The 230,686-nt window shown below is 43.6% G+C and carries 200 protein-coding genes, 5 tRNA genes, 3 rRNA genes, 1 other RNA gene and 1 riboswitch (2 of these 210 running past the window's edge); of the genes, 54 read left to right on the top strand and 155 right to left on the bottom strand.

All coding sequences use genetic code 11. The annotated features are described in order from the left end of the window. Both V6984_RS01880 and V6984_RS01875 read right to left on the bottom strand, forming a co-directional pair. Nucleotides 1-534, bottom strand: partial view of an N-acetylmuramoyl-L-alanine amidase gene (locus tag V6984_RS01880; RefSeq protein WP_342758126.1) — the 5' portion only. It extends 207 nt beyond the left edge of the window; 534 of the gene's 741 nt are visible here — the first part of the coding sequence; its start codon is at nucleotides 532-534; its stop codon lies beyond the left edge, outside the window. Nucleotides 535-587: 53 nt separating this feature from the next. Beyond that, nucleotides 588-2,282, bottom strand: coding sequence for a glycosyl hydrolase family 18 protein (locus V6984_RS01875; protein WP_342758125.1), 1,695 nt, complete (start codon nucleotides 2,280-2,282; stop codon nucleotides 588-590). 802 nt (nucleotides 2,283-3,084) lie between these two features. Here V6984_RS01875 and V6984_RS01870 point away from each other — a divergent pair. Further along, nucleotides 3,085-3,867 (top strand): adaptor protein MecA, encoded by a 783-nt coding sequence (locus V6984_RS01870; protein WP_342758124.1) that lies wholly within the window; start codon nucleotides 3,085-3,087, stop codon nucleotides 3,865-3,867. A gap of 55 nt (nucleotides 3,868-3,922) precedes the next feature. Here the strand turns inward: V6984_RS01870 and V6984_RS01865 are convergent, their stop codons facing one another. Next, nucleotides 3,923-4,114, bottom strand: coding sequence for a DUF1858 domain-containing protein (locus V6984_RS01865; protein ID WP_342758123.1), 192 nt, complete (start codon nucleotides 4,112-4,114; stop codon nucleotides 3,923-3,925). 262 nt (nucleotides 4,115-4,376) lie between these two features. Between V6984_RS01865 and pflB the strand changes: the two genes are divergently transcribed. The 5 genes from pflB to V6984_RS01840 all read left to right on the top strand — a co-directional run bounded on the left by pflB (nucleotide 4,377) and on the right by V6984_RS01840 (nucleotide 8,082). Further along, nucleotides 4,377-6,416: a formate C-acetyltransferase gene (gene pflB, locus V6984_RS01860; protein WP_342758122.1), complete on the top strand. Its 2,040-nt coding sequence runs from the start codon at nucleotides 4,377-4,379 to the stop codon at nucleotides 6,414-6,416. Nucleotides 6,417-6,451: 35 nt separating this feature from the next. Further along, nucleotides 6,452-6,655 carry a hypothetical protein gene (locus V6984_RS01855; protein WP_342758121.1) on the top strand — a complete coding sequence of 68 codons (204 nt, stop codon included), beginning with the start codon at nucleotides 6,452-6,454 and terminating at the stop codon, nucleotides 6,653-6,655. 48 nt (nucleotides 6,656-6,703) lie between these two features. Next, nucleotides 6,704-6,949 carry an autonomous glycyl radical cofactor GrcA3 gene (gene grcA3 / locus V6984_RS01850; RefSeq protein ID WP_342758120.1) on the top strand — a complete coding sequence of 82 codons (246 nt, stop codon included), beginning with the start codon at nucleotides 6,704-6,706 and terminating at the stop codon, nucleotides 6,947-6,949. Nucleotides 6,950-7,023: 74 nt separating this feature from the next. Further along, on the top strand, nucleotides 7,024-7,785 hold the full coding sequence (pflA, locus tag V6984_RS01845) for a pyruvate formate-lyase-activating protein (RefSeq protein WP_342758119.1): 762 nt from the start codon (nucleotides 7,024-7,026) through the stop codon (nucleotides 7,783-7,785). Between the two features lie 126 nt (nucleotides 7,786-7,911). Further along, on the top strand, nucleotides 7,912-8,082 hold the full coding sequence (locus V6984_RS01840) for a DUF362 domain-containing protein (protein ID WP_342758118.1): 171 nt from the start codon (nucleotides 7,912-7,914) through the stop codon (nucleotides 8,080-8,082). Nucleotides 8,083-8,114: 32 nt separating this feature from the next. Here the strand turns inward: V6984_RS01840 and V6984_RS01835 are convergent, their stop codons facing one another. The 15 genes from V6984_RS01835 to V6984_RS01765 form a co-directional block, all read right to left on the bottom strand. Continuing rightward, nucleotides 8,115-8,861, bottom strand: a complete 747-nt coding sequence (locus V6984_RS01835; RefSeq protein WP_342758117.1) for a helix-turn-helix domain-containing protein — start codon at nucleotides 8,859-8,861, stop codon at nucleotides 8,115-8,117. Between the two features lie 192 nt (nucleotides 8,862-9,053). Then, on the bottom strand, nucleotides 9,054-10,382 hold the full coding sequence (gene dnaB / locus V6984_RS01830; RefSeq protein WP_342759922.1) for a replicative DNA helicase: 1,329 nt from the start codon (nucleotides 10,380-10,382) through the stop codon (nucleotides 9,054-9,056). 36 nt (nucleotides 10,383-10,418) lie between these two features. Continuing rightward, on the bottom strand, nucleotides 10,419-10,868 hold the full coding sequence (gene rplI, locus V6984_RS01825) for a 50S ribosomal protein L9 (protein WP_342758116.1): 450 nt from the start codon (nucleotides 10,866-10,868) through the stop codon (nucleotides 10,419-10,421). Nucleotides 10,869-10,916: 48 nt separating this feature from the next. Continuing rightward, nucleotides 10,917-12,962 (bottom strand): DHH family phosphoesterase, encoded by a 2,046-nt coding sequence (locus V6984_RS01820; RefSeq protein WP_342758115.1) that lies wholly within the window; start codon nucleotides 12,960-12,962, stop codon nucleotides 10,917-10,919. A 261-nt stretch (nucleotides 12,963-13,223) separates the two neighbouring features. Further along, nucleotides 13,224-14,246 (bottom strand): LacI family DNA-binding transcriptional regulator, encoded by a 1,023-nt coding sequence (locus V6984_RS01815; protein WP_342758114.1) that lies wholly within the window; start codon nucleotides 14,244-14,246, stop codon nucleotides 13,224-13,226. A gap of 91 nt (nucleotides 14,247-14,337) precedes the next feature. Continuing rightward, nucleotides 14,338-16,242 carry an alpha amylase N-terminal ig-like domain-containing protein gene (locus tag V6984_RS01810; RefSeq protein ID WP_342758113.1) on the bottom strand — a complete coding sequence of 635 codons (1,905 nt, stop codon included), beginning with the start codon at nucleotides 16,240-16,242 and terminating at the stop codon, nucleotides 14,338-14,340. 15 nt (nucleotides 16,243-16,257) lie between these two features. Continuing rightward, entirely contained in the window at nucleotides 16,258-18,648 is a 2,391-nt protein-coding gene (locus V6984_RS01805) for a TIM-barrel domain-containing protein (protein ID WP_342758112.1), read from the bottom strand. An 11-nt stretch (nucleotides 18,649-18,659) separates the two neighbouring features. Then, complete coding sequence (locus V6984_RS01800; RefSeq protein WP_342758111.1) at nucleotides 18,660-19,541, bottom strand: carbohydrate ABC transporter permease; 882 nt, start codon at nucleotides 19,539-19,541, stop codon at nucleotides 18,660-18,662. 11 nt (nucleotides 19,542-19,552) lie between these two features. Continuing rightward, the gene (locus tag V6984_RS01795) at nucleotides 19,553-20,443 is read right to left on the bottom strand and encodes an ABC transporter permease (protein ID WP_342758110.1); all 891 of its coding nucleotides are present in this window, start codon (nucleotides 20,441-20,443) and stop codon (nucleotides 19,553-19,555) included. A gap of 94 nt (nucleotides 20,444-20,537) precedes the next feature. Further along, the gene (locus V6984_RS01790) at nucleotides 20,538-22,253 is read right to left on the bottom strand and encodes an extracellular solute-binding protein (protein ID WP_342758109.1); all 1,716 of its coding nucleotides are present in this window, start codon (nucleotides 22,251-22,253) and stop codon (nucleotides 20,538-20,540) included. Nucleotides 22,254-22,550: 297 nt separating this feature from the next. Then, a complete protein-coding gene (gene rpsR, locus V6984_RS01785) occupies nucleotides 22,551-22,814 on the bottom strand; it encodes a 30S ribosomal protein S18 (RefSeq protein WP_031391378.1) in 264 nt (87 codons plus the stop codon). A 74-nt stretch (nucleotides 22,815-22,888) separates the two neighbouring features. Next, on the bottom strand, nucleotides 22,889-23,344 hold the full coding sequence (locus V6984_RS01780; RefSeq protein ID WP_342758108.1) for a single-stranded DNA-binding protein: 456 nt from the start codon (nucleotides 23,342-23,344) through the stop codon (nucleotides 22,889-22,891). Between the two features lie 18 nt (nucleotides 23,345-23,362). Beyond that, nucleotides 23,363-23,653, bottom strand: coding sequence for a 30S ribosomal protein S6 (gene rpsF, locus V6984_RS01775; RefSeq protein ID WP_342758107.1), 291 nt, complete (start codon nucleotides 23,651-23,653; stop codon nucleotides 23,363-23,365). A 101-nt stretch (nucleotides 23,654-23,754) separates the two neighbouring features. Next, on the bottom strand, nucleotides 23,755-23,937 hold the full coding sequence (locus V6984_RS01770) for a DUF951 domain-containing protein (protein WP_342758106.1): 183 nt from the start codon (nucleotides 23,935-23,937) through the stop codon (nucleotides 23,755-23,757). A gap of 22 nt (nucleotides 23,938-23,959) precedes the next feature. Next, nucleotides 23,960-24,676 carry an NAD-dependent protein deacylase gene (locus V6984_RS01765; protein WP_342758105.1) on the bottom strand — a complete coding sequence of 239 codons (717 nt, stop codon included), beginning with the start codon at nucleotides 24,674-24,676 and terminating at the stop codon, nucleotides 23,960-23,962. Nucleotides 24,677-24,880: 204 nt separating this feature from the next. Here V6984_RS01765 and V6984_RS01760 point away from each other — a divergent pair, with 204 nt between their 5' ends. Next, complete coding sequence (locus V6984_RS01760; protein WP_342758104.1) at nucleotides 24,881-26,956, top strand: methyl-accepting chemotaxis protein; 2,076 nt, start codon at nucleotides 24,881-24,883, stop codon at nucleotides 26,954-26,956. Between the two features lie 2 nt (nucleotides 26,957-26,958). On the opposite strand, the gene V6984_RS01755 is transcribed toward V6984_RS01760, so the two are convergent. From V6984_RS01755 to V6984_RS01735, 5 genes are all read right to left on the bottom strand, one after another. Continuing rightward, nucleotides 26,959-28,980: an FtsX-like permease family protein gene (locus V6984_RS01755; protein WP_342758103.1), complete on the bottom strand. Its 2,022-nt coding sequence runs from the start codon at nucleotides 28,978-28,980 to the stop codon at nucleotides 26,959-26,961. Then, complete coding sequence (locus tag V6984_RS01750; RefSeq protein ID WP_342759921.1) at nucleotides 28,980-29,768, bottom strand: ABC transporter ATP-binding protein; 789 nt, start codon at nucleotides 29,766-29,768, stop codon at nucleotides 28,980-28,982. The genes V6984_RS01755 and V6984_RS01750 overlap by 1 nt, the downstream gene beginning before the upstream one ends. Nucleotides 29,769-29,898: 130 nt before the next feature. Further along, nucleotides 29,899-30,993 carry a sensor histidine kinase gene (locus V6984_RS01745; protein ID WP_342758102.1) on the bottom strand — a complete coding sequence of 365 codons (1,095 nt, stop codon included), beginning with the start codon at nucleotides 30,991-30,993 and terminating at the stop codon, nucleotides 29,899-29,901. Continuing rightward, on the bottom strand, nucleotides 30,990-31,667 hold the full coding sequence (locus tag V6984_RS01740; RefSeq protein WP_342758101.1) for a response regulator transcription factor: 678 nt from the start codon (nucleotides 31,665-31,667) through the stop codon (nucleotides 30,990-30,992). The genes V6984_RS01745 and V6984_RS01740 overlap by 4 nt, the downstream gene beginning before the upstream one ends. A gap of 96 nt (nucleotides 31,668-31,763) precedes the next feature. Beyond that, entirely contained in the window at nucleotides 31,764-32,933 is a 1,170-nt protein-coding gene (locus V6984_RS01735; RefSeq protein WP_342758100.1) for an amidohydrolase, read from the bottom strand. 154 nt (nucleotides 32,934-33,087) lie between these two features. Here V6984_RS01735 and V6984_RS01730 point away from each other — a divergent pair, with 154 nt between their 5' ends. Together V6984_RS01730 and V6984_RS01725 are read left to right on the top strand one after the other, a co-directional pair. Next, nucleotides 33,088-33,546 carry a spore coat protein CotJB gene (locus tag V6984_RS01730; RefSeq protein ID WP_342758099.1) on the top strand — a complete coding sequence of 153 codons (459 nt, stop codon included), beginning with the start codon at nucleotides 33,088-33,090 and terminating at the stop codon, nucleotides 33,544-33,546. Continuing rightward, entirely contained in the window at nucleotides 33,547-34,164 is a 618-nt protein-coding gene (locus V6984_RS01725; RefSeq protein WP_342758098.1) for a manganese catalase family protein, read from the top strand. It begins immediately after the preceding gene. A gap of 54 nt (nucleotides 34,165-34,218) precedes the next feature. On the opposite strand, the gene V6984_RS01720 is transcribed toward V6984_RS01725, so the two are convergent. The 15 genes from V6984_RS01720 to V6984_RS01650 form a co-directional block, all read right to left on the bottom strand. Continuing rightward, the gene (locus tag V6984_RS01720) at nucleotides 34,219-35,235 is read right to left on the bottom strand and encodes a chemotaxis response regulator protein-glutamate methylesterase (RefSeq protein WP_342758097.1); all 1,017 of its coding nucleotides are present in this window, start codon (nucleotides 35,233-35,235) and stop codon (nucleotides 34,219-34,221) included. 53 nt (nucleotides 35,236-35,288) lie between these two features. Then, nucleotides 35,289-36,104 carry a protein-glutamate O-methyltransferase CheR gene (locus tag V6984_RS01715; protein WP_342758096.1) on the bottom strand — a complete coding sequence of 272 codons (816 nt, stop codon included), beginning with the start codon at nucleotides 36,102-36,104 and terminating at the stop codon, nucleotides 35,289-35,291. A 52-nt stretch (nucleotides 36,105-36,156) separates the two neighbouring features. After that, complete coding sequence (locus tag V6984_RS01710; protein ID WP_342759920.1) at nucleotides 36,157-37,851, bottom strand: methyl-accepting chemotaxis protein; 1,695 nt, start codon at nucleotides 37,849-37,851, stop codon at nucleotides 36,157-36,159. A gap of 12 nt (nucleotides 37,852-37,863) precedes the next feature. Then, nucleotides 37,864-38,361 carry a chemotaxis protein CheW gene (locus V6984_RS01705; protein ID WP_342758095.1) on the bottom strand — a complete coding sequence of 166 codons (498 nt, stop codon included), beginning with the start codon at nucleotides 38,359-38,361 and terminating at the stop codon, nucleotides 37,864-37,866. 38 nt (nucleotides 38,362-38,399) lie between these two features. Then, nucleotides 38,400-38,804 carry a response regulator gene (locus tag V6984_RS01700; RefSeq protein WP_342758094.1) on the bottom strand — a complete coding sequence of 135 codons (405 nt, stop codon included), beginning with the start codon at nucleotides 38,802-38,804 and terminating at the stop codon, nucleotides 38,400-38,402. A gap of 2 nt (nucleotides 38,805-38,806) precedes the next feature. Next, entirely contained in the window at nucleotides 38,807-42,286 is a 3,480-nt protein-coding gene (locus V6984_RS01695) for a PAS domain S-box protein (protein WP_342758093.1), read from the bottom strand. A 42-nt stretch (nucleotides 42,287-42,328) separates the two neighbouring features. Continuing rightward, nucleotides 42,329-44,401: a chemotaxis protein CheA gene (locus V6984_RS01690; RefSeq protein WP_342758092.1), complete on the bottom strand. Its 2,073-nt coding sequence runs from the start codon at nucleotides 44,399-44,401 to the stop codon at nucleotides 42,329-42,331. Between the two features lie 24 nt (nucleotides 44,402-44,425). Then, nucleotides 44,426-44,788: a response regulator gene (locus V6984_RS01685; RefSeq protein WP_342758091.1), complete on the bottom strand. Its 363-nt coding sequence runs from the start codon at nucleotides 44,786-44,788 to the stop codon at nucleotides 44,426-44,428. Nucleotides 44,789-44,830: 42 nt separating this feature from the next. After that, on the bottom strand, nucleotides 44,831-45,439 hold the full coding sequence (locus V6984_RS01680) for a TetR/AcrR family transcriptional regulator (protein ID WP_342758090.1): 609 nt from the start codon (nucleotides 45,437-45,439) through the stop codon (nucleotides 44,831-44,833). Nucleotides 45,440-45,636: 197 nt separating this feature from the next. Further along, nucleotides 45,637-46,299 (bottom strand): ABC transporter ATP-binding protein, encoded by a 663-nt coding sequence (locus tag V6984_RS01675; RefSeq protein ID WP_342759919.1) that lies wholly within the window; start codon nucleotides 46,297-46,299, stop codon nucleotides 45,637-45,639. A gap of 53 nt (nucleotides 46,300-46,352) precedes the next feature. Then, nucleotides 46,353-46,727, bottom strand: a complete 375-nt coding sequence (locus V6984_RS01670) for a hypothetical protein (RefSeq protein ID WP_342758089.1) — start codon at nucleotides 46,725-46,727, stop codon at nucleotides 46,353-46,355. Nucleotides 46,728-46,775: 48 nt separating this feature from the next. Continuing rightward, a complete protein-coding gene (locus tag V6984_RS01665; RefSeq protein WP_342758088.1) occupies nucleotides 46,776-48,104 on the bottom strand; it encodes an ABC transporter permease in 1,329 nt (442 codons plus the stop codon). A gap of 10 nt (nucleotides 48,105-48,114) precedes the next feature. Further along, nucleotides 48,115-49,827 carry an efflux RND transporter periplasmic adaptor subunit gene (locus V6984_RS01660; RefSeq protein ID WP_342758087.1) on the bottom strand — a complete coding sequence of 571 codons (1,713 nt, stop codon included), beginning with the start codon at nucleotides 49,825-49,827 and terminating at the stop codon, nucleotides 48,115-48,117. A gap of 57 nt (nucleotides 49,828-49,884) precedes the next feature. After that, complete coding sequence (locus tag V6984_RS01655) at nucleotides 49,885-51,708, bottom strand: HlyD family efflux transporter periplasmic adaptor subunit (protein WP_342758086.1); 1,824 nt, start codon at nucleotides 51,706-51,708, stop codon at nucleotides 49,885-49,887. Then, nucleotides 51,705-53,534 carry an HlyD family efflux transporter periplasmic adaptor subunit gene (locus tag V6984_RS01650; protein WP_342758085.1) on the bottom strand — a complete coding sequence of 610 codons (1,830 nt, stop codon included), beginning with the start codon at nucleotides 53,532-53,534 and terminating at the stop codon, nucleotides 51,705-51,707. The genes V6984_RS01655 and V6984_RS01650 overlap by 4 nt, the downstream gene beginning before the upstream one ends. 171 nt (nucleotides 53,535-53,705) lie before the next feature. Here V6984_RS01650 and V6984_RS01645 point away from each other — a divergent pair, with 171 nt between their 5' ends. From V6984_RS01645 to V6984_RS01620, 6 genes are all read left to right on the top strand, one after another. Further along, nucleotides 53,706-54,380, top strand: coding sequence for a response regulator transcription factor (locus V6984_RS01645; protein WP_342758084.1), 675 nt, complete (start codon nucleotides 53,706-53,708; stop codon nucleotides 54,378-54,380). Continuing rightward, nucleotides 54,377-55,618 (top strand): HAMP domain-containing sensor histidine kinase, encoded by a 1,242-nt coding sequence (locus V6984_RS01640; RefSeq protein ID WP_342758083.1) that lies wholly within the window; start codon nucleotides 54,377-54,379, stop codon nucleotides 55,616-55,618. Before V6984_RS01645 ends, V6984_RS01640 begins: the two co-directional genes overlap by 4 nt. A gap of 91 nt (nucleotides 55,619-55,709) precedes the next feature. Beyond that, nucleotides 55,710-56,132, top strand: a complete 423-nt coding sequence (locus V6984_RS01635) for a flavodoxin family protein (RefSeq protein WP_342758082.1) — start codon at nucleotides 55,710-55,712, stop codon at nucleotides 56,130-56,132. A gap of 21 nt (nucleotides 56,133-56,153) precedes the next feature. Then, nucleotides 56,154-57,059 (top strand): NAD(P)/FAD-dependent oxidoreductase, encoded by a 906-nt coding sequence (locus tag V6984_RS01630; protein ID WP_342758081.1) that lies wholly within the window; start codon nucleotides 56,154-56,156, stop codon nucleotides 57,057-57,059. Nucleotides 57,060-57,076: 17 nt separating this feature from the next. Further along, nucleotides 57,077-57,388 carry a thioredoxin gene (gene trxA / locus V6984_RS01625; RefSeq protein ID WP_342758080.1) on the top strand — a complete coding sequence of 104 codons (312 nt, stop codon included), beginning with the start codon at nucleotides 57,077-57,079 and terminating at the stop codon, nucleotides 57,386-57,388. 73 nt (nucleotides 57,389-57,461) lie between these two features. After that, complete coding sequence (locus V6984_RS01620; protein WP_342758079.1) at nucleotides 57,462-57,899, top strand: MarR family transcriptional regulator; 438 nt, start codon at nucleotides 57,462-57,464, stop codon at nucleotides 57,897-57,899. Between the two features lie 6 nt (nucleotides 57,900-57,905). Here V6984_RS01620 and V6984_RS01615 read toward each other — a convergent pair whose 3' ends face one another. The 9 genes from V6984_RS01615 to V6984_RS01575 form a co-directional block, all read right to left on the bottom strand. Continuing rightward, nucleotides 57,906-59,495 carry a putative ABC exporter domain-containing protein gene (locus tag V6984_RS01615; protein ID WP_342758078.1) on the bottom strand — a complete coding sequence of 530 codons (1,590 nt, stop codon included), beginning with the start codon at nucleotides 59,493-59,495 and terminating at the stop codon, nucleotides 57,906-57,908. Next, nucleotides 59,492-60,199 (bottom strand): ABC transporter ATP-binding protein, encoded by a 708-nt coding sequence (locus V6984_RS01610; protein ID WP_342758077.1) that lies wholly within the window; start codon nucleotides 60,197-60,199, stop codon nucleotides 59,492-59,494. The genes V6984_RS01615 and V6984_RS01610 overlap by 4 nt, the downstream gene beginning before the upstream one ends. Nucleotides 60,200-60,407: 208 nt before the next feature. Then, nucleotides 60,408-62,480, bottom strand: a complete 2,073-nt coding sequence (locus V6984_RS01605; RefSeq protein WP_342758076.1) for a methyl-accepting chemotaxis protein — start codon at nucleotides 62,478-62,480, stop codon at nucleotides 60,408-60,410. Between the two features lie 124 nt (nucleotides 62,481-62,604). After that, entirely contained in the window at nucleotides 62,605-64,272 is a 1,668-nt protein-coding gene (locus tag V6984_RS01600) for a response regulator (RefSeq protein ID WP_342758075.1), read from the bottom strand. A gap of 3 nt (nucleotides 64,273-64,275) precedes the next feature. Beyond that, the gene (locus tag V6984_RS01595) at nucleotides 64,276-65,976 is read right to left on the bottom strand and encodes a sensor histidine kinase (protein WP_342758074.1); all 1,701 of its coding nucleotides are present in this window, start codon (nucleotides 65,974-65,976) and stop codon (nucleotides 64,276-64,278) included. Beyond that, nucleotides 65,945-67,672, bottom strand: a complete 1,728-nt coding sequence (locus V6984_RS01590; RefSeq protein ID WP_342758073.1) for a cache domain-containing sensor histidine kinase — start codon at nucleotides 67,670-67,672, stop codon at nucleotides 65,945-65,947. Before V6984_RS01590 ends, V6984_RS01595 begins: the two co-directional genes overlap by 32 nt. Nucleotides 67,673-67,706: 34 nt before the next feature. Beyond that, nucleotides 67,707-68,810 (bottom strand): sugar ABC transporter substrate-binding protein, encoded by a 1,104-nt coding sequence (locus V6984_RS01585; protein ID WP_342758072.1) that lies wholly within the window; start codon nucleotides 68,808-68,810, stop codon nucleotides 67,707-67,709. Nucleotides 68,811-68,979: 169 nt separating this feature from the next. Then, nucleotides 68,980-70,662, bottom strand: coding sequence for a ribulokinase (locus V6984_RS01580; RefSeq protein ID WP_342758071.1), 1,683 nt, complete (start codon nucleotides 70,660-70,662; stop codon nucleotides 68,980-68,982). A 38-nt stretch (nucleotides 70,663-70,700) separates the two neighbouring features. Next, nucleotides 70,701-71,477: an SDR family oxidoreductase gene (locus V6984_RS01575; protein ID WP_342758070.1), complete on the bottom strand. Its 777-nt coding sequence runs from the start codon at nucleotides 71,475-71,477 to the stop codon at nucleotides 70,701-70,703. Between the two features lie 409 nt (nucleotides 71,478-71,886). Between V6984_RS01575 and V6984_RS01570 the strand changes: the two genes are divergently transcribed. Continuing rightward, nucleotides 71,887-73,167, top strand: a complete 1,281-nt coding sequence (locus V6984_RS01570) for an IS110 family transposase (RefSeq protein ID WP_342756534.1) — start codon at nucleotides 71,887-71,889, stop codon at nucleotides 73,165-73,167. A 165-nt stretch (nucleotides 73,168-73,332) separates the two neighbouring features. Here the strand turns inward: V6984_RS01570 and V6984_RS01565 are convergent, their stop codons facing one another. The 4 genes from V6984_RS01565 to V6984_RS01550 form a co-directional block, all read right to left on the bottom strand. Continuing rightward, nucleotides 73,333-74,280 (bottom strand): ABC transporter permease, encoded by a 948-nt coding sequence (locus V6984_RS01565; protein ID WP_342758069.1) that lies wholly within the window; start codon nucleotides 74,278-74,280, stop codon nucleotides 73,333-73,335. A gap of 9 nt (nucleotides 74,281-74,289) precedes the next feature. Next, nucleotides 74,290-75,780 (bottom strand): sugar ABC transporter ATP-binding protein, encoded by a 1,491-nt coding sequence (locus tag V6984_RS01560; RefSeq protein WP_342758068.1) that lies wholly within the window; start codon nucleotides 75,778-75,780, stop codon nucleotides 74,290-74,292. A gap of 86 nt (nucleotides 75,781-75,866) precedes the next feature. Next, complete coding sequence (locus V6984_RS01555) at nucleotides 75,867-76,931, bottom strand: sugar ABC transporter substrate-binding protein (protein ID WP_342758067.1); 1,065 nt, start codon at nucleotides 76,929-76,931, stop codon at nucleotides 75,867-75,869. A gap of 92 nt (nucleotides 76,932-77,023) precedes the next feature. Next, nucleotides 77,024-78,052 (bottom strand): zinc-dependent alcohol dehydrogenase family protein, encoded by a 1,029-nt coding sequence (locus V6984_RS01550; RefSeq protein ID WP_342758066.1) that lies wholly within the window; start codon nucleotides 78,050-78,052, stop codon nucleotides 77,024-77,026. Between the two features lie 359 nt (nucleotides 78,053-78,411). Between V6984_RS01550 and V6984_RS01545 the strand changes: the two genes are divergently transcribed. The 3 genes from V6984_RS01545 (at nucleotide 78,412) to V6984_RS01535 (ending at nucleotide 81,573) form a co-directional block, all read left to right on the top strand. After that, on the top strand, nucleotides 78,412-78,624 hold the full coding sequence (locus V6984_RS01545) for a hypothetical protein (protein ID WP_342758065.1): 213 nt from the start codon (nucleotides 78,412-78,414) through the stop codon (nucleotides 78,622-78,624). A gap of 20 nt (nucleotides 78,625-78,644) precedes the next feature. Then, a complete protein-coding gene (locus V6984_RS01540) occupies nucleotides 78,645-79,451 on the top strand; it encodes a MerR family transcriptional regulator (RefSeq protein ID WP_342758064.1) in 807 nt (268 codons plus the stop codon). A 148-nt stretch (nucleotides 79,452-79,599) separates the two neighbouring features. Continuing rightward, nucleotides 79,600-81,573 (top strand): FAD-dependent oxidoreductase, encoded by a 1,974-nt coding sequence (locus V6984_RS01535; protein ID WP_342758063.1) that lies wholly within the window; start codon nucleotides 79,600-79,602, stop codon nucleotides 81,571-81,573. A 286-nt stretch (nucleotides 81,574-81,859) separates the two neighbouring features. On the opposite strand, the gene surE is transcribed toward V6984_RS01535, so the two are convergent. The 6 genes from surE to V6984_RS01505 all read right to left on the bottom strand — a co-directional run bounded on the left by surE (nucleotide 81,860) and on the right by V6984_RS01505 (nucleotide 88,333). Beyond that, nucleotides 81,860-82,576 carry a 5'/3'-nucleotidase SurE gene (surE, locus tag V6984_RS01530; RefSeq protein WP_342758062.1) on the bottom strand — a complete coding sequence of 239 codons (717 nt, stop codon included), beginning with the start codon at nucleotides 82,574-82,576 and terminating at the stop codon, nucleotides 81,860-81,862. Nucleotides 82,577-82,594: 18 nt separating this feature from the next. Further along, a complete protein-coding gene (locus V6984_RS01525) occupies nucleotides 82,595-83,908 on the bottom strand; it encodes an MBL fold metallo-hydrolase (RefSeq protein ID WP_342758061.1) in 1,314 nt (437 codons plus the stop codon). A 127-nt stretch (nucleotides 83,909-84,035) separates the two neighbouring features. Next, nucleotides 84,036-85,361, bottom strand: coding sequence for an ABC transporter substrate-binding protein (locus tag V6984_RS01520; RefSeq protein WP_342758060.1), 1,326 nt, complete (start codon nucleotides 85,359-85,361; stop codon nucleotides 84,036-84,038). Nucleotides 85,362-85,438: 77 nt separating this feature from the next. Next, the gene (locus V6984_RS01515) at nucleotides 85,439-86,239 is read right to left on the bottom strand and encodes a carbohydrate ABC transporter permease (RefSeq protein ID WP_342758059.1); all 801 of its coding nucleotides are present in this window, start codon (nucleotides 86,237-86,239) and stop codon (nucleotides 85,439-85,441) included. 49 nt (nucleotides 86,240-86,288) lie between these two features. Further along, nucleotides 86,289-87,164, bottom strand: coding sequence for a sugar ABC transporter permease (locus V6984_RS01510; RefSeq protein ID WP_342758058.1), 876 nt, complete (start codon nucleotides 87,162-87,164; stop codon nucleotides 86,289-86,291). A gap of 125 nt (nucleotides 87,165-87,289) precedes the next feature. Then, nucleotides 87,290-88,333, bottom strand: a complete 1,044-nt coding sequence (locus V6984_RS01505; RefSeq protein ID WP_342758057.1) for an ABC transporter ATP-binding protein — start codon at nucleotides 88,331-88,333, stop codon at nucleotides 87,290-87,292. Between the two features lie 498 nt (nucleotides 88,334-88,831). Between V6984_RS01505 and V6984_RS22285 the strand changes: the two genes are divergently transcribed. After that, nucleotides 88,832-89,107, top strand: a complete 276-nt coding sequence (locus V6984_RS22285; RefSeq protein WP_425324225.1) for a tyrosine-type recombinase/integrase — start codon at nucleotides 88,832-88,834, stop codon at nucleotides 89,105-89,107. Nucleotides 89,108-89,389: 282 nt separating this feature from the next. Here V6984_RS22285 and V6984_RS01500 read toward each other — a convergent pair. The 20 genes from V6984_RS01500 to V6984_RS01405 all read right to left on the bottom strand — a co-directional run bounded on the left by V6984_RS01500 (nucleotide 89,390) and on the right by V6984_RS01405 (nucleotide 106,667). Continuing rightward, nucleotides 89,390-89,460, bottom strand: a tRNA-Cys gene (locus tag V6984_RS01500). A 92-nt stretch (nucleotides 89,461-89,552) separates the two neighbouring features. Continuing rightward, nucleotides 89,553-89,624, bottom strand: a tRNA-Glu gene (locus V6984_RS01495). A gap of 124 nt (nucleotides 89,625-89,748) precedes the next feature. After that, nucleotides 89,749-89,820, bottom strand: a tRNA-Asn gene (locus tag V6984_RS01490). A 217-nt stretch (nucleotides 89,821-90,037) separates the two neighbouring features. Then, nucleotides 90,038-92,957: ribosomal RNA gene (locus V6984_RS01485) — 23S ribosomal RNA — on the bottom strand. A 323-nt stretch (nucleotides 92,958-93,280) separates the two neighbouring features. Then, nucleotides 93,281-93,353 (bottom strand) — tRNA-Ala (locus V6984_RS01480). A gap of 4 nt (nucleotides 93,354-93,357) precedes the next feature. Next, nucleotides 93,358-93,475: ribosomal RNA gene (gene rrf / locus V6984_RS01475) — 5S ribosomal RNA — on the bottom strand. Between the two features lie 282 nt (nucleotides 93,476-93,757). Next, nucleotides 93,758-95,289, bottom strand: a 16S ribosomal RNA gene (locus V6984_RS01470). The 16S, 23S and 5S rRNA genes sit together here with 4 tRNA genes alongside, the layout of an rRNA operon. Nucleotides 95,290-95,686: 397 nt before the next feature. Next, on the bottom strand, nucleotides 95,687-96,160 hold the full coding sequence (locus V6984_RS01465; RefSeq protein ID WP_342758056.1) for a CvpA family protein: 474 nt from the start codon (nucleotides 96,158-96,160) through the stop codon (nucleotides 95,687-95,689). Nucleotides 96,161-96,171: 11 nt separating this feature from the next. Then, nucleotides 96,172-97,377 carry a DUF5711 family protein gene (locus tag V6984_RS01460; protein ID WP_342758055.1) on the bottom strand — a complete coding sequence of 402 codons (1,206 nt, stop codon included), beginning with the start codon at nucleotides 97,375-97,377 and terminating at the stop codon, nucleotides 96,172-96,174. 109 nt (nucleotides 97,378-97,486) lie between these two features. Further along, complete coding sequence (locus tag V6984_RS01455; RefSeq protein ID WP_342758054.1) at nucleotides 97,487-98,158, bottom strand: hypothetical protein; 672 nt, start codon at nucleotides 98,156-98,158, stop codon at nucleotides 97,487-97,489. A 136-nt stretch (nucleotides 98,159-98,294) separates the two neighbouring features. Then, the gene (locus V6984_RS01450; protein WP_342758053.1) at nucleotides 98,295-98,750 is read right to left on the bottom strand and encodes a DUF6773 family protein; all 456 of its coding nucleotides are present in this window, start codon (nucleotides 98,748-98,750) and stop codon (nucleotides 98,295-98,297) included. Further along, nucleotides 98,747-98,947, bottom strand: coding sequence for a helix-turn-helix transcriptional regulator (locus V6984_RS01445; protein ID WP_342758052.1), 201 nt, complete (start codon nucleotides 98,945-98,947; stop codon nucleotides 98,747-98,749). Before V6984_RS01445 ends, V6984_RS01450 begins: the two co-directional genes overlap by 4 nt. 222 nt (nucleotides 98,948-99,169) lie before the next feature. Continuing rightward, nucleotides 99,170-100,090: an acyl-CoA thioester hydrolase/BAAT C-terminal domain-containing protein gene (locus V6984_RS01440; RefSeq protein WP_342758051.1), complete on the bottom strand. Its 921-nt coding sequence runs from the start codon at nucleotides 100,088-100,090 to the stop codon at nucleotides 99,170-99,172. A 142-nt stretch (nucleotides 100,091-100,232) separates the two neighbouring features. After that, nucleotides 100,233-101,105 (bottom strand): hypothetical protein, encoded by an 873-nt coding sequence (locus V6984_RS01435; protein WP_342758050.1) that lies wholly within the window; start codon nucleotides 101,103-101,105, stop codon nucleotides 100,233-100,235. A 54-nt stretch (nucleotides 101,106-101,159) separates the two neighbouring features. Continuing rightward, nucleotides 101,160-101,789 carry a chloramphenicol acetyltransferase gene (locus tag V6984_RS01430; protein WP_342758049.1) on the bottom strand — a complete coding sequence of 210 codons (630 nt, stop codon included), beginning with the start codon at nucleotides 101,787-101,789 and terminating at the stop codon, nucleotides 101,160-101,162. Between the two features lie 169 nt (nucleotides 101,790-101,958). Then, on the bottom strand, nucleotides 101,959-103,008 hold the full coding sequence (locus V6984_RS01425) for an aldose epimerase family protein (protein ID WP_342758048.1): 1,050 nt from the start codon (nucleotides 103,006-103,008) through the stop codon (nucleotides 101,959-101,961). A gap of 37 nt (nucleotides 103,009-103,045) precedes the next feature. Next, on the bottom strand, nucleotides 103,046-103,642 hold the full coding sequence (gene recR, locus V6984_RS01420; RefSeq protein WP_342758047.1) for a recombination mediator RecR: 597 nt from the start codon (nucleotides 103,640-103,642) through the stop codon (nucleotides 103,046-103,048). Further along, nucleotides 103,642-103,992 (bottom strand): YbaB/EbfC family nucleoid-associated protein, encoded by a 351-nt coding sequence (locus V6984_RS01415; RefSeq protein ID WP_342758046.1) that lies wholly within the window; start codon nucleotides 103,990-103,992, stop codon nucleotides 103,642-103,644. The genes recR and V6984_RS01415 overlap by 1 nt, the downstream gene beginning before the upstream one ends. 26 nt (nucleotides 103,993-104,018) lie before the next feature. Continuing rightward, on the bottom strand, nucleotides 104,019-105,590 hold the full coding sequence (gene dnaX, locus V6984_RS01410; RefSeq protein ID WP_342758045.1) for a DNA polymerase III subunit gamma/tau: 1,572 nt from the start codon (nucleotides 105,588-105,590) through the stop codon (nucleotides 104,019-104,021). Between the two features lie 3 nt (nucleotides 105,591-105,593). Next, nucleotides 105,594-106,667: an ATP-dependent 6-phosphofructokinase gene (locus V6984_RS01405; protein ID WP_342758044.1), complete on the bottom strand. Its 1,074-nt coding sequence runs from the start codon at nucleotides 106,665-106,667 to the stop codon at nucleotides 105,594-105,596. A 162-nt stretch (nucleotides 106,668-106,829) separates the two neighbouring features. Here V6984_RS01405 and V6984_RS01400 point away from each other — a divergent pair. The 5 genes from V6984_RS01400 (at nucleotide 106,830) to V6984_RS01380 (ending at nucleotide 112,208) form a co-directional block, all read left to right on the top strand. After that, nucleotides 106,830-106,917, top strand: a tRNA-Ser gene (locus V6984_RS01400). Nucleotides 106,918-107,291: 374 nt separating this feature from the next. Next, on the top strand, nucleotides 107,292-107,978 hold the full coding sequence (locus V6984_RS01395; protein ID WP_342758043.1) for a response regulator transcription factor: 687 nt from the start codon (nucleotides 107,292-107,294) through the stop codon (nucleotides 107,976-107,978). Continuing rightward, nucleotides 107,975-109,129, top strand: coding sequence for a HAMP domain-containing sensor histidine kinase (locus tag V6984_RS01390; protein WP_342758042.1), 1,155 nt, complete (start codon nucleotides 107,975-107,977; stop codon nucleotides 109,127-109,129). The genes V6984_RS01395 and V6984_RS01390 overlap by 4 nt, the downstream gene beginning before the upstream one ends. Then, the gene (locus V6984_RS01385) at nucleotides 109,110-111,446 is read left to right on the top strand and encodes an ABC transporter permease (protein WP_342758041.1); all 2,337 of its coding nucleotides are present in this window, start codon (nucleotides 109,110-109,112) and stop codon (nucleotides 111,444-111,446) included. Before V6984_RS01390 ends, V6984_RS01385 begins: the two co-directional genes overlap by 20 nt. A 3-nt stretch (nucleotides 111,447-111,449) precedes the next feature. Further along, complete coding sequence (locus V6984_RS01380) at nucleotides 111,450-112,208, top strand: ABC transporter ATP-binding protein (RefSeq protein ID WP_342758040.1); 759 nt, start codon at nucleotides 111,450-111,452, stop codon at nucleotides 112,206-112,208. 186 nt (nucleotides 112,209-112,394) lie between these two features. Here the strand turns inward: V6984_RS01380 and vanT are convergent, their stop codons facing one another. From vanT to V6984_RS01350, 6 genes are all read right to left on the bottom strand, one after another. Then, nucleotides 112,395-113,585 carry a serine racemase VanT catalytic subunit gene (gene vanT, locus V6984_RS01375; RefSeq protein WP_342758039.1) on the bottom strand — a complete coding sequence of 397 codons (1,191 nt, stop codon included), beginning with the start codon at nucleotides 113,583-113,585 and terminating at the stop codon, nucleotides 112,395-112,397. After that, nucleotides 113,582-114,760, bottom strand: coding sequence for a D-alanine--D-serine ligase VanG (gene vanG / locus V6984_RS01370; protein ID WP_342758038.1), 1,179 nt, complete (start codon nucleotides 114,758-114,760; stop codon nucleotides 113,582-113,584). Before vanG ends, vanT begins: the two co-directional genes overlap by 4 nt. 14 nt (nucleotides 114,761-114,774) lie before the next feature. Next, nucleotides 114,775-115,617, bottom strand: coding sequence for a M15 family metallopeptidase (locus V6984_RS01365; RefSeq protein WP_342758037.1), 843 nt, complete (start codon nucleotides 115,615-115,617; stop codon nucleotides 114,775-114,777). A gap of 146 nt (nucleotides 115,618-115,763) precedes the next feature. Next, a complete protein-coding gene (vanS, locus tag V6984_RS01360; protein ID WP_425324224.1) occupies nucleotides 115,764-116,960 on the bottom strand; it encodes a vancomycin resistance histidine kinase VanS in 1,197 nt (398 codons plus the stop codon). Next, the gene (gene vanR / locus V6984_RS01355; protein WP_342759918.1) at nucleotides 116,887-117,594 is read right to left on the bottom strand and encodes a VanR-ABDEGLN family response regulator transcription factor; all 708 of its coding nucleotides are present in this window, start codon (nucleotides 117,592-117,594) and stop codon (nucleotides 116,887-116,889) included. Before vanR ends, vanS begins: the two co-directional genes overlap by 74 nt. A gap of 305 nt (nucleotides 117,595-117,899) precedes the next feature. Beyond that, nucleotides 117,900-118,871, bottom strand: coding sequence for an AraC family transcriptional regulator (locus V6984_RS01350; protein ID WP_342758035.1), 972 nt, complete (start codon nucleotides 118,869-118,871; stop codon nucleotides 117,900-117,902). Nucleotides 118,872-119,131: 260 nt separating this feature from the next. On the opposite strand from V6984_RS01350, the gene V6984_RS01345 reads away from it, so the two are divergent. The 9 genes from V6984_RS01345 to V6984_RS01305 all read left to right on the top strand — a co-directional run bounded on the left by V6984_RS01345 (nucleotide 119,132) and on the right by V6984_RS01305 (nucleotide 126,893). Then, nucleotides 119,132-120,172, top strand: a complete 1,041-nt coding sequence (locus V6984_RS01345; protein ID WP_342758034.1) for an ABC transporter substrate-binding protein — start codon at nucleotides 119,132-119,134, stop codon at nucleotides 120,170-120,172. 6 nt (nucleotides 120,173-120,178) lie between these two features. Continuing rightward, nucleotides 120,179-121,162 carry an iron ABC transporter permease gene (locus V6984_RS01340; protein ID WP_342758033.1) on the top strand — a complete coding sequence of 328 codons (984 nt, stop codon included), beginning with the start codon at nucleotides 120,179-120,181 and terminating at the stop codon, nucleotides 121,160-121,162. After that, nucleotides 121,163-122,170: an iron ABC transporter permease gene (locus V6984_RS01335; RefSeq protein ID WP_342758032.1), complete on the top strand. Its 1,008-nt coding sequence runs from the start codon at nucleotides 121,163-121,165 to the stop codon at nucleotides 122,168-122,170. Between the two features lie 11 nt (nucleotides 122,171-122,181). Continuing rightward, a complete protein-coding gene (locus V6984_RS01330) occupies nucleotides 122,182-122,967 on the top strand; it encodes an ABC transporter ATP-binding protein (RefSeq protein WP_342758031.1) in 786 nt (261 codons plus the stop codon). Between the two features lie 57 nt (nucleotides 122,968-123,024). Beyond that, a riboswitch (guanidine-I (ykkC/yxkD leader) is annotated at nucleotides 123,025-123,126 on the top strand. Nucleotides 123,127-123,190: 64 nt separating this feature from the next. Next, nucleotides 123,191-123,913, top strand: coding sequence for a GAP family protein (locus tag V6984_RS01325; RefSeq protein WP_342758030.1), 723 nt, complete (start codon nucleotides 123,191-123,193; stop codon nucleotides 123,911-123,913). A gap of 187 nt (nucleotides 123,914-124,100) precedes the next feature. Continuing rightward, on the top strand, nucleotides 124,101-124,487 hold the full coding sequence (locus V6984_RS22280) for a 4Fe-4S dicluster domain-containing protein (RefSeq protein ID WP_425324243.1): 387 nt from the start codon (nucleotides 124,101-124,103) through the stop codon (nucleotides 124,485-124,487). A gap of 78 nt (nucleotides 124,488-124,565) precedes the next feature. Beyond that, on the top strand, nucleotides 124,566-126,230 hold the full coding sequence (locus V6984_RS01315; RefSeq protein WP_342758028.1) for a DUF1538 domain-containing protein: 1,665 nt from the start codon (nucleotides 124,566-124,568) through the stop codon (nucleotides 126,228-126,230). Further along, nucleotides 126,217-126,534, top strand: coding sequence for a hypothetical protein (locus tag V6984_RS01310; RefSeq protein ID WP_342758027.1), 318 nt, complete (start codon nucleotides 126,217-126,219; stop codon nucleotides 126,532-126,534). The genes V6984_RS01315 and V6984_RS01310 overlap by 14 nt, the downstream gene beginning before the upstream one ends. A 17-nt stretch (nucleotides 126,535-126,551) precedes the next feature. Beyond that, on the top strand, nucleotides 126,552-126,893 hold the full coding sequence (locus V6984_RS01305) for a P-II family nitrogen regulator (protein WP_342758026.1): 342 nt from the start codon (nucleotides 126,552-126,554) through the stop codon (nucleotides 126,891-126,893). Nucleotides 126,894-126,918: 25 nt separating this feature from the next. Here V6984_RS01305 and V6984_RS01300 read toward each other — a convergent pair whose 3' ends face one another. Genes V6984_RS01300 through V6984_RS01290 form a run of 3 tightly spaced genes read right to left on the bottom strand, consistent with a single transcriptional unit; the run spans nucleotide 126,919 to nucleotide 128,714 of the window. Beyond that, nucleotides 126,919-127,401 carry a flavodoxin family protein gene (locus V6984_RS01300; RefSeq protein ID WP_342758025.1) on the bottom strand — a complete coding sequence of 161 codons (483 nt, stop codon included), beginning with the start codon at nucleotides 127,399-127,401 and terminating at the stop codon, nucleotides 126,919-126,921. Nucleotides 127,402-127,405: 4 nt separating this feature from the next. Further along, nucleotides 127,406-127,957 carry a PadR family transcriptional regulator gene (locus V6984_RS01295; protein ID WP_342758024.1) on the bottom strand — a complete coding sequence of 184 codons (552 nt, stop codon included), beginning with the start codon at nucleotides 127,955-127,957 and terminating at the stop codon, nucleotides 127,406-127,408. Nucleotides 127,958-127,964: 7 nt separating this feature from the next. Beyond that, a complete protein-coding gene (locus tag V6984_RS01290) occupies nucleotides 127,965-128,714 on the bottom strand; it encodes a 4Fe-4S binding protein (RefSeq protein ID WP_342758023.1) in 750 nt (249 codons plus the stop codon). A gap of 194 nt (nucleotides 128,715-128,908) precedes the next feature. Here V6984_RS01290 and V6984_RS01285 point away from each other — a divergent pair, with 194 nt between their 5' ends. The 5 genes from V6984_RS01285 (at nucleotide 128,909) to V6984_RS01265 (ending at nucleotide 131,776) form a co-directional block, all read left to right on the top strand. Then, entirely contained in the window at nucleotides 128,909-129,628 is a 720-nt protein-coding gene (locus V6984_RS01285) for a Crp/Fnr family transcriptional regulator (RefSeq protein ID WP_342758022.1), read from the top strand. A gap of 123 nt (nucleotides 129,629-129,751) precedes the next feature. Then, the gene (locus tag V6984_RS01280; RefSeq protein ID WP_342758021.1) at nucleotides 129,752-129,991 is read left to right on the top strand and encodes a DUF1858 domain-containing protein; all 240 of its coding nucleotides are present in this window, start codon (nucleotides 129,752-129,754) and stop codon (nucleotides 129,989-129,991) included. Further along, nucleotides 129,988-131,205, top strand: coding sequence for a DUF438 domain-containing protein (locus tag V6984_RS01275; RefSeq protein WP_342758020.1), 1,218 nt, complete (start codon nucleotides 129,988-129,990; stop codon nucleotides 131,203-131,205). The genes V6984_RS01280 and V6984_RS01275 overlap by 4 nt, the downstream gene beginning before the upstream one ends. Nucleotides 131,206-131,219: 14 nt before the next feature. Further along, the gene (locus V6984_RS01270; protein ID WP_342758019.1) at nucleotides 131,220-131,564 is read left to right on the top strand and encodes a cupin domain-containing protein; all 345 of its coding nucleotides are present in this window, start codon (nucleotides 131,220-131,222) and stop codon (nucleotides 131,562-131,564) included. 23 nt (nucleotides 131,565-131,587) lie between these two features. Then, the gene (locus tag V6984_RS01265) at nucleotides 131,588-131,776 is read left to right on the top strand and encodes a ferredoxin (RefSeq protein ID WP_342758018.1); all 189 of its coding nucleotides are present in this window, start codon (nucleotides 131,588-131,590) and stop codon (nucleotides 131,774-131,776) included. 102 nt (nucleotides 131,777-131,878) lie between these two features. Here the strand turns inward: V6984_RS01265 and V6984_RS01260 are convergent, their stop codons facing one another. Both V6984_RS01260 and V6984_RS01255 read right to left on the bottom strand, forming a co-directional pair. Further along, on the bottom strand, nucleotides 131,879-132,781 hold the full coding sequence (locus V6984_RS01260) for a formate/nitrite transporter family protein (RefSeq protein WP_342758017.1): 903 nt from the start codon (nucleotides 132,779-132,781) through the stop codon (nucleotides 131,879-131,881). Nucleotides 132,782-132,917: 136 nt separating this feature from the next. Beyond that, complete coding sequence (locus tag V6984_RS01255) at nucleotides 132,918-133,853, bottom strand: LysR family transcriptional regulator (protein ID WP_342758016.1); 936 nt, start codon at nucleotides 133,851-133,853, stop codon at nucleotides 132,918-132,920. A 120-nt stretch (nucleotides 133,854-133,973) separates the two neighbouring features. On the opposite strand from V6984_RS01255, the gene V6984_RS01250 reads away from it, so the two are divergent. After that, complete coding sequence (locus tag V6984_RS01250) at nucleotides 133,974-135,599, top strand: SulP family inorganic anion transporter (RefSeq protein WP_342758015.1); 1,626 nt, start codon at nucleotides 133,974-133,976, stop codon at nucleotides 135,597-135,599. Between the two features lie 355 nt (nucleotides 135,600-135,954). On the opposite strand, the gene V6984_RS01245 is transcribed toward V6984_RS01250, so the two are convergent. The 3 genes from V6984_RS01245 to pgmB are packed head-to-tail and all read right to left on the bottom strand — an operon-like array spanning nucleotide 135,955 to nucleotide 138,877. Further along, a complete protein-coding gene (locus V6984_RS01245) occupies nucleotides 135,955-136,587 on the bottom strand; it encodes a discoidin domain-containing protein (protein ID WP_342758014.1) in 633 nt (210 codons plus the stop codon). 4 nt (nucleotides 136,588-136,591) lie between these two features. Then, nucleotides 136,592-138,166, bottom strand: a complete 1,575-nt coding sequence (locus V6984_RS01240; protein WP_342758013.1) for a glycosyl hydrolase family 28 protein — start codon at nucleotides 138,164-138,166, stop codon at nucleotides 136,592-136,594. A 45-nt stretch (nucleotides 138,167-138,211) separates the two neighbouring features. Then, on the bottom strand, nucleotides 138,212-138,877 hold the full coding sequence (gene pgmB / locus V6984_RS01235) for a beta-phosphoglucomutase (RefSeq protein ID WP_342758012.1): 666 nt from the start codon (nucleotides 138,875-138,877) through the stop codon (nucleotides 138,212-138,214). A gap of 102 nt (nucleotides 138,878-138,979) precedes the next feature. On the opposite strand from pgmB, the gene V6984_RS01230 reads away from it, so the two are divergent. Beyond that, entirely contained in the window at nucleotides 138,980-139,996 is a 1,017-nt protein-coding gene (locus V6984_RS01230) for a LacI family DNA-binding transcriptional regulator (protein ID WP_342758011.1), read from the top strand. On the opposite strand, the gene V6984_RS01225 is transcribed toward V6984_RS01230, so the two are convergent. The 11 genes from V6984_RS01225 to V6984_RS01175 form a co-directional block, all read right to left on the bottom strand. Next, nucleotides 139,989-142,160 (bottom strand): glycosyl hydrolase family 65 protein, encoded by a 2,172-nt coding sequence (locus V6984_RS01225; RefSeq protein ID WP_342758010.1) that lies wholly within the window; start codon nucleotides 142,158-142,160, stop codon nucleotides 139,989-139,991. The two genes, V6984_RS01230 and V6984_RS01225, sit on opposite strands and share 8 nt — an antisense overlap. Next, on the bottom strand, nucleotides 142,148-144,454 hold the full coding sequence (locus V6984_RS01220; protein ID WP_342758009.1) for a glycoside hydrolase family 65 protein: 2,307 nt from the start codon (nucleotides 144,452-144,454) through the stop codon (nucleotides 142,148-142,150). Before V6984_RS01220 ends, V6984_RS01225 begins: the two co-directional genes overlap by 13 nt. A gap of 15 nt (nucleotides 144,455-144,469) precedes the next feature. After that, nucleotides 144,470-145,348: a carbohydrate ABC transporter permease gene (locus V6984_RS01215; protein ID WP_342758008.1), complete on the bottom strand. Its 879-nt coding sequence runs from the start codon at nucleotides 145,346-145,348 to the stop codon at nucleotides 144,470-144,472. A gap of 12 nt (nucleotides 145,349-145,360) precedes the next feature. Next, on the bottom strand, nucleotides 145,361-146,242 hold the full coding sequence (locus V6984_RS01210; protein ID WP_342758007.1) for a sugar ABC transporter permease: 882 nt from the start codon (nucleotides 146,240-146,242) through the stop codon (nucleotides 145,361-145,363). Nucleotides 146,243-146,364: 122 nt separating this feature from the next. Further along, entirely contained in the window at nucleotides 146,365-147,849 is a 1,485-nt protein-coding gene (locus tag V6984_RS01205; protein ID WP_342758006.1) for an ABC transporter substrate-binding protein, read from the bottom strand. 348 nt (nucleotides 147,850-148,197) lie between these two features. Next, nucleotides 148,198-148,947 carry a response regulator transcription factor gene (locus tag V6984_RS01200; protein WP_342758005.1) on the bottom strand — a complete coding sequence of 250 codons (750 nt, stop codon included), beginning with the start codon at nucleotides 148,945-148,947 and terminating at the stop codon, nucleotides 148,198-148,200. Between the two features lie 11 nt (nucleotides 148,948-148,958). Beyond that, a complete protein-coding gene (locus V6984_RS01195; protein ID WP_342758004.1) occupies nucleotides 148,959-150,797 on the bottom strand; it encodes a sensor histidine kinase in 1,839 nt (612 codons plus the stop codon). An 89-nt stretch (nucleotides 150,798-150,886) separates the two neighbouring features. Continuing rightward, entirely contained in the window at nucleotides 150,887-151,732 is an 846-nt protein-coding gene (locus tag V6984_RS01190; RefSeq protein ID WP_342758003.1) for a carbohydrate ABC transporter permease, read from the bottom strand. A gap of 6 nt (nucleotides 151,733-151,738) precedes the next feature. Then, nucleotides 151,739-152,626: a sugar ABC transporter permease gene (locus tag V6984_RS01185; RefSeq protein ID WP_342758002.1), complete on the bottom strand. Its 888-nt coding sequence runs from the start codon at nucleotides 152,624-152,626 to the stop codon at nucleotides 151,739-151,741. 119 nt (nucleotides 152,627-152,745) lie between these two features. Beyond that, entirely contained in the window at nucleotides 152,746-154,119 is a 1,374-nt protein-coding gene (locus V6984_RS01180) for an ABC transporter substrate-binding protein (protein ID WP_342758001.1), read from the bottom strand. Between the two features lie 26 nt (nucleotides 154,120-154,145). Further along, nucleotides 154,146-154,397 (bottom strand): hypothetical protein, encoded by a 252-nt coding sequence (locus tag V6984_RS01175; RefSeq protein ID WP_342758000.1) that lies wholly within the window; start codon nucleotides 154,395-154,397, stop codon nucleotides 154,146-154,148. A 134-nt stretch (nucleotides 154,398-154,531) separates the two neighbouring features. Between V6984_RS01175 and V6984_RS01170 the strand changes: the two genes are divergently transcribed. After that, the gene (locus tag V6984_RS01170; protein ID WP_342757999.1) at nucleotides 154,532-154,996 is read left to right on the top strand and encodes a hypothetical protein; all 465 of its coding nucleotides are present in this window, start codon (nucleotides 154,532-154,534) and stop codon (nucleotides 154,994-154,996) included. Between the two features lie 64 nt (nucleotides 154,997-155,060). Here V6984_RS01170 and V6984_RS01165 read toward each other — a convergent pair whose 3' ends face one another. Further along, entirely contained in the window at nucleotides 155,061-155,756 is a 696-nt protein-coding gene (locus tag V6984_RS01165) for an anaerobic ribonucleoside-triphosphate reductase activating protein (RefSeq protein WP_342759917.1), read from the bottom strand. A 139-nt stretch (nucleotides 155,757-155,895) separates the two neighbouring features. On the opposite strand from V6984_RS01165, the gene tadA reads away from it, so the two are divergent. The 4 genes from tadA (at nucleotide 155,896) to V6984_RS01145 (ending at nucleotide 157,624) form a co-directional block, all read left to right on the top strand. Beyond that, nucleotides 155,896-156,384 carry a tRNA adenosine(34) deaminase TadA gene (gene tadA, locus V6984_RS01160; RefSeq protein WP_342757998.1) on the top strand — a complete coding sequence of 163 codons (489 nt, stop codon included), beginning with the start codon at nucleotides 155,896-155,898 and terminating at the stop codon, nucleotides 156,382-156,384. 32 nt (nucleotides 156,385-156,416) lie between these two features. After that, an RNA gene (gene ffs, locus V6984_RS01155) (signal recognition particle sRNA large type) lies at nucleotides 156,417-156,678 on the top strand. A 46-nt stretch (nucleotides 156,679-156,724) separates the two neighbouring features. Continuing rightward, nucleotides 156,725-157,291 (top strand): radical SAM protein, encoded by a 567-nt coding sequence (locus tag V6984_RS01150; RefSeq protein ID WP_342757997.1) that lies wholly within the window; start codon nucleotides 156,725-156,727, stop codon nucleotides 157,289-157,291. 6 nt (nucleotides 157,292-157,297) lie between these two features. Further along, nucleotides 157,298-157,624, top strand: a complete 327-nt coding sequence (locus tag V6984_RS01145; protein ID WP_342757996.1) for a hypothetical protein — start codon at nucleotides 157,298-157,300, stop codon at nucleotides 157,622-157,624. A gap of 11 nt (nucleotides 157,625-157,635) precedes the next feature. Here the strand turns inward: V6984_RS01145 and V6984_RS01140 are convergent, their stop codons facing one another. The 3 genes from V6984_RS01140 to rhaM all read right to left on the bottom strand — a co-directional run bounded on the left by V6984_RS01140 (nucleotide 157,636) and on the right by rhaM (nucleotide 160,055). Next, nucleotides 157,636-158,742 (bottom strand): hypothetical protein, encoded by a 1,107-nt coding sequence (locus V6984_RS01140; protein ID WP_342757995.1) that lies wholly within the window; start codon nucleotides 158,740-158,742, stop codon nucleotides 157,636-157,638. Between the two features lie 117 nt (nucleotides 158,743-158,859). Beyond that, entirely contained in the window at nucleotides 158,860-159,693 is an 834-nt protein-coding gene (locus tag V6984_RS01135) for an alpha/beta hydrolase (RefSeq protein ID WP_342757994.1), read from the bottom strand. Between the two features lie 50 nt (nucleotides 159,694-159,743). Then, nucleotides 159,744-160,055, bottom strand: coding sequence for an L-rhamnose mutarotase (gene rhaM / locus V6984_RS01130; protein WP_342757993.1), 312 nt, complete (start codon nucleotides 160,053-160,055; stop codon nucleotides 159,744-159,746). A gap of 310 nt (nucleotides 160,056-160,365) precedes the next feature. Here rhaM and V6984_RS01125 point away from each other — a divergent pair, with 310 nt between their 5' ends. Further along, on the top strand, nucleotides 160,366-161,241 hold the full coding sequence (locus V6984_RS01125) for a hypothetical protein (RefSeq protein WP_342757992.1): 876 nt from the start codon (nucleotides 160,366-160,368) through the stop codon (nucleotides 161,239-161,241). A gap of 337 nt (nucleotides 161,242-161,578) precedes the next feature. Here the strand turns inward: V6984_RS01125 and V6984_RS22275 are convergent, their stop codons facing one another. After that, the gene (locus V6984_RS22275) at nucleotides 161,579-161,737 is read right to left on the bottom strand and encodes a hypothetical protein (RefSeq protein WP_425324223.1); all 159 of its coding nucleotides are present in this window, start codon (nucleotides 161,735-161,737) and stop codon (nucleotides 161,579-161,581) included. Between the two features lie 726 nt (nucleotides 161,738-162,463). On the opposite strand from V6984_RS22275, the gene V6984_RS01120 reads away from it, so the two are divergent. After that, nucleotides 162,464-163,744 carry an IS110 family transposase gene (locus V6984_RS01120; RefSeq protein WP_342756534.1) on the top strand — a complete coding sequence of 427 codons (1,281 nt, stop codon included), beginning with the start codon at nucleotides 162,464-162,466 and terminating at the stop codon, nucleotides 163,742-163,744. A gap of 156 nt (nucleotides 163,745-163,900) precedes the next feature. Next, nucleotides 163,901-164,422 carry a hypothetical protein gene (locus V6984_RS01115; protein ID WP_342757991.1) on the top strand — a complete coding sequence of 174 codons (522 nt, stop codon included), beginning with the start codon at nucleotides 163,901-163,903 and terminating at the stop codon, nucleotides 164,420-164,422. A gap of 72 nt (nucleotides 164,423-164,494) precedes the next feature. Here the strand turns inward: V6984_RS01115 and V6984_RS01110 are convergent, their stop codons facing one another. Together V6984_RS01110 and V6984_RS01105 are read right to left on the bottom strand one after the other, a co-directional pair. Beyond that, nucleotides 164,495-165,259, bottom strand: a complete 765-nt coding sequence (locus tag V6984_RS01110) for a hypothetical protein (protein WP_342757990.1) — start codon at nucleotides 165,257-165,259, stop codon at nucleotides 164,495-164,497. 42 nt (nucleotides 165,260-165,301) lie between these two features. Further along, entirely contained in the window at nucleotides 165,302-166,264 is a 963-nt protein-coding gene (locus V6984_RS01105) for a hypothetical protein (RefSeq protein ID WP_342757989.1), read from the bottom strand. A 160-nt stretch (nucleotides 166,265-166,424) separates the two neighbouring features. Here V6984_RS01105 and V6984_RS01100 point away from each other — a divergent pair, with 160 nt between their 5' ends. Both V6984_RS01100 and V6984_RS01095 read left to right on the top strand, forming a co-directional pair. After that, complete coding sequence (locus tag V6984_RS01100) at nucleotides 166,425-168,893, top strand: glycoside hydrolase domain-containing protein (RefSeq protein ID WP_342757988.1); 2,469 nt, start codon at nucleotides 166,425-166,427, stop codon at nucleotides 168,891-168,893. Between the two features lie 600 nt (nucleotides 168,894-169,493). Continuing rightward, on the top strand, nucleotides 169,494-169,964 hold the full coding sequence (locus V6984_RS01095; protein ID WP_342757987.1) for a phage holin family protein: 471 nt from the start codon (nucleotides 169,494-169,496) through the stop codon (nucleotides 169,962-169,964). 76 nt (nucleotides 169,965-170,040) lie between these two features. On the opposite strand, the gene V6984_RS01090 is transcribed toward V6984_RS01095, so the two are convergent. The 6 genes from V6984_RS01090 to V6984_RS01065 all read right to left on the bottom strand — a co-directional run bounded on the left by V6984_RS01090 (nucleotide 170,041) and on the right by V6984_RS01065 (nucleotide 177,948). Continuing rightward, the gene (locus V6984_RS01090) at nucleotides 170,041-170,853 is read right to left on the bottom strand and encodes a sugar phosphate isomerase/epimerase family protein (protein WP_342757986.1); all 813 of its coding nucleotides are present in this window, start codon (nucleotides 170,851-170,853) and stop codon (nucleotides 170,041-170,043) included. 39 nt (nucleotides 170,854-170,892) lie between these two features. Beyond that, a complete protein-coding gene (gnpA, locus tag V6984_RS01085; protein WP_342757985.1) occupies nucleotides 170,893-173,058 on the bottom strand; it encodes a 1,3-beta-galactosyl-N-acetylhexosamine phosphorylase in 2,166 nt (721 codons plus the stop codon). 48 nt (nucleotides 173,059-173,106) lie between these two features. Next, nucleotides 173,107-174,159, bottom strand: a complete 1,053-nt coding sequence (locus V6984_RS01080; RefSeq protein WP_342757984.1) for a glycoside hydrolase family 88 protein — start codon at nucleotides 174,157-174,159, stop codon at nucleotides 173,107-173,109. Between the two features lie 128 nt (nucleotides 174,160-174,287). Further along, a complete protein-coding gene (locus V6984_RS01075) occupies nucleotides 174,288-175,979 on the bottom strand; it encodes an ABC transporter substrate-binding protein (RefSeq protein WP_342757983.1) in 1,692 nt (563 codons plus the stop codon). 89 nt (nucleotides 175,980-176,068) lie between these two features. Next, on the bottom strand, nucleotides 176,069-176,986 hold the full coding sequence (locus tag V6984_RS01070) for a carbohydrate ABC transporter permease (RefSeq protein WP_342757982.1): 918 nt from the start codon (nucleotides 176,984-176,986) through the stop codon (nucleotides 176,069-176,071). 11 nt (nucleotides 176,987-176,997) lie between these two features. Then, complete coding sequence (locus V6984_RS01065) at nucleotides 176,998-177,948, bottom strand: ABC transporter permease (RefSeq protein WP_342757981.1); 951 nt, start codon at nucleotides 177,946-177,948, stop codon at nucleotides 176,998-177,000. A 225-nt stretch (nucleotides 177,949-178,173) separates the two neighbouring features. On the opposite strand from V6984_RS01065, the gene V6984_RS01060 reads away from it, so the two are divergent. Next, complete coding sequence (locus V6984_RS01060; RefSeq protein ID WP_342757980.1) at nucleotides 178,174-179,142, top strand: AraC family transcriptional regulator; 969 nt, start codon at nucleotides 178,174-178,176, stop codon at nucleotides 179,140-179,142. Between the two features lie 169 nt (nucleotides 179,143-179,311). On the opposite strand, the gene V6984_RS01055 is transcribed toward V6984_RS01060, so the two are convergent. From V6984_RS01055 to V6984_RS00935, 25 genes are all read right to left on the bottom strand, one after another. Further along, nucleotides 179,312-180,400 (bottom strand): PucR family transcriptional regulator, encoded by a 1,089-nt coding sequence (locus tag V6984_RS01055; protein ID WP_342757979.1) that lies wholly within the window; start codon nucleotides 180,398-180,400, stop codon nucleotides 179,312-179,314. Nucleotides 180,401-180,566: 166 nt separating this feature from the next. Further along, nucleotides 180,567-181,676 carry a sn-glycerol-3-phosphate ABC transporter ATP-binding protein UgpC gene (locus tag V6984_RS01050; protein WP_342757978.1) on the bottom strand — a complete coding sequence of 370 codons (1,110 nt, stop codon included), beginning with the start codon at nucleotides 181,674-181,676 and terminating at the stop codon, nucleotides 180,567-180,569. A gap of 246 nt (nucleotides 181,677-181,922) precedes the next feature. Beyond that, nucleotides 181,923-183,473, bottom strand: coding sequence for a sensor domain-containing diguanylate cyclase (locus V6984_RS01045; RefSeq protein WP_342757977.1), 1,551 nt, complete (start codon nucleotides 183,471-183,473; stop codon nucleotides 181,923-181,925). A 16-nt stretch (nucleotides 183,474-183,489) separates the two neighbouring features. Beyond that, the gene (locus tag V6984_RS01040) at nucleotides 183,490-184,158 is read right to left on the bottom strand and encodes a YesL family protein (RefSeq protein WP_342757976.1); all 669 of its coding nucleotides are present in this window, start codon (nucleotides 184,156-184,158) and stop codon (nucleotides 183,490-183,492) included. Between the two features lie 27 nt (nucleotides 184,159-184,185). Beyond that, the gene (locus tag V6984_RS01035) at nucleotides 184,186-184,665 is read right to left on the bottom strand and encodes a GNAT family N-acetyltransferase (RefSeq protein ID WP_342757975.1); all 480 of its coding nucleotides are present in this window, start codon (nucleotides 184,663-184,665) and stop codon (nucleotides 184,186-184,188) included. A 104-nt stretch (nucleotides 184,666-184,769) separates the two neighbouring features. After that, a complete protein-coding gene (locus V6984_RS01030; RefSeq protein WP_342757974.1) occupies nucleotides 184,770-185,690 on the bottom strand; it encodes a DUF1002 domain-containing protein in 921 nt (306 codons plus the stop codon). Between the two features lie 109 nt (nucleotides 185,691-185,799). After that, nucleotides 185,800-186,732 (bottom strand): alpha/beta fold hydrolase, encoded by a 933-nt coding sequence (locus tag V6984_RS01025; protein ID WP_342757973.1) that lies wholly within the window; start codon nucleotides 186,730-186,732, stop codon nucleotides 185,800-185,802. 152 nt (nucleotides 186,733-186,884) lie between these two features. Beyond that, the gene (metG, locus tag V6984_RS01020; RefSeq protein WP_342757972.1) at nucleotides 186,885-188,864 is read right to left on the bottom strand and encodes a methionine--tRNA ligase; all 1,980 of its coding nucleotides are present in this window, start codon (nucleotides 188,862-188,864) and stop codon (nucleotides 186,885-186,887) included. Between the two features lie 502 nt (nucleotides 188,865-189,366). Beyond that, a complete protein-coding gene (locus V6984_RS01015) occupies nucleotides 189,367-190,242 on the bottom strand; it encodes a methionyl aminopeptidase (RefSeq protein ID WP_342757971.1) in 876 nt (291 codons plus the stop codon). A 161-nt stretch (nucleotides 190,243-190,403) separates the two neighbouring features. Beyond that, complete coding sequence (locus V6984_RS01010) at nucleotides 190,404-190,730, bottom strand: hypothetical protein (RefSeq protein WP_342757970.1); 327 nt, start codon at nucleotides 190,728-190,730, stop codon at nucleotides 190,404-190,406. A 272-nt stretch (nucleotides 190,731-191,002) separates the two neighbouring features. Further along, the gene (gene rpe / locus V6984_RS01005; RefSeq protein ID WP_342757969.1) at nucleotides 191,003-191,665 is read right to left on the bottom strand and encodes a ribulose-phosphate 3-epimerase; all 663 of its coding nucleotides are present in this window, start codon (nucleotides 191,663-191,665) and stop codon (nucleotides 191,003-191,005) included. Between the two features lie 8 nt (nucleotides 191,666-191,673). After that, nucleotides 191,674-192,618, bottom strand: coding sequence for a transketolase family protein (locus V6984_RS01000; RefSeq protein ID WP_342757968.1), 945 nt, complete (start codon nucleotides 192,616-192,618; stop codon nucleotides 191,674-191,676). Then, the gene (locus tag V6984_RS00995; RefSeq protein WP_342757967.1) at nucleotides 192,606-193,442 is read right to left on the bottom strand and encodes a transketolase; all 837 of its coding nucleotides are present in this window, start codon (nucleotides 193,440-193,442) and stop codon (nucleotides 192,606-192,608) included. Before V6984_RS00995 ends, V6984_RS01000 begins: the two co-directional genes overlap by 13 nt. A gap of 250 nt (nucleotides 193,443-193,692) precedes the next feature. Then, a complete protein-coding gene (locus V6984_RS00990) occupies nucleotides 193,693-194,706 on the bottom strand; it encodes an ABC transporter permease subunit (RefSeq protein WP_342757966.1) in 1,014 nt (337 codons plus the stop codon). Beyond that, entirely contained in the window at nucleotides 194,706-195,767 is a 1,062-nt protein-coding gene (locus V6984_RS00985) for an ABC transporter permease (protein ID WP_342757965.1), read from the bottom strand. The genes V6984_RS00990 and V6984_RS00985 overlap by 1 nt, the downstream gene beginning before the upstream one ends. Next, on the bottom strand, nucleotides 195,760-197,298 hold the full coding sequence (locus tag V6984_RS00980) for a sugar ABC transporter ATP-binding protein (protein WP_342757964.1): 1,539 nt from the start codon (nucleotides 197,296-197,298) through the stop codon (nucleotides 195,760-195,762). Before V6984_RS00980 ends, V6984_RS00985 begins: the two co-directional genes overlap by 8 nt. Before the next feature lie 506 nt (nucleotides 197,299-197,804). After that, the gene (locus V6984_RS00975; RefSeq protein ID WP_342757963.1) at nucleotides 197,805-198,890 is read right to left on the bottom strand and encodes an ABC transporter substrate-binding protein; all 1,086 of its coding nucleotides are present in this window, start codon (nucleotides 198,888-198,890) and stop codon (nucleotides 197,805-197,807) included. Between the two features lie 214 nt (nucleotides 198,891-199,104). Next, the gene (locus tag V6984_RS00970; protein WP_342757962.1) at nucleotides 199,105-200,577 is read right to left on the bottom strand and encodes a sensor histidine kinase; all 1,473 of its coding nucleotides are present in this window, start codon (nucleotides 200,575-200,577) and stop codon (nucleotides 199,105-199,107) included. Further along, complete coding sequence (locus V6984_RS00965) at nucleotides 200,574-202,244, bottom strand: response regulator (protein ID WP_342757961.1); 1,671 nt, start codon at nucleotides 202,242-202,244, stop codon at nucleotides 200,574-200,576. The genes V6984_RS00970 and V6984_RS00965 overlap by 4 nt, the downstream gene beginning before the upstream one ends. A gap of 17 nt (nucleotides 202,245-202,261) precedes the next feature. After that, nucleotides 202,262-203,989: a methyl-accepting chemotaxis protein gene (locus tag V6984_RS00960; RefSeq protein ID WP_342757960.1), complete on the bottom strand. Its 1,728-nt coding sequence runs from the start codon at nucleotides 203,987-203,989 to the stop codon at nucleotides 202,262-202,264. 193 nt (nucleotides 203,990-204,182) lie between these two features. Then, nucleotides 204,183-205,265, bottom strand: a complete 1,083-nt coding sequence (locus V6984_RS00955) for a GntR family transcriptional regulator (protein ID WP_342757959.1) — start codon at nucleotides 205,263-205,265, stop codon at nucleotides 204,183-204,185. 54 nt (nucleotides 205,266-205,319) lie between these two features. Next, on the bottom strand, nucleotides 205,320-206,489 hold the full coding sequence (mmsB, locus tag V6984_RS00950; RefSeq protein ID WP_342757958.1) for a multiple monosaccharide ABC transporter permease: 1,170 nt from the start codon (nucleotides 206,487-206,489) through the stop codon (nucleotides 205,320-205,322). Further along, nucleotides 206,489-208,042 (bottom strand): multiple monosaccharide ABC transporter ATP-binding protein, encoded by a 1,554-nt coding sequence (mmsA, locus tag V6984_RS00945; RefSeq protein WP_342757957.1) that lies wholly within the window; start codon nucleotides 208,040-208,042, stop codon nucleotides 206,489-206,491. Before mmsA ends, mmsB begins: the two co-directional genes overlap by 1 nt. A gap of 101 nt (nucleotides 208,043-208,143) precedes the next feature. Then, entirely contained in the window at nucleotides 208,144-209,319 is a 1,176-nt protein-coding gene (gene chvE, locus V6984_RS00940; RefSeq protein WP_342757956.1) for a multiple monosaccharide ABC transporter substrate-binding protein, read from the bottom strand. Between the two features lie 375 nt (nucleotides 209,320-209,694). Then, entirely contained in the window at nucleotides 209,695-210,063 is a 369-nt protein-coding gene (locus tag V6984_RS00935) for a hypothetical protein (RefSeq protein WP_342757955.1), read from the bottom strand. Nucleotides 210,064-210,276: 213 nt separating this feature from the next. Here V6984_RS00935 and V6984_RS00930 point away from each other — a divergent pair, with 213 nt between their 5' ends. Then, a complete protein-coding gene (locus V6984_RS00930; protein ID WP_342757954.1) occupies nucleotides 210,277-212,127 on the top strand; it encodes a DUF885 domain-containing protein in 1,851 nt (616 codons plus the stop codon). Here the strand turns inward: V6984_RS00930 and V6984_RS00925 are convergent. The 15 genes from V6984_RS00925 to V6984_RS00855 all read right to left on the bottom strand — a co-directional run bounded on the left by V6984_RS00925 (nucleotide 212,124) and on the right by V6984_RS00855 (nucleotide 230,385). Continuing rightward, nucleotides 212,124-212,441 (bottom strand): hypothetical protein, encoded by a 318-nt coding sequence (locus V6984_RS00925; RefSeq protein WP_342757953.1) that lies wholly within the window; start codon nucleotides 212,439-212,441, stop codon nucleotides 212,124-212,126. The genes V6984_RS00930 and V6984_RS00925 overlap by 4 nt on opposite strands. Nucleotides 212,442-212,474: 33 nt before the next feature. Then, nucleotides 212,475-213,485: a dipeptide ABC transporter ATP-binding protein gene (locus V6984_RS00920; RefSeq protein WP_342757952.1), complete on the bottom strand. Its 1,011-nt coding sequence runs from the start codon at nucleotides 213,483-213,485 to the stop codon at nucleotides 212,475-212,477. A gap of 2 nt (nucleotides 213,486-213,487) precedes the next feature. Beyond that, nucleotides 213,488-214,675 (bottom strand): ABC transporter ATP-binding protein, encoded by a 1,188-nt coding sequence (locus V6984_RS00915; protein WP_342757951.1) that lies wholly within the window; start codon nucleotides 214,673-214,675, stop codon nucleotides 213,488-213,490. A gap of 9 nt (nucleotides 214,676-214,684) precedes the next feature. Beyond that, nucleotides 214,685-216,451 (bottom strand): ABC transporter permease, encoded by a 1,767-nt coding sequence (locus tag V6984_RS00910; protein WP_342757950.1) that lies wholly within the window; start codon nucleotides 216,449-216,451, stop codon nucleotides 214,685-214,687. A gap of 13 nt (nucleotides 216,452-216,464) precedes the next feature. Beyond that, entirely contained in the window at nucleotides 216,465-217,451 is a 987-nt protein-coding gene (locus V6984_RS00905; protein WP_342757949.1) for an ABC transporter permease, read from the bottom strand. Between the two features lie 245 nt (nucleotides 217,452-217,696). Beyond that, nucleotides 217,697-220,012 carry an ABC transporter substrate-binding protein gene (locus tag V6984_RS00900; protein ID WP_342757948.1) on the bottom strand — a complete coding sequence of 772 codons (2,316 nt, stop codon included), beginning with the start codon at nucleotides 220,010-220,012 and terminating at the stop codon, nucleotides 217,697-217,699. Between the two features lie 129 nt (nucleotides 220,013-220,141). Next, nucleotides 220,142-220,711 (bottom strand): hypothetical protein, encoded by a 570-nt coding sequence (locus V6984_RS00895; RefSeq protein ID WP_342757947.1) that lies wholly within the window; start codon nucleotides 220,709-220,711, stop codon nucleotides 220,142-220,144. Nucleotides 220,712-220,714: 3 nt separating this feature from the next. Beyond that, the gene (locus V6984_RS00890; protein WP_342757946.1) at nucleotides 220,715-222,388 is read right to left on the bottom strand and encodes a M3 family oligoendopeptidase; all 1,674 of its coding nucleotides are present in this window, start codon (nucleotides 222,386-222,388) and stop codon (nucleotides 220,715-220,717) included. A 42-nt stretch (nucleotides 222,389-222,430) separates the two neighbouring features. Next, the gene (locus V6984_RS00885; protein ID WP_342757945.1) at nucleotides 222,431-222,871 is read right to left on the bottom strand and encodes a MarR family transcriptional regulator; all 441 of its coding nucleotides are present in this window, start codon (nucleotides 222,869-222,871) and stop codon (nucleotides 222,431-222,433) included. A 76-nt stretch (nucleotides 222,872-222,947) separates the two neighbouring features. Next, nucleotides 222,948-223,610 (bottom strand): hypothetical protein, encoded by a 663-nt coding sequence (locus V6984_RS00880; RefSeq protein ID WP_342757944.1) that lies wholly within the window; start codon nucleotides 223,608-223,610, stop codon nucleotides 222,948-222,950. Nucleotides 223,611-223,869: 259 nt separating this feature from the next. Continuing rightward, on the bottom strand, nucleotides 223,870-224,565 hold the full coding sequence (locus tag V6984_RS00875) for an L-ribulose-5-phosphate 4-epimerase (RefSeq protein ID WP_342757943.1): 696 nt from the start codon (nucleotides 224,563-224,565) through the stop codon (nucleotides 223,870-223,872). Nucleotides 224,566-224,575: 10 nt separating this feature from the next. Then, a complete protein-coding gene (locus tag V6984_RS00870; protein WP_342757942.1) occupies nucleotides 224,576-226,171 on the bottom strand; it encodes an FGGY-family carbohydrate kinase in 1,596 nt (531 codons plus the stop codon). A 39-nt stretch (nucleotides 226,172-226,210) separates the two neighbouring features. Beyond that, a complete protein-coding gene (araA, locus tag V6984_RS00865) occupies nucleotides 226,211-227,707 on the bottom strand; it encodes an L-arabinose isomerase (protein ID WP_342757941.1) in 1,497 nt (498 codons plus the stop codon). Nucleotides 227,708-228,079: 372 nt separating this feature from the next. Next, nucleotides 228,080-229,837: a methyl-accepting chemotaxis protein gene (locus V6984_RS00860; protein ID WP_342757940.1), complete on the bottom strand. Its 1,758-nt coding sequence runs from the start codon at nucleotides 229,835-229,837 to the stop codon at nucleotides 228,080-228,082. 113 nt (nucleotides 229,838-229,950) lie between these two features. Further along, entirely contained in the window at nucleotides 229,951-230,385 is a 435-nt protein-coding gene (locus V6984_RS00855; RefSeq protein WP_342757939.1) for a restriction endonuclease, read from the bottom strand. A gap of 194 nt (nucleotides 230,386-230,579) precedes the next feature. Between V6984_RS00855 and V6984_RS00850 the strand changes: the two genes are divergently transcribed. Beyond that, nucleotides 230,580-230,686: the beginning of a hemerythrin family protein gene (locus V6984_RS00850; RefSeq protein ID WP_342757938.1), read on the top strand. It continues 319 nt past the right edge of the window; the window shows 107 of its 426 coding nt (coding positions 1-107); the start codon lies at nucleotides 230,580-230,582; its stop codon lies beyond the right edge, outside the window.

Raw genomic sequence — 230,686 nt, 5'->3', positions numbered from 1 at the left:
AATCACAAAACGGTTTTGTATCAGCTTCGCAAGCGCCTTCCCCGTTTCACTGCCGGTATAATAGAAAACCTGAGCACCGTGGACATATTCTTCCTGATAACTATTCTGATGAATACTTACCACAATTTTCGGCTGAGCCTCTTCAATAATAGCAATCCGCCGCTTCATGTCCTGAACCTTTTTATTGGAAGCATTCTCATCATACAGGCCGCCCTCGTCCGTCCTCGTCATAACTACTTTTATGTCCTGCGCTTCGAGAAATTTCTTCAAGCGATTGGCGATTTGAAGATTCAGATCCTTTTCCAAGGCTCCATTAATTCCTACCTTACCCGGATCCGCTCCTCCGTGCCCCGCATCGATGACGACACAGATTTCCTCGGAGCTGTCCCCTCCTTTCCCCGAGATAACTTTGTCCGCATTAACATAGGCGGCACTCTCCCTTGCCACAAAATACATTGACACCAGGAGAATTACCGCCATCACAATACTTAAAATTTTTTTCTGTTTTTCATCTATCATTGATATCCCGCTCATATTCCTGCCGTTACTTCAATCTATGAAATATAAGAAAGAAAAATGAACACTTTCTATTGGTTCAGGTAATTCCCGATCACATCCCATACAGATGCTTTCTCGAATCCCAATTTCCACTCGGCTACGCCGGCGATATTATACTTCTGCATAATGTTTAACTTGACCTCTATGGACTGCTCGTCCTCCAGCCATACCTGATAGAAGCTGTCACCTTCTTGTATCTCTCCGTAGTTTTGACAGGTCTCCTCATCCCACCTCGTCTCGATGTTATGATTTAACACGAATTCCTCCGCAAGATCCATTCCCACCGCCTGGCTGGTAAGTTCGGCTCCCTTTGTTTCCCATATTCTCGTGTAGAAAGGAATTGCGTTGATTACCTTTTCGGGAGGAACCTGCTCCACCGTCTTCTTGATCCCATTCTCCACAAACCCGATGGAGGCTACACTGCCTGCTTCGGAACTTCCCTTATAATATTCATCGTAGCCCATGATGACTACATAGTCCGCCACAACTCCCTGCTCCGCCCTGTCATAATGGTCCGTATAGCCTGTCGGAACATAATTATCCACCGAAAGCACTATTCCATTAGCTCTGCAGGCAACAGACAGTTCCCTGATAAACTGTATGAAATGATCACCCGCATCCTGACTGATTTCCTCGAAGTCCACATTGATTCCGTCCAAGCCATATTCCAGAGTCGTACTTATCAAATTTTCAATGAGATAGGTGCGTTTGCTCGTATAGGATAAGACCTCGTACGTGTCTACCGTTTCCTTATTAGTAAAGTTATCTATAAGTCCCCATACCTCTATTCCCTGCTCATGCGCTTTTGTCACATAATCCTTGGTAGCAAAGCTGGTAAAGTTCCCGTCATTATCGCTTAGCGCGAACCATGTAGGCGAAATCGTATTGATTCCCTTGGTTCCCGCCAAAGCGGAATCGAGTGTGTCATTACCCGCAGTTCCTGCAACGGCATGCCATGCCAAATTGATTTTATAGGGCTTGGAAATATTCGTATATACCGGCTCCTCATAGTCCGTAACCGGAATAGGCGACAGGGAACCGTAATTATCCAGCTGCTTGTTCTCCACATAACCGATAAAGGCATCAGAAGTCTTTACCTTGCTCCATTTTTCCATTTCCTCGATGACTACCACAGTGTCACCCTCAGCCACATCCTTTAAAATCGGACTCTTGACTCCGCCCTGATAGCGCACTGCCGTATCCTTGATAAGCTGCGCCGTCTTACGTTCCTCCCACTTCGTATAAATTTGCATACGGTTCGGATCCGTAAAGGTTTCATATGAAAAATTGGCATATTTTTTCACATAGTCTATAGCTATATAGAAGGTATCTCCTTCGTATCTGGAAATGACATATTCCTCGGAAACATCGCCGGCTGACGTGCTGTACTGAGAAGAGCCTATTTCACTTCGCACCGTCTCCTGCGGCAGGGTAAGCAGCAGCAAGCCTTCGTTCTCATCCTGGTAAAATCTGTCATTAAAGTATTTGTGAACCGTCGCCAAATCGAGGTAATATGTTCCCTCGATCAGCCTGGCAGATTCCTCGATCAGCTCGTCCTGCAAAACGATAGGCACCTCGTCGGCGCTCTCTATAGAAAAATATTCGTCGAGATTCTCCCTCTCCTTCGAATACGAGTATTTATCCGCAATTTTTATACCAACGCTTATTGCAATAACCACGATAATAAGGACGACCGCAGTTATTACCGGAATCAATTTCTTCATTTAACCAGCTCCCTTCCAATCGTCCTTTATTATAACAAACTATTCTAATACCGTCATTACCAAATTTGACTTTTTAATACTTTTTTGTCGGCTTTTTATTTTGTTTCTTTCGGCACCTATTTCACTGCACCTTACAGTCTCGGGGGTCTTCCTGTTTGATGCAACAAAGCCTAAGCTTATCTTTGCGCAGAGAATTATTGTTACCGTTTGTATGACCAACAGCAAAACCGTGATATATTTTTTATAAATTTTCTTATACTTTTTGATAAATTGACGATAATAGACAGTGACGGAATGTCTGGACGCGTATCAAATAAATGGTATAAAAATAAAATTGTCCTGTTAAAAAAACTACATGCGAATTATAATATTGTGAAAATTAGTTGGAAAATTTTATTTGACGGACAAGCACATAAGCTTGTAAGACATCCTCCATACTATAAGATAGAAGGATAAGAATTGAAATATTAAATCACTATTAAATCTGTGAAAGATATTCCAATATATGCTTTAAAATGATACAATAAATATATAAAACTGCCATGCCTCCTTTCGATACTAATTATCCAGAGACATCCCGCAGTAGTAATTATAACCAGTTTTTCCGGATATTTCAAGTAAAACTTGAAAGAAAATCCATTTTTTATTAAAATTTTTTAAACACTGAATCAACTCTATTGACTTAAACTTACGTTAAGTATAATATACATTTAACTGTAAAGTATTATTCTTTAGGGTTAATAGGTTCAGGTTAGTCACAAGATAAAACAATGGCAGTATCTTATAGTAAGGATGTGATAACATGAAAATTGAAAAAGTTAACGACCATCAGATTCGCTGTACACTTACCAGAGAAGATTTAGCCGACCGTGAATTAAAGATCAGTGAACTCGCATACGGAACCGAAAAAGCGAAAAATCTGTTTCGAGATATGATGCAGCAAGCATCCTTTGAATTTGGATTCGAGGCTGAGGATATTCCGCTGATGATAGAAGCAATTCCACTGAATTCAGACTGTATCGTTCTTATCATTACAAAGGTGGAGGACCCGGAAGAACTGGATACGCGTTTTTCCAAATTTGCTCCTTCAGTTCACGATACGGAAGAAGAACTCGATGAAATGATAGACAGTCTTTCCGAAGGTGCGGATGACGTACTTGATTTGTTCAAAAAGATTCACGATGGTAAATTTTCAGGCGCGCAGGAAGATACGGATGAAGTTACTGCGAATCCAGACAGATCGCAAAAGAAAGTCGCCAGGAAACCGGATTTCTCCATTCATGAGAATCAGGACTTGACCAGAATCTTCTCCTTCGATTCCCTCGGCGTGGTTGCTCGGATTTCTCACGTGCTGGCCCCAAACTACAGCGGAAGCAATTCCCTATACAAAAATGACACCAATCGCCGTTATGTGCTGTTAGTAGCAAAAGGCAGTCATACTCCGGTTGAATTTAACAAAATATGTAATATTTTATCCGAATACGGAACCAGTGAAAAATATGCTCTGGCTAGTGAAGCATATTTGGAAGAACATTTTGAACCCATTATAAAAAATAATGCCATACAGTCGCTAAGTCAAATATAAGTACAAATGAAAGAGGTGTATCGGATTACCGGCACACCTCTTTTTCATATGAACTTTATACCGCTGCAACTTTTTCCATCAGGTCATCTATTTGTATGCCATGAACCATAGCTGCTTCTTCCAATGTTTCTCCCTGAGCGGAAGGACAACCTAAGCAGTGCATTCCTATTTCCATAAGAATAGGTGCCACATTAGGATTTATTCTCAATATTTCACCAATTGTCATATCCTTAGTTATCTCTGCCATCTTTTCTACCTCCTTTTGTATAAAAAATGTTTTCTGGGAAAACTACTAATAGTATAATACTTTCTCCTCCTTCTGGCAACCTATTCCGAATTCTTAATAATATTAACAAAAAGTTTATATTTAAACTGTCATAACGTGTGAATGTACCTAAAAAAGTACATTCCGTCGCTTGACTCAGCAAGAGGCTTTCACTTATAATAAGTGTGCCCGAATTGCATAATTAAAAAACTAATCATATAACAAAGTAGGAGGCTTATTTAAAATGAGACCAGAATGGAAAGACTTTGTAGGCGGCAAATGGGAAAATGAGGTCAATGTTCGCGACTTCATCCAGAAAAACTATCATCCTTATGACGGAGATGAATCCTTTTTAGCTGACGCTACACAAAACACAAAAGATTTATGGAACATGGTACTTGATTTGCAGAAGAAAGAGCGTGAAGCCGGCGGTGTTCTCGATATGGACACTAAGGTTGTATCCACCATCACTTCTCACGGACCGGGTTACTTGGACAAGAGCAAAGAGACGATCGTCGGTTTCCAGACAGACAAACCGTTCAAACGTTCTTTACAGCCTTATGGCGGTATCCGCATGGCAGAAAAAGCTTGCTCCGATAACGGCTACGAAGTAGATCCCGAAATCAGCGAATTCTTCTCTACTCATAGAAAAACACACAATGCCGGCTGCTTCGACGCTTACAACGAAGATATGAGAGCATGCCGTTCTTCCCATATTATCACAGGACTTCCAGATGCTTACGGACGCGGACGTATCATTGGCGATTACAGACGTGTCGCTTTATACGGCATCGACCGATTAATTGAAGACAAACTTGTTCAGAAGGACTCTACCGGACGCGTTATGACCGATGATGTTATGCGCCTTCGCGAAGAGATTTCCGAGCAGATCGTAGCTCTTAAAATGATGAAAAAAATGGCTGCTTCTTACGGATGCGATATTTCCAATCCGGCTACTAATGTAAAAGAAGCTATTCAGGCGACTTACTTCGGATATTTATGTGCGGTAAAAGAGCAGAATGGTGCTGCTATGTCTCTCGGACGTACTTCTACCTTCATCGACTGCTTCGCAGAAAGAGACTTGGCAAACGGAACCTTTACCGAAGAGCAGATTCAGGAATTTATTGACCACTTCATTATGAAGTTAAGATGCGTGAAATTCGCCCGTACTCCTGAGTACAACCAGATTTTCGCAGGCGACCCCGTATGGGTGACAGAATCCATCGGCGGTGTTGGTGTTGACGGACGTCACCTGGTATCGAAAAGTTCTTTCCGTTATTTACACACACTGACTACCTTAGGTGCTTCTCCGGAACCGAACCTGACTGTTCTCTGGTCCACAAGACTTCCTGAGAACTTCAAGAGATACTGCGCTAAAATGTCTATTCAGACTTCTTCCATACAGTATGAAAACGATGACCTTATGAGAGTGACACATGCGGATGATTACGGTATCGCATGCTGCGTATCTTCCATGGTAATCGGTAAGGAAATGCAGTTCTTCGGCGCACGTGCTAACCTCGCAAAATGTTTGCTCTATGCTTTGAACGGCGGTGTAGACGAAGTGACAAAGAAACAGGTCGGCCCGAAATACCGCAAGATAGAAGGCGATGTTCTTGATTACGATGATGTAATAGGAAAGTTTTCAGATATGATGGAATGGCAGGCAGACGTATATGTTAATACTTTGAACGTTATCCACTATATGCATGACAAATACTGCTATGAAAGAGCACAGATGGCTCTTCATGACAGGGATGTAAAGCGTTATTTCGCAACTGGTATCGCGGGCTTGTCCATCGTTGCCGATTCCTTATCCGCAATCAAATATGCGAAGGTTGAAGTCATCAGAGACGAAGACGGAATCATCGTAGACTTCAAGACCACTGGTGATTTCCCGAAATATGGTAACGACGATGACCGCGTAGACAAGATTGCTCACGACATCGTTTCCAAATTCATGACTGCTATCAGAAGACATCACACTTACAGAAATGGGGTTCCTACCATGTCCGTACTTACAATTACTTCTAATGTAACCTACGGCAAGGCTACCGGAAACACTCCGGACGGACGTAAGAAAGGCCAGCCTTTCGCCCCCGGCGCTAACCCGATGCACGGACGCGATACACATGGTGCTATCGCCTCTCTGTCTTCCGTTGCAAAGCTTCCTTTCGAAGATGCACAGGATGGTATCTCTAATACCTTCTCTATCGTCCCGGGAGCTCTCGGTAAAGAGGATAAGGTATTTGCAGGCGACATCGATTTAGATTTAAATAGCTAATTATATTATAAAGCGAAATAAGAAAGGGGTTCGTTATGGACGAGAAAACAATGATTGACGATATTGTAAAGATGTTGGATTCCGGCATGCTTCAAGGTATAGGTCATATAAACGTGGATGTAGACAATTCTCAGGAAGAATCGAAAAACGTTCAGACCTTGGGATGTACAGACTGTTCCAGAACCCCGTTAGCATGCAGTGTTCCTACCTTGGAGCAGGGCTTGGACGACTATCGATAAAGAGAAATTTCAATGATGATTTTTCCATCACGAAAGGAGATAAATAAAATGGCAGATATTAGCGCAGCACAGGTTGATAACCTTGTATCATTATTAGATGGATATGCAACGAAGGGCGGGCATCACCTGAACGTTAACGTTCTTAACAGAGATACTCTTCTGGATGCTCAGAAACATCCTGAGAACTATCCTCAGCTTACCATCCGGGTATCCGGATATGCGGTTAACTTCATCAAGTTGACTCCCGAACAGCAGAATGACGTTATTTCACGTACATTCCATGAATCTGTATAATTACGCAAAAGCAATTATTATCGAGGGCCTTGAAACCGTTTCAGGGCCCTTTTTAAAAGAAAAGGAAGATGGACATGCAAGGCAGAATACACTCAATTGAAAGTTTTGGTACGGTGGACGGTCCGGGTACAAGATTTGTCGTCTTTTTGCAGGGATGCCCTATGCGTTGTGCTTATTGCCACAATCCTGATACTTGGGAAATGAATGCCGGCACTCTCATGGAGCCGGAGGCAGTCTTTGAACAATACAATAGGAACAAGGCCTTTTACAAAAGCGGAGGAATGACGGTAACCGGCGGAGAACCGCTGGTTCAGATCGATTTTCTCATCGATTTATTCACCATCGCCAAAAAAGAAGGTGTTCACACCTGCATCGATACCTCGGGCATCATATACAAGGCGCAGAATACACAGTGGATCGCGAAGCTGGATCAATTAATGGCCTTGACCGATTTGGTCATGCTGGATATAAAACACATTGATTCCCTGAAGCACAAAGAGCTTACGGAATATCCCAATGAGGATATCCTCGCCTTCGCTGCGTATCTGAATGAGAAGCATGTAGATATGTGGGTTCGTCACGTGATAGTGCCGGGACTTACCGATGACGATAAGTATCTGTTCGATTTAGGGTATTTCATCGGTCAGTTCAGCAATCTGAAAGCGCTGGACGTGCTCCCCTATCATACGATGGGAGAAGCTAAGTATAAGCAGCTCAATATGGAATACAAGCTTTCCGGCGTTCCTGCTATGAATAAGAATAAGATTCCCGAAAAGAAAAAGGTAATACTTGAAGGAATCAAGAAGCGCCGCTCGGAGGCCGGTCAGCCTCATTAGAGGCTGTCAGAGATAGTAATTTAATATTTTATGTTTCACTTGTATTTGACCCGGTTTTATATTAAAATAAGGTATAGTTTGATAACAATTTATCAATAAGGATACATATTAAGGAGGAATATCATTATGGCATATGTAATCAATGATTCTTGTGTAAGCTGCGGCTCTTGCGAAGGACAGTGTCCGGTTGGCGCAATCAGCGCAGGCGACAGCCAATACGAAATTGATGCTAATACTTGCATCGACTGTGGTTCTTGCGCAGGCGTTTGCCCTACTGGCGCTATTTCTCAGGGCTAATATCATTATAATAATGCTCCCTGAGCCTTCAATCAGACGATTGAAGGCTTTTTTCTTGCGGCAATACGATTCTGCCTCTCCTCTGCCTTCTCCTTTCTCCTTCCTTTTTTGCTGTAGCTCCGAAGCAGCTCATCGATTCTCTTATAGTGCTCGTCCTCTCTCCTGCTTCTCTCGGCTTCCCGCACCTCCTCCTTTTCCTCCTGCAGGCGGAACTGGTAATCCATTTCCTTGAGAACGCTTTCCTTAATATCATCGCACAGCTCCTTGTTGCTCTCCTTTACCGCTTCCGATATCATATGCTGCAATAGTATTTGCAGGCGCATGCTCTTTTCTTCCCTGCCGACAGCTCCGAAGCCGACGCTCTCATTCCTCGGCTCAGATAATTCCTTAGACGCAATGATCTCTATCATCTGTCTTCCGTGTTCTTTGTTCATTCCGGAATCCGGTTCTCCAGTTTCATAAGATTTTTTCCTGGTCTCATTAACCTTTTCTAACTTTTCACTATACAGCAGCCCGTTCTCGATTGCAGAATTGCCATTTATACGCTCCAACCTGCCGTTTCGAACCACTACACGGATTGCCTTGAGCTGCAGGCCCTGCTCCTTCAGGCTTTTTACCTCCTTAAAGCATTCCACATCTTCTTCCGTATAGTATCTATGCCCCAGCTCGTTTCTCTTAATCGGAATTCCAAGCTCCTCCTCCCAGTAGCGGAGCACATGGGACTCTACCTCCACCAGCTTTGCTGCATCCGAAATTAAATAACGTGTTTGTCTTTCCATTCCTGTTTCTCCTTTCTGTCTTCTTATATTTTCCGGTTTATTTCTCCGACACTTTCCACTCACTATACGTTTTGTTGAATTTTGTATTTTATCGGGTTATTTCGTCAACCGTATACATAAAAAGAGGACTGTATACTATACATGTCCTCTTTTGTAATCTCATCTAATAAACTTAAATTGAAATAATGATTATCACTTCTGCATATTGGCAAACTTGGTATATTCCGGCAGCCAAACCAAATCGATTGTTCCGATTGGACCATTTCTCTGTTTTGCCACGATAATCTCTGCAATACCCTTTTTCTCGGTATCTTTGTTGTAATAATCATCCCTGTAAATAAACATAACCACGTCGGCATCCTGCTCGATAGCTCCTGACTCTCTAAGGTCCGAAAGCATCGGCCTATGATCCGGCCTCTGCTCCACGGCTCGGCTGAGCTGTGATAATGCCAGGACCGGAACGCTAAGCTCCCTCGCCAGGGCCTTTAATGAGCGGGAAATATCCGAAATCTCCTGCTGCCTGGAATCTCCCTTGCCGCTTCCCGACATCAACTGCAAATAGTCGATGATAATCATTTTAAGCCCGTGTTCCAGCTTGTACTTTCTGCATTTGGAGCGCAGCTCCGCAATACTGATACCAGGGGTATCATCTATTATCAGGTTCGACTTGCCGATAACTCCGGCAGTCTCAATCAGTTTTTCCCAATCGCCGTCAGATAAACTTCCCGTCCTCAACTTCTGCGCATCCACTCTGGATTCTAAGGAAAACAGACGGTTGACCAACTGCTCCTTGGACATTTCCAGACTGAAAACAGCTACTGTCTGATTAAGCTTGAAAGCCACATGCTGAGCAATATTCAGCACGAAAGCAGTCTTTCCCATGGACGGTCTGGCCGCGATGAGAACGAGGTCGGAAGGCTGCATTCCCGCCGTCCGGTAATCCAAATCGATAAAACCCGTTGCGATTCCCGTAACGCTCCCTTTATTTCTGGAGGCCTTCTCGATTTGATCCATTGCGTTCATGACGATCTGGCGAATCGGTACAAATTCTCCCGTATTTCTTCTCTGAACCAGATTAAATACGCGTTTTTCCGTATCCTCCAGAATAACCTCAAGGCTTTCCTTTCCTACATAACAGGTATTGGCTATTTCTTCGTTTAATTTTATCAACCGGCGCAACGTAGCCTTCTCCGCCACAATATTCGCATAGTACTTGATATTAGCAGAAGTAGGCACCGCAGTAATCAGATCTCTGATATATTCCAGACTGCTCATCTCCGCCGGAATATCCTTCTCCTTCAGCTTGTCCTGCAGCGTTACTAAATCCACCGGTTTCCCTTCATCATTCAGTTCTATCATAGCCTCAAATAGAATCCCGCACTGCTTGCTGTAAAAATCATCCTCCATCACTATTTCGGAGGCAACAACAATCGCTTCCCTATCCATAATCATAGCGCCTATCACGGATTGCTCGGCTTCTATACTATGGGGCAGTACCCTTTTGAGCAATGTTTCTTCCATTGCCGCCACTTTTCATCCTCTCACTTTTCGTATCTTTTATTTTTCTTCCTGAACCCTTACCTTCAGTTTACCGGCCACCTTCGGATGCAGCTTTACAGATACCTCATATACGCCGAGGCTCTTTATCGCTTCCGGCATCTGGATCTTCTTCTTGTCGATTTCCATTCCGCATTGACTCTTTGCAGCCTCCGCGATTTCCTTGGAGGATATGGAACCGAAGGTCTTTCCGCCTTCCCCCGACTTTATCGTTACGATAACCTCCTTCTTTTCCATTTCAGCCGCAAAGTCTTCCGCCGCATTAAGCTGCTCCAACGCTATTTTTTCTTCATTGGCCTTTTGCAGCTTCAGATCGTTTATGTTCTTTCCTGTGGCTTCCAGGCCAAGCTTCTTGGGAAGCACGAAATTTCGCGCATAGCCGTCGCTCACTTCCACAATCTGCCCCTTCTTGCCTAAACTCTTCACATCTTCTATCAATATAATCTTCATGTCCGTAAATGTACTCCTTTCAAAATTTGAAAACCTCTGCGTAAAAGCTTAAATCTCGCCGTTTTCAATCATCGTATCTAACGTATGCTTAATGATGCCGATGCCCTCTGCCAAAGACCTGTCCTCCATCTGGCATCCGGCTATATTCATATGTCCGCCGCCGCCCAGTCTCTCCATAATGATTTGAACGTTAACCTCGTCGATGGAACGGGCGCTGACATAAATCTGATTCTGATATTCGGTCAAAATGAAGCTGGCCTTCACACCTTTGATATTTAACAGCTCATTGGCCGCCTGCGCACCCGCCACCGTAGGATTCAAAACATCATCTCCGGTGCATATGGAAATCGCATAAGCATTGCGGTAAATCTCTGCCTGGCTGACCGCATCCGCCTTAGCCTTATAGTCGGCCGCATCTTCACGGAACAGCTTGCGCACTCTCGTAACATCTGCGCCGCTTCTTCTAAGAAAGGCTGCCGCCTCAAAGGTCCTCACGCCCGTCTTCGTCATAAAATTGTTGGTATCTATCATAATACCGGAATACAGACAGTCTGCCTCGGTACTCGTAATTTTTATATTATCTCCGATATATTGCAATATCTCCGAAACCATTTCGCATGTGGACGATGCATATGCCTCCACATAAGAAAGCGTCGCGTTTTCAATGACCTCCGTGCCCTGTCTGTGGTGGTCGAATACTACGATGGATTTGCACAAACGAAGCATTTCCGGGCAATCAGTAATGCTCGGCTTGTTCACATCCACCACTACCAGCACCGCATTGTTTCCTACCATCTCGATGGCTTGCTGGCTGTTGATGATCAGGTCGTCATCGTATTCAGGATTGTTCTTGAACATCTCGACCATAGGCTGCAGCGATGTAGTCACATTGTTGACGACGATATGCACCTTACGTTCCAGAGTATGCGCGATTCGTGCAACTCCTACCGCCGCTCCGAAGCTGTCCACATCCGCATTCCGGTGCCCCATTACGATAACCTTGTCCTTGCCGGATATAATCTCTTTCAATGCATGCGCCTTTACCCTCGCCTTGACACGGGTATTTTTCTCCACCTGCTGACTCTTTCCGCCGTAGTAAATAGTGTTGTTAGGGGTCTTTACCACCGCCTGATCGCCGCCCCGGCCCAAGGCCAAATCAATGGCATTTCGTGAGAATTCATAATTCTGCGCATAGGTAAGACCGTTCAATCCGACACCTATACTTATAGTTACGGCCATTTCATTACCAATATTGACGGTCTTTACATCCTCCAATAAGTCGAACCGGTATTCCTGAAGATAAGCGATTGCCTTCTTGCGCAAGATAACGAGGAACTTATCTTTTTCGATCTTCTTACAAATGCCGTCCAAACCGGCTATGTACTTATTAACCTTTCTGTCGATCAGCGCAATCAAAAGAGAACGCCTTACTTCTTCCACGCTTTCTAACGCTTCATCGTAATTGTCGAGATAAATCAATCCTACCGCAAGGCTCTGGTCATCCACCTCCTGGAGCGCTATCTTCAAAGCAGTCTCATCGAACAGATAAAGGGCGATCAAATAACCTTCATAGTCTTCCACTTCGATGATATCACTGCCCTCTTCCATATCCCTTAAAGATATTTTCTTAAGCTTAGCCACATAATCGCTGTCCTCGAAGCTTACGCTGAATTCTACTTCATCCGCTTCACCGGGCAGCTTTTCCTTCGTGATCGTGGGGAACAGAGAAGTAATCGATTTGCGGTATCCCCTGCTCTTATGTACGGTCTTCTCGAAGGCAGCATTCGTCCAGATAATCTTGCCCTCATCATCCAACAGGGCATGAGGCAAGTCCAAATCCCTGAGAAGCTTTCTCTGGATCTGTCCATATTGCGTAGCGAAACTGATCAGCTCGTTCATGATAACCGGTTTATTGTATAGCAAAAGTGATAAGACTACCACGAAATAGAAAATAACAAAGCATGTAAGAACCAGCCCTGCGCGGTAATCGATCAAATAAATTCCTAAGTTTACGATAACTAATAAAATACCTAAATATACGGAAGTCTGCAAATATTTTTTTAATCTGCCTTTTAACTTAATGCTGTTTTTCATACCTTACCCTTTTCCCTGCGGGCATCATCTACCCATTTGTAACGCTATAACCTTCAAAATACATTTCTTACAGTATAGCATTTTTTTCTTTGAAGTTCCACACTATTATTTAGTCGTTTTCTATCCTTTTACGACATATTTTGTAAGATACAAAGAACAGCGCTTCTGACACACTCTCATGAACAGCCATGCACTCGCTTTTTTATACAATAGACGCACTTTCTATTGCATAAAAAAGCAACGCCTGGCGGCATTGCCCTTTTAATCCGCGCCCGATATGGGCCGGACCGACTGTCTTTCCACTAACTCAACCTCTATTATCTCATTCATGGACATTTTCTTCTTTTCCCTAATCATTTGAAACAACGCATCTGCTGCCCGTTCCGCTTTTATGGAAATATTCTGCGATATGGTAGTAAGCTGTGGCGTAGAATATCTGCATTCCTGCAAATTATCAAACCCGATTACGGATATGTCCTGCGGAACCCTCTTCCCATTCAAACGCAAGCCATGAATCAATCCTAACGCCAATATGTCCGCCGTGGCAAAGACTGCAGTGACTTCTTCCTCTGCAAACGCAATTTTTTTTCCTATGCCAACGCCGTCTTCATATGAGGTTCCAATGGCATGTTGGCTGGAAATACTGTCCCCATAGCCACATTCCCCCATCGCCTTCAAGTATCCGTTATATCGCTTTTCTACTACATTTCCTTCAATATAGCACGGCCCTACGAAGCAAATGGAACGATGTCCTTTGCTGATCAGGTATTTCGTGGCGATATAACCTCCTTTGAAATCATCTACACCAATATTTACAATTTCTTTTTCATCCGCATATGTATCAATAAAAACCATCGGTAGCCGCAATTGCTTATTCAACTCTCTCACTTCGTGGCTATATGCTCCGAGAAAGACCACTCCATCTACATTCCACGTGTTGATTACAGGAATAATCTCTTTGCAGCTATCGACGCATCTTACCATTAAATAGTATCCGTTCTTGCGAATCCACTTTTCCAGTACACCCAGTATTTCCGCGTTATAAGGACTTTGCAGGAAGTTCTCATTCTCAGCCACATAAGGAATCACTACTCCAATCAGCTTCGACTCCTTTACCGCAAGGCTTCGCGCTACCGCATTGGGAACATAATGATGTTTTTTAATGATTTCCTGAATCTCATCAATCTTCTCAGCGGATACCTTTTTATAATTGCCGTTAATTACATTCGAAACCGTTACACTGCTTACGCCGGCTTCTTTTGCGATATCCTTTAACGTTATCATACCGATGCTCCTTTAAAATAGTTATTATAAGAACATTATACCCTATTTCCCCGGCAAAAAACAGTTAGCCTTTCTCATAATTTTTCTATGTTTATTTTTCTATGGGCACCCTCATCAGATAACTTTGGTGGGGTTTTATGTGACATATTATTTTTCCATCCCTTTTTTCCGTATCCAAAGGAACGCCGAAGTAATCCTCTTTTTCCCGAAAATGCTCTAATCCATAATTCTCAATCGGAAGAATTATTTCATATTCTTTGTCATCCGTCGAACAAACAACAAAGATAACCTCCTTTTCCGTAAATCTGGAGAAAGCAAATATGTAATCCTTATCCCAAAAAACCTGAAATCCCCCGTCCTGCATCGCCTGGGAACTTCTCTTCAGCCATGCCAGCTTCCGGTAGAATTCATAAATCTCCGTAAATTCCTCCTTCCGGTTCCAATTCATGGGATAACGGCAGCTCTCTATAGAATCAATCCCCCCCTCCAAAAGGATCTCATCTCCATAATAAACATTAGGACACCCCGGCAATGCAAACATCATCACGACCGCCCCTCTGTGCTCTTCCGTGTTCACCTCAGGATTATTATAAAGTCTGGTCACATCATGGCTGTTCAGCAGGTTGAACATCTGATACTGTACGGAGCAGGGAAGTTTCGCATAAAATTGTGTAATTCTTTCCGCCAACTGTTTCGCCGTCATTTTACAGGTTACGCGGCTGAGTATCGGGTTCCTTACATGAAATAAATCGATTTCCCCCACAAATTCACGAATCGGCCGGGCACAGCCGTAATAATTCATCGTTCCGTCCCATGCGTCTCCTTTCAGATCCTCCGAACAGTCCGCCCAGTCCTCCGCCAGCAAATAAATATCGGGATTTTCGGACTTAAGTTCCTGTCTTATCTCCTTAAGAACTTCCTCATGTACATCCGTCACCTCGTTTCTCGCCAGACAATCTGCCACATCAAATCTCCAGCCATCGATCCCGTAAGGCTCTTTCATCCACTTTTTAAGTACGGAGTTTCTATTCTTATATACCTTTCTTCTCAACTCCTCAGACCCATAGTTGAGCTTAGGCATAGTCTTCACTCCGCACCATGTATCATAATTTCCCTTGTCGTCCCAAAAATAAAACTGGCGGAGCTCCGATTCCGGATTTTGATACGCTCCCACACAAGCTTGATAAAATTCGTTCTCTTTATTGAACCACTGTGCGGCGGAGCTTGTGTGATTGATTGAAATATCCAGCATGAGCTTCATATCTCTCTCATGCAATTTTTTAATCAGCATTTTCAGCGCTGCATCCCCGCCCAAATGAGTATCCACATGGTAATAATCCAGACTGTCATATTTATGCACCGAGGGGGATGTGAAAATAGGGTTCAGATATATGGCATTTATACCAAGCTCCGACAGATAATCCAGCTTCTTGATGACTCCCTCCAGGTCTCCCCCATAAAAATCAAGAGCGTGCGTCTGCCCATAGTCTGCAGCAGGCGTATTCCAATTCTTTACCCGAATGGCAGGATGCCCCTGATAGCTGTATTCCCCGTCCTTAACGCTGATTTTTTCATTTCCGTTGCAGAACCTGTCAGGGAAAATCTGATAAAAAACAGATTCCTTTATCCATTTGGCAGGATGATAGTCCGCAAGTATCACAAAGTCCATCGATTCATCGGGAATATGATCCGTAATACGGTGCTGCGTATAATAATAAATTTTCTCTTCCGTAACCAAGTAGAATTGGTAGCGGTATACCGGATCGTTTATCCGGACCTGCACCTTGTAATAATCCAATCCATTTTTCGTTTTAAACAAATTCATCTCGGTTAATTTTTCAATTCCAAATTCTTTAGAACGGAGAAGCACATGCTTCACACTTTGATTTTTTAACATTCTGATTTGTATATCGACCCATTCACCCTTTGCAGGATAAGGCTCGCTGACGTAATGTCCAGTTCCATCGGAATAGACACTTTGAAGCCATTTTTCCATAAGATTTATCCTCTTTCATTCTTCCTCTGCAAGCAGCAGTTCATGAAACGCTCCGTAAAGCTCAGCATTTATATTTAAGCTCAGCAAGCCTGTCAAAGCCCTGACGCATGTGTTTTTTGTGATGATATTATAAATCTTCTCTTTTTCGGTATATTCAATTTTAGCCTTATCCAGCAGCAGAAAGCATCTCTCCGGTACTTTATTGCTTCCTAATCGCATGCCCCCTTGAAAGGATATACTAATCTCTTCATCAACTCCTGCCTCTAATTCCAGCACTGCTTCATTCCTTATCGCTTCATAGTAAAACGATAGTTCTGCTAATGTGCCATCTCTTTTTACCCATATCGTGTCCGGTTTTTCAAATCCAAGGAAGCGGATCCGGTATTTTCTTCTCTCCGGTATTAATTTCAAGTCGCCGTTTGCTCCATGGATCCGAAGCTCTCCGGCATTCCTGTAATCCAGCTCAAACTGCGTGGTTACATACTCTCCCTTTTCAAAAAGCAGGCTGATACCATCGTCCTCATATAATTCGAATTCTCCGTCCGCCCCTGCAGCTACTATCAATTCCAATAAGTCCTGGTTATCCGTACCGTTTCTTCTCTTCTCATCTCCATTCAGCGGTACAATGGCTCCTGCCTTAAGAAGCACAGGCATTTCCCCAATCCCCCGGTAAAGGTCTATCCTGCGCCCGCCTCTGTAAATCATGCCGGTGAACCAATCGATATAGGTACCCTCCGGTATCCAAGCGTTCGCTTTAGCCACCCGTATTGCATCGATAACAGGCTCAGTAACGGGAGTGCAAATCATCTGGGTTCCAAAAAGGTATTCATTCGGCATACGGTACGCTTCCTCTTTTTCCGGGTACTCATAATATAAAGGTCTCAACAAAGGAATCCCTTCCGAGGAAAAAACCTTGTTCATTGTATACAGATAGGGAATCAATTGATGCCTCAGCCGCAAGTACTTCGTAATGATCATATTAGTCTCCAAAGAATAGTTCCATGGTTCCTTATGATTGAAAGGGCTTGCCGAGCTGTGTATACGGCAGATAGGGGAAAACGCTCCGAATTGAACCCAGCGAATCTGCAATTCCTCATCGTATGCTCCCAGCATATGACCGCCAATGTCATGGCTCCACCATCCGTATCCAATATTAGCCGCCGTCGCCGTAAAATATGGCTGAAATTTCAGAGTTTCCCACGATATAATAGAATCGCCGGAAAATCCCACCGGATATCTGTGGCTTCCGGCTCCACCATATCTAGACAGAATCAACGCCCTCTTATTTTCCTTTCCATTGTCCAAATAATGATAGTGGTTAAGAAGCCATAGCGGGTCCACTCCCGGCAGTCCGCTTTTTTCCCCCTGCTGCCAGTCCACCCACCAGAAATCCACTCCCATCGCTTCGTTAGGAGCATGCAGATATTGAAAATATGCCTCCAGAAATTCAGGATCAGAAATGTTGAAGTCTATGGGTTCCCGCCTCTTCGTATCCATACCGAGGGCTCCTGCCATTTCATCATAAGCCTCCTCATGTGGCAAAACTCCTTCTGCCGGATGTACATTGAGCGATACTTGAAGCTTCTTTTCATGGAGCCATGTAAGAAGCCTCTCCGGCTCCGGAAACAATTCACGATTCCATGTATATCCCGTCCATCCGCTCCCTTCTCCGGAGTCAATCTCGGTAATATGCCAGTCCATATCGATTACCGCCACGGACAGCGGAATTTCATTTTCTTCGAACCTTTCTATCAGCGCTTTATACTCCTCTTCCGTATATTTGTGATAACGGCTCCACCAGTTACCGAAAGCGAATCTGGGAAGCATGGGCGGCTTCCCTGTCATCCGGAAAAAGTCCTTCAGACATTCCTGATAGGCATGACCGTATCCAAAGAAATAAATATCCTTGCCGATGCTTTTTCTCCCCGTCAGTTCACCGCTTTCTTTTATTAAATAAGAGGCGCTGTCATCCAGAACAGAATATCCCTGCCTCGAAATAATACTTTCCTCAAGCGTTACCGCCCCGTCCGTTTCATCCAGGGTTCTGGCAGTCCCCTTTAGCGTCAGGACCTCGTCGGTCCATTTCCATCTTCCGATATACCTGCCCGCCTCGTCCTTTATTCTGATTGTCAGGAAATCCTCCGCTTTACTGTCCTTGTTATATTTAAGGCATATCCGCGCAGTTTCCAGAAAAAGGCTTTCCTCCGACTCCTCCAGACAATAATCCACGGCAGGAAACTTCCGGAACCATACCGCCTGTGTAGGCGCGTCCACGAAGTCTTCTTCCCGGTTATATTCTATCCTGAGAAGCGCAGGGGTCAGCAATGTAATACGAAGCTCTCCTCGGTGTACTATATTTTCTTCCAATGCCCTTCCGCTGGCATCAATTCTATATATTTTCTTCATTCGTCCTTCTCTCACTCCTTAACGGCTCCTACCACGAGTCCTGTGGTAAAATATTTCTGCAGAAAAGGATAAATTAATAACAGCGGTATGACGGATACGACTATTTTTGCAGAATTCAGCGTTCTTTCCGATATCGCGAGAAACTCTTCCAGCTTTTTGATATCGGTTATTTTGGAAATATCAAAGGTAGTAGCTATCATTTGAATATAGGTCTGCAGGGGATAATTATGTACCTTCGTTATGTACAGGATTCCCGAAAAATAATCGTTCCAGTGCCCTACGATACAAAAAAGTACGATAGTTGCTATGCAAGGCTTCGATGCAGGTATAAATATATTCCATAAAATCTGAAATGGGGTGGCACCGTCGATTTCTGCCGCTTCCTCCAGGGATTTCGGCACACTCCTGAAAAAGTTCATCATCAAGATAACATTTCCTGTGCCCACTGCTCCCGGTAAAATCAAAGACCAGAGGGTATTAATCATTCCCAGCTTCTGCACTACCATGTAGGTAGGTACCATGCCGCCGTTAAACAGCATAGCGAATATCACGAATTTGATGTATATTTTCTGTGCTCCGAATTCTCTCCCGCTCTTGGATAAAGGATAGGCCATGGTAATTACTAAAAATATATTGAGCGAGGTACCTGCTATCACCCGTAACACCGAAATGAGAAAGGATCTCCAAAACTGTTGGTCATTCAATATCTTCTGATAAGAGCTCAGCGTGAAACTCACCGGTATAATTCCTACTTTACCGGCTGTAGCCGCCGCGCTGCTGCTAAAGGATAACGCCAACGTATTCAGCAGCGGAAGAAGGCAGCTTAGGCCCATCACTATCACCACCGCATAAATGAATACGGTCAGTAAATCTATTTTTTTCCGTTTTTTCATCTTTGTCCTCCTTAGAACATTCTCCGGTCGGAAAATGTCGTGACCAATTTATTCGCAGCTAATATCAGTATCATTCCGACTACAGATTTAATCAATCCCACTGCCGTTCCCAGACTGTATTGCCTTTTTAACATACCCACTCTGTAAACATAGGTGTCCAGAATATCTCCCGATTCGTAAACGAGCGGATTGTATAGATTGAAAATCTGATCAAAACCCGCATTCAAAATGTTAGGCAGGGCCATCGTCAGCATAATGAGGATAATCGGCATGATTCCCGGCAAGGTGATATACAAAAGCCTTTTCCACCGGCTTGCCCCGTCAATGGATGCTGCTTCATACAGCCCCGGGTCTATTCCCGTAAGCGCCGCCAGATAAATGATCGAGCCATAACCGAATTCTTTCCAGCTATCGGTAGTAACCATTAACGTTCGAAACCACTGATTGCTTCCCAAAAACATAACAGGCTCCATTCCTATTACCGTCAGCAGTACATTGACCGGCCCGTCATAAGAAAATATACTTTGGACTACCGCAGCAAACACTACCCAAGACAAAAAATGAGGCATATATACAATTGTCTGAACCGTTCGTTTAAAAAACTTCACTTTTATTTCATTCAGCATCAGGGAAAAGCAGACCGGAATAAGGATTCCAAGCATAATCTTCCCAAGCGATATGATAATTGTATTAACAAAAATCTGTCTGCTATCCGGGAGGCTGAAGATAAATCTAAAATTATCAAGCCCTACCCATTTAGATTCCAAGATCCCCTTTACCGGGCTGAAATTCTGAAATGCCATCACAATTCCAGCCATAGGAATAAAATTAAAAATGATTAAAAATATCATCCCCGGAAGCATCATCAAATGATAATATACTTGCTTTTTCGGTCTATTCATAAAATAACCCATACCTTTCTTCACAGTCCGCTGCCCCGCAAAAATGCCTGAACCGATAAGATAAGCTAAACCGGCTCAGGCCTAATGTTCAGTACTAATTAATCGCTTCGTTCACTTCCTCTGTGATTTGCTGTCCTCCCGCATTCATCCATTCCTCTGCGAAAGCATCGAATTCATCTACACTTAATTCATTTGTCACTATTTTAAGAATAGTGGTTCTTTCCAGAGTTCTTAAGCTTTCCCACATCAGCGACATGGAATCCGTCTGGCTGAAGAATACCGGCTGTACGATATTTACCTCGGTATCATTCATGAGCTTGCTGGCTACCATGCGGGCATTGTAGTCCAGCCAGTTCGCTTTTTCAGGCTTTTCCTTATTGTTTACCGCTTCCAGGTATTTCGTGCAGGACTCATACAAGGAATGTTCATAGGCATTCATTTCGTCCGGATTTCTCGTTCCGTCGATGGCTTCGCTGATATGCTGATATGCACGCGCAGCAGCATCGTACCAGTCGAATCCGCCGATTACCTCCACACCGTAGCCATGAGCTACATAATCCAGATATTCCTTACATTCCGCACTTTCATCCGTATACGCCGCATCTCCCTGATTGTAATCCAAGGTGATTGATTTCGCTTTTACGAGAAGTTCCGGATGCTCAAACCCTTTTCGTACTACGAAATAATTCTGATTGGGATTTCCCGACCACATGGTTACCTTGTTATCCGAACCTGTGGGCAGAATATAAGCACGCCATTCCACATCGGGATTCAGCTCATAGGAACCGGCCAAATCATAGGGTGCCCACCAGCCGCAAAAATAGGAACCGCATTTTCCATCCGTCACAAGTGCCTTGATATCGTCATAGGTCCTGACCGCCAGCTGCTGGTCGATCACGCCTTCCTTATACCAGTCCGCAAGCACTTGCAGTCCCTGCTTCATCTCCGGCTGCACCGAGCCGTATACCGCAGTTCCGTCCTTGCCCTCCACCCATTGCTCGGGGTAGGCGCCGAAGCTTGTAAAAATATTATTGGCTTTATATGCTCCCGAATAGTTTCCGTAAATATAATTAGTGTCTCCGTCCACGCACAACGGAATTCCTACGGTCTTCCCTGCACCGTTCTCTCCCGGGTCCTGTTTTACAAAGGCCTTAACGATATTCTCTATATCTTCCAAGGTCTTGGGCTCCTCCAGACCGAGCTTATCCATCCAGTCCCCCCTAAGCCAGAGCATCTCCGGTCCGCTGGAAATAGCCGTTGTGGGAATTGCATATAATTTTCCGTCTATGGTTGCCATATCCAGGGACCGATTATCGTTGGACGCATAGATTTCCTTCATCAAATCGCTGGCACAGTTATTGTATGCCTCGGTTAAATCCTCCAGCATATCGTTCTCGGCCAATTCCTTGAAGTCGTCATAGGTAACGTTCATAATATCCGGAATATCTCCACTGGTGATTGCCATGGAAACCTTTTGATTATAGTCGTTATCGTCTGCCGCTTCGAATGCGTTCTTATTTTGTATGTTCAATTTGGATTTCATGAATCTTGTATAGGCGCTTTCCTCCGCCGTATCCGTACTGCCTTCCGGATATGCTACATCGGCACGCACTCTCAGACCGATCGTATAGGTGACCGTTTCAGGGTAGGGCTCATAAGTCGATGTAGCTGCGGCATTCTGCGCCCCGGTATCCTTTATATCCGTAATTGTATCCACGCTACCGGAACTGCCTGCGCATCCTCCTAATAGCCCCGTTACCATCGTCATTGCCAGCAGCATCGAAAATATTTGCTTTAACTTTTTACTCATTCTTAACCTCCACACAGTTTTACTACATTATTTGTTCGATTTTAGTTTAGCGCTTAACTTTATATTATTATATTATATGTTCATATAATTTTCAATATTTTTTTATTTTTTATATAATTTGCATACTTATTATTCTTTTTTTTATAATTATACTTATAAATAGGTTTAGCGTTTTACCATGAGCAAAAGTGCCTTCGCGCACGTAGCTGCGCATCCATTTTGATGTAATAGGAACACTTTCCTATTACATCAAAAAAGACCAACTACCATTTGCGATAGTTGGCCTCATTTTTAGTATTAATCCATTACATACGGCATCAATGCGATATGACGTGCTCTCTTGATTGCTACGGTAAGAGCTCTCTGATGCTTTGCGCAATTTCCTGTGATTCTTCTGGGGAGGATTTTTCCTCTCTCAGATACATATCTTTTTAATTTATTTACATCTTTATAATCGATAACATTGTCTTTGCCGCAAAATACGCAAACTTTTTTTCTTCTGCGCATGCCGCCTTTTCTTCTCATCGGAGAATCAGACCTCTCTGCTTTATTATAAGCCATAATAGTGCCTCCTATTTCATATTCACTTATCAGTTATGAACTCCGTATTAAAGTAAATACCGAGTCCTCATTTTTTAATTAAATGGAAGCTCTTCATCTATTCCATCGGGAATATTCATGAAGCCGTCCCCTGCCGCCATGGGCTCGGGTCTTCCGCCGCCGGAAAAGTTACTGTTACCGGCAAAACCCCCGTCTGCACCGGCACTGTTCTTACTCTCCGCAAATTCCTGATCTTCGACAACAACATCCGTCGTATACACCTTTACGCCATCCTTATTCGTATAGCTTCCCGTCTGGATACGTCCGGTAATCGCTATCTTTGTTCCCTTCCGGAAATATTTCTCCGCGAATTCTCCGGCTTTGCCGAATGCTACGCAGCCGATAAAGTCTGCACTGGCATCGTCATTGTTTCTTCCGAATCTGCGGTCTACAGCAAGTGTATATCTGGCAATTGCCATCGGGCTTTCCCCTTGTGAATATCTCACTTCGGGGTCCCTCGTTAAACGTCCCATAAGTATTACTTTATTCATACGTTCTCCTGTTCTCTCTTATGCCTCGTCCTGTCTGACGCATAAATATCTGATTACATTGTCCATGATACGAATTCTGTTTTCGATTTCCAGCGGAACAGTGCTCTCAGCATCAAAGTGAATGAAGTAGTAGTAGGCTTCTTTCATTTTCTGAACTTCGTAAGCTAATCTCTTCTTACCCCATTCATCCACGTTCGTAACCTGTCCACCGAATCTTTCAACAAGAGCTTTGCATTTATCAAGAACTGCTACTCTTTCTTCATCTTCGATTTTTGCACTGACAACAACGGCTAATTCATATTTGTTCATGTGCGTTACCTCCTTTTGGTCTCTGGCCCTCATTCTAAGATGAGAGCAAGGAATTTAAAATATATCACGAGTTACTATGATACCATACAAACCCGTTATTTTCAAGGCTTTTGTTTAATTTCTTTGATATTTTTCTCAAGCACTCTGCGCGCTATCATAATTTGATGACCGCAGCCTGCGCATTTCAATCGAAAGTCCGCTCCTATCCGCAGAACCTCCCATTCCTTGCTTCCGCAGGGATGCTGCTTTTTCAATCTCAGAACATCTCCAACCTGAATATCCATACAAACCACCCTCACAGTCTTATTACAGCACCTTTAGAACATCGCCGATGCTGCCCTGCACGATTAAATCCGCCACATTATCTCTCATAGTCGGCGTCTTGTTGATGAGCACGAGCTTATTTCCCTTATAACCGTCAATCATTCCTGCGGCCGGATATACCGCAAGCGAGGTACCTCCGATAATGAGAACCTCCGCATTTCTTATATAGTCCATGGCCTGCTCCATTATCTGTGAATCCAGGCCCTCTTCATAGAGAACTACATCCGGCTTAATGGGACCGCCGCATTCATCGCAGCGGGGCACTTCCACGGAATGCAGAATATGCTCTGCGGTGAAAAGCTTTCCGCAGCCCTCACAGTAATTCCTAAGCACCGAGCCATGAAGTTCAAGTACCTTCTTACTTCCTGCCGACTGATGCAAACCATCTATGTTCTGCGTAATGACTGCCTTTAACTTTCCAGCCTTTTCCCACTGGGCAAGCTTTAAATGAGCTGCGTTAGGCTTTGCCGTAAGGCATAGCATCTTGTCTCTGTAAAAACGGTAAAATTCCTCCGGCTTTCTTCTATAAAAGGTATGGCTCAAGATCGTTTCAGGAGGATAATCATATTTCTGATTATAAAGACCGTCCACGCTTCGAAAATCCGGTATACCGCTTTCCGTCGACACTCCGGCACCGCCAAAGAATACGATGTTGTCACTGTCATCTATTATTTTCTTTAGTTTCTCTATTCCGTCCATGCCATCCTCCCCGATTTATCTTCCTTATACTATACACCATTTTAGGACGGTTAGGAACCTTTGTAAAATTTTTTTTACCTCAACTTTACAAACTCTTGATAGAACTTCTCCCTTATATGACATAAACTGTCCATAGCCCATTATCTTTTTACAACCTTGGAATATACGGCTTATACAGAGAATAAGAAAGGCATGGTTGCTTATATGAAACGTAAAGACCGCTCTTTTATGAAACGTAAAGACCACTCTTTGAAAATACAATTTTTTAAAAATCTCTCCTTAATCTTTGTTTTACCCTTTCTTCTTTTATTATCTATTATCACTCTTTATACCTACCATACGGTAAAAGAGGAGACCGAGCACAAGAGCACTATTTATGCTTCCATGCTCAGCAATCAAATGCGGACGGAAATTGACAAATATACTGCTATTGTGGAAACCGCAGCTATGCAGGAGAGCGTAAAAAGCATGGACTATACACAGGCGGAACCCTATCTGCAAGCTTTACTTGCAGTGGAGGGGTCTGATGTCTGGTCCCACTTCCTGATCGCCAACCAATATGGCACCGAGCAGGTACATACCGAAGGAAAAGATGGTCATGGTTATTCTATCCGCACGCAGGAAGCCTTTGCCATGCCCTGGAAAGAGGAAAAAACCTATGTGAGTGAGCCTGCTATCTCTGTCAGCACCGGCAGGGCTGTTCTCGGAATCAGCACTCCCATATACCGGAACGACAAAAAGGTAGGGGTGCTCATCGGTTACCTCCGTCTGGAATGTATCTCCGATATATTGAACAACTATCAGTTCACAGACAACGGTTATGTCTTCATGCTCAATTCCGATGGCACCGTCTCTGCCCATCCGGATCAATCCTTGGTATTGAATACCCGTTTTGGAGTTCCTGATGAAAGTGATACCGAAGCTATGGCGGCTTATGCCCAGATCCCTGACGACCTTAAGAGAGTTTATCTTTCTATGACCCAGGGAGAAAATGGCAGTGTCATCGCCAAAAGCGATAATACCAGCTTTCTCTATTCTTATTATCCATTGGGAGTAAGAGGCATATCCATATGCATCGTCTCTCCGCTGTCGGAATCCTTTGTACTGGTATATGGACTGATCAAAACTATGATCATAAGTATGCTTCTCATATGCCTGACGGGAGGCCTGGGTACCATCATGATGTCTCAGAGAATTTCTTCTCTCTTCCGCTGGATCGCGGAACAAACATCATTGTTGTCCTCCGGGGTTACCAATCTGCGTGAGAAAAAGCTTCCTTATAAAAATACAAAAGAAATAAAAGCCCTGAAATCCTCCATGTTTACCCTTGCCTCCGGCTTAGAGCACGTACTATCCGGGCTGGATGCCAGGTCCCGTGATTTAACCCTTACCGTAAGTGAGGTATCGGAACACATCGCTTCCTCCGATGCAAATATCGACCATATATCCTCTCATCTGCAGCAAATTGCCGCGGGTACGCAAGAGGCCTCCGAAGCCACCGATACGCTGAAAAGCAGTTCCACGAAGAATTTAAGCTTTGCCACAGCAATCGCGGATTTCTCCAAAGAGGGAAAAACTTATACTCTCGATATGATGCAGAAGGCGGAAGGGCTGGAAAAAAATGCAATACATGGAAAGGCCTCCGCTATGGAGGTGCTGACATCCATGAGAGAAAATCTTAATCTTTCCATGGAGGAAAGCGGCAAAGCCGCCATGATCGGCAAATTGACCGATGAAATCCTGGATATATCCAAGCGGACAAATCTCTTATCCTTAAACGCTTCCATCGAAGCGGCAAGAGCCGGCTCATCCAGCCACGGTTTTTCCGTAGTTGCCTCTGAAATCCGCTCCCTTGCGGAAAGCAGCAAGAATGCTGCAGGAAAGATTCAGGATATCAGCGAAGTCGTAACGGCAGCCGTAGAAAAACTGGCTCTGGATGCTAATAATATTTTGTCCTTTATTGACACATCTGTTATCAATGATTATGTCTTTTTTACGGATATTGCCAATAACTACTATGCGGACGCTACCGAGATTTCCCGAATGATGGAACGTTTCTCGGAGCATGCCGAACAGCTGCGGGTTTCCTTTGCGCTCATGGACAACAATATTTCTCATATCTTTGATACCATGAATGAAAGCAGCGGAAATATTACAGGAATTGCACAGCTGACCTCCGAGTTCGCCGTAGTCCTTCACGGCATCCGCGACGAAGTCAACGCGTGCAATGAAATATCCGCGTTACTTCGAAGCAGTCTGTGCGCTTTCCGTCCGGAGTGAAATCAGGCATTTTCCCGCCTTACGATTTTATAATAGGTCTTAGCCGTCATTAAATAGCTTAAACCGTAGAAAATAATGAACACTGTGGTTACAAATACCGCACATATTGCCAACAGGGGAGTATTGAAGAACTTTAATGTAGCAAATAACTGATTTACCATAAAAAGCCCCGCTGCGGTGTGAAGCACCGCTCCTATTAGGGGCAGGAAAAATACGAGAAGTATTTGCCTGTGTATCGTAGTTTTAATTTCTTTCTCGCTCATTCCTACCTTCTGCATAATAAAGAAGCCGTCCCTATCCTCATATCCCTCTGAAATCTGTTTGTAATACATGATAAGCAGCAGGCACATGAGAAAAACGAAGCTGAATAAAATACCGATAAACAAAAGCCCGCCATTCATGCTGAGATCCATTGCTCTGCCGTCTAGATTATTATAAAACGCCACAAACCCCGGTCTGCCCTCACACCATGTATTAAGTTCGCTCATAAATACTTCCTTATCCGCCTCTTCTCCCTCCACGTTAAATCGGATAATGCGGTAGTCGCTTTCCAGAAAGCCAGCCACATCCTCCACACCATTTTTCTCCGCCCAGCTCGCAACCAAATCATCGTGCATTCTTTTATCTCTTACAACAATATAAAATTCGCCTTGAAATGTATTCTTTTCCGATTTGGGTTCTATTTTCATTTCCTTCCATTCTTTCTTTACCGTTAACGATTTGCCCATAAACGTTACCGTGTCATAGGAAAAATCAGCTCCGCTGGAAAAAATGAACACCTCGTTTTCTCCAAGTACTTCCTGCTTGTTTTCCATTTCGTTATAGTCTTCCAGAGAAATGATATTGACTTTATAATTATCTTTGGAGCTCATTTCCTCTGTAAAGCTTGCGCCAAAGGAATTGCCTTCTTTTCCGCAGGATAAAGAAATGCGCTCGTAGGATACCAAATCCTTTATTGAGATACCGTTTTCTTTTCCCAAAGCTATAGCAGCATCGCTTATATGATCCCTTCCGGCATCCTTTTTTTCAAAATAAACGCCCGTATCATAAGGAAAATTAAAATACAAAATTTCATCTAATCCCATATACAAGGATGAGGTACATACGAGTGTAATAATTACCATTGTGGAGAAAATACAAATATTTGCAAGGCTCGCGGCATTCTTTTTCATGCGATAGAGCATACCCGATATGGTAATAAAGTTGGCCGGTTTATAATAAGCCTTTTTGTTTTTCTTAACAAGTTTTAAAAATGCCACACTTCCTGAAGTAAATATAAAATAGGTACCCGCAATTACGAGAAAAACAGCAAAAAAGAAACTAATGAATACCTGAGAATCCACCTTTGAGCGAATGGCAATAGCATAGCCGCCTGCCAGTGCCGCCACTCCCAAAGCCGAATAAATCCACAGAAGCTTTGGCTCTTTTTCCCCTTTTTTACTGCCTGACAAAAGCTCCGCAGGCTTGGATTTTCCCACCTGTATCAAATTAGAAACGAGATTTATGGCGTATATCCAAAGGAAAAATATGGCCGTTTCCAGAAATGCCTCAGGATAAAAGACGAAATTCACATCCACAGGAAGCCCTGTCATACGCAAGAGCAGTAAAAACAGCAGCTTGGAAAATACCGTCCCGCTCACGATTCCTCCCCCCACCGCCACAATATAAGAGAACAAAGTCTCCGTAAGCATCATGACACCGATATGCTTCTTTTCCAGCCCTAAAATATTGTAAAGTCCTATTTCTTTTATTCTGCGCTTAATCAAAAAGCTATTGGTGTAGAATAAAAAAGGCAGGAGAATAATTCCCAAAAGCACCCGTCCGATTTGCAAAAACATCCACGCATAAACACTGTGGGGCAGTATGCCGATAATATCATTGTGCAGTATAGAGGAAAATATAAAAAAAATAAACACCGAAAATATCCCGGCACCGAAATAAGGATAATAAACCGTTCCATTTTTTATTACCCCCGTCACTGCGAGCTTTGGCAGCACACGCCATTTCTTAATCGACTTTTCCATTATCGCTCCTCCCCGTTCCCAAATGGCGCAGAGTAATTCCCCGTCTGCAATACGGTCAGCGCGTCAGAAATCATTTTATACATTTCCTCGTTAGAGCGGTTACCTCTATATATCTGATGAAACACGCAGCCATCCTTGATAAAGAGGATCCTTCCCGCATGGCTTGCCGCTTGTATGCTATGGGTCACCATAAGAATCGTCTGCCCGTCTCTGTTAATATCCGCAAAAAGCCGAAGAAGCTTAGATGATGCCTTTGAGTCCAGGGCTCCGGTAGGCTCGTCCGCAAACACGATTTCCGGTTCCGTGATAAGCGCCCTGCATACCGCCGCACGCTGCTTCTGCCCTCCTGACACTTCATATGGATATTTATCCAGTAAGTCTGTAATTTCCAGTTTTTCCGCCAACGGGCGCAGTTTTTCCTCCATATTATGAAAAGGTGCCCCGGCTAAGACCAGCGGTAGAAAAATATTGTCTCGTAAAGACAAAGTATCGAGCAAATTGAAATCCTGAAAAACAAAGCCCAGGTGATCTCTTCGAAAAGCACAAAGCTGCTTTTGCTTGATTTCCGCCAAGTTCTTATCATTTAAAAGTACTTTACCGCTGGTAGCCTTATCAAGCGACGCCAAAATATTAAGAAGCGTGGTTTTTCCCGAACCCGACTCGCCCATAATCGCCACGTATTCCCCCTCCTCCACGGAAAAGTTCACATCACAAAGCGCCTGGACCTTTACCGCTCCAAGATGCGTCGTATATATTTTTTTTACATTTTTTACTTCTAATAGCGACATCAATAAATCCTCTCTTTCATAAATCTTTCCTCTATTATAAAAAAAGAGGAAATGTACTGCCATCGCTTCGCCTTACATTTCCGCCGCCAAACTTACACTTTTGTCACATTACCATCGTTTGATGGTACCATCAATTGATGGTATCTCTATCCCGCCCGAAGCTCAGTATTACCTTTGTTCCCTCATTGACCGCAGATCTGACCTCGATTTCGTGAGACAGCTTGTCCATAATCTGTTTGCACAGATATAGGCCGATGCCGGTAGACTTTCTGTTCATTCTACCATTGTATCCGGTAAACCCCCTTTCAAAAATGCGGGGCAGGTCGCTTTCACATATACCCATTCCCGTATCCTCGATCACAATATGGCTTACTCTTTTGCTGCGCCGGCTTCCGCCCTCGTCCGCCCCGTAAATGCGGATGCCCCCTTCTACAGTATACTTAAGAGCGTTTGATAATATCTGCTCTATAGCAAAAGAAAGCCACTTCTCATCGGTTACCGTCCTGCATTCGAAATCCTCCAGGTCAAAGGAAAGCCCGCTGCCGATAAAAAGAAGAGAATATTTTTTTACAGCCCGCTTAATAATCCTGTTTACATCATATTCCTGAAAAAGCATATCCGAGGACATATCGTCCAATCGGGCATAGTATAGAGCCATCTCCGCATACCGCTCTATTTTAAACAGCTCTTCAAAGGCTTGCTTTACAACCGTATCGCTTCCGGCAGCCGTGTTCTTTACGGATTCAGTGTTCTGTACGGCTTCATTATCCGGCATCCCCTGCAGAACAAGGCGTAAGGCTGAAATAGGGGTTTTTATCTGATGTATCCACATCGTATAATAATCCGCCATATCCCGGTTTTTTTCATCTAATTCAGAAACAAGCCGTCTCTTATCTTCCCCCGCTGCCACCACTATTTCGGCGTAAAGTACCTCCGGAAGGATCTTCGCCTCAGGCAGATGATAAGCACTTTCCTCTCTCTTTGTAAGTGCATCGTACAGCTTCAGACACTTATCCCTGTAGTGGATATAATCTATTATCCCGGCAAGGGCTGCAATAAAAGCAGTTAATACCACCGCATACAACATATGAATGACACTATTGTCATAACCATAAAGAGCTGCCAGTGCAAGAAAAACAAGTACGATCATGGCATATGCCGCCAGTAAAATACTGCGTTCTTTCAAGTAACTCCCGAGTATGCTTCTTTCATTTTTCTCTCTCATAATTCCCCTAGCTTATAGCCAATTCCCTTTTTCGTAACAATCAGCTCTTCCATACCAATTCCCTCCAGCTTCTTGCGCAGGCGGTTTATATTGACAGTCAGCGTATTGTCGTCCACAAAGCACTCGTCGTCCCAAAGCCTTTTCATGATGATTTCTCTGGTTACCGTTTTCCCGGTATTCTCAAATAAAGTCTGCAATATCTTATATTCGTTTTTGGAAAGCTCTATCTTCTCATTACGGCATACCAAAGTCATATCGGAAAGATTCAGTAAGAGGCCTTTATATTCCATAAGCGACGTCTGAGCGGAAAAAGAATAGGTTCTGCGCAAAATTGCCTGCACCTTCGCAGCGAGCACTTCCAGCTCAAAAGGCTTCGTAATAAAATCATCCCCGCCCATGTTTACCGCCATAACGATATTCATGTTGTCGGATGCCGAAGATACAAAGACAACCGGTACCTGGGAGACCTTCCTTATTTCTCCGCACCAGTAATATCCATTATAAAAAGGCAGGCCGATGTCCATCAGTACCAGCTGCGGCAGAAATCTGCCGAAATGCCCCAGTACGTCACCGAAATCGGTAACTGCCTCCACTTCATAGCCCCATTTAATTAAATGCCTTCCTACTTCCTCTGCTATGGTATTATCATCTTCTACAATTAAAACTTTATACATACTCCCTCTCGCCGCTTTCCCTTCCGCTTTTGTACCATAATCCTGCGTATATATAAAATTTTCTCACATAATGTTTACTGCGTCAATCCTAACCATTTACTTGCTGTTTCTTTGAAATACTATTTCTCCGTTTACTATTGTATAAACGGTTTCTGTTGAAATTTCCATCGGATTACCTGTGAAGATAGCAATATCCGCATCTTTTCCTGCCTCTAAACTGCCTACTCTGTCCGCTACTCCGCAAATAATTGCCGGATTTATTGTAATCGCTTTAAGTCCTTCTGCAATTCCTAATCCTTTTTTCGCCGCTAAGCCGGCATATAACGGTAAATATTGAATAAGCGTAACAGGGTGATCCGATATGATCGCCACCTTTACTCCTGCTTTTGTCAAAACTCCGGATGTCTTAAAATCAGCATTTTGTACTTCAAGCTTATTTCTGGAAGACAAATCAGGACCGACTATTGCATAAAAACCACTTTGTTTTATTTCATCTGCAATAATATGTCCTTCTGTACAATGATCTAATGTCATATTAAGATCAAACTCTTTGGCTATCCGAATCGCTGTTAAGATATCATCGGTTCGATGAACATGTGCTTTTAATGGTATCTGTTTATTCAGAACGGGAATCCATGATTCTAATTTAAAATTTTCTTCAAAGTCTTCATCACTATTTAACGCTTTTTCCTTCTCTTTCTTATACTGTACTGCCCTGAATAATTCCTGTCTTAACATTGCAGCTATAGACATTCGGGTAGTTGGACTCATATTCATTTCTTTATAGGCAGCCTTCGGGTTTTCGCCAAAGGCCACTTTCATTGCAGCAGGTGCCAGAACAACCATTTTATCAATTACTCTTCCATGTGTTTTCAAAAAAGCAAATTGGCCTCCTACAACATTTGAACTTCCCGGTCCGACCATCACAGAAGTTATACCTGCCTGTAAAGCATTATGAAAAGCCGGATCAAGAGGATTAACAGCATCTATGGCTCTTAAATAAGGAGTTACGGGTTCGGTTACTTCGTTGCTGTCATCTCCTTCTATCCCCTCCTTCTCTTCCGTTATTCCAATATGGCAATGAGCATCAATTATGCCCGGCATGACCCACAGGCCACCGGCATCAATGACGAGAGTATCCTCTTTTAAATTTGTTTTAATTTCTTTACCTACCTCTATTATTTTATCACCTTCAATCAATACATTCCCTGGATTTATGAAGTCACCAGTGATCGTATACACAATACCGTTCTTTATTAAAAGCATAAATCACCTCCAAATGAAAAACTATGCCTGGTATGTACAAATAAAATACAAGTCATTCCCAATGTAAAAACTCCGTTTTGGGAAATACTAATAATGTAATTTTTGAAAAGTTACATTTGATTACAAAACAGTATTGACAAGAAAGGAGATTTTTATGTCTGAAAATCATTTGGCAATTGCAAATGTACCGATACAGCCGTGGGGCGAATTATATTCGCAGGAAGAAGCGCTTAATGTCGGTACCATATTCCAAGATTTAAATATGCCTTTTTTTGCGAGTGAAGCTGTAATGGGAACGACGAATCCTATTGCGAGCGGTTTGAAAAGCCTGGGAGTTTCAAAAGAGCAAAAAGAAAGGGAACAATTGATGACAAAAATTAATCAGGTAAGTTTTTTTCTGGATGATCTGACACTATATTTAGACACTCATGAAAAAGACGCTGAAGCACTTAAGCTTTACCATGAAAAAGCACAGGAGTGTGCAGAACTTAGAAAACAGTTTGCACAGGAATTTTATCCTTTGACCAAACTATGCGTTCCTCAATGCGGAAATGGTGAAACAAACTTTTGTTTACAGGATGGCCCGATGCCATGGGAAGGAGCGTGCGTATAAATGTGGATTTATGAAAAACGACTCCAGTACCCGGTAAAAATCACAAAGACATGTCCCAAAACCGCAAAGCTTATTATCAGCCAGTATGGCGGTCCGGACGGAGAATTGTCAGCGTCCATGCGTTATTTGTCACAACGTTACAGTATGCCTGTTAAAGAAGTGGGAGGTCTGTTAACGGATATCGGTACGGAAGAATTGGCGCATATGGAAATCATATGTGCGATGGTATATCAGCTAACAAAGAATCTTACGATCGAGCAGGCTAAGACAGAAGGCTTCGACGCATATTATATTGACCATACCACTGCTCTCTGGCCGCAGGCAGCAGCCGGGTTACCGTTTACCGCAATAGAGTTTCAGTCCAAAGGAGATGCCATCACCGATTTAACAGAAGACCTTGCAGCAGAACAAAAGGCAAGAACAGTATATGATAACTTGCTTCGTATGATTCCGGAACCAGAAATCAGAGAGCCGTTAAAGTTCTTAAGAACCAGAGAAATTGTTCATTTCCAGAGATTTGGGGAAGCTTTGGAAAAAACAAAGGATCAGCTGGACAGCAAAAATTATTATTACTTTAATCCGGAATTTGATAAAGATATGTTTCACGGTAAGTTATAACAGCTTTTAAGAGATACAGCCGCACGGCCCAAGGGCCATACGGCTGTTGTTTCATCATTTCAGCATGCTCATCAATGCCCTCGGGATACCTGATAAGGGCACTTGCGTTTCTACTGCCCCGATATCATAAGCTGCTTTAGGCATACCATACACGACACACGACTTTTCGTCCTGCCCAATGGTCCTTGCACCTTTTCTTTTCATAGCCAAGAGTCCTTTTGCTCCGTCATATCCCATTCCTGTTAAAATAATGCCGATGGCTTCGTTCCCCGCCTTCTTAGCTGCGGAATCGAATAACATATCCACCGAAGGGCAATGTCCGCTTACTTTTTCTCCTTCGGATACCTCGACCTTATATCTGTCTCCTAATTTGTTAATCCGCATATGCCGGTCCCCGGGAGCAATCAAGACTTTGCCCTTTTCCACATAATCTCCGTCCTCTGCCTCTTTTACCGTTAATGAGGTTTGGTTATTCAAACGCTCTGAAAACATTCTGGAAAATACAGGCGGAATATGCTGTACAATTACGATACCCGGGATGTCCGCCGGCAGCTGCATAAGTATACTGTACAAAGCTTCGGTCCCTCCCGTAGAGGCACCCATTGCGATGATCCTGTTTTCGGGAAAATGATTTCCATATAACGTCTGTTTGGCAATTACCGCATTATGAAAAGCCACCTTGGAAACTGCCGCAATTTTTATCTTGGCAATAAGCTCCCGTATGAAAACCTGCATATTGGAGGAAGCTTTATCAACAGGCTTTGCGACAAAGTCCACAGCGCCTGCATCCATGGCATCGAATACGGCCTCGCTCAAACCGCTGACTATGATGACCGGGATAGAATACTGCGGAAGAAGCCTGCGGACAAACTCTATACCGTTCATCCTTGGCATCTCTATATCGCAAGTCATGACATCCGGTTCCCATTCCAATATCTTGTCTCTGGCTTCAAAAGGATCCGAAGCCCTTGCCACGACCTCAATGTTTACATCAGTTTCAATTCCTCTTATTATGGCTTCACGGAATACAATACTATCATCTACGACCAATACTCTAATCTTTTTCTTCATTTTTCATACACCCAGGCTCTATACTCATAATATCCCCCAAGATAAAATCCCAGTCAGTTTTTTCTGTAAACGGCAGGCATAATATATTGGAATCCGGATCTTTCCCTGTTTATCGTTTCCGAGTGGCCAATAAATAAATAGCCTCCGGATTCCAAATGACTATAAAACTTATCCACTAACAAATCCCTTGTCTCATTATCAAAATAGATCATAACGTTCCGGCAAAATATGACATGAAATTTCTTCTTAAAGGGAAAGAACGATTCCATCAGATTGAATTTACGAAATATGATCTCATTCCTTATCCGCCCCTCTACTATCCAGTTTCCCTCATCATATCTGCGAAAATAATTTTGTTTCCAATGCACGGGCAGCGGGGTTATCCTCTCATCGCTGTAAATTCCTCTTACCGCCGTTTCCAGGGCGCTCTGGGATATGTCGGTGGCCAATATCTTTTTATCCCACCATGATTTTTCCGGTCCCAGATATTCATCCAATAGCATGGCAAGAGTATATGCCTCTTCTCCTGTGGAGGCGGCCGCACACCAAATCCTCAAATCTTTTTCATGAACGGACTCTTTCAAGCCGGGGAGCACATGATCCCTCAGAAAATCAAAATGTCCTGACTCCCTCATAAAAAAAGTATGATTGGTAGAAATTTTATCAATCAGAGTTATGACAGCCTGTCCCGTCCTGTCTGCGAGTACGTATTTGAAATATTCCGTAAAGCTGTTACAGCCTGCGTCTAAAAGTACACCCTGCAGCCGCCCCATTACCAAAACTTTTTTCTCGGTTTTTAGATTAATACCGTAATTCTTTTTTACATATTCCGTAAGCTGCTTAAACTCTTTCTCTGTAATCTCAACCATATTGACCTCTGATCCAAACTGTAAAAACTCCCTCTGTCATGCAGCCGTAAAATTAATATTTACCGAACTCCTTATCGCTAAGTATTATTTTTTTTGGGTTTTTTCTTTTTTCATTTCCTGTTTCCGAAGGAATACTTTCTTTCCCATAGTCAGACTGCATGTCTTGGTATTCCGTATGTGTATAATATTTCTTAATTTTCTTTAATTTGAACTTGGCAACCTGCTCTTCCAGTAAAATAGCCTGACTTGCCAATTCCTCACTGGCAGCCGCACTTTCCTGCGCAGTTGCGGAGTTGGTCTGTACCACCGTTGAAACCTGCAGAATTCCCTGATTGATCTGGGCAATGCCGGAAGCCTGCTCATTGGATGCTACCGCAATATTACCGATAAACTCCGCAACACTTCCAATACCTTCTACTATTTTATTCAAAGCCTCTGCCGTTTCGTTGGCAATCTTTGTGCCGCCCTCCGCCTTCTTCACGGAGCCCTCAATCATTGCCGTAGTTTCTTTCGCTGCATTTGCAGAACGCGCCGCGAGATTCCTGACTTCCTCGGCGACTACCGCGAAGCCTTTGCCATGTGCACCTGCCCTTGCCGCCTCTACGGCCGCATTCAGTGCCAGGATATTTGTCTGAAAGGCAATATCGTCAATCACTTTAATAATCTTGGAAATATTAATAGAAGCCTCATTGATATCTTCCATCGCTTCCAGCATTTCCTTCATCTGGCTGTTGCCTTCCATAGCACTCATTTTGGCCGATTCAGTAATGTGGTTGGCTTCTTTTGCATGCTCCGCATTTACTTTTGTCTGAGCGGCGATCTCTTCTATGGAAGCAGATAATTCCTCTATAGAGCTGGCCTGTTCCGTTGCACCTTGAGAGAGAGCCATACTGGAGTCGGATAACTGAGTGGAGCCTGCCGATACCTGCTCGGCAGCATTATTGATGCTGGACATGACTTCATTAAGATTATCGGTCATTCTTGAAAAAGCTTCCGCCAATACGCCGATCTCATCTCTGGCGTTATAGTCGATTTCTACATCCAGATCTCCCGCCGAAACTTTTTCCGCAATTCCGACCATCTTTACAATGGGTTTGCTGATTATACGGGAAATAAAAAATCCCAATACTACCGCCGCGATGATTGCAATAATTACAATAATTATCACCGTCGTTATCGTACTTTGTGCTTTTTCGGAATATTCTTCCGACAGCCTTTGTCCGTTGTCATCCTTTAGCTGAAACAGTACATTGATGGAGCTCATAATTTCACTGACAACCCTCGCGCTTTCATCTGCACGAAGCAGGACGATCGCTTCCTTCTGATTTCCTGAAACGGAATAATTTACAATCTGTTCCTGAATAGGTGCGAACTCTTCCAAAGAAGCCTTCAGGTCGGCAAAAGCCGCTTTTCCTTCCTCCGTCTGCAAAGAAGTTTCAAATGCCTCCATGGCGGCATACATTTTTTCTTCATTTTCCTTTATACTTTTTACATATGTATCGCTGTTCGCTCCGTTTCCTTCAATCACTAAATCTCTTAAGTTAACCCTGACCTGCTGATAGGAAACGGAAACATCTGCAATATCTCCAAGCGGAATACCATATTCCTTATATAAGGAATTATATTGTTTATCCAGTGCATCCAAATTATAAATTCCGACAACTCCGACCACTCCGGCAATTATAGCCACTAATACAAAACCGAATATTAATTTGGCACCTATTTTCATATTGTAAAACCATCTCATCACCGCATCCTCCTACGTATTATCCAAAGTATCTATTTCCTGTTCATTCAGTAACCTGTCGCAATCCAGCAGCAGCTTCACCTGATTTTCTACTTTACCGATTCCCTTTATATACCTGTTTCCTCCGCTTTTTACATCCGGAGGCGCAACAATTTCTTCTTCCGGTATCGTTAATACCTCCGAAACATTATCGACAATCAAACCGATAGATACCCCTCCAATATCCACTACTATTACGCAGGTTCTGTCATTATACTCCACCCCCTCTTTTTTAAACCTCAGCCTGACGTCCATGACCGGTATGATCTTACCCCTAAGATTAATAATTCCCCTGATGTAATCCGGCAGCTCCGGAACCTCTGTAATGGGCTGTATGCCTATAATCTCGGTCACACATTTTATTTCGATACCATATACCTCGTTACCGATCTGGAAAGTTAAAAACCTGTCTTTTTGCGTGTCTTCTTCCCGCTCCAGCAACTCCGTTTCGTCCATCTTTTTCTCCAGCATGTTCCCTCTCTCCTTTTCACTCTACAGTCAGAACGTTCCTATTCTCTTTCCCGAATCATTCCGAAGTCTTCCAGTACCTTAACCAATTTGGCCGTATCAATAGGTTTTGCAGCGTAAGCATCGCACCCTATTTCAAAAGCATTCTGAACCAACTGCGTTTCTCCAAGTGCCGTGATCATAATTACTTTTGACCTTTTCTCCAGAGGAATTCCCTTCTGGTTCTCCAGATCCCTGATAGATTTTAATACCTTTACCCCGTCTACTTTTGGCATCATGATATCCAGACAGATCAAATCATATAACTTATCCTCTTTAATTGCCATCAGACAGGCATCCAATGCTTCCAATCCATCTACAACCAGATCACATTCCCCGTAACGGCTAAGAAACTTAAACAGAAATCTTCTGCTGACCAAATCATCTTCTGCTATCAATATTCTCATATTTACTCCTCCTCGGAAGCTATAGATTCATTTTGCAGTATCCGAACTTCCTCTTCTATTTTTTTAATGTTTTCTGCAGCATCGCCCATATTTCCACGTCTGGCGGCAAGTTCTATTTTAAAAGCCCTATCCTTGATCTTTGCACATTCCATATCTATAGACTGTTTTTTTACCGTATGGGCAATTTCTTCAATCAGTTCCAGATTCCCCTTCTCCACTGCATGTTCCAGCCTCATGGTGTTCTTTGCAATTTCATGTAATAAGCCCTTGGCTTTTCCACTTAGCCTGTCCGTATTTTTGCTCGAAAACCTTATCTCTCCGCTGTCGGTAAGAAAAACACTGTCCGGCAGCAAACCTGTCTCCTCCTTTCTTCTCGTAGTCTGTTCAATGGTAGAAAACAATTGATTCATATCGATAGGCTTGGATACATATCCGTCCATTCCCAATGCTAAGAATTTTTCTTTGTCTCCCTTTAGAGCATAAGCGCTCAATGCTACTATCGGAGTGTAAAAACTTGTTCCCTCCATTTCTCTTATTTTCTGTACAGCCTCCAGTCCATTCATCTCAGGCATCTGAATATCCATAAGAATCAGGTCATATTTATTCTCCGCGAACAGTTTCAGCGCCTCTAACCCATCTCGTGCCAAGTCAACGGAATACTCTCTCTTCTCCAGCATTTTTAGAATTACCTTCTGGTTTATCAGATCATCCTCTGCCAACAGAATTTTTAAATTGTTCTTTTTACCGGATAGGCTGGTCGGCTGCATCGGCCTCTCTTCTATGGCTTTTCCGATTTGAAAAGGGAGATTGACATAGAAGGTGCTTCCTTTTTCTTTTTCACTTTCTACCCCAATACTGCCGCCCATTAATTCCGCAAGTGTTTTGGATATGGCAAGCCCCAGTCCGGTTCCTCCATATTTTTTAGTGAATGACCGTTCCACTTGATTGAAGCTCTGAAACAAGTGCCTGATATCCTCCTGTGTCAGACCAATGCCCGTATCTGTAACAGAAAAATTAAGATCTACCTGTGATTCCGTCTTATGCAACAGTTTAGTCACCAGGGATATGCTTCCTTCATTCGTGAACTTTACCGCATTGCCAAGCAGATTGTGCAGTATCTGCTTTAGCCTGTTAGAGTCCCCGATCAAATATCTTGGAATAGATGCACTGAATCCATAGCTTAATTCAAGGCCTTTTTCTTCTACCCGAAGGGAATAAGTCTTTACCAATTCTTCTATTAATTCTTTTAGATCAAAAGTTATGTTTTCTATGGATAGCTTTCCTGCCTCCATCTTTGAAAAGTCAAGAATGTCGTTAATGATTTTGAGCAGAGAATTGGCACAGGTTTTTGCCATCTCAAGGTTTTCCCTTTGTTCATGCTTCAGCTCGGTCAGCAAAGTAAGTTCTACCATTCCTACCATACCGTTGATCGGTGTCCTGATTTCATGACTCATATTTGCAAGAAATTCACTCTTGGCCCGATTGGCTGCTTCCGCTGCTTCTTTGGTAGATATCAGTCGCAGTTCCGATTGTTTCATTTCAGTAATATCTGAAATAATAGATACTATCTCATCCTCATAGGGACTATAAATCGAGAAAGACAGCCACTTATTGTAAATATGGGAAAAATATTCTTCCATATTTACACTTTTTCCCTGCATTATTTCCATAAAATATTGTTCTTCAATATCCCTCAGCAGTCCTTTGCTATTCGGGAAAACCTCAAGAAAGCTTTTTCCTACAATATGATCTCTGCTTACGGAAAACAACTCTTCAAAAGACCGGTTAACTTCTACGATAATCACATCTACCGTTTCATAGTTCGAACTATGCTGCAGCCTGAAATACGCATAGGCACTCTTCATATTCATAAACAGGGAATAATATTTTTCCTGATTGATCCGGATATCCAGCTCCGCCTTCTTTCTCTCGGTAATATCTCTTACGATGCTAAAAAGAATTTTTTTACCCCCGATGTTTATTCCCTGAGAACTTACTTCTGCCTGAAAAGAGCTTCCATCCTTCCTTACATGAGTTACCTCAAAGAAGACCTCTCCTGCCTCTGTCTCATCCATCTGCTTCTGGTTGTATTTCCAGTCTTCCCGAATTTTAATTATGTTCATATTGCACAGTTCTTCCAGCGTATATCCGTAAGCTTTCACAGCCGACTTATTAGCCTCTATGATGCTGCCGTCCGGATTCAATAGAAATATGATGTCCCTGGCATTATTGATTATTTTCCGATATCGCTCCATATCTTCTTCTGCCTTGATTCTCTCCGTAATATCATAAATGGAGCCTATATATCCTGAAAATCTTCCATCCAGGCCATAATAAGGAGTATCCACGGCCACACACCAGCGGTATTCACCGTCATAGCGCCTTATGCGTACTTCCTGCTGATAATTCTTTCTCTTACGCATGGCCGCAATGCGCTTTCTTAAATAATTATCCAGATCATCCGGGTGAATAATTTTATCCCATCCGTCTTGCAATACTTCCCCTATTGTCTTTCCCGTGAAATCATTCCACACCTTGTTTACATAATTACATTCCAGATTTTTATCTGTCATCCATGCAAGCGAAGGCAGCTGATGCAGGATATTGCTGCAGAAATCTCTGGATTCCGTAATCAGTTTTTCACGCATTTTGCTTTCCGTGATATCCATCAGAGTAACTATGCAATTTGTTACATTATTTACTATAATAGGAACTACACTGACCTGAAACCAATACTCAAATGGTTCTCCGTCTTTTATCAATACTTTCTTAATTTCCAGCTTACTGGTCTTGACCCCTCTTCGAATAGCCTGATTTACCGACCTTCGAAAAACACATCTCGTACATTTTTTACCATATTGGCATCCCTGCTGACTTCGAAAGCTTTCCTTACACCCGAACGCATCTCCGAACCGTTCTCCTATCGCTTCCTCTCTCGTTTTTTCAATAAGCTCCAGCGAAGCATCATTAATCTGCGCAATACGAGAATTTTGATCCATTATGATCATGCTTACAGGCGCAACATCGAACATGGTTTTCAAGTTGTTCTTTTCATTGAGATGTTCTATCTCCAGCGTTTTTAATCTGGTAATGTCCCTGAGTATGATAACAACACCAATATTTTCAGATTTAAAATTTTTAATGGTAGAGCAAGTGGCAGAAACAAATTTCCGGGTATTATCTCCCGTTATGATTACTGTATTATTTTCCAATCCCTTGATCGTATCATGTTCAATTACGGCAGAAATAGGGCTTGGAACTCTTACACCTGAGCCTTCCTTATAGAACTTCACAACTTCATCGAACAGTTTCCCCCTGACTGCCGAAAACTGCGCATCCAATATATTCTCCGCAATTTGGTTCATAAAGAGAATCTGCCCTTTTAGATCTGTGGATATAACTCCGTCACCAATACATGTCAGTGTCGCCGCTGCCAATTCAAGATTATTTTCATCCGCTTGATATGTATTTACTATAAACACCTCATTTCTGAAAATTATAAGGTAATCTTTCTGCTGCAAATCCTAAAAATTGACCAATCCGGCAACATCCAATATGAGGCTTATGCTTCCGTCACCCAGCAGAGTGCATCCTGCAAGACCCTTGATTCTTCGTTTCTTTTGTATATATACCGGCAAGCTCTTAACAACTACCTGCTGCTGGCCCAGCAGCTCATCTGCAAAGATACATATTGTCCGGCCATCCTGTTCCACTACGATTATGATTCCTTCTTTTAATTCCGTAACGGCAGTTTCCACCCTGTAGCTCTCGTGAAGCCTTAAAATCGGAAAACACTGACCTCTGATCATCAGCATCTCATTTCCTCCCGGATCGATAATGATATCTCTTTCATCCGGCCTTAAAGATTCTTTTATAGATATCGTAGGTATGGTATAACAAGATTTTCCCACTTTGATATTCATACCGTCTATAATGGCTAAGGTCAAAGGAATCGCCAGGGTAATGGTCATCCCTTCTCCCGAAACACTGTTTACAGACAATGTCCCGCCAATTGTTTGTATATTTTTGTTTACCACATCCATGCCAACTCCGCGGCCTGAAAATTCAGAAATACTTTCTTTCGTCGAAAATCCCGGAGCCAATATCATATTAAAGATTTCCTGCTCCGTCATATCTTCTTCTTTTTTATACAGCAGGTTATTTTCTTTCGCCTTTTTGAGAATCTTTTCCCGATCCAGTCCTTTTCCGTCATCCTGCACAATAATAAGTACATCACTTCCTGAGTTTTTCGCCTCCAAAATGATAGTCCCTGATTTCTCCTTCCCCGCCTGCCTTCTTTCTTCCGCCGCTTCAATTCCATGATCCAAAGAGTTTCTTACCAGGTGCATCAGGGGATCGGAGATATGTTCGATAATATTCTTATCTACCTCGGTTTCTTCTCCTATAATTTTAAGATTTACTTCCTTATTGAGCTGCTTGCACATATCTCTTACAATGCGGTGCATTTTTTGGAAGGTCGGAGCCAAAGGCACCATACGAATCGACATTACAGTATCCTGCAATTCACTGGTAATCTTATTCAACTGTCCGGCTGCTTTCTGAAAATTATCCAGCACCAGTCCCCGTAAATCAGGATTTTGTATTACCATAGCTTCGGCAATTACCATTTCACCTACCAGATCCATGAGCTTATCTAATTTTGCAACACTGACGCTGATAATATTTTGTACCGCTGAGGAATGACTGACTTTATTCGTTTCCTTACCGGCCTCACCGCTATAATTGGCCGAAACTGTTCTTACAAAACTATCCCTGAGCGTATCCTGCTTTTGGATTTTATGTTCTTCATATTCTTCTTCCGTCTCCAACGGGACTAATTCCAATGATTTTAAAAATATGGTTTGCTGAAAGAACTCATTCATCTGATCGTAAGTATGATCGGTTTTAAAATATATAAAGAAGCCTTCCTGTCGTATGCGCTCCGTACTGTCATCGGCGTCGATGACATCCTCAGGAACCGTATAAAACTCCTCTGTATAATCTTTTAAATTATGCAGGATAGTATACGCCCGGATATTCTCCATCTCGCAGCCCTCTTCAAAATAAACCCGGGCCATAAATTTGTATTTATATTCCGTTGGCGGAACCCTTTCCTGGGAAATGTAATACTGCTGAGACTTTTTAGAAATATCTTTCTCTTTCTTACCGGAATTGGCGATTCCATTCTCTTTTTTTAGATTTGTTAGAAAAAGATTAAGATTCTCAGTTAAAATAGCTGCATCCCCGTCGGGCTCGTCTCCATTTTTAATCTTCTCCACTTCCACCTTAATAAAATCGACTCCGTCCAAGACAAAATCAGAAAGGGAAGAACAGTCCACTTGCCGTGGCTTTTCTTCCCGTAAGAAATAAAACATATCTTCCATAGTATGCGCAAGCGTGGAAATATTATGAAACATCATAATGGCCGAAGAGCCTTTTATCGTATGCATAATACGAAAAATTTCATTGATAGCCGCAGGAGTAAAGCAACTTTCCTTCTCACTGCTTAAAATAGACTGCTCCAACTGTTCGATTAACTGTGAAGTCTCAAAAATATACATATCCAGCATGGGTTCATTGGTAAATTGATCCGACATTCCTATACCTCCCTCATCTGTTTCTTAGATTTCGAGCAATTTTTTTATGGTACCGAGTACATGCTCCTCCTTGAAGGGCTTTATTATGAAAGTTTTTGCCCCGTATAGCACCGCTTCCTTTACCATATTTTCCTGCCCCATGGCAGATACCATTACTACCTTTGCTTGCGGATCCACCTTCCGAATCAGCTTAAGTGCTTCTAATCCTGTCATATCAGGCATAGTAATATCCATTGTTACCACATCCGGTTTTATTTCCATGTATTTGCTTACTGCTTCAATTCCATTTTGTGCCTCTGCAAACTCTATGGAATCAATTTTTCCCAGTAACTCCTTGATCGTCAGCCTCATAAAAGCCGCATCATCTACAATAAGTACTTTTTTCATCCTATGACCTCCAATTATTTCTTACGGCTTCTTACAATGTTCCTAAACTTCTGCTTCTCCAGTTCCCGAGTATAAACTGTTCAGCACCATATCCAACGTCTCCATTGTTCTTTCCTTTAAAGAAAAATTCCTGTCATTTATTCTCCACTTCAAACATATCTCCCTGCACAGGCCGGATATCAGATCCGCTAAATCCTCACTATTAATGTCCTTACTTAATTCCCCCTCCTCTTTCGCTTTTTCTATCAGCTGTTTGATAAAACCGGTACGGTTATTTAAAATTTCTTTTATTTTTCCCTCCAGATCAGATTCATACCGAACAGCTTCAAACACCTGCATAATAGACGTGATAGCAGGATAGTTTTCATAATATTCCACAGACAGTTTAACAAAAAACCGTATTGAATCACACGGTTTTAATTTCATTAATTCAGCCGATTGAAAAATATCATAGTCAAATTTGCAAAAGTAATCCAATATGGCTCTCAGCAGTTCTTTCTTATTGCTGTAATGGCGGAATAAAGTTGCCTCGGAAACGCCTTCTCTTCTGGCTATTTCTCTGGTAGATAATCCTTGAATCCCCAGCTCATCAATAATATCAATCGCAGTTATTATCAGACTTTCTTTTCTGTGCAGTTTATATTCCATCATTTAGTCACCCACCGTAGTAAACGCTTACTAACATTATAACAAAATGGAAAAATTTGTCAATTACTCCCAACAATTTGACTCATAGATTATATTTCGATTATGAAGTTAAGGACATTTTTTTAACTCTTTTAAAACATTGTTAATATGTACCTATAACATAAATTTGACCCCGCTCTTAAGGCGAGGTCAATACTTTTTTATTCTTTCAGGCATCCATCCACAATATGTACGATTCTTCCTGCTGCCTTCGCAACATTCAAATCATGAGTAATCATTACTATGGTATGCCCCATGTCATTCAAATCCTTAAACAGCTTAAGCACATCCTTGCCGCTGTTGCTGTCCAATGCTCCGGTAGGTTCATCCGCCAAGAGAATAGCAGGCTCTCCCACCAATGCCCTGGCTATGGATACTCTCTGCTTCTGTCCGCCGGAAAGCTCCGAAGGCTTATGCTTCATTCTGTGATCCAGCCCCAGCAGACGGATGGTATCCATACATTTTTCCTCCGCCTCTTTTGTAGTCATTCCACGCACGATGAGGGGCATCGTAATGTTTTGCAAGATATTATAGGTAGAAATCAGCTGATAGTTCTGAAAAATAAATCCGATTTCCTTGTTCCTCACATCGTTCAGCCTCTTTTCAGGCATCTCATGAATCGGCTGTCCATCCAGAAAATAAGCCCCTTCATCCAACACATCCATACAGCCTATAATATTCATAAGGGTAGTTTTTCCGGAACCCGAGGGCCCCAGAATAGCTACAAACTCTCCTTTTTCCACCTGAAAGCAGATATCGTGGAGAACGGGTACCTTTTCTTCTCCCAGCATATACCCTTTATTAATATTCGCCATAGCTATCATGCTATTGCTTTTGCTATTTTCCAGCATTTTCATCTCCTTCTTACAACTATAGCTTATTCCGTTATCCATACCGCCTTCACTATATCAGTATCCTTTTCCAATAAAATGGCTACATTATTCCCCTCCGACAGCTTCGAAAAAGTCGTTATCGTACCGAGACGGGTGACCACATCGGTCCCTACCGGAATCTCGTAGGCTTTTTCTTCGCCGCTCCCGGTTAAGGTACAAGTTATGTCGTTTCCGATCACCGACGTAAGGCGGGCATATATGAGCTCTTCATTTTTTCCTGCTGTAATTTGTACCTGACTGCTTTCTGAGGAGCTTCTTGCCGTCATAGTAAATCCGGTGAAACAGACTACTCCTATCAATAGAACTACTGCGGCCATAATCGCAGATTTTTTTCTTTTTTTTGATTTTTCTGCCTTCATTTTTATAACCATGCTCCTTTCTAAGTCTGGAGACTTGTAATACAAGTCTTATTCGTGGTTAAGGGCAACTACCGGAATGAGCACTGACGCTTTATATGCCGGATAGAAGCCAAAAATGGTTCCGGTCAGCACACCGAAGGCTAAGGATAATAATCCTCCCCAGAGGCTCAGCTCTACTCGTACGGAAAAGCCCTCGATAATGGGGGTAATGCCGAGAGAAACCAGCACTCCCAGCACCGCGCCTATAAGGCTTATACAGCTCGCCTCGAAGAGGAATTCCAGAAGAATATCCTTCTGACTGCATCCGATGGCCTTCAGTATGCCGATCTCATTCGTCCTCTCCTTTACCGACACGAACAATACGTTCATAATGCCGATGCCTCCGACAATAAACACGATAACAGCCATGGCGATAAGTAAGAGGGTCAGCGTTTCATTGGACTTAGATGCCGCTTCCATCTTACTTCCCGCATCCGTTATTGTGAATTCCGCATTAGGGTAGCTTTCCGCCATCACTTCCTGTACATATGTAATGATTTGATCGACCTCGTTCACTTCCTCCGCTACCACGGTAATGGAGGGGCTGATATCGCTTCCTGTCAAATATTTGATGCCAGTTTCATAAGGGATGAATATTGCTTCATCGGGGCTGATTCCCGATGCCACCGTTCCCATTTCGGACAACACTCCTGTCACTACATAGGGACGGTTGTCGATGTATACAGAAGCGTCATAAGCATCCATAATGCTTCCAAATATCTCCTTTGCCACACTATAACCCAGCACGCATGACTTTTCTTTGTACTCGTCATTTTCCTCAGTGAGGAAATCGCCGATGGCCAGTTCCAGATTACTGATCTCGGCATAGTTGCTTTTCACGCCCGCTATCGTATAATTCGTCGTTTCTTCTAACTCACCGCCGTCTACATCAGCCTTGGTCGTATAGGAAATAGTGGTGTTTGCGATTCCGGGAACGAAGGTTTCCAAATCCTCCATGTCAGACACGGACAAGACAATTTTTTCGGTATTCGCCTGTTCTTCACTGCCGGGGAATCCTCCTGCAAAACTGCCTCTATCGCTTGGAAAGCCACCACCCATATTGCCGCCTCCGGGAACACCCCCTCCCATGTTTCCGCCGGGAAAGCCTCCTCCGAAGCCATTGCTGCTGTTATCCGTGTATTCATAGGAGATGTCTATGGCTCCCGCATTCAGGTTCTTGAATTGCTCGGCTACTTCCATCTTGCCGCCTGTGCCGATGGCGATAACGAGCATAATCGTCGCTGCGCCTACGATAATACCGGTGGAAGTCAAGAAAACTTTCGATTTATTTTGCGAGAGATTCAGCCAGACCAGCTTAAATATTTCCGATAATCTCATGTTGTTAACCTTACCTTTCTATTAATATGGTATCTCCCTCTGAAAGCCCTTCCTTTATTTCCACATGTACGCCATCTGAGAATCCTGTCGTCACTTCCCTCGTTACCATATTACCCTTTTCATCCTTCATCTTCACATAGGACTCAGTTCCTTCTCTGATAACCGCCCGGTTGGGTATATAGAGCACTTCTGCGGATTCCTTCGTAATGAAAGTAACCTCCGTACTCATTCCTTCATACAAGCCTTCGATATCTCCCGTAATAGTTACGGTAACCGAATAGGTTGTGGTGTTCGTGTTGCTGTTGATCTGCGCATCACCGATTTCTGTGACTTCTCCCCTGAATACATCATCCGGGAAGGCTGTGAATACAACGTTTACCGCATTGCCCGTCTGCGCGTATTCCATATCCTCTTCGTCTACCGTCACCGTTATCGTCGCTTCCTCGTAATCGTTCAGCGTAATGATCGAGCCGTCCTGCTCCAGGCTGTCGCCTACATTTATGCCAACCTGGGTGATAACGCCGGTATATTCCGAGGATATGACACCCTCTTGAATTACACTGTCGAATTCATTCAGCTTCTCCTGCGCGGTATCGTAATCCGTCTTGGCCTTCTCCTCTTCAAAATTGCTCTGCCCTACCGTCACGTCATAAATTTCCTGCGCATTTTCGTATTGATACTGCCGAAGATCCTTATTCACCTTCGCTGCGATACTTCCTGCTTCCAGTTCCTTCTGTGCCAGAGAAAGCTGCGTGCTTAAGGAAGCAATGCTTTTATTCAAATCCTCTATTTCTTCCTCCGTACTGTCTATCTCATCCTCCAGCGTCTCTATCAGATCCTCTGTGTCGCTTACCGTATTCACCGCTACGATCCACCAGTACAGATTATCGTCTCTGCTGGTGTTATCCCTCGCATACTCCGCATTGGCCAGTACCGTTTTCTGCTCAGCTAACAAAGTCTGCATCTTTGCCAAATTATCCGTATCTTCCGTCAAATCCTCCTGCGCCTCGGTAAGCTGCTCCTGAATGCTTTCTACGGACTCATTCAGTGTAACTACCGTATTGCTATACTCCGATTCTGCATATGTTCCATATGCCGTATTGATGTCCAAGTCACCCTGCGCCTGTATACTCACCTTTTGTTTATTAGTCATCGTCTGCTCATAAGTAATCTGCGCATCGGAAGCATCCTCTTTAAGCTCCTGTCTGATGCTGTTTACGCTTTCATCCGTCAGCTTTAAAATAGGAGTCCCTTTTTCTATCTCCTGTCCTGCCGACACATACACTGCCTCTATCTCTAACGATCTGCCGGTGGATGATGAGGAGGCAGCCCCGGAATTCTGGAGCATTTGTCCCATGCCCCCTCCCATGCTTCCGTTCCATGAAAAAGTGCTGCTGCTTCCCGTATATTCGCTGATATCCAAGTCGAAAGTCTGCTCGGACGTGCCGATAGCTACATTACCGCTTTCCGTAACTCCAACCGTCAGGTTTCCTTTTTCTACCTGTGCCTCTCTATATGTGACCTCATCCTTGCCGCTTATTACAGCAAGAGTTATGAGGCCGGCGATGCAGAGCACGAATACCGCCAAAATAATGCCTGCCAAAGCATACGCTTTTTTTCTGTCTGCGGAATACAACTTTTTCCATTTTACGATTCCATTTCCGGTCAGTGTGCTGAATACCGCCTTTATTTTCTTCATGAACGCAATCAATTTCTGTTTCATTTTTTTAATCCTCATGCCTTTCTCACGGCCTTAAAGCTTCAGCCGCCAGCCTTTATATCAATTTCCGGGAAAGCCGCCGCCCATGTCAGGCATATCTCCTCCATTATCAGGAAAACTGCCGCCATTTTGCATATCTTCGCCGCCCGAAAAATCTCCGCCATCCGGCATGCTGCCATCACCAGACATCTCCTGCTCATTGCCGTCACCCGAACTTTCTTGCTCCATAGTTTCGCTTTCCGTCAATTCTTCATCACTTGCGCTTACTTTGCTCTCTATATAAACAACATCTTCTTCAGAAAGTCCGCTTATAATTTCAACATTGGTACCGTCGGAAAAACCGGTTTCCACTTCTGTAAGCTTTCTGTTCCCTGCTGCGCCTTTCATGTAGACATAGCTCTTCCCGTCGATTTCCTGTACCGCCTTTTTGGATATGTACAAAACATCAGAAACCGAATCCGTGACGAATGTTACATCCGCCGTCATCCCTCCGAACAACAGGGAAATGTCTCCTTCTATCTTAATGGTTACCGGATAGCTGATCGTGGATGCATAATCCGAAGTGGCTGTGGTCGTTATGGATTCCACAGTTCCTTCATATACCTCATCGGGATAAGCATTCATAACGATATCCACCCTATCGCCTACTGCTATGGCCGAGACATCCTCCTCCGATACGTCGATGGTTACCGCATATGCATCTTCTTCTACATAGCTTAAAATTGCGCCCGTATTGATCAAGTCATCTCCCGCTTCATATGACACGCTTGTCACAACTCCGCTTCCGTCCGCATAGATGATTCCGTCATCTCCTACGAAGGACTGAAAGTCTTCCAGATTCTGCTGCGCCTCATCCATATCTGCCTGTGCCGATGCCACAGCCTCTTCCAGGGAATTGACCGTGTAGCTATAAATATCCTCGGCCAGCTCTCCGCCTGCTACCGCGTTATCATAGGCGCTTTTGTTGGTCAGTCCTTCTACTTCCAGGCCGCTCTGTGCTGCCGCAATGTCCTTCTGCTTCTTAGCTATGCTCTTCTCACTGTCTTCAATTGTCTGATTCAGCTCATCGATCTGTCCCTGAATCGTATCAAGCTGTTCCTTGGCGTTTTTATAGTCCGCATAATTGCTTGCATAAGCGGTTGCATTATGAGCATCCGTATCCTCATAGATATTTAACGCCTGAGTATATTCTGTCTGTGCATCATCCAATGACTCCCAGAGATCCTCATCCGCAAGCTGCTCCTGTGCATAAGCAATATCCGCTTCCAGGACTTTTATATCTGCGGAAAGGATGTTCACGCTTTCCTGCGTCCTGGACTGGGAGGAACTATAGGTAGACTCCGCTCTATCGGCTTCCAGCATGCTTGTGTCATAAGTTCCTTTTGCCGTAAGCAGCTCTATCTTATATTCTGTCTCCGCCTCCGAAAGAGCGATTTGTGCTTCGGTATAAAGCGTATTCAATCTCTTGCTCACTGCCTCCACACTCTTCTCAGTCAGCTTAAAAAGCGCCTCTCCTTCTTCGATATGCTGGCCGCTTACCGCATAGACATCCTCTATCTCTAAATATTTGATGGTTTCTTCTTCATCGTCATCCTCGTCATCCGAATCATCCTCGTCTTCATCTTCATCTTCATCCTCAAGCTCCAGCGTATAGTCGATGCTGGATTCGTCCAAGGTTACGTTTCCGCTCTCCATGATTCCGAGAATCAAATCCCCTCTCTGTACCTGCTCTTCTTTATATATATATCTGTCTTCACTCAGCGTCGGCTTGATGAATACCGTGTAAACGGAAGCAGCAATAAGCGCTATCAGCGCTATGACCGCGAGAAGAAATTTGAGCAAAAATTTTCTATTTTTTAATTTTTCTTTTAATTTGCCGATCATTCTTTGTTACCTCCGTCTGAACCTGGTGCATTCTCCCCCATTCTCTGAGTATTCACGTCTGAAGACGTGCCTGCATTCTCTGTGCCGCCGGTTCCATCTGAGCCACTGTTTGGCGTATCACCATTTTGCATTCCGCCTGTAGAATTACCGTCTCCGGAAACACCGTCTGCATTGCTTGCATTTCTTTCCTGCATCTGTTCCATCTGCTCTTCACTCATCCCTAGGTAGACATAGGATGTCAAATTGGATTCCAGACTGCTGATATCACCGCTCAGCTCTACCGTAACCGTATATGTTACTGCTGATTTACTGTCGGAGGAAGATACGGGGTTGATGGAAATCACCGTGCCCTCATAGTTTCCGTATTCACTGATAACCACGTATGCGCTGTCTCCTACATTTACAGAGGCAATGTTCGCCTGATCCACGGAAGCCGCCACTGTAACCGTCTCCGGATCGCTGTAAGCCAGAAGAATATCCTCTGTGCCGAGATAACTGCCCTCACGAACTCTGTTCATAACAATTGTTCCGGCGCTCTGCGTGTAGAAATAGCCGTCCCCAAGGGTATTTTCAAACACCTCCAGATTATCCTTCGCCTCTTCTTCGTCATCCTTCAAGGCTTCCAAGTCCTCATCCAGTTTTTTGACGGCAGTGTCATATACTGACTCCGCATTTTCGCTATCGGCAATTGTTGAATCATAATCTACCTTGCTCGTTATTACCTGCTTCTCATATGTCAACTCCGCCTCCTGAAGCTGTGCCTGCAAGGTCGCCAGATTACTCTTCGCAAGATCCAGAGAAGCAATGGCCATCGCCGTGTCTTTTTCATAATTGTCCATAGCCTCTTCATATTCTTCGCCGTTCTTTGTAACAAGCTCATCCATCATGTCATATACAGTAAGCTTATCAGCCTCGCTGCTGCTGCCGCCGGCTTTTCCGCTGCCCGACATCCCTCCGCTCAGCATGCCTCCTGTACCGCCGGAAGCGCTGGAATCGCTCTGGGCTGCAGTATCCCCGCTATCTGAGTCCTGACCGGTGCCCGCACCGCTCAGGCTGCTGGCACCGTTAGGGTACTGGTCGTTCAGGCCTTCGATATCCCATCTTTCATATAAATCCATCAAAAAGGAGAAGTTGTCGTAATAAACCTCCTTCAGCTCCTCGATGTTATAATAACTATAGTAATAATCTGTCTCTACCACAGCGGTATACTCGTCATAAAGCTCCTGCGCATCCTCCACCTGCTGCTTCAAATCCTCTACATCAGCCTTTGATTGCTCCAACGAGCTGTCATACTCCGCCTGCGCATATTTCGCATTTACCGCTGCCGTTTGATATGTACTGTCCGCATCCAGCTTGTTCTGCTCATAATCGATCAGTCCCTGCCGATAAGCCAGCTCCGTTTCGGTAACTGCATTCTCCAGCTCCTCCTTGGCCTCCTTCAGGCTCTCATCGGAAATCTTAAATGCCTTCGTTCCCTTTTCCACCATATCTCCAATGGCCAGATAGCTTTCCTCCACGAGCAGCTGCGTCTCCAGGAAATCCAGCTCATATTCTTCTTCCGTCATCCCCGTGCTGGTCAGTCCGCTGGCCGTAACGACATTTTCTCCAAAACCATTCATATCCGGCCGCATCCCCGCCATATCTCCGGTATTTTTTCTGATAACAAAAAAGTAAATCCCGCCTGCTGCAAGAGCTGCCACAAGCAAAAGTATACATGCGGATAAAATAATCTTCTGCTTTCTTTTTATACTCTTCCATTTATCCCTTAGGCTTATCTTCTCCTTCACCTGTGCATCCGTATTCACCGTTTTCTTCTTCTCCTTCATACGTGCCTCCTGCATTTGTTTTTCCATTTATAAGAATAATTTAATAATCTTAAAATAACCTTGAAACCGGAAACAAAATTTTCAATTTTATTTTAAGGTTCGTGTTATAATATACCTACATCCGGTGCTCCGGAATAGAAATCACCATTCAAATGTGGAAAGGACAAAAAAATGCGGTTACTGGTAATAGAAGACGAAGAAGCGCTTGCCGATGCCTTATGCGAAATACTGCGCCAGAATTCCTACATGGCAGACTCCGTACTAAGCGGCCTTGAGGGTCTTGATTACGCGCGCTCCGGCATCTACGACATGATTCTGCTGGACATTATGCTGCCCGGCATGGACGGCATCTCCATATTGAAAACTTTACGCAGGGAGCAGATATTCACTCCCGTCATTCTTTTGACCGCCAAGTCCGAGCTTCAGGACATCGTAACCGGTCTGGATGCCGGAAGCGATGACTATCTGGCCAAGCCCTTCTCTACCACGGAGCTGTTAGCAAGAATACGGGCCCTGACCAGACGGGGCAGCAATTATACCGGAGAAATCATCACCTATGCGGATATATCTTTAAACAAAGGAACGATGGAGCTATCCTGCGGCAAGAACTCCATTAAGCTGGGAGCAAAAGAATTCCAGTTGATGGAAATATTTCTCGCAAGTCCCAAGCAGGTCATTCCCAAGGATCTATTGATAGAAAAGGTGTGGGGCATCGATACCGATGCCGAATATAACAATGTTGAAGTCTACGTATCCTTCTTAAGGCAGAAGCTCCATTCTCTTGGAACTGCTGTTCAGATAAAGACCAGCCGCGGAATCGGTTATTATCTGGAGGTAATGCCATGATCAAACGAATGCGTTACCAGTTCATTCTCGTCACGATGGCCTGCATCAGCTTTATTTTCATATTGATTCTGTGCGTCATCAATATATCCATGACCTTGTCCAGCCGCAATCAGGGCTATTCCCTGCTTTGCCGCATCGCCGATATGCCATTGGAAAAGGACAAGGGATTCGTGGTAAAAAACCGCAAAGAAATGACCGGAGAAAACGAAAATCCGCCGGGGAACCCCATCGGCGGCTTCGATGCCTTCCGCAGCTTTTCTGTTCTATATGATTCAGAAGACAATATTACTGATGTTTTTTATAATGAGAATTCTGATATTACAGAGGATACCATTCGCGTACTGGCGGCCAAGGTAATGGAAAACCCGCACGAGCGCGGTGTGCTTTCCAAATATCTATATATCATGAGAGACAGGGAGGACGGCCTGCAAATATACTTTATGGATTATTCCGTAGAAAAGGATATATCCCTCAGGCTCTTCTGGACCTGCTTATATATCGGTCTCATCGGTATTCTCTTCATCTTCTTCCTCGTGGTGATTCTTTCCCGCTGGATCGTAAAGCCGGTGCAGACTACCTTCGAAAAACAAAAGCAGTTCATTGCCGACGCCTCCCATGAACTTAAGACGCCTCTCACCATCATCACCACCAATGCCGAGGTACTTGCCGCCGGGATCGGGGACAACAAATGGCTGAAGCACATCCTCTCACAAACGCAGAGGATGAACACACTTATCAAAAACCTTTTGGAGCTGGCTAAGCTCGACTCCTATGATCAAACCATGGTTTTTTCCCAGTTTGACATGAGTACTGCGGTGAAAAATGTAGCGCTTTCCTTCGAAAGCATGGCCTATGAATATGGAAAAAAATATGAAATAGAGATTGATGAAAATATTTTCTTCAATGGCAGCGAAAACAGTATTAAGCAGCTTACTACTATTTTGTTGGATAACGCCTTCAAATACTCCGATGACAACGGCCGCATTTCTATCAGCCTTTCCCAGCATGGCGAAAAGAAGATACTGGAAATCGGGAATACCGGAAAAGGCATTCCAAAAGAAGACCAGAAGCAAGTATTTGAAAGGTTTTACAGAAGCGATACTTCCAGAAGCCGGGAATCCGGGGGATATGGTCTGGGGCTGGCTATCGCTTCCTCCATAGCACAGGCCCATAAAGGACACATTTCCGTAAAGAGTGACGAGCATACTTTTACGAAATTCATTGTGACCTTGCAATAAAGCTATTGACAATCCCAAAATAATTGTGTACAATCTATTCTATAATGATTGTATGCAATTTAATTAACCAAAATTAAAAGGAGAAATTCAGATGACAACTGCAATTCGTTATTATTCAAAAACCGGAAATACAAAGAAACTAGCAGATGCAATCGGACAAGCCGTAGGAATTTCCGCAGAAACTGTCAGCCTGCCAATCACAGAACCCGTGGATATTTTATTTCTTGGAAGCTCCGTATATGCCGCTGGTGTCGACAGCGAGATAAAGAGATTTATCGCCTCTCTGGATAATACGAAGGTTAAGAAGGTGGTCTGCTTCAGCTCCGCCGCTCTGCTTCCTTCCACATACAAGCAGGTCAAACAGTTATTGGAGGACAAAGGCATTCCGGTGGATGAGAGAGAATTTCACTGCAGAGGAAGTTTTAAAATGCTGCATAAAGGCAAACCCAATGCGGAAGACTTAAAAGAGGTACAAACTTTTGCAGGAAAGATATTAAACTTGGCAAAAAGCTAGGAAATATATGCACGATTACAAATGGAAAATAAAAGGATGAGGAAAAACGACATGGAACAATATGACATTGCAATCATAGGTACCGGACCGGCAGGATTGTCTGCCGCCATTACTGCAAAAATCCGCAACAAAAAGATTTTGCTGATTGGAAGCAAGGACTTAAGTACCAAGGTGCAGAAGGCGCATACCATCCAGAATTATCTCGGTCTGCCCTCCGTAAGCGGAGACGACATGGGAAAAATCTTCCAAAACCATCTCGAATCAATGAATATTGAGATCACTGAAGAAAAAGTAAATGCAGTTTATGCCATGGGCAGCTACTTCGCTCTTCAGTCTGCAAATCAAATGTATGAAGCCGGCTCCGTTATTCTGGCGACGGGTGTGGTCCTCGGGAAACCTTATCCCGGCGAAAGCGAATTGTTAGGAAAGGGGGTAAGCTACTGCGCTACCTGCGACGCCCCTCTATATAAAAATAAAACAGTAGCAATCATCGGATTCAGCAAAAAGGAAGAAGCCGAGGCTGAATTCATGGCGGAGGTCGCCAAAAAGGTTTATTACTTCCCTATGTATAAGGAAGATGTCTCCGTCTCCGATGAGATTGAAGTGATTCGTGAGCTTCCTATGAAGATATGCGGTACAAAACAGGTTGAGACATTGCAGACGAAGGAACATGACTACAAGGTGGACGGCGTTTTTATCCTACGGGAGAGCGTCTCCCCCAGCCAGCTCGTTCCGGGCCTTCAGACCGAGGATAACCATGTAATGGTGAACCAGCAGATGGCAACCAGTATACCGGGCTGCTTCGCATGCGGAGATATTGTGGGTAAGCCATATCAATACATTAAATCAGCCGGAGAAGGAAACATTGCCGCATTATCAGCTGCGTCCTATTTAGACCAAAAAAGAAGAGAACAAAAAAGTGCATAAGGAAATGGAGGAAAAATATGGTGAAGAAAATATCAGAAAAAGAATTTAACAAGGTGAAAGAAAGCAAGTTGGCAGTCATCGATTTTTCGGCACAATGGTGCGGACCATGCAAAATGCTTGCTCCGATTCTGGACGATGTTTCAAAAGAACTTAACGGTAAGGTGTCGTTCTTTAATATAGACATAGATGAAAATCCGGCCCTTGCAAGCCAGTTCGCTATTCAGAATATACCATCGCTTGTCCTTTTTAAAGACGGCGAAAAAGTAGACATGCAGGTAGGCTTTCAACCCAGAGCAAATCTCCTGCAGTTTATCAATGCTCATCTTTAAGCAAAAGACTTTGCCAAAAACGCATAAAGATGATAAATTAAATATTAAAGATTCACACAAACGGGGGGACCTTATGGCCGAACAATATGATGTCTTAAAGCTGGAAAATCAATTATGTTTTCCATTATATGCCTGCTCCAAGGAAATCGTGAAGAAATACAAGCCTTATCTGGATGAGCTCGACTTAACCTATACCCAGTATATTACCATGATGGTTTTATGGGAACATAGGCAGATGAATGTAAAGGAACTGGGCGGATACTTGTATCTTGATTCAGGAACTCTGACACCGGTCTTAAAAAAGCTGGAGCAGAAGGGATGGATAGAGCGCAGCAGGGCAAAGGAAGATGAAAGAGTATTAAATGTCACCTTAACCGAGGCCGGCTATGCGCTAAAGGAGAAAGCGGTCCAAATACCGAAATCTATCGGCGCTTGTATAAAATTGGAATCGGAAGAGGCCAGCTTCCTCTATAAAACCTTATATAAAATATTAGGAGCTCTTGCGCAATAGAAAACCTCATTTTGCGGCTTGCTTCATACTTGGCATGTCACAGTTATGCAAGATGTTCTTCGACAGCGCAAAACAAACGAAAGCCACAGTCAATTCCCAACCAGACAAAATAAGCAATGCCAGCACTGTCCCTCCAAAACTATGCATCGAATAACCTATAATGAGGGCCGCAACAAGGCCAGGAGCCATGAATAGTACGACGACGAAAAAATAAATCATTATTTCAATACCTTGAGAAATGTTGGTTTCAGTCCAGCGCATTGACAAATAATTAACCCCCAGCAGCAGGAAAGAGAACAGAACATACACTAACATACTGCATAAAATGATAATCGGATTACTCCTCATGAGCAGGCCGGGGATACATAAGAAAAGTACGCTTTCCACAAATGTTCTTGCAATCAGTTCCATATTACTCCAAACGGCTTTCTTAAAAGGTGAACTTGGTATCATGTAAAGATAATGGGAGTATATTTCTAATAGCCCGCGCCCTGTTCCGATCATGAAAATCTGAATCCACATTAAGACCTGTAGTACAGTAATAATATAATCACCATTCAAAACAAAGATAGAAGCTCCAATAATAAAACCGGCTGTTATAATCGTGTACATACTAAAAAAGCCGAAACGATTTTTCCGGAAGGTTTCTCGTAAATGCTTATATAAAAATACGTGTGCCCCTTTGCCCGAAAGTCCTGTCTTTTTTACCTTGACTTTAGCCATAGTCGAACCTGTCGCCTGCACATCGCCCTCTGTCGCCGCCCGCTTTTTTTCATAAGCGGTTTCTGTGGCCACCAAAGCGTCCTCATAATAGTCCGAGCGACTGAGCATGATATATAGGAGCATACCCACGCCGGAAAAAAACAACAATGCCAGCCAGCCGAAGCCAGCAAGAAGATTCCCATTAATCAAGGAAATGGCACCGGCGGATGCCCATCCTATGAAGGGCGTCACAGCGAGAATAGGAGAAGCAATGATATTGTTCAATGAGAGAAAAAAATCACCGTTTGTCAAATAACTGGTAATAAAAGATACGATGAGCGGAAAAAAAATCGCAACTGCAAAAATACGCACAATTCGCTTTCTCACAGGCTTCCCGTTTGTTATACTATAAATTACCAGTGTCAACAGTGTCAACACCATCATATTAAGGATAAACGCCACAAAAAGGATGAGCACCCCGCCAAAGCCTACGCCGAAATTAGCCAAGGTACTGCCTTGGAACAAAATGAAAAATCCAGCCCAAAACGACATACCCGCAAGCCGGATAATTCCGTAAAGCAATGTAGCACGTGGATTGACCGGGGACACAAACAGCAGGTTGACATCGTTCATTTCAAAAATAGCATCGCCGGAGGCAAGCCCCTTTTGTATTGCCATACCATAAAAAAGGGTCAGGAATGCGAAGAAAACCGCGAGAAGATAAGAAGCCGGCAAATCACCTTTGCTTTGCGTAGCACCAAACAATGATGCCGCAAGCGCTCCAATAAATCCCAAAACAATGAGCAAATAGAGTACAAGCTTGCCCGGTTTTCTCAAAACATCCTTGAACCTGTTCTTGATACTAGTGCGAAGTAAATAGAAATGACTCTTCACGCCTCTTTCACCCCGCTTCCTTCGGTAATAGTGAAGTACAGATCTTCCAGATCCCCGCTTCCAAGTTCATCCCGGCGACAGGAACGGGCAATTTTTCCCTTGGTCATGATGCAGGTGGTATCCCAATTTTCCTCGACACTTTCAATCATATGGGTGGAAATGATCATGGCACAACCGTTATGCTTAAATTCAGCAATCAGCTTTTTCAATTCGCGGATGGCGTGGGGGTCAAGGCCAACCAGTGGTTCATCAAAAATGACCGCCTGTGGACGAGTCAGTGCTGCGCAGCAAATGCTCACCTTTTGTTGCATACCCTTAGAAAGCTCTTTGCCGAGCTTATTTTGTTTGTCATCCAGTTCAAACCTGCCCAGCAGCTCATCGGCCAATACCTCCCATGAATCCAACTCGTACGCACGGGCAATAAACTCAAGATGTTCCCGTACAGTCAGCATGGGGTAAAGCGCAGGCATCTCGGGAACATAACCCAAAATGCGCTTGGCCTCAATGCTCCGGTTATCATATCCGCTGATGGTTATTGATCCATTAAAGCGAAGGAGTCCGCAAATGCTTTTAATCAGCGTGGATTTGCCGGCGCCGTTAGGGCCAAGCAGCACCGTCAGTTCTCCAGGCATAACAGTGAGGGTGATATCACTGTTGGCAACAAATTTACCGTAACGTTTGGTAAGATTTTTAACTTCTATCATAGTATCACTTTCCTTTACTGTTATATTTAATCGTAGGTTATTGTATCAGAGTAGCAACCATATGAACTTTTTTCAGTAAGTCTAAAACCAGATATAATGCTGACAAGTATACTTGTCAGCATTATATCTGCGTTATGCAATCTTGTCAATAGGTTTTTGACCCATTTGGGATATTGCCGATTTGGAGACCAATATTGTTTCCATTAGCTTATACCATAAAACGCTTCAGGTTCTCCTCCAGATTCTTAGAGCAGTTCTTCAGCATAACTGCCATATTAGCAAGCTCTTCCAGAGTATTCAGCTGTTCCTGCGTAGATGCGGATACTTCTTCCGATGCTGCCGCTGCTGCTTCGGAAGCCTCCGCAATATGATTGATGCTGCCAAGAACGCTGTCTTTGTCTTGATCTATTTTATGAATTACCTCCATAATCTTTTTCATATCTTGCAGAAGTTCGTTCATTGCCGTATCAATTTTATCGAAATAATCTGCCGAAGCCTTTGACGATTCTGCCTGCTCTTTTATTACCGTGTTCGCTTTCATGATAAATTCCGTGGAAGCCTTTGTTTTTGACAGGATCTCCTTGGTTAGGCTCTCTATCTTCTCTGTCTGCCTCCCTGACTGCTCCGCAAGCTTTCTGATTTCTTCGGCAACAACCGTAAAACCTCTTCCATGTTCACCTGCTCTTGCTGCCTCGATGGAGGCATTTAAGGATAATAGCTCCGTTTGTTCTGAAGTTGTATTAAGAATTTCCGTGAACTCATTGATGACTGTTATACTTTTTGCAAGTCCTGATATCTGTTCGGCAACCCCTTCTGTGATAGAGATAACCTCTAACGCTTTCCCATCGAGTAACTGTGCCGCCTGAATTCCTTCTACCGTATAGTTCTTAACATTTCTAGCCGCAGACTCCATGGCATTCGTACTGCTTACCGCATGGCCGATTCCATCAGCTAAACTGGCGAAAACCTGCACACTATTGTCAATCTCCTCGCTCTGCATCCCCGCACCCATTGCAACATCATCAATTGCACTGGATATTTCGGACGCAGTACGAGTTGTTGCCGCGGATATCTTTGACAAGGCTTCTGCTGTTTTGCTCACTTCCTCCGACAGTTCATTGCTTTGTGATATAAGCGTCCGGAGACTTTTCACCATGGCGTTAAAAGAACTGGCTACCTTTCCGATCTCGTCGGTACGCTTTGTTCTTGCTGTGACTGTCAAGTCGCCTTCAGCTGAAAGAGACATTGTTTTTTCCACACCCTTCAATGCCTTTGTCATATTAAGTGCAAAGAACGATCCCCCAAATACGGCTAATGCTGAAAAAACAGCTCCCACCAGCATGATTAGATTCTTGATTTCATTGGACCCCTGAAGCACTTCAGCTTCCGGAATCTTGATTATGTAAATAAAGCCTGATTTATCGCATTTATTATAGGTAACAATCGTGCTGACGCCATTTACCTCCATGGTAAAGGTATCGGCATCAACCAGCTTCGCTCTTTCTTCCACTTCTGTAAAAACAAGTTCTTCCTCTCCTTTTACCATTTCGCTGTATGGAAGAGCAGAAATCCTGCTGCCATTAGACGCGATCAGATAAGAGCTGTCATTCTCACCGACTTTTATCTTAGATAGCATAGACATAAATGCATCATAACTTAATTCGATCTTAACCGCTCCAACCGACTGCGTATTCGAGTAGTAGAAGCTTTTAACCGCCTTTCCGACAGTGAGATATCCATCATTCACATAGGTATCCACCTCGTCGGCATTTAACCATATCATATCCGTACTGTCAATCAGCTTCCGGTAAACAACGGTTTCACGGACATCTGTAACACCTTCGGGCAGCGTGGCGACCGGACCTATTACATCTCCGGTAACATACATTAATGACAGACTGTTAATAAATTTATTTGTAATCGTAATACTTTGAATCTCTTTATCGAGCACTTGCAAGAGCTTCTTTCTTTCCATACTCCACTCTGCTTTTTCTTTATCGCTAAGTCCCTTCTGCGGTTCCAGATTATTGACAACGTCCTGGAATGCAGTACTTAAAGAAACCTGCAGAAACATCTGATTAATCCGATCCATCTCTTGGTCGATCATATCGGCTGTCTGCGAAGCAAGGGCCTCCTTTGATTTCTTGGACTGCTCCTCCAGAGCTGCTTTCGATATTCCTGTAGCCATAATTCCAATAATCAGGATTGGAACAAAAACCACTGTTAATATGACACTAATTAATTTTTGCAGTAAACTCATTCTTTTCAGGAATTTTTTCATTCGTATTACCCCCATGAACAATAATACATATTGATAGCAGTATAAATCATAATTATCTTGAATAATATTCAAGATTTATACTTATTTTCCCAAAAATATACTACATTCTTAATGTCTTTGAGCCTTATACCTCCTGCAGCTGCTCCGCTTCCCGTCTTCCCCGATTCCTGTATTCCTTCGGTGTAAGCGCCACATACTTCTTAAATTGCACGGAAAAGTACTTGTAATCGCTATATCCTATCATTTCCGCTATCTTATAAACTTTATAATTCGTATTTACCAGTAATTTCTTGGCCTCCTGCATACGAAGCTTCTGAATATAGTCAATATAAGTAATTCCGGTGACCTTCTTAAACAAAAAACTGAAATAAGTTTCCGACAAGTAGACGTGCTCACTGATCATTCTAAGCGTAATCTTTTCGCTCAGATATGTCGCAATATATGCTTTTGCCTTATCGATGATCATTTGCTGCTCTTTAATTTCCATCGGGGCAATGGTTTCATCTATTTCTTTTGCAAGCGTCACCATGACATAGATAATATAAGCTGCCAGTTCCTTGACCGTTAATGCCTCTTTTACAAATTCATTAAACTCATCTCCGATAATTTCCTCCATTATCCCATTGCTATTTGTAATTTTGGACTGAACCATTAGTTTAAGGGCGATACAATAATTTTTCACAATCTCAGGCAGTAAATTCTGCTCTGCGAGCTCTCGGAACATAGCCATCAAATATTTTTTTGTATCCTCATGGTTTCCATTGCTGATAGCGACAGCTACATGCTCCATCTCTTCCGGGTAAAAACGGATAAAATTCTGTTCGTACTTGGATTCATTATTATCCTGATAGACCTGGACTCTATGTTCCCCAAGATAAAAGTTATTCTGAATTGATTTTTTTGCCTGAATGAAAGATTTTGCTATATAGTGGATAGAAGGATAACTCAAACCAATTCCTATGGTGTAGGGCACTGTCACATTCTTAAACAGGCAGCTATGGATACTTTCACTGATACTTTCCAGACAGGGAATCATCAGCGCATCCTGTTTCTCCTTTGTCGGAAAGCAGAATACAAAATTGATCGTATCATAATCCTCTACAATATAATAAACATCATCAATGTTGCACAATTCTTCATTTATGATATTCCGATAGGCAAAGGTAAGCAAGCGTTTATCGGTGCCCCATGTGGATTCCAGCTCTGTGAAGATACTCTTTCTATCGAATTTGATCGTTGCCGCCGCAAAATAATGGCCGCTGAAATCCATCTCCAAAGAGGCTGTCTTCTCCTCGAAATCATTAAAGAGGCTGATATCCCCATCTAACATGGACTGGAGGAATTCATTCCTGAGGGTTTCATATCCTGCATTCAAGTAAATATTGCTATGATATATTTCTTCCTTGATCTCCCTTTTGCGGTCCATATTCTCCTTCAGGGCGGTAAAGGTATCCAGCAGTTTTTTCTTATTAACGGGCTTCAATAAATAATCGAAGGTCCTAAAACTAATTGCCTGACGGGCATATTCAAATTCCGCAAACCCGCTTAGGATGATAATTTCAATATCGGGATATCGCTGCCTCGCCATTTTGGACAGCTCCATGCCTCCCATAACCGGCATTTTAATATCTGTCAATAAAACATCCACCTGAATTTTCTCAAGCTGTTCCAAGGCAGCCTTTCCATTCGTGCTTTCCGCTACGACTACAAATCCCAAGGATTGCCACGGGATGCTGTTTACGATACCTTTTCGTATCATGTTCTCATCTTCTACTACCATCAATCTATACATAGCTTACTCCTTAACCGGGATACACAGACTTACTGTAGTACCTTCATTTATTTTCGATTTAATACTTATACCATAAGGCTCGCCAAAGTATATCTTAATTCTCTGATTTACGTTTCTCATTCCAATACTATCCCCTACTCCAAGAATCGAGCTGTTCATCGCTAACATTATTCTGTCACAGGCATCTTTTTCCATACCGCTGCCATTGTCCTTTATCTGAAAAACGATCGTATTCTCTTCCTTCTTTCCCGTAATATGGATGATTCCCCCTCCTTCTATCCCTTCAAATCCATGAGCAATGCAGTTTTCAATAATGGGCTGCAAAATGAGCTTCACTGTTTTATAATGCACAATCCCGGAATCTATGTTCCATAATACATCGAACTGATTCTTGTGCATAATCTTTTGCAGGCATACATAGCTTTTAACATTTTCAATCTCCGTACTGATGGACACAAAGGCACCTTTTTCCGATACGCTTGTTTTGAAGAACTCACCAAGAGCCGATACCATCTCTCCGATTTCTTCATAGTCCTTCATCTGTGCAATCCAGAATACATTGTCCAGCAGATTATATAGAAAATGAGGATTAATACGCTGCTGCAGGGCTACCAGCTCGAGCTCCTTGATTCTGGTCCTGAGCTGCGTTTCATTTATATTCGTGGTATAGGTTTCCTCCAGCACTTCGTTTAGCTTGTTAAGCATCGAGGTAAACACCCTGTTTAAGATTTCATTCTCATCCTGAGAATTTATATCTGCTTCTTCCTCCGGTTCGATAAATATATCTCCTTCCTTAATCTGCTCCATCCGTCCAAGTAACCGGTTCAAAGGAATCTTAATGCTTTCATTCACCAGATAGGAAGTGCCGCCTGCACCAATTACAACGAACAGGAATATTACAATCGTAGTTATCAGCCCAAGCAGATCATATTTTGTTTGAATAAATGTATTTTTTATTTTAAGTCCCGTGTCTAAAATCGGAACCGTAACCTCATAAAACAGTTCCGGGTTCTCGAACTGGGAACCGGCAACGGCTCTTCCCTGGGTATCCGTGACAGCAATCTTTTGCTTTGCCGAACCCACGGCGTTATTAAGCACGCTCTCCACCGCGTCCAAATTGATCAGCACGACATATCTTGCCCTCAATCCGCTGGTATAATCTACTTCAACCATTTCTGTTCTGCACAGGGCAGGCTGCTTTCCATAGTCCAGATAATGCCATTTTAAATCATCCTCCAGACCGTTTCTGATTTCTTTTTCATTAATCAGCGTCTTGGTATATAAAAATGAAGTTCCATCCTCAAGGAGAATTGCCGCATAGTCTATCTCCTCCTGATTGGAAACAATACTTGCTATCGTATTCTCAATCCGGTTGCTTACCTCCTCGGTCTGGTATATCGGAGAGGTTGCATATAAATATATGTCCGTTAAGATGTCGTTGTTCTCTTTTAAATATTTGAATTTTAATTCCATCTGTTCGAACATGTCATTGACACGGATATCGGACTCATAGGCAAAATTATCATAATTGCTTCTAAGGTTATCATTATAATAGAGAAATTCTACAGCTGCGCTGATACTGATCACAGTTGAAATCGGGATAACGCACAATATCATAAAGGCGTAAAAAAGGCGTCTGCGTATCGAAATTTTTCTAAGGTATCCTACAAACTTATCCATATTGTTTTTTACCTTCGCTTCCATTGTCCTTATATACCGGCATTGTTACCCTGATTTTCTCCGCTTCGTTATCCATAATTACGCCGAAGGCTTCCCCATAGTAAAGTCTCAGCCGTTCATCCACACTGTTAATACCCCTGGTGTTTATCTGCGTTTTATCGAGCTGACTCAGGAAATATTCTACAGCATTTCCAGTCATAGTTACCCGAATGGTATCAAGTTCCTCCACAATAGATATGCTAATGTCAATCTGACTTTCAAGATCATCCAGATTGGCCGAAATCACATCCTCTACAATCGGGTGGATCGCCAGCTTTATAATTTTGGTATGACGCATGGACATGGACACATCCCAATAATTTACGATCCGATTCTCAAAACGTTTGTTTTGTAAAAAAATATAGTTGTTTACACTTTCCACTTCATTTTCTATGGTAATGTATTCCCGCCCTTTTATGATAATAACCCTTAAATAATTCCCAAGTGCATTAACAATCTCACTGATTTCCTCGTCCCCTTCCAGCTGCCCGTTCCAGTATATGGATTCCAGTGTATTGTATAAAAAATGCGGATTTATCTGCTGCTGAAGCGCAGAAAGCTCCGCTTCTTTCCGAAGCTCCCTTAGCTTTGTTTCCTGCAGCTTAATATCATACTGCTTCTGAAGAGCCTCCACAAGATTACTGCTCATCTTGTTAAAGCCTTCTATAACCGCATGATATTCATCTCTCCCATCGTCCTCTACGAACTTCTCTACCTTCGGTTTCTTCATTTCCTCCATTAAGCGGTTGATAGGCTCGGTAACGCTTCTTGTAAACAATATGGCAAACATAAAAGCCAGTAAGGCAAACAGCACTGCGGTAAATAAGGTGATTCCAAACTGAATAAAAGCCGACTTAAGAAGCGTCTGCATGTCTATGTTATTAACTATGGTCAGATTCGTATTAGAAATCGGTTTTGAAATGGATATGGAAAGAATCTTATCGCCGCCGAAGACAGCTCCCACCTGTTCTTCGTTAGAAGCGCTTATAATAATATTGTTCTCATCAATAATCATTACCTCATTTAAGAGATTTGTAACATTTTCATAACACACCTTATTAAAGTAGGACAAGTCCAGGGCTGCGACAATGTTTCCGACACATCCTTCATCGCTGTATATACCCCTTGTCAATATTACATAGCTGCTTTGGTCGCTTGGGACCTCCTTAGGGCTTACCTTCATAAGGACCTGCCTCGCTTCTCTGGAGAGCAGCTTGCTGGTTGCAAAATCACCATTGGATACGGGGGATGGATAATAGAAATAGGAACGGTTCACGGAGACCATTTCACAGGTATTAACAGCGCCGCTCGACCCAAAAGTACTGCCCATAACCAAACGTATATGATTTTCTATATCACTTTTCTGGTTCCAGTCTACTTGATTATAAATCATAAGGTCATTCACAATCTCCGGGTTCATTGCGACTTCTTCCAATAAATTCATATGAGAAAACATATAATAAGAGATATTATTGGCAATCTGGGAAGAAGATTCCTGCAGGAAGATCTTTGCTGCCTGCTCATTTTTAGAAAAGGAGTACACCGCATTATACCCTCCGATCAGGAGTATCGGCAAAACAGACATATAAACAAAGCACCAGATCAGTCTTCTATAAATGCTGTATTTATATAGGTTATTCAATCCCCATTCTTTTATCATGCCAAGACATCCGTTAACCATTAACACTCCTTACGCCGCTAAAACAGGCGCTCATTTACTTATTGTATTGAAATCCCCACAGCTTTTCCGCGATGTACGACCAATGCCTGATATCATTACTGTTATCGGCATTGATAATATATGGCGGAATCGTGACCTTCGCCTGATTGTCTGCAATACTGATATCACAGCTTTGCCAGTAGGTTCCTTCGCAAAAATACTCGCCTTCGGGAATTTCCTTTCCAGCCAAAACATAATCTGCCAACAGATCCACTGTAATATCGCCATATGCGATCACATCCTGTGCAACAGCGGCATCTACATAGCCTTTATTGATTAAACTTACGAAATATGGTTCCGCATCAATTGTCACAAGGATAATATGCCCCTCCTTCCAAAAGGGATACCAATGTCCTGATTCCTGAAGAGCTTCCACCAGTCCCCTTCCCGGATGCTCGCTGGAGCAATGAACAGCATCAATTTCTATTCCTTCTTCAAAAGCTTTGGTAAGCTCTTCCTTCACCAGCTCCGGTCTTCCTTCCGTTGCCTTCGGCAAATAGGTTATATTAGGATACTGGCTGATTACCTCTTCAAACCCTTCCTTTCGAAGCCTCCATGCATTGCTTGTGAGTTTCCCGTAAGCATTAAATACGGTTCCCTTTGCTTCCCCATACCTCTCAATCAATTGTTCCACGATGGCCTCTGCTGCCAATTGCCCGGCCTTATAGTTGTCAAAGCTTACATCGATCGCCAGCGTTCCTCCTACCGCATTGGTATCAATGGTACACATAGGTATTCCTGCGTCATTTCCCCGGCGAATCCCTTCCTCAATGGATATACTGTCGATTGCAGTAGTAATAATCGCATCCGGTTCCTGCTTAATGAAATTTACGATCTGCTGGTTCTGCCTCATAGGATCATAATCGGCCACAGAGTTCTGGAAGACCCATCCTCTTTCCTCTACCGCCTTTTTTACCGATTCATTCATGATAGCATAAAAATAAGAATTAAAGCTTTTATGAGCAAATGCGATCGTAACCGGTTTTTCCTCCGTAACAGCAGCATCTTTTACCATACTTCCGTCGGATTCTATCCCGGTGCATGAAACGAACAGCATCATGCATAGTATTATACCTATAAATAGCTTACTGCGACCCATTCCATACCTCCGCTGCTTTGTCTCCATACTTTGAGTATGCTATTTTATCTGAAAATTATATCATATTTTCCGCTGCTTGTGGATTTCATTCCCTTTTGTTTTCCAAAGTGGCGTTCCCCTTTTATTTTTTAAAATGGGATGCCCCCATAAGCAGGAACATCCCAACATATTACCTTTTGGCTCTCATTGCATCATTCTTAATGCTTTTGAGACGTTTCATAACATTATTTCCGCCTTTTCCGAAATAATCGTGCAAAAGCTTATACTCTTTAAACAGCTCATCATATCTTCGTACATTATCGGCATTTGGAATGTATACTTTATCTTGAAGACGGGACATATGTTCTGAGGCTTCCTCAATAGTATCATAACCACCTCTTCCGGCTCCTGCTGCAACTGCTCCGAACAGGGCGGCTCCAAGAGCCGGCGCCTGCTTTGACGCGGATATCCGGATTTCCTTATTGGTCACATCTGCATAAATCTGCATCGTCAGCTCACTTTTACGCGCAATTCCTCCGGCTGCATAAAGCTCCTCAATAGGAACTCCTCCTTCTTCAAAAGCTTCTATAATAATCCTCGTGCCATAGGCGGTAGCTTCCACCAGAGCGCGGTAAATCTCCTCCGGCTTCGTCTGCAGGGTAGCCCCTAACAGCAGTCCGCTCAAATCGGCATCTGTTAAGATACTGCGGTTTCCATTCCACCAATCCAAAGCGATGAGCCCACTTTCTCCCGGGAGCTGGTCTCTTACCTTTTCCTCAAGAAGCTGATGGATGCTGATTCCTTTTTCAGCGGCTTCCTTCTCATAGCTGCTTGATACGCAGTTATTTACAAGCCAGTCAAAATGGTCACCAACACATGCCTGACCTGCTTCATAAGCATAATATCCCGGGACCACACCATCTTCTACCACACCGCCGACACCGGGAATAAAATGTTCTTCCTTGCTCATCATGATGTGACAGGTACTGGTTCCCATAATCATAAGCATCTTTCCCGGCTCTGTGATCCTGACAGCCGGCAATGCTACATGCGCATCTATATTTGCCACTGCTACAGGAGTTCCTTCCGCGAGACCGGTTAACTCCGCCGCACTCTCGGTAAGATATCCCGCAAGGTCTGTTGTTGCATATATATGATTGCTTAATTTCTCCTCTACGAAGTTCTCCATCTCAGGATCCAGCTGTGCAAAAAATTCCTTATCAGGATATCCATCCCTCTTAGACCACACTGCCTTATAACCAGCCTGACACAGGCTTCTTTTTTCTTCTCCGACAAGCATCATGACTACCCAGTCACCGGCCTCCATAAAGCGATCCATTGCCTGATAGATTTCCTCGTCTTCATGAAGTATTTGCATTGCCTTGGGAACTACCCACTCGGAAGACATTCTGCCTCCGTAACGGGCCATGAATTTTTCACCTCTGCGATGGGCAACTTCATTAAATAAGTCTGCTTCGCTTTGTGCTGCATGGTGTTTCCAAAGCTTTACATACGCATGCGGCCTGTTCTTAAATTCTTCTTTAAAGCAAAGCGGCGTACCGTCTTTGTCTACAGGGAGCACTGTGCAGGATGTAAAGTCAACACCAATTCCAATAACTTGTTCTTTACTGACATTGCCTGTTCTAAGTACTTCGGGAATTGCTGTCTTCAGAACATCCAAATAATCCTGCGGATGCTGTAACGCGGTTTCACTTGCCAGACGCTCCTTAGAGTCCGGTAAATACTTATCCATAACGGCATGCTTATATTCCAGTACGGAATAACAAATTTCTTCGCCGTTTTCAACATCTACCAGTACTACGCGCCCCGACAGAGTTCCATAGTCGATACCAATGGTATATTTTTTCATCATCTTCCTCCTAGCATCTATGAGCAACCGAAACTGTCTGCTTAGAAGCAGGTGAATGCTCCGTCAATAGCAAAGTCCGATCCGGTGGTGAAATCACTGGTGTCACCTGCGAGATAAACAGCAATCGCCTGTAACTCATCCGTACGTCCCATTCTGCCCATAGGTGCCATTGCATTCCACTGATCGATGAGAGCTTTTAGATGTGGTGCATTCAATACAAGCTCTGTTCCGATATATCCCGGACTGATGCAGTTAACTCTTACACCGCGTTTTGCAAATTCAACTGCCATGGATTTCGTCAATTGAATCACTCCTGCCTTGGAAGCATTGTAGGAGCACTGCGGTTGGGGCACATTAACGATATGTCCGGACATGGATGCCGTATTGATAATAGAACCTTTGCCTTGCTTTAACATAACCTTGGCTGCTGCCTGTGAGGTTAAGAATACGCCGGTCAGATTGATATCGATCACCTTCTTAAACTGATCCAGAGTCATCTCCTCTGCCGGGATGTTTAAGCATATACCTGCATTACAGAAGGCAACGTCCAATTTGCCGAATTCTTTAACAATCGTATCAATCATTTGGTCTACATCTGCCTGGCTCGTAACATCCGCTTTTATTGCGATTGTCCTCACGCCTGTAGAATCCGAGATTTCCTTCGCCGTCTTTTCAGATTCCTCTATATCTACATCAACTATCGCCACATGGCTTCCCGCCTCGGCCAGCGCAACAGCTATCGCCTTGCCGATTCCTCTCGCTCCGCCTGTCACAAACGATACCTTGCCGTCTAATCTCATTCTCTCCATGATTCCCATTTGCATATTCTCCTCGTATTATAAGTTTATAGACCTCAATCATAGAGGCTATAGACTTATTTTTTATGATATAGGTATTAGATGAATTGTTGGTCATCTTGTTATACCTACATTGTTAATAAGTTGCTTTATAGTCATGGTCCCAGATGTTACAATTAAGTTCACAAGAACTGTAGCTGTGGTCACTGCTTTAATTCTCCAGCAAAACATTTTGTTATTGCCAAGAAAGCTTGCAGCCCTAATGCTACGCTAAGACTTATTACACAAATGCTGCATCCTGGTATCTAGCCACCAGCAGGGTATTTCTTACCGGAGAATGCTAATAACGCGAGGGTTAGGGTGGCGTAGTGATCTGGGACAAGCCATGATTACATTCTTTTTATTCTGCTATGAAAGGTGGTGACTATCCGTGAAAGAAAAAATCGATTACCTCTCAACGCTTTTTGTTGGGATTGATATTGCATCCCGTATTCATGTTATTTCTGCACTTGATTTTAATCAGGAGTTCTTCATAAAAATGAAATCTATTGAAAATACTCAAGAAGGTGCAGCTCTTCTTGAAAGTCTAATTGTTGATGTCCTTACTGCAAATCATCAGTTCAAATTCGTTGTAATCGGCATGGAATCAACAGGATTTTATGGAGTTCATCTGGCCAATTACCTTTCAGCCAGCGATCTATTAGCTCCATTTTCCGTCCGTGTTTATTGCCTCAATCCAAAGGAAGTGAAGAATTACAAAAAGTCCTTCAACGACATTGGAAAAAATGATGGCATAGATTCCTTTGTTATTGCTGATTTTGCCCGTGTTGGCCGTATCAGCATCAAGCCTTGGCGTGGTTCCCAATATCTCGCCTTACAACGCCTTACCAGACATCGTATGCACATCACTGAATGTATTGCCAGAGAGAAAACATATATGTTAAATAACATTTTTCTGAAGTTCAGTGAGTATGCCTTATTACGCAATGGAGAGCATCCTTTTTCAAATAAATATGGTGCTACAGCCGAGGCTATTCTTACAGAGTTCACAACAAATGAGGACATAGTAAATACCTCTATTGAAGACCTTGTTGTATTCATTAGCTCTAAAAGTAAAGGTCGCATCGCAGATCCGGAAGAAACAGCTAAGATAATACAGGCTGCAGCTCGTAATTCATACAGGCTTGATAAATGCCTATATGAGCCACTTACGATATCAATTGCCTCCTCATTTAACTGCATCAGCTCTTTTGAGAAGGAATTAAAAGCAATTGATAAAGCAATCCTTCAAACTGTGCAAGGGTTAAATCCCGAGGAATATACAGTGCTTAATTCCATCCCTGGAATTGGCAAGGTTTACTCTGCCGGAATTCTTGCTGAAATAGGTTCTGTTAAAGTTTTTCAAAGTGCTGACTCACTCGCAAAATACTGCGGTATCGTTTGGAATGATAATGATTCAGGCGATTTTGAATCAGAAGACAAACATATGAGTAAGGCTGGCAACCGTTACCTTCGGTATTACATCATTGAAGCAACTGGAAGTGTTATAAGACACTGTCCTGAGTATGAACACTTCTATCATAAGAAATATGCTGAAACAAGAAACCATCAGCACAAACGTGCACTCGCGTTGACTTCCCGTAAATTTATACGTCTGCTCTATGGTCTGCTGGACAAGAGCCAACTCTACTCTCCGGAAAAGAGTAGGTAATTCATATCTCATTCTAAATCTACGTTTTTGTTATGAAAGCCGTAGGTCTATTAAAGTTACCCTTCTGTACGAAAAACAAATCAAAATACTTCTTGACTATTTACCAAATTGCTTTACTATGTTTTAATTTTGAATTTTTCTTCAAAACTTTTAATCTTATAAACCTTAAGTAAGCGCTCTTTTTTTCTGTAAGCTGTCAAAGCCTACTGCCAGCACAAGTACAATGCCCTTTACAACCATCTGCATATAAGTACTTACATTCATAAGAACCATACCATTGGTAAGAATTCCTATGATCAATACACCCGCTATTACATTCGACATCTTACCGTAACCGCCGGTGATGGATACTCCACCGAGTACAACACATGTAATAACATCGAATTCATATCCCAAACCTGCCGTAGGCTGCGCTGAATTGGTGCGTGATAACATAACGATACCGGCAAGACCTGCAAATAAACCGGATAATGCATATACCAGATACTTTGTAATGCCTACTCTGATACCGGAAAGCTTTGCTGCCTCTTCGTTGCCGCCGACTGCATAGAAGTAGCGTCCGAAGTAACTCTTATTCAAGATAAAGGAACCGATTGCAAAGCAGACAATCATAATAATTACCGGAACAGGAACAGGCCCCAGATAACCTTGGCCTATTACTTTAAATCTTTCGTCAAAGCCATAAATCGGTGTTCCTCCGCTGATAAGATAGGAGGCGCCTTCAAAGACAATCTGTGTCGCAAAGGTCGCGATAATCGCCGGAATTCCGATCGTCGATATCAGACAGCCGTTCAGAACGCCAACAAGCATAGATAACAGTAAGGATACAATAATAGCAGCAACCATACCAAATCCCATATTTACCATTAAAAACGCTGCTACAATATTAACAAAGGTAATAATAGAACCGGTAGAAAGGTCAATACCGGAAATTAGGATGACAAAAGTCATTCCTATGGATGCAATACCTAACATGGATACCTGACGTGCTATGGTAAACAAATTACTTGAGGATAAAAACCTGGGGTTTGCCAGTGAAAATGCTATAAACAGAATGATAAATACAACCCATATAGCTTTTTCTTTTAATACTTTTATGATTGTGTTCTTCATCTTAACCTCCTAAACGGCAGATGCCATTTTCATTATAGTTTCTTGATTAAATTCTTCTTTTTTCAATTCACCGGTGATCCGGCCTTCTGCCAAAACTATAATCCTATCTGACATTCCCATTAATTCTTCCATTTCTGATGAAATTAATAAAATTGTTTTACCATTCGCGATTACTTCGTTCATCAGCTTATAAATCTCAGCTTTGGCGCCTACATCGATTCCGCGTGTCGGCTCATCAAAGATAATCAATTCTGAATTCGCAGCAAGCCATTTGCCAATAATGACTTTCTGCTGATTTCCTCCGCTTAAATTTTTTACTAATTGATGCAATGTAGGGGTTTTAATTAATAATTCATGTTCGTATTTCTTTGCTATTTCCAATTCCTTTTTATTGTTAATTACTGACGCTCTGGATATCTTCTTGTATATTGGCATATTAATATTATTTTTTATGGATACTCCAAGCAATACACCATGGCGTTTACGATCCTCGGGCACCAGCGCAATTCCAATGTCAATCGCTTCTCTCGGAGACTTGGGATTGATTTCTTTTCCTTTAAACAGCATCTTTCCTTCTGTCTTCTTTGCAGCACCAAAAATCATCTGTACCAGTTCTGTCCTGCCGGCACCTACCAGGCCGCCAAGCCCAAGAATTTCACCTTTACGAACCTGTAAATTAATGTCCTTATCTCCATTACCACTTATATTCTGCAGCTCCAGAATAACTTCATCCTTTTTATAATCTGTCTCACGCGGAGGAAATGTCTCACTCAAAGAACGTCCCACCATCAACTGGATCAGTTCATCAACATGGGAATCCTTTGTTATCAGGGTTTTGATATATTCACCGTCACGCAGTACTACAATGCGATCCGATAGTCTGTATATCTCTTCCAGCCTATGGGAAATGTATATGATAGATACTCCCTTTTCTTTTAGCAATTCACATACTTTGAACATACTCTCAACTTCGGCATTAGTGAGCGGAGCAGAGGGTTCATCCATAATCAGCACCTTTGCATCCTGCAAAATTGCCTTGGCAATCTCGATCATCTGCTGATAACCGACAGTAAGATCCCCAACCAGAGTCTTTGGGTCAATCTTAATATTCAATTGTGCAAACGCTTTTTCAGCTTCTTTCTCCATCGCTTTTTTATCAACAATGATTCCCTTCCTGATCGGGTTTCCCAGGAAAAGATTCTCAGCAGCCGAAAGCCCTTTTACATTATTGAATTCCTGGTAAATAATTGCTATCCCATTTTCTGCAGCAAGCTGAGGGGACATATGGGTAAATTCCTTCCCATTAATCACTATTTTACCGGAGGTAGGGATAACTGCACCGGAACAGGTCTTAATCAACGTGGATTTTCCGGCGCCATTCTCTCCAATCAATGCAAGAATTTCACCCTTTTTTACCTCCAGAGAAACATCCTTTAGCGCAACTACACCGGGATATTCTTTTCTAATATGTTGCAGTTCCAAAATATATTCATCTTTCATTATTTACACCACGCATTCTTGTTTTTGAATGTGGAGTTATCCTTCTGGAATAACTCCACATTCATAATCTGTGCTACTATTTTCTATTATTTATAATCTGCCAGGTATTCCGCTGCATTTGAGCTGTCGATAACAAGAAGCGGTCTTACCAGATTCTGCTCTGCAAATGTTTCACCGTTAAGGAGTCTCTCATAAAGATCAACAACTGCTTCCGCTGTTTTCTTATTAGAACCTTCAAAACCTACGGATGCTCTCGTAGCTTCACCGTTCACAATCGCCTCTAACTGCTGCTGTGTAGCATCTGCCGAGAAGATACCCATATCGTCGGGAATTTCACCTTCCATCTTTGTCATAAATGCCTGGTTAGCGCCGATGTCACCGCCTGCACCGATGGAGCAGACAATTTTAGTATCAGGGTTAGCCTGAAGAATTGTTTCCATATTGGTTATTGCTGCCTGAGCATCAAGTGCCGGCTGCTGTGCAACAACTTTGTATTTACCGCCTGCGATTTCTTCAAGAGCATTCAGGATACCCGTTTCTCTTTCAAGAAGAATCGGTGTCTGAGGGTAATTCATGATTGCCACTTCAGCTACACTTCCGTCTGCATAATGCTCATTAATGAAGTTGGCCGCCTCTTGACCAATTGCATATCCTAACTTAGTATTATCAAGAATCCAGTTAAGATCTGTGTTTGTCATTGCATCGTCCCAGCACATTACCTTAATGCCTGCATCTCTTGCCTGCTTTAAGTAATCCTCAATTGCATTGGGATCGGAAGGATGAACCATAATCAGGTCAACCTGATTGGTTACAAAGTTCTCAATCTGCTGAATCTGTGTAGCGGAGTTATCGTTACAAGCAAGAATGGTGTACTCCCATCCCTTTTCCTTCAGAAGCTTTTCTACTTCGCCGAATACTCCTGCCCAGTAGCTGTTTTCAAGTGACTGAAGCGTAATACCAACCTTGAAGTTCTCAGTTTCAGACGCCTCGGTAGTCTCCTCTTCTTTTGCAGGTTCTGTTACGGCTTCTGTTGTTTTTGCTTCCTCTGTTTTGGTCTCCACCGTTTCCTTGGCAGGCGCTGTACCGCAGCCTACCAGCCCGGAGAATGCCATTACTCCAACCAGTAACAAACTAATGATTCTCTTTTTCATTTACTTTCCTCCTAATATATTTTATAGTTTTTATATCATAAACAGCCTTGACCTTAAGCTGTCTATTTCACAGTAGTGCGCTCAGTCTTCGACTAGCCGTTTAATTGAATAACAACCTTTCCTTTTCTCCGGTAATCCTCATTCTCAAAAGCCTTCACACAGTCTTCAAGAGGAATGATATCACTAATCATATCTGTCACATTCAGCTGCCCGGACTCTAAGATTGCAATTGACCTTTCAAATGTATATGGATTAATGAAGGATGAGGTAAGCTTTAACTCCTTTTTAAATATCACTTCCGGATCGACAGGTAAATTCGTATTAGGTCCTGTAAGTCCGAACATCATAACCGTTGCTCCCTTTCCGGCACATCTTACGGCAGTGTCAATAGTCCGAATATTTCCCACACATTCAATTACCACATTAACATTCTTACAATTTTCTTTCAGTACAGCTTCCATATCTTCCTTTAGCGGATCGATCACAAGATCTGCACCCAGCTTGATTCCCATTTCTCTTTTTTCCGCTACCGGCTCTGAAAGGATAATCTTGCTGGCCCCGGCCATCCTCGCCAGCTGCAGCATGATAAGACCAATAGGGCCTCCGCCGATGACCAGTACCTCATCTCCAAGCTTAATATTGCATAAATCAATACCATGCAGACAGCAGGATACCGGTTCGGTCATGGCAGCGGTTAACGCATCCATGCCTTCCTTAAACTTGAATACCTGTTTCTCACAAACAACACAATATTGTGCAAAACCACCGTCGCAGGTTGTTCCGATTCCAATCACATTTTCACAAAATTGCTCCGTTGCATTGTTGCAATAGTAGCACTCACCGCACATGTTATTGGGATCCACTGTTACTAAATCCCCGGCCTTTATTTTGCTTACTTTTGCTCCTGTTCTTTCCACAATTCCTGAGAATTCGTGTCCCATGATCAGTGGTGGGGCAGCTTCAAAGGCTCCGCCATCTCCGCTGTATATATGTATATCTGTACCGCACACCCCGCAATATTTAATCTTAATTAAAACATCTGTATCTCCCACTTCCGAAACTTTCGCATCCTCTACCCGGATATTTTTCGGCCCGTTATAGATTAATGCCCGCATATTCATGGCAATACCTCCTCCCATCTCCCGGCAAGAAACCTCTTTCTAATGCCATTGATCCGCCAAGCATCGACGTATCATTAAGATATTATTAGATTACCTGAATTTCATATCGATTAATATCCCAATAGATTTCTAATTATCTTAGTATCTTATGAAGATGTTTTCTGTCCTTACAGTAAGACGACCATAATATGACAGGAACGGTATTTAAAAGTATTTGATTTCATTCATTATATGGATTATCATATTAATGATAAGGATTAGGTAAGGTTCTTCTTGGAAAATTATCCGAAGGGGAATCACAACAAAAGAAACAGAGAAATCAAACTGAAAGGTCCTATTTTTCCGGGAGGAGATCTATTATGAAAAAAGTAAAGGTGTGCAAACATTGTTCTAATTTTGATAATAAGGAAATTAAGTCATGGGCAAAGGACGTGGATTGCAAATTAAAGTTCGAGTGCATAGGCAAGTGTCGTAAGAAGTGCCCTGAATTAACTGATAAATATTTTGGTAAGATTGACGGTAAGCTTATAATATGCTCATCCAAAGAGGATTTTTTCGCACAAATGAAATGACGGCCGTTAAGGAGAGTGCAATGAAATATACCATAAGTAAATTTGCAGAATTATTAGGTGTTACCGTTGACACGTTAAGACTTTATGAAAAATACAATATCATAACTCCCGAAAAGGAGGAACACAATAATTACCGGTATTTTGATGATTTTGACGCACGAAATATGCTGATGAGCAGATGGTACCGAAGTCTTGGTTTCTCCATGCCGGAAGTGGCGAAGCTTATACAATCAGGTGATTTTGACACAATCTGCGATAAGATTTATATAAGGGCAAAGGAGTTGGAGGATGAAATTAAGCAGAAAGAATTATTATTACAGAAAATAAATAACATACTCCTTAGACTTGGAAACGTAGATGATGAGTTATATCGATGTTCCATTCGCCATTATCCAGGAATTTATAGAATTAAACAAACGAATAAAAATGATCTCGTAAAGAACGATCAACTCATAGAAAAAGTAAGGGAATGGATGGAATACATACAGCATTCCTTCTTTTCTTTTCGAATCAGTGAGAGCAAGATTTTATCTACGGAGCATTCCTTTGATTATAATTGGGGGCTGGCCCTTTATGAGGAAAGTTTTCATAGCCTGAATCTTAGGATGGACGATTTAGTTGAATATATCGAGCCTAAAACATATATCTCTTCTTTGATACTTTCTTCGGAGGAATTTATCACCAAAGATACCCTTCAGTTTATGATTGACGAAATGCATGAAAAAAAACACTGTATGAATGGTGATGTTTTTGGAAGAATTATTCTGACCGAGCACACTAAAAAAAGACGCCAATCTCTTTTAGAAGTTAATATTCCCATTAAATGACAATTAAATTATGAAATTTTATTATTATTGCATTTTAATCGTTTGATAAATAACAAACTATTGACCTTGGTCTTAGACCAGAGTTTATGATACATCTGTCTAGGAATTTCTTAGATAAAGAATATATTGTATACTCAGGGAGGAAAAGATGAAAAGGAAAAAAAGTAAACGTATTTTATTTTTGGTTTTAGCTATGATGATGACAGCTGCTCTTTTTACAGGCTGCGGTCAAACTACCGAAAACCAAGAATCAGACACCACCGCGAAGGAGGCGACTGAAGATACTGCACAAGCTGCGAATGCTGAATTTACACCCGGTACGTATAAGGCAGAAGCAGAAGGCAAAGATGGTACTATAACAGTAGAGGTTACATTTAGTGAAACTGAAATAACGGATATTCAGATCTTAAGCCAGTCAGAGACAGATGGCATTGGCACATCTGCTCTGGACTCCATTAAAGAACAGGTTCTTGGAGGACAGACCCTTGCTGTAGATGCGATATCAGGTGCGACTATGACAAGCAATGGCTTACTTGCAGCAATTGAAGACACTGTTTCGCAGGCCGGCGGTGATGTAGAATCCTTGAAAAACAAAATCGTAGCCAAAGAAAATGAAGGTGAAACCGAGCAATTATCAGCTGATGTCGTAGTAATCGGTGCCGGTGCTTCCGGTGTCTCAGCTGCTGTGTCAGCTGCTGATAAGGGAGCCAAGGTCATTCTAATTGAAAAGACATCGGTAATCGGTGGTACAAGTAACTTATCCTGGGCAGGTAAATTCTATAATTCTTCCGCGGCTCTTGATAATGATGTTACAGTCAATGTAGAAGAAGAAATTGCCAATTGGATTGTCAACAATCATTGGCGGGTAGATTCTGCTGCAATCAGACAATATGTTACAAAATCAGGGGAAACCTATGATTGGCTGGCCGAGAAAGGTTACCCCACTACTTTTATTAATTTTGGTGGAGAACAGCTGCATATGTTACCTGCCTACGAAGACCGTCAGGATTTATTAAAAGCCATGTTGGACGAGGCAGTTGTGAAAAATGGCGGTCAGGTTCTTACAGAAACAACCGGTAAAAAATTAATAACCAATGAGGCCGGAGATGTAATTGGAGTAAGCGCAGAAAAGGCAGACGGAACCACTCTGGAAATTTCAGCAACAAGTGTTGTATTAGCAACCGGCGGCTATGCTGCAAACGCTAAGATGGTAAAAGAACTCTTTGGATTTGAAGGAATTAACGGTGGTTTGGGACAAAATATTGGCGAAGGTTTGGAAATGGCCTGGGAAGCTGGTGCCAAGATTCCTGACAACATCGGAGGTCAGATGCTTCACCAGACATTATCTACTGCAACAGATAATTTGAAGAAAAAGTATGAATCCTTTGAAGCAAGCTATCCATTGATGCTTTGCTATCTTCCTAATTTTATGAATGTAGGCCCTAACGGTGCAAGATTCCGTGATGAGGCTGCTACTTTAACTGCTGTCGCTGCAGCCAATACCAGTGCATTTAACGGTGCATATCATATGGTAATTGTTTCTACAAGCCAATTGAAAGAATTGGAAGCAAATGGAATGAATGGTGTGAATGCACCGTCGTTACCGGGACTGCCTCCTGAATTCTATGCTGATTTTACAGAACAGTTCACCTTAGATAATCCCTGGAAGAACGTAATAAGCGTATTCGATTCCATGGTGGAAAATGGTGACGGTTACAAAGGAAATACAATAGAAGAGCTGGCTGTCAATGCTGGCATGGATGTTGATACATTTACGGCAGAATTTGAAAATTATAGCAATGCCATTGCCACAGGTGAAGATACTGCATTTGGAAAGAGCGCCGAATACCTTACAGATATGGGAGACGAAGGCCCTTATTATGCAGTTGTTGCGAAAATTAATAATTTAGGCTCCGTTGGCGGACTGTTGGTAAATACACAATTTAAAGTACTGGATGATAACAGGCTTCCCATTAACGGACTGTATGCAGTGGGACTGGAATCAGAGGGTGTTCTCTTTAACGACACTTATGTTGGAAATGGTGTCGGAATCGGATACTCCTTTACTTCCGGGCGTCTTGGCGGTGAAGACGCAGCCGCCTATGCATTGCAAGCAAAATAGGTATCTATGCCGGTAAAAAAATGATAAAGTAACAGGCTTCCGTCTGAGAAACAAGTATTCTCAGACGGGAGCAGATACTCGAAAAAGCATTTGCTTTGTTGGAGCAGGGCGGATATAATGTAAGCAAATCGGCCTATGCCGTAGGATATACAAATGTAAGCCACTTTTCCGCGGCGTTTCAAAGAAATTTGGCTTTGCTCCGCGTGGATTTGTCAAAAAATTCAATTGAAGCATAATGAGCTTACGTTCAATATAGATAGAGAAATAGTAAACGTTTCCTATATAACTACCTAAGTATATGGTTATCAACTTTCCCTATAGATATGTAATTTTCTAAAACTGCCTTCATATCAGTTCCTTCCTTAGCGCTTTCATTCTTTACACCACATGCTCTCAAACGAAAGTTATCCTTTTTCAGTTCGGTTCTCTCATAATGGTCCGAATAAAATTGTTCCTGTGCCGGAATACGATCCTCCACAATACCTCTAAGCTCAGACATATTGCATCCGGGAAAATTAACATTCCAAATTTGGTTTTTTTGTATACTCCGGCTTAAAAGCTCTTTTGTAATAGAAAGTAAATAGGCATCTGTCACATCATAATTATCATTCATTTCCTTTGAAAATGCTATGGACGGTATTCCGTTCACTATGGCTTCCATTGCAGCTCCCACCGTACCTGAATACAAAATGTCTAAACCCACATTATATCCATAATTTATACCGGAAAAAAATATATCCGGTTTTTGCGGCAATAGATATCGCAGTCCAATCTTAACACAATCTGCCGGAGTTCCCCCCACAGCATAAGCATGCACTCCGTCAATTAAGTAATCTTTTTTTATGACGTCTATTGTTCCATGAACTGTGATTCTATGGGACATAGCGCTGCATTGTTGATTTGGTGCCACTACCCACACTTCGCCAAGTTCTTTCGCCATCTGTACCAGATGACGAAGTCCGTCTGCACCAATGCCATCATCATTTACTACTAATATTCTCATATTTCCTCATTTCTGCAATTATGCCTTTTGTAATTTTATGCAATCCCCATATTGAGGCAGAAATTGCTTTTTTATCTTTTCTGATATCACTTGTTCCGGTCGAAAACTATGAATGGGAACAAGGATATCCGGTGCAATTGTATCTATCATGTATCTGAGGTAAAAAGGAGCCGCATGTCCCCCCAGGCCTTTATTCTTATAAGGTATCGCCAGACTGTTTAATAAGTTTATCATTATTTCAAAGGATGGATCATAACCCCCCAGCGGTGAACCGTCCATATGAATGTATAAAGATATTACAGATGCGAGATCAAGGAGTTCATACATATTGGAATAGTCCAACTGAAGCACATAGTCAGAGGAATTTGTTAAAAGTTCTGTTTTGGTAATTATTTTCCAATCTTTTGATACTTCTTTATCATCCATTGTCTCCTGATATACAGAAATCTCGTCATTTGGATAAAAGCCGCTGACATAAGAAGCATGAAGTGTATCTAAAACCAATGTCCTGCCTGCTTTTTTTAATGTATGAATAAGAGCATGTATCCTCTCTATATTTCTGTTATATGAATTAATCACCAGTAATTTCTTCTCATTTTTAGCGTATTCATACATTTCCTCTTGCAGTGTGAGCTCCGTACGTTCCTCTTCCGGGCGATCTGCTTCTAATAAATTGACATCACCGAAGCTGACAGTGACTCCTTCTGTAATGAGTACATCCGCGCCCTTTGCCCGTTCTGCAAATTCATAGGAATAATCCGAATGAAATCCGTGGAAACGATAGTCCCCTGTATAAGCAATCTTTCCATCAGGAGTTTCAATTAGAAATCCGGAAGCACCTACTATATCATGATCGACAGGCAGTATTGTTACCAGTATATCTCCCATCACAATTTGCTCTTTAAATGGAACTCCAATGCAATTAGGATGAGCACGATATTCTATGTCCTTTTGCTCCTCCAATAGTCCATAAAGTATCTTTGATTCTTCACTCATATATACGGGGATATCCGAATCCAGCATTCCAAGTCCGCCCATATGATCAATATGCATATGGGAAATAATAAAATAGCACTTCTTTTGGGCTTCTCCGTAAGGTAACACTCCCAATCGGTCTGCAGCTTTTTTGTTATACACTCCATCTATTTGAGGAAGTAAGCCTAATCTGACACAATCCTCCGGGTAATGTTCCAGCCGGTTCTTTATCTTATTATCCATTCGTCTCGACGCAGCAAAGCCAAAATCAAACATAAGACAGGAAACTTCAGTTTCTATTGCAATAAAAGTTCCTCCAATTTCCCGCAATCCATTATAAAATGTAATATTTGTCATTCTTATCCTCATTTCTACTAATACTATTATAGTAAAACTGCCGCAAAGGCCAAATTTTTATCCCTGCAAGCAAATTTCGCTCCGCGTACCGGACGTATGCGGAGCGAATACTATCAATTAAAGGTAATTACTGTACTTGAGCATTTATCGCATCTACTAACTCTTCCAAAGCCGTCTCTGCTTCTGTCCCATTTAATATAAATTCTTCCATTTTGGAATTTACAGTCGACATAACATCATAACTGCCATCAAAAGTTGGTGTACTAAAGAAACATTCTGACTGGGAATATGCCGCTGTCGATGTCGCATCTGTCTTCATAAAGCTCTGATAGGTTTCCGATTCATAAGCTGATGTACGAATAGGAAGGTATCCGGTTTCCATTGCCCATTGCAAAGTAGCATCCGTGGAGGTTAAAAACTTCATGTATTCCCAAGCGGCATTTTGTTTGTTTTCATCAGTTGAAAACATTACTAAATTTGTTCCTGCCTGATTTGCTGCATTTACCTTGTTACCCGGAAGTGGTGCTACTCCCAATTCCCACCCTGATGATGTATCAATATAGGATACACCTGTACTGGAACCAACATAGGCTGCAATGATCTGGTTACTTAACGGACCGGAGAAATATCCATCTTCTCCTGCAAGGCGGGCATATCCATTTCCATAAAGATCCAAAATGAATTGTATTGTTTCAAGTCCACCCTCGCTGTTAAATAAAGCTCCTTCTTTGGAAATATATTCCACACTATTCTGGTTCAAATCCGCTTCCAGCATTCCTGCCAGATCATCATAGCCTAAGGAAACCATATTTTTTTCTCTTTTAAACTTTTCACCAATGGTAACCAAATCCTCCCATGCCTTAGGTGGTGTTAATCCAAGTTCATCAAACAAGGTCTTGTTATAGAAATACACATATGTACTTTTGTTAAAAGGCACACCACTGATAAATTCAAACTGACTTGTTTCGTCACGGTATCCTTCAATAATATCATCGTAATTATCAAAATTATTTGCCACAAAATCGTCCAGGTGAATTACTTTGTCTAAATAAGGTGTAAGCCAATTATTATATGCCTGTGCCATATCAGGAAGTGTGTCTGCAACCGCATTCGCAGTCAGTTTTGTATTTAGATCATTGTAGCCGCCCTGATTCACAAGTGTTACTTTGATTCCATATTCATTTTCATTGTTAAACTGATCGGTAAGACTTGCCAGGGTAGTTTCCTGTTGTCCACTCATTGCATGCCAAAATTCAATTTCCGCCGGCTGGGCAGCCGCTGCCTCTTCCTGACTGCTATCACTTTCTGACTGTGTTACACTTTCACTTTCCGGTACCTCAGTCTCAATATTTGTTGCTTCCGTCTGACCACTATCGTTTTGTCCACAGCCTGTAAAAGCTACTGCTGTAAGAGTTGTCAGGAATAACCCTGTTAATAATTTTTTAAATTTCATGTTTTCTCCTCTCATTTATAATCTTAAAATTATTTCATTTTAACTCCGTTGGATATATTTGAACCAGTAATACTGGCTTATCCCTTGATTCCACCCATTACAACTCCCTCAATGATATGTCTTCTTAAAAAAATATATAAGAGAACAATTGGCATAACTAAAATACAGGATGCCGCCATAATCAATTCATAAGAAGAACCTGCTTCCGTCTGGAAACGAATCAATCCATTGGACAACAAACGCATATTCTGCGAATTTGTAACTAAAAGCGGCCACATAAAGGAATTCCATGAACCTATAAAATTTAAGATTGCAATTGTCACCAATGCATTTTTGTTTATTGGTACCATAATATTTACCATATATTTAAAATCACTGCACTTGTCTACTTTTGCCGCCAAATATAGGGATTCAGGAACTTGTATAAAAAACTGTGTCAGCAAATAAATATAAAAGACATTTGACAGCCATGGAACAATCAATGCCTGATAAGAGTCAATCCATTTCAACTTTGTAATCGTTATAAAATTAGTAATAATCAACATCTCCCCAGGAATCATTAAAGTGGCTACCAATAAAGAAAATACAATTTTCTTGCCCGGAAATTCTAATCTTGAAAATGCAAATGCTGCTAAAGTAGTTGTAATCAATACCCCTATTGTAGTTAAAACACTTACCAAAACTGTATTTATCATATATCGTGCAAACGGAGCTGCTTCCCATGCCATAACGTAGTTATTAAACTGGGGATACTCCGGAAAAAGAACCAATGGTATCCTTACGATTTCCGATCCGGTTTTCAGGGAAGAACTGATCATCCAGACAAATGGAAGAAGTGTAAATATTCCTCCGATAATCAGAATTATGTATTTAACCATAGTATATATATAATGTTGATACTTTTTATCCTTCATGCCTGACTCCCATCTACTTCTCTGCTTTATTCCCTCTTAACTTCATTTGAAACATAGTTAGCCCTAGAATAATTGCAAATAAAACCACAGCTCCTGCAGCAGCTACTCCATATTCAGCGCTATTATAAAATTTGTCATATATGTAATACACAACAGTGATAGCACTATTTGCGGGTCCCGCCTTTCCATTAAATAAAGAAAAGACTTCATTATATACCTTAAAGGCGTTGATCATCCCCATAACAAATGCGTAGGTGATCATCGGAGATAATAACGGCACTGTAATCTTAAAAAACACCCTCCGTTTCGGTGTGGAATCCACCCGTGCCGCATGATACAAATCCGGTGATATTGTCTGTAATCCCGCCAAAAAAATAAGAATATCAAATGCCAAACTCTTCCATATGCTGAAAATAATCAGCGCCCAAAGAGCATAATCCGGCGAATTGAGCCAGGGTATTCCTTCAATGTGAAATATACCAAGTATATAATTTAATAATCCATAGTTGCTGTTAAAAATCCAGCTCCATACAATACCAATTGCAATTACACTTGTCACGTAAGGAAGAAAAAACAAGGCTTGAAAAAAACCTTTTAATCGTATTTTACTGTTTAGCAGTACTGCAAGCAACAGAGATAGCACTATCGAACATGGCACCACGAAAACAACATAAATCCCCGTGTTTCTTAACGCCTTTAAAAACACTTTATCATCAAAAAGCTCTTTATAATTTGCAAATCCGATGCCATTATGATTACCGCTAATAATGCTGTAATCCTCATAAAAACTCATTAGTATTACTCTTATCAGTGGATATGCTGTAAACACTAAAATGATAATCAGTGCCGGCATTAAGTATAGATATCCCTTTAAACTCGATTTCTTCATACAAAAACAATGCCTTTCTCACGCCCTGCAAACCTCGAACCATATATGCCTGCACATATTAGGCACAATATTTGGAAGCGTAATTTATTATGCTGTAAAAATTTATTTTCAATCTAATCTATTATTCAACATTTATTTATGGTCTTTCCATTTTCATCAAACACTACAATATGATGTTTTCTAATCCGAATATGAAATTTACTTCCTTCACTAATCTGCATATCAGAATGGACTAACGCTTTCATATCCTGACCTGCCAAAGAAAAATATATTAACAAATCCTTTCCTGTCATTCGAGTTTGTAATGCCTCAACTTCAATTCCTTCTTCACAAATCTCAAATGCTTCAGGACGTATTCCAACGGTATAGTCGCCATTTTCTAAATTACACTCACCGCAAAGCATTACATCTTCACACCATAACTCTTTTTCAATCACCCTTGCTGGGAAGCAATTAATTTGAGGCATTCCTAAAAACTGTGCCACAAAAAGATTTTTAGGATTTAAATACATTCCCTGTGGTACTTCATATTGCTGCACAATTCCCTTTTCCATTACAGCAATACGATCTGAAATACTCATAGCCTCTTCCTGATCATGAGTAACAAAAATGGTCGTTATTCCTACTTTCTTCTGGATACGTCTGATTTCTTCCCTCATATCTATACGTAACTTTGCATCCAGATTAGAAAGGGGCTCATCAAGCAAAAGAACCTTCGGCTCTTTCACAAGAGCTCTTGCAATAGCCACCCGTTGCTGTTGCCCACCGGATAAAGACTTTGGCTTACGCTTCATCAAGTCTTCCATTTTTACCAGTTTTGCCATTTCATAAACACGTTCTCTTGCTTTATTCTTATTCACCTTCCGGTTAATCAGAGGAAACATAATGTTATCTTCTACTGTCATATGCGGATATAGCGCATAGTTTTGAAAAACCAATCCAATTTCACGATCCTCAGGAGGAATTTTTGTAATATCAAACTCTCCGAAAAATATTTTTCCTTCCGTAGGCTCCAGCAATCCAGCTAGCATAAATAAAGTAGTAGATTTTCCACAACCAGATGGTCCTAATAACCCAACAAGTTCTCCGTCCTTTATATGTAAATTCATTCCATCAACTGCTCTAAAATTTTCATAAGACTTGGTCAAGTCTTTGATTGTAATATCCATTTTTAACTCCTTCCTTCTTTTTATAGCAACGAACAATAATACCATGGTAACCAATTTAGGAATTCTTTTCTATCTTCTTTAGGTTACTTTTATGTAAAATCTATCTAAATATAATAGTTACCATTGATTGACAAGGTCCTATCCAACCGTGTGTGACCTTGTCAATCGATGGTGTTATTACTTATTTGCATAGAGAAGTTCTTTTCGATGAAAGGTGCTAAATCTATGACAAATGAAAAAGTAACAAAAACTCGGCGCAACAAAGGCGATGGCACAACCTTCAGAGGTAAGAATGGTAAATGATTTGCAGGACAAGTATAGCTTATCCACAATCAATAAAGCTTATCTTTTTCACGCTCAATGATAAAGCATGGAAAGGAAGAGAAGGATTTTCCTGAAAGTTAGGATCCTTTTGCAACGGTAGAACTACCGGACGAATCTGCTGTTGGAATAGTAACCAAAGAGATTGAAATTTTGCCTGAAGAATGCCTTTAAAAAATGAAAGAAATAGCTCTAAGCAATAAGAGGTATGGGACTCTAAAGTACCGCTATGGTACAGCCCTGGTACTTATGTTAAATACCGGATTGCGTGCAGGTGAACTTATGGCAATTTCAAAAGATGGAAGATTTCCTACAAACAGAAATATCCAAGAAACTTTGAATCGCATTCTAAGAAAATGTGGAATAAAGCATTATAGTTCACACACACTGCGGCATACCTTTGCAACAAAGCTATTAAGCAAAACTTCAAGTCACCAAGAATTAAAGCGGTAGCCGAGCTGCTGGGTGACAATTACAAAGTCGTTATAAGAACGTACTTACATACGGATGAAATTGGAAAACATAATCTAGTGGATATGCTGAACGATTAAAACCAGTCATTTGATGGTTACCCTATGAAACAACTTTATTTGATTTAGAACGATGCTTAGAAAAATTAGAAATATTGGGAAAATGATGAATGAAAAAACGGAGGTAGAGGTCTAAAAGAGTGAAAACAGTTTTTATGAATAAGAAAAAACCCCGTAAAATCAATACTTTCGGGGTTCTAAAGAGAGGCGTCTAACGGATTTGAACCGATGATCAGGGAGTTGCAGTCCCATGCCTTACCACTTGGCTAAGACGCCATATCAAATGTAATTATAACAAATCGATAAACCACAGTCAATTAGCATCAATCAAAAATCTTATTGATGTGCTGTAACTTATCGACTTAAAATGACTCCGACGGGAATCGAACCCGTGTTACCGCCGTGAAAGGGCGGTGTCTTGACCGCTTGACCACGGAGCCTTATCTCTTTCCTGTGGACCTCGCCACGGTCAGGTACTTCCTTACTAGTGTCTTATACTAGTTACAAGTATTTCTTACTTGCTACAAGTGTCCTCTACTTGTTACAAGTGTCCTCTACTTGTTACTCCCCGAGTAGGGCTCGAACCTACAACCCCGCGGTTAACAGCCGCGTGCTCTACCATTGAGCTATCGAGGAATCTGTTTCTTTAAGGGGCCATACCCTCAAAACCGAATACCAACAGGCTTCTTCCCTTTCGGAAATCTACCTACTACAGGTGTTGTTCACCTGTCACTCTCTCCTATCTCTTCCATCCGTTTCTTTCCTGTCTCTTATGAGCGTCTTATGAGTGTTTTCTACTCATTATGAGTGTCTTATGAGTGTTCTTTACTCATTACTCATTAACCAGCCTTACAAGGATAAGCCCTCGACCGATTAGTACTTATCAGCTCCACGCATTGCTGCGCTTCCACCTTAAGCCTATCTACCTCGTACTCTCCAAGGGGTCTTAATACAAAGCAAGCTTTGTATGGGATATCTCATCTTGAGGGGGGCTTCACGCTTAGATGCCTTCAGCGTTTATCCCTGCCGGACTTGGCTACTCTGCCATAGGTCTGGTACCTAACAGATACACCAGCGGTCCGTCCATCCCGGTCCTCTCGTACTAAGGACAGCTCCTCTCAGATATCCTACGCCTGCGCCGGATAGGGACCGAACTGTCTCACGACGTTCTGAACCCAGCTCGCGTACCGCTTTAATGGGCGAACAGCCCAACCCTTGGGACCTACTACAGCCCCAGGATGCGATGAGCCGACATCGAGGTGCCAAACCACTCCGTCGATGTGAACTCTTGGGAGTGATAAGCCTGTTATCCCCAGGGTAGCTTTTATCCGTTGAGCGATGGCAATCCCACGTTATACCACCGGATCACTAAGTCCTAGTTTCCTACCTGCTCCACCCGTCGGTGTCGCAGTCAAGCTCCCTTATGCCTTTGCACTCTGCGAATGGTTTCCGACCATTCTGAGGGAACCTTTGAGCGCCTCCGATACCCTTTCGGAGGCGACCGCCCCAGTCAAACTCCCCGCCAGACATTGTCCCGGGACCAGATTCATGGCCCTCGGTTAGAAATCCAATACTGCAAGGGTGGTATCCCAACATTGGCTCCATGGAGACTGGCGTCTCCACTTCATTGCCTCCCACCTATCCTGTACATACAGCATCGAATCCCAGTATCAAGCTGGAGTAAAGCTCCATGGGGTCTTTCCGTCCTGGCGCAGGTAACCAGCATCTTCACTGGTACTTCAATTTCACCGGGTGCATTGTCGAGACAGCGCTCAAATCATTACGCCTTTCGTGCGGGTCGGAACTTACCCGACAAGGAATTTCGCTACCTTAGGACCGTTATAGTTACGGCCGCCGTTTACTGGGGCTTAAATTCAAGGCTTCGGTTGCCCTGACCTCTCCTCTTAACCTTCCAGCACCGGGCAGGCGTCAGCCCATATACTTCACCTTTCGGTTTTGCATAGACCTGTGTTTTTGCTAAACAGTTGCTTGAGCCTATTCTCTGCGGCCCCATTTCTGGGGCACCCCTTCTCCCGAAGTTACGGGGTCATTTTGCCGAGTTCCTTGACAATGCTTCTCCCGCCGGCCTTAGGATTCTCTCCTCATCCACCTGTGTCGGTTTACGGTACGGGTACATAATGAACAATAGCAGCTTTTCTTGGCACATGGCTTGCATGCTTCGCTACTTTATTTCGCTCCGCTTCACGCCTTTGGATTGAGAAAGGGATTTGCCTCTTCCTCTCCTACCTCGCTTGCACCGGTCTTTCCTTTCCCGGCTCATGCGCTCCACATGCGTCCCTACAGTTCTGTCATTATGCAGTACAGGAATCTCCACCTGTTGTCCATCGGCTACGCATTTCTGCCTCGCCTTAGGCCCCGACTTACCCAGAGCAGATCAGCTTTACTCTGGAATCCTTGGATATTCGGCCAAGAGGATTCTCACCTCTTTCTCGCTACTCATTCCGGCATTCTCTCTTCCTGACGCTCCACGGCTCCTTACGGTACCGCTTCCCTGCATCAGCAATGCTCCTCTACCAATCATACGAATGTATGATTCCTAAGCTTCGGTGTCGTGTTTCAGCCCCGGACATTTTCGGCGCAGGACCTCTCGACTAGTGAGCTATTACGCACTCTTTGAATGTGTGGCTGCTTCTGAGCCAACATCCTAGTTGTCTTTGAAATCCCACATCCTTTTCCACTTAACACGCACTTTGGGACCTTAGCTGTAGGTCTGGGCTCTTTCCCTTTTGACTGCCCAACTTATCTCGTGCAGTCTGACTCCCATATAACATCTTCACGGCATTCGGAGTTTGATAACCTTCGGTAAGCTTTGACGCCCCCTAGGGTATTCAGTGCTCTACCTCCGCAAGACTTTTTATGAGGCTAGCCCTAAAGCTATTTCGAGGAGAACCAGCTATCTCCGGGTTCGATTGGAATTTCTCCCCTATCCACACCTCATCGCCACCCTTTTCAACGGATGTGCGTTCGGTCCTCCATTGCCTTTTACGGCAACTTCAACCTGGACATGGATAGATCACCCGGTTTCGGGTCTGCACATACTGACTATATCAACTTAGTTGATATTTGCGCCCTATTAAGGCTCGGTTTCCCTTCGGCTCCACACCTTAAGTGCTTAACCTTGCCAGTATGCACAACTCGCCGGACCGTTCTACAAAAAGTACGCGGTCCCACCTTAACGTGGTCCCACAGCTTGTAAACACAGGGTTTCAGGTTCTCTTTCACTCCCCTCCCGGGGTCCTTTTCACCTTTCCTTCACAGTACTATGCGCTATCGGTCACTGAGGAGTATTTAGCCTTACGGGGTGGTCCCCGCTCATTCCCACAAGGTTTCTCGTGTCTCGTGGTACTCTGGATACCGCTCTGTCTGGTCTGGTTTCACGTACGGGGCTCTCACCCTCTCTGGCTGGTCTTTCCAGGACCATTCCGTTACCCTTCCTGAATCAGTTGATGCGGTCCGAACCCCGGAGTGCACGCACTCCGGTTTGGGCTCCTTCCGGTTCGCTCGCCGCTACTTCGGAAATCACTGTTGTTTTCTTCTCCTCCGGCTACTTAGATGTTTCAGTTCACCGGGTTCCCTTCCTTACGCTATGGATTCACGTAAGGATACATAAGGTCTTCTTATGTGGGTCTCCCCATTCAGATATCTGCGGATCATAGGATATTTGCTCCTCCCCGCAGCTTTTCGCAGCTTATCACGTCTTTCTTCGGCTCTCAGTGCCAAGGCATCCACCCTGTGCTCTTTCTTGCTTAACCTGTTCTCGTCCCTCTAGCGTGAGGAACGCAGGCTGGTCTGCTGTCTGCGAGCTTTCGCTCGTTCAGCGACTGACTTTCGTCAGACTTTTGTCTCTAACATTTATAAATACAAGTGTCCTTCACTTTTACAAGTGTCCTTCACTTGTTGCCCATCCTTTCGGATGGACCTCGGATGTCTTTGATACTTGATTGTTTTTCGGTATTCGGTTTTCAAGGTACGGTTCTTTTCCGGTACGGAACAATGCTTGCTTCCTTCCCTTTTCGTCGCTTTCCTGGATCTTACTTGCTACGAGCGTATTCTGCTCGTTCCAGTTCCTCGACGATGGAGACAGAGAGATTCGAACTCTCGACCCCCTGCTTGCAAGGCAGGTGCTCTCCCAACTGAGCTATGCCCCCGTAAATCTGGCAGCCACCTGCTCTCCCATGCCGTCTCCAGCATAGTACCATCGGCCGCTTAAGTCTTAACCTTCGTGTTCGGGATGAGAACGGGTGTCTCCCCTAAGCGCATCGCCACCAGAATTTTCGTGCTGATAAATCTGATTAAAATCAGATCGGGATTGCAGATTTAAGGACAAATGGATGGGAGAACTCGTTTTCCCAGACTTTTTTTCTTAAATCTATTAGCGTCTTCGACGCGACCGAGAGGCTATGCCTCGAGGTGCAATCCTTCCAGAAGGTACACATCTCTCAGGGCGAACCCTTTCCACATGTTCCTTCTTTGCTATTCCCTGTCTTTTTAACAGGCAATACCTTTCCTTAACAGCTAAACAGTAATACAACCCCTACTTCTTCTTCCTTAGAAAGGAGGTGATCCAGCCGCACCTTCCGATACGGCTACCTTGTTACGACTTCACCCCAGTTATCAGACCTGCCTTCGGCTGCTCCTCCCCTTGCGGGTTAGGTCACAGACTTCGGGCATTTCCGACTCCCATGGTGTGACGGGCGGTGTGTACAAGACCCGGGAACGTATTCACCGCGACATTCTGATTCGCGATTACTAGCGATTCCAGCTTCATGTAGTCGAGTTGCAGACTACAATCCGAACTGAGACGTGTTTTTTGGGATTTGCTCCAGGTCACCCCTTCGCTTCCCTCTGTTCACGCCATTGTAGCACGTGTGTAGCCCAAATCATAAGGGGCATGATGATTTGACGTCATCCCCACCTTCCTCCGGGTTATCCCCGGCAGTCTCTCTAGAGTTCCCATCTTACTGCTGGCTACTAAAGATAAGGGTTGCGCTCGTTGCGGGACTTAACCCAACATCTCACGACACGAGCTGACGACAACCATGCACCACCTGTCTCTGGTGCCCCGAAGGGAATAGGATGTTACTCCTACGTCACCAGGATGTCAAGACTTGGTAAGGTTCTTCGCGTTGCTTCGAATTAAACCACATGCTCCACCGCTTGTGCGGGTCCCCGTCAATTCCTTTGAGTTTCATTCTTGCGAACGTACTCCCCAGGTGGATTACTTATTGCGTTTGCTGCGGCACCGAAGGTTTAATAACCCCCGACACCTAGTAATCATCGTTTACGGCGTGGACTACCAGGGTATCTAATCCTGTTTGCTCCCCACGCTTTCGAGCCTCAACGTCAGTTACAGTCCAGTAAGCCGCCTTCGCCACTGGTGTTCCTCCTAATATCTACGCATTTCACCGCTACACTAGGAATTCCACTTACCTCTCCTGCACTCCAGCCGGACAGTTTCCAAAGCAGTCCCGGGGTTGAGCCCCGGGCTTTCACTTCAGACTTGCCCTGCCGTCTACGCTCCCTTTACACCCAGTAAATCCGGATAACGCTTGCCCCCTACGTATTACCGCGGCTGCTGGCACGTAGTTAGCCGGGGCTTCTTAGTCAGGTACCGTCATTTTCTTCCCTGCTGATAGAGCTTTACATACCGAAATACTTCTTCACTCACGCGGCGTCGCTGCATCAGGGTTTCCCCCATTGTGCAATATTCCCCACTGCTGCCTCCCGTAGGAGTTTGGGCCGTGTCTCAGTCCCAATGTGGCCGGTCACCCTCTCAGGCCGGCTACTGATCGTCGCCTTGGTAGGCCTCTACCCCACCAACTAGCTAATCAGACGCGGGTCCATCCTGTACCACCGGAGTTTTTCACACTGTCTCATGCGAGACCGTGCGCTTATGCGGTATTAGCACCTATTTCTAAGTGTTATCCCCCGGTACAGGGCAGGTTGCCCACGCGTTACTCACCCGTCCGCCACTAAGTACCTAAGCTTCCATCCGAAGACTTCCGCTTAATTACTCCGTTCGACTTGCATGTGTTAGGCACGCCGCCAGCGTTCATCCTGAGCCAGGATCAAACTCTCATGTTCAAAAGTTCTCTCCGATCCAAGATTAACTTTGGCTAATCTTTTCCCGTAGTCATTCCGGGCTTTCTCCGCTCTTTACGAGCTTCCTCTTCCCGTTACGACTTTTACTGTTTTTTAGGTTGCATCCTTTCGGATGCCGTTCTCTGAATTTTCATTCATGATACTGCATGTTCCCCTTCCGGGGCATGCTCTCATTTAAGAATTTTCAGGGTTGCATTACTGTTTATTTGTCAAGGTTCTGCCCGCTGCCGCTCTGTCATTCTTTGTCGGCAACGAAGATGAGTATATCATTACTGATGAGGGATTGTCAACACATTTTTGGAAAAATTTTTAAGGATTTTTTATTGACCTTTTTTCTTCTATATATAATGGGTATAATGCCCCGATTAAGACTTATTAATTATAACATTGCAATCCAATTGGCGATGTAATTTTTATTGTATATGTTTACGAGAATTGTACTCTGGTGCGTCCACTCCATAACTTTTTCACCGAACTGTCCCGTAGGAAAGCTTCCTATAATGACATATATGATCCAAAACACAGCCAGCACCTCTAAAGCACCTGCCCCAATACCGAGCAGCTTATTGATAAGGTTGATAACCGGAAGTTTTGCGATAGTTTCTAACGACTTCATCAATACACCTATCAAACGATACACCATGCTTACCGCAACTAACAGAACAACAGAGATTATTATGGTCTTCGTGTTTTTCTCCATAACGCTGGCAAAAAGCAGAAGTGCCATGGAAAGCACAACTAAGGCCATGAATAAGGACACCAAGCTGTTCACTTCTTTTGCAAATCCGTTTTTAAATCCTCTTAAAGCACGCCACAGCGCAAACGCGATAAAAATTATTACTAGTAAATTCACCTATTTCGCTCCTATTTCATTTCGATTATGTTCAACCCATCTTGAGTCATCATGATATAGCGGTTCGTTTTTTCTGTGGGAGCAAACAAATAGGCTGTTTCCTCAAATGCCGCCTTGAAGCGTTCCACTCCCTGCATATTGCTTACGCTGTATTCGGTATCGCCATAAATAATAATATCGTCTTTATCAAAAATAATATCTTTGTATTCCGTATCGAACTTCTTAGTGGTCACAAGCCTTCCTTCTGTATTATATACATCCAGACGGTATTTTGCATCGCCTTCCGTATCCAGAAACACCAATCCCACGTATTGGTCACTGTAAAAAAGGCTCTGCACCTCTTCAACAAGGAGATTCTCCGCCGCACTGGTAGGCTTCTGATCTCCGGTAAAGAACATAATTCTATCATCAGCTACCGCAAAAACAGTACTTGAATTTATAAATTTAATAAAAGGCACCACAGTTCCCTGATAATCATAGCCGCTGACGAATCGGTCCGAAGATTGGTTCTGCCCTACCTCTCCGAAATTGTGAAATGCTATGGAGGACTTCATCTTGCCGCTATCCACATAAAAATAAGAAATGGCAAGCAGTTCGCCGTTAGGAGAAATGCTGATATCTATGGGATAGCCCGACTTGTCCATAGTAGTTTCGGCCTTTACTAATATGTTTCCTGCAGTATCAAACAGGTTGATTCTCGTAATATTCGCATCGTCCAGTATCGCGGCAACCACACCGTTTTTTGCAACACAGAAATTCCGGATAGGCATATTCGTAGTTATTTCTCCCATGCTTCCCGTTTCGTTCATTACATATATCGTTCTGCCATTGTAATCGCCTATCGCAACTACAGAACCGTTCACATCCACCATGGGATTTTGCATCTCATAGGTCTGATTCCACTGTACATTCCCCTTATTATCCATACAGTTAGCTCCATCCTTACTGTACGTGAGGATACTCGTCCCCAAAGAACAATAGTAAGAACCCTCCACTTTTGAAACAGGAACGGAGCTGGTCACTATACTCTCGCTGTAGGACCTGTTCTGCCAGCTTACAAAAACAATTGCGGCAATGGCGGCTATCAATAGGATGCCTAATAAGACTCTGTAGAAACTCGTCACCTTATGGCTTCTTATTCTCTCTTTATAATTAATATTGCGATTTCCGCTCTTTCTCTTTTCCTTGGAGCGCAAATATTCCCTGACATTTGCCATTATTGATGCCCCTTTGCAGCTATTATTTAGAAATATAAATTATGTGCTTTTTATTTTATCACACTTGCAGGACGGCTTCAATTAATTTAGTTTCTGAATATCCTAACATTTACGGTTCCTCCAGCGCTTCATTCATCTCCATGGCGGCTTCTTTGAAGTCTTCCATCTTCTCGAAATTGTTGACCGTAGTTATTGCCATTGCGCATATGATAATAAAAATACAGATGACTACTGCACGGATAATATCATATACCGGCGATTCCGGCAATACTTCAGTCTGGCTTAGTGCCACCAGCTCCGCCTGTGCAGAAGCAGCCTTTGCCTCCTCTTCTTTTTTTTCATTTTGTCTCGCATATGGCACCCTTTTTATTTCCTCCTCATAAGTAAGGCCCAGATATTTTCCCATGATAGGCTCTTTCTCATAAAAAATATAATATCCCTCGATAGGTTGTCCGCCATTTCCGTCACCGATCAGGATGCCTTCGCACATGCCTTGTGTACACTTCCACATATCCGTATTCAAACAGCCGACCTCTTCATACACTGAAAAAATGCTTTCTTTTTGAACAATTTCCCTTGGATTCTTTTTTTCCGCACCATATATGACACAGATTTCCTCACTGAAATTCCTTTCTCTTTTTCCATATAAAATAATTCGCTCGTTTCCTTCTGTCTCCTCGAACTTGAACCGCTCTAAATAAGAGAGCACATAATCTTCTATATAAATTTTTCTTTTACCGTCTATTTTCCCTATTCTTTTGACAACCTCCGGCACTTCCATGGGCGCACCTCCTCATTCTGGATGCGCCCATTATAGCACTGCCCTGCTCATATTTTTATCGGAATATGTCACGGTTGTTGAGACTTTTATCGACAAAAAAGGCGACGCGAAAATATCCCTTCAATAAAGAGATTTTTTAATTGTTCATTTCATCTTTATTCATTTTATTATCAATACCTTCTTGTTTTTTCTTATTTATGAATCGCATTAATGTATGTATTATAAAACTGAAAACAGTGAAACAAACAAAAAACAGCACTAGATTTTCTATATTATCCTCTCCGCTTAAAAATGCTAATAGTATTACAGAAATAACGCCCGAGGTTAATATACTGATCAATAGGCTTTTACTGCTTTTCTCTTTTGGACTCCATATATCTATACCCGCCGTCAGGTGACGAATTGTCATGTATATCCCACTACCTATCAAGCAGAAAAATTCAACGGCAAACTGAGAAAACGGTGCGTTTAAAAAGAACTGTTGTACAATAATCGAAATAACTAAAATACATACTAAAACCTGATATGCATCACTTTGTATTTTTCTTCTTGTTAATACTATTCGTTCATCTTGTATTCTGTCATTTTTCATTGCATCTCCTCCCAAAATAAATCGTTTAAGGTTTTGTTTAACGCTCTACAGATTGCAATACACAGATTTAATGTGGGATTATAATCACCTGCTTCAATTAAGCCTATTGTTTGTCTTGTCACACCAACCGCTTTTGCCAAATCCTCTTGCTTCATATCACATTCTATACGAGCAATCTTCATTCGTTTATTTTTCATACATTACCCCCTTTATATCGCACATTATATATTAAACATTACATTACGTCAAATATATATTACATTTATTCAAAAGTAAAAAGGGCAGCGAGCATATCCTTATACTCACCGCCACTTTTTTAACTATATTTTCAAGTATCTTTTTCCGGCTATCGTATTCTTCTAAAGTTTCTGATTTTAGACATAAGGGGAAATTAACCTCTCCAAAATCGGCCTTTAGAACTACCATTTTGCTATTGCTTCTGATAATTTTGCATCAATATCTATTCTTGTTTCCTTACATTCTCTTGGATTCTGCCTTCCGGATTTAAATGCGAATCTAATTAACAAGCCGGAAACCAATGGTATGACAGACTCAAGCATGGTCTGCGGAAAAACAAAATGTGTTCCGTACTTATAAAGCAACGACTGATATTGACTGTCATGAGCATGGATTTCAAGCCTTTTTTCCATTCTTTTGATATACTTACAGGTATCCCATAGCACGTCGTCTTCTGCGCCTACAAAGATAATGCTGCCCTTAATGTTCTCAACCTTTATTTTTTCTTCCTCGCTTACGGGATGCAGTCTTTCTGATTCACGAAACATTTCTCTGCTTGCAATAAAATTTCCACTCTCTTTTGATTCCTTTTTAATCATTTGCCAATATGCCGGATGACGATACGCATACGGAAGATACGGCAAAGGCTTTCCCTTATATGAAACGCTTGATTCATTTATACCCGGCCTTTCATGGGCGCCATCAATCCTATCCTGGTAAAATCCTTCCATAATAAAATCGCTTGGCGATATAGCAATCGTTAATGTAATATCATGATAATATGATGCGGCAACCAAAGCCAGCATACCGGTAGTAGAGGCTCCGACAATGCCGATTTTATTATTCTCTTGTTTTTTAAGATATTGTATGGCTGCGCCGAATCTTTCTAAAGGATAGTTATGATGACCATAGTCTTTTTTGGCAGGTGACATGGCCAATACGTTACATCCCAACTTCTGAAACCATTTCACACCTGAAACAGCCATCCTGTCATCAACAGCATCGCCGATCATCAGGATGATCGCTCTGTTGCTTTTGGGAATGTTAGGATAATATGCTCCATAAAACCCATCTTTATTTATATCTAAAAATATTTTTTTCATACTAATAACCATTCCCTTCTCATGATCTGCAAACTTTGGACCGCAGGCACAAAGTTGCGTGTGAAAAATTCATATTTTCCTATGTGCAAGTCTTTGCTTCATAAATATAATGAGCAGTTACATAAATTGCGCAGTTTGCTCATCATGAACCAGACAGCCATATCGGAAATAAAGAGGAAATCCATTCCGATACTTTGCGTCTGGTTTCAAAACCTATATAACCTTTATAGCTGTAATGATAATCGATCTTCCATTGGTTTTCACCTATTTGCTTTTCCTGGAGAAGATATAGCAGATACGAGGTGTTTTCATGTGCCGTCAGCCGTCTTTTCCCCGCGATATAAATTAAGTCTGTAAGGGAGAGAGCATAACTTTGCGGAAACATGATGTCCGTAATATGCGGACTGATTGGTCTGCCGTTCGATAGTCGCTGAAACATGTTATGCCCAAGCATATAACCTGTTCCCTGCATAAGAAGGCTTTCCACCTTCTGATTTTCGTGCTTAATACATTCCGAATAAGTTACCAACGCACGGACCGTTTTGCCGATTCCAATATAGCATGGCGTTTTTCCAAGGCAGCCGCCATGCTTGCAGACCCCTTTATAAGGCCATGAAGTAGTTTGATTACGCTCAAAAAGCTGATATCGTTCTATCCAGCTTAAAGCTGCCTGTGCTTCTTTACTGGCAGCAAGCCCAAGCCGGCAATAGGCTTCTAACAGCATGGCATTGTAACAGGGAACTATTTCTTCCACTCCACCTAGACATGAAAAACCTTCTGCCGTGGCAATGCTCCGATTTATATAGGCAATCATTTTTTGCATATAAGGCATTCTTTCAATATATGGGATTTCGCTCAGACCCATGATCCGAAAGACAGCAAACAGAGGATGCTCCACAAAATCCGCTGTCAGCTTCCCGACTAATCTCGATTGACTCAGCAGATTCAAGATCTCGTCAGTCTTCAAATATTCGTTTTTTTCAGAAGCAATCCTCAAAACTAATGCGGAATCCATGTTATACCTCCTGAAGATTAGTTACTGATCATGTTCATCATTATCTTATCAATATTAAAACCTGTTTAAGTAATTCTGTAAAACATCGACCAGCTTTCCAATATGTATCCCATCCACAAAAGAATGATGTACCTGAATAGAAAAAGGAAGAATCCATTTCTTATCTCTTTGAAAAAATTTCCCCCAATCAAAAAGAGGTGTCGCATTATCTTTTTTCCCGGAGTTTGTATGCGAAATATGAGTATATGATACCCATGGAAGGGGCGAAAACTGAAACACATTATTACCTAATGGTCCGGTAAAATATTCCTTTTGATTTTCAGCTTTTTCTATGGCTGACGCCATGTATTCTTCTAATGTATCCTGCATTTCTACATTAACGACCTTAAAAAGCTCGGTGTCTTTGTTCATATAGGTAAAAGCCGTATCAATCTTATCATATAGTACTATCTGACCATCTACAAAGCGATATCGGAACTCTTCGATTTCGTTTGCGCATTTAGAAACAGCAAAGATTAAAGCTATCGTGAACGAATACTCTAGTTCTTTAATTTTCGCTAAGAAATTGCTTATATCCAACTCAAAAGTGACACAGTATGAGGGCTCAACACTGTTCCTGAATATTTGGCAATGCAATGCTCGTTTCCAGTTATTTTCATCAATTACCTCATAATTACCAGCCATGGTTCACCTCTCCACAATAAATGATTTCAATACTACTCATCAAGCAATTATTTAACTCCCAAAGCGAAATAAATCCTCCAATAATGATTATTTACAATTCATCAGTAATTGTTTGGCTATACGCTAAACATTTATGATTTTCGTAAACATCATTGTTGGAGGACTACGTTTATATTACTTCAAATTTGTAAATGGTAGTGGTATCGTACTCTCTGTCCGGTCCGAAAACTGCTGACGGGAAGGAGGGCTCGTTTGCTGTGTCGGGATAATATTGGGTCTCCAGACATAAACCATATCTTCTGTCGTAGGCAATGCCTCCCTTTCCCGAATCCTTTGTCATGAAGTTACCTGCATAGAATTGAACGCCCGGCAGATCTGTATAGGTTTTCATAATTCTTCCGCTGTCAGGCTCTTCCACAGTGGCGATATGCCGCAGAACGCCTTCTTCTCCATCCAGCACCCAGTTATGGTCATAGCCGCCCGTAAGCTTCAGCTGTTCGAAATCATCGTCGATTCTGTCTCCGATACGTCTGGGACTTGTAAAGTCCATAGGGGTTCCCGCCACGGGTGCGATTTCACCAGTGGGAATTGCCCCCTCTACTACCGGTGTATAATTGCCCGCGTTTATGGTAAGAACGTGATTGCAAATCTCACCCGCACCATGTCCGGCAAGGTTAAAATATGTATGATTCGTCATATTTATGATTGTATTCTTATCACTGGTCGCATGATAATGAATGCGCAGCTCGTTATCCTCTGTCAGAGTATAAGTTACCGTTATCTTCTTATTTCCCGGGAAACCCAATTCTCCGTCCTTAGTCTCCAGGGCTAAAGTGATGCTGGTCTGCGTAGCCTCTGCCACATCCCATACCTTTTTATGATAGCCCAGGTTCGCATGGCTATGCAGGTTATTCGGCCCGTCATTCACATCCAGGTTATAGGTCACACCCTCCAGTACAAAGGACGCGCCTGCTATACGGTTAGCATTCGGCCCTATCGTCGCTCCGTGATTGGGAGCATTGACAAAATAGCTCTCGAGCTCACCATAGCCAAGGACTACATCTGCAAAATTACCGTTTTTATCCGGCACACAGAGACTCTGGAGAATAGCACCGTAATTGATTATCTGCGCCTGCATTCCATTTTTATTCTCCAAAGAATAAAGATTAATCACGTTTCCGTCTTTCGTCTCTCCAAACCGCGTTATTCTTACACCCATCCTAATTACCTCCATATCTTCTTTTGCTCTTATATTTTTATAGCTCAGTCCTTCCTTCTAAGGCACGAAGCAGCGTTACCTCATCGATGTACTCCAAGTCGCCGCCTACCGGCACTCCGCTGGCAATTCTGGTCACTCTTATTCCTGCGGGTTTTATAAGTTTGCTGATGTACATAGCCGTAGTCTCACCTTCCAAACTGGAGTTAGTGGCTATAATCACTTCCTCCACTTCGCCTTCCAGCCTCGCCATAAGCTCCTTCAGCTTAATATCGCTTGGACCGATACCGAGCATAGGAGAAATCGCGCCGTGAAGCACATGATATACTCCCTCATATTTGCCGGTTTTCTCATAGGCCGCCAAATCTCTGGTATTCTCTACAACCATGATGACACCATGGTTTCTTTTTTCATTCGCGCATACGGGACATAATTCCTGATCCGTAAGCGTAAAACAGTTCTGACAGTAGCGGACATTCTCCTTCGCCTCCAATATGGTGCTCGCCAGCCGCTGCACTCTCTCTTTGGGCATATTGATTAAATGAAACGCCAGCCTCCCCGCAGATTTCGTACCGATTCCCGGAAGCCCCGATAATTCATCGATTAATTTATTGATAGGTCCGCTGTATAGATCCATTAGAACGGTAAGCCTCCTCCAAGACCTAAACCACCGGTCATCTTATTCATCACTTCCGCATTCGCCTCTTCCGCCTGACGAAGCGCTTCGTTCGTTGCCGCCACGATTAAATCTTCCAGCATCTCGATGTCTTCGGGATCTACTACCTCTGCAGATAGTTTCACCTTCACGATTTCTTTCTTACCCGTTACCGTGACCTCAACGGCTCCGCCGCCTGCTGCTGCGGTAAATTCCTTCGTCTCCATTTCCTTCTGGTTTTCTTCCATCTGTCTTTGCATACGCTGCGCCTGCTTCATCAGATTATTCATATTACCCGGCATACCTCCGGAAAATCCTCCACGTTTTGCCATTTAATTCATATCCTCCTATTTTTATATTATTCATTTTCTATTTCTATATCCATGTGAATAAGCCTGCTCAAATCGATATACGAATCTTCAAATTCCCTATCGCTTCCTATTCCTTGCACATTCACTTCGATTTCCTTCTCCACTGCATCAGAAATAATGCGCTGCAGCTGCTCCTTATTGTCCGGGTTCTTCATCAGGTAATCAGAGGCAAGTCCGTCCGCCACCACTATCATCAGCTTGTTATCCCCCCCCAGGCTCAGTCTTGCGTCCTTAAGATAGGTCTTCATCGGCTGATCCGTATTCATCACTATAGAGGGCCAACGCTCCACAACCGTTTTCACATCCTCCGGAACCGCCTTTGGCAGCTCTGCTTTTGCCTTTTTTTTCTGCTCCGTCTGTCCTGCGTCCGACACACCGGCGCTTTGAGGCATTACTACGGTCACACCTTTTTCTACTTTATCCTCCAGCTCTCTCACCCTGCCGAGCAAGGACTGTTCGTCCGTCTCCATGCTGGGCTTGCACAGTTTGATGAGCGATACTTCTATCAATATCCTTTTCTGAGTGGCATAACGAAGCTTCCCTGAAAGCTCTGAAAAAATACGGATATATCTTATGATCGTATCCATATCCGTCTTCTGTGCTTCTTCCTTCAGTCTTTCCAGATTCTCGCTGGACACATCTATGACATCCTCGATATCGTCAGAGGTAAGCACCAAGAGAAGGTTTCTCAAATACCAAGTGAAATCAGTCACGAACTGGGATAATTCTCTTCCTTGAATGACTATCTCTTCCAACAGCTCGATGCAGCCGGAGACGTTTCTATCCAGAACCTGCGCAAACATCCTGCTGAAAAACACCGTGTCCACCGCCCCCAACACATCCAGCGCTTTATCATAGGTAAGCTCTTCGCCGAAATGAAAGGCAACACACTGATCTAACAGGCTTAATGCATCTCTCATGGAGCCGTCTGCCGTCTTGGCGATGTAGCGGAGCGCTCTATCCTCTGCTTGTACTCCTTCAGCCAGCATCAGCTCATTCAGCCTTGCAGAAATCGTATCGATAGTAATTCTCCGGAAATCATATCTCTGGCACCTGGACAATATCGTTATCGGTATCTTATGGACCTCCGTGGTCGCCAATATAAAAATGACGTAGGAAGGCGGTTCCTCCAAGGTCTTCAGCAAAGCGTTGAAGGCTCCTATAGATAGCATATGAACCTCATCGATAATATAAACCTTATATTTTCCTTCTGCCGGAGAGTAGGATACCTCATCTACGATTTCGCGGATGTTATCCACACCGTTATTGGAGGCGGCATCTATCTCGATAACATTCATGCTGGCTCCCGATGCGATCGCCTTGCATAGGGCACATTCCCCGCAGGGGCTTGCATCCTTCGGGCTCTGGCAGTTTACCGCCTTGGCAAATATTTTCGCCACCGAGGTTTTTCCGGTCCCTCTCGTTCCGCAGAAAAGATAGGCATGTCCGATGCGCTCCGCTCTTATTTGATTTTTCAATGTAGTTACTATATGGTCCTGCCCCTTGACATCTTCAAAGCCCTGAGGCCGGAACTTGCGATATAACGCGGTATAAGACATAGTTTAATCTCCAAAGCTTATTCCCAACATCTTGGCTTCTCTGACAACGCCGGAATCGGGAGAAACCATCTTCAGCTTTCCCGCCACCTCTTCCAGAGGAACCTTTACTATTTCCCGATTCTTGTAGCCTACCATACACCCGTACTCCCCATCCAGAACCATCTTACCGGCTTCTGAGCCGAGCCGGCTTGCAAATACTCTGTCATACGGGCAGGGACTTCCGCCGCGCTGAGTGTGCCCCGGAACGGTAACGCGCACATCACGGCCGGTCTTTTCCCTGATTTGCTGCGCAATCTCATAGGAAACAGAAGGAAATTTATAATTTTTTAATTTTTCTTTATATTCTTTCTTCGACAGCTTGGAGTCCTCCTTGGAAATGGCACCCTCCGCAACTGCTAAAATCGTAAATCTGCGTCCATTTTTACTTCTTTCTTCAATTTTATGGATTATCTTATCGATATCGTAAGGAATCTCGGGTATGAGGATAATATCGGCGCCTCCGGCGATTCCGGAGTTCAACGTCAAGAATCCAACCTTGTGCCCCATTACCTCCACGATAAATACCCGTCCATGAGAGGCCGCTGTGGTATGGATGCAGTCAATGGCTTCCGTTGCGATGTTGACAGCACTCTGAAAGCCGAAGGTCATGTCCGTCCCCCACAAATCATTGTCGATGGTCTTGGGCAGAGTCACGACATTAAGCCCTTCCTCACGCAGAAGATTGGCCGTCTTATGGGTGCCGTTTCCGCCCAGAATGACGAGACAGTCCAAACGCAGCTTGTGATAGTTCTGCTTCATCGCATCCACCTTATCGATTCCGTTCTCATCCGGTTCCTTTATCTGCTTAAAAGGCGTCCGGGAGCTTCCCAGTATGGTTCCGCCCTTTGTGAGTATCCCCGAAAAATCGGTACTGGCCAGCATACGGAAATTGCCGTAAATCAGCCCCTTATAGCCTTCTAAAAAGCCGTAAATCTCCACTCGTTCTCCACTGTTAAAAAGACATTTCCCCACTCCGCGCATTGCCGCGTTAAGAGCCTGACAATCTCCGCCGCTTGTTAGCATTCCAATTCTTTTCATCGGTCTTCCTCCATAAAAAATGTCTTGATTTTTTCCGGGCCCTTAAACAGTTCCGTATACTACGCATTTTATAGTAAACTTTGTATTTTGTCAAAAAATTTACCAAGTATCTTGCTAAAATCAAAAATATAATATAGAATGTAATCTGTTGAATTGCAAACTGGAGATGTACCCAAGTGGCTGAAGGGTCCGGATTCGAAATCCGGTAGGTCGGTTCGCCGGCGCAAGGGTTCAAATCCCTTCATCTCCGTCATATTTGTACATTGCGACCGCAACAGATTTGCCCTGCCGCCATCCGTTTCACTCCGGAAGGCGGCGGGGCCTTTTTGTTTGCCATCTTCCACGGACATAAATAATGTATAAACACATGACTCGATATTATTCGTTCTATCGTATATAATATATAGTAATGACTTAAGCAAAGGAGATGGGCTATTCCGGAGACCGCGGAAAAGCCTGCTGATGGCAGACTGAAAAAACGACCGGATTGAATTTTATAAATTTTAAGGTAACTGAAAGGTAATGTTAAGTCAACATTAAAGTTCGATTGGATAAACTGAAAGGTTCGGCTGTTATGATAGCTTTGCAGGCCGGAAGTGAAAGATAAACTAGGAGGGATAAACCGTGAACCAAACCATTCTGATTGTGGATGACGAAAAAGAAATCCGTGAGCTTCTGCGGCTGTATATTGAAAAGGACGGGTATTCTACGGTACAGGCCGAAAACGGATTAGAGGCGCTTAAACAGGCCGACTCCGTGCAAATTGATCTGGCTATCATCGACATTATGATGCCGGAGCTTGACGGCTACCAGCTTATCAAAGCCTTGCGGGAACGTGGGAATCTTCCCATTATCGTCTTGAGTGCGAAAACGGAAAACCACGAAAAAATCTTGGGGCTTGACCTCGGAGCGGATGATTATGTAACAAAACCTTTTGACCCGCTGGAGGTGATTGCCCGAATCAGAGCCAGACTGCGCCGATATGGTGCGCAGATGGCGTATTCCAGTACGGCTTTGCTGACAGTGGGTGGGTTGACTCTGGATACCTCTGCTTGCACCTTGTGCTCCGACAATAAAAGCATACAGCTCACCGCCACAGAATTTAATATAATGAAGCTGTTTATGCAGAGCCCCGGCCGCGTGTTTACCAAACAGCAGATATATGATGCCGCATGGCAGGAAGCGGTTGCCGTTGACGACAATACGGTGATGGTCGCCATCAGCAAGCTACGGAGCAAGTTTCCCGGCGATTGCGGGGTGTCTATCGGCACAATCCGTGGGCTGGGGTATCGGTTGGAGGCGCAAAGATGAAGCGAAGATACAGCATATTGAGAACCGTTGTGATTAGGTTCATCGGCTATTTCCTAGGAATTGAGATTGTGATATCTGTATTGGAAGACATATTTAGTTCGCTTGTGTATGGCGCTGAACGTGAATTCCCTTATGACGGAATCCCCGGTATAGCGGCGAATATGGAACCGCACCAAATCGCACAGGTTGTTTTATGGGGACTGTTGCAAATGGCAGTATACTGTGTGGGAATTGCTCTTTTTGCACGCAGTATAAGCCGTAAAGTTTCTTATCCTGCCGGGCGCATGGCAGAAGGTTTTAGGGAGGTCTCAAACGGCAATTTGAACATCTTGCTGGATTTTGAAACAGAAACCGAGTTCAAAGAAATGCGAGATGCCTTCAACCATATGACACGAAAACTCAAAGACTACGAAGAAAAACGTCTGACTATGGAAAATGAACGGATGCGACTTTTCTCGCATATAGCCCATGATCTGAAAACTCCAATGACAACGATTACTGGATATGCTGGCGCTCTAGCAAGCGGCATGGTGGATGATGCGGATAAGCAACGGGAGTACTACATGGCAATCAAAGCAAAATCAGACCAAATGAACGCATTGGTGGACCAACTGCTTTCTTATTCCAAACTGGGCGCGCCGCAGTATCAAATGGAATTAGTTTCAGCCGATATAGCAGAACTTCTTCGCGTGGCTTGCGCCTCCCTCTTCGGAGAAATAGAGAGTAAGCAGATGGAACTTGACCTGCGGCTGCCGGAAGAACCTGTATTTATCAAAATGGATTCGCTGGAAATGAGCCGCGCCGTCGGCAATCTTCTGACCAATGCGATTCGTCATAACCCGGAGGGTAGCCTGCTGTCTGTAAGTCTGACGGAAGAATCTGAACATATCATCATTCAAATTGCGGACAACGGCGCGATTATCCCTGAAGCAATTGAAGCAAATTTGTTCGAACCCTTTATTTCCGGCAGCGATTCAAGAAGCTCTGGCAGCGGAACGGGGCTGGGGCTTGCCATTGTGAAAAAAGTGGCGGAGCAGCATTCCGGCGATGTCTTTGTGTCGGACACTATCGCACCCTACACAAAGATGTTTGTTTTACGCTTGCCTAAAAACAAGAAAAGCGGAGGTAGAAATGTACAGGAATCTTATTAAAAACGACATAAGTAAAAGCAAGCTGATTACCGTGACAATCACAGCGTTTATCCTAACTGCGGCTATACTCACCGCTTTAGCGGTCTCGCTAACCGTGAATCTGTCAGGCGCTGTTGATAATATACTGCTCTCGTCAAAGGCAGTTCATTTTATACAGATGCACACCGGCGATGTGGATATGGAACAGCTCTGGAAATTCGCCGATGATCAAGAGGCTGTGGAGGATTCTCAGGTGCTGCCGTTTCTCAACATCGACGGTGCTGAAATTGTAATCGGAGAGAACTCCCTTGCCGACAGTGTACAGGATAACGGCTTTTCCATACAAAGTGAAAAATTCGATTTCCTGCTCGACTTAAACAACGAAATCATCCATCCCTCAAACGGTGAAATCTATTTCCCTATTTACTATATGCAAGAGGGTAACGTAAAGCTCGGTGACAAGGTAACGATTCATGGCGTGGATTTTACCGTGACGGGATTCCTGCGGGATTCCACAATGAACGCGGCACTTGTATCCTCCAAGCGGTTCCTTGTGAGTGAAGCTGACTTTGAAAAAGTCCGGGAGTTCGGGCAACTGGAACAGCTCATAGAGTTTCGGTTAAAGGACAGGGTTTCCTATACAGATTTTGAAACCGCCTATCTCGAAGCGGGACTTCCAGCAAACGGTCCGCCTGCTATCACATACACGCAAATAAGACTGATAAATGGTCTTACGGACGGCATCATGATTGGCGTACTGGCATTGATTGTCATACTGGTAATTATCGTGGTGTTTTTGTGCATCCGTTTCACACTGCTGGCAAAAATCGAGGAAGATTACAGGGAAATCGGCGTATTAAAGGCTGTTGGAACGCGGGTGAGCGACATTAAAAAACTCTACATCGCAAAATACGGCGTCATCGCCGGAATAGCCTGTGTACTCGGATTCCTGCTCTCCATTCCACTCTCAGAGCCATTCATGCAAAACATCCGCCTATACATGGGAGAAAGCGGTCGTCAGACACTTTTATTGGGCTTGCTTTGTGGCTTTGTCGGAGCGGCGGCGATTTACAGCGTAGTTTTGCTGTATGTAAACGGCGTGCTGCAGCGCTTTCGGAAGATATCGGCTGCGCAGGCGGTTCGATTCGGCGCCCTCCGGGAAAAATCAAAATTGGCAAGAGGTTTCCGGCTGAGTAGCAACCGACTCTTTTCCCGGAACGTTTTTCTCGGAATCAAGGATATTCTTGCCCGCAAAAAACTATATGTGACAATGCTCACGGTGCTGATTATATCGGCTTTCATTATGATTGTGCCGCAAAACATCTATAATACGATTTCGGCAAAGAGCTTTATCACCTATATGGGTATGGGGATATGCGATGCCACTTTGTATATCAAGCCCACACAGGCGGAGTCGGTCACTCAAAAGGGCGTGGAAGCGGCAAATTCACTGGCAGCAGATGAAAACGTGGAAAAGTACGCCATGATAACGACCAAAATGTTTGATATGAAAGCGGATGACGGCTCCACGCAGAAGCTGAGGGTGAACTTGGGCGACCATGCGGCCTATCCGATTACCTATATACAGGGAACGGTTCCACAGACAGAATCGGAGATTGCAATTTCCGCCCTGTACGCAGACGACCTGACAAAAGCCATTGGCGATGAAATCGTTTTAAACGTTGACGGTACTGAAAAGTGGCTGACGGTAAGCGGGGTTTATTCTGACATTACCAGCGGCGGCAGGACGGCGCAAGCCGTTTTTGAAACTGATTCTGGAGATATTTTATCGGTCAGTATCCCAATGACTTTCCGAGCAGGTGCAGACGCCGAAGCAATCATAGCTCAGTATAAGGAGCAATTCCCTTTTGCTAAGATATACGGCGTTGAGGATATCATCAGTCAGATGTTCGGTACCATGATAAACTCGGTTAAGATGGCTTCCTATGCTGCAATAGGGGTAACCGTTCTGCTCACCATACTGGTCACGGTGCTGTTTATGAAGATGCTGGTGGCCAAAGACCGTTATTCCATTGCGATTTTGAAATCAATGGGCTTCACGAGTAATGGTATTCGCAGGCAATATCTGATACGCTCCATAATTGTACTGGCACTGGGCGTTGTCATCGGAACAATTATGGCTAACACGCTGGGCGAGTACGTTGGGGGTGCATTCGTATCCTCATTTGGCGCGACCGCTTTCAACTTTGTGGTCAATCCGTTTTTTGCCTACATCGTTTCTCCGCTGTTAATTGCGACATTTGTATATATTGCCACATTGCTGGGTGTATCAGACATTCGTTCGCTCAAAATTTCCGAACACATTAAGGAGGCATAGGACATGGAAAACATCATTACTGGAAAAAATATCGTAAAAATCTATGGAAATGGCACTGAACAAACAAAGGCGCTTGATATGGTAAATGTAGAAATAAAAAAAGGGGAATTTGTCGCCGTTATGGGTCCGTCAGGCTCTGGGAAATCCACCCTGCTGTTCATACTTTCCGGTATGGACGATATATCGGACGGATCGGTGAAGTTCGGCGATACCGAGCTTTCTAAACTCCGAGAAAATGAGCTTGCGGATGTACGCCGGACGAAAATGGGGGTTATCTTTCAGCAGCCTACTATGCTTAAAAATCTGAATCTTCTGGATAACATCCTCCTGCCCGCCGTTCGGGACGGCAAGAAGGATACTGTGGCGCTGGGGCAAAGGGCAAAAGCGCTGATGCAAAAAACGGGAATTGATGGGCTTGAAAACAGAGATATCACCGAAGTTTCGGGCGGACAGCTTCAGCGGGCCGGTATCTGCCGCGCACTGATAAACGCGCCGGAAATCCTTTTTGCTGACGAACCGACAGGTGCGCTTAATTCCAAATCGGCCGAGGAAATCATGGGGTTACTGGTGGGTATCAACAGGGAAGGCACCTCGATTCTGCTTGTAACCCACGACGCGAAGATTGCCGCCTATGCCGACAGAATTTTGTTCACGAAAGATGGAAATATTGTCTCCGAGCTTCCGCTGCAAAAATTCAACGGAAAGGATATGGAGGCAAGAACCGAAAAAATACTCGCACAGATGGCGGCTGTAGGGATTTAGGCGCAGGAAGCAGCGAGGGGATGCAATTGCAGATGATTGTTTTGGGACAACGGCATTACCTTAAAAGAGAAAAAGCTTTTAGATATTGGCTGTAGCAGCGGATATTCCTTCTGATTCCCAAGAGGTTTTGTAAATTTATTACACTCATGAAATTGACATAATCCCCTCTGCATTTTCGCTATTTTATTAAATCATTATCCTTTCTAACCGTGCCCCTAAACGGCTTAACAGCTCATTGGTAATCGTTTTTGTTTGTTCCGCCAGGTCATAGGCTGTTATTTCAGAGTTGCCGGATTTTCCAATTACAACGGCAATATCCCCACTCATGACATTAGGAATATCAGATATATCAACTAATGTCTGGTCCATACAGATACGGCCTGCAATTGGTGCTTCATAACCGTTTATTAAGACTTTTCCATTTCCGCAGGACAATGAACGAGGCAAGCCATCGGCATATCCGATTGCAAGAACAGCGATTTTTCTATCCCTGTTGGCAGTATATTGTAAACCATATCCGGCGTTTTCTCCCTTGAATAAATCTTTTACCGACGCTACTCTTGCTTTAACAGAAAGTACGGGACGTAAATCTATAGTATGATTTAGCATATCTTCACGATTACTAAGCACCCCATAAAGCGCAATCCCAATTCTCGCATAATCTCCCGATAATTCGGGGTAATTCAACAGCCCACAGCTTGCCTGTAAGTGTATTTTAGGACAAATATAACCACACTCTTTCAGTCTGGAAATCACTTCAAAAAACGTAGTTGCCTGTTTCATAGTAAAAGCCTTTTCTTGCGGCAGGGTATTATCAGAAGCACATAAGTGAGTATACAAACCTTCTATGATAAGATTTTTACATTTAAAGATATTACAAATATCATCAAATTTTTCGCTGCGTTCGCCTAAACGATGCATACCCGTATCAATTTTTAAGTGCACTTTGATCTTTTTACCATAAGCATTCAATATCTCTGCATATGGATAATCAATTACAGTCTGGATTAAGTGGTATTTATTCAATAAAAAAAATTGCTTTGAGCAGGTATATCCTAAAATTAAAATGTCTCCTTTTATGCCATTACGCCGGAGCTCTACCCCCTCTGAAACAGTAGCCACGCAAAAACAGTGAACACCAAAAGAATTTAATTCCTTTGATACTAGAACAGCACCGTGGCCGTAAGCGTTGGCTTTTACCGCCGGCATTAGCTGGCAGCCGGACGGTAATAAATTGTATAGTTGGTTGACGTTATGGCGTAGGTTTTGGGAATTAAGTTCGATCCATGCGCGTCCCTTTCGATAAGGATACTGAGCATTTGATAAAATAAGATTTCCAGTATAAAAACGATGCTGCGGCAAAACTACAGTCTTCATTTATTCACCGCCCGTTCAATCGCTGTTGAGATAATCTGCTCAAATGACACACCGGCAGCTTTCAGCATATTAGGAAAACGACTATGAGCCGTAAATCCGGGTATTGTATTTACCTCGTTAAATACAATTTTTTCGGAAGCAGATAAAAACATATCAACTCGTGCAAATCCTTGGCAACCTAATGCCTTGAAAATTGTTTTTGCCGTTCTCTTCACCTTTTCTGCTGTCACAGCGTCTATTCGTGCGGGAACATGAATAGCAGACGTTTTAAGCGTATATTTTTCAGTAAAGCTAAAAAATCCGTCTGCAAGTTCTATTTCATCTACTTCACCAACAATCAGATTATCATTTTTATTTTCTAAAACAGCGCAGCCTACTTCAAAACCAGAAATGCACTCTTCAATAATGACCCTTTCATCATACTCAAATGCTAACTTTATAGCCGCCGGAAGGTCATGGTGGTTTGTTACTTTCGTAATTCCATAAGATGATCCTGCCCTTACCGGCTTTACAAACTGGGGGTATCCTATCCTTTCTGCTTGTGTAAAGGCCTCTTCTTCGTCCAAATTCTTTTCAAGGACAAAAGAATTTGGAACAGATATTCCCGCAGCACGAACGAGCTTATGTGCTATGTCCTTGTCCATGCACAACGCAGAAGAAAGAGTACCGCAGCCTGCAATGGGAATGCCCGCAAGTTCAAACATCCCCTGCACCGTTCCGTCCTCACCGTTTTTTCCATGTAAGACGGGAAAAGCCATATCAATATGGACTTTTTTAATTTTGTTATTTTCTAACGTAAGCAAATCGTGTTCAGTTCTATTAAGCGATACCATTACGGGAGTGCAATCAGTAGTATTACACCATGTATCCGCTGTTATTTTTTCAATATCACCATCAAACTTAAACCACTCCCCTTTTGATGAAATACCTATCAATATGGGAGTGTATTCTTCCTTATTCATGTGACAAATTACCGCATAGGCAGATTCAAGCGACACGCTGTATTCTGCTGAACAACCACCAAAAATAACTGCAATATTTTGCTGTAATTGCGGACAACGCTTTAAAAGTTCTTTATCTACGCTTTCTTTGAAACCTTTTGAAGTCGCAATATCTTCCGCTGCCTTTTGTAACGCAGTTTCCGTTTCTTTTCTAAAATTATTTTCTAAGTTCATTGAACAGCCCTCTTTCAGTTTGTTTTATTGAGATATTCTTCAAGACAAATGCCTTGATTGTATATATCTGCAGCAGCTTCCATTCCGACATAACGATAATGCCAAGGCTCATTAATTACTCCCGTTATATCTGTTTTGCCGGCCGGATAACGAAGAATAAATCCAAATTTATAGCTATTTTGACTGAGCCATTCGTATACTTCTTCTCCGGTGGAATAAATACCATCTGCATTGATGTCAACTCCAAGCCCTAATTGATGTTCACTTGTTCCGGGAATGGCTACCCACTCTTCGGCTTTGGTCGTTGCTTCTTCGAATGAATAGCCTTCGGCTTGATATTCAGCAACTTTTTCGTCCATTAAATTCTGCTGTTTTTGTGTGGTTCTGTATCCAGACGCCACAATAGGATATATGTTATCACTTCTTGCGGCATCAAACATTTCCTGCAATGCCGGATATATCCGTTTATCTATGCATTGTCCGTCTGCCAATTCTGTTAATTCTACCTCGTAACCATCCGGAATGCGACTCCATTTATTTACTAAAATCAAACACCATGCGGTTTCTTCAGCGTCGGTTTTATCTAGCTTGTTTTCCTCATTGCTTATTGAATTGGCATGAAAATCAGTATCATTTGTCTCAACAGCAGAATTAAGAATTTTAGGCTGTTTATCTTCGCCAACCGGTTCATTGTTTGATAACAGACCAAAACCCAACATTGTTGCAGCAAGACAGTAACACGCCAATAAAGCTAATAAAAATAAACGTTTACGTCTGAACCGGGCTTTGCGTCTTAATTTCTTGCGCGGTTTATGTTTATGTCTATTAATATCATCATTGCTTGAATATTCTTTCATTCATAGTAACCCTTCTTTCCCATTTGGATAAATGCGGATATAAAAAGCTCCTGTCCAGTAATTATCTTACCGAACAGAAGCTGCATTGATTTTAATATTCAGTTATTTAATTCCTAAGAAAATCCTAATATCCGATTGATATTTTCCTAAACCGGCTGCGGCAAGATAACAGTAAATATAATCGTATTATTTTCGCTTTGTGCTTCAATGCTCCCGCCATGTAAAGATACAATCTCCTTTGCTATCGCTAAACCAAGGCCGGCTCCTCCTGTATTTGAAGTTCGGGCTTCGTCCATCCGGTAAAACTTCTCAAAAATTGCAGATAGCTCTTCCCTCGGAATAGTTTGTCCTTGGTTCTGAAATGAAATCACTACTTTGTCATTCTGCTCCTCGGCAGAGATAATAATTTCTGTATTTGGATAACTGTAAGCCACCGCATTTTTCAATATATTATTAAAGACCCTTGCCAATATTCCAGAGTCGGCATAAACAGTAAGATTTTCGTCAGCTTTCAGTATTGTGTTATTTCCATTTAAAGAAAGAATAGGCGTAAGCTCATCTGTTAATTGTACGAGCATATAATAAAGGTCTACCTTTTCTTTTTCTATTTTGATCTGCTGCAGATTATAGCGCGTGATTTCAAAAAACTCATTTATCATCTTTTCTAAACGATATGCTTTGTCGAGAGTTATATGCAGATATTTAGTTTTCTGTTCCATCGGCATATCGGGCGCTTCTTCCAATAAACTTAAATACCCGATTACAGATGTAAGGGGTGTCTTTATATCATGCGCAAGATACATGACTAAATCATTTTTTCTCTGTTCTGCCAACTGCACTTCCAGTTTGCGCTTTTCAAGCGTTTGTTTTACTGTATTCAACTTTTTTTCTATGGCCGACATTTCGGGTAATAGTTGGATTTCTGATTCATCCTCATTTAGCAAAGCATCAATGCCTTGATTTATTATATTGAAATATTGAGTAAACCAATTAAGGAAAAAGCGAAGCAGTATAAAAAAAATAATAGCGATAGCCGCCATCCAAATTATATTTCTATTGTTACGGAATATCTGCTGATATAGGCCAAGAGCACCATAATAATCTATTCTGAAACTCCGCCGGAATATAGAAACAATCCAATCACCGCCGTTATTTCTCCATAAAAATGTATATAAAACAGAAATAACTATGAAAGCAATAATTACCATACCAAGAAGGCGAAAAAACATCTTTGATTTTAGATGTGCATAATCAGCTTTATTAACTTTTCTATATTTGTGTTTCAATTTTATACCCCACTCCCCATATCGTTTTGATGTACTTCGGATTGTCCACAGTATCATCCATTTTTTCACGCAAATGACGAATATGAACGGTTATCGTGTTGTTGCTCTTGTTGTAATATTCGTCTTTCCAAATCCTATGAAACAATTCTTCTGCACTTACAACATTGCCTTTATTCTCTAAAAGAATGCGGAGTATTGAAAATTCAGTAGGGGTGAGTGCAAGTGGCTTTTCGTTTAATAAGCACTCATGTGTTTTAATATCCATTACCAAACCCGAATGGATGATAACAGTATCCTCCGTATCCTCGGAATGTGACAAATTGTATTTTTTATATCGCCGCAGCTGCGCCTTTACCCTTGCTACCATTTCAAGAGGTCGAAAAGGTTTTGTGATATAATCATCCGCACCCAATGTTAAGCCTGTAATTTTATCGATTTCTTCATCTTTTGCTGTCAGCATAATAATCGGGTAATTATATTGCTCTCGGATTTTTTGACATAATTTAAATCCATTCATATCCGGAAGCATAACGTCCAATATTGCAAGGTCAAGTTCGTTCACCTCAATATAGGCAAGAGCATCCCTTGCTGAATAAAATTTAAAAACAGTGTAGCCTTCATTTTTCAGATATAATTCAATTAAGTCTCCAATTTCATGTTCATCGTCTACAACAAGTATTTTTTCCAATATAACTATAATGCTCCTTTCCTTTGCATTGTAAATAACTCTTATTTTATCAAATAGTCATAAATGATTTGTAATTTTTCGAATAAGATATTATTAAGATTTTACTAATTCTATAACTTTTACAATTATCTTTGGGTTTTTCTGCGTCTCCCGGGAGCAGCCTCCGGCGCATATATATAATCCATGATTATCCGCCCTTCCCGTTTTATGCAGTATTATATGCGTGCAGCCGAATAATAACAATATATAAGCAGAAAAAACATAAATACATATTGTATGATAGCAAAGGAAGAGAGAGCCCCTATGCTCTACGTATTATGATAAAATTCCGAATCCGGCCGATAACATCTTATCCGATATTTCAGCGGGGTACAGCCATAGGTCTGCCGGAATTTCTTAATAAAATTGGAGGGATAGCCATATCCTGCATCTCTGGCAATTTCGGCTATACTCTTCTCCGTTGTGGCAAGGAGGTCTGCCGCATGAGACATTCTTAGAGAAGCGGTATATTCTCCGATAGTCATATGGTAATATTCGAAAAAACCTGTTTTAAGCTTCTGGGAATTGATGAGCAGCATCCGGCTGAGCGCCTCGATGGTCGGAGGATGGGTGAACTGCTCCGTCAGTATATCGCGGGCGCGCTGAATACTCTGAAAGTCCTTCTGATAGGAAAATACAGGCTGCGCCTGAAGCCTCTCACTTTCCAGGAGAACCCCCATGCACTCTAAAATTGCGGCTTCCAATAAAAGGCCGTTCAAGTTATCCTCTTCATCCCGTAATAACAAACGCTGTAAAATAACCATAATTTCCGCAGGAAGGTAGTGTCTGGTATGATTTTCCGGAAATTGCTCCAAGGGATCAAAGTTAGGAAAGCGAACAGCGATTTCCTGGAGAAATGCCGGATAGATCGTGAATTCTGCTCCATAAAAATGGTCGCCGGGCTTCCATGCCTGTCTCCCTTTCAAATGTCTCTCCAGCACAAGAAAGGCGGAAGCTTCAAAGGAAGAAACAGGCTGACGTTCCAGCTGGAACCTCGTCTTACCCTCATAAACGATCCCAAAACGCAAAAAGGGATCCGGTGTGTTGAACTGAACCACGAAAGAACGGGGAATGGTATAATCTGCAATTCCAAAATCATATAATCCGGGCCTTGTATAAAGATGAAGAAATCCATTTTTCGGATTTTCATATAAAGTATAATTTTCTTTTTCTACCGCCTGAAATCCTAATTCACGCAGCATAATCTGACGGAATTCATTAGGATTTTCTGAATAATACATAGAGACCTCCCCCTTTCTTATTGCCTGCAGTGTTCGTAAACCTTATTATACTTAAAACGTAAAAGTAATTCAATTAGATAATAAAATAATGAGAAAAGTCAAAATAGTTGCATGTAACTAACCTCTTTGCTATAATGCAAAAGTCGTTAGTTGAAACTAACTTTTTCGAAAAAGATGTTCTTCTACTTACGCGAGCTTGTGTCTGCGCCGTAAGCTCGCCATATAAGATAAATTGGCGCGGAATACGAGGAGAAATAAAAATGAAGAAAAAATTTATGATATTATTGACAGCCGCTGTAATGAGCTTAGGCGTCTTAGCGGGCTGCAGCAATTCGGCAACACAAACACAAGCTGATGGAAATGCTGCAGAAAGTACGAATCCAAGTGATAGCCAAGACGACAGTCAAAACGAAAATCCAGACACTAACACCGCCGAAGCAGATGCTTCTTCCGCCGGATCAGGTACGATTACCGTTACAGACGCCAGAGGAGAGGTTGAGATTCCCGCTGACCCTCAGCGTATCGTTGATTTAAGCGGAAACAGCGACATTTTAAGTGTATACGGATATTCCGTCATAGGAACTGCGAATTCCGACGCTTATGATTATACAGTATTTCCCTCCTATCTTGAGGACATCTTAAAGGGTGCTAAGATCCTTGGCTTCAGTATGCAGGACACCATGGATATCGAGGGCATTCTGGAATTAGAGCCGGATTTGATCATCATCTCCAGCGTCCAGGAAAAAATGTATGAGCAGCTTAAAGAAATTGCCCCTACCGTTATGATCGAGCTGGCACAGATCAACTGGCGGGATGACATCAATGCCTTTGCTGAAATTATGGGAAAAGAAGACATAGCCGCACAGTGGCTGTCAGATTATGATAAGAAGGCAAGCGATAAAGGCACGGAAATCAAAGCGGCTTATGGTGAAGAAACAACCTATCTGGCATTTCTTGCCAGCGGTGGTCAGCTCTATGTCTTCGACGCCGCAGGAATCGGAAGTGTAATGTATGAGGATATGGGACTTGCCAAGCCTGCCAATATGCCTGCTCAGGATAACATCAGTCTGCCCGTAATAAGCTATGAGGGACTTGCCGAACTGGATCCCGATTACATATTTGTAGTGGCTACCGAGGCGGATATGGAGAGCTTGAGACAAAGCAGCATTTATAACAGTATGCGCGCGGTAGAAGACGGGAATGTGGTGGAGCTTCCTTCCAGCCCGTACTTTAACATGGGTTACAGCTGTATAGGAAGGGAAGTCTTCTTAGAGGAATTCACCGATTTAATGGAGCAATAAACAATTATGAAAAGAAACACCATCATTTTAACAGCAGCCGGTGTGCTGCTGTTATTTGCGGGCATGATTTTGTCCGTTCATATCGGCGCGAAAAATATCCCCGTTTCAGAAATTTACCGGGCTTTTTTTCATTATGACGATTCTTTAAATGCTAAGCTTATACGCGAGGTGCGCCTGCCCCGAATGTTCCTGGCCATACTGGTAGGCGGGATGCTCTCTCTGGCCGGAACTATGATGCAGGGCATTATGCGCAATCCTATTGCAGAGCCCTCTGTCATGGGTGTAACTCAGGGGGCTACGCTGGCAGTATCTATTGCTGCGGTGTCCTCTTTTGTGAGCGGCGTATACGGTAATTTTTTTATGGCATTACTGGGCGCTGCGGGAAGCGGCATGCTGATACTCATATTTACCATGGGGAAAGCTTCTAATCAGAGTATTTCCAGAATTCTGCTGGCTGGGACTGCCTTAAGTACATTCTTTCTTTCCCTCGCTTCCGTAGTGGCCTTATTGGGAAATCGCTCACAGGAGCTTGCCTTCTGGGTGGCAGGCGGCTTGCGTCAGGCCGGCTGGGTTCAGGTGGGTATCGTCGCTTCTGCAGGCGGCTTTTTTTCCATACTTGCATTCGCCTCGGCCGCAAAAATCAACATTATCAGCCTTGGGGACGATGCGGCGGCAGGACTGGGGATTTCACCTGAGAGGGTAAAGCTTCGTATTATATTGTACCTCGTTCCGATTTGCGGTGTCTGTGTAGCAGCAGCGGGCAACATCGGATATTTGGGGCTATTCGTGCCTCACATTATTCGTAAACTCACAGGAAACGATTACCGCAGACTGATGCCCCTTTCCTTTTTATATGGAAGTACGATCCTTCTACTGGCAGATATTGCTGCCCGGACTATCTCGGCTCCTTATGAGCTTCCGGTGGGGCTTTTTACCGCCTGCATGGGTGTTCCCGTGTTTTTAATGCTGGTAAGAAAGGAGAAACGATAGATGAAAGAGAAAAAAAACAGTTCTAAAATGGCAGTCTGTCTGCTTCTCCTTTCAGCAGTTATCATCATAGCCCTTATGGTGGGAAGCTATCATATATCTCCGGTTCAGGTAATACAAACTCTATTGGGAAATGGGAATAAGCTGCAGAACTTTACCATTTTTCAGATACGCTTACCAAGAGTAGTTCTGGCTGTTATCGTTGCATCAGCGCTTGGCGTTTCAGGAGGAATTCTTCAGGGCATTACGAGGAATCCCCTGGCAGAGCCGGGAATGATCGGAATCAATGCGGGTGCCGCATTATTCGTGGTACTGTGGATTTGGGCAGGAACCACCGACTATTACTCCACCTTGCCACTTTTTACCGTGCTGGGGATGCCGCTGCTGGCGATAACAGGATCCTTGCTTTCCGTAGGGCTTATCTATCTGCTTTCTTCCAAGGGCGGAATTCGCCCTGTTCGCTTTATTCTTACGGGAATAGGCGTAAACGGCGGTATATTGGCAGTGATAACCTTTTATCAGCTAAGCATGTCCAAGGGAGATTACAATCAAGTGCTGACCTGGACTAACGGAAGCCTCTGGGGCAGCAGTTGGAACTATATCCTCCTTACAGCGCCGTTAGTTATTCTCCTGATCGGAGCGGTATTGTTTCGCAGCAAGAATCTGGATGTGCTGGCTCTGGGTGATGAACTGGCTGCAGGAGTAGGGTTGTCCGTGGCAAAAGAACGTTTGCTCTTTCTTCTTTTTGCCACTTTTTTGGCAGCGCTCGCCACTTCCGTTGCAGGAAGCATAGCATTTTTGGGGCTTTTAGGGCCTCAAATCGCCAAAAAGCTCACAGGGCCGGCACATGGCAAAATGCTTCCTATGGCAGCCTTAATCAGCAGCATCCTTTTGGTAGGAGCCGATGTTATAGCAAAGAACCTGTTTTCTCCCATTGAGATTCCGGTAGGGATCGTTGTATCCATAGTGGGAGTTCCATATTTTATTTATTTGATGATAAAGGAAAGATAGGAGGTACGGAAATGGGAATTGAAATTAAGAATCTGCAAGCGGCATATGAGGACAGAATTATCATTCCGGATGCCAGCCTCATCATACCGAAAGGAAAAGTAACAATGCTGATTGGCCCTAACGGCTGCGGCAAGTCCACGCTGCTAAAGGCAATCGCAAAAACAATTCCGGCAAAAAGGGGCAGTATCTGTCTCCACGGAGATGACATCCGGCGGATGCCTCCTAAAAGTCTCGCAAAAAAAATGGCTGTACTGCCCCAAAGTCCTCTGGTCCCGGAAGGAATACAAGTAAAGGAACTGGTGGCTTACGGGCGCTTTCCCTATCAAAAGCCATTATCCGGCCTGAAAAAGGAAGATCACGAAATCATCCGCTGGGCTATGGAAAAAACGGGGGTTCTGGATCTTAAGGAACGAAAGGTAGAGGAATTGTCAGGCGGCCAAAGGCAGCGCGTCTGGATTTCTCTGGCGCTTGCTCAGAAAACCGGGGTTCTGCTTCTGGATGAGCCTACCACTTATCTGGATATGGCTCACCAATTAGAGATTTTGGAATTGCTGCGCAAACTGAACCGCGAAGAAAAGACCACCATCGTCATGGTCATTCACGAGTTAAATCATGCCTCCAAGTTCGCCGATCATATCATAGGCATGAAGCAAGGACAGATTCTGTTCGAAGGTACGCCTAAAGATGTGATTCTCGTAGAAAATCTGAGAAAACTCTATGAAATTGAGGCAGTGCTTATGGAAAATAAGGATAAGGGATATCCGATTTGTACGGATTACTCCTTGATACACGATTAAAAATACCTATTGACACCCTCGCTTCTTTTTGTTATCTTATAGCCATAAAAATAAATAAATTAAGTTTTTTAGGGTTCCGCAATAGAGATATTGGTCTGGTCCGAGAGAAAACGCACAGTTTACGGACTGTGTACACGGTGGGATAAAAGCCTAGGAGATATTATTAATACTCCTGGGCTTATTTTATTGCCCAGCCTTTCCCATAGAAAAGGAGGACATAAATATGTGGGGATTATTACTTTCTACTATTGTTACAAGTGCGGCGGACAGCGTCAATCCGATCGCTATCACACAGCAATTCGTTTTGCAGGGAATGGTTAAAAAGCCGAAACATATCTGGTATTTCATCATTCCTACCGGGCTCACAAATTTCATAGGGGGATTCCTTGCCTACTTTGGGCTGGTTGCATTTATCGGCGATTTATTAGGGACTCTCATTCAAAAGTATGGACGAGTCATATTCACCGTAGAACTGATTCTTGGCATCGCGTTCTTGATTGCTGTATGCTATTTGATTTTAGGTTCACAATTAAAGGCCATGAAGGAAGAATTCTTTTGCACCGCAAAAAGCGAAGCTAACGCCGAAGAGCAGGCGGCTAAAAAAATAAAATCAGTATCTCCGGCGGCTCTAATCGCCCTGGGCACGGGGGCAACGATATCGGAGCTTTCCACCGCATTGCCTTACTTCGCGTTCCTGGCGATCCTTCTCAATTATCAGCTGACGTTTCTTCAAGTGACGTTCATACTTGCGGTATATAATATGATTTACACAGCGCCCTTAATGATTTTATACTTTATATACAAGAAATCGAGAAGTAAATTTGACCGCTTCTATGAGATCATCAAGACACAGATGACAAAGTGGGCGGATATTCTCGCTCCTGCTATTGCCGGGCTTATCGGTGTATTCCTTGTATTTCACTCCCTTTCTCTATTGCTGAAATAGAAAAAAGAAGATATTCGCAATAAGTCAAAAGTGTTGTACAATTATATTAATTCTTACGCCGCCATTATATCTGTTTCCGGAGGCGGAGAGATTTCACCCAATACTGCCTGCCGGACCTTTTGCAAACGCATATTAATAAGAAAGGGCTATCGATTCATATATGAAAATATGCTGGTGATGCCCTCCAATTTCGCATCCCAAGCTTCAGGATAGGTTCTTTGCCTCCATCGGTAAAGGGGAGCATCTGGGCGCGAAATTTTTCGGAGCATCCATCCGCACATCGAAACAATGTAATCAGTGCGGGCTATGTATCCGAAACTGTCCGAAGAAGAACATCCAAATGAAGAATGGAAAGCCCGCCTTCGGTTTTCATTGTGTGTTATGTTTGAGGTGCATTTATGCCTGCCCCCGGAAGGCTCTTTCTCCGGGAATCCTCAAGTTTTTCGTGTTGGAGGAGGGATTCGACTTAGAGGTCATGAATAAAAATCCTGACTTTTTTCAAGATCAGACCGTGCAGGATTTTTCTACCGCCGAAAAGCTCCTCTGGAAAGTCGTTTTGGACTACCTGAAATAATTGGGATTACCGTTTTCCGGCATAAAAGGGCCCAAAACGGTTGCATCTTCCAAAATTAACTGTTATAGTAATATTACTATGAGATTTTTTAATACACTAAAAGAGGTTTTTATATCATCGCTGCCCCTCGCGGCAGTAATCATTGTCGTTTGTGTTTTTGTGGCTCCCATGGAGAACGCATTCGATTATGTCAAGTTAATAGTTGGTTATACGAGTGTTGTTCTGGGACAGTCGCTGTTTTTGGATGGTTTGAGCATCAGTATTCTGCCTATCGGCAAACTGGTGGGAAGCTCCCTTGTGAAGCTGAAAAAAGCCATTTTCATCATTTTCTTCGGATTCCTGTTCGGTCTGCTCGCTACGGTTGCAGAACCTGCCTTGGCAGTGCTCGCCCGTCAGACGCATATGATTATGAACATTATCGATGAGACGCTGTTCATATGGATTATGGGTTCGGGCATCGGTGTGCTGGTCGGATTTTCCTTGTATCGAATCATGAAGGACCTGAATATCAAGATTGTATTTGCTATACTCTATATTGCAATTTTTGTTATCGTCTTTTTTGTACCCGAAGAATTTGTTGCATTGGCTTTCGACGGAAGCGGTGCAACCACCGGCGATATTTCCGTTCCTTTCATACTGGCACTGGGCCTGGGTGTTTCCGGCACCATGTCAAAGCATAAGGCTAACGAGGACACATTCGGAATCATTGGGCTTGCATCGGTAGGTCCTATTTTAGCGCTGTTTTTCTATGGCATCATTTTAAATGCAGTAAACGGAGGAGTCCTTCCGGCTGCCGGAGTATACGATCCGGGTGCAGCGGAAAGCTTAGGAGCGATTATCCAGTCAAATGTGTCCGGCGTCGCCTTAGCCCTCTTTCCAATCGTGATCGTATACTTACCGTTCCAGTTTTTCTTGATAAAGCTTCCGAAAAAGGAACTGATTCAAATATTGCTCGGCTCCGTTTCCACTTATGTGGGCCTTCTCATTTTCTTATCGGGAATTGATTTCGGCTTTGCGTTTGCTGGCAAATATATCGGTGAAGTATTCTTGGATGCTTCGCGTCCGGGATGGTTCAAATGGCTGCTGCTTTTAGTGGGCTTTGTACTCGGAGTCGCTATTACACTTTCCGAGCCTGCCGTTACGGTACTGGGCGAACAGCTCGAAGAGATTACCAACGGTCATATTAAGAAAATAGCGATTCGTTCTACGCTCGCTATCGGTATCGGTTTTGCCGCACTATTTTCCATGGTAAAAATATTAACACAAATAAATATACTCTGGTTTTTGATTCCGCTTTATGCCATAGCCCTCATTATGATGAAATTCACTTCGAATCTCTTCGTGGGATTGGCCTTTGATTCCGGCGGTGTTACCGGCGGTGCCTTAACATCGGCATTTCTAACGCCTCTTACCCTCGGAGCCGCCCAGGCCGTTGCAGATTTGGAAGGTGCGGGTGCGCAGTCGATTTTGACAAACGGATTCGGAATTATTGCATTTATTTCCGTAACGCCTTTAATCGCTGTTCAGGCTTTGGGTATTATTTATGACATAAGACTTAGAAAAACACAGAAATTCATGGAAGAAAACGAGCTTGCAGAAATTCAGGAATTGGAATCGCTCGTCTTACAAGCTACGTCTACCGATGCCGTTGTTTCAGCTGAAAGAACCGGCAGACGCCGTAAGAAAAGAAAATTTAAGCATGGGGATTCCCCCACGGAGGATAGAAGAAGTGATGCACGATGATGTTTCATCTTGTTTGGAATTTTTAACTATAATAGCCGGAAGAAAGCTGAAGGATTCCCTTGTTGAATCGCTGTCATCAGAGGGCGGACGGCTGATAACCGTCATGTATGGAAAGGGCTCGGTCAGATCAGATTATCTGCGGGATATGTTCGGGCTGGTACCGGAGGAGAACAAGGTCATGATAACCTGCCTTCTCCCATGCAAAAAGGCTGACGCAGTAATGGGTATGCTGGTCAGCAAGTTTCATTTTGACAAACCGAACACGGGTATCGCATTTACCGTACCCATTAACATTACTTTTTAATTTTGGAGGAATTAACGGTGACAGAATCTAGTCCTAAAAAAGCGTTATATATTATAGTAAACGTTGGCTTCGCCGACGAAGTTGCGGAAATCATGCGTAAGGAAGGGTCAGGCGGAGCAACTATCCTGAATGCCCGCGGTTCAGGCCCTATGCCGAAGTCGATCTTAGGCATCACCATCGATACGGAGAAGGAAATTATTCTCAGCGTGGTGGATGAGGAAATGAGCGAAAAAATTATCCATGCCGTAAGGCAAAAAGCGGGGCTCGGCACTCCGTGCAACAGCATCTGCTTTACTATGCCGGTGGATAAATTTGTTATGACCCATGTATCAGCACCACCGGACGGACCAACAAAATAATGATGAAAAACATAAATGCTTGCCGTTACTTGAGGCAAGCATTTATTTGATCTACAAACTCACCGACTCTCTTCTGTGTAAGCTCTTCGTTCTTCTTCGCATTGATTAAGCTCAAAGTCCCTTCCATATGCCCTAACTTCTCATTCAGCTTAGCAATGCATTTCCCCGCATCACCGCCCGCACTGCTGAAAAAAGCAGACGTCGTTTTGTTTTTCATATCACTATTTTTTAAGAAGGTATTGATAGGCGCCGCCAGTCTGCTGTTCCAGACAGGAGTTCCAATGATGATTCTTTCATAATCTGCCGGATCATACAAGTATGGCTTTAATTTGGGTTTTTCTCCGAAGGTAGCGGCTTTGCCGCAAAGGATGTATTTGCCTATGGTACTGCGGGGATAGTTTTTTATTGGCTCAAGGGGCATAATATCAGCGCTAAGATCCCTGGCGATCAGTTCAGCAGCAAATTTTGTATTCCCATCCATTGAATAATATACTACTAATGTCTTCATTTTTTTATTTCTCCTCCATAGTTTTTAATATTTCTTCAGCTTCCTCACACCATTCCAGATATGCGCGATATGTCCGGATTCCGAATCTGACGGTAAGAAGATAATATTCGTGGGCCGCCTCCATGTCCTTCACCTTTTCCAGTATTTCCTCCGAGGCTATAAGATACGGAAGTTCCTGCTCGATTTTTTTTCTGAACGCTTCGATATGACTCAGCGTCTGCCCCGCCCCTGCTTCGCTTCCGAAAAACAGCTTAAGCAGCGTCTCATAACGAAGCTCGTCCTTTTCAACTGGAAGGGTTAGCCATTCCCCCAGGTAAGCGCGTCCTGCGTCCGTAATAGTATAAATCAGCTTCCCCCGGCTGCTTTCTCCATCCTCTCGCTTCGTGGCGAGTCCGCGCTCTACCAGACCGCTCAAGGTCGGGTATATGCTTCCATAGCTTGCACCCCAGAAATATTTAAGCGAAGTATCCATTCTCTTTTTTATTTCGTAGCCGGTTAACTCTTCGTGGCTAAGCAGTCCTAAAATTACGCAATCTAATTTTTTCTCCGATGCCATTTTTTTCTCACTTTTGCTTTCTACTTTTATTCGAAGGATTCATTTTATAGTATAATACATTTTGCGGACATACATCAATGCATGCTCCGCACTGGATACATTCCATGCTCGTTATTTCTCCCGCTTTTGCCATCTCTTTTACCTCTAATCCCATGGGACAGTTCCGATCACACTTTCCGCAGGAAATACATTCTTCTTTATGAGCCGACACATGAAGGCCCGGTAAACGCAGCAAGCGGCGCAGTTTCGTTCCAAGCACCATAAACGGAGCCATCCAGCAGAAATAATGGCAGAATACTCTTTTTCCTCCCAGAATAGATGGGATGAAAATTAACAATATAATCCCGTAATAAATGATGTATGTATAAATGTTCGCTACGGAAATTCCATGATCCGTCAGGAAGAAAAAATCTACTCCGGCAATTTCCCCTTTATAAAAATAGCAGAAAACAACTGCTCCGATCCATAGAAACCAGATGATATATTTAATATAATTCCTAATGCCTTGTTTCGGAATTCTGTCATTGATCATAAAGGCACATTCCTGAAGCCCGCCTGCGGGACAGGCATAGGCACAGAAAATTCTTCCGAAAGGAACAGAAAGTAAAAACATCAGCAGGAACACAATAAAGCTTCCGTTAATGATTCCATTCAGTCCGGCATTGATAATAATCGCCGGAGAAAAATAATACAAGGTCACAGGGAACAAAAGCAAGGATATTATAATACATAGTTTTCTAATATTCTGCCGCTTCATAAAAGCCCTCCATATATCAATATGATATATATACTATATATCATATTGATATATAGTGCAACTACTTTTTAATAAATCTTTGCCTTTCGTATCTTTAAAAAAATGGAATACTCCTGTTATTTCAAATGGAAGGTTGTTTATCGGGAAGCCAGACTATATAATAAACTCAATAACAGTTACAAGGAGGTTCTACGATGAAATGTAATTATTGCACGGGAGAATGTTCCCATAATCTTTGCATGCACAAAGTTCCTATATTTTCTTCCTTGAGCCAAGAGGAAATGAGCCATATCTCCTCCATAATAAAGCATAATAATTATCAGAAGGGTGAAATTCTCTTTTCGGAAGGGGACAGCCTCCGTTCTCTCATAATCATAAATGAAGGTCGTGTTAAAGGATTTAAGATTACACCTGAAGGCAGGGAACAGATTCTTCATGTGTTTTCCGAAGGAGATTTTTTTGGTGAACGGAACTTATTCGGCGGTCAAAAATCCGCTTATACGGCAGAGGCGCTGGAAACTACTAAAACTTGCATTTTTACAAAAGAAGATTTTTATAAAATATTATTTGCCCATCCGGGTATTGCTGTAAAGATCATCGAAACACTGGAAGAGCGAATTGCGCGCATGGAAAGTACGATGCAAAGCATGGGAGTACGCAGTCTGGATGGACGTATTGGCGGACTTCTTCTGGACTTTGCCGATAAATACGGGGAACCCGCACCGGAAGGAATCCTCATTCGTCTGCCTCTAAGCCGCGAAGGCATTGCCAATTTCCTCGGGGTCGCCCGCGAAACCGTAAGCAGGAAGCTCGGGCAATTGGAAACTGAAGGCATCATCCGTCCCGTCGGCAACAAAAATATTCTCCTGCTGGATGGCGAAGCCTTAAAAGCTATGTCCGGAAAGGATACATAAAATACTAAAATCCCGAAATTTGATTATAATCACAGATATATTCTCTCCGATCTGCTACACTGATGTCATGGGTTACTGTAAACGGAGTGAGCAGTAACAGGTTCGCGCAGAAAGGAGCAGAAAATGTCAAATAAAATTATCGACTTCAATTTAACTGTTTATGAATTATGCACCGCAGATCCGGGAATAATCCCCATATTGGCAAAGGCGGGTTTTACGGATATTACAAAGCCCGGTATGCTGGCTACGGCGGGACGGTTCATGACGATCCCCAAGGGTGCGGCATTTAAAAAGCTGGATTTGGAAAACATAAAACTTATCTTTGAAAAACACGGATACACAGTAAAGGAGGAGAAGAAATGAGTGCAGAAATTAACAACAGAGAATTTCGCCAGCAGGTTTTGAAAGAATTGATTTCTGAGCTTCACGACGGTAAGAGCGTGGATGATGTAAAAGAGAAATTCGCCGAAGTATTCGGTAACGTGTCGGCGGAAGAAATAGCTCAGGCGGAACAGGCCTTGATTGCAAACGGTCTTCCCGTTACAGAAGTGCAGCGTCTTTGCGACGTTCACGCTTCAGTGTTCAAAGGCTCCATCGAAGATATCCATCGTGCTCCTGTTTCCTCAGAGCTTCCGGGGCATCCGGCAGACACACTCAAACGGGAAAATAGTGCTATCGAGAAAGAAATCGATGAGGTCCGTACACAGCTTGCTCTGCTTCCCGATTCGGATGCAAAAGACAAGGTAAGAGCGGGTTTAAAAAGACTTACTGAAATTGACCGGCATTATCTAAAAAAAGAAAATCTCTTCTTTCCTTATATGGAACAATATGGAATCACGGCTCCTCCTAAGGTTATGTGGGGTGTAGATGATGAAATCCGCGCTCAGCTGAAAGCAGTATTAGCGAAGCTTGCCAGCGAAGAGCTTTCTTCTCTGGCTGAGGAAATAGAAGCATTCCTGGATAAAGCCGGAGAGATGATTTTTAAAGAAGAAAATATCATGCTCCCCATGCTGTTGGAAAACCTGACGCAGGATGAATGGAAGACCATAGCGGATGAAAGTGAAGAGCTGGGCTATTGTCTCATCGATAGTGTTCCCGCATGGACCCCTTCTGCTGGCAAGGCTTCTGAGGCCGCAGCACAGGAGCAGCCTGGTATAGCCGGTGCGATCCATCTTCCCACCGGTGTGCTGAAGGTGGAAGAGCTGAGCCGAATGCTGGATACCCTGCCCATCGACATTACTTTTGTCGGCAAGGATGATACTGTCAGATACTTTTCCCAAGGCGCAGAAAGGGTATTCCCTCGTACAAAGGCCATTATCGGGCGGAAGGTATCCAACTGCCATCCTCCTGCAAGTGTCCACATCGTAGAGAAACTGGTTGAGGACTTCAAGGCTGGAAGGAAGGATCATGAAGATTTCTGGATCAACATGGGCGAAAAATTCATTCTGATACGCTATTTTGCCGTAAGGGATGAAGCCGGAGAATATCTTGGTGTCCTGGAGGTAACACAGAATATCCGTCCGCTTCAGGCAATCGAAGGAGAAAAGAGATTGGTCTCAGAGAACAATAATGAGTGAAGGGAGAATTAACTATGAGCATACCTTATTTGAAAAATATAGATCATGAAAAAGTACTGGATCTTTGCACCTTGGTGGAATACTCCGAAGGGCAGGTCGTAAGCCGCACTTTAGCACAAAATTCTGCAGTGAGCATTACCTTGTTCGCCTTCGACGAGGGGGAGGAAATCAGTTCCCACTCATCTACCGGAGATGCGATGCTGAGCGTATTGGACGGAACGGCAAAAATCACTATCGGAGGAGAAGTATATTCCTTGGATTCAGGAGAAACCATCGTGATGCCGGCAGGAATTCCTCATGCGGTGGCAGCGGATAAGAAATTTAAGATGCAGCTTACAGTAGTATTCCCGCAAGAATAATTTTGAAGGAAGGAGGAGTTGATATGATAGCTGAGTTAGATAGAAGCGGATGTATTTCCTGCGGATTATGCACCAGTATTTGCCCTGAAGTTTTTCGGATGGCTGACGATGGCATTGCAGAAGTATATGTAGAGGATGTACCGGCAGAATTAGAAGCAAACGCTATTGAGGCGCAGGATGGATGTCCGGTTTCAGTCATTAGAGTGGAATAATTAGTATGAAAAGGCATAACTGTTATAAAAGCAGCGCCGCGTATAACTGATTCGTTTACGCGGCGCCTTTATATGGAAGATGTCACTGCGTGACAGCATCCGTCAGCTTCGTATAATTTCTGCGTCTTTTAAAGGAATGCGGGCATTGTCGGAAACCTCCTGCTCGTTATGTGCCTTTTCCCTGTATGCCAGATATATCGGAACTGCGAAGAACAGCGAGCCGCCCAAGATATTACCGATCGTTACGGGAAGCAGATTAACTACAAACATATTGCCCCAGTTAAGCGCTGAAAGCTGTGTTTCGGTATAGCCGTACAGCTCCATAGCCTTTGCTGCATAATTTTTATTTGCCAGTGCGAGAATACCTGCGGAAATATAATACATATTGGCAACGCAATGCTCGAAGCCGCAAATGACGAATACGAAAATAGGGAAGAAAATTGCCCAAATCTTACCTGCTAAGTCTTTCGCTCCCGCCGCCATAAATACGGCAGCGCAGACGACGATGTTGCAAAGGATGCCGGAAATGAATGCCGTAATAGGGTTAATCGTCGCTTTGGCAAGAGCCACTTTTATCACATATGCGCCCAGCGCACCGTGCGAAAACTCGAACTGGCCGCTATATGTAACGAGAAACGCCATGAGAACAGCCCCCACTAAGTTACTGACAAACACAAGCGTAAGGTTTTTGGCCATCGTGGTCCACGGATATTTCTTATCTAATATTCCAAAAATGACGAGGCAGTTGCCGGTAAACAATTCTCCGCCGATTAAGACAATGAGCATGAGGCCGATGGGGAACACCGCTCCGCCTACTGTTCTGGCAACTCCTGTGCTCTCTATTCCATACATGGAAACGCTGCTGGCCGCCGCCCCGATACTGATGAACGCACCCGCTACCGCTCCCATAAGGAGTACCTTCCAAACCGGATAAGAAACCTTATTAATACATAGCTTTATATATTTTTGTAATATCTCCTTCGGAGTATATAAATTTTCCTGCATTTTGACTACCTTCCCACTTTTGAACCCATTTTCAGTAACATGAGAAGTTTATCAAATTTTTTGTCATTTGAATAATATAAAAAAGGCATGAGTATATATCATTTTAGACATATGGGTATGCAATATTGATATGTCACTATTGATGTTGTTTATATGCTACCTCGTCTCTGGCGCAGTATAACCTTTCCTTAAATTTCTCATCCAGCTCACTGAATTCGTATTCATTTCTATATATAAGAACGTCCTTGTAGCTGTTATTTGGAATCGCACATTTTCTCTGCACCAGCCCATACTGATCCAAATATACTTCAGGAAGAGGCGACACCCACATATAAGTGGTGGTGACCCTTGTCAGCAGATCGAACTGGCATCCTCTGTCATAGACATAAATGTGCTTTCCGGCCTTCGTCTGCTCCTGCGGCTCCACACTTCTTCTATCCACATAAGGAATGACCAGATCCGCATGGGACAGCTCGATATGATGGAATAAGTCCTCAGCCCTCACAGATGCCGCCGCTGCCAGAGGATGCTCTTTTGACATCAGCGCCAAATATTCAAACTCCCACACGAGCTCATAACTCAGTCCGTTGCTCCTTACGAAATCCAGGAAGTAATTTTCATAAATGCTCTGATAACGTATGATTCCCAGATCAAATTTCTCATAGGCGACGTTGCTGATCGCCTGCATGGAATTGGTCTCCTGAATGGTAATCTCCATTCCCTGCCCGGTATCCAGCTGTGCTACGAATTCCGTAAAACCCTCGGCAATATAGCTCCCTCTGGGTATGGATATGCGAAACCTCTGGCTATCCGCCCTCTCCTCTAAGCCTAATGCCTCCAGTTCCCCCAAATGCTCCATAATGCTTTTCGCATGAACGAGGAAATTGCGCCCCTTCTCAGTAGGTACGATTCCCGTCTGCGTGCGCTCGAATATCTCGTACCCCAACTGTTTTTCCAACTCTTTTATCGCCTTGGAAAGGTTGGGCTGAGCCATAAAAAGGTTATGCGCCGCCTTGGTAATGGAACCGGTTCTTTCTATTTCTATAGCATAACTGAAAAATTGTGTATTCATGGAAAACTCCTTTTAATCTTGACCAAATATAATAAAACCACTATAATGATTTTTCGTGAGTATAATATGACTTTCTCCATAAGCCGCATTTACCTCAACATTTTCCTTACGGAGGCTGAAATGCTAATTAAAAATTACACGGAACAAATAAAAAATGAATTCAAAGGTTACAACGGAAAATTTCTCATGCAGGACTTGATGGCCGGTTTGACTGTTGCGGCCGTGGCTCTTCCTCTCGCTCTCGCTTTCGGTGTCAGCAGCGGGTCCACTGCGGCCGCCGGATTGGTAACCGCTATCGTTGCCGGTTTAGTCATAGGCGCTTTTTCCGGCGGCTTCTATCAAATATCGGGACCTACCGGGGCTATGGCCGCCATATTGATATCCATCATTGCCAAATACGGCATACAAGGAGTCTTTATCGCCGCCTTTATTTCCGGCATCCTCCTCGTTCTCTGCGGAGTCTTTCATATAGGCAGGCTGACCAGTCTGATCCCTGCTCCCGTCATTACCGGATTCACCTCGGGAATCTCGGTGATCATCGCCCTCGGACAAATCGATAATTTCTTCGGTGTAACTTCCAAAGGTACGGGTACGGTTTCAAAACTGCTAAGCTATGGCCATCTGGGCTTCCCCATTCATATGGAGTCCGCCCTTCTAGGGCTTCTTGTCATTCTGTTCATGGTATTCTTTCCCAGGAAATGGAATGCTGTAGTTCCGGCTTCCTTCCTTAGCATCATACTCGCTACCGTCCTGTCTATCGCACTTCACATGGATGTGGCGACAGTGGGAACTATTCCCAAGACACTTTTTCTGGAAACCCGCTTTACCCCGAGCTCCCTGAACATAGAAAATATCAAAGGTCTGTTCGGCCCCGCCGTAAGCATTGCCATGCTGGGCATGATCGAAAGTCTTCTCTGCGGCGCAAGCGCAGGCAAAATGGCTAATTTACGCTTAAACAGCGATCAGGAGCTGGTGGCGCAGGGCATAGGCAATATGATCATTCCCTTTTTCGGCGGCATCCCCGCCACCGCTGCAATCGCCCGGACCAGTGTCGCCTTGAAATCAGGTGCGCGCACTCGCCTTACCGGAATCTTTCATGCGTTAGGACTTCTCGCCTTCATGCTCGTGCTCGGTCCCGTCATGGCTAAGATACCTTTGCCGGCTCTCGCAGGTGTGCTTATGGTCACCGCTTTTCGCATGAATGACTGGGAAGAAATCAAATACATTATTGCACATAGATTTAAGGGCGCTTCTATGAAATATACGGTTACCATGGGAGCTACTATCATCTTCGACCTTACTACCGCTATTATGATAGGCATTATTACCGCTCTGATCCTCCTGGTAAACCGCCTTTCCAATATAGAAATCAATTACGAGAAAGTGGATATGAACCGCATCCACAACACCGACGCCACACTCGCCAAAAGATATGAGAATGCCATCGTGGCTTATCTTACCGGCTCTGTGCTCTTCGCCAACACTCAGCATATCGAGGAGATGGAAAACCATGCGGAGGATTACAATATGGTCCTCCTGTCCATGAGGGGCGTTTCCTATATGGATATTTCTGGAGCCATCGCCTTTATGCATGTACTGTCATCCCTGCAAAATCAAGGGAAGAAAATCATCCTATGCGGCGTTCCCAATAAAACCATGACCATGCTCCACCGTTCGGGTATTTATGAAATGGTGGGCGAAGAAAACTTTTATTGGAGCGTGGAACGTGCACTTTTACATAACTAATTTACCACATTTTACAGCTTCTATGTTAAAAAAAATGAACAAAAGTGTGCTTCGCATACTCACGCGCTGAAATACTTCTACAGCACAGCCTTTGTTCCGCGCGTAGCTGCGCATCCTGCCCGAAGGGCTTTTATCTTATAGGAGATACTTTCCTATAAGATGAAAAAGCTCCGCTTACGCGGAGCTTTTTCTTATATTTTCTTATGAGGGGGGAGATAGTGAATTCAAATAGTGAGTTCTTCAACCATCTAAGTACATCTTAAAGGAAAAATGTGTCCTCCGTGTGTATAGTTCTTAAAAAAGCTATAAACTTTCGCAAGCATTTATAAAGTAAAAATTAAAAAAAATTAACATTTCACCGATACGATCCATATACCTCAAATTCCGCCACCTGTGCCCCTGCACCCCCTGTATTGGAAGTAAATTCCAGTTCTATGTACTTCGCATCCGTCTCTTCAAAATTAATTATTGCCTCATTTCCCCTGTCAGGGTCGAAGTCGTAAGCCTGAAGAGGAAACAGCTCTTCGTAGTTCACTCCGTCCCCGCTTATTCTCACTGCGAATTCCTGCGTGCGCTTTCCCCATATTTTCTGCGGGCACAGGCTTACCCTTATGCCATGGATGCTGGCTGGCTGAGATAACTCCAAAGTGAGGATATTGGGGTAGTTATTCCCTTCCCCTTCCCAATAGGAGGGGCCGGCCGTCTTGCCGTCAATGGCCTTCTTCGGTACGTAGACGTCCGCAAAGCTGCTTGCATCTATCTTACCCTCCAATGCGAGGTTATCTCCCTCCGGCACCTGCGAAACATATTCCTCCTTTATAAAAGCTTCATGCTCCATAGGGGTTGATTGTTCAGGGGCTTCTACTACCGTTACGTTTGCCTCAGGCATCTTCACTTCCTCTCCTTCACCGATACGCATATCGTAAATGAAAAGAGCTGCCCACGATACCAACATAAGGGCAAGTACTATGATTCCTCCTTTTTTCATGCCGTCATTCTCCCTCTGATATACTTATATTTTCTGTTGTCGCTTCATCTATCTGGAAACCGCCCTGCTCAAAACTCCTAATCTTCTTACCGAGAACTTCCACATTGGAAATCCGGACATTTTTGATTTTATGCTCCTCATCATAGCCTTTGATCCTGGAAGGGCATTCTTTTCCTGACAACACTGTCACATTATTTATGATTACATCCTCAATGGTCCCCCTTGCCTTGGTACTGGACCAGTTATCGCTCTGAGCAATATGCATATCGATCAAGTAAGGCATCTCGTCACCATCCCCGCTTCCCATCTGGGCATTCTCCACTACGATGTCTTCAAAAATCACTCCCGTCACCAGCGCATCATCGGCATTGTGGATGGATATTACAGGCTTATGGAAATTGTTCAGAACCGTGATATTTTGAAATGTCACATTTTTTATCGTTGCATTTTCCATCTGCCCCTTGTTGGTTTCGTATCCAATCTCCATGGACTGCGCCAGATCGGTCCACAGCTGTATATTTTCAAATCGGATATTTTCGGTATTTCCATCGTAATTTTTCACTACGAGGGAATCATCCCACGAACGTATGAAGCAGTTGGATACGGTATAATCCTTGCATGATTGCAGGCTGATCCCGTCGCCGTTGGGCCTCGCAGAGATAATTTTCACTCCGTCAATTTCTCCGCTTTCGGAATCAAATGCCTGACATACCCATGCGTTAGGATTTAAGACGATAACATCCTTAATCTTAATATTGCTGCAATGGTCGAATTTCAGCGGAATATACGCTTCTGCTCCCTTCCAGCCGCCCAGGTCGGAGCAGTCGATAATACCCCTTCCCATAACCGTGATATCTTTCCCATAGTTAGCGTTTATCACTCCATGTACTACCGCGCCGCCGGCCAGATAAATTGTCTGTCCGTCCTCCGGCATGATAGATTCTATATTCCATTCGCCGGGACCTATATAGATGACCTTTTCATCGTTAATATCCGGCTTATCCGTTTCTATGCTTCCTGCAAATATATGTACCGCACGTTCCGGCGCATCGTTGAAAGTAACCGTATAATTATCCGGCTTCGTCACCAAGAAACTTACCGTATGCGCCTCTTTATCGATTTGGGCCTCTATCCCGGCAGAAAGCGGACTGACCTTAACAGAATCAATTTCTCGCCCCGGTACCTCGATTTCTATCTTCGCTGCGCCTTCGAAATCGAAACAAGCCACCGGCGTCCTGGACAAGGGCGGCAGATAGTTCGCCACCCACTGTCTCGTATGATTGACATTAGTGTCATATACATAACACTCATACCCGTTTATACGCACCTTCGTATCCGTACAGTGCATAAGCGCCATATCCCGTCCTTTCTCCGAGGTATTCTTCAAATCTTCTTCCGAAGCGTCCTTTAAGGATTTAGGCCCCTCATACAAAACCAAAGCAGATTCTTTCAATATTTTCTCCTCCGTACTCTCCTTCTTCTTAAGTCCGATATCCATAGCCGTCCCCAAAATTCCAACCGCAAACACCATGCCAATAACTATCTGCATAACCGCCCAAACCCGTTTTTTATTCTTCATAAATTCCCTCCTCGTTCAACTTCCAATGCGGAACCCCCAAATTTTTCACACTTCGTTAAGTATACTCTCCCAGTTAATGGAAACCGCCAGATTCTCAGCCTCATAATCCGCCCCCAGACTAAAGTAATACGGCCCTACGCCAAGTGCCTTCATACCTGCCGCCTTCGCCGCCTGAACGCCCGCTGCAGAATCCTCTATCACGAGACAATCCTGCGGAGGAAGTCCCAGCTTATCCGCCGCTACGAGAAACACCTCAGGATCCGGTTTGGAGCGGGTGGTATCCAGGCCGCTGCTTATCTTATCCATATAAGTCAGCAATCCTATTTTTTCCAGAATGTCAGGCGCATTCTTGCTCGCTGAGCCTACCGCGGTCATGATTCCTTTTTCCTTTAATAGCTTAACGGTCTCAAGCGCCCCCGGCAAAACAGCGCTGCCGTCCAGTTCCTTAAGCATTTCCTTATAATAATTATTCTTACGCTCAGCAAATTCCTCCTTCTCCTCTTCCGTATAGCTTTTATTTCCTTTATCGAGAACGATCTGCAAGGATTCCATTCTGCTTACTCCCCGCTGTTTCTCGTTATCCTCTCTTTTAAAATCGGAGATACCGATTTCCTTTGCTAACCTTTTCCATGCCTTATAATGCAGTTCATCCGTGGATACAAGCACTCCGTCCAAATCAAAAATAACGCCTTTAATCATATGAATAACCATGCCTTTCTTACCGTTTGTTTTTTTATTTCTTTTATGTTAAAATCGAATTAGTTTAAGGTTAAACCTTAATTAACTTAAGAAATTATAGAAGGGTCGTCGCATATGGCTACAATAAGAGACATTGCCCGCGTTACCGGGGTGAGCTGCACCACCGTTTCCAATGTGATACACGGCAAGGATAACCGGGTATCCGCGGACACTATAGAAAAAATCAATACCGCAATTAAGGAACTGGGATATATTCCCAATATGTCGGCGCGTTCCCTCGTGTCTAACTCCTCCAAGGTGATAGGCTTCGTGAATCACGTCATCACCCGCAAGGATTCCAATTTTATGGAAGACCCTTTTCATTCCGCTTCTATCGGCGCCATTGAACAAGCGCTTAGAGAAAACGGATATTATTTAATGCTGCGCACCATCGAGACCTCCGAGGAGCTGTTGGCATTTTTGCGCAACTGGAATGTGGATGGGTTGTTTTTTACCGGTATATTCAAGGATCATTTCTTCGACGTGCTGTCGAACCTCCACATTCCCATCGTCCTTATCGACAGCTATACGAACCAGAATACCTTATGCAACGTAGGTCTTGAGGACTTCAAGGGCAGTTATAACATTACCAAATATTTGACCGGGCACGGTCATAGAAGAATTGCCTTCGCTTCTCCCGATATCAAGGACGGCGGAGTTCTTCAGGAGCGTTTTCTCGGTTATAAAGCTGCCTTGACCGAGGCGAATATTCCCTTCGACAAGTCTCTTGTCTTCGTTCAGGAAATGGATATTGCCTCCTGCCGCTTAGTGAGCGAGGATATTTGCCGTCATCCGGATATTACTGCCGTAGTCGCCACTGCCGACGTTATGGCTGCCGGGATTATGACCGGCCTGCGAGAGCAGGGCAGACGGATTCCCGATGACATTTCTATCGTAGGCTTCGACGACATCAGTCTATGCCAAATGGTAACGCCGCCCCTCACTACGGTCCATCAGGACATCAATTTGAAAGGCCGCCTTGCCGTAAATATGATGCTTCAGCTCTTAGAAGGAAATAAGGCAGAAGAGGACCACCTCATCCTGCCCACCTCATTAGCCTTACGCGAAAGCGTACGTTCTCTGCTCACATAGGAAGGACGGACGTTTCGTCCTTCGTAATCTCTATCCGGTATTCCTTTCCTAAATAATGAATCTGAAACCTCATCTTCCTCCATGTATCCGGAAGATGGGGCTTTACTTTTACTGTGCCGTTCTCAATATATACTCCTGCAAAGCCTTTGACTGCCGTCATATAGGCGCCCCCTGCTGCTGCCGGGTGAGTACCTCCTATATAGACCAGGCCCGCCCATTCCTTGCCTCCTCCAGCCAAATCTGCGGCGGCGGATTTCAAGAAAAAAGGATAGGCCTTCTCCGGCATTCCGAGACGACATGCCAGTATGGCATACATGCAGGCGCTTAACGAAGAGCCATGCTCCGTGCGGGGCTCATAATAGTTCCAGTTCTTCTCCAAAATATCTGTTGAAAAATCCTCCGGAAATAAATTCAGCCACGTTACCACATCCGCTTGCTTGATTACCTTCGTATGGGATGCTATACCGTAAGCCCCTCCCCAATATTCCTTTTCATGGAGCAGTCGTTTCCGCACCTCCTTAACCGTCACGTTCTCGAGGTTGGAATATCCTTCAAATTGTTCTATGATTCCATTTTCATCCGGCTGTGGAATATATATCTTCTCTGCTGCGTCCTTATACTTCGCCTCCAAGGAGAGAAGGTCCGCTTCCTCCTTATAATCTCCAGGCTTTTCTTCCATAAGCAGCTTTAGCGTCTTCACCGCGCTTTCGAAGGTATATTTCGCCATACGATTGGTATAGCCGTTATTGTTAATCCTCTCATGATATTCGTCGGGGCCGATGCAGTCGAGAATTTCATATCTCTCCCCGCCTACTTTCTTGTACAGCAGACTGTGGTAAAACTTAGCGCATTCCAGAACAGTCTCAGCTCCTCCCGCTCTTAACAGCGAATAGTCTCCCGTCATTTCCGTATACCGCATGATTCCATATACTACCGCTGCGGAAATATGATACTGCTTATCCCGGAAAAAAGTCCGCATGGGACGGCCGGTAAATACATCCGTCACGTTATAATCGCTGCACGCATCAAATCCGCCCTCCTGGCTCTCCCAAGCATAAAAAGCTCCTTCATATCCGTATTGCTTCGCCTTTTCTCTCGCTCCGGACAAGGTATCAATACGGTATTTCATAAGGCTTTTCGCAACCTCCGGCTCAGTATCCAGGAAAAAGTCCAGCATAAACATTTCCGTATCCCAGAATACCGCTCCTTTATAGGTCTGTCCCGAAAGCCCTCTCGCCGCTATGGATAAGCCCTCCTTGTGGCGCGGAGCGATGCAGTGCAGATGGTACAGCGAATAATTCAGCGCTTCCATGGCCGCATCGTCTCCTTCGATGTACACCTCGGAGTGTTCCCATCTCTTTTCCCAGCAGTCCATATGTTTCTTTTTTGCCTCTTCATATCCATCAGTAAGACAGCTTTTTTCATTGCTGTCAATATCCGCGCTTGTATAGACGCTCACCCATTTGTCCACGATATAATCCGTATCACCGTCCGTCACGAAGATAATTCTTCGAAGAATCGCCTTTTCCTCCTGCTTAAGCTTTACCTCCGCAGGGAAATTCCATGTGCAGCGTTCGGATACCCATACGCTGTCCCCCTTCTCATGGGTAATTGCCTCGGCACTCAGCACGCCGTCTTTTTCCTGAAACTCTATCGCGTCGTAATGTGGGCCATGGATATCCCATACGTCGCCGTCTATTCCCGTTATGATTTCCACCTCCGCATGGAAATCTGCCGTAACGGTATAGCGCATTCCAATTCTATGTACATTTGCTGCATCCGCAAACCTCTCGCTCCTTACCGTCACGTTTCCTCTTGGCGTTCTCCAGAGCGTCTTACGTCTGAAGAATCCATGGCGGTAATCCAGCTCACATTCATGCTTCAGCGGCTCCTTTTCCGGCAGTCTATACTGGATTCCATCCACCTTCAAGTAAGTATATAAGCCGTTTGGCGCATTCAAAGGCTCTCTCCAGCCATCTCCTACCTTATCGTATATTCCAGCCAGATTCACCGCAGCAAGCTGTTCCTTGCGGTATTCCTCCAAGGTTCCCCGGATTCCCATATATCCATTGCCTGTCAAAAAGCGGTTGCCCGACCATGTGATCTCCTCATGGTCGTGTCCCTTTTTCCTTATATTCCAATCCATCTCCTCTATCCTCTCCATTCAGCGGGAACCGGGATTTCCTTCCGTTCTCCTCCTACTACGACCAATTTTCCATATAAATCGATATCGATGGCCTTCCCCCCCAAAGTGGATAAGCATATCTTTTCCTCATCTACTTCCACTAAAAGGACGTCCTCCTTATAACCGATACGGAAGGAATAGCCCCTCCACTGCTTCGGCATCGTAGGGCAAAGACTGATGTTCTCCCCATCCGAACGAAGACCGCCGAAGCCATAGACGATATTCATCCAGGCAGCTGCAATGGAAGTGGTGTGCAGCCCTTCGCTGCTGTTCCGGTTATAATTGTCCAGATCCATTCTCGTGGCGAACTGAAAGAAACGGTAAGCCTCTTCGTGCTTCTTAAGCTGCGATGCCAAAATGGAGTGCACCGACGGCGATAAGGAACTTTCGTGAATACACCGGGGTTCATAGAACTCATAGTTAGCCCGGAGCGTTTCCTCCCCGAAGGCGGAATTGAACAAAAGCATGAACATCAGTACATCCGGCTGTTTAATCATGTCATTGCGATAAATTCTGTCATAAGACCAATGATTATAGAGCGGAAATTCTTCTACGGGTATACGGTCCACTTCCACATGAGGAAGTTTAAAATATCCCTCGTGCTGTTCGTAAATCCCCGTCTTCTCATCTATGGGAAGAAACATGTTCTCCTCCATCGCCTGCCAGGCCTGGCATTCCTCTCCGGTAAGTCTCATTTTCAGGCAAAGCGCTTCCATCTCCTTCGGACGTTCCTCTTTCAGTCTTTGACAAACAGACAGTGTGTAGGAAAATGTGAACTTCGCCATATAATTGGTATAGCAGTTGTTGTTCACCATCATCTGGAACTCGTCTGGCCCCATAACCCCATAATATCCGAACTTCTGCCTATCTTCGGTAAAATCTCCTCTGTCCGCCAGCATCCTGCATATCTCTATGAGCATTTCCATGCCGTATTCCATAAGAAATTCTATGTCCTGAGTCAGCTTCTCGTAGAACCATATGCCGTATGCCACCGCGGTGGATGCCTGAAGCTGTAAGCTCGCATGCTGCCAGAGGTTGCAGCATTCTCTTCCGCTTATGGTAGCTACCGGATAGAAAGCGCCCTTGCAATCCAAGTCCGCCGCCCTCTCCTTCGCCTCCTTTAACGTCAGGTAACGGAACATAAGCAGATTCTTAGCCGCCTGCACATCATTGAACAGAAAGAATGGCAGGCAGTACGTTTCCGTATCCCAGAAAGCATTCCCGTTGTAAGCCTCTCCGGTCAACCCCTTGGCTCCGATGTTCGTACCGTTTCCCGCTCCGTGATAGGTCTGAAACATTTGAAAGATACAAAAACGGATGCCCTGTTGGTTCCACTCGTCCCCTTCGATGGTAATGTCCGCTTTCTTCCAAACATTTTCCCACCAGCGGATATTGTCCTGAAGCACCTCTTCAAAGCTTATGCCCTCCAGCTCTTTTTTCCCGCTTTCGCACCGCGCTAAAAAGTCATTGGTGTTCCCGTGTTTATGCACCGCGTTATATATTTTTTTCGTTACGATAACCGCTTTATTTCGGTTAAGCCTTATTACCAGCTCTCTGGCAACTCTCTTTTCTTCGATGATCGATGAGAACGCAGACTCCCTGCCGTTTTGCGCATCTATCAGGCAGGAGGAATATACGTGCTGTCCGGTTCGCATCGTCTCACCCATAATCGCCAAATGAGAGCCTTCGCACTCCTGCCCGCTGCACTTCCAAAGGGTTTCCTTTGCCGATTGGTGCACGGTGCCAAAGTCTAACCCTGACACAATTGTCACATCTGAATCAAAATCTAATGCCTTCAATGTTATTCTCTGTACTGCTATTTTATTTTTCTTCATGGAAAGAAGTCTTTCAAAGACTAACTCCACTTTCTTTCCGCTTTTGGTCTCCCATAAGAAAGAACGGGTGAGCAGGCCTGATCTCATGTCAAGAATTCTTTTGAAAGAACTTATATTACAGCTGCCGATATCAAGAGCTTCCCCATCCAGATCTATTTTCGTATAAAGGAAGTCCACGGAATTCACCATGAATTCCGTAGTATCGACCACACCCTTGTATCCCTGGCTTCCCTGTTTTTTCTCCTCGTATATGCCGTTAAAATAACTTCCCTGCATATGCGCACCGGTATAGCCCTCCTCGAAATAGCCGCGCACTCCCATATATTCATTCGCCTGGGAGAATACCGACTCCGCCACCTCGCCGTACTCCGGATCAAATCCATCCTCTATAATTTTCCATGCGTCAGCAAGAAAATATTTATCCGCAAATTTAGCCATATTTCCACCTGTCTCCTATCCCTTTACGGCACCAGCCGCCGCGCTGTCAGTAATCTGCTTCTGGAAAACCGCAAACAATATGGTAGGAGGTATGATAGAAAATACTACTGCCCGCAAAACGCTCACCGCATCCGTAGGCGTATCTTTGAAAGCGAAGAGCTTCACCATAACCGTTTCTTTTCCTGAGCCGTTCAGCACAAGATATGGGAAAAGAAAATCCGACCACGCCGCGGTAACCGCAAATATAGCAACTACCATGATAATGGGTTTACTAAGAGGCAGCATTATCTTTATGAACACCTGAAGTACGCCGCAGCCGTCCAGCCTCGCGGCCTCCAAAAGCTCCGGCGGAAGCCCTTCGAAAAATTCCTTAAACAATACTACATAGAACGCATTTGCACCGAAAGCCAGCCAAATCGGGACAAAGCTTCCCTTGAATCCGATGAGGCTTATATTTCTTATCACAGCTACGATACTGGTGGTTGCCGGAATGAGCAGGCTCCACATAACTAACGCCCATGCGATCTTATAGCCCTTAGGCTTTAGCACCGCAAATCCATAAGCCAAAAGTCCGTTGAAAATAACGGCACATATGGTACTTCCGCCTACGGCAATCGCCGAATTGATATAATATTTTCCGAATTTGAAAGCCTTCCATGTAACCTTGAACTTTTCAAAATCAAAGGAGGTAGGCCAGATAGTAGCATTCCTCGTAAATTCCTTGATATCCTTAAATCCCGCCAGCATGACCCAGAGTGCAGGAAACACGCAGATGAGGACAATTAAAAAGCACACCAGCAATATAACAGCCGCAAGGACTTTTACCTTGGGAGATTTTATATCGTAGCTTCTGATAGCACCATCTTTTTTATTTGTATAGCTTTGAAACAGCATATCCTCTCCCTCCTAATCTTCTTTCTTTTTCGTTGCTGCCGTATAAATACCGCTGAGTATGATAAGCACGATACAAATCATGACGGACAGCGCTGCGCCTGCGGGGAAGTCAAAGTCGCGGAACGCATAGCGATACATGAGCATCATCAGCGAAATGCTGGCGTTATTCGGCCCGCCGTTTGTCATAACCATGGGCTCATACAAAATCTGGAACACCGATATGATCTGCAGCAGTAACAGCGTCTTCGCCAGTGAAAATACACTGGGCAGGGTAATATGCCTGATCCTTTGCCTGATGCCCGCACCGTCTATGGTAGCCGCCTCATACAGGTCAGGGCTGATACTGCTTATGTTCGCCATATAGATGAGGGCGGTAGCTCCGGCACTCTTCCATGTCAGGGTAATGATAATAAGAGGAATCGTCCAGTGGGGATTGGTCAGCCAAAGCTGAGGATCGATTCCGAACTTCGATAAAATTATATTCAAAACTCCCGTCTTGCCCGGATTGAAGAAAAAGCTCCAAATCCATACGGTCGCCAGACCGGGGACAATGTTGGGAAAGTAAATTCCTACTCTGAAAAGACCTTTGAACCTTACGGTCTCTGAAATTAAAATACCCAGTGCGATGGGCACCAGAAATCCTATGACTAAAGACCATAGCGTATAGCTGAACGTATTCTTAAATGCCGCTATGAAATCCGGGTTGTTGATTACTTTTATGTAATTGTCAAAGGCGACAAATTCCTGCAGCTCATATCTGATTGCGCTGAACATGGAAAGTCTGACATTTTCCAACAGCGGCTCCCATACATAAAAAGCAAATAGCAACAATGTAGGAAGCATTACAAGCCAGCCCAGTAAGTCTCTTTTTTTAAATGATTTACGTTTGCGCATTATGCGAAACACCTCCTCGCTTTTTGTAGGGAACTCCCATCATATAAACCGGAGAAAACCGCTATTCACGGCTTTCTCCATGCTTTTATGCTATATGCTAATACCTTCCCTTTATATTTCCTTTAGTTTGCTGAATAAGTATCGTCAAGAAGCTTCTGATAGTTGTCGTTCGCCGTGTTCATAAGAGCCGTTACATCGGCATTTTTATCCGTAATAACGGACTGTAACACCTTGGTGAGCTCGCCGTACATATCCTGCGTTAATCCAGGCTCTTCCGAGCGAAGACCTTCTGAGGAGGTAGCATCGAAGTAAGGCTGGAACATCTTTGTATCCACATTGCCGTACTCTTCTATAATTTTTGCTTCCGCATCCAGGATAGCCTGATCGGTCCAGCAAGGGAATCTGGGAATAACCGGAACTCCTGCGGCCGATTTATTCTCAGCGTCTGCCTGCATACCAGCTATCGCATCTTCCGATACGGAGGGGCCTTTGCCCATTACTTCGATATAATCCAAAGCTGCACCGATCTGTTCCGGAGCCGCATCCTTAGAGAACATATAAGGAGTACCGCCGAATAAGGAATACTGACCGCCGGGGCCTTCCGGAATCGCGCACATTGCCAGTTTGTCTACGGGAAGTCCGTTCACCTGTGTAGGCTGGTTTACCGCATCGTTGGCCGCAATATACATAGCCGCATTGCCGGTTCCAAGCTGTGTAAAGCCCGTTCCCCAGTCTTCATTGGTAGGATCTGCGGTAAGCACGTCATAATCCCATTTCAAAGACTTCACAAACTCCATCGCTTCGATCGCTTCCGGAGAATTCAAGTTGGAGGTAAAGGTTCCGTCGCCGTTATCGATACAGAGCGTAGCACCGAAATTCCATGCTATATTGGAAAAATGCCATCCGCCTGCGTTGTCTTTCGCCAACAATACAAAGCCTGCTGCTCCGGTCTTGTCTTTGATGGTCTTAGCTGCCTGTGCCAGTTCATCCATCGTCTTAGGATAAAGCGGATAACCATCCGCATCCACCAGACCTGCTTCCTCAAAAAGCTCTACGTTCAGCATAAGACCAAGCGCATAACCGTCACGGGGAATACCGTAGATGTTGCCGTCCTTATCGGACAATAATTCCTTAATGGAAGGATTCATGGAATTCAGCCATCCCTTTTCTTCCAAATCAGAGGTTATGTTAGCTACCGCCTTGCTGGCGATCAGCTTCTGAGGCTCCGTGAACCATGACTCGAATACGGTAGGACAGTTGCCGGATTCTACCATAGGCATGAATGTGTCCGTGGCATATTTGTAATAAGCCGGGGTATATGTAACATTCGGATCCTTCGTTTTCATCGTCTCAACAAAACCTTCGTGCATTGCGATATCGTCCGCCAGGGTATCCTCCGGCCAGATTCCGAGGGTTACTTCCACCGGTTGTGCTTCCGCAGGCTCTTGCGCCTCTGCTTCAGTCTTTGTTTCATCTGCCGCCGTAGTTTCCTGCGTCGCTTCCGTAGCTGTCGTCTGATCCGCGCTGCCGCATCCGGCAAGCATAGACATCGACAATGTCATACAGCATACAATACCTAAAATTCTTTTTACTGCTTTCTTCTTCATTTTGCTCTCCCTTCTTCAATTACATTTATGGTTTAACGTTAAACTTAAATAATTTATATTTTTTTACATTTTCTTACATCATATTTGTATAAATGCCCTTTTAAAGCCTATTCTATGTTGAATGTAAATAGTTTTTATTGGTTTAACGTTAAACTAATTGTATCATTCAAAGATTTAGCTGTCAATATTAACAATATCGGCAATACTAACAAAGTTTTTTACCTAAAATATAGGTATATACGTTTGTCCCTTTGTGCACTTCTTACAATTAATGTGTTTTATGGTTCAGGGCGCGTAAGACCTTGTCAAACGATGGTATCATCACGTAAGGTGTTTTGTGAAGCTTCTTCACATGATTTCCTCCGCCTCTCCCTCCTTTCTGAACCGGGCAGGAGACATCCCTTTTACCCGCTTGAATACCTTGGAAAAATATTTCTCATCATGGAATCCTACCTTAAAGGCGATTTCGTATATTTTCAGCCGGTTCTGCTTTAAATAGAAGCAGGCGTGCTCCACCCGGATTCCGTTCAGATAATCCACAAAACAACAATCCATACTGCTGGAAAAGAGAGCAGATAGATAGCTCGCCGTAATATCCACCTGATTCGCTACACCGGCGAGAGTGAGGTTCTCGTTATAATGCTCCTTGATATATTCCACTGCCCGGTTAACAAGATGGTTATCGGTCACATCCTCTCTGACGCTTTCCTTCTTCTCCTTCCCGATGACCGAATCTACGGCTTCGTTGACGAGGCGGAGTATCTCTGTGGAACGGCAAGGCTTGAGTACATATTCCTTTACTCCATACTTCAAAGCGGTCTGGGCATATCTGAATTCGTCGTAGCCGCTTAAAATAATGGTGACAGGAAGAAGCTCCAGTGCGTCTACCTCTTTCATGACCTCCAGCCCATCCTTTCCAGGCATCTGAACGTCCAGAAGCATCAGCTCCGGACGATAACGCAGGATCAAGTCGATGGCTTCCTGCCCGTTGCATGCGGTATATATGCGGTCGATGCGGTCACTGTGGAGCCTTATGTAATTGGAGATTCCGTTGCGGATGTTATCTTCATCATCCACCACCAGTAATTTTATTCCCATAAATTTCTCCTTCAGTTCATGTTAGTGCCAAACCCTCCCAGAACGATAGTGACCTCAGTGCCTTCGGAGGGACGACTTGTAATCATCAGACTGAAATCTTCCCGATATTTTAGTTCCAGCCTCTCTCTTACATTTTTGATTGCGTAACGGCCGATTCTCTGTCCCGCATAGCGCTTTGAGTCCTCCACGTTCCAAATAGCAGCAATTTGTTCCTCAGTCATTCCGATCCCGTTATCCCGGATGGAGAAGACCAAATTATTCTCCTGACGCTTTCCGGTTATTTTAAGAAAGCCTCCCTTTTCCGAGTTCTCGAAGCCATGAACGATAGCATTTTCCACGAAGGGCTGCAGAATGAGCTTGGGAATGAATTCCTCCATGATGTCCTCGTCTATATTGATTTCAAATTTCAAACGTTTATTGAAGCGCATTTTCTGTATGTGAAGATAATTAGCAATAAGCTCTTTTTCCATTCTTACAGGAATGATACCCTTACCCTGCCCAAGTACCAGACGGAAAAGCTGGGAAAGAGCCAGAATGTCCTCTGCCAGCTCATCGTTGCCCTCGCTTTGAGTACGCCAGTAAAGAGAATCCAGCGTGTTGTATAAAAAGTGTGGGTTAATCTGAGCCTGAAGGGCACTGAGTTCACTCTCTTTCTCTTTCAGCGCCATGACATAATTGCGGTCGATCAATTCCTTTATGGATAAAACCATCTGGTTGAAGCAGGCGGTCACTTCCCCTATTTCGTCCCGGGATTCCACCGCCACCTGCTGGTTGAAATCGCCTCCCTGGAATTTGTTCATAGCTACGCAGAGGCGCTGCAGGGGTCTGGAAATGATGTTGGAAATCAGCTCCAGAAGCGGCCATAGGCCCACAAGCATTCCAATAAGCATTAAAATAGGAGTTATGATAATGTTGTTAAGCTGTTTGTCGCTGTTACTCTTAGGCACCATCTTGCAGACGATAACACCCTTTTTCTGCTCTTGGCTGCAAAATACGTTGTAGGAATCATGCTCGAAATAAACGGCTCTTTTCTTATGGTCCTGCTTCAGGTATTCCTCGCTGGATATGTAGGAAAGAATTTTCTCGTCCACCGTGCCGTAGCGGGTCAGTTCACTGCCCTCGCAGCTCAGGATAACGATTCCTTCATTTTCCTGCTGAATGGCATTTTTACATAAATCGATGTATTTTTCCTCGTTGACACCAAGTACCAGATAGCCTAGCTTTTCTTTTTTGGACATATCGAAGATTTCTCTGCACATCACGATCTTATCCGCATAGTTGGCCTGATAGATGCTGCCGCTTCCCTGGCTTACACGCTTCCAGACTATGTCCCCCTTCATTTCCACCGCCTTTTTATAGGTATCAGTCTGCCTTACCGCTTCGATATCCGAAAGGTGTACGCTGGAATCGATGCATCGCAGATAAGAGTTCACGCCGTTTTCCGGGTAAATGGCCATAGTCTTGATATAGCCCTTCAGAGCAATGATGTCCTGAATAATCTTCATGGGCGCTCTGTTATACCACAGCCTGGAGTCCTCGTTCAGCTCCTCCGGACGACCGTTTGTAAGAATGGCGCCTATATCGCTGTTAATACAAATATAGACCGATAAGTCGGATAATTCTGTCTGGATAACTCCGATGCTCTTATCCAGACTTCTTACCACGTTGCTATCGGCTTCTATCTGCTGATTCTTCGTATCTTTATAATTACTGATCAGAATAAAGGTAGTAATCAATATCAGTATCGGGCTGATGACCAGATACACATAGAATATAATTTTCTGCCTTATATTGAAATATACCGTCAGGCGGTCGATTCTTTTCATCAACATTTCTTTTATTCTAATCATGATGCTTGCCATTATCCTTTCAAGCCCCGGCGGCTTTCCTATACTGCTGCCGGTTTTAAGGAATGTATTCCGTTTTCCTTCCCTCTAGTTTATCCTTTTACCGCTCCCATGGCTACCCCTTTTGTAATGTGTTTGTTCAAAAGAATGTAGACGATGACCGCAGGCGCTGCCGTCAACGACATGACTGCGAACTGCACCGCATAATTGGAGGAATATTGCCCGGTAAATTCTAATACCGAGAAGGGAAGAGTCTTCCACTTGGGCGAGCTTAAATAGGTGCTTGCCATCATGAACTCGTTCCAGTTATTCAAGAAGGTCATGATAGCTACCGTTGCGATAGAGGGCTTAAGAAGGGGTGTCACGATACCGAATACGATGCGGTAAATACCGCAGCCGTCCACCACCGCCGCTTCCTCCAGCTCCACGGGCACCGCTTCTAAAAAACTGGTCATAAGGAATAAGCCCTGCGGCAGCGAAAAAGCCACATAGGGAATGAGAAGCGCCCATATGGTATCCGTCAGATCTACCGCATTGTATATCTTGTAGTTAGGAAGGAGCGTCGCATGGATAGGAATCATCATACCGATAAGCAGAAGTGTCTTTACCGTTCCGGCAAGCTTCCACTTCATTCTTTTGCAGGCGAAGGCGGCCATGATGGAAATGAGAATAACCAGCAAAACGGCAAGTCCGTTAATTAATATGCTATTTTTCAAATAGAGAAGAAAATGTCCGTCAACAAAGGCTTTCACATAATTGCCCCACTGGATTTTCTTCGGTATGATCAAAAGCCCTGTGGTAAACATTTCATTGCTGCTGGCAAGAGAGAAATCCAACAGCCAGATCAGCGGGAATATCTGCACGACCGCCACCGCGATGAGGATAACCCATAAGAAAGTTCTTTTTACTGTACTTCCTATCGTCTTTTTTTCTTTCATTATGTATCAGCCTCCTTTATATGCCGGTTCTTTGTCCGCGAATGCTTTATTCAGAAATACCGTTACCAGTAGACAAATGATAATGAATACCACGCCGATTGCATTGCCGTAGCCATAGCGGAAGGCCTTGAATGCCTGCTGGTATAGGTAGTTCGCCGCAAACTGCGTACTGTTGCCCGGCCCTCCGTTGGTAAGCAGGTATACGGTCTCCATCTGCTTTAAGGCAGAGATAATAGCCATAGTCACGTTTACCTGAATGACGGGCTTCATGAGAGGCAAGGTGATCCTTAAAAAGGTGGATACTTGATCTGCGCCGTCAATGGATGCTGCTTCATATAGAACGGGATCGATATTTTTGATTCCGGTATAATAAATCAACATGCCCCAGCCGAAGCCATGCCAGATGAGTACTACCAACACGGACCAGATCGCCGTATCGTTGCTGAACCAGTTGATTTTACCCTGATAGCCGAATGCTTTCAGCACATTATTCAGCAAGCCGAAATCCGGGTTGTAAATGAATTTCCAAAGATAAGCGATAACGGCTACGGATATAACATTAGGTATGAAATAAATGCAGCGAAATATCCCTTCCGCCTTTCCCTGCAATTTATCCAGAACAGCCGCAACTATTATAGCAATGGGATGCTGGATAAAAATAAAACCTATGGCAAGAAGAAGGGAGTTCGTGAGGGAACGCCCGAAGTTCGCATCGCGTAAAAGCGTCTTATAGTTCTCCCATCCAATCCACTCCGCCTGACCCATTCCTGTATACGATGTAAAACCGTAATATACGCTTAGGCAGATGGGAGCCAGTATCGCAAAGAGAAATACCAGCAATCCGGGCAATACCAGGGAAAATATCACCATTTTATTGCTATATAGTTTTTGCATTTAGGTTCCTCCGATCCTTATCTGAACTTTTAATGTTATTATTTTTTTATTAAATCGGGTTGGCACATGAAGAGGAATCATTCTTTATGCACCAACCCGATATTTACCGTTTGTCTATTTTATTTGCAGGCATTTCCAATGGAAGTGAGGAAATCTTCTGCGCTTGTCGTTCCGTTAGAAGCATTCTGGATCTCGCTTTCCATCACTGTCTTAAATACAGAAGGTCCGCAATCATTAATTGGTGTTCCGGAAACGCTGGTAGCGTTATTCAGAATATCCATGAACTGCTTCTGCAAATCAGTCTCACTGCCGCTCATGTAAGCAGTCTGGTCCTGAGCGGACATACCCACACCATTTTCCCAGCCGTACTTGGATAACTTATCGGGCTGATATAAGTAGTTTAAGAATTTGATTGCTTCATTCTTCACCTCGGAGCTTGCGGAAACCGCGTATCCACCGCCATTCCATGCTGCGATATCGGTAGCCTTACCTTTGCCGCCGTCAACTACAGGCATGGTGAACGCTCTGATATTGGTACGGATGTCTTCGCTGATGTCCTGGTTGAGAGCCATGGAAGATTCCCAGCTTCCCATGTAGAACATCGCCGCCTGACCGTTGGTGAAAAGATTCATTGCCGTCGCGTAGTCCTGAGAATCATATCCTGTCTGGAATAATCCTGCCTGAGCCGACTGTGCAAAAAGTTCTGTCGCCTGCTTGAATACCGGATTGGAAAAATCAGCGTTTGCAATAGCTTCGGAAACAATATCGCCATGAGTGCCGTTAATCTTCACGATCAGGTCTGTGAGGTAAATTGCCATCGGCCATCCGTCTCCTCCGTCCATAGCTACCGGCACAATGCCTGCCGCGTTGATATCATCCGCTAATGCCAATAGCTCGTCGTAGGTAGCAGGCACCTTCCAGCCGTTATCCTCGAACATTTTCTGATTGTAATAGAAGGCCATAATATCTGTGTTTCTCGGAAGTCCATAGAGCTTTCCGTCTTTCTTAAAGCCGTCCAGAGATCCGGAAACAAATCCGTAATCCGCATAATCCGCTTCATTCAGCTCTGCGAGAACGCCTGCGTTAAGCACATCGTCCAAGAAGGAGGGCTGTCCCCAGATGCTCACTACATCCGGCATACCATCCATAGCATATGCTTTGAATTTCGTCTTATATGCTTCTTCATCGAGAGCTTCCACCTCGATGGTTACATTGGGGTTAGCCGCCGTATATTCGTCAATGATCATTTGTTCCACCAATCCCTGACCGTTCTTTCTATCAGGAAGGTTGGAGAAAACCTTCAGTGTAACGGGCTCTGTAGATGCTGTGTCGTCCGCCGTATCTGCTGTTTCTTCTGCAGGGGTCGCTGTTTCTTCCGCAGCAGTGTCGGCCGCAGGAGCTGTAGCTTCAGTAGAGGTAGTGCTGCCGCAGCCTGCAAGAATGCTGATCGTCATGGCTGTGGTAAGTAACGTTACCAGTAATTTTCGTTTCATTGTAATCCTCCCTTTGTTTTGTGTAATCATATTAACTGATCTAAGTATATTACCCAGATAGCATTTATTACAGATAACAGATTTTTAAAAAGGTGTATTATTTTTGGATTTGGGAGGGATTGGAAGAAGGGGTTGTGAGGGGAAAGAAGAGGAGGGAAGAAGTTTCGCGCTCTGATTATGCCGGACACTGCGCCGAGCCAATGGATTGTCTCGGCTACGTAGCATAAAATCGCTTGAAATCTTCTTCCCTCCTCTTCTTTCCTCGCCAAGGTTTTCAAATTGTTCCTCCCAAAATGAAAAAGAGTGTGTGTCGATGCCGGCGGGGTTAGGGTGGCTTTGGGGGTGGAGGAGCATATTATAATAATATACGTGTTTTTATTACAAAATTCGTATGACGGAGATGTCTTTTCTTATGGATGGATTTGTTGGGTTTGATAAAATAGATGAACATTTAAGAATTGGTGACTATCCTATGTTGGGAGAAGGGTCGGGGAGGAAAGTTTTTGATTTGGGAAATGATACTGTGGTTAAGGTAGCCATAAATGTGAAGGGATATGCACAGAATGAGGTGGAGTGCATGATCTCCGGAATGGACGAGTCGGATACCTTTGCAAAGGTTCTTCATGCAGCAGGGGATGGACGATGTCTGGTTATGAAGAAGGCCGGACCTATCCATAACTTTGCTGTCATTCGCTCTTATTATCACGTGGAAAATAATAAGGATCTGTTTCGGTTGAATAATTTAAATTATATTCCACGTAAATATAATTTGCTGGTGAGTGATTTGTGCAGGCCCGATAACTGGGGAGTTATCGATGGACGGCCTGTCATTATTGATTATGGATTTACGGGACGAATCAGGCGAGAGTATTACTGAACATCGATTACAAGGTCTTACGCGCCCGGAGCCGTGTGAGCCCTTGTAATCGATAGTAATATTGTCAGTCTATTCCTCTGAGTTTTATATTGGGGATAATTGGGAGCAGCACCTTCGCAATCTCTTCCAGTTCTTCTTTTTCATAAGCATGAAAGCCTTGCTGAATGGCTTGTTCACTGTCTTTGTAGCTTTGGAGGAAGTAGGCTTTTGCACCTTTTATTTCTTCCGCAAGAGCGAACAGGTCTTGTTTCGTGTGGAATTCCTTTACTACGGTGGTCCGAAACTCATAGGGAACGGAACTGTTCATAATAACCTGGATGGACTTTGTTATTTTTCCCGTGTCGATGTGCTCTACACCCACAGTTTGGCCGTATTTTTCCAAACTGTTTTTTACATCCATGGCAATATAGTCGAGGAGGTTTTCTTCCAGCAGTTTCTCGATGACCTCCGGCTTGTAGCCGTTGGTGTCCAGCTTTACAAAGTAGCCAAGCTCTTTGATGTTGCATATAAATTGTGAAAGTGCCGGCTCCAGCGTAGGCTCACCGCCAGTGATACATACGCCAGTCAGTATTCCGATTCTCTTTTTCAGGAAGGAGAGCACTTCCGTCTCAGGTATAAGCGGCTGGCTGTCAGGGTCAAGAACCAGACCTCCATTATGGCAATAAGGGCATCTGAAATTGCATCTTCCAAGAAATATCGTCGCTGCCACATGTCCCGGGTAGTCTAAAAGGGTGGTTTTATTTAAGCCGTGAATTCGTATCATTTTTTATCCTCTTTATCATGCGTTACTGTTCACTTCGTTTCCAGTAACGCATATGGGTTGCTATTTTTTATATATTTATATTATACTTGATGAGGCAGGATTTAAAAAGCAGGAATCAGGGGTTAGTGTGATTATTATGGATATACATGAAAAATATATGAAAGAAGCGCTGAAAGAAGCAAAAAAGGCATATGCGCTGGGAGAAGTTCCTATCGGCTGTGTCATTGTTCACGAAAACAAAATTATTGGGCGTGGATATAACAGGCGTAATACGGATAAGACGGCTCTCGCACATGCGGAAATTACCGCTATCAAAAAAGCCAGCAAAAAAATCAGCGACTGGCGGCTGGAAGAATGTACGCTTTATGTCACCCTGGAGCCTTGCCAGATGTGTTCAGGGGCTATCGTTCAGGCGCGCATTCCCGAGGTGGTCATGGGGAGCATGAATCCTAAGGCGGGCTGCGGCGGTTCCATCTTGAATATTCTGGAAACTCCCCAGTTCAACCATCAGGCGACGGTAACCCGCGGAGTCCTGGAAAAGGAATGCAGCGATATGCTGACTGCATTTTTTAAGGAGCTGCGGGTGCGCAACAAGGAAGAGAAGTTAATGCGCCGGGTTTATTGACAAATACCCGAAAAAACAGTATACTTAAAAAACCGTGCAGCCGGGGCGTTAGCGGTGCCCTGTACCTACAATCCGCTCTAGTAGGGGTGATGTTCTGCCGCGGGTTTAAGCTGGTATAGCTGCCCTTTATAAGTGGCGTTGAAGTTTGGGTCTTACGCAATGGGAATCTGCGAATCGTGTCAGGTTGGGAACAAAGCAGCACTAAGCGGAATCTCCCATGTGCCGTGAGGGTGCCTGAGCCGAGTTAACTGTAAAGGTAACGTGTATTGGCGCTATTCAACGCAGAACGCACGGTTTTAAAAAATATTGATTGGATTATAAAAGATAACGGGATAATGGAATGGATTTGCGAGATTGTACGATTTGTCCCAGAAACTGTCATACAGACAGAGTCGCAGGACAGCTGGGATACTGCAGACAGACAAATGAAATAAAGGCCGCGAGAGCTGCCCTTCACATGTGGGAGGAGCCTTGCATTTCAGGACAGACCGGTTCGGGTACTGTCTTTTTTTCAGGCTGTAACATGGGCTGTGTGTTCTGCCAGAACCATACGATATCAAAGGGGATTACCGGAAAAGGCATATCTATCCTGCGGCTTGCGGAGATTTTTCTTAATCTTCAAGATCAGGGGGCATGCAATATCAATCTGGTCACGCCTTCCCACTTCGTTCCCCAGATAATAGATGCTTTGATAAAGGCAAAGGATATGGGCCTCTCCATCCCGGTGGTTTATAATACCAGCTCTTATGAAAAGGTGGAAACTTTGAAACATCTGGAGGGCTTGGTGGATATATACCTGCCCGATCTAAAATACTTTTCTCCCGCCCTTAGCAAAAAATATTCTTACGCTGAAGATTATTTTTATTATGCCAAACCTGCCATAGCAGAAATGGTACGTCAGACATGAGACCCTATGTTCTGCGGCGACTTGATGACAAAGGGAGTCATCGTCCGCCACTTAGCACTGCCGGGATACATGGAGGACTCCAAAGCCATTCTGCGCTTTCTATATGAAACGTATGGAGATGACATATATGTCAGCATTATGAATCAGTATACTCCAATTCCGGCGTTCCTGGATGCAGAACGTTTTCCCGAGCTGAACCGTACGCTTTCCTTTGAGGATTATGAGGAGCTGGTGGATTATGCCGCCGCACTTGGTATCGAAAACGGTTTTATCCAAGAAGGTGAGACCTGCTCGGAAAGCTTCATTCCGCCGTTTGACTGCGATGGAATCTAATATATCGATCGTCAAATCTTTACCTTACGCAAATAATACCCGAATTTCCCGGGCTCCGCTTTGCCTCCGCTGCATTCAAAGGCTTCGAAGCCGAACATCAGGGCCACCATTTTTTCCCGTTCATAATATACGCCCGGCACACCCAGATAAAAGCTGCCCGCCGGATTCGTCGTATCTTTTTCCTTCCCGAGAATAATATGTCTGTAATTATAAAAACCATGGAGCAGAAAGCTGTTATTGGCCAAATGCTGGTAATCTCCGCTCATGATTACGAAATCCTTGGGCTCTATGGTAACATATTCCCTATCGTCCTCATAAGGATGTATTACAGGATAGACCTGCATGAGCTGCTGCCATTTGTCGTTTAGGATGGCACTGTCCATGTGAATCGGTTCCGAGTCCTCCTTGCTTCCTGCCTTAAGTTCAGGCTGCAGCTCTTCTTTCTTTTCTGAAAGAACTGCATCCGGTTCGCTTTTCGTGTCTTTTTCCGGTTCCGCTCTAACAATCTTCTCAATGCTTTGCTTCGCTTTTTTATCCAAGTCGAACCAAGTAACCTTTTCGCTGCCTGGCTTTTCCTTTCTTTCCGGCTGGTACCAAACGGTTTTCTCAGTACTTAACTTTTCCTTTATTCCAAGCTCGCCCCGAGCTCCTCTATCGATGTCTTGCTTTTCCTTTTTTTCCGACTCCCGCCAGATAATTTTCCCGAGACCCTGCTTCTCTCCTTTTTCCGGATTAGATTCGCTGCGTATATCCGTCCGGCCTGGGTCTGTTTGCCGGAATACCCCTTCAATCGTCTTCCCGTCAGTCAGATCGATACGAAGACTTTCGATTTCTTCATAGGAAAGTGTGTTTCCGGCGCTCATACTCTTAAGCGGGCCCGCCTGCCACTGTCCGGTACCCTTTTGGAGAAGGATTCTGCCTACCGCATGCTCCTTCCCTGAAGGCGTGACTGCGAGAATGTCGTATTGTTTCTCCATCCATTCCTGAATTCCATTTACGCGCATGTCCAGTGTGTAGTCCCTTCCGCGGCATTCCGCGCGGACAAAGCCCGCATTTTTTACCTTGCTTCCATTGCTCATATAGGACAGATACACTATTTTCTTATCATAATAAGCCACTTCCAATCCTCCCTCATTCAGTCTTCAGACAACTATGTCCTGTTGTTACTATTCGGCCTGCGGCTTCATAGTAACGCCTAATCACCTAATTTTATTCCGAAGGATTGTCATTTATTCCTATGAGCTGACGGGGAAATTGAGTTTCAGCCACGCACCTGCCAGTCCGATCCAGCCGGAGCAGTACGGTACCAGTTCTACTCCTTCTTCACCACTGGTTTCTTCATTCGCCAGAGAAAGGCCGTGGCCTCCCACCGGATAAATATGCATTTCAAAATTCACTCCATGGGAATGAAGAGCTTGTGCGAATTTCATGCTGTTTTCTACGGGTACTGCCTGATCGGGGGCCGTATGCCACAAGAAAGTGACGGGAGTATCCTCCGTCACCTGCGTTTCCAAGGATACGAGCTTCAAAGCCTCTTCCTCATTACTCCTTTCGCCCAGCAGCTTCTCAAAGGATTCCCTATGAGCATATTCGCCGGAGGTAATGACCGGATAGCATAAAATCTGTCCGTTAGGTCTTATTTCCTCCGCTTTCCTTCCTATAGGTCCGTAAACGAATTCCCGGTTCCAGAATACGCCAAGACTGGCTGCCAGATGTCCTCCGGCTGAGCAGCCGCAGGTAACTATCTTATCCGCATCCACATTCCATTCTTCCGCATGGTCTCTGATAAATGCCACCGCACCGGCTAACTCCATAACCGCCGTGGGAAATACATTCGGTTCCACACTGTATTCGATCAGACAAGCATCGCAGCCCATGGAAAGGAATTGAAGCACGATAGGTTCCTTCTCTCTGTCGGAAATCATGCTATATCCGCCTCCCCCACAAACTACTACCATAGGCCGTTTTTTCTCCGGTGCAACGCTGATGTTATCGATGCGGTACACGGTAAGTCCGGCTGGTCCGGTCTTTTGACCGGGTACTGTAAGACAGTGAGATTCCATTATCATGAGTGTTCTCCTTTTTTGTGAGATGTTAAATCGATTGGAGTGCTGATAGCTCAGTCCAGATGAAAGACCGGGTGTAAATCTGTTGCTACAGGGCTATTGTCGGGATTAGTCTCCATGATGTCTGCCATGAAATCCCACCATTTTCGATTGATCTCCGTATCCGCTCCCTTTGCCCAGAGCGCTTCATCTTCTATTTCGATATAGCCGAATAAGGTCAGTGTCTCTCTATCCAGAAAAATCGAATAATTCTTTCCTCCGTGCTCATGAATCATCTCCTGCATCTCAGGCCATAGTTCATTATGACGTCTCTCATATTCCGCTTCTTGTCCTGCATACAATCTCATTTTAAATCCTTTATACATACTCGATGCCTCCTATTATTATGAATACTATTGAGAATTAGTTCTTGAATTAGTAGTTGGTTCTTATCTGGATTTTAAAGATATACTGTTTTTTGTTTATGGAGCAATGCTATAGTATATATTATTTTATTGTTTAGATTTTACCATATTTTTCTTTTAGCCGCTATAAATCTCTGTTATTTACATTATCAATGTTTTTATCAATAGATTGCATATTAATAAACAATGCGGTAAAATAATTTCAAGAAATTATACCATCAATTAAATGATAAAAGGGGAAATTCCGCCGCAGCGGAAAGTATATTTTTTAATGAAAACAATTCACACAGTATGCATCAGCATACTCTTTGCAATCTTTACCCTGACTTCAGGTCTAATCATCTATATCATCGTTCTTGGAATCACCCATCAGAATCTCGGTTCCGGCACTCAGGAGGCTTCGCTGAGTGCCAGCTATGATACGGAAGAGTCTTTGCCGGATGAACTCTATGGTTCTTATTATGAAGCAGATGAAATTGAAGAAACATACCTCAGCTCCGGCACAACTCAGGGGCAGGGTGAAAATTCAGCAGAAACTGTTTCTTATGGAGGGACTTCTCCTTATGAAGAAATTGCTTCCTATGAAGAAACTACCTCTTATGAAGGAGCTGCTTACAGTGGTGCGGACTATGTAAATGACTGGATGGGCATCAAATTTACAGCACCGGCTGGTTATGCAATGTTAACAAATGAAGAAATAGCTGAATTGGCAGAAGTCGTAACCGATCTGGTATCTACAGACTTGGATTCTTCCGAGCCGGAATATGATGGACTTGCGACTGAATCCAATCTGGAAATGATGTGCTCATCTCCCACCGGCATTCCCAATGTAAATGTGAACATTATCACAGTACCGTCTTCTGTAACGTTAAATGAGTATATTGAAGCATACATGTCCTTTGTCTGGGATTTATCCAACATAGATTTAACAACTGGAAATACCCTGGAAAATGTAACCGTGGCAGGCAAGGAATTTACAAAGTTTCACGGCACTATAAACATAACAAGTTTTGACAATGTAGTAAAAGAGCAGGATTATTATTTCGCTCAGAATGGAAATCGATTATTTGTAATCTGCTTAACTTATCTGAAAGAAAAAGCAGATGCTGCTGCCGTTCTAATGAGTGGATTTCAGGCGAAAGGATAGTGATGAAGCTATCCTTAAATGGCAAAAATCTACTTACTCCATGGTTATTTTTCAGATGGGAATGCAATGCTGCTTTGACTTATATTTTAGTATCTACTTCTGTATCATCCTTTAATAGTTCAATGCAAAAGCTATTGTATCATTTAGCTTTTTATAGATAGCTGTTAAATCGTCCCCTCCTTATCATACCATACATATATTCGATCATTTAGTTCTTCTTTTAAGAATAAAATTTGTATTGAGATAAAGCAATAAGGAGTAAATTCTGATTGATTGACTATAATTTCCACAATGTGTGGTTTCCCGATTTTTATATTTCTAATATCATATATTAATCTTAGACCAGCAATTTGTACCATCCAGATTTACCAGCAGGATATATATTGTTGATGTCTACATTGAATCCTGAAGAAATACTTCCAAACTTTGCTTGTTTACTAAATGCGTTAATATTGGCTGGATTAGCAACATAAGGTGTATTACCATTTGGCGACATTTGCAATCGTCCAGTATCAACTCATCTTATTATATTCATCCTAAGACATCTATCTTCCAACTCGGGGACTATTACTACCATCCTTGACAGACACTCAAAATAATTATGTTTAATCCGTTTTTACTGCTATGTTTTCTGATATTTCTTTTCTTTATTGATTTCTATCCTATTCCTAATAATTTTTAACATACAACATTACATTTTATTTAATAATATTATATGTGCAGTATTTGGGCTCTGATTTAGTACTATAATTTATAAATAACATATAGTAGTTTTCACTATTTATCAATAAAGGGACATATTTACATATTCATATTAAAATCCTCCTCGTATTATAAGTTTATAGACCTCAATCATAGAGGCTATAGACTTATTTTTTATGATATAGGTATTAGATGAATTGTTGGTCATCTTGTTATACCTACATTGTTAATAAGTTGCTTTATAGTCATGGTCCCAGATGTTACAATTAAGTTCACAAGAACTGTAGCTGTGGTCACTGCTTTAATTCTCCAGCAAAACATTTTGTTATTGCCAAGAAAGCTTGCAGCCCTAATGCTACGCTAAGACTTATTACACAAATGCTGCATCCTGGTATCTAGCCACCAGCAGGGTATTTCTTACCGGAGAATGCTAATAACGCGAGGGTTAGGGTGGCGTAGTGATCTGGGACAAGCCATGATTACATTCTTTTTATTCTGCTATGAAAGGTGGTGACTATCCGTGAAAGAAAAAATCGATTACCTCTCAACGCTTTTTGTTGGGATTGATATTGCATCCCGTATTCATGTTATTTCTGCACTTGATTTTAATCAGGAGTTCTTCATAAAAATGAAATCTATTGAAAATACTCAAGAAGGTGCAGCTCTTCTTGAAAGTCTAATTGTTGATGTCCTTACTGCAAATCATCAGTTCAAATTCGTTGTAATCGGCATGGAATCAACAGGATTTTATGGAGTTCATCTGGCCAATTACCTTTCAGCCAGCGATCTATTAGCTCCATTTTCCGTCCGTGTTTATTGCCTCAATCCAAAGGAAGTGAAGAATTACAAAAAGTCCTTCAACGACATTGGAAAAAATGATGGCATAGATTCCTTTGTTATTGCTGATTTTGCCCGTGTTGGCCGTATCAGCATCAAGCCTTGGCGTGGTTCCCAATATCTCGCCTTACAACGCCTTACCAGACATCGTATGCACATCACTGAATGTATTGCCAGAGAGAAAACATATATGTTAAATAACATTTTTCTGAAGTTCAGTGAGTATGCCTTATTACGCAATGGAGAGCATCCTTTTTCAAATAAATATGGTGCTACAGCCGAGGCTATTCTTACAGAGTTCACAACAAATGAGGACATAGTAAATACCTCTATTGAAGACCTTGTTGTATTCATTAGCTCTAAAAGTAAAGGTCGCATCGCAGATCCGGAAGAAACAGCTAAGATAATACAGGCTGCAGCTCGTAATTCATACAGGCTTGATAAATGCCTATATGAGCCACTTACGATATCAATTGCCTCCTCATTTAACTGCATCAGCTCTTTTGAGAAGGAATTAAAAGCAATTGATAAAGCAATCCTTCAAACTGTGCAAGGGTTAAATCCCGAGGAATATACAGTGCTTAATTCCATCCCTGGAATTGGCAAGGTTTACTCTGCCGGAATTCTTGCTGAAATAGGTTCTGTTAAAGTTTTTCAAAGTGCTGACTCACTCGCAAAATACTGCGGTATCGTTTGGAATGATAATGATTCAGGCGATTTTGAATCAGAAGACAAACATATGAGTAAGGCTGGCAACCGTTACCTTCGGTATTACATCATTGAAGCAACTGGAAGTGTTATAAGACACTGTCCTGAGTATGAACACTTCTATCATAAGAAATATGCTGAAACAAGAAACCATCAGCACAAACGTGCACTCGCGTTGACTTCCCGTAAATTTATACGTCTGCTCTATGGTCTGCTGGACAAGAGCCAACTCTACTCTCCGGAAAAGAGTAGGTAATTCATATCTCATTCTAAATCTACGTTTTTGTTATGAAAGCCGTAGGTCTATTAAAGTTACCCTTCTGTACGAAAAACAAATCAAAATACTTCTTGACTATTTACCAAATTGCTTTATATACATAACCGGTTAAAAAATAAAAAAGGAGATGAAAATATGTCAGAATTTTTAATTAACAAAAGTGGTAGTACAATTCCTGTTTATAACAGCACAGGATCAAGCAAAACCCAAATTGGTACCTTAGCCAATCGTGAGGCCTTTTCCTTAATTGGCTTTGAAGGCGATTTTTATGCAATCTATTTTTTAAGTAGCTCAGGAATGAAAAATGGATATTTAATTAATCCACCTAATAATGCATGTTCTGATTGTACAGCTTATCCCTATGGTACTGTGTCAATTAATGGTACAACCTACAAAACATTCAAATTTCGTCGTTCATCGACAGTGTATACAGCTGGCGCTACGAAATGGGGAACAGTAGCTAGTAATTGTCGTGTTGCATGTAGTTCTGCTTTATCAGGACAATCTCATCCGGATTGGAAAGCTATAAATTATGTTGAGAGTACCAACGGTACTTGGGTACAAGTTACTGGAGATGGATCGCAATATGGTTTCGTAGATACTGGGCTTAGTGTTGGATCAGGCCCATCCACGATTAGTATGTATGGAACTTGGTAATATGGATTAAACAAGATAATGCAGTAAATGGTATCAACATTTACTGCATTATCTATCTACATTCATAATCTCTTAGTATACGTTCAATACACCATAGTATTTAGCAACCGTTGAACTGTCTTCTGTGTATTTACCTACATCTTCAGGGCCATAACGGAGCAAAAAATAATCCATATCATGTATAATTTTATATATATTTTCTATATATCCTACATTATGAGTTTCTTCGGCCTTTTCCATATTATCTATTAATTGATTAAAATCTTTTTTAAAATCTTCATAATTTGTGCTATCCCGCAATTCTTGCATACATGAAATGAAGTCCTCAGAAGTATATTCATTATATTCCATGACCGCTATACCGTACTGTTCATTGAAGTCGTCTTCTGATAGTTCAGTACTTTTCTTTAGATCAAGTGCATCTTGTTCATAGGCCCATCCTACTTGTACTTCACCGGTATTACTCAACAAGTTCCAATATAAATCTTGTGGGTCACTCAAACTTGCTAAACGGTTGCCCCAAATAATTTCCTGCTCCATTTTAACATTGATATCTTTGATAACCTGATTCATTCGGTTTACTTCTTCTTCACTCATGCCATCAAGAACCTGAGCTCTCTTGCTTAGAACTTCCTCCTTGCTTGGTCTTGATGTTTCTTCAATTTTATTTTTTTCTGTTCCGTTATCCTGTATATCAACTTTTGATGAATCTGATGTTTCCCGTTCTTCTAAAACAGTTATTTTTGGTATTTCGTTTTCTCCTTCTTCATTCTTTTGACCGCATCCTGTAGTAATAAGAATAAGCATTAATATTAATATAATTTTCAATGTTTTCATTGATGTCCCCTCTTCCATGTAATACTTTTTTCCTCTCTTTCTTTATTTTATACGTTCTGTTTGCTGCAGGAGAATCCTTTGAATTTCTTCCTCCGAATATTCTAAAACATCCTTTCCTAAATAAATAGTAAAAAATTCACCGGTTTGTTCACTGACCAATTCAATACTATTTATATTTTGATTAAAATAATCTTTCACATTATTATCCAAATTTATTTTGAGAAAAATCAACCAATCATATACATTCTTAGTCATTGATTTTAAAATATCTTTATTAAAACTAATTAATGTAATAGATAAGCTTGAAGAGTTATTTTCAATTAAAGAAGGTTCTTGTTCTACATCTGACCAAAAATATTCATTATATCCTTCTAAAACACTAGTAAAATAGTTGTCATCCATTGTCTCTTTATCGGATATTAGAAAGTTTATTTTCAGGGATTGGCCTTCAATATATACAATTTTTGAGAACATGGGATATCCTGAGTTATTATAACCTACTTGTGCCACATCTTCCCCATACTTTCTTTGCATTTGCAACAGTAATTCTACATCAGGCCATTCACTAATATACATATACAGAAACCTGCTAATAGGCTTATAATACTTTGTCTGTTGTTCCTGAAAATTTTCGCTATAGACCATTATATATCCATTATCTAGTATTTGTTCTTTTCTATTTTCAAATAAGTAAAATCCCAATATTCTGATCATAAAAATAACAAGAATAATCAGTAATATTAGCCCCTCAGTTATATTGATAGCTGTTATTACTTTTGCTTCTATTAACTTAGTTTTTATTAACCTAAAAAATGAAAGAACAATGCTAAATGGAATGATAAACCAAGTAACAATTATTCGAACTATAATGACATTATTCCTGAACTCAATGTTCTCTTTAAGAAGATAGTTTTGAAGAATACTCGACAATATTAGTATTACTATTAAACATAATAAGAAAAAAAGTGTAATATTATGAGTCTTTCTATTTTCTCCCTCTTTCAATTTCCCCTCCACGTATGAAATTTATTTATATACCTAATTTATAATGGATCATAATTTATTGATAAAAAATATCAAGTTTTTAAATTCTTACTTTAGTGTTTACAAATTGAATTTTATCTCCTCTATCTATTTTATCAAACAATTCAGGAGGTAAAAAATTATGGATGCAAAAGTTTTACAAGTACAGGAATGGTTAAACCAGACTTACCCCAATTATTTTAGCATAGTTTCCGGCTCTTTTCCAGTTGATATGGACGGTATCACCGGAAATACGACTGTAAAAGCTCTTGTCATGGCTCTACAAATCGAGGTGAGTGCTACTCCCATTGATGGAGTAATGGGATCAGGGACTATTAATAAGTGTCCAACAATTGGAGCAACATCGAGCGACCGACTGTTACGAATTATTCAAGGAGGACTTTTTTGTAAAGGCTATAATGCTGGAATCTTTGATGGAATCTATGGGACAAGTACGGGTAATGCCATCATCTCATTTAAAAGAGATGCTGGCTTTACAACAACTGATGGGACAATTTCGCCGATGTTTACAAAAGCACTACTTAACACAGATCCTTTTGTTATGGTTGCAGGTTCGAGTAGTAAAATTAGGGAAGTACAGCAATTTCTTAATTCTAATTATTATAATTTATTTTGGCAAAGCTTAGGTTTAATACCCACATGGGGAAAGTATGAGAGAAAAACAAATAAATCCTTAATCTATGCCATTCAAAAGGAAATTGGTACAACTCCTGACGGTGCAATTGGGCCAAATACATTTAATTTGTTTCCGGTTGTAAATAAGAATAGCGCTGATAGTATACACATTAAATTGATTAGATGTGCATTAATCTGTAATGGATTTGAAACGGCCATAAATAACTCTTTTGATAATACACTTGCCGAAACAGTAGAGGCTTTCCAGAAGTTTATGCTTTTAAATATAGATCCGCTTGTTACCCTTGGAGCAGTAAATCGTAGAACATGGGGAGCCTTACTTCTGAGTAAAGGTGATACAGAAAGAAACAAAAATGCTTGTGACTGCTCTACAAAACTGAGTGTGGATATGGCTAAAGGTTTATTTGAACAAGGTTTTCGCTATGTGGGGCGATATCTTACAAAAGTGGCAGGTGGATTGGATAAAAATTTAACTACCGATGAAATCCAAAACATATTGAAAAGTGGATTAAGTATTTTTCCTATTTTTCAAGAAAATAACTCTTCTGTTGCTAACTTCACCTATGAAAAAGGATTATCTGATGCTGCAAAAGCAGTTACTGCTGCAAGATCATTAAAGATTCCAGCTCGTACAGTCATATATTTTGCTGTCGATTGTGATTTGACGGATGAACAAATATCTTCAAATGCTTTACCATACTTTAATGCTGTTAATGAATATTTTGCATTAAATAATGCTCCTTATTTGATCGGTGTATACGGTTCAAGAAATGTATGTATACGAATATCCCAAGAAAATTACGCTAAGTTTAGTTTTGTTGGAGATATGTCTACTGGATACAGCGGAAATTTGGGTTATAAATTACCAGAAAATTGGAGCTTCGATCAATTTTATGAAAATTCATCTTATCCAGTCGCAAATACCCGTATAGGTTTGGATTACAATATTGCAAGTGGAAGAGATCCCGGTTTTACACATGTGGATTTATCGGTTGATTATATACCACCTTATCTTCCAAGTGGAGCAGATATGGATGGTGCAACTGCAATTACTACTTTAATTGATTATGTTAATTTATTAGAGAGAGCATATTGGAATTTTACTAAAGATAGGGGATATAGCAATACAGAGAGAACCTATAAATGTTGTTTAGGTGTACTAGATTACATATTCCAACATAAATATTCTGATATTAAGTGGGAATTGACGACTCCTATACAGCATGATTTCCTGTTATGGATTAATCAGAGTGCTGAACTAGATAATTTATTTTATCCATATATTAACTACAGCGAAGAGATAGTTAACGGTGTTGTTCTGGAAACGCGTCCAACACTTGTTTCAGACAATGACTATGGGTTAATGGAATTTGCTCACTTAGCAATTGCAATAAAATGTTACTTGGATTCAAGGTTCCCCTCACCATGGTCTACCTGGGCCGGTGATTTAGCAACTGCAATTAATGAAGCATGGGTGAATTCTGGCCAGAGTACAGGTTTGATGGATAATTTAGAAGTTGCTTATGCTCGTGTAGGAGCTTCAGAGCCTAAAACGACATCACCGGCAGATACACGTCAATTTAATTATTATGATATTATTGCCGATATAGATGGATACAAAATAGCTGAACTCATACAGGAAGAAATGAAGGCTGTAAATAATGGAAGTAACACGGATATGTACATTTTATCCTCGACATTGCGAAAATATTATGGTGTAGAACGGCTTTATAAAAATCGTTTTGAATATTGTCTTAATGAACAAGGTTTTTCAACAGCAAATGTACCAAACGCGATAGAACTTTCATATCATTTGGTAAATTATATGATTGCAACTGATCAAACGATTTTGGTAACCATGTTTTGCAACGATGCAATTCAAAATAATGCTTCTGTTGAAGGCGCATGCCTCGCGTATGCAAATTTCATACTATACATGTATACACATAAATAAGTAATATCTTATACGGCATGAAAAGTGGTTAATTAATTTAATCACTTTTCTGCTAAAAAGTGTCTTTTTCATAACTCAACGATATTTAAGGCGAGGCTAAAGAATTTAATTGACAATACTCTGCATGCTCGAGGCTAAAATAGATTAGAAAATTGAATTGTATGTAGTAGTTTACATTTATGATATATTTTCATCTTTTATTGATGTAATAGATTAACGGTGAAAAACAAAAAAGTATGACATTTGTAATTTCGCAAAATGGTGTGATCTTGATCTAATCCTTTGAAGGTTACATGCTAAAATTCTGTCGGAATATAGGCCAGCAGCTAAGGGCATACGAAGGGTGTGCATTCTGATATGACTATCACAGCAACTTAGGTGGAGGATAATTGAAATCGAATTTGGAATTATACAGAAGCAGAAAAAAATCCTGTTTTCAATTTTTATCGAAGGTAAGAGCAGTGCTAAAGTTGCATCTGAATATAAGGTCTCCAGGCAATACACTACCAGGATAAAAAATCAGCTCTGTGATGAAATAAAAAATGAATATATTGCATGATTCTGTCTCAGGTGTCCGCAAAGAAAGGGGTGATTATCCAAATGAAAACAAACTTTAATTTCGAAAAAAGCGTTGTTGCCGCAATCGGCGCATGGATCAGCAATACGATGGAACTGCTTATCCCGACGCTAATGCTATTAACTGTTTTGATGGTAATTGACTATATTTCCGGAATGCTCGCCGCCAAAAAAGAAGCCATTGAATATCCGGACAAGCCTCAATACAGGTGGAGCAGCAAAAAAAGTCTCATTGGCATTTACAAGAAAATCGGCTACATTTTAACAATTTTAGTCGCCGTAAGCACAGATTATTTGATCCATAAATTTGCCGTCGAACTGGGGCTAAGATTTGACAGCAAGACCTTATTCGGCTTACTGGTCTCCGTATGGTTCATCATCAATGAACTTCTGTCTATTCTTGAAAATGCTAATCGTATGGGAGTCGTCTTACCGGGTTTTTTAGTCAAGATATTAATATCTATGAAAAACAGTGTAGATGACAAAGTGGAATGAATATAATAAAAAACGGAGATATCTTATGGCTTTACGCTGTAAAATTATCTCCGTTTTTATTCCCTTTAAATTTCTCCTACCGGTAAAGTCTTTTCATAAAAGCGATGTCCCGCCCTGCTGTCTCAGGGTCCATCTCCTCCCGCAGCACCGGAATATCGGGATGTCCCTTCATCCACTCTTTAAGCACTCCAAAGTCCATAACACCTTCTCCAAGCAGCTTCGGACAATATTTCCCGTTTTCCCCCACTGTAAAATCCTTCAAATGTATCGTCTCTATATAAGGCCCAAGCTCCTTGAAGCAGCGTCTCCAATATGCCTCCTGCAAGACCTCACCAGGCCTCTCCAGCACGTTCACCGGATCGAAGATTATTTTTACATGATCACTTTTCAGATCTCTTATGACCTCTGCAGCCGTATCTGCACTGTCCAGAGGATGCCATGCCACGGGCTCGATTCCCATCCACGTATTCAGCCGCTCTGCCTCCTCGGTCAGCCGTTTCAAACTGTCCATCATAAAAGGAAACCATCTCTGCTTTTCCAGCTTCGTCAGATGAGAATATGCCGTCTCGGAGCCGGTAAGCCTTGCGCCTATGCTTTTGGAAAAGCCCAGACATCTCCTGAAAGTTCTCACCGCCGCCTCTCTTACCGAGACGTCCGGATTTCCCAGATCCATATAGCAGCCTAACACCGCGATCTCGATTCCCCGTTTGCCGAACTCCTCAGCAATCTCATACAGCTCTTTTTCCGCAATATACTCATAGGACTGTATGGAAGAAAAAGCCTTCGGAAGCGCAAGCTGCACAGACTGATATCCCTCACGCTCCAGAACCTCTGCCATCTGCGCAATTTCTCGCCTTCCATAATCATGTGCTCTGACGCCTATCTTCATACTTTCACCTTTTCTCTCATCTTCAAAAAATCGAGTCCGTTACAGTGTCACAAACCGGGTCTCGTAAGACTCCAATACAACTTTTTTCACCCCTTCTTCCGTCTCCACAGCTGCCTCCTGTTCCTCCCCGCTGTTATTAATAATTACCAACTGCCTGCTCTCCGGATAATAGGCGCATTCCGTATATGGGTTATCCGTCATATATTTCCCGGTAATTCCTTCCCCTCCGGCGTAGCGGATGAGCTGATAAAGCATACGGGTATTAATCGAATTCACCTCGAAGCCTGCCATATAGATTCCCTTTCCTCTTCCGCATTCGTGCAGAGTCAAAAGGGGCTTATCCCCGTCGGCCAGAAGAACCTTGGTCATCCCGTCCGTCAGGTAAAGATTCTCTTTAGGTCTTATGCACACGCCTTCGGGCAGTATTCCTTCTCCGTCGCTATGAAAGGCCCATCTGCCATGGCATACCCGTTCGCCGGTGTCCTTATCCACGCCCAGCACATGAGCCATCCGGAAAAAGGTATCATAGCCCTCCACAGCAGAAGGCTCGTTTACGCCGAGATAGGTACCTCCTTCGTACACCCATTTTGTCAGAAGGCTCACGATCTCCTCATCTCTCCATGCTTCTGCTCCGCTCCATGCGCTGCCGGCATAACCTGCGTTTATAACTACGTCGACATCGTTAAGCGCCCCGTTTTTTACATCCTCAAAAGAAATGAATGATACCTCTATAGGCAATCCGGATAAAGCCTCATTGATATGTATCAAATCGTGCATAGAGGTTTCATGAAAATGCCCGGACAGCGTCCATGAGCGGTATCTCCCCCATGTGTGCAATACCGCGGCTTTCGTTCCTATAACATACGGCTTCCCTGAACGGTGAATTCTCTTGATAAGACGGAATTCTTCCGCTGTCTTTTCTATATAATCTGAAAAGTCAGGATAGTTCTCCACTAAATGGAGGTAACCTCCCAAACCTATTCTCTCCACCGGCTCCCGCAGCAAGGCTCTGCGTACGTTATTCCAGAACCGTTTCGCCTCCAAAGCGGGCGTTCCTCCATCCATAAAGGTCGGGGCTCCGCCCAATCCCACGGGAAAAAGATAAGGATGAAGCCTCAGCTCATGAACCGGCACCTCCACGCCCGCACAAAGCCTTGCTTCGAACCCGGAGAATACGCATTTGATCAGGCCGTCGAAGCCAAATTCCCGGAACCTTCCATTATAAGGCTCGATGCCTACCCAGCTATCATCGTAGAAAACATACGCCTGTTTTCCGTAGCTGTGTACAATATCGATAAGCTTTTTACCAAAACTGATGACAAAGTCGTTGATGAAATCCATCCAGTCTCTTTTACGGGAATCTGGGGGCATATGTGTAACGTGCAGTCTGCCCTTATTGATAAAATCCTCTGCAGTCATGAAATACCCGTATTTTTCGGCAAAGGCATCCAAAGCCGGCACGCTTACAGTATAATCATAGGAACCCCAATCGCTGAATAAATTCCGGTTTCTTTCGCTGCTTCCCCATATCCATGCGAAATTGTAGAACATGGATGTAAATCGTACCACCGTCGTATCAGGATGAGCCTCGCACCAGTCCTTCATCCATGAAAGCATATATTCCTGCGTTTCCGGATATCGAGGCTCTATGGGCATCAAGTGCTCCTTGTCCCAATGGTTCGTGGTATGGTTATACATGGAAATCTCTTCCCATACCCGGTATACCATAAAGTTGACCGTATATTTATGCCAGGGAATGGCTGTTAAAATTATGACACTTTCGTCATCTTTATTATATATCCAGTCCTTCTTATCCAATAGCACATTAGTGGTCCTGTCATAAACCTGCCAATACTTAAAAGAATCTTCACTGTCATTGACACGAAACTGCTCTTTGAAAAAGCTGTCCAGAAGTCCGATAGACATTCCGGCGGTACACATTTCTTCTCCCCCGGCCACCGCCGGAGGCGTACACAAAAATGTCTGCTGCAGCTTATTTATATTTTTCTTCGCCCATTCATTATGATCTCTGATGATACATATTGTGGAATAGATACCGTAACCCGCCTTCAAAATCTTCTCCGACAGCACGGTTCCGTCACTGTCCCTGATAACGTCCGCTCCCCATTTTTTCGCCATTTTCAATGTCAATTCTTCATATCCCGCTTCACCGGGAAGGGTAAATCCGCCTTTTTGTGCCTCCATGCCTGTCATCCCTCTTTCTTTCTGCCTTTATTCTTCTGTCGGCACCTTTTATAATGCACCGTCCTTTTCGATCTCACCGGATACTAACAGTGCAGAGAAAAATGCCAGTGCCAGCCCTTGTCCCCAGCCTTGTATCCAGCTTCTCGAGATTCCTCTGTAGCCCTCTGCATCCTTCATCACTGCCGTGCCTCCTGATACGTTAAGCACTCTGCCTTCTTCGCTGACATTTAAAAGCAGCCCTTCTATTGCTTTGCTGATGTATTTGGAGTAGAGGGGATTGCCGCTTTCCAGCATAGCCGCTGCAATTCCGGCAGAGGCGGATATTTCTTCATAGGACTCCTCATCGTCCAGCACTGTTCTCCAAAGCCCATTCTTCGTCTGCACCGTTTTTAGTACCGATAGCTGTTCGTTCAGAGAGCCCGCTACGTCCAGATATTTAGGATACAGATAACATTCCGGCAGCTGACCCGATACCTGTGACATCGTATAGGCAGCCCATGCGTTTGCCCGCCCCCAATAGATACCTGACATATGATTCCCTGAGATGTTATTGTAGCCATGATAATAAAAACCGGTTTTGGGATCCTGAAGATATTTGATATGCCAGTACCATTGGTTCAGCGCATCCTCGATCAGCGTTTCGTCTTTGTCCATCACACCTACTCTGAGGAGAAAGAAAGCTGCCATAAACAGAGTGTCCGCCCATGCCTGCTCCGGGAAATCGTTGCCCGCTGATACCGTATGCTGGAGCACATTATCCCCGAATCTGAGAGCAGAATTTCTTAAATATTCTACCTTGCTGTCAATGATCTTGCGGTATTTCTCTTCTCTGGAAGCCTGATACAGCGTAATCAGGCAGTGACCCATGGCGCAGGTGTTCACCGTCCAGACTTTAGGAAGTCCGAGATCGATCAGTTCGTCCACTCTGTCCTTTAACAGCGATAAATATTCTTCTTTCTTAGTCTTCTTATAAGCTTCACTTATACCGTAGTAAGCTACTCCGCAGGGCCAATCCCATGTGAGGTCCATATTCATCGTTCTTCTGACAATACTGTCAATTACCGCCTCGATTCTTTCCTTATCATACACGAGCCTTAACATCTTTCTACCTCTCTTTCCTCTATTCTTAACGAGTATAATACACTCGCACGAGTATAGTACACTCGTATGAAAGCCCCCAAATAGTGGTTTATTTGGGGGCCGTATAAAAATGGCTTATCAAGACGTTTTTATTTCGTGGAACCCTCGTCGTATAATGCCTGCTTCTCATCGAGGATATCCTGATAGCCCGCATCCAGATAGGTCTGGCAAGCCTCCTGGTAAATCGCATCGAAATCTGCTTCTGAACATGTTGCACAATCCACATACAGCTCCTGCCAAAGCTTCTTCAAATCTTCTGCATTTTCCGCAGAAGCTTCGATGGTCTTCGTATAAGCCGTATTGATTAAGCCGTACTGGGCATAAGTATCGAAGTAATTCTTGGAATCCGCGATCAGATATTCATAGCCTGACGGAGCCAGATCTCTGAGACGCGACTGATAAGTAAGCTCATCGTCATCGTATACCGCAGCTTCTACGACAAGACACCAGTAATCCTTGTTATTATTATCGGAGCGTTTCCATTCTCCCGTATAGCCGTCAACCGGAATAGCCAATCCATTATCATCCAGCGTATAGGATTCTCCCTCTACACCGTTCTGAAGTTTAAACAGATTATCGGACTGGCTCATCCATTCGAGGAACATCCAGACTGCTTCTCTTTGTTCATCCGTACAATCGGAGTTGATTCCCATAATCATACCGTAAGGCGGATACTCATAATAATATGAGTTGTTTCCTTCAGGAACTCCCGCCCATGTATTCATTACAGAAACCTTAGCGTCAGCATCGTTTGCCAGCAGGCTGGAAATCGTATCCGTACCGCTGGTAATATAGAAGGAATAGGTGCCTACTTTTCCTGAAACAAAGTCTGCTTTCCATTTTGCGTCGTCGTCTATCAGATAGAATTCAGGATTGGTCAGGCCGTTGTTATATTGATAGTTCAAATTCTTCAAATAAGCTTCTGTTGCTGACCATGTAAGAGGTGCAACTGCCAGGTCGGAATAAAGCGCCAGCTCTTTCTCATCCACAGAACTTCCAATAAAAGGATAGTAATAAGTGAAGTTATTGATCAGAAGTCTCTCTCCCAGAGTCCCAACCCCTGCATCCTTCCACTTCGCCGCTACCTCATTCAATTCCTCCATGCTCTCAGGCATATCCGCATCTACCGCATCCAGCCAGTCCTGCCGGATCAAGGTTACCCAGTTATAATAATAGGTAGGCCTGTTCGCGAAGAAGAAGTAATTCTCTCCGTCCATCTCACCGTAGGTATCAATCGTATCCTTCATGTTTGCATAGTAGGTCGGAGCATAATATGCTATTTCGTCCAAATCCAGGGCTTGCATAGCTCCCTCGGAATAATAGTTTACAGCCTGAGGCATATCATAGTGCATAATGATGTCGGGCGCATTCCCGGCACTGAGCATCTGCATATAGTCTGCAACCTCAGTAGAACGTCCTACCGCTACATACTCGACATTTACGTTATATTTATCTCCGAATTCCTTCTGAATCCACTGGGTATAGGTGTTGTCAGTCACGTTCCAACCTTCGAAAGCTCTGTCATATACGGGAATTTGAATGGTAACCGTCTCGGGAAAGCCGCCGGAATAATCCGTATAAGGCGAGGAACTGTCCTGCTCCTGTGCATCTGCACTGTCCGCAGCCTCAGTGCTCTCCGCACTTTTTGCGCTGTCCGCTGCAGTACTCTCTTCTGCCGGTGCTGCCGTTTCCTGACTGCTCCCGCAGCCCGTCAGCATGCCGATTGCCATAGTACCGGTCAGTGCCATAGCCACAAATTTCTGATAGAGTCTCCTCTTCATAACACATCCTCCTTAAAATCATTATAGTTTCTTGTTTATTTGCACCCCTCTTGGGTAAATGCCTCAGTCATTTCTTTTTGCCAGGGGAATCACCCCTTCACCGCTCCAATCATCGTTCCCTGTACGAAATATTTCTGAAGAAAGGGATAGACGACAACAATAGGTATGGTTGCGAAAATAACGCACGCGGCTTTAATAACCTCCGGATTCGTTAACTGTCCCACTGCCCCTCCCTCTGACTGCAGAGATTCCGTCGCAGAAATGATCAAATAGTAAAGCTTGAGCTGTAAAGGACGCAAATCCGTTTTTTGTTTTATGTAAAACAATGCATCCTGATATGCGTTCCATCTTCCTACCGCGAAAAACAAGGCAATGGTAGCCAATATTGGCTTTGACAGCGGCAGTACGATCCTGGTAAGTATCTTCACATGGGAAGCCCCGTCAATGAAGGCTGATTCCACCACACTATCCGGTATGCTGTTCTGAAAATAATTCTTCATGATTAAAAAGTTATAGGCGCTGAAGGTTAACGGAAGGATCAGGCACCACCACGTATCCAGTATTTTCAGGCTGCTCATCAGCATATAATCCGGAATGATTCCCGCAGTAAAGTACATGGTAACCATGAGCAGGAAGGTCAATAGCTTTCGTCCCTTCAGCTGCTGCCTGGACAGCACATAGGCGGAGCATACCGTTAAAAACATTCCGATCGCCGTAAAGCTAAGCGTCATCACGACCGTTACGAACAGAGAACGGATAATGCTCGCATCCGAGAATATTTTCTGATAAGCATTTAAGCTGAACCCCTTTGGCAAAAGCAACACTTTATTCGCAATGACATATGCTTCTTCGCTGATTGACTTGGAAAACACATGGATAAAGGGGAGCAGACAGGTAAGGCTCACCGCCGCGATAATCGCATAAAACAATATGTCGAATGCTCGATTCACAATTCTGGTTTTCGTCCATGGCGTTTTGTTCTTTGCCACGATAGCCAGTTCGCTCATTATGCCACCTCCTATAACAATCCGTCTTCGCCAAGCTTTTTAGCTACGAAGTCGGCTGCCAGTACCAGTATAAGTCCGATTACGGACTGGAACAGGCCAAGTGCTGTGGATTCACTGAATTTGCCGCTGCCGATACCCCACTGATAAACGAGTACGGGAATCGTCGTAGTATATTCCGTCGCTTTCATATTCGACAGCGCCAGCACCCTTTCGAAGGAACCGCCCATCACCTTGCCCAGATTCATGATGAGTAGTACCACGATAGTGCTGCGAATACAGGGAAGCGTAACGTGTATACACTGCCTGAATCTGCCGGCACCGTCCACCCTCGCCGCTTCGTATAATTCCGCATTTACCGAAGTAATCGCCGCCAGATAGATAATCGTTCCCCAGCCCATCGTCTGCCATACACCAATGACTACATAGGTAACCAGCCACCAAGTGTCCTCCTGGAGAAAGGGAATCCGGTTATTTCCCATAGCTTCGGCAATATTGTTGATCACACCGCTGTTTAAACCGAATAGCTGGTACCCCAGCGCTCCGATGATGATCCATGAAAGGAAATGAGGCAGATACAGCATAGTCTGAGATATTTTCTTAAACCACTTCACCCTGATTTCGTTTAACAAAAGAGCCAGTATAATCGGCATGGGAAAGCCGAATATCAAATCCAGTATATTTAAAAGGAGCGTATTTCGAAGAGAAGGAATAAAATTTCTGTGAGTGAATACTTTTTCAAAAATATCGAATCCCACCCACTTACTATCCCAAAAGCCTTTCGCCACCTTATAATCCTTGAAGGAAATTACAAGTCCCGTATAGGGCAGATATTTGAATACGATTACAAAGAGGAATGGTATAACGAGCAGCGCATATAGCTGCCAGTCTCTTCTAAAGAAATATAGAAAATTCTTTTTTCTATAAATTGCTATGTCCGTGGCACCCTTTTTCTCCTTCGCCATAGAAAACCCCTCCCGATACTTTTGTCATCTCTTATTTCAGCCGTACACTCTATTGTATACTTTGTATGTAATGTTTTCTTATATGAGATAATTATTGTCCATTTTATCTTATTTTTCTAATCATACGGATGATAAAACTATGCAAAAATGACCATTTATGTTATAGTTTTACTGGTAATAACCGGAATATAGCCAAAAGATATTGGTTAAAAGGGGAAAAACATTATGGCAAAGCCGAAAAATACGATAACAGAATACCGCAGCTATTATCTTCCGCTGCACTTTCCCGTTCTGCTTTTGTCGGGAGATTATTGGAAAATTTCGGACATTCCAAGCGGCAGGCTTCACTTCCATAACTGTCTGGAAATTGGCATCTGCCACAGCGACGGCGGCACCTTGGAATTCAATGGTAAATCTCTGTCCTTTCAGACAGGCGATATTACCTGTATTCCGAGAAACGTCCCTCACACCACCTATTCTTCTCCGGGTACGGAGAGCCATTGGTCTTATTTATTTTTGGATCCTGCCGAGCTATTCCGCAATCTGCTTCCAAGCTCTTGGAATAACTACGATTTGTCTGCCTATTCCTTCAGCGACTACAAATACATTTTTCCTAAGGAGGATTATCCCTCCATTTATTTCCTGCTTACGGGAATCATTAAAGAATTAGAAATGCAGAAGCCCGGTTATCAGATCAGCGCCAGGGGCCTGCTCCTATCGCTGTATATAGAACTATACCGCGTTCAACACGTGGAGGGCGGCTTTACTACACGCAGGGAAGGAGAACCCCTTCCTCCTGAAAATTCTCTCGTCATTGCTCCTGCCCTCGACTATATAGAGAATAGCTACATGCAACAGATTTCCATTGACTTTCTTGCGGGCATATGCCATTTCAGTCCTACACACTTTCGGAGGGTTTTCCATGAGATCATGGCTGTTTCTCCCTTGGAACATCTGAATAATACCCGTATCATGAAAGCGTGCAATCTGCTCCGGTGTACGGAAGAATCCGTTCTCTGCATTTCTGAGAATACCGGATTTCATTCTGTGTCCAGCTTTAACAGATACTTTTTCCGGGTTTTTCAAATGTCTCCGAGAGAATACCGCAAGCAGATGAAACTCACAGATGCGAAGCTGGAGAAGCAGTCGATTCTAGAATATGCAGGATGGCTTTATCCCGAAAAGACAAAATGACCGCATTGCGAGGTATAAAGCCTCGCAATACGGCCATTTGGGGTATAAAATTTAATCCTAAAAACATTCGAAATCCGCCCTATTCGGGCTACTTTCTCATGTTTTGCGGGCCAGAAGGTCATGTTTTTTCATGCAAGCATGAAAAACATGACCTTTTGACCCTGGTATTTTAATATTGCAGCGTGTCCAGATATTTCATATAGTTTACTACCATAAGCGCAATCTTAAAAGTAAGCGCATCATCAAAGGTACGGATATCGAGACCGGTACTCTTTTCCAGCTTCTCAATACGGTATACCAGCGTGTTGCGGTGAACGAACAGCTGCCTCGAAGTCTCGGATACGTTCAGATTGTTCTCCAAAAACTTGTTGATGGTAGTAAGCGTCTCTTCATCAAAATCCAGAGCAGTCTTATCCTTGAATATTTCTTCGATAAAAATCTTGCACAGATTTACCGGAAGCTGATAGATCAATCTTCCGATTCCCAACGTGTTATACGCATCTACCCGCTTTTCCACGTAGAAAATCTTACCTACGTCCAGCGCCATTTTTGCTTCCTTGTAGGACTTTGAAACATCCTTAAGCTCGTTTACGATAGTTCCGTACGCCACCCTCACATTCAGCATGGCTTCCATATTCATCATATCTACTATCGTGTAAGCCATCTGCTCTATTTCTTCGTAACCTTCCCCATTTTTCAGTGATTTTATGAGAATCACGCTGCTCTCATCAACAGCGGTGATATAATCTCCCGACTGGCTGGAAAACATTCCGGTCAATAGCTCCGATGCCGTCGCATCCCTCTCCGTCCTTGTTTCTACCAACAGAACTACCCTGGGTACGGTAACATCCACATGGAGCTTCTTTGCCCGATTGTAAATATCCACCAGCAGAAGGTTATCCAACAGAAGATTCTGGAAAAAATTGTTACGATCAAAACGCTCCTTGTATGCCACAATCAAATTCTGTATCTGGCTTACAGCAATCTTACCTATCATATATGCTTCATCACCGCTGCCTCTGGCTACCAGAACATACATCAATTCCCCTTCATCCCTGATTTTCAATAAATGTTCGCTTCCGATGACCTGACTGTCCGCCGGAGATGTTGCAAAATCCGTTATCAGACCGGCGTCCAGGTTTTCCGCCGGGAATGTGGATGCCACCTCTACTCCATTCAAATCGAACACGCCCAAATCCACCTTTGTAATGGCGTGCAATTCCTCAATGCTTGTCCTGATTATCTGACTTGATACCATATGTTTACAAACCAGCCTTTCCGAAATAAAATTCCTCTTATGATCATACCCTTATGATAAATTATTTTGAAGTGTTGTGCAAGTTAAAATATATATCCAATTTTCATGGAACACTTTCCTATTACATAAAAAAGGGGGATGCAACCGCATCCCCCGAACCGTTTCACTAGTTCGTGATAACCTGTTCTGTTTCTTTATCAAATACGTGAATCTTCTCAACGTCGAATGCGAATTTAACCGTGTCACCGGGTCTTGCTGTCGTGCGGGAATCTACTCTGGCAGTAATCGGGAACTCTGCCAAATCAAAGTATAAGTAAACTTCTGCGCCGAGCAATTCATATACCTTAATGGTAGACTCGAATACGCATTTCGATGTCTCTATGAACATTTCAGAATCATATACGTCTTCCGGACGAATACCGAAAGTAACGCTCTTTCCTGCATAACCGCCTTCGATCAATTTCTTGGATTTTGCCGGAGGAAGAGGAATGCTGTTACCAGCTACCTTAAGGCTTGCTACATCGCCTTTTACTTCAACTTCCGCATCTAAGAAATTCATCTGAGGTGAACCCATGAATCCTGCTACGAAAAGGTTCTGGGGATTCTCATATAAGTTCTGAGGTGTATCTACCTGTTGAATAAGACCGTCCTTCATAACTACGATTCTCGTACCGAGCGTCATAGCCTCTGTCTGGTCATGTGTAACGTAGATGATGGTTGTGCCAAGTCTCTGATGAAGTTTCGCGATCTCGATACGCATCTGTACACGAAGCTTTGCATCCAGATTGGAGAGAGGCTCATCCATAAGGAATACCTTAGGATTACGAACGATAGCACGACCCATAGCAACACGCTGTCTCTGTCCACCGGAAAGAGCCTTCGGCTTACGGTCGAGAAGGGGAGTTAAGTCAAGTATCTTAGCTGCCTCTTTAACCATTTTATCGATTTCATCCTTCGGAACCTTTCTTAATTTAAGACCGAAAGCCATATTGTCATAAACTGACATATGAGGGTACAGAGCGTAGTTCTGGAATACCATCGCAATATCTCTGTCCTTAGGTTCAACGTCATTGACTACTCTATCGCCGATTTTCAATTCGCCGGAAGAAATATCCTCCAAACCTGCGATCATACGAAGTGTCGTAGATTTACCACATCCCGAAGGACCTACGAAAATAATGAATTCCTGATCTGTAATCTCAAGACTGAAATCTTTTACTGCTTCAAATCCGTTAGGATATACTTTACAGATATTCTTTAATGATAAACTTGCCATTATATTTGCCTCCTAATCAACTTTGTTTCGCGATTCCTGTTCAAATCCGGAATCGTTCATTATGAGTGCGCTTTACTCATTAACATGCATTAAGTATAACGAATCCTGCCGCTTTACGCTATACCAACATTCCACAAAGATTTTCGGACACATTGTAGAAATTGCTTATATTACCTATATATTTTTATTAACAGCGTCAATTTCAACAATATTTTTTTTTCATCTTATACACATTGTACAAACGCATTATATACCCGCCCCGTCCTGCTCCTCTTCCCCGTAAAAAGCCAATTGGTTCTTGCCGCGTTTCTTAGCTATGTAAAGAGCATTGTCTGCCGCCTTGTACAAACTCTCAAAATCCTTGCCGTCTTTGGGGAACACTGCAGCCCCTATACTGGCAGTAGCCATATATTTCACATATTCTCCCGCTTGGAAGTTCTTGAAGAAATTACAAAGCTTCTTAGCCTCCCTTTCCAATAGGGCCTCCTCGTTCAGATGCTTCAGGAATATAGTAAATTCGTCTCCGCCGGTCCTTCCGATGACATCCGTCGCCCGAAACGTGGAGCCGATCTGATGTCCAAGAGAACGCAGCACTTCATCGCCGAAAGCATGACCGAGAGTGTCGTTGATCTTCTTGAAATTATCGATATCGAGGACGAACATCAATCCCTGATCCTCAGGATTTCCTTCCATCCATTCCTTGATCTTGCGCTCGGTGGCGAGCTTGTTGTTCAGGCTCGTGAGAAGGTCTGTATCCGCCTTCTCCCCAAGCTCCTTGCTCTTCTCGCTGCTCTTTATCTTATCGATAATATTGATAACGACGAGCAGGCCTAAAAATACCCATATCGCCACCACCAGCTGGTATATCATCTGCTTGGCGTTGCTCCAGCCTCTTTCCTGAAGTCCGTCTACATAGCTCTGATTCACTCCGGCTACCAGCGTCCATTTATTGATTCCCACCGGTGCATATACAAGCTGCCTCGCTTCTCCGTTCACCATAGTACTGAAACTTCCTGCAGTCTTGTTCTTCATACGGATAACCGCTTTGGCGACCTCGTCGTCATAGCCTCCGTTTTCCTTGATCGTCGTCCATATGTTACTTCCCCTTAGAAATTCGCTGTTATAATCGGTATTTTCTATAATCATTCCGTCGGGAGCGATAAGCACATAAAAGGCGTCGGCATCGAATTCCGACTTTTTAAACAAACTCCTCAGATTCTCTACGGGATAATACATGAGCAGCTTATCTGAGCCGGTCTTCGTTCCCAGTGGAATTGCCGCAACAATCGCTTTTTTATCCATGCCGATTTCGTCTGTCTTCACATAAAGGTACCGCACCTCACCTTCTGTTGCGGCAGCCTTATCATCCGCAGCAGAAAAATCCGAGCTTACAGTCTCTCCGAATATTTCCTCATAGTAGCTTAGGTTTTTGAGATTCATTTTAGAGGCGTTCTGATCCAGTCCATTGCCTGCCGCATCGCTGTAGACTACCGCATATGCTTTGGAATTGTTTCTGAGAACGGCTGCCATATCGGCAGAAAGCACCTTATTAGAGGCGATATACTCCTCCATAAGGTGACCGACGGGCTTGCCCGCGCTTACCATAGACGCAAGCTCAAAGTTAATCTTCGCGGCGTACTTCTCGGCTACGTCCATCATACTGTTTTCTACTTGTTCCGCAGCCGATTGGCTGCTCTTAGCTGAAAAGTTAAATAGCATTACGATAACAACTACTATTAGTACCATGGCTGGAATCAGCCATTGTATAACAGCCGCTCTTGTTTGCCCGTCTTTCATTGCCATCTCCCTAGAATCAATTTACCTCATCGTTTTCGCTAATAGTTTCAAATCTATCCTTTACAGGTTCTTCTTCAGGTTCAAATTTTTTAAAGGTTCCGCTGTAAAGCTTCGCGGAAAAATAAGCCGGCACTGAGATTCCAAACATAAAAATGAGAGGAACCGCCATAGGAGTAACATAAAACAGCACAATTGGAACCGCATATAGAAGCAGCATAAGAATCGTCTTCGGAAAACTTAAAATTGACATGAATAAGGAATTCTTAATCGTATTCATTACCGTATTGTCAAATCTGGAAAGCACCGGGAATACGTAAACAACAACCATCATCATGAACAATCCCAGCACGAATAAAAAGATTTTAAGGGCCTTAGGAAATTCCATCGCCGCATAGTTGAAAATCAAAATGTCTCCGGCAAAAACTAAGATAAACACTAAGATGATCAGCCATATGATAGTTGCCTGCTTAAAGTTCTGCTTGAAGGACTTAAAAAACGACCTTACGATATAACCCTCCTCATTGCGCGCCATCTTGAGCAATACATAGTTCAGTCCAGTCAAAGACGCTCCTATCGTAAAAATCGGAATACAACAAATTATTGTCAAAATGTTCAAAATCATTAAATCCGCCATGACGGTCAAGAAACGCATGACCGGACTGTCCATATCAAAAAACTTACCCATATTAGCTTTCCTTTTCTCTTATTTTATTTATATAGTCAATTCCATAGGTGTATAACGAATACCGTCGGCTGTCTGCTCCGACTGCAAATCCTTAAAGCCCAATCTATGGTAAAACCCCACTCCGAAAGGAGAGGAGTTTACCGTAACTCTTTCGATTCCTAATTCAGTTTTGAGATATTCGCACAGGCGATACATCAGTGCCCGTCCTACCCCTTTTCTATGGTGCCTCTCATCCACAAACAAAAGTGATATGTGAGAATTGCTTCTTACCGTGATCATACCGACTATCTTGCTGTCCTTAAGCGCGACGAACATCTGATAAGCACCCATAATAAACATACGACGCAACGCGTTGTCAGTTATGAAATTCTCAAAACTTCTGACTCCTTCAGGTTCATAATCCTCCGCTTCAAATTGAAGAAAAGTCTTCCATGCCAATGCCACCGATTCTTCCCACTCATCCTCATAAGCCATACGAATCTCGTAAGAGAATTCACCCTCTGTCATTGTTTCTGTCCTTTCAACTGTCTAATTACTTGTAATTATAACGAATCTCATTGCATTTTACAAGAAATTATATACAAATTGTAAAAATTTTTAGTTCTAAAGTACTATTTGAAGATGCTGCTGAAGAAATCCTTCACAGAATTCTTAATGCTTTGAAAAAATCCTCCCGCCGCATTGGTCACCGCATCGCTCACCGCTTCGCTGATTGCCTCGTCCGCATGGTTCACGATATCAGCTCCGTATTTATTGTAAAGCTTCTCCGCCTGACTGATTAAATAGTCGCTGTTCAGTCCCATACCCTCGAGCTTGTTCATCAAGTCCACGATTCTCTGTACCTCTTCCTTCGTCAGGCTAACTCCAAAGCGCTCTTCTCCTTCTTCTACAGCAGCCCGGATATCCTCATCCGTCTCCAGTTCTCCGTTCGCTACCTTCTCCTTAATGTAAGCGATCAATTTCTCTATATCGTCTCCGCTCACATTTTGCGCTGCTTTTGCAAGCTCTCCGGTAGTAATGAGTTCATCCAGCGCGCTGGAGAGGGAAGTGTCAGAAATAGTTGTTCCTTCCATCTTCTCGTAAGCCTTTACCGCACCTATTAAAGCGGCGGTTCCCGAAATCTGAGAGGGCGCTGCAACGATTACCTTCGTATCTTCCACACCTGCCGTAAGCAAAGCATTGCGGTACATGCCGGTGGTACAGTAATTGATATTTTTCGTCGTTACCGTAACGCCGCTGCCTGCTGCCTGCTTTTTCAGCATCACGCTGGATAAGGACTTGCTCCCGATGACAGAGGAGCTTAAGTATTCATCCAGGTATTGATGCTCCTGCGCATTCGTAACGTAAATCACATCATATCCGGCAAGCTGATCCTTCGTTATTCCCATCAGCTCCAATACCGAAGCTTTTTGCTCCTCCGTAAGGTCCGCACCGAGAGCGACCACAATCTTGCCTTCCTCCTGCGCGGACGCGCTCATGCCGAATAAACCTGTCAAAAATAAAACGCCTATTAATGCCAACCATTTTTTCATAATAGTCCTCCAAGTTTTCGATGCCTGCGAATTTGGACGCAAGCACAAATTTACATGTGAAAAATTTATTTTTCACATTAATCTCCTTTTTTGTTGCCTATCTACCCACCTATAAGACGGATAAAATCCATGAGTATATATCTTCATATACCTTTAACTTATCCGTTTCATTTAATATCTCGTGTCTGTCGTTCTCGTAAAGCTTAAGCTGCACATTATTCATCCCCAGATCCAAAAACGACTGGTATACCGCTTTCACTCCTTTTCCATAATTACCTACCGGGTCTTCCGCACCCGATGCGAACAAAACAGGCAGCTCCGAAGGCATATTTTTCAGATTACCCTTTTTATTCAGCCTCGCCAAAAGCTCGAAAAGAGTCTGGAATCCGTTTATGGTAAAAGTAAACCCGCAAAAATCATCGTCTATATATGCATCCGCAATCTTTTTGTCCTTGGTGAGCCAGCCCGATTTCGACTTCTCGTCTTTTATTCTCTTGTTGTATCCCCTAAAGGATTGCCTGTCTAAAAACACACTTTCTTTTTGGGAACCGCAAAAAAGCTTCTGCAAAGCCGCCACCGCCATTCCGAAGGCAATGACAATCCCCGACTGGGTTCCGGTTCCAACGATGATGGCACCTTGTATTCCGGTTCCGTAACGGCATAAATAATTGCGAAGTATGAAGGAGCCCATGCTATGTCCGAGAATGATATAGGGTACACCCGGATATTTTTCCTGAGTCAGCTTCTTGAGCCTATGCGAATCCCTCACCACTACCGTGGCTGGATCCTGCACACAAAAATATCCCTTCGTTCCGCTCTCTCCGGCCGTCTTCCCATGGCCCAAATGATCCTCACCTACGACCAGGATTCCCTTTTCCGCCATAGCTCTTGCAAAGTCGTCATAGCGTTCCACATGCTCCGCCATTCCATGTATGATCTGCAAAATACATATAGGCTTATCCGTATCGGGTATCCACTGCGCTGAATATATCTTGCTTACATTATCTCTGGATTCAAAATAAAGTTCTTCTCGTTTTACCATAAAATCCCCTCCATTCTTTTGTATGGCGAAGCTCGTCAAAAGATGCTCTCTGATATGGAAATGAGTTCACAAGGGGCAAAAAATGCCCCTTGTGAACTCATTATACACCATAATATATAATATTTTAAGTTTATAATATAAAATTCCTTAAATTAGCAGATCTCCGCGCCTGCAGGCATCGTCTTTTCCGGAATCATGAGGGCCAGATTGCCGTCCTTATCTTCCGCACACAAAAGCATTCCTTCGGATACGACTCCCGCCAAAGTCGCCGGCTTGAGGTTCACCAGTACCATTACTTTCTTACCCACCATTTCCTCCGGAGAATAATATTGCTTAATGCCGGATACGATTTGTTTCACCTGACTGCCGATGCGCACTTTGGAACAAAGCAGCTTTTTGGACTTTTGCACTGCTTCACAGGCGATGATCTCACCTACCTGGAATTGCAGTTTATCAAAGTCATCGTAAGTGATCTCCGGCTTCGGTTCGATATCGATCACATCCTCAGAAACCGCTTGTTCCTGTGTCTGTCCTGCCTGCGTTCCGGATTCGAACAGCGTCTCCACCTTTTCCAGCACTTCTTTTGCATCCAACCGTGCGAACAAGATTTCCGGAGTCTCGGTCACTTTATTGCCGGAAGGATATTTTCCAAAACTTGTAAGCTCCTCAAAGCTTCTTAAAGAGGTGTTTAACTGAGCCGCGATCTTTTCGGCAGTGGCCGGCATAAAAGGTTCCAGCAAAGAAGCGCCGATGACAATGCTCTCTACCAGATGATAGAGCACCGAAGCCAGCCTATCGGCTTTAGCCTCGTCTTTTGCCAGCACCCACGGCTCCGTTTCATCAATATACTTATTACATCGTTTGAAAAGTACGAAGATTTCCGATATGGCATCCGCCACTCTCAAATCTTCCATCTTCTTTCTCACTCTTTCATAGGTTCCGGCTGCGACAGCCTTCAAATCATCGTCCAAAGCCTTCTGCTCTTCAGATGCGATACTCTTATCCGCAACGACTCCACCGAAATATTTGTTACTCATAGAAATCGTCCTGTTTACCAGATTGCCGAGGGTATTCGCCAAATCGGAATTAAGTCTTTCCACCATAAGCTCCCACGAAATCACGCCGTCATTTTCGAAAGGCATCTCATGAAGCACGAAGTAGCGTACCGCATCCACCCCGAAAAAGTCTGCCAGATCGTCCGCATACAGGACATTCCCCTTTGATTTGCTCATCTTGCCGTCTCCCTGCAGCAGCCACGGGTGACCGAATACCTGCTTAGGCAGCTCCTCGCCCAGGGCCATAAGGAAAATAGGCCAGTAAATCGTATGGAAACGGATAATATCTTTTCCGATCAGGTGAAGGTCTGCAGGCCAGAGCTTTTTATACTGCTCGGTACTGTTTCCGTCACAGTCATAGCCGATTCCGGTAATATAGTTGGTAAGTGCGTCCAGCCACACGTAGACAACATGGCCTTCGTCGAAGTCTACGGGAATTCCCCATTTGAAGGAGGTTCTGGACACGCATAGATCCTGCAGTCCCGGAAGCAGAAAATTATTCATCATTTCGTTTTTGCGGGATACTGGCTGTATGAACTCCGGATGCTCATTGATATGCGCGATGAGCCTATCCGCATATTTGCTCATTTTGAAGAAATACGCTTCTTCCTTTGCAGGCTTTACCTCTCCTCCGCAATCCGGGCATTTTCCATCTACAAGCTGGGATTCCGTCCAAAAGGATTCGCAGGGGGTGCAGTACATTCCTTCGTATGCCCCTTTATAAATGTCACCTTGCTCGTACAGGCGCCTGAAGATTTTCTGTACCTGCTTCTCGTGGTAGGTATCCGTGGTACGGATAAATTTATCATAGGAGGTATCCATAAGATTCCACAAGTCTTTGATCGTTCCCGCAACGTTATCCACATATTCTTTGGGAGTGACACCGGCTTCCTGCGCTTTTATTTCGATTTTCTGTCCATGCTCGTCTGTTCCCGTCTGGAAGAACACGTCATAGCCGTCTTTCCTCTTGAATCTTGCAATGCTATCGGCAAGCACGATTTCATAGCTGTTGCCAATATGCGGTTTGCCGGAGGTGTAGGCAATAGCGGTGGTGATGTAATATTTTCCTTTACTCATACTCTTTGCTCCTTTTTCAGTAAATATAAAATAATATCGGGGTCAAAAGAGGGTTGCCCCTAGTATCATAAAACAAAAAAGCCCGTCTTCTTAGTATGACTAGAAGACGAGCGAAAAGCCGTGTTACCACTTCCTTTTGTCCGCTTCTCACGAAGCGAACCTCTGCGGGTACTGCTGATTATGCACGGTTCATGTATGAACCTAAACACAAATTACTTTATACCCTGCCGCTATAACAGGCGGACCTGTCGCAGCCTTACCGTTGCCGGTTCGGTGCGCTGCTCGGAAGCCATTTTCGATATATTTTCACCCGGTTCCTCTCAGCATCCCGTTAACAATCCTGCTGCGCGGAATGGAACCTTCTCTGGAAAGCTTTCACATATCTACTCTCTTCGTCACTGCTTTTTACTTCATTTTATTGATATTGTTAGACTAACACAAAGAAATTATACTGTCAATCGCGTTTCCTACAAATGTTTAGGGGTTTTCAACGCTCAATTCTTTAATATGCTAATATCTCATATCCATCCTCAGTGACTGCTATGGTAACTTCCCACTGAGCGGAAGGTTTTCCGTCGTCGGTGTAGGCAGTCCAGCCATTATCGTCATCGATGTAGATTTCACTTGCCCCCATGTTGACCATAGGTTCTATGGTAAACACCATACCGGGCACCATAAGGGTTTCGGTCCCTTTTTTGGTCACATAGCTTACAAAAGGGTCCTCGTGGAACTCTATTCCTACTCCGTGCCCGCCGATTTCACGGACTATGCTGTAGCCATTCTGAAGTGCGTGACTGTGAACAGCTTCTCCCATATCTCCGAGGAAGTTCCACGGCTTTACCTGCTCAATTCCTTTTTCCATGCATTCCTTCGCCACGCGGACGAGCTTAGCAGCCTGTTCCTCTACTTCTCCGATGCAGAACATGCGAGAGGAGTCGGAAAAATAACCTTTATAAATCGTGGATACATCTACGTTGACAATATCTCCGTTTTTCAGGAACACGTCTTTCGAAGGAATTCCATGGCATACCTGACTGTTAATGGAGGTGCATGTGCTCTTCGGATATCCGTCATAGTGAAGGGGGGCAGGAACAGCGCCGAGCTCTGTAGTCTTCTCATATACCATGCGGTCTATTTCTTCTGTGGATATATTCTCCCGTATGTTAGCTGCCACGTAATCGAGTACCGCAATATTGATCTTACCGCTCTCCCGAATACCATCTATCTGTTCCTTCGTCTTGATCATGTCCCTATCGGGAATCATATGACCTTCCATTTGATAGCGCAGGACCTTATCGTCGAAGGCTTCATGACAGGTTTTATATTTTCTTCCGCTCCCGCACCAGCAGGGCTCGTTTCTTTCCAATTTTTTGAACATGGTTTTCCCTTCTTCCAAAATATTTGAACTCACTGTAAGTGTTCCAAAATATTATAAAACACTTTTTATAATTTACATACGGCATTTTTCATATATTTCATGAGATAATTTCTAATATATTTTATGCAGTATTTTCTAATATTTTCTAGTGTGTGACCTTATCAGACGATGATAAGCGGGTTGCAAATTACCCTAACTCTGCTTCCCGGAGCCGGCAATAACGACACAGCCACACTGCCCGCCAATGTTGCAATTTCTACCGCAGTTTTCACAATTCCTAAAACCACTTCGCCGCCGCCCTGTCTCGATAAAATCATGGCCGGAAATGCGGCGTTATTACACTTACAAGCGAATTGGAAAATGACCGCATTCCGCTTATCTTCTGATAATATTTCTTTGGCGTCAGCAAGCTTGTCGTAACGTCCGCAGAAGGCTGCTGGACTGTATTCATCAAGCCGTTGAGTGCATTTAAACAGTATAGATGCCACAATTCCAATTTATCCGACTGTAGCAGAATTAAAACAATAACGGTACAGCTTGTCGCATAAAAGCATGCAAAGTCTACGGGACTTATTATGTCTCCATGCGAGCCAGTCCTAATAGACCTTGCATGGAGCTAAAACAATACAAAGACGCATTTTTATCCACCTTTAAATTTATAAAAAACCTCCGCCTTTCCAAAAACTCAAAAACAGAAAGGCGAAGATTTCTAATATCTCCTCAGTTTACCTGATTTATTTAACAAATTATCTTAACATATCTATTTTTGAAATGCCTCAAACGCATTCAGCATATCCTTCACATTCCGCCTTATATCGCCCCTGAAAATCGATGAGCCCGCCACAATCACATTCGCTCCGGCTTCCAGTACGACATGTACGTTGTCTGCGTTGATGCCGCCGTCCACCTGAATATCCGTATCAAGGCCTCTTTCCTCCACAAACTTACGGGCCTGCCTGATGCGCTCTGTGGACTCAGGAATGTAGGCTTGTCCGCCGAATCCCGGCTCCACGGTCATTACTAACAGCATATCCAGCTTGTCCAAACATGGGAGAACTGCTTCTATAGGAGTCGCAGGCTTTATGGATAGACCCGCCTTCTTTCCCAGGGCGTGTATCTTGTCGATTACGACTCCGGGGTCCTGCACCGCTTCAAGATGGAAGGTGATAATATCCGCTCCGCATTTCGCAAATTCCTCTATATAACGCTCCGGCGATGTAATCATAAGGTGTACATCAAAGGTGATATCCGACACCCCCCGTATAGAGCTGATGACCGGCATCCCAAAGGATATGGAAGGTACGAAGCTTCCATCCATGACGTCCACGTGAAGATACTGTGCTCCTGCCTCATGCACTTCCTTTATCTGCTTTCCCAAAACAGAAAAATCTGCTGCCAGAATAGACGGTGATAATATCAGCATTTCCTCTCTCACTTTCCGATGAATTCTTTTACCGATTTATATACGCCTGTGCCATCCAGACCATATTTCTCCAACAGTGCCATAGCCGGTCCGGATTCTCCGAATACATCCTGCATACCAATCTTTTTAACCGGCGTGGGTGCTGCTGCAGACAATGCGTCACATACTGCGCTTCCAAGTCCTCCGATTACGGAATGCTCCTCAGCGGTAACCACTTTGCCTGTCTTCTTCGCGGATGCTATGATAAGTTCCTCATCCAAAGGCTTGATAGTGCAGATATTGATCACTTCTGCGCTGACGCCTTCCTCCGCAAGCTTCTCAGCCGCTTCCAGAGCGCTGCTTACGCAGATTCCCGTAGCTACAATAGTTACGTCAGTACCCTCTCTGAGCAAGGTACCTTTTCCTATCTCAAATTTATAATCAGGTCTGTCGTTAATAATCGGACAGGCTGCTCTTCCGAAACGCAGATATACCGGTCCTTCATGCTCGATTGCAGCTCTTACTGCGGCTTTTGCTTCCACATCGTCTGCAGGGTTCATAACTATCATGCCCGGAATCGTTCTCATCAGCGCGATATCCTCGTTGCACTGGTGGGAAGCTCCATCCTCCCCTACGGTAACGCCCGCGTGAGTCGCTCCTATTTTTACGTTCAAATGAGGGTAACCCAGAGAGTTGCGCACCTGCTCAAAAGCACGTCCTGCTGCAAACATTGCGAAAGTGCTGACAAAAGGGATTTTCCCTACTGTGGAAAGTCCTGCTCCGATGCCTACCATGTTACATTCTGCGATTCCGCAGTCTATATGTCTTTCGGGGAAAGCCTTCTGAAAAACACTGGTCTTTGTAGCCGCCGCCAAATCAGCGTCCAGAACTACCAGATTAGGAAATTCTGCGCCAAGCTCCGCAAGCGCGTTGCCGTAGCTTTCTCTCGTTGCAATCTTCTTTACTTCTGACATAATTCTTCACCAATCCTTTCCAAGTCTGCCATCGCTACCGCGAACTGCTCGTCGTTAGGCGCTGTGCCATGCCATGCCGCCTTGTTTTCCATAAAGGAAACGCCTTTGCCCTTTACGCTGTGTACAACGATTGCCGTAGGCATACCTTTCGTTTCGCGAGCCTCTTTGAACGCTCTTCTGAGATCGTCGAAATCATGCGCATCTGCATTGATTACGTGGAAATTAAATGCCTCGAATTTTTTATCTATCGGATAGGGAGAACATACGTCGTCTACCTTACCATCAATCTGTAAGCCGTTGTTATCTATAATCGCTACCAGGTTATCCAGCTTTCTGTGCCCGGCGAGCATAGCCGCTTCCCATACCTGTCCTTCCTGAAGCTCTCCGTCTCCCAGAAGTGTATATACGCGGAAATCTTTACCGTCCAATTTAGCTCCCAGTGCCATTCCTACCGCTGCCGATATTCCTTGTCCCAGGGAACCGCTGGACATGTCCACTCCCGGAATATGCTTCATATCCGGATGTCCCTGCAGATACGAACCCAGTTTGCGCAGTGTCTTTAAATCCTCCACAGGAAAATAACCCTTGTGGGCTAATGTGGAATACAAACCCGGTGCCGTATGTCCCTTGGACAATACGAATCTGTCTCTGTTTTCCATCTTCGGATTCTGCGCATCTACGTTCATTTCTTCATAGTACAGATATGTGAATACATCTGCCGCTGATAACGAGCCGCCCGGATGTCCGGCTTTTGCACTGTGAACCGCTGTAACGATTCCTTTTCGCACTTCATTGGCTTTTTTTTGTAATTCTAAATTTTCCATCTTTTTCCTCCAAAAATAAACCGCATTTACTAAAACACTTTACTAAACTACTCTACCACATATTAAATTTCCCGTCTATATAGTAACATGAAATAAATCTGCTAATTTGCAGACTTCTTTCAGCAGTTTTACCTTAAATGGCAGTAAAAATTCTAAAAACCCGCGAAAACACAAAATAACAAGGGGAACCCAAAGGGTTCCCCTCGGGAACCTTATAGGGCTCCCCCGCAGCAGATCCGGCATGCCGTACCTACTTGCGTTTCTCCTTCGCCTTGGCAAATAGGCTCTGGAGTATGATGAAAAAGGCTAGCAATGCTGCTATCGTGATTTTGGTCCACCAAGAGGACAAGGTCCCTTGGAAGGTAATGAACGTCTCTATCGTTCCTTTGATCAATACGCCGAACAAGCTGCCGATGACGTTACCTACGCCGCCGGTAAGAAGAGTACCTCCTATTACTGCACCTGCAATCGCTTCCATTTCAAAGCCTTTAGCCTGCTCTACGAAACCGGAACAGGTATTCAGGCCGAATAGGAATCCGCCGAAGGCCGCCAAAAATCCGTCTATAATATACACCTTCAGTTTCGTTCTTCTTACATTAAGTCCCATTAAGAGGGCAGATTGCTCGTTACCGCCTACTGCGTAGACAGACCGTCCGAACTTCGTATATTTCAGCATGATGAATACGATGACCAACACTAACAGCGCCAGAACAACGCTCGGATAAATATACGGATTTATGATAACGCCCTTTTTATTCACATAACCGCCGAAGGGGAAATACAATTTCTCCTGCGCCCAGCTTAGAAACAGTTCGTTTTTGATACTTATCATCTCCGTGCTTATGATAGCCGTCATACCTCTCGCAAAAAACATTCCCGCCAAGGTAACGATGAACGGCTGAATCTTCAGATATGCAATGAGGAATCCCTGAACCAGCCCGAAAACTATTCCCACCAAAAGTACGATGATAACAGCAGGCACCGCTCCAATACCCTTTTTCTCCATCATCCACGCCAGAAGCATACAAGTCATGGCCACTACGGAGCCTACCGAAATATCGATTCCTCCGGTAATGAGCACCATCGTCATGGATACCGCAATGACGATCAGACCCGCATTGGAAATAAACAAGTTCAAAAATACCTGAAGTCTTCCGAAATTATTATCTTTAAATACGATCAATCCGATGGCATACATGATAAAAAACAGCAAAATCGTAATGAGAAGCAGGAATTGATTGCCTTCCAGTTTGAATTTCTTCATTATGCCACCTTCTTTCTGGCGCCGCCGCCGATTTTCTTCTTAGCATTCTTCCAAATCTTCGACAGCTCAGGAGACTGCAAGGATACAATAATCACAACTACGATAGCTTTATATACCGGAATCTGGTCTGCCGATACGCCCATGGCGTATAAGGTAGTGGTGAGCGCTTGAATCGTGTAAGCTCCGATCACGCTTCCAGCCAAGGAAAATTTACCGCCGCCCAGGCTGTTTCCTCCCAGTGCCACTGCCAGAATCGCATCCAGCTCCATATTCAGACCCGCATTATTGGCATCGATAGAATATACTCTGGAAGTGATGATAAGTCCCGCGATACCGGCACATAAACCGCAGTAAGCATAAGTTAAGAACTGTATCATCGTGGAATTCAGTCCCACTAATCTTGCTGCCTTCGCGTTAATACCTACTGTCTCGATATAAAGGCCCAGCGCCGTTTTCTTCAACAGGAGCATTGTCAGCATTACTACCAAAATCGCTGCGAATACCGGTGTGGGAAGGGGAACTCCGCCGATGAAGGCTCCCAGCTTCTTAAAATGATCCACGCGCACATAGATCATCTGTCCGTCCGTGATAAGCTGTGCAATACCGCGGCCGGCCGTAAATAAGATCAAAGTGGCAACCATAGGCTGAATCTTCATCTTCGCCACCAGAAACCCGTTCCATGCCCCGCATACGATACCTACCGCCATCGCTGCCAGCACTCCCAGTATATAGGGAGCATGGTATTCGTTTACCGTCTGCTGACCGCCTGAAAGCACGAAGCAGCAGAGGGCACCTGCCAGAGCGCTGACCGCTCCTACGGAAATATCCGTCCCTCCGGAAGCCGCAACCACCAACGTCATACCTACCGCGAGGATTACCAGCTCGCTGGCGCGGTTTATGACATCGATAATATATCCATAAAATACTCCGTTATTAATTGTTATCGCAAAAAAGGTGGGCGTCTTGATGACGTTAATAAGAAGCACCAGCGCCAAGCATAGAAACGGCAGAAAAAGCTTATATCCTGTCAGCCTCTTAAATGTTTTTTTTGCATTATTCATCACTTCCACCTCCTGCTATTGCTTTCATGACACCCTCCTGAGAAAGCTCACTGTCTCCCAGTTCTCCTACCTTCCAGCCATCTCTTAGAACCGCCATTCTTGAACAAGTGCGAAGCATCTCTTCGATTTCGGAGGAAATGAACATAACCGCCATGCCTTCTCCCGCGAGCTTCAATACAAGCTTCTGGATCTCCGTCTTTGTACCGATATCGATACCTCTGGTGGGTTCATCCAGAATGATGAAGTCGGGGTTGGTAAGGAGCCATCTTCCCAAGATCACTTTCTGCTGATTCCCCCCCGACAACTGTTTGATCGGGACCTCTCTATTCGCCGTCTTAATCTTTAAAAGATCTATGTACTTATCGGTAAATTCCTCCTGCTCCTTCTTGCTAAGCTGTTTAAATATACCCTTTTTCGCCTGCAGAGCTATAATGATGTTCTCCCTTACGGAAAGGTCCGAAATAATTCCCTCTTCCTTTCTGTTCTCCGGCAAATAAGCCATTCCCGCCTGCATCGCGTCGATGGGCGCACCGACCAGAAGCTTTTGTCCTTTTACAAAAAGATCCCCGCCGTCAGCCTTATCCGCACCATAGATTGCCCGCGCCAGCTCGCTGCGTCCCGAACCCAAAAGGCCCGTAAGCCCGATCACTTCACCCTTATGGATTTGAATATCAAAGGGCTTGATCGTTCCCGTATGATACAGCTTCTTCGCATCGATTACCACTTCTTCGCCGACCTTGCCCGCTCCCTCTCCACTCTTCTTGATGGCGGCAAGATCGTCAAAATCCTTACCTATCATTTCAGCAACGAGACGTACCCTGGGCAGCTTCTCCACTTCGAATTCACCCACCAAAGCACCGTTTCTAAGTACCGTTATGCGGTCGCACACCTCATATACCTGCTCTAAAAAGTGGGTAACGAATATAATTCCTACTCCTTGTGCCTTTAACTTTCTCATTAAGGCAAAAAGCTTCTCCACCTCTCCGTCGTCCAGAGAGGATGTAGGTTCATCCAGAATGAGAACCTTTGCCGACATATCCACCGCTCTTGCGATAGCTATCATCTGCTGCAAAGCTATAGAGTAATTGTCCAGCGTCTTTGTTACATCTATATTTATATCCAGACTGCCTAAAACTTCTTTAGACTTTTTGTTCATGGTTTTCCAGTCAATTGCCCCGAATTTCTTCGGTTCCCTGCCTATAAACAGATTTTCCGCCACAGTAAGGTTCGGGCAAAGATTGACCTCCTGATATACGGTACTGATGCCGTTTGCCTGCGCCTCCTGAGGCGATTTGTTGATAATCGGATGGGGGCTTTCGTCTATTATTATTTCTCCCGTTTCGAACTCCTCTACTCCGGTGAGCACCTTGATTAATGTTGATTTTCCCGCGCCGTTTTCTCCCATAAGAGCATGTATTTCTCCTGCCCTTAAGGTAAAGTCCACGTCTTCCAAGGCTACAACTCCGGGGAAATTTTTATTAATATGGCGCATCGTCAATACGATTTTATTTTCCTTACGGCTGTTTTCCATTTGGGCTTCATTCCTTCCTTAAAAATCTGCCATAACTGTTCAGTATCTTCACAGTTACAATCTGCCATACTTTTTCATCATCTCACATCATATCTTTGCCATTTATTTTTAGGAACACTTTCCTATTAGGATTAGGGTGTCAAAAGGTCCTTTTTAAATATATTCGGACCAATATGACCATATCAAAAAGAACGACTGCGCCTATGAAAATATTTAGAAGTTCTTTCTCTGGATATTTGTGCCATAACAGAAAACAAAACTGTTTGAGCGCAGCGAGTTTTTTGTTTTTTGTTATGTTTGGTTCAAATGGACTGAGAATTAGAACTTCTTATATATTGGAATTCGGCGCAGGAGTCTTTTTGTTTTGGGCATATTGTCTTGAGACGTTCGCAAAAGGACCTTTGACACCCTAATCCTACTTACATGAAAAATATGGCGGGGAAGAATCCATTCCAGACTCTCCACCCGCCGCCCTTGCATTTCTTAGTTAATGTAAACCATTAATATTAATATGCGCGTGTCTCTTTGATCGCTGCAACGTCCATGGATGTATCGAAGTAAGCTTCATCTACATATTGAATCTTCTCAACGCTTTCGCCGGCTTCCAGCTTCTGAATGATTTCAGCTACACGAGGTCCGTGAAGCGGGTTACACTCGAATGCTGCGTTCAAGTCGCCCGCGATCATTGCATCGAAAGCTGCTGCCACTGCGTCGAAGGAGATGATCGTGATGTCGCCTTCCGGTCCGCATGTCTTACCTGCTGCTTTGATAGCATCGATTGCACCGAATGCCATGTTGTCGTTCTCGCAAACAACTACGTCGATATCAGGATACTGTTTTAAGAAGGACTCCATAACTTCCTGACCTTTGGACTGTGTGAATTCGCCGGTCTGTTTGTCTAACATAACCCAGTTGTCCTGCATTCCGCTTGCGAAACCGTCTGTACGTCCAACCTGAGCGGAAGCACCGATTGTTCCCTGAAGAGTAACGATGTTGATTTCCTCATCTCCTCTTCCCTGTCCTTCTAAGTATGTTTTCAGCCAAGCTGCCGCATCAGCGCCTTCTTTTTCGAAGTTACCGCCTACCCAGCACTCATATAAAGAATCGTCCGAAACATCCATCATTCTGTCGGAAAGAATTACCGGAATGCCTGCTTCCTTAGCTTCTTCCAAAACGGTTTCCCATCCGGTCTCAACTACGGGAGCTACTACGATATAATCAACTTCCTGCTGAATAAAGGAACGAATTGCTTTAATCTGGTTTTCTTGCTTCTGCTGTGCATCGTCGAAAATCAACTGATAGCCGTTTTCTTCCGTAAAAGTCGTCTTAAAAGATTCCGTGTTAGCCGTTCTCCAGTCGGATTCAGCACCAACCTGCGCATAGCCCACAACAATCAAATCGTCGGAAGCTTCCTCAGCTGCCGGCTCCTCCGCCACTTCCTCAGCAGCTTCTTCAGCGGGAGCAGCTTCCTCTGCCGGTGCCGTTTCTGCTGCAGGTTCTGCCGCTGCCGGTGCAGAAGTAGCGCTGCCGCATCCCGCCATAGTTGCTACCATTGCTGTCGCAAGAATAACGCTTAAAAATTTCTTTTTCATTAAATACCCTCCTTATATTGTTTTGGTACATTCATTCTATCAATTTCCGCATGGAATGAAAGGGAATATTTTATTTGGAAAGTGGTATTTTTTACTAATTTGTGAACAAAAAATGAACTTTTTTAATTATTTTATGAAAAAAGTTCATTTTTTTACGTTCTTTATTCTTTTTGTTCTAAATAAGTAAAATACACTTATAATGAGTAACGGACACTCATATAGGTATCGTAACGCTTACCACAGTCCCCTCCCCATACACGCTGCGGAAAGTGAGTCCGTACTCCTTTCCGTAGTTCAGACGTATTCTTTCATTTACATTAGCCAGTCCGAATCCCGCCGTGTCCTCGCTGTCACTATGCTCCTTCTCTATAGTTTCATAAAGCGTATGAATCTGCTCAGGCATCATTCCTATGCCATCGTCCTTCACGGTAAAAATCAGGAGGTTATCCTCAATTTTTCCGTTAACCTCGATTTCTCCCTTACCCCTCTTATTCTTAATTCCATGATAAAGAGCATTTTCCACCAAAGGCTGCAAGGTAAGCTTCAAGATCGGATATTCGTTCATGCCGTCAGGAATATTGATTTTATAATCCATAATATCCCGGTACCTGAACTTCTGTATTTCCAGATAACTGTTTATATGAGACACTTCTTCACGGACCGTTATATAATCCCGCCCCTTGCTGAGCGTCGTCCTGAAAAAGCCCGACAAAGAGGAAACGAGGGAGACCACTTCTTCCTTCTTTCCTGCTTCCGCCATCCATATGATAGTATCCAGAGTGTTGTACAAAAAGTGAGGATTAATCTGTGCCTGCAGAAGTTTCAGCTCCGCATCCCGAAGGTTGAGCTGCTCCTGCTTGATCCGCTCCACAAGCTCACCCATATCCGCAATCATCTTATTGAAGCTTTCCGCCAGAACGGCTGTCTCGTCCGAAGAATTCACCTCCACCCGGACATCGAAGTTGCCAAGGGCAACCTCCTCCGTGATCCTGCACATGCCCACGATTGGTCTTACCACACTTCTGGAAATGGCAAAGCCTACCATTACGGCTCCTGCTGTAACCACGATCAGACAGACGACAGTGATTTCCACCGCATCCTGCTCTTTCTGCTCCAGCTCATATCTTACGGATTCCAGATGGTCCGTTTCGTAATGGATGTATTCCTGGATCGCCTCTTGAAGGACCTCAGTCAATATTCTGATATTGTTGTCGAGGCGTACCAGATTCTCTTCATAATGTCCGCTTTCTCCAGCATCCTCCGAGATTTCCAGCATGCGCTTCTCCAAGGTGTCGAAGGTCTTAAGAAGTCTCTTTACCCTCCTCGCATTGCCCGGCGCCAGCGTGGACTTCTGCAGCTTGGTAAAACCCGTCCTCGCCTCCTCCAGCACCTCGTAAGGATTGCGTATATCCTTTTTCTCCTGAATATTTTCAGGAACTGCCGAGCCTATGGCAATCTGATACATTCCGGCATCAATTTCCTTTTTGAAGTCGATGTTGTAACCGTTTGCCAGAGAGACATTTTTTACGATCTGATTATAGGAGTTACAATAGTTTATCATGGATACCAGCAAATAAATCACCAGAATGATAAAGGGAACCATAATGACAGCGATCATCACGTTCAGTTTTCTGTTCAGCTTCCCGTTGAGCCGGAATGCCTTCATTAACTTCAAGAGTTTCTTCATGCTTCCTCCATACCCGCATTGTCGGCATTGCCCGCCTTGCCTCTCATTCGGTATTCCTTCGGCGTGCAATTCTGTGTTTTCTTAAAGAGATAGCTGAAATAATGGGGATCTTTATATCCTACCGCATAGCCGATTTCAGAGCTTTTCATGCTGGAACACATAAGAAGCTCTTTCGCTTTGTCCATGCGAAGCCCTGTCAGATATTCAATGAAAGTCTGACCTTCCTCCCCACTGAATATACTGCTGAAATGGCTGGAGCTGATATTCACATGAGTAGCCACACTGTTAAGGGAAATGTCCTCAGAATCATAATTACGTTCGATATACGCCTTGGCATCGTCGATGAGACTGCCGTATTTCTTCACGGATATCTGGTCCCTTAGATTCATAGCTTCCCCAATCATGTTCTTCAAATATTCCTTCGTCTTCTCAACAGAAGGAAGAACCTCCGAAATCGTCTTGAAATCTCCAAATACCTCTATGACATTATCGGCGTCATATCCCAGCTCCTCCACGAATGCCACTGTGCCAAAGTACATATCAGTAGTTATATATTGGCGAAACAGCATCGATTCCACATTGCCGCTTCCCAAGCTGGAAAAATAGTCCTCGATGAAGTGGGAAACCTCCTCCAAAAGCCCTTTGGTGAGAAAATTCTTTATGATCTTTCGATCAATTTTGCCGAAGTCCAGTTCTTTCAAATCGATGTCCGTATCCTCGCTCTCCCCGATTCCCACGCGCATTTCTTCCATGTGCTCCGCATATACGATGCGGTTGCAGGAAATCAGATAACGATAGGAAAAGGCTTTGCTGGCGCTTTCATAGGATTCATGAACCTCCCTGAGCCGGTTGACCACATTGCCCACCCCAACGAAATACTGAAGCTCTCCGGACTTCGATACAATGCCTGCCAGTTCCTTCAGGAAATCTTCCCGTTTTTCCCCCATCCTCTTTTCATTCTCGTCCAGAATCAGGAACTCCACGCCATCTATCCCTCTGTTGAACATATAGATATTCTCCGTCCGTTCCGCCAGCTCCATAACAGCGTCCCAGGCTACCGGAAGCTCCTTGGAGCAGGTACATTCCATCTCTTCCGACTGGCGCATCATGAAAAGTACCACATCATAAACTCCCGCCGCCAAGTGTATGTTCAGCTTTTTACCCTTTTCCAGAAGTTCCGTCATAGGACTTCTGCCAGACAATATCTCATGCAGGAATTTCTCTTTTTCATGCAGCTCCATTTCCTTCATTTCCTTTTTGAACTGCTCCAAGTATTTTTTCTTCTCGTTCTCCTTTTCGATACGGCTGCCGATCTCCTTCACAGCTTCTAAAAGCTTCGCCGAAGAAACCGGTTTTACTAAATATTCCGTAACGCCTATTCTTATGGCTTCCTTCGCGTATTCGAATTCATCGTAACCGCTCAAAATAATGATGCTCACGTCCGGAAAGTCTTTCTTTACCAGACGGCTTAACTCCAATCCGTCCATGAAAGGCATCTTAATGTCCGTAATGATTATATCCGGACAAAGTTTCCTGATCATCGGGTATGCCAGCTCGCCGTCGCTGGCCTCGCCCACGAAATAGAAGCCTTCCTCCTCCCAGGGAATATTGTTCTTGATCCCCTCCCTCATTACGATTTCATCCTCTACCAGAAAAACCTTTAACATGCTTCAAGCTCCTATCCTTATTCAGTCTCTTTTTTGTCAAATACCTTGATTTCGCTTTCCAGTATGCTTACGGCATGGACCATTCCCTCAAGAGCACGATCAATTTCCTTCATTCCGTCTACCACTCCCAGCGTATTATATACTACGTTATTTATTCCTTCTGCACTTTCATTTACCGTTAAAGTGATGCCCTCATTCGTTTCCGCAACACGCTCCATAGCCTGTTTGAGCATATCCGAGGCCTGGGCGATATTCACCATGATTTCATGAAGGGTCGCCGCATCCGTGAAGTATTGCTCTCCCGTGTGCTCCAGCACCTCGTAATCCTCCATTACCTTGCCGCTTACAAACTGGAGCAGTTTGGAGGCCTCCTGTGAAAGCTGCGCCACGCTCGTTACCACCTTTTCACTGATGTTCTGTATTTTATTCGCCGTCTGCTTGGAATTATCGGCTAACATCCTTATCTCCTCCGCTACTACGGCAAAGCCCTTGCCTGCTTCTCCCGCTCTCGCAGCCTCGATAGAAGCGTTTAGGGCCAGAAGATTGGTCTGGCTTGCTACACCCAGAATATCTTCGGTCAGCTCTGTGATCTTTCCTATTTGCTTGGTGTCATCTATGGAATCGTTCACTGCGCTGCCAATCTGTGCCAGAATGTTCTTCGCCTCTTCCCTGCTCTCTATTGCTTTTTCCTGAAGACCCTTAGCACGCTGTCTGATTTCTCCCGCGTAACCGGTACCCTCCTTCGCCTGATTTGCCATGGCTTCAGCCGACAAGCGCACCTTCCTGGTTTCCTCTCCGACCATTGCCACATTATCCGTAACACATTTCATGCCCGCCGCCAGCTCCTCTGTAGTCGCCGAGGTGTTTTGTGCGCTGGAATTTGTTGTATGGATGTTCTCCCGTACTTTCCCCTGTGCCTCACCCATCTGTTCACAGGAATCTATCATATTTCCGATTATGCTCTCCAGTATAACGAGGAAACGGTTAATGCCCTTAGCCAACACGCCGATCTCGTCCTTGGACTTCTCCGATACACGGAGACTCAAATCGCCCCGTTCCTCCTCGATACTCTTTATAATCCGGTTCAGCTCTTTTGTTGTTCGTTTGATGGGCGTAATAATCGTCCACTTGGCGATAAGATAAGCCACGGCAACAGCCAATATCACAATGCTCACGGACATAGTGCTGACGAGGGGCACTTGCTCCGTGTAAGCATACACGCTCTGTTTTCCTGCCTCCATTTTCTCTAGAGACAGACTTTGAAGCTGGCTAAGACAAGTCTCCATTTGACTTTCGTAATTGGTAATATTGCTGAATACCAAGGTCTGCGCTTTAGACTTATCCCCGCTCTTGCTGACCTCCAGAATATTGTCGAGTTCCGTCAGATAGATTGTATAGGCAGCCATAAGTTCGTCGTAGATTTCCTGCTTCTCTTCGTCCAGCCTCGTCGCATAAGATGCCAGAAGGGCATCCACATTCTTACGTTTTGCCTTGATGTCATTTTCGGCAAGAGCCATCTTCGTCTCCTTGGCCGTCATGACATGCTTCAGCACGGATTTATGTATGATCTCGAAGTCCGCTGCTATTTCGGAGGCCTCGCTATAATCCTGCAGCTCTCCCGAGAGAATGCGCTCCGATACTACACGTATTCCATTTACATTATTAACTAATATTCCCATTCCCGCAAGTCCGATTGCCGCCACTATCATAATAACCGCCATAAACTTCGTACTTATCTTTTTCATGAAATAACCGTTCCCTCCTTAATACACTGTGAAATTTTCGTTTTTTACCATATAGATACCCATAATAAAATTATATCAAATGCTTGTCGAAATACAGTGTGTTTTTTTGGGTAAAAGGTTGATTTTTTTCAGATAAAAAAGCAGGTAACAAACCGTCACCTGCCACAAGGCTTTTTGCGCTATTTTTAAGCTCTCAAACTATTTTCTTCACTGAGTCCCGGCACACAATTTCTGCATCGAACTCGTATGTGCCGTCGTAAGAGGGATTCTCTATCATCCGCAGCAGATTATTAGCTGCTTTTTCTCCTAATTTGTCCATGGGGTGAGGAACCGAGGTAAGAGCCACGTCTCCCAAAACGGCCAGCTCCGAATCGTCGATGCTTACAACAGAAATATCCTCCGGAACCTTCAGACCCGCATCTGCCAGCATCCCCAGCAGTTCGAAGGCCACCTGGTCATTATAGCAGACCACTGCGCTGCAGCCGCCCAGGCGCTCCAGAATAGTTCCTTTTTTCTTCTCCAGATGCTTGATATCCTCCGTGTCTATCCAGACAACGTGAGAATCCTCCACTTCCATGCCCGCACTCTGCATAGCCTCCAGATAACCGGCATACCGCATATGCCCCTGCCCGTCATCCAGCTTGAAGATACCACCGATTCTCCTATGTCCCATTTCAAGCAGGTACTCCGTCACCTTCCTGCCGGCCATTCTGTCGTTAAGCGAAACGTGAGGAATAGAAAGCAATGGATAATAACTATTTATGAAAATTATGGGAATACCCCGTTTCTGCAACTCCGCATATAGATATAAGCTGGAATTAGGAATGCCGCTTTTGGTAGTCTCCATAATGACACCGGCAACTTCGTCCCGGCTTAAGATATCCTCCAAAATTGTTTTCTCCCTGCTGTTTTGATTGTTAGTAAAGGCTATCTGGACAGAATAACCGTTTTCAAACAGTACATTCTCTATTCCTTGTATCGTCTTGGGAAAAATATATCCATCCACATAGGTCGTTACCACTGAGATTCTCGTCCGGTTTTCCAGATTCGCCTGCCTTTTATCATTAATATATGTTCCGCTGCCTTGTATTCTGATGAGAATTCCCTCGCTCTCCAAGACACCGATTGCATGGCGCACCGTCTGCCTGCTGACATGAAACATATCCTTCAATTCATTCTCCGAGTACATCTTCTGTCCCGGAAGAAAAGTTTTGGACGCAATCTGTTCTTTTATCCAGTTTACAAGCTCCATATATTTTGATTGACTTTTTCCCACGGTCTTTCCGGACGGCGCGCTACGCCATCCGCCTCCTTATACCAGTCTTATTTATCAGCCTTTTTTTCTCTTGGATAAGATATCTACGGTAACGGCTCCAAGAAGCACCGCGCCCTTTACTATTTTCTGAATATCCGTGGACCAGCCGTACAACGACATACCGTTGTTCAGGATACCCATGATGAACGCACCAACTACCGCACCTATAATAGTACCTACGCCGCCTGCTGCCGCTGCGCCTCCGATGTAGCATGAAGCGATAGCATCCAATTCGAAACCGTCACCCGCCTTCGGGGTCGCCGAAGCATTACGTGCAGAAAGTACGATACCCGCTACTGCCGAAAGCATTCCCATATTGGTATATACCCAGAAGAATACCTTCTCCGTATTGATGCCAGACAGCTGAGCCGCCTTAGCATTCCCTCCCAAAGCATAAATCTGACGTCCCGCAACCGTTCTGCTGGTAAGGAAGTGGTAAACTCCAACGAGGATGGCCATAATAATGAGTACGAAAGGAATGCCGTTATAGCTCGCTAATTTATAGAAGAAGAACCATACAACTAAAAGAATTACAGCCTCCTTCAATACGATCTGCCAGGCTGGGCTAACAGCAAAACCGTACTTTTTCCTCGTTCTAATATTTTTAAGCTCAGAAAATATGATGAGCAAGGATGCCGCTAACGCTACAATGATGCAGACCAAATCGATTTCTTTGCCTCCGAAGGGCACCTTTATCGTCGGAAGGAAGCCGGCGCCGATGTATGTATAATCTGTTGGCAATGGTCCCTTTGTCTGTGCTTTTAACAATGTATAGGTAAGACCGCGCCCCATCAGCATAGTTGCCAAGGTTACAACGAAGGGCGGAATCTTAAGCTTCGCAATGAAGAATCCTGCGAACATACCGGAAATGATGCCGATCACCAGTGCTGCCAAGATCGCGACCGCCATATTCATCTTGAAATCTACCATCAAAATTCCAACTGCCGCACCGCTCAAGGCAACGATAGATCCTACACCTAAGTCGATGTTACCTGTCAAAACACATAATAACATACCCACTGCCAAAATGACAATATAACCATTTTGCATAATCAGGTTGTTAATATTGGCAGGAGACATATTTTTTCCTCCCGTCAAGACGGCAAAGATTATAAATACCGCGATAAGAGCAAGTACCATACCGTACTGCTTCATATCCAAATTTACAGTTTGCTTCTTTTCCATTAGTTTTCACCCTTTCTGTTATGTGCCATAATACGCTGCATAATTCCTTCCTGTGATATTTCTTCTTTTGTCAGCTCGCCCGCTATCTCGCCTTCGTTAATTATGTATACACGATCGCAAGTCCCTATAATTTCAGGCATTTCCGAAGAAATAACGATTACTGCCTTACCTTCTTTTGCCAGCTCGTTAATAATGCAGTAAATTTCGTATTTCGCACCGACATCGATACCTCTTGTGGGTTCGTCAAGAATCAGTATATCGGGCTGGGTCAGCATCCATTTCGCGAGAACAACCTTTTGCTGGTTGCCACCGGAAAGCGAACTAACCGTTTGGTTAATGGAATTTGTTTTTACATTTATCTTTTTTTTGTATTCTTCTGCGGCAATAATTTCATCATTGCTGTTTACAACACCCTTCTTAGAGAAAAAGTTTCTAAGCGCTGCCATCGTCATATTTCTTTTGATGTCATCGATCAGAACTAAGCCGTAATTCTTCCGGTCCTCTGATACGTAGGCCAACTTGTTGTCAATGGCATCCTTTACCGACTTAAGCGTCACTTCCTTACCATTGATGAAAATGGTACCCGAAATCTTCTGCCCGTAAGACCTTCCGAAGATGCTCATCGCCAGCTCCGTTCGTCCGGCCCCCATAAGTCCTGCCAGACCCACTACCTCACCTGCTCTTACGTGAAGGCTGACGTCCTTGATCATCTGTCTCTGCACATCGTCCGGATGATATACGTTCCAGTTCTTTACCTCGAATATTATCTCTCCAATGTCCACTTCCTCCCTCACCGGATAGCGGTTGGTGAGCTCACGCCCTACCATTCCCTTAATCACTCTGTCCTCGGAGAATTCGTCCTTCCCTTTTTCCAGAGTCTCTATCGTATGTCCGTCACGGATTATGGTAATGGCATCGGATACATATTCGATCTCGTTCAGCTTATGAGATATGATAATACAGGTAATCCCCTGCTTCTTAAGCTCCAGCATGATTTCCAAAAGCTTCCGGCTTTCTTCATCGTTCAGCGCTGCCGTAGGCTCATCCAAAATTAAAAGCTCCACCTTCTTCGCCATCGCTTTGGCGATTTCTATGAGCTGCTGCTTGCCCACTCCCAAGGTATTCACCGGGGCATTAATGTTCTCATCTCCCAGCCCCACCTTTTCTAACATCTCATGAGCTCTCTTTCTCGTATGCGTCCAATTTATGACACCTTTTATGTCGGTCTGCTCATTTCCCAGAAATACATTCTCCGCAACAGAAAGGTAGGGACTTAGCGCAAGTTCCTGATGGATGATAACTATACCCTTTGCTTCGCTTTCTCTAATACTGTGGAATTTACATAATTCGTTATTATATACAATATCGCCGTCATAGGAGCCGAAAGGGTAAACTCCCGACAGAACGTTCATCAATGTCGATTTACCGGCCCCATTTTCTCCGCATAACGCATGGATTTCTCCTCGCTTCACTTTCAAATTGACATCATCCAAAGCCTTTACTCCCGAAAAAGCCTTTGTTATGTGATTCATTTCCAATATATAATCAGACATCCGCATAACTTCCTTTCTGCATATCTGTTCAGCGCCTTCATAATCATCTTTTTCAAATATTAAGAAGGCGGCAGCACTATGCCGCCGCCCACACTTTTTTATTATTCAGCTAACTGATCAGCTGTGTAGTATCCCCCGTCAACAATAATTTCCTCATAGTTGCCGGAATCAACCGCTACCGGTGTGCAAAGATAAGAAGGAACTACGAGCTTGTTGTTATTGTACTGCTCGGTATCGTTGATTTCAGGCTCAGAACCCTCCAAAACTGCCTGAACCATCGTTACGCACTTTTCAGCGAGGAGACGTGTATCCTTGTAAATGGACATTGTCTGATATCCGCTGATGATGTTCTTAACTGCCATAAGCTCTGCATCCTGTCCGGTGATGAGCGGCCAGTCTTCACCTAAGGTGTAGCCAGCGCCCTCAAGAGCTGCTTTAATACCGTATGCGAACCCATCGAATGCCGAGCAGGCGATATCGAGTTTATCATCCGCATAGAAACCGGTTAAATAATTCTCACAATTCTGCTGAGCTGTTTCCTGAGACCATCTTAAGATACATGTATCTTCAAAGGAAGTCCTCCCGGATTTACATACGAGCGTACCGTCATCGAGGTAAGGCTGCAGCACTTCCATAACTCCGTTATATAACATTACTGCATTATTATCATCAGGAGAACCCATAAAGAATTCGATGGTATAGAATTCACCTGCTGCCTTAGCCGCCGGTAAATCTTTGCTTTCTTCGATATATTTACCGATCGCAGTGCCTACGCCCTTATTGTCGAAGGTCGCATAGTAAGAAACTGCATCCGTGTCCATAAGCAGACGGTCATATGCGATGATCGGAATGCCTGCCGCTTTAGCTTGTTCTTCAACGTTAACGAGTGCCTGAGAGTCGATAGATGCGATTACGAGGCAGTTTACACCGCCGGCAATCATATTCTCAATCTGAGAAACCTGAGCCTGAACATCATCTTCCGCATACTGAAGATCAACCTCATATCCAAGTGCCTCCAACTGACTCTTCATGTTCGCGCCGTCGTTGATCCATCTTTCGGATGACTGGGTAGGCATTGCTACACCTACTTTTTTGCCGGCGCCTGACGCTGCTGTATCTGCTGCCGGTTCTGTTGTATCCTCTGCAGGAGCTGCCGTATCTTCTGTAGTCTCTGTCACTGCCGGAGTCTCCGTTGTTGCAACTGTGCTTCCACAGCCCGCTAACAGAGTTGCTGCCATAGCTACGCTAATGATGGCACTTAAGAGTTTTCTTTTCATACTTTTTCCTCCCTTGGAATAATAGTACATCGGATTAATTTGTGCTTACAAGACGTGCAATTATTTGTATGACATTGTACGGAAATCAAAAAAATATTCCAATTCCGTTTTTACATGAGGACTTGTCATAAAACAATATTTATTGTGCATTTTGCTACATTTTGTAACTTTTTGTAGGTTTATTTTACATAAATTAATTCCTGCACCCATCTTGTATTTATATATTATGCTTCGTTTTTCTTTTTGTCAACAAGTTTTCATGTCTTTTATGCACAAATACGATGCAACTTTTCAAATTTGTATATATACAACTATTATTCCTTAATCGCGGGCGTAATTATATGAGTATGCAGCGAAGCCACAGCCATTTATCCTCTATTCATTTCTTTCTTCTTCATCCGCAGATTCATCGGAGTTGTCCGGGTCTTCCGGGGCATCATCTATACTGTCTGTATCCATAGCTCCGCCCACGTATCTCCCGGTAGACAGAGCGCGGAGTGAATGTACAATTAAAAATACAGCAATAATGCTGAATACGACCATTGCTATAATGAAGAATACCAATTCTGTTCCCGCATATTTTTCATTTACGCCCTTAAGAGAATATACGATGTAAACTAAATAGGCGGCGACCAATAGACGAATCGTTAATGAAAGCCTTGTGGGCAAATAGCCCGTTTTCTTCTTTCCCTCGTATCCTTCTTTATTTGTGCTTACTTCTCCGTTTCCATTCCTGTCACTCATTTGACTTATTCCTCCGTCTCTTTTATAGCTTTCACTTTCACTTTTTTGTACAATTCTGTTACTTTTTACGGTGAAAACTTCGTTTCCATTGTTATTTATGTGTATCATAAGATACATTATACTTCATGTCAATTATTTTCCAAAACAGGGGGTTCAATACATCTTTCCTTCTAGGCTGTCATATATTCTAAAAAACGGCATCAGGTATTTTCTTTGAAAAAATTCATGAACCTTCATCTTTCCAATAAACGCAAGGCGGCGATTTTTTCCTCTTTCGCATTACTGCTCCTTGCAGGCTCCTTTTCCTTTTTCTCCACTAAGGATTCCCGATCCTTTCAGAATTTCGCCAAGGACTTCTTCGTCTCAGAGCTGACGGCAAACACCTTGAATATGCACTATACTGTAGCAACTCCTTCTTCCTTTGGCATAGACTCCTACGAGTCTGTCCTTCCTTTTTACTCCAAGGAGGATAAAGAGGCTTCCCTGCAGGAAATAGTTACTTCTTTGGAACGTCTGTATTCTCTTGATGATTCCAAATTAAACGAACAGGATGCTTATACTTATCGACTGCTCGTACCCTATCTGGAAAATGAGAAGACTGGTATTTCTCTATATTATTATTCTGCTCCGCTCTCTCCTTCCTCAGGAATGCAGTCGCAGCTTCCTATTTTGCTCGCAGAATACGCTTTCAGGAACAAAAGAGATGTGGATGACTATCTGGCCCTCCTGGACCAGACCGATACTTATTTTGAGGGCATTGCCCAGTACCTTAAGGAGCAGTCCGCAGAAGGGCTTTTTATGCCCGATTATTCTGTAGATAAAGTCATAGAACAATGCGATACGATCATGGATGAATCCTCCCTTTCACAAGGTACCCATTTCCTAAATACAACCTTTGAGGAAAGGCTGGATTCCCTGCTTTCCTCCGGCATAATATCAGAGGAAGAGAAACAGTATTATATATCCCAGAACAATAGGCTGCTTACTACTGTTATGCTCCCTGCCTATCAAAAGCTGGGAGATGAGCTGATTCTGTTAAGGGGCAGCGGAAAGAACGAAAACGGCCTGTATTATTATCCGGGCGGACGTGAGTACTATAAATATATCCTGCGTTCCCACACCGCCTCCTATCGAGATATCGACAGCATCAAGGCGCTGCTTTTCCAGGATTTCAATGATAATTTCGACTCTATGTACGGCCTTTTACAGAGCAAGCCTTCTATTCTGACTGCACAAGAGACATCCAGCGTCTCGTTCCGTTTCGAAGAACCTTCCGATATGCTAAAAAGTCTTCAGCAAATGATGCAGGAGGACTTCCCCGCTTTATCCGAAGCTTCGCAGGGGGGAGAGCTGCCCATCTGTACAATAAAGTCCATTTCAAAAAACCTGGAGGAATATAGCAGTCCCGCCTTCTATCTTACTCCTCCTTTGGATGACATAAGAGAGAATGTGATATATATCAACCAGAAAAATAACGACGGGGGAGTGGAGCTTTACACAACACTCGCCCATGAAGGCTATCCCGGTCACCTGTACCAGACAGTTTACTCTCAGCTATACTTCAATAAAACTGATGTCAATCCCATTCGTTCCCTTCTGTCCTACAGCGGTTATGCGGAAGGATGGGCGATGTATGTAGAGCTTATGGCCTATGATTATGCGAAGGCCCTTATGAAGGATACGAATCCAGGCGCAGAGGGACTTTATGAATCCTATAAGCTGGACCGCCAGATACAGCTTTGCCTCTATTCCTTATTGGACATTGCCATTCATTACGAGGGAGCGAATTATAAGCAGGTACACAAAATATTATCCACTATCGGAATCTCCAACGTCGCCACTACAAGAGCGATTTATGAGTATATCGTGGAGGAACCGGGCACTTATTTAAAATATTATTTGGGATACTTGGAAGTTCTTGAATTAAAGAAAGAAGCACAGCGGCTATGGGGAAATGACTACAGCGAATATCGCTTCCACAAGTTTTATCTGGAAAATGGCCCTGCCGATTTCACCAATCTGAAATTGCAGCTGGAAAAAAATAAGGATACAAAAAAATCTTAAAACCATACATAGATACAAAACAGTAAAAAGAGAAAAATAGCGAAAAGAAATACTCCCCCTATAAAAAGCGCTGCGAGCACGGAATTAACAATAAGCCGCCTCGTTTCCTTGGGAGTGAGCATTTCCTCGTTTGCAAGGCGAGAAGCGCCAGCATCGGAATCTTTTCCCGAATTGGCAGAAGTAGCGCCGGAAGGCCTCAGGTCTTCCGGTTTCTTCACATACCACGGCATACCTTCTATATTCATGTTTGCCACAGTAATATCTTCGTACTGCTTTAGTTCTTCCTTTTTCTCGTCTTTTCTCTTTTTACCCATAATTTATATTATTCACCGTTTTCATCGAATTAATCAATCATATAAATGGCATTTTACCACATGGCCATTTCCCATGTCTTTGGACACCGGTTCCTGCGTCTTACAAATTTCCATGCAGTCCTTACATCTCGTATGGAACTTGCAGCCTGCCGGAGGATTAGCCGGAGAAGGGATACTTCCTTCTAAGATAATGCGGTTCCGCTTCATGTCCGGGTCGGGTACGGGAATAGCACTGAAAAGAGCTTTCGTATAGGGGTGCAGAGGATTCGCAAAAATATCCTCCGTAGCGCCGGTCTCTACGATACTGCCAAGGTACATAACGCCCACGGTATCCGATATATGCTCCACCACTGATAAATCGTGGGAGATGAACAGATACGTCAGACCGAATTCTTCCTGCAAATCTTTTAACAGGTTGATGATCTGAGCCTGAATGGATACATCCAGCGCGGATACCGGCTCATCGCATACGATGAACTCGGGATTCAGTGCCAACGCTCTGGCAATACAGATTCTCTGCCTTTGTCCGCCCGAAAACTCATGAGGGTACCGATCCTTATGATAGGTCTGCAGACCACAGGAAGCCATAATCTTCGTTACATATTCATCCAGCCCGTTCTTAGGCACAAGCTTGTGCTCTCTAACTGCTTCTCCGATAATCTCGCCTACGGGAAGCCTCGGGGAAAGACTGGAATATGGATCTTGAAAAATAATCTGCATCTTAGGACGAAGGGCGCGCATCTCTCTCTTGTTAAGTGAGTAGATGTCCGTTCCCGCAAACAGAACTTCTCCATCCGTCTTGTCTATAAGGCGGAGAAGCGTTCTTCCTGTGGTGGATTTGCCGCAGCCGGACTCCCCTACTAATCCCATAGTGGTTCCCCTCTTAATGGAAAAAGACACGTCGTCCACCGCCTTTACCTGCCCTACTACCTTGGAAAAGACACCGCCTTTTATTGGAAAATACTTTTTCAGATGGGAAACTTCTAAAATGTTATCGTCGTGTTTCAGAGGTTCATAAGCTGTTTCTTTTAAAACCGTATTCATTCTTATTCTCCCTCCTTCATTTCGTTCTTTTTATTGCTGACCATACCTTCCTCATAGAGGTAACAGTTCACCATGTGGGTTGGACTAAGCGACGTCTGCCCGGGATACTTGCCCATGCACGCCTCCACGCTTTTCTCGCACCGATCCCTGAAATAGCAGTAATCCGGCATATTGACCGGGTTAGGCACCTTACCGGGAATGCTGTAAAGACGGTCGATTTCTTTCCCCACCACCGGCTTGGATGCCATAAGCCCTACTGTATAAGGGTGCTTGGGAGAATTGAAAATTTCTTGAACAGTTCCCTGCTCCACCACGCGGCCGGCATACATTACTACGACATAGTCCGCCATCTCCGCAATTACGCCTAAGTCATGGGTGATCAGCATAATGCTGGAATTAATCTTATCCTTTAAACCGCGCAGAAGATCGAGAATCTGCGCCTGAATCGTCACATCTAACGCCGTAGTCGGCTCGTCCGCTATGATGAGTCTTGGGTTGCACGCCAGTCCCATGGCGATACAAATTCTCTGCCGCATACCGCCGGACAACTCGTGAGGGTACATCCTATACACTCCCTCACTGTTGGCAATGCCTACCAGCTCCAGCATCTCTATCGTACGTTTCTTCACTTCCTCTTTGCTCATTTGTGGATTGTGAAGCGTGATGACCTCATCCACCTGCAAACCGATACGGAATACCGGGTTGAGGCTCGTCATCGGTTCCTGAAATATCATGGACATGTAGTTGCCGCGAAGCTTCTGCATCGTCTCCATAGGCGCGTTCACCACATTAATCGCCTGCTCTCCGGTATTGAAACGAATCTCACCCTCCACCGTCTGCCCCTGCGGACGCTGTACGAGCTGCATCAGAGAAAGACTGGTCACTGACTTTCCGCAGCCGGATTCCCCTACGATGCCTACCGTCTTGCCTTGCGGCACGTCGAAAGAAACTCCGTCAACGGATTTAACCGTTCCGATATCGGTGAAGAAATAGGTATGCACGTTATCGAATTCCACAACATTATCGGGATTCTTCATCTTTGTCACATATTCTTCTTCAGGAATATGCTTACGTTTACGCTTCTTCTCTATTTCATCCGTTATTTTCTTATTTTCTTTCGATATCGCTCTGGATTCCCTGGCAGAGATATAGTTTGCGTCCTTTGTTTTTTCTTTATTAAAAAAGCTCATCTGCCTCACCTACCTTTTCATCTTCGGGTCAAACGCATCTCGAAGCCCGTCGCCGACAAAGTTAAATCCAAGCACCGTAATCAATATGAGGAACCCTGCCGGAATCCATACGAACCAATAATTCGTCATGACGAATATATCGTTTACGGAATTGATGATATTGCCCCATGACGCATAGGGGAACTTTACACCGATTCCGAGGAAACTTAAGGTCGCCTCCATAATGATGATCTCACCCAGACCCATAGTTGCGATAACGATGAGATTAGGGATTACATTAGGAATCAAATGCTTGAATATTCTTCTGGACACACGGATACCCGTAGCTTCCGTTGCCGTCATAAACTCCTGCTCTCTGAAGGAAAGAATCTGTCCGCGCACCATTCTCGCAATAGGAGGCCAGTTAATAAGTCCCAAAATCGCACAGAGCAGATAAATACGAATTCTGGGGTCTATCTGGTAATAGTCCATGATAGAGCCCACGATAATATATAAGGGCATCGCCGGAATACAGATAACGACATCCACCACACGCATAAGGATGGTATCGATCCATTTCCCAAAGTATCCCGCTATGCCACCGATGACCACTCCGAATAAAATCTCAATAGCAATCGCCACGAAGCCGATCATCAGGGAGATGCGGCCGCCGTACATCAGCCGGGTAAGCACGTCCATGCCGTTTCCATCAGTCCCCATAAAATGTGCTTTGTTAGGAGATGCGAAATCATCGTTGAGCTGTGTCATCTGCTCAGAGCGAATCTTGAATTCATTTCCCTTCGTTTCAATCTTATAGTGTGTGCTGTCACCGCCGTCCGCCGTATATTCCATGGAGGCCTCATTTGCAAGCACCGACTCCTGGACTGCTCTGATAAAGGGCAGGGAAAGCGCCTCGCTGCCTACCGGACGAACCGCATAGGCAGAGATAATCGCATAGTCTTCTCCATCCAAGCGTATAAAGCCGGTATTTTCTCCTGCCTCCAGCTCGTACGTATTTCCATCCGCACTAAAGGAGGATGCATGATCGTTAAAAGCTTTCTCAGCGTTTAACTTAAATTCATAGGAAAGTGTTGTCCCACCTTGTGCACTGAATACTTTCTTGCTTGCCAGAGCCGTTCTGTCCATTATGGAAATCGCGCTTTCTTTTCCGTTTTTCACGATATAATAAGAAACACCCTCGGCTTCAAAGTTGTCTTCTCCTGCCGCAACAGCCGCCTCATATGCATTCTTCATAGCCTCCGATACGGCGCCGCTTTCTTCTTCCGCAGTAAAACTGCTCTTTCCCTTTAAGGTCAATACGTTGGCTACCGGAGAAAGCTGCGCAACCTGATACAAATTTTCGTCCTCTTTTATGAGAGAGTAAGTCACATCCTTTGCTTCAAAGGCAGTCTCCCCATTATTGACTGCCAAAATCATCTTCGCTCCGGCAATAGAGGGGAAATCCTTCCCTTCCGCATTGGTATATAGAAAATCGTTATTCTCAGACATCATGGCGAAGTCCTTCAAAATAACATCATTTTTCCTGAAAACCTGAGATTCCCCATAAGGAGTGAGCATACCTCCTATAAAGGAAAATGAAAACATCGTTACCAGAATGATAAGTCCTGCCATTGCCAGCTTGTTTCTAAAAAATCGTTTCGCTACCAACGCCCCCGGCGACAATACCTTTACTCTCTGCTCATCATCCAACGCCCCGGAGGTGCTGATATACTCATTCTGATTTTGCTCCAAATCTCTCTGCACATCCTTGTCCTGCTTATTACTATCTGCGCTCATTTCAGCCCTCCTCCTAATTTACTCTGACCCTTGGGTCTACTACCGCATACAGGATATCCGCAATCAGCGTTCCTAACAACGTCAGTATCGCAAGGAACACCATGTAAAACATGGTAAACGGTACATCTCCTTGTGTCAGGCTCAAATAAGAGGTATATCCGATTCCGGGAATCTGAAATAAAGTCTCCGTAATCATCGCACCGCCGAACAAGGTAGGAATCGTACTTCCAAGCAAGGTTACGATAGGGATGAGTATATTGCGGAATGCATGATAATTAATTACCCTGTTCTCAGAAAGTCCTTTGGCTCTGGCCGTACGAATATAGTCGGAATTAAGTACCTCCAGCATATTGGTCCGGGTATAGCGCATCAAATTACCTACACTGACAACTGTAAGCGTAACGACAGGCAATATCAAATGTTTGCCCATATCCAAAAGTTGTCCTATGGGTGAAAGCTGTTCGTGCATACGGCCAACAATTCCATACAAATCAAACCATCCCAGATTGATGGAGAATACCCATTTCAATAAAGTAGCTATGAAAAAGGTAGGAAGGGAAATACCGATAAGCGCAAATACTGTGACCGCATAATCTGCCCTGCTGTATTGCTTTCTCGCAGACAAAATACCAAGAGGAATTGCTACTATTACCTGGAAAATAAAAGATATACCGGACATGGCAAAGGAATACCATATCACATCTTTAAACTTCTCGGTAACTGGCTTACTCCAAACCCATGAATCCCCGAACTCTCCCTTTACAGCGTTGGAAAGCCACTTCGCATATCCCTGCAGCATATTTCCTTCCAGTCCGTAAGAATTCGTCAGCTGCTCCAACAGCTCCTCATAGGGCCTCGCCCCCGCCTTCTGAGACATTTGTCTTGCCTTTCCTTCCACATAGGAGGTTGGCAGGCAGCGTTCTATGGAATAAATGATGAAAGAAACAAAAAACAGTATAACAATACTGAGTAATAGTCTTCTGATTAAAAATTTCTTCATTCCAAACCTCCAGCTTTCTTCTTATCCCTTTTTTAATTAAAACTTTGTATTTAATACATTATTTATATAAAAACATTTTAATCGAATTAATTAATAATACAACTATAAAATGTTCAGATTTCGATTTGAAGCAAGTTTTTATCGCTTTAATTCGTTAAACCAGTAAGTCAAAAGGCCCTATCCATAAACCGAGCCCGCCAATACCCAGCGGGCTCAGAATAAATATATCTTATTTTGTTATTGCATTATTTCATTTCTAAATTCTCGATTTCTTTCCACCATTTGTAGTATGTGGTTACTCCCGGAGTAAAGGTATCCGCATTAATACGTTCAGGGCTGTAAATAATACAGTTCTGTCTCTGGTAAACCGGAATTTCAACCGCCCAATCCATAATGATGTTCAAGCATTCTTTATAAATAGATTTACGGTAACCCTGATCTGAGCTCGTTCTCGCATCCATGATGTAAGCGTCCAAATCCGGATCCGCAATTTGGTAGTAATTGCTTGCAGTGCTCTCGCTGTGATAGGTCTGATACATATCCGGGTCAGGCTCTGCCTGCCATGCCGCTGCCCAAAGTTCTTGTGTACGTGCGTTGGTCTTATCCCACATGATATTTGTATCGGTAGGATCGTTGATTTCTAATGTAAATCCAATCGTTTCGAATGCTGCTTTCGCGTCCGTAAGGATTGCAAAACTCGGATGGTCGCCTTTACCGTCACCGCCAATTATGATTTCATAAGTCAGCTTCGCACCTGCCGGAGCTGCTGTCAGCTTACCATCCGTTACGGTATAACCAGCCGCTTCAAAATATCCCAGCGCTGCTTGAAGTGCTGCATCATATTTATCTTCCGCGCTCATAGAATCCGTATAAATCGGATTGCCTTCTGCATCCACAGAATAAGCTACCTGATAGCCTTCGTCAGATTTCTGAGGAGCCGCCCAGGAAGTATTGGAAATCGGATAATTGATTACGCTTGCCGCATCGCCATAGTATGAATCGATGGACACGTCACGATATACGGAAAGAACCGTAGCGATTGCTTTTCTTAAATCTTTCGACTGTTCAGAGGATGCCTCTCCGCCCACATTAACTGTGTCCGCATTGATACCGATATAACCATAACCCAGATTATCCACTCGATCCGTCATGATAACATCTCCGTCAAGCTCTCCGTTGCCGTTGATTTCAGCAATTTGTTCAAATGCTTTTTTACTTCCGTCAGGATTTGATAAATCGACAGTACCCTGCTGTACACCCGGAATCATATCAGATTCATCAGATTCCTTAAACTGTACATTTTTAATTTTCGGAGCGCTCTTGAAATAAGTATCATTTGCTTCAAAGTAAACAACCTTGTTTTCGTATTTAACAAATTTATAGGGACCAGCTCCCATAGGAGTTGTTGTTTTCTCTTTTACTATGCTCAGGTCACCTCTGGGAAAGCCGAACTGATTGTTGTCATAATTGTACTGTGACTTATCGCCATAGTAATGAAGCGGAGCAATACCGAGTTCAACAAACTTGTAAATTGCTGCAGCGTCAAATCCATTTATCGTAACTGACACTTCATAATCGCCAAGCTTTTTAACGCCTTCGATATTAGGAACTTCCTCGCCTTCGCCTGCTGCCACCTTTTCTTCAATCAGCAGTTTCTCTGCCAGTGAAGTAACATCAGCGTCAAAATAAGCTTCATCTCCTGCATAATTGCTTCCAAGAGTTTTATAATCTCCGCCGTACATAGCGATGACATCGCTTACGATAGTGTCATAGTCTTTTCCTGCTATATCATAGGAGTCATCCGTGCTGTAGCAAGCTACAAAGAATTCTTCTGCGGAAGCTGCCCCCTGTGCTTCATAGTTTTCTGTACACCAATCCTTCTCCGCCGTTAGTGTAGGTGCGATTATGTTCTCGGATACTGCCGTCTGTAATGCTTCCGGCATGGATTCTACATAAGTCGCTACATCATCAGCCGTTACGCTGTCCGCCGCCGTAGAGTTCGCCTGATAATTCTTAAGGCCTATGATAGGAAGTGTGTTCAATGTCGTAAATCCGTCATAGGCAGAATCTAAATATACATATAAGTTAAAAATAACATCATCTGCCGTGAGCGGTTCTCCATCGCTGAAGGTAATATCGTCACGCAGCTTAAAGTCATAAGTTGTCGTGTCATTATCGTTTTGTGTTACCGTGGTATCGGCAATTCCCGTATAAGTATAGTCTGTTCCGCCGTAATTGATGGTCTCTCCCTCGATTCCATTCATTACTACCGCACCTGAGCGGTCTACATCCGTCAGCATTACCTGTGTCATTGCCGCAACGTCTTTGTCATATTCTGTCTCGCTGAAGAACATGCTGAATTTCTCACTGAAATCCCGATACCCTACAACTAAGGGTGTGTCGCTGCCCGTCTGCGCAGCGCTTTCATCTGTGGCTTCCGTCTCTGCAGCAGGTGTTTCAGCAGGCGTTTCGTTTGTTCCCGTATTGCTGGAACCGCATGCCGCCAAAGTACTGATTACCATTACAGACGCAAGCATAAGAGAAATGATTCTCTTTTTCATAAATTCTTCCTCCTTTTTGGTTTTATTTGTATTATTGTATGCAGCAATACAACTGCATTTATCTTAGCACGATTACAACTTGTATACAATTTGCAAATCATACCAAAAACACAAAGAAGTCCCGTTTATCTACGGAACCTCATTGTTATACTTGCCTATCATAACCCTTTTTTTCAGATTTTGCAAGTATTTCTTCTGTATAAACGATAAACAAAAAATGGCAATATTATCGAATAAAAATACAACTTCGCGCACAATCAAAAAGTCATTTTTTCCACCGATATTCAAGAATATAAAGATGGAATCGGCGATACAAAGATATAGTGAAATTACCATAATTCCTATACAACTTCGATACATCCTTCCAAGCGCCTTATCGTAGACCGACCGTTGCATTTTTTCATCCAGCTTGAGGGATGCAGCCGTTCCTAATGATAAATATACGCCAGGAAGGAATAAAAATGCATAAGGAACCGCTATAAAAAAATTACGGCTTCCCTCATTATCCAGCAATCCCGCCGTAATGATGAGCAAAAAATAAAGCAAGACGAAGATAAAATTTTTTATAAAAATTTTCTTTTTTTCGGCTTCGGCACCGGGAAACAGATAATAATCTCCCGCATACCGATACCTTTTCTCTTCTTTGCCACCCTTCCCGATCTCTGTCTCGAGGACATAGTCTTTGTGGTATTTCTTCATATATTATACCATTTTGCTTTCCAATTTCTCTATCACACTGCGGATGCACCCATCCTCGAAGGGACTTTCCAGCCCTACCTCTTTCAGCATATCCGTATAGAAGTCCTTTGCCGACAGTTCGCAAAGCTTCAGATAACTCTTCCAAGCCTCTTCGTAATTCTCATCCATCTTGGCCTTATATTGAAAGGCACAGGTCTGAGCAAGACAGTAATCGATATAATAAAAAGGAGAATTATATATGTGCTGCTGCTTCTGCCAGAATCCTCCTTTAGCAAAGAACGGATCGTCCTCATAATCCATATGAGGTCTGTATTCTTTTTCCAGCTCAAGCCATGCGGCCCGTCTTTCCTTCGGAGTCATATCGGGATTCGCATAAGCGATATGCTGGAATTCATCTACCATACAGCCATAGGGAATGAATGCTGCTGCATCCTCCAAGTGCATGCTCTTGTAATCCTGCGCCCTGTCACCGAAGAAAAGCTCCGTCCATCCTTCCGCAAAAAATTCCATGGACATAGAGTGGATTTCTGCTGTCTCCATGGTAATATCCCTATGCTCCTGAACAGGGTCTTTGCCCGACAGATAGCCTTGGAACGCGTGTCCGCATTCGTGAGTAATTACGTCCACATCACCGCTGGTTCCGTTAAAATTCGCAAAAATGAACGGAGCACCGTAGACCGGAAGGTAGGTCATATAGCCGCCTGCCTTTTTCGTCTTTCTTCCAAGCACATCGAACAGTTCGTTTTTCATCATAAAATCGAAGAATTCTTTCGTTTCCGGAGACATCTCGGAGTACATCTTCTGTCCGGCGCTCATAATCTGCTCCGGCGTTCCTGTAGGCGCAGGGTTACCGTCCAAAAAATAAACCGCCGTGTCGATGAAGGAAAGCCTATCCAACCCAAGGCGATTCTTTCTCCTCTCGTGCAGCTTCTCTGCGAAGGGAACGAAGTATTTTTTTATCTGATTTCTGTAGTTCTCTACCATAGCCTTGTCATAGCTGTTACGCCTCATGCGGTAATAGCCAAGCTCTACGTAATTCTCATAACCCATCTGCCTTGCCTGCTCGGTTCTGTTCTTCACCAGCTTGTCGTATATCTCATCCAGCTCATCCTCCACGGAAAGGAAAAAGGCACTGTATTTCTCATAGGCTTTCTTACGTATATTTCTGTCGCTGTTCGTAAGGTAGGGACGCATCAAAGAAAGATTCAGCTTCTCACCCTCCCATTCTATCTGAGCCGAAGCGATCAGTTTGTTGTATCTGGTAGTGAGAGCATTTTCCTCCTGCATGAGGGGAATCAGCTTCTCGTCAAAAGACTTGATTTCCAGCTCGATATTCTTAAAGGCCACCTTTCCTATCTTGCCCTCTAAATAAGAACGGTACGGGGAGTCATACATAGCTTGCCTATATTCCACCATCAGGTTCGCAAGCTTAGGCTCCACTTCGTCATAGTATTCCTTTTCCTTTTCATAGAATTCATTCGCAGTATCGATGTCATAGCGGATATTGGCGATAATCGTCGTCGTTTCTATCTTATTAGAAAGGGTATAGAACTTTTGATGTACCTCAAATTGCTCCTCACCGCTTTCTGCATTTTTGAATTCCTCGATAATCTGGCGGAATTCCTTCTCCGCATCTTCGTATTTTACCCTCTCATAGGGCATATCCTTGAATTTCATATTAATACCTTTTCCTTTCTCATAGCTTATTCTTTCCCATTCCTACTTATTCTTGCCGATAAAAAAATCATTTAAATTCAGGAGTGCTTTCTCTAAAACAATCTTCTCTTCTTCAGTAAGGTGCGCAATTACGGCGTCTATCATTTCCTCATGGAAACGCTGGTGATGATCGTAGGCCTTCTTACCCTTGAGCGATAAGGACACTAAAACAACACGCCTATCCTCTTCGCTTCTTTCCCGGTTCACAAATCCCTTTTTTACCAGGCTGTTCACCGCTATTGTGAGTGTGCCCGTAGTAACGCCAAGGGATTTGGCGACGGCAGTCATATTCTTGGGGCTGCCCAAACCGATCGCTTCGATGACGTGCATGTCATTTGTAGTAACGCCTTTATATTCCTCTGTCTGAATCGCCCGTTCCTCAATATCGTTGATATTGCGAAACAGCTTTACGAGTATTTCATTCAGTGTCCGCCTGATTTCCACCGTATCACTCTCCGTAGTTCATAGTAATACAAGTATATCACGCCTTTTCTTTGACGGTCAAATCTTTCTGTCTCAATTATTTCGCTTCTTCCGTAAGCAGGTCGAGCTGCCATTCCAGCAAGCCGAAGACGCCCTCCTTCTCCGACTCCTCATAGCCGTTGAAGCCACCTGCCTTCGTCGTATTTTCCTCGGCTTCCTTCGCCGCTTTAACGCTGTCCGCGTTCTGCTCCCCGCTGCTCTTACCTACACCGTCTTCCATCTCTTCTATTTCCCGCTTCATCTGCTGAATCTTAGCATCCATTTTCAGAGCGCGTAGAATAAGATTGATGTCCTCCGGCGAAAACATGCCGATTGCTTTGGATAAATCGTCGATATTATTTCTATTGACTTTCAGGCATCCGCCGCCTGACAGGGGAATGCGTATTACATCGTCAGGATTGCTCTGCACATCGCCCAGACAAAGCTCCCTCTTCTCATTATCACAGACGAATATAACTCCTTTATAATCAATGATACCATTTGCATCTGCAAGATAGGAATAGGGTGCGCCTTCTCCCTTCTTAGGCAAGGCGTCACTTTCCGTCCTCCCCTTCTCCAAACGGCTTTCTTTTATTTGAAGAAATTCATAATCGTCCGTATTATTAAGTACCGATTTGCCGGCCGCGGGTACCGTTACCGCAGCCCTGCGATAGTCCTCCTGTAAAAAACTCATTCCGCCGATATTCATATTAATAACCATGCCTTTCTCATAGCCTGCAAACTTTGGGCCGCAGGCACAATATTTGCAAGCATAATAAATTATGCTGTGAAAAATAATTTTTTCACACTGTCCCTCCATTTCTGCACAGGCTGATCTTGTTGTCCGAAATACATTGCCTATGCGTACAGTTTATCCTTTTCATATCCTTTATATGTGTATCGGCATTTTTGAGAAATAATAAATAGCCGTAAACAATTTCTCTCACGTTTACGGCTATTTCTAATAATTCTTTTCTTAATTAGCTTTCTGTCTGTCCATAGTATGCGTTAACGCCATGCTTCCTATAGTAATGCTTATCCTGAAGTTCCTGAGGAGCAGGCTCTATCCGACTGTTGATCCTCTCAGCGCGCGCCGCCATCTTCGCCACTTCTTCCAGCACTACTGCATTATGAACCGCTTCATGCGCATCCTTACCCCACGAAAAGGGGCCGTGATTCTTGCAGAGAACTGCAGGAACTGCTTCATAATCCTTATCCGCAAAGTAATCCGCGATCAAAAGACCTGTATTTTTCTCATATGCCCCTTCAATTTCCTCCTTGGTCAAGCACCTGACACAGGGAATCTCTCCATACATATAGTCAGCGTGAGTAGTCCCGTAGCAAGGGATTCCACGTCCTGCCTGCGCCCAGCTTGTAGCCCATGAGGAATGAGTATGCACGATACCACCTATCTTGGAAAATGCTTTATACAGCTCTAAATGAGTGGGCGTATCGGAGGAGGGATTGTATCTTCCTTCCACCTTATTGCCGTCAAGGTCCATAATTACCATGTCTTCGGGTGTCAATTTGTCGTATTCCACTCCACTGGGCTTAATGACAAAAAGCTGCTTTTCTCTATCGATCGCGCTCACGTTTCCCCATGTGAAAGTAACCAGTCCATATTTCGGAAGCAGCATATTTGCCTCATATACTTGCTTTTTCAGTTCTTCTAACATATTTCTCCTCTTATTTCATAGACTCTACGGCTGCCCGTTCCATAGGGAAGCCTGCTTTATAGCGGCTGATAAATGCATCAAAACCAGCCACATCTTTAACATCAGGTTCCATCTTAGTGCCTTTATTTCCTGCAAATACTTTCTCGTTCAAATATTCTGAAAGCGTCTCGTCTTTCGCTTTGTTCTGCATAAAGGAAGCCAGAAGAGCGATTCCCCATGCTCCGCCTTCTCCGGCCGTCTCCATAACAGATACGGGAGTATCCATAGCCGCCGCCAAAAATCCTTGTCCAACGCCCTTGGTCTTAAACAAACCACCGTGTCCGAAGATTTCATCGGCCTGAACTTTCTCTTCCTTGAACAAAATGTCCAAACCAATCTTCAATGCTGCCAAAGAAGAATATAAGTGGCTCCTCATGAAGTTGGCGAGGTTAAAATTGCAGTTCATCTCGCGGGCGAACAGAGGACGTCCCTCATCGAAACCGGTAACGGGTTCTCCCGAGAAATAGCAGTAGGACACCAATCCGCCGCAGTCTGCATCTCCTTCCAGAGCTTTAAAATATAAATCATCATAAAGTTTGCCCATGTTCACAGTAAGGCCTATCGTCTCCATAAATTCCTTAAATATATTAACCCATGCATTTAAGTCCGACGTACAGTTATTGCAATGAACCATTCCCACCAGACTGCCATCCGGCGTAGTAACCAGGTCTATTTCAGGATATACCTTGGAAAGCTCCTTTTCCAACACAATCATGGCGAATATGCTTGTTCCGGCAGAAACATTTCCTGTTCTCACCGCTACGCTGTTGGTAGCTGCCATACCGGTTCCTGCATCCCCTTCCGGAGGGCAAAGGGGAATTCCTGCCTTCAAGCCGCCCGTAGGATCTAACAGCTTTGCACCTTCCTCCGTAAGCACTCCGGCGCTTTCTCCCGCGCAGAGCACCTTCGGAAGAATCTCCCTAAGCTTCCATGGATAGTTCTCTCCTGCTACCAACTTGTCGAACTGTCCTACCATACGCTCATTATAATCCGCAGTATCGATATCTATAGGGAACATACCGGAAGCGTCGCCTACGCCCAGCACTCTTTCTCCCGTCAGCATCCAATGCACGTAGCCGGCAAGGGTTGTGAAGAAATCGATGTTTTTCACATGAGCTTCTTTACCCAGAATCGCCTGTCTCAAATGAGAAATGCTCCATCTCTGGGGAATGTTATACCGGAACAGTTCGGTCAGCTCTGCCGCCGCCTCACCGGTGGTAGTATTTCTCCATGTACGGAACGGGACGAGAAGCTCGCCCTCTTTATCAAATGCCATATATCCGTGCATCATGGCACTGAAGCCGATGGATCCTACCGTTTGGAGGGAAACATCATATTTGCTCTTCACCTCCGCCGCCAAAGCGCGATAACTCTCCTGAAGACCCTTCCATACGTCCTCCAGACTGTAGGTCCAAAAATTATCTTTGTATTGATTTTCCCATCCAAAGCTGCCGGAAGCGATAGGAGAATTGTCTTCCCCTATCAAGACCGCCTTTATTCTGGTAGATCCGAGTTCAATTCCAATCGCCGTCTTACCGGCCAGTATCATCTCTTTTATGTCTTTCATCCGATACCCCTTCCCTTTCCTTGCTTGACGCCCATGTTATTATCTGAATGCGATTTCATTCCATCTGAGTTCATTCTTGAAGTTCCTGATCGTCGTATCATTATCGATAACAACGCTTTCGATTCCCATAGCTGCCGCCCAGTCTGCCATCTGCTCCACGCTAAGATCATAAGAGAATGCCGTATGGTGTGCGCCGCCTGCCAGTATCCAAGCCTCCGCTCCTACCTTAAGGTTAGGCTGAGGCGTCCAGAATGCTGTCGCAACCGGAAGCTTCGGCATTGGCTTTTCTACCTTCTTACAGTCTACCGCATTGATGATCAGACGGAATCTCGTTCCTAAATCGATCAGGGAGGTGGCTACCCCCGGACCAGTCTTGGAAGTAAATACAAGACGGGCAGGCTCTTCTCTGTTACCCATGGAAAGCGGATTTACTTTGATTCCTGCTTTTCCGTCCGCGACGGTAGGACATACCTCCAGCATATGAGCCTGAAGAATGCCTTCCTTGCCGGGCACAAGGTTATAGGTATAATCTTCCATAAAGGAGGTCCCCTTGGCATCCTTAATACCGGAAGTCATAATCTTCATCAAACGGACCATAGCTGCCGTCTTCCAGTCACCTTCGCCGCCGAATCCGTAGCCTTTTTCCATAAGTCTCTGGATAGCCAGTCCCGGAAGCTGCTTCAGCTCTCCTAAATCTCCGAAGTGGGTAACGATAGCCTGATAGTTCTTCTCTTCCAGGAATTTCTCAAAGCCGATTTCAATACCTGCCTGAACAGCCACGTGTCTTCTGAACTCAGCCGCATCTCTTCCTTCCAAGATTATATCATATTTGGTATAATATTCGTCAACGAGAGAATTAATTTCCCCCTCTTTTACATCCTTTACATATTCTATGATCTCATTGACGGGATAAGCATCGATTTCCCACCCGAATTTGATCTGCGCTTCTACTTTATCACCTTCCGTTACCGCTACGTTTCTCATGTTGTCCGCAATACGGCATACGCGGATATGAGAGGATTCCATGATGCCGATCGCTGTTCTCATCCAGTCAGCAAGATTCTTCTGAACTTCTTTATCGCTCCAATGCCCGACTACGATCTTTCTCTCGATTCCCATACGGCTTACGATATGTCCGTATTCCCGGTCTCCGTGAGCGGACTGGTTCTCGTTCATGAAATCCATATCGATGGTGTCGTAAGGAATCTCTTCGTTAAACTGGGTATGAAGGTGCATCAGCGGCTTTCTGTATTCCTGAAGTCCGAGTATCCATGACTTCGCAGGGGAAAAGGTGTGCATCCATGTGATAACGCCAGCGCATTCTACGTCCGCATTAGCTTCGTTGAAGGTCTTTCTTATGAGCTCATTAGTAATCAGAGTGGGCTTCCATACGATTTCAAAAGGCAGTATGCCGGACTTGTTCAGATTCTCTACAATAATCTTTGAATGCTCCGCTACCTTTGCGAGACATTCATCTCCATACAAATCCTGAGAGCCGGTGCAAAACCAAAATTTATAATTCTTTCCTGTTTTCATTATTCAATCCTCCTATAAGCTTGTTGTTTGTAGTTGTTATACCGATATGCCGATCGCAGAGGCCGACTTGTCGGCAAAGTTGTACTCTTTTTGCGTCAGTTGTATTGTTCTATATGAGCTCTGCCGACGCAAGTTTCAATCATATCTTATGTAATACATATAAACATCTACCGTTTACCAGTAAATCTTTATAGAATAATAATATATTTTTCCCTTTTACTTGTCAATATATAAAAGTATATTTATAATACAAATTAAAAAAAGTTGTACCATTTTAAATGATACAACTTTTCATGCAATATATTATCGTTTAATTATAAATCAGCTAGTGCTCTTCGCTTCACTTTTATTATCCAATAATTCTGTTTTCTATTACTTAAATCTTTGCACAACCGCTTCTAACTGCTCCGCCAACTCCTTCAGTTCATTGGTTTGAGCGGCTACCTCTTCCATGGATGCCAGCTGTTCTTCTGAAGTCGCTGAGACTTCCTGCGTAGCTGCAGATGTCTCTTCCGTAGATGCGGAAATGGATTCCATATTTCCTACGATTTCGTCCTTCATCTGGCGCATCTGCCTGCTATCCTCCGTAATTGACAATACTCCGTCAATGAGTACCTTTATTTCTTCCGCGATATTTACGAACGCCTCCTTCGTATTATCAACCGCCAAGGACTGCTCTTCTATAACTCCAAGTACCGAAGACATCGTCTTTACAGAAGAATTCGCATATGTATGAATCTCGCTGATAGCGCCGTTTATTTCTCCTACTTCCGCCGCGGACTGCTCCGCAAGCTTGCGAATTTCCTCTGCGACCACCGCGAAGCCTTTTCCCGCCTCTCCCGCTCTGGCCGCTTCTATGGAAGCGTTGAGGGCAAGAAGGTTAGTCTGCTCGGATATTTGGATAATCGCTTCCGTTACCGAATGTATATTGTTAGCACTTTCCATTACTTTATTAATGACTTCATCAATTTCACGAATCGCGCCATTCGTCTTGCTCATGGAAGACGAAAGCATCTCGACGGCATTCAGTCCGCTCTCCCGCAGTTCTTCTGTATTCTGTGTGGTGCGGTTCATTTCTTCTGTCGATTCCGACACCGATTCTATGTTATTTGCCAGCGCGTCCACCTTGTTCACCGTGTCCGCAACGCTGGAAGCCTCATCAGATACGGCACTTGCGACTTCCTGAATGGTAACAGCCACTTCGTTGATCGCCTTGGAGGTTTCATCCGTTATGCCGGCAAGAGAATCCGAAAATCGAAGAACTGTACTTGAAGATTCTTTCAGGGCTGCCACAAGATCCTGCATATTATAGAGCATGGTATTGAAGGACTGACCTAATAGCCCTGTCTCATCCCGGTTCTTAACTGCCAGCGCCGGAATACTGATATTTCCGTCCGAAACCTGCTCCAAGGATCTGCCTATTTGGCGGATAGGCATGGAAATGTGGCGGGCGAAAAGCAAAATAATCATCAGGCCGACGATGAGTGATACGATCAGGACTATAGTCAGCGTTTGCAAAATGGTAGTAGCACCTTCGTTATAGTCCATAGCATAGGAGCCGGCCGACACGATCCATCCCCAGTCTGCTTCCTGCTTCTGGTAGGATATCTTAAGTGCCGTCGCCTCGGAGTCAGGCAGGTTCCAAGTATAAGTCACATAGCCGCCACCATTAATTCCCGAGTTGATTTGCTCCTGAACAAATTTCGTGCCGTCGCCGCTCTTATCTTCCACATCCCATACATTCTGTCCTTCCAGAGACGGGTGGGCAACTTCATTGCCTTGTGCATCGTACACGACAAAGTATCCGTTTTGTCCCAAGTTAACCGTAGAGTTAATCAGGCGCTTCCCTTCCGCATCCTTTTCTCCAAGCAAGGCAACCTTGACTTGTTCTTGTGCCTCCTCGAGAGTCAGAGTTCCCCTCTCCACCTCCGCCTGTTTCGCATCTATCAGTTGAAGCGCCTGCTCCACACTGTTTTTTAATATGATCTCGCCCTTTTTATCGAGCTCCGACTTGGCTGTCATATAGCTGAAAACTCCCGTCAACAGCAACGGTATTATCAACAAAAGGCTGCAAATAATAATCAACTTGAACTGAATAGTAAATTTAGTACCTCTTTTCTCCCTTTTCATTCGTGCTTCCCTCCTGGAAAATAGATGAACGCGGTCCCAAAGAATTGAATTCTGCCGCGAATATAATAGTAGTATACATCGTACTTCTTTTTGGAGTGGGAGTCAATAATTATCTATTCCTGCATCATGCTGTCCAAGTATCCTCTGTCCCATAATAATATTTTTAACTTTTTTGCCGCCTCTACGGCAGGCGCTGTAAAATATTGGTTAGTAAGTACTGCGCCTACCATGCGGTCGTAGTAGTCTCTGCCCGCATATGCTTCTTGTATTGCCTTCACTCCTACCGGGGTATCATAGCGTTTACATTGGATGGCATAAGTAACTCCGTCCTTCTCAGCTAATATATCAATGCCATAATCGCCGCTGCCTTTCGTTACCTCCACCTCAACGAAGCCTCTTTCCCTCAATAGCTCCGCACAAAACTGCTCAAAATCCCGTCCCTCCATCTCATCAATCGGGGAAGGTCCTCCCGCCTTGCGCTTCATAATACATATTAATGTAATAACTGCCATCAAAGATATGGCGGCAATCGCACTTATTAGTACCATTGTACAGTCTCCTTAACATTCTCAAAAAAAATTCATAAGTATATATGTACTTTCTGCCTATGTTTTTACATAAAATTTATCATTAATTTTTATTTTACGGTTGCAGATAGTACTTTAGTAGTATATTATAGTAATGTTCGTTTTGCACGTCATGGTTAAAACTCTTAATCATTTTCATCTTACCGGAGGTAAATATGTTCGATTTTAAATTTGATTGGTGCAAGGAAATGGAATGTGGCGTTGCGATTATCGATGCACAGCACCGCGAGCTATTTCGTATTGGCAGAGCTATGGAACAGCT

The organism is Kineothrix sp. IPX-CK, assembly GCF_039134705.1.
GTDB lineage: Bacteria > Bacillota > Clostridia > Lachnospirales > Lachnospiraceae > Kineothrix > Kineothrix sedimenti.
The sequence above is the reverse complement of the archived record's forward strand: the minus strand, read 5'-3'. Positions and strand labels throughout refer to the sequence as shown.

Bases quoted from the DNA above. Each gene is read 5' to 3' on its own strand.
- V6984_RS01875 (WP_342758125.1), bottom strand. From the start codon at position 2,282: ATGAAGAAATTGATTCCGGTAATAACTGCGGTCGTCCTTATTATCGTG.
- V6984_RS01870 (WP_342758124.1), top strand. From the start codon at position 3,085: ATGAAAATTGAAAAAGTTAACGACCATCAGATTCGCTGTACACTTACC.
- V6984_RS01865 (WP_342758123.1), bottom strand. From the start codon at position 4,114: ATGGCAGAGATAACTAAGGATATGACAATTGGTGAAATATTGAGAATA.
- pflB (WP_342758122.1), top strand. From the start codon at position 4,377: ATGAGACCAGAATGGAAAGACTTTGTAGGCGGCAAATGGGAAAATGAG.
- V6984_RS01855 (WP_342758121.1), top strand. From the start codon at position 6,452: ATGGACGAGAAAACAATGATTGACGATATTGTAAAGATGTTGGATTCC.
- grcA3 (WP_342758120.1), top strand. From the start codon at position 6,704: ATGGCAGATATTAGCGCAGCACAGGTTGATAACCTTGTATCATTATTA.
- pflA (WP_342758119.1), top strand. From the start codon at position 7,024: ATGCAAGGCAGAATACACTCAATTGAAAGTTTTGGTACGGTGGACGGT.
- V6984_RS01840 (WP_342758118.1), top strand. From the start codon at position 7,912: ATGGCATATGTAATCAATGATTCTTGTGTAAGCTGCGGCTCTTGCGAA.
- V6984_RS01835 (WP_342758117.1), bottom strand. From the start codon at position 8,861: ATGGAAAGACAAACACGTTATTTAATTTCGGATGCAGCAAAGCTGGTG.
- dnaB (WP_342759922.1), bottom strand. From the start codon at position 10,382: ATGGAAGAAACATTGCTCAAAAGGGTACTGCCCCATAGTATAGAAGCC.
- rplI (WP_342758116.1), bottom strand. From the start codon at position 10,868: ATGAAGATTATATTGATAGAAGATGTGAAGAGTTTAGGCAAGAAGGGG.
- V6984_RS01820 (WP_342758115.1), bottom strand. From the start codon at position 12,962: ATGAAAAACAGCATTAAGTTAAAAGGCAGATTAAAAAAATATTTGCAG.
- V6984_RS01815 (WP_342758114.1), bottom strand. From the start codon at position 14,246: ATGATAACGTTAAAGGATATCGCAAAAGAAGCCGGCGTAAGCAGTGTA.
- V6984_RS01810 (WP_342758113.1), bottom strand. From the start codon at position 16,242: ATGGAAAAATGGCTTCAAAGTGTCTATTCCGATGGAACTGGACATTAC.
- V6984_RS01805 (WP_342758112.1), bottom strand. From the start codon at position 18,648: ATGAAGAAAATATATAGAATTGATGCCAGCGGAAGGGCATTGGAAGAA.
- V6984_RS01800 (WP_342758111.1), bottom strand. From the start codon at position 19,541: ATGAAAAAACGGAAAAAAATAGATTTACTGACCGTATTCATTTATGCG.
- V6984_RS01795 (WP_342758110.1), bottom strand. From the start codon at position 20,443: ATGAATAGACCGAAAAAGCAAGTATATTATCATTTGATGATGCTTCCG.
- V6984_RS01790 (WP_342758109.1), bottom strand. From the start codon at position 22,253: ATGAGTAAAAAGTTAAAGCAAATATTTTCGATGCTGCTGGCAATGACG.
- rpsR (WP_031391378.1), bottom strand. From the start codon at position 22,814: ATGGCTTATAATAAAGCAGAGAGGTCTGATTCTCCGATGAGAAGAAAA.
- V6984_RS01780 (WP_342758108.1), bottom strand. From the start codon at position 23,344: ATGAATAAAGTAATACTTATGGGACGTTTAACGAGGGACCCCGAAGTG.
- rpsF (WP_342758107.1), bottom strand. From the start codon at position 23,653: ATGAACAAATATGAATTAGCCGTTGTTGTCAGTGCAAAAATCGAAGAT.
- V6984_RS01770 (WP_342758106.1), bottom strand. From the start codon at position 23,937: ATGGATATTCAGGTTGGAGATGTTCTGAGATTGAAAAAGCAGCATCCC.
- V6984_RS01765 (WP_342758105.1), bottom strand. From the start codon at position 24,676: ATGGACGGAATAGAGAAACTAAAGAAAATAATAGATGACAGTGACAAC.
- V6984_RS01760 (WP_342758104.1), top strand. From the start codon at position 24,881: ATGAAACGTAAAGACCGCTCTTTTATGAAACGTAAAGACCACTCTTTG.
- V6984_RS01755 (WP_342758103.1), bottom strand. From the start codon at position 28,980: ATGGAAAAGTCGATTAAGAAATGGCGTGTGCTGCCAAAGCTCGCAGTG.
- V6984_RS01750 (WP_342759921.1), bottom strand. From the start codon at position 29,768: ATGTCGCTATTAGAAGTAAAAAATGTAAAAAAAATATATACGACGCAT.
- V6984_RS01745 (WP_342758102.1), bottom strand. From the start codon at position 30,993: ATGAGAGAGAAAAATGAAAGAAGCATACTCGGGAGTTACTTGAAAGAA.
- V6984_RS01740 (WP_342758101.1), bottom strand. From the start codon at position 31,667: ATGTATAAAGTTTTAATTGTAGAAGATGATAATACCATAGCAGAGGAA.
- V6984_RS01735 (WP_342758100.1), bottom strand. From the start codon at position 32,933: ATGCTTTTAATAAAGAACGGTATTGTGTATACGATCACTGGTGACTTC.
- V6984_RS01730 (WP_342758099.1), top strand. From the start codon at position 33,088: ATGTCTGAAAATCATTTGGCAATTGCAAATGTACCGATACAGCCGTGG.
- V6984_RS01725 (WP_342758098.1), top strand. From the start codon at position 33,547: ATGTGGATTTATGAAAAACGACTCCAGTACCCGGTAAAAATCACAAAG.
- V6984_RS01720 (WP_342758097.1), bottom strand. From the start codon at position 35,235: ATGAAGAAAAAGATTAGAGTATTGGTCGTAGATGATAGTATTGTATTC.
- V6984_RS01715 (WP_342758096.1), bottom strand. From the start codon at position 36,104: ATGGTTGAGATTACAGAGAAAGAGTTTAAGCAGCTTACGGAATATGTA.
- V6984_RS01710 (WP_342759920.1), bottom strand. From the start codon at position 37,851: ATGAGATGGTTTTACAATATGAAAATAGGTGCCAAATTAATATTCGGT.
- V6984_RS01705 (WP_342758095.1), bottom strand. From the start codon at position 38,361: ATGCTGGAGAAAAAGATGGACGAAACGGAGTTGCTGGAGCGGGAAGAA.
- V6984_RS01700 (WP_342758094.1), bottom strand. From the start codon at position 38,804: ATGAGAATATTGATAGCAGAAGATGATTTGGTCAGCAGAAGATTTCTG.
- V6984_RS01690 (WP_342758092.1), bottom strand. From the start codon at position 44,401: ATGTCGGATCAATTTACCAATGAACCCATGCTGGATATGTATATTTTT.
- V6984_RS01685 (WP_342758091.1), bottom strand. From the start codon at position 44,788: ATGAAAAAAGTACTTATTGTAGATGATGCGGCTTTTATGAGGCTGACG.
- V6984_RS01680 (WP_342758090.1), bottom strand. From the start codon at position 45,439: ATGATGGAATATAAACTGCACAGAAAAGAAAGTCTGATAATAACTGCG.
- V6984_RS01675 (WP_342759919.1), bottom strand. From the start codon at position 46,299: ATGATAGCTATGGCGAATATTAATAAAGGGTATATGCTGGGAGAAGAA.
- V6984_RS01670 (WP_342758089.1), bottom strand. From the start codon at position 46,727: ATGAAGGCAGAAAAATCAAAAAAAAGAAAAAAATCTGCGATTATGGCC.
- V6984_RS01665 (WP_342758088.1), bottom strand. From the start codon at position 48,104: ATGAGATTATCGGAAATATTTAAGCTGGTCTGGCTGAATCTCTCGCAA.
- V6984_RS01660 (WP_342758087.1), bottom strand. From the start codon at position 49,827: ATGAAACAGAAATTGATTGCGTTCATGAAGAAAATAAAGGCGGTATTC.
- V6984_RS01655 (WP_342758086.1), bottom strand. From the start codon at position 51,708: ATGATCGGCAAATTAAAAGAAAAATTAAAAAATAGAAAATTTTTGCTC.
- V6984_RS01650 (WP_342758085.1), bottom strand. From the start codon at position 53,534: ATGAAGGAGAAGAAGAAAACGGTGAATACGGATGCACAGGTGAAGGAG.
- V6984_RS01645 (WP_342758084.1), top strand. From the start codon at position 53,706: ATGCGGTTACTGGTAATAGAAGACGAAGAAGCGCTTGCCGATGCCTTA.
- V6984_RS01640 (WP_342758083.1), top strand. From the start codon at position 54,377: ATGATCAAACGAATGCGTTACCAGTTCATTCTCGTCACGATGGCCTGC.
- V6984_RS01635 (WP_342758082.1), top strand. From the start codon at position 55,710: ATGACAACTGCAATTCGTTATTATTCAAAAACCGGAAATACAAAGAAA.
- V6984_RS01630 (WP_342758081.1), top strand. From the start codon at position 56,154: ATGGAAAATAAAAGGATGAGGAAAAACGACATGGAACAATATGACATT.
- trxA (WP_342758080.1), top strand. From the start codon at position 57,077: ATGGTGAAGAAAATATCAGAAAAAGAATTTAACAAGGTGAAAGAAAGC.
- V6984_RS01620 (WP_342758079.1), top strand. From the start codon at position 57,462: ATGGCCGAACAATATGATGTCTTAAAGCTGGAAAATCAATTATGTTTT.
- V6984_RS01610 (WP_342758077.1), bottom strand. From the start codon at position 60,199: ATGATAGAAGTTAAAAATCTTACCAAACGTTACGGTAAATTTGTTGCC.
- V6984_RS01605 (WP_342758076.1), bottom strand. From the start codon at position 62,480: ATGAAAAAATTCCTGAAAAGAATGAGTTTACTGCAAAAATTAATTAGT.
- V6984_RS01600 (WP_342758075.1), bottom strand. From the start codon at position 64,272: ATGTATAGATTGATGGTAGTAGAAGATGAGAACATGATACGAAAAGGT.
- V6984_RS01595 (WP_342758074.1), bottom strand. From the start codon at position 65,976: ATGGAAGCGAAGGTAAAAAACAATATGGATAAGTTTGTAGGATACCTT.
- V6984_RS01590 (WP_342758073.1), bottom strand. From the start codon at position 67,672: ATGGTTAACGGATGTCTTGGCATGATAAAAGAATGGGGATTGAATAAC.
- V6984_RS01585 (WP_342758072.1), bottom strand. From the start codon at position 68,810: ATGGGTCGCAGTAAGCTATTTATAGGTATAATACTATGCATGATGCTG.
- V6984_RS01580 (WP_342758071.1), bottom strand. From the start codon at position 70,662: ATGATGAAAAAATATACCATTGGTATCGACTATGGAACTCTGTCGGGG.
- V6984_RS01575 (WP_342758070.1), bottom strand. From the start codon at position 71,477: ATGGGAATCATGGAGAGAATGAGATTAGACGGCAAGGTATCGTTTGTG.
- V6984_RS01565 (WP_342758069.1), bottom strand. From the start codon at position 74,280: ATGAAGAACACAATCATAAAAGTATTAAAAGAAAAAGCTATATGGGTT.
- V6984_RS01560 (WP_342758068.1), bottom strand. From the start codon at position 75,780: ATGAAAGATGAATATATTTTGGAACTGCAACATATTAGAAAAGAATAT.
- V6984_RS01555 (WP_342758067.1), bottom strand. From the start codon at position 76,931: ATGAAAAAGAGAATCATTAGTTTGTTACTGGTTGGAGTAATGGCATTC.
- V6984_RS01550 (WP_342758066.1), bottom strand. From the start codon at position 78,052: ATGAATATGCGGGCATTAATCTATAACGGGCCGAAAAATATCCGGGTA.
- V6984_RS01545 (WP_342758065.1), top strand. From the start codon at position 78,412: ATGAAAAAAGTAAAGGTGTGCAAACATTGTTCTAATTTTGATAATAAG.
- V6984_RS01540 (WP_342758064.1), top strand. From the start codon at position 78,645: ATGAAATATACCATAAGTAAATTTGCAGAATTATTAGGTGTTACCGTT.
- V6984_RS01535 (WP_342758063.1), top strand. From the start codon at position 79,600: ATGAAAAGGAAAAAAAGTAAACGTATTTTATTTTTGGTTTTAGCTATG.
- surE (WP_342758062.1), bottom strand. From the start codon at position 82,576: ATGAGAATATTAGTAGTAAATGATGATGGCATTGGTGCAGACGGACTT.
- V6984_RS01525 (WP_342758061.1), bottom strand. From the start codon at position 83,908: ATGACAAATATTACATTTTATAATGGATTGCGGGAAATTGGAGGAACT.
- V6984_RS01520 (WP_342758060.1), bottom strand. From the start codon at position 85,361: ATGAAATTTAAAAAATTATTAACAGGGTTATTCCTGACAACTCTTACA.
- V6984_RS01515 (WP_342758059.1), bottom strand. From the start codon at position 86,239: ATGGTTAAATACATAATTCTGATTATCGGAGGAATATTTACACTTCTT.
- V6984_RS01510 (WP_342758058.1), bottom strand. From the start codon at position 87,164: ATGAAGAAATCGAGTTTAAAGGGATATCTATACTTAATGCCGGCACTG.
- V6984_RS01505 (WP_342758057.1), bottom strand. From the start codon at position 88,333: ATGGATATTACAATCAAAGACTTGACCAAGTCTTATGAAAATTTTAGA.
- V6984_RS22285 (WP_425324225.1), top strand. From the start codon at position 88,832: ATGAAAGAAATAGCTCTAAGCAATAAGAGGTATGGGACTCTAAAGTAC.
- V6984_RS01460 (WP_342758055.1), bottom strand. From the start codon at position 97,377: ATGGCAAATGTCAGGGAATATTTGCGCTCCAAGGAAAAGAGAAAGAGC.
- V6984_RS01455 (WP_342758054.1), bottom strand. From the start codon at position 98,158: ATGGAAGTGCCGGAGGTTGTCAAAAGAATAGGGAAAATAGACGGTAAA.
- V6984_RS01450 (WP_342758053.1), bottom strand. From the start codon at position 98,750: ATGAAAAATGACAGAATACAAGATGAACGAATAGTATTAACAAGAAGA.
- V6984_RS01445 (WP_342758052.1), bottom strand. From the start codon at position 98,947: ATGAAAAATAAACGAATGAAGATTGCTCGTATAGAATGTGATATGAAG.
- V6984_RS01440 (WP_342758051.1), bottom strand. From the start codon at position 100,090: ATGAAAAAAATATTTTTAGATATAAATAAAGATGGGTTTTATGGAGCA.
- V6984_RS01435 (WP_342758050.1), bottom strand. From the start codon at position 101,105: ATGGATTCCGCATTAGTTTTGAGGATTGCTTCTGAAAAAAACGAATAT.
- V6984_RS01430 (WP_342758049.1), bottom strand. From the start codon at position 101,789: ATGGCTGGTAATTATGAGGTAATTGATGAAAATAACTGGAAACGAGCA.
- V6984_RS01425 (WP_342758048.1), bottom strand. From the start codon at position 103,008: ATGGGTGTAAGAATAACGCGGTTTGGAGAGACGAAAGACGGAAACGTG.
- recR (WP_342758047.1), bottom strand. From the start codon at position 103,642: ATGGATCTATACAGCGGACCTATCAATAAATTAATCGATGAATTATCG.
- V6984_RS01415 (WP_342758046.1), bottom strand. From the start codon at position 103,992: ATGGCAAAACGTGGAGGATTTTCCGGAGGTATGCCGGGTAATATGAAT.
- dnaX (WP_342758045.1), bottom strand. From the start codon at position 105,590: ATGTCTTATACCGCGTTATATCGCAAGTTCCGGCCTCAGGGCTTTGAA.
- V6984_RS01405 (WP_342758044.1), bottom strand. From the start codon at position 106,667: ATGAAAAGAATTGGAATGCTAACAAGCGGCGGAGATTGTCAGGCTCTT.
- V6984_RS01390 (WP_342758042.1), top strand. From the start codon at position 107,975: ATGAAGCGAAGATACAGCATATTGAGAACCGTTGTGATTAGGTTCATC.
- V6984_RS01385 (WP_342758041.1), top strand. From the start codon at position 109,110: ATGTACAGGAATCTTATTAAAAACGACATAAGTAAAAGCAAGCTGATT.
- V6984_RS01380 (WP_342758040.1), top strand. From the start codon at position 111,450: ATGGAAAACATCATTACTGGAAAAAATATCGTAAAAATCTATGGAAAT.
- vanT (WP_342758039.1), bottom strand. From the start codon at position 113,585: ATGAAGACTGTAGTTTTGCCGCAGCATCGTTTTTATACTGGAAATCTT.
- vanG (WP_342758038.1), bottom strand. From the start codon at position 114,760: ATGAACTTAGAAAATAATTTTAGAAAAGAAACGGAAACTGCGTTACAA.
- V6984_RS01365 (WP_342758037.1), bottom strand. From the start codon at position 115,617: ATGAAAGAATATTCAAGCAATGATGATATTAATAGACATAAACATAAA.
- vanS (WP_425324224.1), bottom strand. From the start codon at position 116,960: ATGATACTGTGGACAATCCGAAGTACATCAAAACGATATGGGGAGTGG.
- V6984_RS01350 (WP_342758035.1), bottom strand. From the start codon at position 118,871: ATGTATTATTCAGAAAATCCTAATGAATTCCGTCAGATTATGCTGCGT.
- V6984_RS01345 (WP_342758034.1), top strand. From the start codon at position 119,132: ATGAAGAAAAAATTTATGATATTATTGACAGCCGCTGTAATGAGCTTA.
- V6984_RS01340 (WP_342758033.1), top strand. From the start codon at position 120,179: ATGAAAAGAAACACCATCATTTTAACAGCAGCCGGTGTGCTGCTGTTA.
- V6984_RS01335 (WP_342758032.1), top strand. From the start codon at position 121,163: ATGAAAGAGAAAAAAAACAGTTCTAAAATGGCAGTCTGTCTGCTTCTC.
- V6984_RS01330 (WP_342758031.1), top strand. From the start codon at position 122,182: ATGGGAATTGAAATTAAGAATCTGCAAGCGGCATATGAGGACAGAATT.
- V6984_RS01325 (WP_342758030.1), top strand. From the start codon at position 123,191: ATGTGGGGATTATTACTTTCTACTATTGTTACAAGTGCGGCGGACAGC.
- V6984_RS01315 (WP_342758028.1), top strand. From the start codon at position 124,566: ATGAGATTTTTTAATACACTAAAAGAGGTTTTTATATCATCGCTGCCC.
- V6984_RS01300 (WP_342758025.1), bottom strand. From the start codon at position 127,401: ATGAAGACATTAGTAGTATATTATTCAATGGATGGGAATACAAAATTT.
- V6984_RS01295 (WP_342758024.1), bottom strand. From the start codon at position 127,957: ATGGCATCGGAGAAAAAATTAGATTGCGTAATTTTAGGACTGCTTAGC.
- V6984_RS01290 (WP_342758023.1), bottom strand. From the start codon at position 128,714: ATGAAGCGGCAGAATATTAGAAAACTATGTATTATAATATCCTTGCTT.
- V6984_RS01285 (WP_342758022.1), top strand. From the start codon at position 128,909: ATGAAATGTAATTATTGCACGGGAGAATGTTCCCATAATCTTTGCATG.
- V6984_RS01280 (WP_342758021.1), top strand. From the start codon at position 129,752: ATGTCAAATAAAATTATCGACTTCAATTTAACTGTTTATGAATTATGC.
- V6984_RS01275 (WP_342758020.1), top strand. From the start codon at position 129,988: ATGAGTGCAGAAATTAACAACAGAGAATTTCGCCAGCAGGTTTTGAAA.
- V6984_RS01270 (WP_342758019.1), top strand. From the start codon at position 131,220: ATGAGCATACCTTATTTGAAAAATATAGATCATGAAAAAGTACTGGAT.
- V6984_RS01265 (WP_342758018.1), top strand. From the start codon at position 131,588: ATGATAGCTGAGTTAGATAGAAGCGGATGTATTTCCTGCGGATTATGC.
- V6984_RS01260 (WP_342758017.1), bottom strand. From the start codon at position 132,781: ATGCAGGAAAATTTATATACTCCGAAGGAGATATTACAAAAATATATA.
- V6984_RS01255 (WP_342758016.1), bottom strand. From the start codon at position 133,853: ATGAATACACAATTTTTCAGTTATGCTATAGAAATAGAAAGAACCGGT.
- V6984_RS01250 (WP_342758015.1), top strand. From the start codon at position 133,974: ATGCTAATTAAAAATTACACGGAACAAATAAAAAATGAATTCAAAGGT.
- V6984_RS01245 (WP_342758014.1), bottom strand. From the start codon at position 136,587: ATGAAAAAAGGAGGAATCATAGTACTTGCCCTTATGTTGGTATCGTGG.
- V6984_RS01240 (WP_342758013.1), bottom strand. From the start codon at position 138,166: ATGAAGAATAAAAAACGGGTTTGGGCGGTTATGCAGATAGTTATTGGC.
- pgmB (WP_342758012.1), bottom strand. From the start codon at position 138,877: ATGGTTATTCATATGATTAAAGGCGTTATTTTTGATTTGGACGGAGTG.
- V6984_RS01230 (WP_342758011.1), top strand. From the start codon at position 138,980: ATGGCTACAATAAGAGACATTGCCCGCGTTACCGGGGTGAGCTGCACC.
- V6984_RS01225 (WP_342758010.1), bottom strand. From the start codon at position 142,160: ATGGAGAGGATAGAGGAGATGGATTGGAATATAAGGAAAAAGGGACAC.
- V6984_RS01220 (WP_342758009.1), bottom strand. From the start codon at position 144,454: ATGGCTAAATTTGCGGATAAATATTTTCTTGCTGACGCATGGAAAATT.
- V6984_RS01215 (WP_342758008.1), bottom strand. From the start codon at position 145,348: ATGCTGTTTCAAAGCTATACAAATAAAAAAGATGGTGCTATCAGAAGC.
- V6984_RS01210 (WP_342758007.1), bottom strand. From the start codon at position 146,242: ATGCGCAAACGTAAATCATTTAAAAAAAGAGACTTACTGGGCTGGCTT.
- V6984_RS01205 (WP_342758006.1), bottom strand. From the start codon at position 147,849: ATGAAGAAGAAAGCAGTAAAAAGAATTTTAGGTATTGTATGCTGTATG.
- V6984_RS01200 (WP_342758005.1), bottom strand. From the start codon at position 148,947: ATGGGAATAAAATTACTGGTGGTGGATGATGAAGATAACATCCGCAAC.
- V6984_RS01195 (WP_342758004.1), bottom strand. From the start codon at position 150,797: ATGATTAGAATAAAAGAAATGTTGATGAAAAGAATCGACCGCCTGACG.
- V6984_RS01190 (WP_342758003.1), bottom strand. From the start codon at position 151,732: ATGAAAGAAAAAAAGACGATAGGAAGTACAGTAAAAAGAACTTTCTTA.
- V6984_RS01185 (WP_342758002.1), bottom strand. From the start codon at position 152,626: ATGCAAAAACTATATAGCAATAAAATGGTGATATTTTCCCTGGTATTG.
- V6984_RS01180 (WP_342758001.1), bottom strand. From the start codon at position 154,119: ATGAAACGAAAATTACTGGTAACGTTACTTACCACAGCCATGACGATC.
- V6984_RS01170 (WP_342757999.1), top strand. From the start codon at position 154,532: ATGGATGGATTTGTTGGGTTTGATAAAATAGATGAACATTTAAGAATT.
- tadA (WP_342757998.1), top strand. From the start codon at position 155,896: ATGGATATACATGAAAAATATATGAAAGAAGCGCTGAAAGAAGCAAAA.
- V6984_RS01150 (WP_342757997.1), top strand. From the start codon at position 156,725: ATGGATTTGCGAGATTGTACGATTTGTCCCAGAAACTGTCATACAGAC.
- V6984_RS01145 (WP_342757996.1), top strand. From the start codon at position 157,298: ATGTTCTGCGGCGACTTGATGACAAAGGGAGTCATCGTCCGCCACTTA.
- V6984_RS01135 (WP_342757994.1), bottom strand. From the start codon at position 159,693: ATGATAATGGAATCTCACTGTCTTACAGTACCCGGTCAAAAGACCGGA.
- rhaM (WP_342757993.1), bottom strand. From the start codon at position 160,055: ATGTATAAAGGATTTAAAATGAGATTGTATGCAGGACAAGAAGCGGAA.
- V6984_RS01125 (WP_342757992.1), top strand. From the start codon at position 160,366: ATGAAAACAATTCACACAGTATGCATCAGCATACTCTTTGCAATCTTT.
- V6984_RS22275 (WP_425324223.1), bottom strand. From the start codon at position 161,737: ATGTCGCCAAATGGTAATACACCTTATGTTGCTAATCCAGCCAATATT.
- V6984_RS01115 (WP_342757991.1), top strand. From the start codon at position 163,901: ATGTCAGAATTTTTAATTAACAAAAGTGGTAGTACAATTCCTGTTTAT.
- V6984_RS01110 (WP_342757990.1), bottom strand. From the start codon at position 165,259: ATGAAAACATTGAAAATTATATTAATATTAATGCTTATTCTTATTACT.
- V6984_RS01100 (WP_342757988.1), top strand. From the start codon at position 166,425: ATGGATGCAAAAGTTTTACAAGTACAGGAATGGTTAAACCAGACTTAC.
- V6984_RS01095 (WP_342757987.1), top strand. From the start codon at position 169,494: ATGAAAACAAACTTTAATTTCGAAAAAAGCGTTGTTGCCGCAATCGGC.
- V6984_RS01090 (WP_342757986.1), bottom strand. From the start codon at position 170,853: ATGAAGATAGGCGTCAGAGCACATGATTATGGAAGGCGAGAAATTGCG.
- gnpA (WP_342757985.1), bottom strand. From the start codon at position 173,058: ATGGAGGCACAAAAAGGCGGATTTACCCTTCCCGGTGAAGCGGGATAT.
- V6984_RS01080 (WP_342757984.1), bottom strand. From the start codon at position 174,159: ATGTTAAGGCTCGTGTATGATAAGGAAAGAATCGAGGCGGTAATTGAC.
- V6984_RS01075 (WP_342757983.1), bottom strand. From the start codon at position 175,979: ATGAAGAGGAGACTCTATCAGAAATTTGTGGCTATGGCACTGACCGGT.
- V6984_RS01070 (WP_342757982.1), bottom strand. From the start codon at position 176,986: ATGAGCGAACTGGCTATCGTGGCAAAGAACAAAACGCCATGGACGAAA.
- V6984_RS01065 (WP_342757981.1), bottom strand. From the start codon at position 177,948: ATGGCGAAGGAGAAAAAGGGTGCCACGGACATAGCAATTTATAGAAAA.
- V6984_RS01060 (WP_342757980.1), top strand. From the start codon at position 178,174: ATGGCAAAGCCGAAAAATACGATAACAGAATACCGCAGCTATTATCTT.
- V6984_RS01055 (WP_342757979.1), bottom strand. From the start codon at position 180,400: ATGGTATCAAGTCAGATAATCAGGACAAGCATTGAGGAATTGCACGCC.
- V6984_RS01050 (WP_342757978.1), bottom strand. From the start codon at position 181,676: ATGGCAAGTTTATCATTAAAGAATATCTGTAAAGTATATCCTAACGGA.
- V6984_RS01045 (WP_342757977.1), bottom strand. From the start codon at position 183,473: ATGAAAGACGGGCAAACAAGAGCGGCTGTTATACAATGGCTGATTCCA.
- V6984_RS01040 (WP_342757976.1), bottom strand. From the start codon at position 184,158: ATGGGTAAGTTTTTTGATATGGACAGTCCGGTCATGCGTTTCTTGACC.
- V6984_RS01035 (WP_342757975.1), bottom strand. From the start codon at position 184,665: ATGACAGAGGGTGAATTCTCTTACGAGATTCGTATGGCTTATGAGGAT.
- V6984_RS01030 (WP_342757974.1), bottom strand. From the start codon at position 185,690: ATGAAAAAATGGTTGGCATTAATAGGCGTTTTATTTTTGACAGGTTTA.
- V6984_RS01025 (WP_342757973.1), bottom strand. From the start codon at position 186,732: ATGGTAAAACGAGAAGAACTTTATTTTGAATCCAGAGATAATGTAAGC.
- metG (WP_342757972.1), bottom strand. From the start codon at position 188,864: ATGAGTAAAGGAAAATATTACATCACCACCGCTATTGCCTACACCTCC.
- V6984_RS01015 (WP_342757971.1), bottom strand. From the start codon at position 190,242: ATGTTCAAAAAATTGGAAAGAAACGAGCCCTGCTGGTGCGGGAGCGGA.
- rpe (WP_342757969.1), bottom strand. From the start codon at position 191,665: ATGCTGATATTATCACCGTCTATTCTGGCAGCAGATTTTTCTGTTTTG.
- V6984_RS01000 (WP_342757968.1), bottom strand. From the start codon at position 192,618: ATGTCAGAAGTAAAGAAGATTGCAACGAGAGAAAGCTACGGCAACGCG.
- V6984_RS00995 (WP_342757967.1), bottom strand. From the start codon at position 193,442: ATGGAAAATTTAGAATTACAAAAAAAAGCCAATGAAGTGCGAAAAGGA.
- V6984_RS00990 (WP_342757966.1), bottom strand. From the start codon at position 194,706: ATGAAGAAATTCAAACTGGAAGGCAATCAATTCCTGCTTCTCATTACG.
- V6984_RS00985 (WP_342757965.1), bottom strand. From the start codon at position 195,767: ATGAATAATGCAAAAAAAACATTTAAGAGGCTGACAGGATATAAGCTT.
- V6984_RS00980 (WP_342757964.1), bottom strand. From the start codon at position 197,298: ATGGAAAACAGCCGTAAGGAAAATAAAATCGTATTGACGATGCGCCAT.
- V6984_RS00975 (WP_342757963.1), bottom strand. From the start codon at position 198,890: ATGAAAAAGAAATTTTTAAGCGTTATTCTTGCGACAGCAATGGTAGCA.
- V6984_RS00970 (WP_342757962.1), bottom strand. From the start codon at position 200,577: ATGAAGAAACTCTTGAAGTTAATGAAGGCATTCCGGCTCAACGGGAAG.
- V6984_RS00965 (WP_342757961.1), bottom strand. From the start codon at position 202,244: ATGTTAAAGGTTTTTCTGGTAGAGGATGAAATCGTAATGAGGGAGGGG.
- V6984_RS00960 (WP_342757960.1), bottom strand. From the start codon at position 203,989: ATGAAAAAGATAAGTACGAAGTTTATGGCGGTTATTATGATAGTGGCG.
- mmsB (WP_342757958.1), bottom strand. From the start codon at position 206,489: ATGGAAAAGAAGCAAACTGTAAATTTGGATATGAAGCAGTACGGTATG.
- mmsA (WP_342757957.1), bottom strand. From the start codon at position 208,042: ATGTCTGATTATATATTGGAAATGAATCACATAACAAAGGCTTTTTCG.
- chvE (WP_342757956.1), bottom strand. From the start codon at position 209,319: ATGAAAAGAAAACTCTTAAGTGCCATCATTAGCGTAGCTATGGCAGCA.
- V6984_RS00935 (WP_342757955.1), bottom strand. From the start codon at position 210,063: ATGAGTGACAGGAATGGAAACGGAGAAGTAAGCACAAATAAAGAAGGA.
- V6984_RS00925 (WP_342757953.1), bottom strand. From the start codon at position 212,441: ATGGGTAAAAAGAGAAAAGACGAGAAAAAGGAAGAACTAAAGCAGTAC.
- V6984_RS00920 (WP_342757952.1), bottom strand. From the start codon at position 213,485: ATGAATACGGTTTTAAAAGAAACAGCTTATGAACCTCTGAAACACGAC.
- V6984_RS00915 (WP_342757951.1), bottom strand. From the start codon at position 214,675: ATGAGCTTTTTTAATAAAGAAAAAACAAAGGACGCAAACTATATCTCT.
- V6984_RS00910 (WP_342757950.1), bottom strand. From the start codon at position 216,451: ATGAGCGCAGATAGTAATAAGCAGGACAAGGATGTGCAGAGAGATTTG.
- V6984_RS00905 (WP_342757949.1), bottom strand. From the start codon at position 217,451: ATGAAGAAATTTTTAATCAGAAGACTATTACTCAGTATTGTTATACTG.
- V6984_RS00900 (WP_342757948.1), bottom strand. From the start codon at position 220,012: ATGAAAAAGAGAATCATTTCTCTTATGCTTGCGTCTGTAATGGTAATC.
- V6984_RS00895 (WP_342757947.1), bottom strand. From the start codon at position 220,711: ATGAAGAAATACCACAAAGACTATGTCCTCGAGACAGAGATCGGGAAG.
- V6984_RS00890 (WP_342757946.1), bottom strand. From the start codon at position 222,388: ATGAAATTCAAGGATATGCCCTATGAGAGGGTAAAATACGAAGATGCG.
- V6984_RS00880 (WP_342757944.1), bottom strand. From the start codon at position 223,610: ATGGTTATTAATATGAATATCGGCGGAATGAGTTTTTTACAGGAGGAC.
- V6984_RS00875 (WP_342757943.1), bottom strand. From the start codon at position 224,565: ATGTTAGAAGAACTGAAAAAGCAAGTATATGAGGCAAATATGCTGCTT.
- V6984_RS00870 (WP_342757942.1), bottom strand. From the start codon at position 226,171: ATGAAAGACATAAAAGAGATGATACTGGCCGGTAAGACGGCGATTGGA.
- araA (WP_342757941.1), bottom strand. From the start codon at position 227,707: ATGAAAACAGGAAAGAATTATAAATTTTGGTTTTGCACCGGCTCTCAG.
- V6984_RS00860 (WP_342757940.1), bottom strand. From the start codon at position 229,837: ATGAAAAGGGAGAAAAGAGGTACTAAATTTACTATTCAGTTCAAGTTG.
- V6984_RS00855 (WP_342757939.1), bottom strand. From the start codon at position 230,385: ATGGTACTAATAAGTGCGATTGCCGCCATATCTTTGATGGCAGTTATT.